General features: G+C 71.0%; 192 protein-coding genes, 6 pseudogenes and 1 riboswitch (1 of these 199 running past the window's edge). Of the genes and pseudogenes, 97 read left to right on the forward strand and 101 right to left on the reverse strand.

Annotation, left to right across the window (positions count from 1 at the left end; all coding sequences use genetic code 11):
- Positions 1–951 carry the 3' portion of a PLP-dependent transferase gene (locus AB0J02_RS16475; protein ID WP_363194350.1) on the forward strand. It extends 270 nt beyond the left edge of the window, so only the last 951 of its 1,221 coding nucleotides appear in the window; the start codon falls outside the window, past its left edge; the stop codon is at positions 949–951.
- Here AB0J02_RS16475 and AB0J02_RS16480 read toward each other — a convergent pair.
- The 3 genes from AB0J02_RS16480 to AB0J02_RS16490 form a co-directional block, all read right to left on the reverse strand.
- Positions 884–2,110, reverse strand: a complete 1,227-nt coding sequence (locus AB0J02_RS16480) for a GNAT family N-acetyltransferase (RefSeq protein WP_363194559.1) — start codon at positions 2,108–2,110, stop codon at positions 884–886. The two genes, AB0J02_RS16475 and AB0J02_RS16480, sit on opposite strands and share 68 nt — an antisense overlap.
- 187 nt (positions 2,111–2,297) lie before the next feature.
- Positions 2,298–3,881: an alkaline phosphatase D family protein gene (locus AB0J02_RS16485; protein ID WP_363194351.1), complete on the reverse strand. Its 1,584-nt coding sequence runs from the start codon at positions 3,879–3,881 to the stop codon at positions 2,298–2,300.
- A gap of 174 nt (positions 3,882–4,055) precedes the next feature.
- Positions 4,056–5,480: a PLP-dependent aminotransferase family protein gene (locus AB0J02_RS16490; protein WP_363194352.1), complete on the reverse strand. Its 1,425-nt coding sequence runs from the start codon at positions 5,478–5,480 to the stop codon at positions 4,056–4,058.
- Between the two features lie 114 nt (positions 5,481–5,594).
- Here AB0J02_RS16490 and AB0J02_RS16495 point away from each other — a divergent pair.
- Positions 5,595–6,431, forward strand: a pseudogene (locus tag AB0J02_RS16495) (EamA family transporter); the annotation flags it as partial.
- A gap of 36 nt (positions 6,432–6,467) precedes the next feature.
- Here AB0J02_RS16495 and AB0J02_RS16500 read toward each other — a convergent pair.
- On the reverse strand, positions 6,468–7,298 hold the full coding sequence (locus AB0J02_RS16500; protein WP_363194353.1) for an alpha/beta fold hydrolase: 831 nt from the start codon (positions 7,296–7,298) through the stop codon (positions 6,468–6,470).
- Between the two features lie 151 nt (positions 7,299–7,449).
- On the opposite strand from AB0J02_RS16500, the gene sigJ reads away from it, so the two are divergent.
- Positions 7,450–8,331, forward strand: a complete 882-nt coding sequence (gene sigJ, locus AB0J02_RS16505) for an RNA polymerase sigma factor SigJ (protein ID WP_363194354.1) — start codon at positions 7,450–7,452, stop codon at positions 8,329–8,331.
- A 285-nt stretch (positions 8,332–8,616) separates the two neighbouring features.
- Complete coding sequence (locus AB0J02_RS16510; RefSeq protein ID WP_363194355.1) at positions 8,617–9,378, forward strand: GntR family transcriptional regulator; 762 nt, start codon at positions 8,617–8,619, stop codon at positions 9,376–9,378.
- A gap of 322 nt (positions 9,379–9,700) precedes the next feature.
- Here AB0J02_RS16510 and AB0J02_RS16515 read toward each other — a convergent pair whose 3' ends face one another.
- Positions 9,701–10,429 (reverse strand): SDR family NAD(P)-dependent oxidoreductase, encoded by a 729-nt coding sequence (locus tag AB0J02_RS16515; RefSeq protein ID WP_363194356.1) that lies wholly within the window; start codon positions 10,427–10,429, stop codon positions 9,701–9,703.
- A 32-nt stretch (positions 10,430–10,461) separates the two neighbouring features.
- Positions 10,462–11,304, reverse strand: coding sequence for an NmrA family NAD(P)-binding protein (locus AB0J02_RS16520; protein ID WP_363194357.1), 843 nt, complete (start codon positions 11,302–11,304; stop codon positions 10,462–10,464).
- A gap of 97 nt (positions 11,305–11,401) precedes the next feature.
- Between AB0J02_RS16520 and AB0J02_RS16525 the strand changes: the two genes are divergently transcribed.
- From AB0J02_RS16525 to AB0J02_RS16535, 3 genes are all read left to right on the forward strand, one after another.
- Positions 11,402–12,064, forward strand: coding sequence for a TetR/AcrR family transcriptional regulator (locus tag AB0J02_RS16525; RefSeq protein WP_363194358.1), 663 nt, complete (start codon positions 11,402–11,404; stop codon positions 12,062–12,064).
- A 562-nt stretch (positions 12,065–12,626) separates the two neighbouring features.
- Complete coding sequence (locus AB0J02_RS16530) at positions 12,627–13,046, forward strand: hypothetical protein (RefSeq protein ID WP_363194359.1); 420 nt, start codon at positions 12,627–12,629, stop codon at positions 13,044–13,046.
- Between the two features lie 109 nt (positions 13,047–13,155).
- Positions 13,156–13,284 carry a hypothetical protein gene (locus tag AB0J02_RS16535; RefSeq protein WP_363194360.1) on the forward strand — a complete coding sequence of 43 codons (129 nt, stop codon included), beginning with the start codon at positions 13,156–13,158 and terminating at the stop codon, positions 13,282–13,284.
- Positions 13,285–13,397: 113 nt separating this feature from the next.
- Here the strand turns inward: AB0J02_RS16535 and AB0J02_RS16540 are convergent, their stop codons facing one another.
- The 3 genes from AB0J02_RS16540 to AB0J02_RS16550 all read right to left on the reverse strand — a co-directional run bounded on the left by AB0J02_RS16540 (position 13,398) and on the right by AB0J02_RS16550 (position 16,577).
- The gene (locus AB0J02_RS16540; protein ID WP_363194361.1) at positions 13,398–14,555 is read right to left on the reverse strand and encodes an ROK family transcriptional regulator; all 1,158 of its coding nucleotides are present in this window, start codon (positions 14,553–14,555) and stop codon (positions 13,398–13,400) included.
- A gap of 131 nt (positions 14,556–14,686) precedes the next feature.
- Positions 14,687–15,337 carry a response regulator transcription factor gene (locus tag AB0J02_RS16545; protein WP_363194362.1) on the reverse strand — a complete coding sequence of 217 codons (651 nt, stop codon included), beginning with the start codon at positions 15,335–15,337 and terminating at the stop codon, positions 14,687–14,689.
- 22 nt (positions 15,338–15,359) lie between these two features.
- Positions 15,360–16,577, reverse strand: coding sequence for a histidine kinase (locus AB0J02_RS16550; protein ID WP_363194363.1), 1,218 nt, complete (start codon positions 16,575–16,577; stop codon positions 15,360–15,362).
- A gap of 108 nt (positions 16,578–16,685) precedes the next feature.
- On the opposite strand from AB0J02_RS16550, the gene AB0J02_RS16555 reads away from it, so the two are divergent.
- From AB0J02_RS16555 to AB0J02_RS16570, 4 genes are all read left to right on the forward strand, one after another.
- On the forward strand, positions 16,686–17,609 hold the full coding sequence (locus AB0J02_RS16555) for an ATP-binding cassette domain-containing protein (protein ID WP_363194364.1): 924 nt from the start codon (positions 16,686–16,688) through the stop codon (positions 17,607–17,609).
- A complete protein-coding gene (locus AB0J02_RS16560; protein ID WP_363194560.1) occupies positions 17,606–18,346 on the forward strand; it encodes an ABC transporter permease in 741 nt (246 codons plus the stop codon). The genes AB0J02_RS16555 and AB0J02_RS16560 overlap by 4 nt, the downstream gene beginning before the upstream one ends.
- A 44-nt stretch (positions 18,347–18,390) precedes the next feature.
- On the forward strand, positions 18,391–18,810 hold the full coding sequence (locus AB0J02_RS16565) for a hypothetical protein (protein ID WP_363194365.1): 420 nt from the start codon (positions 18,391–18,393) through the stop codon (positions 18,808–18,810).
- Between the two features lie 136 nt (positions 18,811–18,946).
- Positions 18,947–19,753 (forward strand): SAM-dependent methyltransferase, encoded by an 807-nt coding sequence (locus AB0J02_RS16570; RefSeq protein ID WP_363194366.1) that lies wholly within the window; start codon positions 18,947–18,949, stop codon positions 19,751–19,753.
- Between the two features lie 4 nt (positions 19,754–19,757).
- Here AB0J02_RS16570 and mug read toward each other — a convergent pair whose 3' ends face one another.
- Positions 19,758–20,315: a G/U mismatch-specific DNA glycosylase gene (gene mug, locus AB0J02_RS16575; protein WP_363194561.1), complete on the reverse strand. Its 558-nt coding sequence runs from the start codon at positions 20,313–20,315 to the stop codon at positions 19,758–19,760.
- A complete protein-coding gene (gene purB, locus AB0J02_RS16580; RefSeq protein WP_363194367.1) occupies positions 20,312–21,760 on the reverse strand; it encodes an adenylosuccinate lyase in 1,449 nt (482 codons plus the stop codon). The genes mug and purB overlap by 4 nt, the downstream gene beginning before the upstream one ends.
- Before the next feature lie 651 nt (positions 21,761–22,411).
- Between purB and AB0J02_RS16585 the strand changes: the two genes are divergently transcribed.
- Together AB0J02_RS16585 and AB0J02_RS16590 are read left to right on the forward strand one after the other, a co-directional pair.
- On the forward strand, positions 22,412–24,457 hold the full coding sequence (locus AB0J02_RS16585) for a flotillin family protein (protein ID WP_363194368.1): 2,046 nt from the start codon (positions 22,412–22,414) through the stop codon (positions 24,455–24,457).
- An 85-nt stretch (positions 24,458–24,542) separates the two neighbouring features.
- On the forward strand, positions 24,543–29,369 hold the full coding sequence (locus AB0J02_RS16590; RefSeq protein WP_363194369.1) for a DNA repair ATPase: 4,827 nt from the start codon (positions 24,543–24,545) through the stop codon (positions 29,367–29,369).
- A 6-nt stretch (positions 29,370–29,375) separates the two neighbouring features.
- On the opposite strand, the gene AB0J02_RS16595 is transcribed toward AB0J02_RS16590, so the two are convergent.
- Positions 29,376–30,161: an SGNH/GDSL hydrolase family protein gene (locus tag AB0J02_RS16595; RefSeq protein WP_363194370.1), complete on the reverse strand. Its 786-nt coding sequence runs from the start codon at positions 30,159–30,161 to the stop codon at positions 29,376–29,378.
- A gap of 120 nt (positions 30,162–30,281) precedes the next feature.
- Here AB0J02_RS16595 and AB0J02_RS16600 point away from each other — a divergent pair, with 120 nt between their 5' ends.
- Complete coding sequence (locus tag AB0J02_RS16600) at positions 30,282–30,539, forward strand: holin (RefSeq protein ID WP_363194371.1); 258 nt, start codon at positions 30,282–30,284, stop codon at positions 30,537–30,539.
- A 56-nt stretch (positions 30,540–30,595) separates the two neighbouring features.
- On the opposite strand, the gene AB0J02_RS16605 is transcribed toward AB0J02_RS16600, so the two are convergent.
- From AB0J02_RS16605 to AB0J02_RS16615, 3 genes are all read right to left on the reverse strand, one after another.
- Positions 30,596–31,609 (reverse strand): hemolysin family protein, encoded by a 1,014-nt coding sequence (locus AB0J02_RS16605; protein WP_363194372.1) that lies wholly within the window; start codon positions 31,607–31,609, stop codon positions 30,596–30,598.
- A complete protein-coding gene (locus AB0J02_RS16610; protein ID WP_363194373.1) occupies positions 31,606–32,937 on the reverse strand; it encodes a hemolysin family protein in 1,332 nt (443 codons plus the stop codon). The genes AB0J02_RS16605 and AB0J02_RS16610 overlap by 4 nt, the downstream gene beginning before the upstream one ends.
- Before the next feature lie 179 nt (positions 32,938–33,116).
- Positions 33,117–33,551, reverse strand: a complete 435-nt coding sequence (locus AB0J02_RS16615; RefSeq protein WP_363194374.1) for a GNAT family N-acetyltransferase — start codon at positions 33,549–33,551, stop codon at positions 33,117–33,119.
- Between the two features lie 140 nt (positions 33,552–33,691).
- On the opposite strand from AB0J02_RS16615, the gene AB0J02_RS16620 reads away from it, so the two are divergent.
- Complete coding sequence (locus AB0J02_RS16620) at positions 33,692–33,931, forward strand: toxin-antitoxin system HicB family antitoxin (RefSeq protein ID WP_363194375.1); 240 nt, start codon at positions 33,692–33,694, stop codon at positions 33,929–33,931.
- 55 nt (positions 33,932–33,986) lie between these two features.
- Positions 33,987–34,325: a fic family toxin-antitoxin system, toxin component gene (locus tag AB0J02_RS16625; RefSeq protein ID WP_363194562.1), complete on the forward strand. Its 339-nt coding sequence runs from the start codon at positions 33,987–33,989 to the stop codon at positions 34,323–34,325.
- Between the two features lie 3 nt (positions 34,326–34,328).
- Here the strand turns inward: AB0J02_RS16625 and AB0J02_RS16630 are convergent, their stop codons facing one another.
- The 4 genes from AB0J02_RS16630 to bioB all read right to left on the reverse strand — a co-directional run bounded on the left by AB0J02_RS16630 (position 34,329) and on the right by bioB (position 38,291).
- The gene (locus AB0J02_RS16630) at positions 34,329–35,024 is read right to left on the reverse strand and encodes a class I SAM-dependent methyltransferase (RefSeq protein ID WP_363194376.1); all 696 of its coding nucleotides are present in this window, start codon (positions 35,022–35,024) and stop codon (positions 34,329–34,331) included.
- 132 nt (positions 35,025–35,156) lie between these two features.
- Positions 35,157–35,873: a dethiobiotin synthase gene (gene bioD, locus AB0J02_RS16635; RefSeq protein ID WP_363194563.1), complete on the reverse strand. Its 717-nt coding sequence runs from the start codon at positions 35,871–35,873 to the stop codon at positions 35,157–35,159.
- 5 nt (positions 35,874–35,878) lie between these two features.
- A complete protein-coding gene (locus AB0J02_RS16640; RefSeq protein WP_363194377.1) occupies positions 35,879–37,156 on the reverse strand; it encodes an adenosylmethionine--8-amino-7-oxononanoate transaminase in 1,278 nt (425 codons plus the stop codon).
- Positions 37,149–38,291: a biotin synthase BioB gene (gene bioB, locus AB0J02_RS16645; RefSeq protein ID WP_363194378.1), complete on the reverse strand. Its 1,143-nt coding sequence runs from the start codon at positions 38,289–38,291 to the stop codon at positions 37,149–37,151. Before bioB ends, AB0J02_RS16640 begins: the two co-directional genes overlap by 8 nt.
- Positions 38,292–38,434: 143 nt before the next feature.
- On the opposite strand from bioB, the gene AB0J02_RS16650 reads away from it, so the two are divergent.
- Complete coding sequence (locus AB0J02_RS16650) at positions 38,435–39,604, forward strand: 8-amino-7-oxononanoate synthase (RefSeq protein WP_363194379.1); 1,170 nt, start codon at positions 38,435–38,437, stop codon at positions 39,602–39,604.
- Here AB0J02_RS16650 and AB0J02_RS16655 read toward each other — a convergent pair.
- Positions 39,588–39,821: a DUF397 domain-containing protein gene (locus AB0J02_RS16655; protein ID WP_363194380.1), complete on the reverse strand. Its 234-nt coding sequence runs from the start codon at positions 39,819–39,821 to the stop codon at positions 39,588–39,590. The genes AB0J02_RS16650 and AB0J02_RS16655 overlap by 17 nt on opposite strands.
- A 58-nt stretch (positions 39,822–39,879) precedes the next feature.
- Positions 39,880–40,731 (reverse strand): helix-turn-helix transcriptional regulator, encoded by an 852-nt coding sequence (locus AB0J02_RS16660; protein ID WP_363194381.1) that lies wholly within the window; start codon positions 40,729–40,731, stop codon positions 39,880–39,882.
- Between the two features lie 285 nt (positions 40,732–41,016).
- On the opposite strand from AB0J02_RS16660, the gene AB0J02_RS16665 reads away from it, so the two are divergent.
- On the forward strand, positions 41,017–41,475 hold the full coding sequence (locus AB0J02_RS16665) for an ATP-binding protein (RefSeq protein WP_363194382.1): 459 nt from the start codon (positions 41,017–41,019) through the stop codon (positions 41,473–41,475).
- Between the two features lie 7 nt (positions 41,476–41,482).
- Here the strand turns inward: AB0J02_RS16665 and AB0J02_RS16670 are convergent, their stop codons facing one another.
- Entirely contained in the window at positions 41,483–42,403 is a 921-nt protein-coding gene (locus tag AB0J02_RS16670; RefSeq protein ID WP_363194383.1) for a LysR family transcriptional regulator, read from the reverse strand.
- Between the two features lie 132 nt (positions 42,404–42,535).
- Here AB0J02_RS16670 and AB0J02_RS16675 point away from each other — a divergent pair, with 132 nt between their 5' ends.
- Entirely contained in the window at positions 42,536–43,168 is a 633-nt protein-coding gene (locus AB0J02_RS16675) for a LysE family translocator (protein ID WP_363194384.1), read from the forward strand.
- A gap of 64 nt (positions 43,169–43,232) precedes the next feature.
- On the opposite strand, the gene AB0J02_RS16680 is transcribed toward AB0J02_RS16675, so the two are convergent.
- The 3 genes from AB0J02_RS16680 to AB0J02_RS16690 form a co-directional block, all read right to left on the reverse strand.
- Positions 43,233–43,706: a C40 family peptidase gene (locus AB0J02_RS16680; RefSeq protein WP_363194385.1), complete on the reverse strand. Its 474-nt coding sequence runs from the start codon at positions 43,704–43,706 to the stop codon at positions 43,233–43,235.
- A gap of 3 nt (positions 43,707–43,709) precedes the next feature.
- A riboswitch (cyclic di-AMP (ydaO/yuaA leader) is annotated at positions 43,710–43,841 on the reverse strand.
- A 396-nt stretch (positions 43,842–44,237) separates the two neighbouring features.
- Positions 44,238–44,546: a hypothetical protein gene (locus AB0J02_RS16685; protein WP_363194386.1), complete on the reverse strand. Its 309-nt coding sequence runs from the start codon at positions 44,544–44,546 to the stop codon at positions 44,238–44,240.
- A gap of 7 nt (positions 44,547–44,553) precedes the next feature.
- The gene (locus AB0J02_RS16690) at positions 44,554–45,189 is read right to left on the reverse strand and encodes an ATP-dependent Clp protease proteolytic subunit (RefSeq protein ID WP_363194387.1); all 636 of its coding nucleotides are present in this window, start codon (positions 45,187–45,189) and stop codon (positions 44,554–44,556) included.
- Between the two features lie 71 nt (positions 45,190–45,260).
- On the opposite strand from AB0J02_RS16690, the gene AB0J02_RS16695 reads away from it, so the two are divergent.
- The 10 genes from AB0J02_RS16695 to AB0J02_RS16740 all read left to right on the forward strand — a co-directional run bounded on the left by AB0J02_RS16695 (position 45,261) and on the right by AB0J02_RS16740 (position 53,180).
- Entirely contained in the window at positions 45,261–45,551 is a 291-nt protein-coding gene (locus AB0J02_RS16695; protein WP_363194388.1) for a type II toxin-antitoxin system Phd/YefM family antitoxin, read from the forward strand.
- Positions 45,552–45,604: 53 nt separating this feature from the next.
- A complete protein-coding gene (locus tag AB0J02_RS16700) occupies positions 45,605–45,739 on the forward strand; it encodes a hypothetical protein (protein WP_363194389.1) in 135 nt (44 codons plus the stop codon).
- 166 nt (positions 45,740–45,905) lie between these two features.
- Positions 45,906–46,526 carry a TetR/AcrR family transcriptional regulator gene (locus tag AB0J02_RS16705; protein ID WP_363194390.1) on the forward strand — a complete coding sequence of 207 codons (621 nt, stop codon included), beginning with the start codon at positions 45,906–45,908 and terminating at the stop codon, positions 46,524–46,526.
- 198 nt (positions 46,527–46,724) lie between these two features.
- Entirely contained in the window at positions 46,725–47,027 is a 303-nt protein-coding gene (locus AB0J02_RS16710; protein WP_363194391.1) for an urease subunit gamma, read from the forward strand.
- Between the two features lie 16 nt (positions 47,028–47,043).
- Positions 47,044–47,355, forward strand: coding sequence for an urease subunit beta (locus AB0J02_RS16715; RefSeq protein ID WP_363194392.1), 312 nt, complete (start codon positions 47,044–47,046; stop codon positions 47,353–47,355).
- Positions 47,348–49,069 carry an urease subunit alpha gene (locus tag AB0J02_RS16720; protein WP_363194393.1) on the forward strand — a complete coding sequence of 574 codons (1,722 nt, stop codon included), beginning with the start codon at positions 47,348–47,350 and terminating at the stop codon, positions 49,067–49,069. Before AB0J02_RS16715 ends, AB0J02_RS16720 begins: the two co-directional genes overlap by 8 nt.
- Positions 49,070–49,080: 11 nt before the next feature.
- Positions 49,081–49,755: an urease accessory UreF family protein gene (locus AB0J02_RS16725; RefSeq protein WP_363194394.1), complete on the forward strand. Its 675-nt coding sequence runs from the start codon at positions 49,081–49,083 to the stop codon at positions 49,753–49,755.
- Positions 49,756–49,877: 122 nt separating this feature from the next.
- Positions 49,878–50,570 (forward strand): urease accessory protein UreG, encoded by a 693-nt coding sequence (ureG, locus tag AB0J02_RS16730; protein ID WP_363194395.1) that lies wholly within the window; start codon positions 49,878–49,880, stop codon positions 50,568–50,570.
- Entirely contained in the window at positions 50,558–51,415 is an 858-nt protein-coding gene (locus tag AB0J02_RS16735) for an urease accessory protein UreD (protein ID WP_363194396.1), read from the forward strand. The genes ureG and AB0J02_RS16735 overlap by 13 nt, the downstream gene beginning before the upstream one ends.
- Before the next feature lie 130 nt (positions 51,416–51,545).
- A complete protein-coding gene (locus tag AB0J02_RS16740; protein WP_363194397.1) occupies positions 51,546–53,180 on the forward strand; it encodes an alpha/beta hydrolase in 1,635 nt (544 codons plus the stop codon).
- 70 nt (positions 53,181–53,250) lie between these two features.
- Here AB0J02_RS16740 and AB0J02_RS16745 read toward each other — a convergent pair whose 3' ends face one another.
- The 7 genes from AB0J02_RS16745 to AB0J02_RS16775 form a co-directional block, all read right to left on the reverse strand.
- Positions 53,251–54,285: an NAD(P)-dependent oxidoreductase gene (locus AB0J02_RS16745; protein WP_363194398.1), complete on the reverse strand. Its 1,035-nt coding sequence runs from the start codon at positions 54,283–54,285 to the stop codon at positions 53,251–53,253.
- 60 nt (positions 54,286–54,345) lie between these two features.
- On the reverse strand, positions 54,346–55,062 hold the full coding sequence (locus AB0J02_RS16750; RefSeq protein WP_363194399.1) for a lysophospholipid acyltransferase family protein: 717 nt from the start codon (positions 55,060–55,062) through the stop codon (positions 54,346–54,348).
- 179 nt (positions 55,063–55,241) lie between these two features.
- Positions 55,242–55,400 (reverse strand): hypothetical protein, encoded by a 159-nt coding sequence (locus AB0J02_RS16755; RefSeq protein WP_324768595.1) that lies wholly within the window; start codon positions 55,398–55,400, stop codon positions 55,242–55,244.
- Positions 55,401–55,498: 98 nt separating this feature from the next.
- Entirely contained in the window at positions 55,499–56,452 is a 954-nt protein-coding gene (locus AB0J02_RS16760) for a cytochrome c oxidase assembly protein (protein WP_363194400.1), read from the reverse strand.
- A gap of 125 nt (positions 56,453–56,577) precedes the next feature.
- Positions 56,578–57,603 (reverse strand): 6-phosphofructokinase, encoded by a 1,026-nt coding sequence (locus AB0J02_RS16765; protein WP_363194401.1) that lies wholly within the window; start codon positions 57,601–57,603, stop codon positions 56,578–56,580.
- Positions 57,604–57,772: 169 nt separating this feature from the next.
- Positions 57,773–58,504, reverse strand: coding sequence for a glutamine amidotransferase (locus AB0J02_RS16770; protein WP_363194402.1), 732 nt, complete (start codon positions 58,502–58,504; stop codon positions 57,773–57,775).
- A gap of 35 nt (positions 58,505–58,539) precedes the next feature.
- Positions 58,540–59,778 (reverse strand): MurT ligase domain-containing protein, encoded by a 1,239-nt coding sequence (locus tag AB0J02_RS16775; RefSeq protein ID WP_363194403.1) that lies wholly within the window; start codon positions 59,776–59,778, stop codon positions 58,540–58,542.
- 140 nt (positions 59,779–59,918) lie between these two features.
- Between AB0J02_RS16775 and def the strand changes: the two genes are divergently transcribed.
- A complete protein-coding gene (gene def / locus AB0J02_RS16780) occupies positions 59,919–60,470 on the forward strand; it encodes a peptide deformylase (protein WP_363194404.1) in 552 nt (183 codons plus the stop codon).
- Positions 60,471–60,492: 22 nt separating this feature from the next.
- Here the strand turns inward: def and AB0J02_RS16785 are convergent, their stop codons facing one another.
- Positions 60,493–61,146, reverse strand: a complete 654-nt coding sequence (locus AB0J02_RS16785; protein WP_363194405.1) for a TetR family transcriptional regulator — start codon at positions 61,144–61,146, stop codon at positions 60,493–60,495.
- 163 nt (positions 61,147–61,309) lie between these two features.
- On the opposite strand from AB0J02_RS16785, the gene AB0J02_RS16790 reads away from it, so the two are divergent.
- Positions 61,310–62,536 carry an acyl-CoA dehydrogenase family protein gene (locus AB0J02_RS16790; RefSeq protein WP_363194406.1) on the forward strand — a complete coding sequence of 409 codons (1,227 nt, stop codon included), beginning with the start codon at positions 61,310–61,312 and terminating at the stop codon, positions 62,534–62,536.
- Positions 62,537–62,618: 82 nt separating this feature from the next.
- Here AB0J02_RS16790 and AB0J02_RS16795 read toward each other — a convergent pair whose 3' ends face one another.
- Together AB0J02_RS16795 and AB0J02_RS16800 are read right to left on the reverse strand one after the other, a co-directional pair.
- A complete protein-coding gene (locus AB0J02_RS16795; protein ID WP_363194407.1) occupies positions 62,619–63,935 on the reverse strand; it encodes an SWF or SNF family helicase in 1,317 nt (438 codons plus the stop codon).
- Complete coding sequence (locus AB0J02_RS16800) at positions 63,932–66,733, reverse strand: DEAD/DEAH box helicase (protein WP_363194408.1); 2,802 nt, start codon at positions 66,731–66,733, stop codon at positions 63,932–63,934. Before AB0J02_RS16800 ends, AB0J02_RS16795 begins: the two co-directional genes overlap by 4 nt.
- A gap of 341 nt (positions 66,734–67,074) precedes the next feature.
- Here AB0J02_RS16800 and AB0J02_RS16805 point away from each other — a divergent pair, with 341 nt between their 5' ends.
- Positions 67,075–68,142 (forward strand): acyl-CoA desaturase, encoded by a 1,068-nt coding sequence (locus AB0J02_RS16805; protein ID WP_363194409.1) that lies wholly within the window; start codon positions 67,075–67,077, stop codon positions 68,140–68,142.
- A gap of 159 nt (positions 68,143–68,301) precedes the next feature.
- Positions 68,302–68,484, forward strand: a complete 183-nt coding sequence (locus AB0J02_RS16810; RefSeq protein WP_363194410.1) for a hypothetical protein — start codon at positions 68,302–68,304, stop codon at positions 68,482–68,484.
- On the opposite strand, the gene AB0J02_RS16815 is transcribed toward AB0J02_RS16810, so the two are convergent.
- From AB0J02_RS16815 to AB0J02_RS16835, 5 genes and pseudogenes are all read right to left on the reverse strand, one after another.
- Positions 68,481–69,869: a tannase/feruloyl esterase family alpha/beta hydrolase gene (locus AB0J02_RS16815; protein ID WP_363194411.1), complete on the reverse strand. Its 1,389-nt coding sequence runs from the start codon at positions 69,867–69,869 to the stop codon at positions 68,481–68,483. The genes AB0J02_RS16810 and AB0J02_RS16815 overlap by 4 nt on opposite strands.
- Before the next feature lie 112 nt (positions 69,870–69,981).
- Entirely contained in the window at positions 69,982–70,863 is an 882-nt protein-coding gene (locus AB0J02_RS16820) for a hypothetical protein (protein WP_363194412.1), read from the reverse strand.
- 223 nt (positions 70,864–71,086) lie between these two features.
- Positions 71,087–71,428 (reverse strand): hypothetical protein, encoded by a 342-nt coding sequence (locus tag AB0J02_RS16825; protein WP_363194413.1) that lies wholly within the window; start codon positions 71,426–71,428, stop codon positions 71,087–71,089.
- A 122-nt stretch (positions 71,429–71,550) separates the two neighbouring features.
- A pseudogene (locus tag AB0J02_RS16830) lies at positions 71,551–71,822 on the reverse strand (PadR family transcriptional regulator); the annotation flags it as partial.
- Between the two features lie 61 nt (positions 71,823–71,883).
- Positions 71,884–72,483 carry a methyltransferase domain-containing protein gene (locus tag AB0J02_RS16835; RefSeq protein WP_363194414.1) on the reverse strand — a complete coding sequence of 200 codons (600 nt, stop codon included), beginning with the start codon at positions 72,481–72,483 and terminating at the stop codon, positions 71,884–71,886.
- A gap of 215 nt (positions 72,484–72,698) precedes the next feature.
- On the opposite strand from AB0J02_RS16835, the gene AB0J02_RS16840 reads away from it, so the two are divergent.
- Genes AB0J02_RS16840 through AB0J02_RS16860 form a run of 5 tightly spaced genes read left to right on the forward strand, consistent with a single transcriptional unit; the run spans position 72,699 to position 77,612 of the window.
- Positions 72,699–73,550 (forward strand): MHYT domain-containing protein, encoded by an 852-nt coding sequence (locus AB0J02_RS16840; protein WP_363194415.1) that lies wholly within the window; start codon positions 72,699–72,701, stop codon positions 73,548–73,550.
- 43 nt (positions 73,551–73,593) lie between these two features.
- The gene (locus AB0J02_RS16845) at positions 73,594–76,092 is read left to right on the forward strand and encodes a nitrate- and nitrite sensing domain-containing protein (protein ID WP_363194416.1); all 2,499 of its coding nucleotides are present in this window, start codon (positions 73,594–73,596) and stop codon (positions 76,090–76,092) included.
- Entirely contained in the window at positions 76,089–76,529 is a 441-nt protein-coding gene (locus tag AB0J02_RS16850) for a roadblock/LC7 domain-containing protein (protein ID WP_363194417.1), read from the forward strand. Before AB0J02_RS16845 ends, AB0J02_RS16850 begins: the two co-directional genes overlap by 4 nt.
- Positions 76,530–76,546: 17 nt before the next feature.
- Positions 76,547–77,023, forward strand: coding sequence for a DUF742 domain-containing protein (locus AB0J02_RS16855; RefSeq protein WP_363194418.1), 477 nt, complete (start codon positions 76,547–76,549; stop codon positions 77,021–77,023).
- Positions 77,004–77,612 (forward strand): ATP/GTP-binding protein, encoded by a 609-nt coding sequence (locus AB0J02_RS16860; protein WP_363194419.1) that lies wholly within the window; start codon positions 77,004–77,006, stop codon positions 77,610–77,612. Before AB0J02_RS16855 ends, AB0J02_RS16860 begins: the two co-directional genes overlap by 20 nt.
- Positions 77,613–77,624: 12 nt before the next feature.
- Here AB0J02_RS16860 and AB0J02_RS16865 read toward each other — a convergent pair whose 3' ends face one another.
- Positions 77,625–78,053: a PPOX class F420-dependent oxidoreductase gene (locus tag AB0J02_RS16865; protein WP_363194420.1), complete on the reverse strand. Its 429-nt coding sequence runs from the start codon at positions 78,051–78,053 to the stop codon at positions 77,625–77,627.
- A 119-nt stretch (positions 78,054–78,172) separates the two neighbouring features.
- Here AB0J02_RS16865 and AB0J02_RS16870 point away from each other — a divergent pair, with 119 nt between their 5' ends.
- Together AB0J02_RS16870 and AB0J02_RS16875 are read left to right on the forward strand one after the other, a co-directional pair.
- The gene (locus tag AB0J02_RS16870) at positions 78,173–78,586 is read left to right on the forward strand and encodes a roadblock/LC7 domain-containing protein (protein WP_363194421.1); all 414 of its coding nucleotides are present in this window, start codon (positions 78,173–78,175) and stop codon (positions 78,584–78,586) included.
- Between the two features lie 155 nt (positions 78,587–78,741).
- The gene (locus tag AB0J02_RS16875) at positions 78,742–79,629 is read left to right on the forward strand and encodes a DUF6397 family protein (protein ID WP_363194422.1); all 888 of its coding nucleotides are present in this window, start codon (positions 78,742–78,744) and stop codon (positions 79,627–79,629) included.
- A 34-nt stretch (positions 79,630–79,663) separates the two neighbouring features.
- Here the strand turns inward: AB0J02_RS16875 and AB0J02_RS16880 are convergent, their stop codons facing one another.
- The 3 genes from AB0J02_RS16880 to AB0J02_RS16890 form a co-directional block, all read right to left on the reverse strand.
- Positions 79,664–80,191 carry a tetratricopeptide repeat protein gene (locus AB0J02_RS16880; RefSeq protein ID WP_363194423.1) on the reverse strand — a complete coding sequence of 176 codons (528 nt, stop codon included), beginning with the start codon at positions 80,189–80,191 and terminating at the stop codon, positions 79,664–79,666.
- Entirely contained in the window at positions 80,188–81,060 is an 873-nt protein-coding gene (locus AB0J02_RS16885; RefSeq protein WP_363194424.1) for an acyl-CoA thioesterase II, read from the reverse strand. The genes AB0J02_RS16880 and AB0J02_RS16885 overlap by 4 nt, the downstream gene beginning before the upstream one ends.
- An 82-nt stretch (positions 81,061–81,142) precedes the next feature.
- Complete coding sequence (locus AB0J02_RS16890) at positions 81,143–83,716, reverse strand: DUF3516 domain-containing protein (RefSeq protein WP_363194425.1); 2,574 nt, start codon at positions 83,714–83,716, stop codon at positions 81,143–81,145.
- Between the two features lie 97 nt (positions 83,717–83,813).
- Here AB0J02_RS16890 and AB0J02_RS16895 point away from each other — a divergent pair, with 97 nt between their 5' ends.
- Positions 83,814–84,608 (forward strand): metal-dependent hydrolase, encoded by a 795-nt coding sequence (locus AB0J02_RS16895; RefSeq protein WP_363194426.1) that lies wholly within the window; start codon positions 83,814–83,816, stop codon positions 84,606–84,608.
- Between the two features lie 29 nt (positions 84,609–84,637).
- On the opposite strand, the gene AB0J02_RS16900 is transcribed toward AB0J02_RS16895, so the two are convergent.
- Positions 84,638–86,437 carry an ABC transporter ATP-binding protein gene (locus AB0J02_RS16900; RefSeq protein ID WP_363194427.1) on the reverse strand — a complete coding sequence of 600 codons (1,800 nt, stop codon included), beginning with the start codon at positions 86,435–86,437 and terminating at the stop codon, positions 84,638–84,640.
- Positions 86,434–88,311: an ABC transporter ATP-binding protein gene (locus AB0J02_RS16905; RefSeq protein ID WP_363194428.1), complete on the reverse strand. Its 1,878-nt coding sequence runs from the start codon at positions 88,309–88,311 to the stop codon at positions 86,434–86,436. The genes AB0J02_RS16900 and AB0J02_RS16905 overlap by 4 nt, the downstream gene beginning before the upstream one ends.
- Positions 88,312–88,630: 319 nt before the next feature.
- Between AB0J02_RS16905 and AB0J02_RS16910 the strand changes: the two genes are divergently transcribed.
- Complete coding sequence (locus tag AB0J02_RS16910; protein WP_363194429.1) at positions 88,631–89,380, forward strand: hypothetical protein; 750 nt, start codon at positions 88,631–88,633, stop codon at positions 89,378–89,380.
- A gap of 42 nt (positions 89,381–89,422) precedes the next feature.
- On the opposite strand, the gene AB0J02_RS16915 is transcribed toward AB0J02_RS16910, so the two are convergent.
- The 4 genes and pseudogenes from AB0J02_RS16915 to AB0J02_RS16930 form a co-directional block, all read right to left on the reverse strand.
- On the reverse strand, positions 89,423–90,052 hold the full coding sequence (locus AB0J02_RS16915) for a hypothetical protein (protein ID WP_363194572.1): 630 nt from the start codon (positions 90,050–90,052) through the stop codon (positions 89,423–89,425).
- 315 nt (positions 90,053–90,367) lie between these two features.
- A pseudogene (locus AB0J02_RS16920) lies at positions 90,368–90,571 on the reverse strand (glycosyltransferase family 39 protein); the annotation flags it as partial.
- 437 nt (positions 90,572–91,008) lie between these two features.
- Positions 91,009–93,951, reverse strand: coding sequence for an FAD-binding and (Fe-S)-binding domain-containing protein (locus AB0J02_RS16925; RefSeq protein ID WP_363194430.1), 2,943 nt, complete (start codon positions 93,949–93,951; stop codon positions 91,009–91,011).
- A 92-nt stretch (positions 93,952–94,043) separates the two neighbouring features.
- Positions 94,044–94,511 carry a MarR family transcriptional regulator gene (locus AB0J02_RS16930; RefSeq protein WP_363194431.1) on the reverse strand — a complete coding sequence of 156 codons (468 nt, stop codon included), beginning with the start codon at positions 94,509–94,511 and terminating at the stop codon, positions 94,044–94,046.
- A 114-nt stretch (positions 94,512–94,625) separates the two neighbouring features.
- Here AB0J02_RS16930 and AB0J02_RS16935 point away from each other — a divergent pair, with 114 nt between their 5' ends.
- Together AB0J02_RS16935 and mltG are read left to right on the forward strand one after the other, a co-directional pair.
- Positions 94,626–96,437, forward strand: a complete 1,812-nt coding sequence (locus AB0J02_RS16935; protein WP_363194432.1) for an ABC transporter ATP-binding protein — start codon at positions 94,626–94,628, stop codon at positions 96,435–96,437.
- A 131-nt stretch (positions 96,438–96,568) separates the two neighbouring features.
- On the forward strand, positions 96,569–97,405 hold the full coding sequence (gene mltG, locus AB0J02_RS16940; protein ID WP_363194433.1) for an endolytic transglycosylase MltG: 837 nt from the start codon (positions 96,569–96,571) through the stop codon (positions 97,403–97,405).
- A gap of 92 nt (positions 97,406–97,497) precedes the next feature.
- Here the strand turns inward: mltG and AB0J02_RS16945 are convergent, their stop codons facing one another.
- The 6 genes from AB0J02_RS16945 to AB0J02_RS16970 form a co-directional block, all read right to left on the reverse strand.
- On the reverse strand, positions 97,498–98,610 hold the full coding sequence (locus AB0J02_RS16945; protein ID WP_363194434.1) for an NAD(P)-binding domain-containing protein: 1,113 nt from the start codon (positions 98,608–98,610) through the stop codon (positions 97,498–97,500).
- Between the two features lie 52 nt (positions 98,611–98,662).
- Positions 98,663–99,826: an LLM class flavin-dependent oxidoreductase gene (locus AB0J02_RS16950; RefSeq protein ID WP_363194435.1), complete on the reverse strand. Its 1,164-nt coding sequence runs from the start codon at positions 99,824–99,826 to the stop codon at positions 98,663–98,665.
- Positions 99,827–99,830: 4 nt separating this feature from the next.
- Complete coding sequence (locus AB0J02_RS16955) at positions 99,831–100,880, reverse strand: ABC transporter substrate-binding protein (RefSeq protein WP_363194436.1); 1,050 nt, start codon at positions 100,878–100,880, stop codon at positions 99,831–99,833.
- Between the two features lie 62 nt (positions 100,881–100,942).
- Positions 100,943–101,803: an ABC transporter ATP-binding protein gene (locus tag AB0J02_RS16960; protein ID WP_363194437.1), complete on the reverse strand. Its 861-nt coding sequence runs from the start codon at positions 101,801–101,803 to the stop codon at positions 100,943–100,945.
- A complete protein-coding gene (locus AB0J02_RS16965) occupies positions 101,776–102,654 on the reverse strand; it encodes an ABC transporter permease (RefSeq protein ID WP_363194438.1) in 879 nt (292 codons plus the stop codon). The genes AB0J02_RS16960 and AB0J02_RS16965 overlap by 28 nt, the downstream gene beginning before the upstream one ends.
- A 113-nt stretch (positions 102,655–102,767) precedes the next feature.
- Entirely contained in the window at positions 102,768–102,851 is an 84-nt protein-coding gene (locus AB0J02_RS16970; protein WP_363194564.1) for a putative leader peptide, read from the reverse strand.
- A 155-nt stretch (positions 102,852–103,006) separates the two neighbouring features.
- Between AB0J02_RS16970 and AB0J02_RS16975 the strand changes: the two genes are divergently transcribed.
- From AB0J02_RS16975 to AB0J02_RS16990, 4 genes are all read left to right on the forward strand, one after another.
- Positions 103,007–103,432: a secondary thiamine-phosphate synthase enzyme YjbQ gene (locus AB0J02_RS16975; RefSeq protein ID WP_363194439.1), complete on the forward strand. Its 426-nt coding sequence runs from the start codon at positions 103,007–103,009 to the stop codon at positions 103,430–103,432.
- An 827-nt stretch (positions 103,433–104,259) separates the two neighbouring features.
- Positions 104,260–110,574, forward strand: coding sequence for a protein kinase (locus AB0J02_RS16980; RefSeq protein ID WP_363194440.1), 6,315 nt, complete (start codon positions 104,260–104,262; stop codon positions 110,572–110,574).
- 67 nt (positions 110,575–110,641) lie between these two features.
- Positions 110,642–113,563, forward strand: a complete 2,922-nt coding sequence (locus AB0J02_RS16985; protein ID WP_363194441.1) for a DEAD/DEAH box helicase — start codon at positions 110,642–110,644, stop codon at positions 113,561–113,563.
- Positions 113,563–117,639: a DNA methyltransferase gene (locus AB0J02_RS16990; RefSeq protein WP_363194442.1), complete on the forward strand. Its 4,077-nt coding sequence runs from the start codon at positions 113,563–113,565 to the stop codon at positions 117,637–117,639. The genes AB0J02_RS16985 and AB0J02_RS16990 overlap by 1 nt, the downstream gene beginning before the upstream one ends.
- Before the next feature lie 226 nt (positions 117,640–117,865).
- On the opposite strand, the gene AB0J02_RS16995 is transcribed toward AB0J02_RS16990, so the two are convergent.
- Entirely contained in the window at positions 117,866–118,069 is a 204-nt protein-coding gene (locus AB0J02_RS16995) for a DUF397 domain-containing protein (RefSeq protein WP_363194443.1), read from the reverse strand.
- Positions 118,066–118,932: a helix-turn-helix transcriptional regulator gene (locus AB0J02_RS17000; RefSeq protein WP_363194444.1), complete on the reverse strand. Its 867-nt coding sequence runs from the start codon at positions 118,930–118,932 to the stop codon at positions 118,066–118,068. The genes AB0J02_RS16995 and AB0J02_RS17000 overlap by 4 nt, the downstream gene beginning before the upstream one ends.
- A gap of 345 nt (positions 118,933–119,277) precedes the next feature.
- Here AB0J02_RS17000 and AB0J02_RS17005 point away from each other — a divergent pair, with 345 nt between their 5' ends.
- The gene (locus AB0J02_RS17005; protein WP_363194445.1) at positions 119,278–119,835 is read left to right on the forward strand and encodes an ATP-binding protein; all 558 of its coding nucleotides are present in this window, start codon (positions 119,278–119,280) and stop codon (positions 119,833–119,835) included.
- Between the two features lie 56 nt (positions 119,836–119,891).
- Here AB0J02_RS17005 and AB0J02_RS17010 read toward each other — a convergent pair whose 3' ends face one another.
- Positions 119,892–120,635, reverse strand: coding sequence for a hypothetical protein (locus AB0J02_RS17010; RefSeq protein WP_363194446.1), 744 nt, complete (start codon positions 120,633–120,635; stop codon positions 119,892–119,894).
- A 222-nt stretch (positions 120,636–120,857) separates the two neighbouring features.
- Between AB0J02_RS17010 and AB0J02_RS17015 the strand changes: the two genes are divergently transcribed.
- Both AB0J02_RS17015 and AB0J02_RS17020 read left to right on the forward strand, forming a co-directional pair.
- Positions 120,858–123,293, forward strand: coding sequence for an AAA family ATPase (locus AB0J02_RS17015; RefSeq protein WP_363194447.1), 2,436 nt, complete (start codon positions 120,858–120,860; stop codon positions 123,291–123,293).
- Positions 123,290–123,838 carry a hypothetical protein gene (locus AB0J02_RS17020; RefSeq protein ID WP_363194448.1) on the forward strand — a complete coding sequence of 183 codons (549 nt, stop codon included), beginning with the start codon at positions 123,290–123,292 and terminating at the stop codon, positions 123,836–123,838. The genes AB0J02_RS17015 and AB0J02_RS17020 overlap by 4 nt, the downstream gene beginning before the upstream one ends.
- Before the next feature lie 31 nt (positions 123,839–123,869).
- Here the strand turns inward: AB0J02_RS17020 and AB0J02_RS17025 are convergent, their stop codons facing one another.
- Complete coding sequence (locus AB0J02_RS17025) at positions 123,870–124,466, reverse strand: hypothetical protein (protein ID WP_363194449.1); 597 nt, start codon at positions 124,464–124,466, stop codon at positions 123,870–123,872.
- Positions 124,467–124,612: 146 nt separating this feature from the next.
- On the opposite strand from AB0J02_RS17025, the gene AB0J02_RS17030 reads away from it, so the two are divergent.
- Positions 124,613–126,487, forward strand: coding sequence for a DUF4357 domain-containing protein (locus AB0J02_RS17030; protein ID WP_363194450.1), 1,875 nt, complete (start codon positions 124,613–124,615; stop codon positions 126,485–126,487).
- A complete protein-coding gene (locus tag AB0J02_RS17035) occupies positions 126,484–127,695 on the forward strand; it encodes a restriction endonuclease (protein WP_363194451.1) in 1,212 nt (403 codons plus the stop codon). The genes AB0J02_RS17030 and AB0J02_RS17035 overlap by 4 nt, the downstream gene beginning before the upstream one ends.
- Before the next feature lie 16 nt (positions 127,696–127,711).
- On the opposite strand, the gene AB0J02_RS17040 is transcribed toward AB0J02_RS17035, so the two are convergent.
- Positions 127,712–129,370: an N-6 DNA methylase gene (locus AB0J02_RS17040; RefSeq protein ID WP_363194452.1), complete on the reverse strand. Its 1,659-nt coding sequence runs from the start codon at positions 129,368–129,370 to the stop codon at positions 127,712–127,714.
- 712 nt (positions 129,371–130,082) lie between these two features.
- On the opposite strand from AB0J02_RS17040, the gene AB0J02_RS17045 reads away from it, so the two are divergent.
- A complete protein-coding gene (locus AB0J02_RS17045) occupies positions 130,083–131,378 on the forward strand; it encodes a hypothetical protein (RefSeq protein WP_363194453.1) in 1,296 nt (431 codons plus the stop codon).
- A 14-nt stretch (positions 131,379–131,392) separates the two neighbouring features.
- A complete protein-coding gene (locus tag AB0J02_RS17050; protein WP_363194454.1) occupies positions 131,393–132,970 on the forward strand; it encodes a tetratricopeptide repeat protein in 1,578 nt (525 codons plus the stop codon).
- 237 nt (positions 132,971–133,207) lie between these two features.
- Here AB0J02_RS17050 and AB0J02_RS17055 read toward each other — a convergent pair whose 3' ends face one another.
- The 4 genes and pseudogenes from AB0J02_RS17055 to AB0J02_RS17070 all read right to left on the reverse strand — a co-directional run.
- Positions 133,208–133,294 carry a DUF2680 domain-containing protein gene (locus tag AB0J02_RS17055; RefSeq protein ID WP_363194565.1) on the reverse strand — a complete coding sequence of 29 codons (87 nt, stop codon included), beginning with the start codon at positions 133,292–133,294 and terminating at the stop codon, positions 133,208–133,210.
- A complete protein-coding gene (locus tag AB0J02_RS17060; RefSeq protein WP_363194455.1) occupies positions 133,279–133,584 on the reverse strand; it encodes a hypothetical protein in 306 nt (101 codons plus the stop codon). The genes AB0J02_RS17055 and AB0J02_RS17060 overlap by 16 nt, the downstream gene beginning before the upstream one ends.
- Before the next feature lie 152 nt (positions 133,585–133,736).
- Positions 133,737–134,258, reverse strand: coding sequence for a DUF6650 family protein (locus AB0J02_RS17065; RefSeq protein ID WP_363194456.1), 522 nt, complete (start codon positions 134,256–134,258; stop codon positions 133,737–133,739).
- A gap of 442 nt (positions 134,259–134,700) precedes the next feature.
- Positions 134,701–134,986: pseudogene (locus AB0J02_RS17070) on the reverse strand (glycosyltransferase); the annotation flags it as partial.
- A gap of 167 nt (positions 134,987–135,153) precedes the next feature.
- Between AB0J02_RS17070 and AB0J02_RS17075 the strand changes: the two are divergent.
- Complete coding sequence (locus AB0J02_RS17075) at positions 135,154–135,990, forward strand: hypothetical protein (RefSeq protein WP_363194457.1); 837 nt, start codon at positions 135,154–135,156, stop codon at positions 135,988–135,990.
- 182 nt (positions 135,991–136,172) lie between these two features.
- Here the strand turns inward: AB0J02_RS17075 and AB0J02_RS17080 are convergent, their stop codons facing one another.
- The 6 genes and pseudogenes from AB0J02_RS17080 to AB0J02_RS17105 form a co-directional block, all read right to left on the reverse strand.
- Complete coding sequence (locus AB0J02_RS17080) at positions 136,173–136,787, reverse strand: SulP family inorganic anion transporter (RefSeq protein ID WP_363194458.1); 615 nt, start codon at positions 136,785–136,787, stop codon at positions 136,173–136,175.
- Positions 136,784–137,461 carry a GAP family protein gene (locus AB0J02_RS17085; protein ID WP_363194459.1) on the reverse strand — a complete coding sequence of 226 codons (678 nt, stop codon included), beginning with the start codon at positions 137,459–137,461 and terminating at the stop codon, positions 136,784–136,786. The genes AB0J02_RS17080 and AB0J02_RS17085 overlap by 4 nt, the downstream gene beginning before the upstream one ends.
- A 16-nt stretch (positions 137,462–137,477) precedes the next feature.
- Positions 137,478–138,794, reverse strand: a complete 1,317-nt coding sequence (locus AB0J02_RS17090; protein ID WP_363194460.1) for a DUF1254 domain-containing protein — start codon at positions 138,792–138,794, stop codon at positions 137,478–137,480.
- A 173-nt stretch (positions 138,795–138,967) separates the two neighbouring features.
- Positions 138,968–142,108 (reverse strand): right-handed parallel beta-helix repeat-containing protein, encoded by a 3,141-nt coding sequence (locus AB0J02_RS17095; protein ID WP_363194461.1) that lies wholly within the window; start codon positions 142,106–142,108, stop codon positions 138,968–138,970.
- 845 nt (positions 142,109–142,953) lie between these two features.
- Positions 142,954–144,309, reverse strand: a complete 1,356-nt coding sequence (locus AB0J02_RS17100; protein ID WP_363194566.1) for a hypothetical protein — start codon at positions 144,307–144,309, stop codon at positions 142,954–142,956.
- A 2-nt stretch (positions 144,310–144,311) separates the two neighbouring features.
- Positions 144,312–144,788 (reverse strand): annotated as a pseudogene (locus tag AB0J02_RS17105) (aldo/keto reductase); the annotation flags it as partial.
- Positions 144,789–145,474: 686 nt separating this feature from the next.
- Here AB0J02_RS17105 and AB0J02_RS17110 point away from each other — a divergent pair.
- Genes AB0J02_RS17110 through AB0J02_RS17130 form a run of 5 tightly spaced genes read left to right on the forward strand, consistent with a single transcriptional unit; the run spans position 145,475 to position 150,851 of the window.
- Positions 145,475–146,551, forward strand: a complete 1,077-nt coding sequence (locus AB0J02_RS17110; protein ID WP_363194462.1) for a phytanoyl-CoA dioxygenase family protein — start codon at positions 145,475–145,477, stop codon at positions 146,549–146,551.
- On the forward strand, positions 146,533–147,861 hold the full coding sequence (locus AB0J02_RS17115) for a DUF6271 family protein (RefSeq protein WP_363194463.1): 1,329 nt from the start codon (positions 146,533–146,535) through the stop codon (positions 147,859–147,861). Before AB0J02_RS17110 ends, AB0J02_RS17115 begins: the two co-directional genes overlap by 19 nt.
- The gene (locus AB0J02_RS17120) at positions 147,858–149,072 is read left to right on the forward strand and encodes a type III PLP-dependent enzyme (protein ID WP_363194464.1); all 1,215 of its coding nucleotides are present in this window, start codon (positions 147,858–147,860) and stop codon (positions 149,070–149,072) included. The genes AB0J02_RS17115 and AB0J02_RS17120 overlap by 4 nt, the downstream gene beginning before the upstream one ends.
- Positions 149,069–149,596 (forward strand): GNAT family N-acetyltransferase, encoded by a 528-nt coding sequence (locus tag AB0J02_RS17125; protein WP_363194465.1) that lies wholly within the window; start codon positions 149,069–149,071, stop codon positions 149,594–149,596. Before AB0J02_RS17120 ends, AB0J02_RS17125 begins: the two co-directional genes overlap by 4 nt.
- A complete protein-coding gene (locus AB0J02_RS17130) occupies positions 149,580–150,851 on the forward strand; it encodes an MFS transporter (protein WP_363194466.1) in 1,272 nt (423 codons plus the stop codon). Before AB0J02_RS17125 ends, AB0J02_RS17130 begins: the two co-directional genes overlap by 17 nt.
- 12 nt (positions 150,852–150,863) lie before the next feature.
- On the opposite strand, the gene AB0J02_RS17135 is transcribed toward AB0J02_RS17130, so the two are convergent.
- Both AB0J02_RS17135 and AB0J02_RS17140 read right to left on the reverse strand, forming a co-directional pair.
- Entirely contained in the window at positions 150,864–151,244 is a 381-nt protein-coding gene (locus AB0J02_RS17135; RefSeq protein WP_363194467.1) for an ANTAR domain-containing protein, read from the reverse strand.
- A 124-nt stretch (positions 151,245–151,368) separates the two neighbouring features.
- Entirely contained in the window at positions 151,369–152,328 is a 960-nt protein-coding gene (locus tag AB0J02_RS17140) for an AraC family transcriptional regulator (protein ID WP_363194468.1), read from the reverse strand.
- 217 nt (positions 152,329–152,545) lie between these two features.
- Between AB0J02_RS17140 and AB0J02_RS17145 the strand changes: the two genes are divergently transcribed.
- Entirely contained in the window at positions 152,546–152,836 is a 291-nt protein-coding gene (locus AB0J02_RS17145; RefSeq protein WP_363194469.1) for an ANTAR domain-containing protein, read from the forward strand.
- A gap of 191 nt (positions 152,837–153,027) precedes the next feature.
- Here AB0J02_RS17145 and AB0J02_RS17150 read toward each other — a convergent pair whose 3' ends face one another.
- Positions 153,028–153,549, reverse strand: coding sequence for an N-acetyltransferase family protein (locus AB0J02_RS17150; protein ID WP_363194470.1), 522 nt, complete (start codon positions 153,547–153,549; stop codon positions 153,028–153,030).
- Between AB0J02_RS17150 and AB0J02_RS17155 the strand changes: the two genes are divergently transcribed.
- Entirely contained in the window at positions 153,548–154,117 is a 570-nt protein-coding gene (locus AB0J02_RS17155) for an XRE family transcriptional regulator (protein WP_363194471.1), read from the forward strand. The genes AB0J02_RS17150 and AB0J02_RS17155 overlap by 2 nt on opposite strands.
- Positions 154,114–155,358 (forward strand): MFS transporter, encoded by a 1,245-nt coding sequence (locus tag AB0J02_RS17160; protein WP_363194472.1) that lies wholly within the window; start codon positions 154,114–154,116, stop codon positions 155,356–155,358. The genes AB0J02_RS17155 and AB0J02_RS17160 overlap by 4 nt, the downstream gene beginning before the upstream one ends.
- Here the strand turns inward: AB0J02_RS17160 and AB0J02_RS17165 are convergent.
- Positions 155,355–155,762 (reverse strand): DUF5997 family protein, encoded by a 408-nt coding sequence (locus tag AB0J02_RS17165; RefSeq protein WP_363194473.1) that lies wholly within the window; start codon positions 155,760–155,762, stop codon positions 155,355–155,357. The genes AB0J02_RS17160 and AB0J02_RS17165 overlap by 4 nt on opposite strands.
- Positions 155,763–155,830: 68 nt before the next feature.
- Between AB0J02_RS17165 and AB0J02_RS17170 the strand changes: the two genes are divergently transcribed.
- A complete protein-coding gene (locus tag AB0J02_RS17170; protein WP_363194474.1) occupies positions 155,831–156,616 on the forward strand; it encodes a LysR family substrate-binding domain-containing protein in 786 nt (261 codons plus the stop codon).
- Between the two features lie 12 nt (positions 156,617–156,628).
- Here AB0J02_RS17170 and AB0J02_RS17175 read toward each other — a convergent pair whose 3' ends face one another.
- A complete protein-coding gene (locus AB0J02_RS17175) occupies positions 156,629–157,222 on the reverse strand; it encodes a TetR/AcrR family transcriptional regulator (protein ID WP_363194475.1) in 594 nt (197 codons plus the stop codon).
- 206 nt (positions 157,223–157,428) lie between these two features.
- Between AB0J02_RS17175 and AB0J02_RS17180 the strand changes: the two genes are divergently transcribed.
- The 4 genes from AB0J02_RS17180 to AB0J02_RS17195 are packed head-to-tail and all read left to right on the forward strand — an operon-like array spanning position 157,429 to position 162,215.
- Positions 157,429–157,983 carry a 2Fe-2S iron-sulfur cluster-binding protein gene (locus AB0J02_RS17180; protein ID WP_363194476.1) on the forward strand — a complete coding sequence of 185 codons (555 nt, stop codon included), beginning with the start codon at positions 157,429–157,431 and terminating at the stop codon, positions 157,981–157,983.
- Positions 157,980–158,972, forward strand: coding sequence for a xanthine dehydrogenase family protein subunit M (locus tag AB0J02_RS17185; RefSeq protein ID WP_363194477.1), 993 nt, complete (start codon positions 157,980–157,982; stop codon positions 158,970–158,972). Before AB0J02_RS17180 ends, AB0J02_RS17185 begins: the two co-directional genes overlap by 4 nt.
- Positions 158,969–161,101, forward strand: a complete 2,133-nt coding sequence (locus AB0J02_RS17190) for a xanthine dehydrogenase family protein molybdopterin-binding subunit (RefSeq protein WP_363194478.1) — start codon at positions 158,969–158,971, stop codon at positions 161,099–161,101. Before AB0J02_RS17185 ends, AB0J02_RS17190 begins: the two co-directional genes overlap by 4 nt.
- On the forward strand, positions 161,094–162,215 hold the full coding sequence (locus AB0J02_RS17195; protein ID WP_363194479.1) for an XdhC/CoxI family protein: 1,122 nt from the start codon (positions 161,094–161,096) through the stop codon (positions 162,213–162,215). Before AB0J02_RS17190 ends, AB0J02_RS17195 begins: the two co-directional genes overlap by 8 nt.
- 321 nt (positions 162,216–162,536) lie before the next feature.
- On the opposite strand, the gene AB0J02_RS17200 is transcribed toward AB0J02_RS17195, so the two are convergent.
- The 4 genes from AB0J02_RS17200 to AB0J02_RS17215 form a co-directional block, all read right to left on the reverse strand.
- The gene (locus AB0J02_RS17200) at positions 162,537–163,865 is read right to left on the reverse strand and encodes a nucleobase:cation symporter-2 family protein (RefSeq protein WP_363194480.1); all 1,329 of its coding nucleotides are present in this window, start codon (positions 163,863–163,865) and stop codon (positions 162,537–162,539) included.
- 13 nt (positions 163,866–163,878) lie between these two features.
- A complete protein-coding gene (locus tag AB0J02_RS17205) occupies positions 163,879–164,874 on the reverse strand; it encodes a 2-oxoglutarate and iron-dependent oxygenase domain-containing protein (protein ID WP_363194481.1) in 996 nt (331 codons plus the stop codon).
- Positions 164,875–165,094: 220 nt separating this feature from the next.
- Entirely contained in the window at positions 165,095–166,420 is a 1,326-nt protein-coding gene (locus AB0J02_RS17210) for an amidohydrolase family protein (RefSeq protein ID WP_363194482.1), read from the reverse strand.
- Positions 166,417–167,748 carry a nucleobase:cation symporter-2 family protein gene (locus AB0J02_RS17215; RefSeq protein WP_363194483.1) on the reverse strand — a complete coding sequence of 444 codons (1,332 nt, stop codon included), beginning with the start codon at positions 167,746–167,748 and terminating at the stop codon, positions 166,417–166,419. The genes AB0J02_RS17210 and AB0J02_RS17215 overlap by 4 nt, the downstream gene beginning before the upstream one ends.
- Positions 167,749–168,025: 277 nt before the next feature.
- Between AB0J02_RS17215 and AB0J02_RS17220 the strand changes: the two genes are divergently transcribed.
- On the forward strand, positions 168,026–169,093 hold the full coding sequence (locus AB0J02_RS17220) for a chitinase (protein WP_363194484.1): 1,068 nt from the start codon (positions 168,026–168,028) through the stop codon (positions 169,091–169,093).
- 10 nt (positions 169,094–169,103) lie between these two features.
- On the opposite strand, the gene AB0J02_RS17225 is transcribed toward AB0J02_RS17220, so the two are convergent.
- The gene (locus AB0J02_RS17225; protein ID WP_363194485.1) at positions 169,104–169,610 is read right to left on the reverse strand and encodes a response regulator; all 507 of its coding nucleotides are present in this window, start codon (positions 169,608–169,610) and stop codon (positions 169,104–169,106) included.
- Between the two features lie 273 nt (positions 169,611–169,883).
- Between AB0J02_RS17225 and AB0J02_RS17230 the strand changes: the two genes are divergently transcribed.
- Positions 169,884–171,140 carry an amidohydrolase gene (locus AB0J02_RS17230; protein ID WP_363194486.1) on the forward strand — a complete coding sequence of 419 codons (1,257 nt, stop codon included), beginning with the start codon at positions 169,884–169,886 and terminating at the stop codon, positions 171,138–171,140.
- 4 nt (positions 171,141–171,144) lie between these two features.
- Here AB0J02_RS17230 and AB0J02_RS17235 read toward each other — a convergent pair whose 3' ends face one another.
- Both AB0J02_RS17235 and AB0J02_RS17240 read right to left on the reverse strand, forming a co-directional pair.
- A complete protein-coding gene (locus AB0J02_RS17235; RefSeq protein WP_363194487.1) occupies positions 171,145–172,497 on the reverse strand; it encodes a VWA domain-containing protein in 1,353 nt (450 codons plus the stop codon).
- Positions 172,494–173,351, reverse strand: a complete 858-nt coding sequence (locus AB0J02_RS17240) for a MoxR family ATPase (RefSeq protein WP_363194567.1) — start codon at positions 173,349–173,351, stop codon at positions 172,494–172,496. Before AB0J02_RS17240 ends, AB0J02_RS17235 begins: the two co-directional genes overlap by 4 nt.
- Positions 173,352–173,520: 169 nt before the next feature.
- On the opposite strand from AB0J02_RS17240, the gene AB0J02_RS17245 reads away from it, so the two are divergent.
- From AB0J02_RS17245 to AB0J02_RS17255, 3 genes are all read left to right on the forward strand, one after another.
- A complete protein-coding gene (locus AB0J02_RS17245) occupies positions 173,521–174,018 on the forward strand; it encodes a helix-turn-helix domain-containing protein (protein WP_363194488.1) in 498 nt (165 codons plus the stop codon).
- Positions 174,019–174,120: 102 nt separating this feature from the next.
- Complete coding sequence (locus AB0J02_RS17250) at positions 174,121–174,639, forward strand: SRPBCC family protein (RefSeq protein ID WP_363194489.1); 519 nt, start codon at positions 174,121–174,123, stop codon at positions 174,637–174,639.
- Positions 174,639–175,697: an LLM class flavin-dependent oxidoreductase gene (locus tag AB0J02_RS17255; protein WP_363194490.1), complete on the forward strand. Its 1,059-nt coding sequence runs from the start codon at positions 174,639–174,641 to the stop codon at positions 175,695–175,697. Before AB0J02_RS17250 ends, AB0J02_RS17255 begins: the two co-directional genes overlap by 1 nt.
- 10 nt (positions 175,698–175,707) lie before the next feature.
- On the opposite strand, the gene AB0J02_RS17260 is transcribed toward AB0J02_RS17255, so the two are convergent.
- From AB0J02_RS17260 to AB0J02_RS17275, 4 genes are all read right to left on the reverse strand, one after another.
- Positions 175,708–176,712 carry a Ppx/GppA family phosphatase gene (locus AB0J02_RS17260; protein ID WP_363194491.1) on the reverse strand — a complete coding sequence of 335 codons (1,005 nt, stop codon included), beginning with the start codon at positions 176,710–176,712 and terminating at the stop codon, positions 175,708–175,710.
- 59 nt (positions 176,713–176,771) lie between these two features.
- Entirely contained in the window at positions 176,772–179,891 is a 3,120-nt protein-coding gene (locus AB0J02_RS17265) for a carboxyl transferase domain-containing protein (RefSeq protein ID WP_363194492.1), read from the reverse strand.
- An 81-nt stretch (positions 179,892–179,972) separates the two neighbouring features.
- On the reverse strand, positions 179,973–180,692 hold the full coding sequence (locus AB0J02_RS17270; RefSeq protein ID WP_363194493.1) for an HAD family phosphatase: 720 nt from the start codon (positions 180,690–180,692) through the stop codon (positions 179,973–179,975).
- A 42-nt stretch (positions 180,693–180,734) separates the two neighbouring features.
- Complete coding sequence (locus tag AB0J02_RS17275) at positions 180,735–181,220, reverse strand: Lrp/AsnC family transcriptional regulator (RefSeq protein WP_363194494.1); 486 nt, start codon at positions 181,218–181,220, stop codon at positions 180,735–180,737.
- 237 nt (positions 181,221–181,457) lie between these two features.
- Between AB0J02_RS17275 and sph the strand changes: the two genes are divergently transcribed.
- Positions 181,458–182,441 (forward strand): sphingomyelin phosphodiesterase, encoded by a 984-nt coding sequence (gene sph, locus AB0J02_RS17280; protein WP_363194495.1) that lies wholly within the window; start codon positions 181,458–181,460, stop codon positions 182,439–182,441.
- On the opposite strand, the gene AB0J02_RS17285 is transcribed toward sph, so the two are convergent.
- The 3 genes and pseudogenes from AB0J02_RS17285 to AB0J02_RS17295 all read right to left on the reverse strand — a co-directional run bounded on the left by AB0J02_RS17285 (position 182,438) and on the right by AB0J02_RS17295 (position 184,587).
- Complete coding sequence (locus tag AB0J02_RS17285) at positions 182,438–182,869, reverse strand: nucleotide-binding domain containing protein (RefSeq protein ID WP_363194496.1); 432 nt, start codon at positions 182,867–182,869, stop codon at positions 182,438–182,440. The genes sph and AB0J02_RS17285 overlap by 4 nt on opposite strands.
- Before the next feature lie 73 nt (positions 182,870–182,942).
- A pseudogene (locus AB0J02_RS17290) lies at positions 182,943–183,503 on the reverse strand (four-carbon acid sugar kinase family protein); the annotation flags it as partial.
- A 49-nt stretch (positions 183,504–183,552) separates the two neighbouring features.
- A complete protein-coding gene (locus AB0J02_RS17295; protein ID WP_363194568.1) occupies positions 183,553–184,587 on the reverse strand; it encodes a LacI family DNA-binding transcriptional regulator in 1,035 nt (344 codons plus the stop codon).
- Between the two features lie 398 nt (positions 184,588–184,985).
- Here AB0J02_RS17295 and AB0J02_RS17300 point away from each other — a divergent pair, with 398 nt between their 5' ends.
- The 4 genes from AB0J02_RS17300 to AB0J02_RS17315 all read left to right on the forward strand — a co-directional run bounded on the left by AB0J02_RS17300 (position 184,986) and on the right by AB0J02_RS17315 (position 190,004).
- Positions 184,986–186,260, forward strand: a complete 1,275-nt coding sequence (locus AB0J02_RS17300; RefSeq protein WP_363194497.1) for an extracellular solute-binding protein — start codon at positions 184,986–184,988, stop codon at positions 186,258–186,260.
- Positions 186,261–186,354: 94 nt separating this feature from the next.
- Entirely contained in the window at positions 186,355–187,350 is a 996-nt protein-coding gene (locus AB0J02_RS17305; RefSeq protein ID WP_363194498.1) for a sugar ABC transporter permease, read from the forward strand.
- 19 nt (positions 187,351–187,369) lie between these two features.
- On the forward strand, positions 187,370–188,290 hold the full coding sequence (locus AB0J02_RS17310) for an ABC transporter permease subunit (protein WP_363194499.1): 921 nt from the start codon (positions 187,370–187,372) through the stop codon (positions 188,288–188,290).
- 52 nt (positions 188,291–188,342) lie between these two features.
- On the forward strand, positions 188,343–190,004 hold the full coding sequence (locus AB0J02_RS17315; protein WP_363194500.1) for a glycoside hydrolase family 13 protein: 1,662 nt from the start codon (positions 188,343–188,345) through the stop codon (positions 190,002–190,004).
- 62 nt (positions 190,005–190,066) lie between these two features.
- Here AB0J02_RS17315 and AB0J02_RS17320 read toward each other — a convergent pair whose 3' ends face one another.
- Positions 190,067–192,139 (reverse strand): carbohydrate-binding module family 20 domain-containing protein, encoded by a 2,073-nt coding sequence (locus tag AB0J02_RS17320; protein ID WP_363194501.1) that lies wholly within the window; start codon positions 192,137–192,139, stop codon positions 190,067–190,069.
- 304 nt (positions 192,140–192,443) lie between these two features.
- On the opposite strand from AB0J02_RS17320, the gene pulA reads away from it, so the two are divergent.
- Positions 192,444–197,714, forward strand: coding sequence for a pullulanase-type alpha-1,6-glucosidase (pulA, locus tag AB0J02_RS17325; protein ID WP_363194569.1), 5,271 nt, complete (start codon positions 192,444–192,446; stop codon positions 197,712–197,714).
- Positions 197,715–197,764: 50 nt separating this feature from the next.
- On the opposite strand, the gene AB0J02_RS17330 is transcribed toward pulA, so the two are convergent.
- The gene (locus AB0J02_RS17330; RefSeq protein WP_363194502.1) at positions 197,765–199,063 is read right to left on the reverse strand and encodes an SGNH/GDSL hydrolase family protein; all 1,299 of its coding nucleotides are present in this window, start codon (positions 199,061–199,063) and stop codon (positions 197,765–197,767) included.
- Positions 199,064–199,235: 172 nt separating this feature from the next.
- Here AB0J02_RS17330 and AB0J02_RS17335 point away from each other — a divergent pair, with 172 nt between their 5' ends.
- From AB0J02_RS17335 to AB0J02_RS17345, 3 genes are read left to right on the forward strand one after another with little or no spacing between them, the layout of a single operon-like run.
- Positions 199,236–199,712, forward strand: a complete 477-nt coding sequence (locus tag AB0J02_RS17335; RefSeq protein ID WP_363194503.1) for a MarR family transcriptional regulator — start codon at positions 199,236–199,238, stop codon at positions 199,710–199,712.
- The gene (locus tag AB0J02_RS17340; protein WP_363194504.1) at positions 199,709–201,097 is read left to right on the forward strand and encodes an MFS transporter; all 1,389 of its coding nucleotides are present in this window, start codon (positions 199,709–199,711) and stop codon (positions 201,095–201,097) included. The genes AB0J02_RS17335 and AB0J02_RS17340 overlap by 4 nt, the downstream gene beginning before the upstream one ends.
- 34 nt (positions 201,098–201,131) lie before the next feature.
- A complete protein-coding gene (locus AB0J02_RS17345) occupies positions 201,132–201,713 on the forward strand; it encodes a hydrolase (protein ID WP_363194505.1) in 582 nt (193 codons plus the stop codon).
- A 51-nt stretch (positions 201,714–201,764) separates the two neighbouring features.
- On the opposite strand, the gene AB0J02_RS17350 is transcribed toward AB0J02_RS17345, so the two are convergent.
- Positions 201,765–202,472, reverse strand: coding sequence for a TetR/AcrR family transcriptional regulator (locus AB0J02_RS17350; RefSeq protein ID WP_363194506.1), 708 nt, complete (start codon positions 202,470–202,472; stop codon positions 201,765–201,767).
- A gap of 138 nt (positions 202,473–202,610) precedes the next feature.
- Here AB0J02_RS17350 and AB0J02_RS17355 point away from each other — a divergent pair, with 138 nt between their 5' ends.
- The 6 genes from AB0J02_RS17355 to AB0J02_RS17380 all read left to right on the forward strand — a co-directional run bounded on the left by AB0J02_RS17355 (position 202,611) and on the right by AB0J02_RS17380 (position 209,364).
- The gene (locus AB0J02_RS17355; RefSeq protein ID WP_363194507.1) at positions 202,611–203,477 is read left to right on the forward strand and encodes an NAD(P)H-binding protein; all 867 of its coding nucleotides are present in this window, start codon (positions 202,611–202,613) and stop codon (positions 203,475–203,477) included.
- A 202-nt stretch (positions 203,478–203,679) separates the two neighbouring features.
- Positions 203,680–205,890: a hypothetical protein gene (locus AB0J02_RS17360; RefSeq protein WP_363194508.1), complete on the forward strand. Its 2,211-nt coding sequence runs from the start codon at positions 203,680–203,682 to the stop codon at positions 205,888–205,890.
- A gap of 37 nt (positions 205,891–205,927) precedes the next feature.
- Positions 205,928–207,526, forward strand: coding sequence for an amino acid ABC transporter substrate-binding protein (locus AB0J02_RS17365; RefSeq protein ID WP_363194509.1), 1,599 nt, complete (start codon positions 205,928–205,930; stop codon positions 207,524–207,526).
- A gap of 114 nt (positions 207,527–207,640) precedes the next feature.
- Positions 207,641–208,390 (forward strand): DUF3152 domain-containing protein, encoded by a 750-nt coding sequence (locus tag AB0J02_RS17370; RefSeq protein WP_363194510.1) that lies wholly within the window; start codon positions 207,641–207,643, stop codon positions 208,388–208,390.
- 63 nt (positions 208,391–208,453) lie between these two features.
- On the forward strand, positions 208,454–208,924 hold the full coding sequence (locus tag AB0J02_RS17375; protein WP_363194511.1) for a hypothetical protein: 471 nt from the start codon (positions 208,454–208,456) through the stop codon (positions 208,922–208,924).
- The gene (locus tag AB0J02_RS17380) at positions 208,921–209,364 is read left to right on the forward strand and encodes an RDD family protein (RefSeq protein ID WP_363194512.1); all 444 of its coding nucleotides are present in this window, start codon (positions 208,921–208,923) and stop codon (positions 209,362–209,364) included. Before AB0J02_RS17375 ends, AB0J02_RS17380 begins: the two co-directional genes overlap by 4 nt.
- 7 nt (positions 209,365–209,371) lie before the next feature.
- On the opposite strand, the gene AB0J02_RS17385 is transcribed toward AB0J02_RS17380, so the two are convergent.
- Positions 209,372–210,733 carry an MFS transporter gene (locus tag AB0J02_RS17385; protein WP_363194513.1) on the reverse strand — a complete coding sequence of 454 codons (1,362 nt, stop codon included), beginning with the start codon at positions 210,731–210,733 and terminating at the stop codon, positions 209,372–209,374.
- Positions 210,734–210,953: 220 nt separating this feature from the next.
- Here AB0J02_RS17385 and AB0J02_RS17390 point away from each other — a divergent pair, with 220 nt between their 5' ends.
- Both AB0J02_RS17390 and sulP read left to right on the forward strand, forming a co-directional pair.
- Positions 210,954–211,373 (forward strand): hypothetical protein, encoded by a 420-nt coding sequence (locus AB0J02_RS17390; RefSeq protein WP_363194514.1) that lies wholly within the window; start codon positions 210,954–210,956, stop codon positions 211,371–211,373.
- Positions 211,374–211,385: 12 nt separating this feature from the next.
- Entirely contained in the window at positions 211,386–213,080 is a 1,695-nt protein-coding gene (gene sulP, locus AB0J02_RS17395; RefSeq protein WP_363194515.1) for a sulfate permease, read from the forward strand.
- Here the strand turns inward: sulP and AB0J02_RS17400 are convergent.
- Genes AB0J02_RS17400 through AB0J02_RS17410 form a run of 3 tightly spaced genes read right to left on the reverse strand, consistent with a single transcriptional unit; the run spans position 213,077 to position 218,726 of the window.
- Positions 213,077–214,573 (reverse strand): alpha-amylase, encoded by a 1,497-nt coding sequence (locus tag AB0J02_RS17400; protein WP_363194516.1) that lies wholly within the window; start codon positions 214,571–214,573, stop codon positions 213,077–213,079. The genes sulP and AB0J02_RS17400 overlap by 4 nt on opposite strands.
- Positions 214,570–217,272 carry a glucosidase gene (locus AB0J02_RS17405; protein WP_363194517.1) on the reverse strand — a complete coding sequence of 901 codons (2,703 nt, stop codon included), beginning with the start codon at positions 217,270–217,272 and terminating at the stop codon, positions 214,570–214,572. Before AB0J02_RS17405 ends, AB0J02_RS17400 begins: the two co-directional genes overlap by 4 nt.
- Before the next feature lie 20 nt (positions 217,273–217,292).
- On the reverse strand, positions 217,293–218,726 hold the full coding sequence (locus AB0J02_RS17410; protein ID WP_363194518.1) for a hypothetical protein: 1,434 nt from the start codon (positions 218,724–218,726) through the stop codon (positions 217,293–217,295).
- Positions 218,727–218,860: 134 nt separating this feature from the next.
- On the opposite strand from AB0J02_RS17410, the gene AB0J02_RS17415 reads away from it, so the two are divergent.
- The 3 genes from AB0J02_RS17415 (at position 218,861) to AB0J02_RS17425 (ending at position 222,350) form a co-directional block, all read left to right on the forward strand.
- On the forward strand, positions 218,861–219,415 hold the full coding sequence (locus tag AB0J02_RS17415) for a DUF1269 domain-containing protein (RefSeq protein ID WP_363194519.1): 555 nt from the start codon (positions 218,861–218,863) through the stop codon (positions 219,413–219,415).
- On the forward strand, positions 219,415–219,900 hold the full coding sequence (locus AB0J02_RS17420) for a DUF1269 domain-containing protein (RefSeq protein ID WP_363194520.1): 486 nt from the start codon (positions 219,415–219,417) through the stop codon (positions 219,898–219,900). Before AB0J02_RS17415 ends, AB0J02_RS17420 begins: the two co-directional genes overlap by 1 nt.
- 164 nt (positions 219,901–220,064) lie before the next feature.
- Positions 220,065–222,350, forward strand: a complete 2,286-nt coding sequence (locus tag AB0J02_RS17425) for a LuxR C-terminal-related transcriptional regulator (protein ID WP_363194521.1) — start codon at positions 220,065–220,067, stop codon at positions 222,348–222,350.
- 52 nt (positions 222,351–222,402) lie between these two features.
- On the opposite strand, the gene AB0J02_RS17430 is transcribed toward AB0J02_RS17425, so the two are convergent.
- Together AB0J02_RS17430 and AB0J02_RS17435 are read right to left on the reverse strand one after the other, a co-directional pair.
- Positions 222,403–222,876 carry a helix-turn-helix transcriptional regulator gene (locus tag AB0J02_RS17430; RefSeq protein WP_363194522.1) on the reverse strand — a complete coding sequence of 158 codons (474 nt, stop codon included), beginning with the start codon at positions 222,874–222,876 and terminating at the stop codon, positions 222,403–222,405.
- Between the two features lie 141 nt (positions 222,877–223,017).
- Positions 223,018–223,281 carry a hypothetical protein gene (locus AB0J02_RS17435; RefSeq protein ID WP_363194523.1) on the reverse strand — a complete coding sequence of 88 codons (264 nt, stop codon included), beginning with the start codon at positions 223,279–223,281 and terminating at the stop codon, positions 223,018–223,020.
- A gap of 176 nt (positions 223,282–223,457) precedes the next feature.
- Between AB0J02_RS17435 and AB0J02_RS17440 the strand changes: the two genes are divergently transcribed.
- The gene (locus AB0J02_RS17440) at positions 223,458–223,919 is read left to right on the forward strand and encodes a hypothetical protein (protein WP_363194524.1); all 462 of its coding nucleotides are present in this window, start codon (positions 223,458–223,460) and stop codon (positions 223,917–223,919) included.
- Positions 223,920–223,967: 48 nt separating this feature from the next.
- On the opposite strand, the gene AB0J02_RS17445 is transcribed toward AB0J02_RS17440, so the two are convergent.
- On the reverse strand, positions 223,968–225,260 hold the full coding sequence (locus AB0J02_RS17445; RefSeq protein ID WP_363194525.1) for a diacylglycerol kinase family protein: 1,293 nt from the start codon (positions 225,258–225,260) through the stop codon (positions 223,968–223,970).
- Between the two features lie 136 nt (positions 225,261–225,396).
- On the opposite strand from AB0J02_RS17445, the gene AB0J02_RS17450 reads away from it, so the two are divergent.
- Positions 225,397–226,800 (forward strand): DUF2252 domain-containing protein, encoded by a 1,404-nt coding sequence (locus tag AB0J02_RS17450; RefSeq protein WP_363194526.1) that lies wholly within the window; start codon positions 225,397–225,399, stop codon positions 226,798–226,800.
- Here AB0J02_RS17450 and AB0J02_RS17455 read toward each other — a convergent pair.
- A complete protein-coding gene (locus AB0J02_RS17455) occupies positions 226,792–227,589 on the reverse strand; it encodes a YhjD/YihY/BrkB family envelope integrity protein (protein ID WP_363194527.1) in 798 nt (265 codons plus the stop codon). The genes AB0J02_RS17450 and AB0J02_RS17455 overlap by 9 nt on opposite strands.
- A 285-nt stretch (positions 227,590–227,874) precedes the next feature.
- Here AB0J02_RS17455 and AB0J02_RS17460 point away from each other — a divergent pair, with 285 nt between their 5' ends.
- A complete protein-coding gene (locus AB0J02_RS17460; protein ID WP_363194528.1) occupies positions 227,875–229,374 on the forward strand; it encodes an FUSC family protein in 1,500 nt (499 codons plus the stop codon).
- The last annotated feature ends 75 nt before the right edge of the window (positions 229,375–229,449 follow it).

A 229,449-nucleotide genomic window follows, 5' to 3' on the forward strand; every position in this document is an offset into this window, starting at 1 on the left:
GTCGCGTTCGCGAGCGGCATGGCGGCGCTGACCGCGGTTCTTCTCGTACGCCTCTCGGCGGGCCTGCGCCATGTCGTCGCGGTCCGCCCGCTCTACGGCTGCAGCGACCACCTGCTGACGGCGGGCGCGCTCGGCTCCGAGGTCACCTGGGTCGACCCGGCGGGCATCGCGGAAGCGATCCGGCCCGACACCGGCCTGGTGCTGGTGGAGTCGCCCGCCAACCCGACCCTCGCCGAGGTCGACCTGCGTGCCGTCGCCCACGCCTGCGGCTCCGTGCCGCTGCTCGTCGACAACACCTTCGCCACCCCCGTACTGCAACGGCCCCTCGAGAGCGGGGCGCGGCTCGTCCTGCACAGCGCGACCAAGTACCTCGGTGGCCACGGGGACGTGCTGGGCGGCGTGGTGGCGTGCGACGAGCTGTTCGCACGCGAGCTGCGCAAGGTGCGGTTCGCGACGGGCGGCGTGCTGCATCCGCTCGCCGGATATCTGCTGCTGCGCGGCCTGTCGACCCTGCCGGTGCGGGTGCGCGCGGCCTCGGCGACCGCCGCGGAACTGGTCCGGCGCCTCGCCGCCGACCCGCGCGTGACCCGCGTCCACTATCCGCGGATCGGCGGCGCCATGGTGGCCTTCGAGGTCGCCGGGGACCCGCACGCCGTGATCGCCGGCGTCGACCTCGTCACCCCCGCGGTCAGCCTGGGCAGCGTCGACTCGCTCATCCAGCATCCGGCCTCGATCAGCCACCGCGTGGTGGCCGCCGACGACCGCAGGGCGGCGGGCGTCGGCGACCGGCTGCTGCGCCTGTCGGTCGGCCTGGAGGACATCGAGGACCTGTGGGCCGACCTCGACCGGGCCCTCGGCGCCGAGGCTCGTGAGAGCGACGTGCTCAGTGCCGCTCGGCCTGCTCGTACGGCGGCCGCGACGCCACCGGAGTCGCGTCGAGCCGCGCGGTGATCACCAGGGTGCCCTCCTCGATCTGGTAGTCGAGCGGCAGGTCGAGGCCGCGCATCGCCGCGACCATGCCCGTGTTGGACGCCTGGGTGACCGCGTACACGCTCTCGCAGCCCGCCTCGACCGCCAGCGCGACCAGCCGGCCGAGCAGTTCGGCGCCGATGCCCCGGCGCTGCCAGTCGTCCTCCACGAGCAGAGCGATCTCGGTCTCGTCCCCGTCCCACAGCAGATGTCCGAGCGCGACGACGCGCCCCGAGGTGGTCTGCGCGGCCAGGGTGCGGCCGAAGCGGGGGCTGAGCAGGTGGTTGAGGTAGCGGTCGGCGTCGCCGACGGGGCCGTGGTAGCGCATGCTCAGCGTCCGCGGTGAGCACCGCTCGTGCATCGCCTTCGCCGCCGGCAGGTCCGCGGCGTGCGCGCGCCGCACCGTGATGTCGTTGCCCTCGGGCAGCGTGAGGACGTCCTGGCCGCGCGGCACCCGAGGGCCGAGGCGCGCGTCGAGTTCCACGAGGGCGCGGGCCCGCGCGAACTCGGTCGGGGTGAACGGCAGATACGGCCGCTCCACGGTGATGACCCCGCCGTCCGGTGTGCGCAGCCGCATCGCGGTCTCCTCGAAGCCGCCCTCGACGGGGGGCGCGTCACTCGCCGCGGCCGTCGCGGGCAGCGACCTGATGGTGCACCGGCCCAGCAACTGGCGTAGTGCCAAAGGCAGTTCGGCCGCGTCCAGGGCTGTGCGCGTGGCCAGGCCCAGGATGCGGGTGGGGGCGTCCACCAGGTCGTGGGCGTCGGCCCGCTCGATCCAGGTGCCGGAGCCGCCTGCCTCGGTGGCGGACCGGGTCAGGTCGGAGGCGGGCAGTTCCTGCGGGGCGCGCAGCAGGAACTCGTCCACGGTGCCCTCGGCCAGCGGGTGGGTCTGCAGGCTCAGGATGTCCACCCGCAGGCGGGCCAGGGACGTGCACAGCGCGGCGAGGGAACCCGGCTCGTCCCGCACCGTCGTGCGCATCCGCCAGAGCACGCTCTGCGCGGGGTCGGCCGAGGCGGCATCCCCGGTCTGTCGCCCGGTCGCCGCCCCGTCCTCGACGGGTGCGGGCGGCCGGGCGCCGGTATCCGGCGACGGCGGCGCGTGGCCCGGGCGGCGTGACCACCATTGGGTGGCCAGCTCCATCAGGGCCCCGCGCCTGCCGGTGGCCGCACGGTCGTTCCTCACGCGTGTCACATCAGACATGTCTCGACTCATGCATCCACTGTGAAGGAACGGTGTTGCGTGATCACGAACGGTTTGTGACCGATGGGTAAAGAGTGCCTATGACCGTTTGTTCATTGTTTGACATGTTCCTGGGCGGGTTCCGCCCTCACTGCCCCACGCGCCCCGGCTGCAGTGTCCGGGAGAAGAGCACGTCGCCGCCCTCCTGCCGGAGCCGCACGGTCAGCTCCCCGCTGTCGCCGTCGATGTCGACCTCCCCGAAGTAGGGCGGGGTCTCCGCCGGCGAGGTGTTCGCCCGCGTCGGGGCCTTGATGAACACCTGCCGCGGGCCGAACGTCCCGTCGAGCTTCGCCGCCTGGAACCCGCCCGCGGCCAGCGGCCCCGACACGAACTCCCAGAACGGCGCGAAATCCTGGAACGCGGCGAGCGACGGTTCGTAGTGCTGCGCGGAGGTGTAGTGCACGTCCGTCGTGAGCCACAGCGTGCCGGTGATCCCGCGGTGTTTGATGTGCCGCAGCAACTCGGCGATCTGCAGCTCCCGGCCGAGCGGCGCACCCGGGTCGCCCTGCGCCACCGCCTCGAAGTTCACCGCCCCGTCCGCCACCACCAGGCCCAGCGGCATATCGGAGGCGATCACCTTCCACACCGCCCGGGAGCGCGACAACTCCCGCTTGAGCCACGCCAGTTGCTCGGCGCCGAGAATGCCCGTGGTGTCGTCGGCCTGCCGGTTCGGCGAGTTCGCGTTGCGGTACGTGCGCATGTCGAGGACGAACACGTCGAGCAGCGGGCCCTGCTTCAGCACCCGGTACACCCGCCCGTCCGCGTCGCCCGGCGGCAGCGTCGAGACCGGGAAGTACTCGCTGAACGCGCGCAGCGACCGGGCCGCCAGCACGTCCGTGCTCTTCTCGGTGTAACGGGCGTCGTCCAGGATCTGGCCCGGGTACCAGTTGTTGTGCACCTCGTGGTCGTCCCACTGCGTGATGGTGGGGACCTGGGCGTTGAACCGGCGCGCGTTCTCGTCGAGCAGGTTGTAGCGGAACGCGCCGCGGAACTCCGCGAGCGTCTCGGCGACCTTCGACTTCTCCTCGGTCGTCACATTGCGCCAGACCCGCCCGTCGGGCAGCGTCACGCTGGGCAGGATCGGCCCGTCCGCGTAGATGTTGTCGCCGCTGCACAGGAAGAAGTCCGGGTCCAGGGCGCGCATGTCCTCGTAGACGCGGTAGCCGCCGCGGTCGGGGTTGATGCCCCAGCCCTGGCCCGCGATGTCCCCGGACCACAGGAACCGCACCCCGCCGCGGCGGCTCACGGGCGCGGTACGGAACGTGCCCGGGACCGGCGCGCTCGTGCGGCGCGGATCGTCCGGGTCGGCGAGCAGCACCCGGTAGTGGATCTGCTCGCCGGGCGGCAGGCCGCGCAGCCGGGTCGTGCCCGTGAAGTCGGTGTCCGGGCCGACCAGCGGGCCGCGCCAGCGGGTCGCCCGCTTGAACGACTCGGTGGCCGAGGTCTCGACGATCATCCGCGCGGGACGGTCCGAGCGCACCCACACCAGGCCCGAGTGCGCGCCGACGTCACCGGCCTGCACGCCCCAGCCCGCCTTCGGGCGCCCCGACAGGGCGAACGCGGGAGCCGCCGCGCCGGCGATCGAGGGCAGCGCGAGCGCCGCCGACGCGGCGAGGGAACCCCGCAGCACTCCACGGCGGCCGGGCAGGGGACTCGGCGGACGGTGTGACATGGGCGCCTCCAGTGACGGTTCCGACAACGGTGCGGTGCCTGGTCTGCGCGTGGCGCCGCGGAGCCACACCTACTGTTTCACCACGGCGCGCACACGAACCCCAAGTGAACAACCGCCTCCCGCGTCAGGGGAACCGGGCGCGCCGCTCTCGTGGTGTCGCTGCCGCCGAGCGCCTCACCCGGCCGGCTTCTGAGCCGCGCGGGCCAGGAGACGTACGCCTTCGGTGATGCGGGCCGACGTCAGATGCGCGTACCCGAGCACCAGGGAGACCCGGTCGTCCGCCGCGTCGCCTCCATAGTGGCTCAGCGGACGCACGCCCACCCCGGACGCCGCGAGGCGCGCCAGAAGGGCGTCCTGCGGGCCGCAGCGGGCGGGCAGGGTGGCGATGGCGTGCAGGCCCGCCGCGATGCCCGCCACTTCGGTGCCGGGAAGCTGCTCGTCCAAGGCGGCGACAAGAGCGTCCCGCCGCTCCTTGTAGGCGCGTTGGCAGCGCCGCAGATGCCTGTCGTGGTCGCCGCGCTCGATGAATCGGGCCAGCACCGCCTGGTCGAGCACCGGGTTGCCGAGATCCATGTACCGCTTGCGCGCCACGATCTCGTCGGCCAGCGCGTCGGGCACGACCAGCCAGCCCAGCCGGAGGCCCGGCGCCAACGCCTTGCTCACCGAGCCCGTATAGGCGACGTGTTCCGGATCGAGGCCCTGCAAGGCGCCTACCGGTGCGCGGTCGTAACGGAAGTCCCCGTCGTAGTCGTCCTCCACGACGAGCCCGCTCATCTCCCGCGCCCACGCCAGGAGTTGAGTCCTGCGCGGCGCCGAGTACGCGATGCCGGACGGGAAGTGGTGCGACGGTGTCGTGATCACCGTGCGCACCCCGGAGCCGCGCAGGGGCGCCATGGCGAGACCCTCGTCGTCCAGGGGCAGCCGCACCGCCCGCGGCCCCGCCGTCGCGAACAGCTCCTCGTACTGCGGGCTGCCGGGACTCTCCACACCGATAGCGCTCTGCCCGCGCGCGTGGAGCACCGCGGCAAGGAGCGTCACCGCCTGCGTCACCCCGGAACAGACGATGATCCGCTCCGGGTCCGTCACCACGCCGCGGCGCCGGGCGAGCAGTTCGGCGAGTGCCGTACGCAGCCGGGGCAGGCCCCGCGGATCCGGGTATCCCAAGATGTGGTGCGGCAGTTCGGAGAGCACACCGCGCTGCGCCGCCGCCCACGCGGCCCGCGGGAACAGCGACAGATCCGGGCTGCCCGCCACGAAGTCGGCCCGCACCCCGGGCGAGGGGCGCGGCGCCAGATCCCGCGCCCCCGGAGCGGCGGCCCGCACCGCCTCGCCCACCCACGTCCCGGCACCCCGCCCGCTGCGCAGATAGCCCTCGGCGGTCAACTGCTCGTACGCCTCGGTGATCAGACCGCGCGACACCCCGAGATCGCCCGCCAGGTCCCGGCTCGACGGCAGCCGCGTCCCGGGCGCGAGCCGCCCCGAACGCACCGCCGCACGCAAGGCCGACTGCAAGGAACGACCACGCGCGCGTGCGGGCGCGGCAGCGGCCGGCAGCAACAACTCCCAAGCGGCGGACGGCGGATACGGCAGCGACGTCATACGAAGGGACCTTAATGCGGGTTCCTGAGTGGCGTCCGACCAGGCAATTGGTCCCCGACACAGCCCCCTTGGTGGACCTCGAACGGGACCACTGCCCCTCCTAGCGTCGACGCCATGAACGCCGCGTCCCTACGGGGCTCCCTGCTCGCCGCCCTCGCCTGCGTCCTGGTGGGCGGTTCCTTCACCGCCAACAGCGTCCTGGGCCACTACCCGTACGCGGGCGGCCAGTTCCTGCGGTACGGACTCGCCTGCCTGCTGCTCCTGCCCCTGGCAGGCCGCGGTGGCGCGGCCCCGCTCCGCGACCTGGGGCCGCGCCTCTGGGGTCGGCTCGCCCTGCTCGCGGCCGTCGGGATGGTCGGCTTCAACCTCGCGATCCTCGCCGCGGAACGGACCGCTGAACCGGCGGTACCCGGCGTCTTCGTAGGATGCGCGCCCGTCGTCGTCGCCGTCCTGGTGCCCCTGCTGTCCGGGCGTCGGCCGCAACGGATCGTGCTCTACGGTGCGTTGCTCGTCGCCGCCGGAGCCTTCACCGTGCAGGGATGGGGGCGTACGGACACCACGGGCATCGCCTTCTCCGTATGCGCCCTCGCGGGGGAGGTCGGCTTCGCCGTGCTGGCCGTACCGGTGCTGCGGCCCCTCGGCCCGCGGCTCCTGTCGTGTGCCGTCTGCGCGATCGCCGCGCTCGAAGCGGCGGTTGTGGGTCTCCTCGTCGACGGCGCCTCCTGGCTGCGCGTGCCCGACGGACCGGAGACCGCGGCCCTGGTGTGGCAGGCCGCCATCGTCACCGTCATCGGCTTCGTGTGCTGGTACATGGGCATGCAGCGGATCGGCGCGGAGCGCGCCACGCTGTTCTCCGGACTCATCCCCGTCGCGGCGGCCGGCACCGCGCCCCTGGTCGGCTCGGGGTCGTACGGCCTCGCCCAGGGCGTCGGCAGCGCGCTCGTGGGCGCCGGGGTCGCCCTGGGGTCGGGCGCGTTCAGCCGTCGGTCACCGGCTGGTGTCCAGGATGACGCGGGCCACGAGGGCCGGGTCGTCGTTCATCGGCACATGGCCGCAGCCGGGCAGCCTGACCAGCCGCGCACCCGGGAGGACCTGCTTGGCGCGGACGCCCTGACGACGCACGAGGAGCCGGTCGCGCGAGCCCCAGGCGACGGTGACGGGGATCTCCGGGATGTCGTCGCGGAAGAGCACGCCGCGGCCCGCCTCCAGCGTCTCGCGGAACCCGGTCGCGTCGCGCAGCGCCAGCGTCTCGGCGACGACCGCCTTGGGTGAACGGCGCCCGGGCCGCGCGTAGATGGTGCCGGTGAGCGCTGCCCGCCCGACGGCCGACCGGGACAGCCGCTCGACCAGTGGCAGCGGCATCGCCCGCGCGCCCTGCCGCATCGCGAGCAGCGTCCCGAAGGCGTAGCGACGCTCGGCCTCGGTCCAGAACCCGGCCGGGGAGAGCGCCGTCACGGACCGTGCGAGCTTCTCGCGGCCCATCTCCAAGGCGAGCAGCCCGCCCAGCGAGTTGCCCGCCACGTGGGGCCGGTCGATCCCGAGCTCGCGGCAGAACGCGCCCAGCACGGGCACCACGCTCGACAGGCCGTAGGCGAAACCCTCCGGCAGCGCGGGCGACGTCCCGAATCCCGGAAGGTCCACGGCGATCACGTCGCGTTCGGCCGCCAGGATCTGCAGCACCGGCTGCCAGGCCTGCCAGTGGTGGCCTATCCCGTGCAGCAGGAGCAGGGGTTCACCGGCGCCCGCCCGCTCGTACGTGACGGTCGCCGTGCGCGCTCCGCCGGGGCTGTCGATACTGAAGGACGCCTGTGCCGCCATGTCGCTCGCTCCCTGTCCCCGCCACGCCTCGACGGTTTCTTAGACTCCTTGTCAGCAACAATTACCCATGGGTAGCGTCCAGTTCAAGAGGGGGGCGGCAAAGAGGCGGCGCCGCCTGGACAGCGGGTCCTCCGTCGGTTGGGATGGAGACGTGGCCACCGACACCGCGATCGACGTCTTCGAAGAGCACCGCCCCGTCCTGATGGGCGTGGCCTACCGCATGCTGGGGCGCGTCGCCGACGCCGAGGACGCGGTCCAGGACGCGTGGCTGCGCTGGTCCCAGGCCGACCGGGCCGAGGTGCGCGAACCGCGTGCCTACTTGGTGCGCATCACCACCCGCCTCGCCATCGACCGGCTGCGCCAGGCCCAGAGCAGACGTGAGTCCTACGTAGGCCCATGGCTTCCCGAGCCGCTCGTCACCGACTTCGGCCCCACGGTCCCCGACACCGCCGAACAGGCCGTGCTCGCCGACTCCGTGTCGCTCGCCGTCCTCGTCGTCCTGGAGTCGCTCTCACCGCTGGAACGCGCCGTGTTCGTCCTGCGCGAGGCGTTCGGGCTGCCGTTCGCGGAGATCGCGGCCACCCTGGAGCGCGGCGAGGCCGCGGTGCGCCAGCTCGCCGCCCGGGCCCGCAAGCACGTCGAGGAGCGGCGCCCCCGCTTCGACGTCGACCCGGCGCAACAGCGCGACCTCACCGAGCGGTTCCTCGCCGCCGCCACCGAGGGCGACCTCGACGGACTCATGTCGCTGCTCGCCCCCGACGTGCGCCTCGTCGGCGACAGCGGCGGCAAGTCGAAGGCGCCCCTGCGCGTCATCGAGAGCGCCGACAAGGTGGGCCGGTTCCTCGCGGGCGCCGCGGGCCAAGGAGGCGCCGAGGGGTTCGAGTTCCGCGTGGTGGAGATCAACGGCGGCCCGGGGCTGCTCGTCCTCTCCGAGGGAAAGGTCGACTCCGCCTTCCAGCTCGGCATCTCCGGCGGCAAGGTCCAGTACGTCTACATCGTGCGCAACCCGGACAAGCTTCAGTCGCTCCTGTAGGCAGAGCGCCACGCAGGCCTGTGGGCCCGCCCTTCGCGCAAGCGCGGTCGGCGGGCCCACAGGCGTGTCTCTGCGTCTCTCATGCCTGCCTTACGAACGCCGCGTGAACGGAGCGCGGCCCTCCATGAACGCTCTGCGGCAACACCCCTGTGCGGGGGGTCACCGATCGAGGATTGGTCTTGACCAAGCTCGGGGGCGGCCCTACGCTCGCAGAGATAGTGCAGGAACCTTTAATAAACAAGGGCGCTAAAAAGCCGCCGGGGCACGGCTGTTGCGGAGGACAGGGTGGGGACCACGCAGTTGGAAGCGGCACCGGAGCCGAAGTACTGGCATCTCAAGACCGTGCTCAGCGAGGCGCTCGACTCCGAGTTCGCCGTCGGGGAGATCCTGCCGAACGAGCGTGATCTCGCGGCCCGCTTCGGCGTCGCCCGGGCCACGCTCCGCCAGGCCCTCGAACAGCTCGAGCTCGAAGGACGGCTGCAGCGCCGCCGCGGCGTCGGCACCACGGTCGCGCCGCCCCGGGTGGGCGTCGCCGTCGCCTCCACCGACCAGGACTGGCCGGGCGCGGGCGGGGACGCGTGGCAGGCCGTCGACTGCACTCCGGACGTGCCGCCGGCCGCGGTCGCCGACATGCTGGGCACCGCCCCGGGCGAGACCGTGCACGTGCTGCGCCGTACGCGCGTCTCGCACGGCCAGTCGGTCGCGGCCGAGCTGCTCTACGTCCCGTCGGCCTCCGTGCCCGACCTGACCGCCATAGACGCTCCCTCCGGCGCCGCACGCGCGCGTGCCGTCCTGCGTGAACTGCAGCGCTTCGGCCTGGACGGCCAGGACCGCGCGGTCGAGCTGGGCTCGGCCCGCGCCGACGACGCGAAGGAACTGGACCGCCTTCCCGGCGCCCCGGTCCTCGTCGTCACGACCCGCTACTTCAGCGCCGGCGTCACGGCGGCCGTCTCCCTGGCGACATACCGAGCGGACACCTGCCGTCTCACCTTCGGCGATACGCCGAACGTAGAAATCCACCACGCCCCGGAAACCAAGGCGTCCTGACCCCCGCGCGGGCAACGCCGCCGCGCCCCAGCGTTCAGGGGGCGCGGTCATCGGCGCGCTCAGCCACACACAGCGGTCACCCGCAAACGGACCACGCGACGCCGCGGAGGTCTGTCAGAAGGTCCTAGTGTCCTAGTGCAGCGCCCCGTTGATCCTGCGGGGGTCGTGTGGCTTTGAGTACCGTCGTAGGTCCATCGGTACGGCTTGGCGTCGTGCTCGGCGTAGGCCGTGACGAACTCATGGATCGCGTCAGCGAGATCGCGAACGGACTCGACACCGCCATCGGGCTCTACCCGTCACCACGGTCGCGCGCAAGCGGCGGTCAGACCGCGACGCGGCCTCCATCAGTGTGCAGCACAGCCCCGTAGACGAAGCTGGCCTCGTCGGAGGCGAGGAAGCAGACGGCCGCGGCGATCTCGTCGGGATCCGCCCCTCGCCGGGCCGGCACGGTTGCGGTCAGGGCGTCGAACATCTCGCCCATCGCGGCGCTCGCCGGGGTGCGAGTCGGCCCCGGGGCCACGACGTTGACCCGTACGCCCTGCGGGCCGTACTCGGCAGTCCAGGACTTGGTCAGGGCCTCGATCGCCGCTTTGGAGGCTCCGTAGGCGGCCAGGCCGCTCATGCCGATGGTCGCCGCCATGGTCGAGATGCTGATGATCGCGCCGCCGCCCCGGGCGGCCATCCGCGGCGCGATTGCCGCGGTCAGGTAGAACGGTGCCTTGACGTTGACGTCGAAGACGAGGTCGAAGTCCTCCTGCGTGGTCTGCTCGGTCGGGCCGCCCGGGAAGACGCCGGCGTTGTTCACGAGCACGTCGACATCCGCCGCGGCCTCGGCCAGGCGCCGCACGTCGTCGAAGTTGGCGAGATCGGCGGCGATGAACCGGGCCTTGCCTCCCTGTGCGTCGATCTCGGCGATGACCTCGTCACCGCGTCGCTCGTCGCGACCGGTCACGATCACGTGCGCGCCGCGGCGTGCCAGCTTCATTGCCACGGCGCGGCCGATGCCCGAGGTGCCGCCCGTCACGAGCGCGGTCTTTCCCTGAAGCGTCATGGTCCTGTTTCCTTCTTCTCTCACTGCGCCGTCTACGCGAACGAGGCGGCGTGGTCGGCGGCGAACTGCTCGAACGAGCGAGCCGGGCGGCCCAGCAGGGTCGGCACGTCCTGGGTGACCCAGTCGGCGTCGCCCTCGGCGGTCAGACGGAACGCCTGGGCGTTCATGTGGGCGATCTGCTCGGGGGCCCCGGCGCGGATCATCGCGTCCTTGTTCTCCTCGAAGCTCAGTTCCCGGTAGGTGATGGTCCGGCCCAGCAGCCTGGAGAGCACGGCGGCTACCTCGTCGTTGGAGATCGGCTGCGGGCCGGAGAGCCAGTAGGTCTTGCCGGCGTGCGCGGCGGGCGCGGCGGCGATCTTGGCGGCCACCGCCGCCACGTCCCGGGCGTCGACCATGCCGGTGCGCCCCTTGCCGGCCGCGGACCCGAAGCCGCTGGTCTTGGCAATAGCGGGTGCCAATGCGAGGACGTTCTGCATGTAGGCGTTCGAGCGCAGCAGGGTGTGGGGAATCCCGCTGGCGGCCAGCCCGGCCTCGATCTCGCTCTGCCCGCGCCGCCGGGCGATCGGCGAGTCGGGCGAGGCCTTGCTGGTGGCCTTGATGATGTGCCCGACCCCGGCCCGCGCGGCGCCGGCGACGACGTTCAGTTCCTGTGCGGGCACGGCGGGGCTGACCAGCACCACCGCGGTCACTCCCGCCATCGCCGCATCGATGCTCGCCGGCACCTGCAGGTCGCCGACGACGACATGCGCGCCCGCATCCGCCAGCGCCTTCACCTTCGCCGGGTCCCGGACCAGCACCCGGACCGGCACCTGCTGCTGCGTGAGCAGGCGCACCGCTTCGGAGCCGACCTTCCCGGCCGTGGTGACAAGGATCATGAGGGGCCTCTTTCCACAGACCTGAACTGGGTTACAAAACCCACTCTTCGGCATTCAGGCTGGGTTGTCAAACCCAGAAAGTGTTAGGATCGCCCTCATGAGCACTGATGCGCGGGACCGGCCGAAGCTGACCGCCAAGGGGGCGCGCACGCGGGCCCGGATCGTGGAGGCCGCCGCCCGGCTGATCCACGAGCGAGGCGTGGTGAGCACCACGCTCGACGATGTGCGGGCGGCGGCGGGGGTCAGCGGATCGCAGCTCTACCACTACTTCGCCGACAAGGACGAACTCGTCCAGGCGGTCATCGACCACCAGGCCGACACCATCCTGGGCAATCAGCGGCAGGCCGACCTCGGCAGCCTCGAAGGACTCGCAGGCTGGCGGGACATGGTGATCATCCAGGCGAAGGGCACCGAAGCGAAGGGAGGCTGCCCCCTCGGATCGCTCGGCGGCCAACTCGCCGAGGCCGACCCCGAGGCCCGCGCCCTGATCGCCGCCGGATTCGACCAGTGGTCAGCCGCGATCGGCGACGGCCTGCGAACCCTTCACACCGCCGGGCACCTCGCGAGCGAGATCGACCCGGACGACCTCGCTGTCACCCTCCTCGCCGTGCTCCAGGGGGGCCTGCTCCTCGCGCAGGTCCACCGCGACCCCCGCGCCCTGGAAACCGCGCTCGACACCCTCATCGCCCTCGCCTCCGGCGGACCAGCCGCACCGCGAGGCGAGAACCCAGCACACACCGAGCCCACCACCCTGCACTGATCCGAACGCCGCCCCACCGTTGCGTGCGAGAAAGCTGTTCCCACGCCTGGGCCGAGCAGCCCGGTCCGTTGCACGACCGCGGTGAGCATCCGCAGCACCGTAGCGACCCAACGACGGCAACCGCGCAGCAGAACACCACTCACAGCACCGGCCGTGAGCAAGGACCCGCATTCCAGGGAGCCAACAGAACATCAATCTGCTGAGTCACGGTGTTGGTGGGGGCCGATGGCGGCATCGAGTCCGTTCGTGATCGAGTCGGCGTCCGCGCAGCGGGAGGAACTGGAGCAGGTGGCGAGCTCCCGCACCGCCGCTTCCGGTCGGGTCCAACGGGCCCGGGCGGGACTGGAGGACGTGAACGCCTGCCTGAACGCCGCAATCGCCAGACGCCTGGGCCTACATGTGGACACAGTGCGCCGCTGGCGCGAACGGGCGGCCCCGACCGCTCGGCCGAGCCCGGTTCACCCCGGAGGACCGGCTAAAGGCGGTCGCGGCGGCAACCGCGGTCCCGTCAGGTGCGGATACCGTCTGGTCTCACCGCCTGCTCGCCGAACACCTCTCGGAGTTGGGGATCTCCGCCTCGCAGATCGGACGGATCCTTACAGGCGCCGATCTCAAGCCCCACCTGGTGCGCGGCTGGCTGACCCGTCCGGCCGACCCGCAGTTCTTCGACAGGGCCGCCGACGTCTGCGCCGTGTACCGCACCTGCCGACCGAATGCTGTGGTGCTCTCGGTGGACGAGAAGACCGGGATCACCGCGCGGTCCCGGAAGCACCCCGACGCCCCCGCCCGTCCCGGGCAGCCGGCCCGCCGAGAGTTCGAGTACGTCCGCCACGGCACCGTATCGATCATCGCTGCACTTGAGGTGCACACCGGCCAGGTCCTCACCCAGACCAACGCCCGCAATGACTCCGGCACCTTCATCAGAGGTTCCTGCGGCTGCTCGACTCCAGCATTCCCGCAGGTCTGGACATCCGTCTGGTGATGGACAACGGATCCTCGTACACGTCGCGCAAGACCAGAGCCTGTTCTGGCCGCGCACCCGCCGGTTCCACGTCCACCACACCCCGAAACACGCCTCGTGGCCAAACCAAGTGGAGATCTTCTTCTCCACGCCCACCCGGCGGGTGTTGCGCCGAGGCCAGGTCGTCACGGCCTACGACAAGCACGACGCCAAGCCCTACCGATGGACCTACGACGGCACCCCACTCAAAGCCACATGACCCCCGCAGAATCAGCGCGGCGCTGCACTAAGGGCGCGGGGAACTGCACGCCCAGCCACATACGACGCTCACCCGCCGACGATCAAACCGAGGCACCCGCAAGGCACCCCGGTTCACCGGCGGGCCGAAACCGTTGCGTCCGCGGCGAACAACCGCTCCTCCACATGATCCAGGGCAAGCCGCAACGCCCCGGTGGCCACAGCCGCCTCGCCCAGCAACGACAGGGCCACCCGAGGCGGCCGCAGGCAATACCGCTCCAGTTCGCGCCGCAGCGGATCGAGCACCCCGTCGAGCCCGGCGGCCCACCCGCCGACGATGACCAGCTCCGGGTCCAACGCCAGCACCAGCGCGGCGACATCGTGCACGAGCCGCTGGATGAACCGCTCCATCGCGGCCCCGGCCCCCGCGTCGCCCTCCCGGGCCAGCGCGAACACCTCCGCCACGGCCTGCTCGTCCAGCGGATGCAGTGGCTCGCCGGTCGTCGAGAGCAGCGTCTCCGGCCGCACCTCACGGCCCAGCAGATGCAGCGCCCCGATCTCCCCGGCGGCGCCCCCGTACCCCCGGTGCAGCCGACCGCCGATCAACGCCCCGGCCCCGGGGCTGAGTCCCGCCATCACGAACACCATGTCGTCCGAGTCGACCCCGGCGCCCTTCCAGTGTTCGGCCAAGGCGGCGGTGTTGGCGTCGTTCTCCACGATCACCGGGCACTTGAAGGAGCGCCGCAGCCGTTCGCCGAGCGGCAGCCCGGTCCACCCGGGCAGCGCCGTACCGAGCCGCACCATGCCGTCGGCCTCGACGATCCCGGGGCTGCCCACGCCGACCGCGCGCAGCGAACCGCGCGGCACTCCGGCGCGCCGCAGCAGATCCGCGACGGTCCCGCGCAACCGCTCGATGCGCTCCTCCGCGGGCGCGGCCTCGTCGACATCCTTGGACGCCGAGCCGAGAACCCTGCCGTCGAGCGCCGACAGCACCGCCGCGACCCGGTGCGGCCCGATCTCCAGGCCCAGCAGATGCCCCGCCTCGGCCCGGAAGCGGAACTTGCGGGCGGGCCGCCCCTGGCGCCGCGCGCCCGGCTCCTCGACGGCCGTCTCGACGACGAATCCGGCCTCGATGAGCCCCTCGACGACACCTTCGACGGTCGGCCGCGACAGACCCGTCACCCGCGTGATCTCGGTGAGCGTCGCGAAATCCGTGGAGCGCAGCGCGTGCAGCACCACTGCGGAGTTGATCCGCCTGAGCAGAGAGGGATCCCCGCCGGTCAGCTGCCCCAACGTCCGTCCTCCCAGCAGTTGCGCGTGTTCGCCGGATGGTACTCGTCGCGGTCGTCACGGGCGAGAGTCGGGTGCACTCCTGTGACGGCGACTGCTCACCCGGGCGTGCCGCAAAAGGGGCAGGGCGGGTTTCAGTTCGGCGCGACGAAACCGGATTCGTAGGCGGCGATCACCGCCTGGGTCCGGTCGCGGGCCCCGAGCTTGGCGAGAACGGCGCTCACGTGCGACTTCACCGTCTCCGTGCCGACGACGAGATCCGTGGCGATCTCCACGTTCGACAGGCCCCGCGCCATCAGCCGCAGCACCGCCGCCTCGCGCTCGGTCAGCGCCGCCCGCACCATGGCGGCCCGCGCCGACGCGTTCCCGTACTCGGCGGCCAGCTTGCGCACCGCCGCAGGAAAGAGGAGCGACTCGCCCGCCGCGACGAGCCGCACCGCGTGCACGATCTCGGCGGGGCGCGCCCGCTTCAGCAGGAACCCGTCGGCGCCCGCGCGCAGCGCCCCGTACACGTACTCGTCGTTCTCGAAGGTGGTGATGACGAGGATCTTCGGCGGCCGCGGTACGGCGCTCAGCACCGCGCGCGTGGCCTCGATCCCGTCGAGCAGCGGCATCCGTACGTCCATGGCGACGACATCGGGGCGCAGCTCGCGCACCAGGGGGATCACTGCCGCGCCGTCGGCCGCCTCACCCACCACCTCGATGTCCGCCTGCGCCTCGAGCACGGCGCGCAGACCGGCGCGGACCAGGGGTTCGTCATCGACGAGGAGCACAGTGATCGGCACGCGGCAAGCTTAGGGCCCCGGGTCACACCACCGGCAGGTCGACGTGCACCTGCCATTCGGGTCCGACCGGCCCGGAGCGTGCCCGGCCGCCCAGCAGCGCGGCCCGCTCCCGCATCCCGCGCAACCCGCTCCCCGCGCCACCGGTCCCCGCCCCGGCCGCCGGGGGCAGGTCGTTGCGCACGTCCAGGCTCAGCTGCCCGTCGGCGACGGTGAGCGCGACCCGGACCGGGACGGTGCCGCAGTGCCGCAGAACGTTCGTGAGCGCTTCCTGGAGGATGCGGTAGCCCTCCCTGGAGACGGGCCCCGGCACCGTCTCCAGCGGCCCGGCCACCACCACGTCCACCTTCGTCCCCGCGGCCCGCGCCGAATCGAGCAGCCGGTCCGCGTCCCGCAGCGTGGGGCGGGAGCTCACCGGCTGCTCCGCCTCCCGCAGCACCAACAGGACCCGCTCCAGATCCTCCAGGGCGGCCCTGCCGGTCTCCTCGATGGCGCACAGCGCCCGGTCCGTGAACGCCGGATCGCCCGCCGCCCGCGCCGCACCCGCCTGCACCACCGCGACGGTCAGCACGTGACCTATGGAGTCGTGCAGTTCCCGTGCGATGCGATTGCGCTCCAGCAGCTGCTCGGTGCGCTCCTCCAGGGCGGCCAGGCGTTCGGCCGCGGAGGGACCGAGCAGCAGGAGGGCGGCCCGCGTGATCAGCCGGCCCGAGCCCTCCACCACGTACAACAAGGTGAGCAGGACGACAGGGATGAGCAGCGCGCACCACCAGCCGCGTTCGGGCAGCGGCAGCGGTGACACCGTGTCCACCGGCTGACCTGCCGCGGCGCCCACCAACTCCAGGACGACTGCCATCAGCTGACCCATGACGAGAGCCACGGAGAGGCCGAGCAGCAGGCGCAGCACCAGCCACACAGCCGTCCTGCCCCGGTCCCGCCAGGACACCGACGGGGCGACCGAGACCCCGGCCTCCGCGCCATCACCCGCCACGCGCGCGTGCCCGCCGGGAAACAGCATCAGGCGCGCCTGCAGCCCCTCCGCGCGCCGCGCACCCGGCACCAGGCCCACCAGTACGAGCAGCGGCACGGGAATGACGTAGATGAGCGCCCAGTGCTGTAGGGAGGGGGTCGAGAGACCCGGATAGATCGCGCCGCATACGAAGGCCAACACCGCGGCGCACAGCAGATGCAGCCAGCGGGTGTACGTGACCGTGCGCGTCAACGGTCTCAACAGGCGGGGCATGCGGCCATCGTGCCAGCCACGCCGGGACCGACGGCTCCCCCGTGCGGGGGAGGCGGACTCCACCGGCGGGGGAGGCCCGGCACCCCGCCCGCGGGCCAGGCTTGCGGCATGACCAGCATCGACGTCCAGGACCTCACCAAGGTGTTCGGCACGACGCGCGCCGTGGACCGGCTGACCTTCCGGGTGGAGCCCGGCCGCGTCACCGGTTTCCTCGGGCCGAACGGCGCCGGCAAGTCCACCACCATGCGCCTCGCCCTCGGTCTCGACCGCCCCACCTCCGGGAACGCGCTCATCGCGGGCCGCCCGTATGCGACGTACGACGAACCACTGCGCCTCGTAGGTGCGTTGCTCGACCCGCAAGCCGCGCACGGGTCCCGCACGGCGCGTGACCACCTCCTGGTGCTCGCCGCCGCCAACCGCATCCCCGTACGGCGCGTCGACGAGGTACTGGAGCAAGCCGGCATCGCGGCGGTGGCCGGGCGCCGCGTGAAGACGTTCTCGCTCGGGATGCGTCAGCGTCTCGGTATCGCGGCGGCCCTGCTCGGTGACCCCACGGTGGTCCTGCTCGACGAGCCGTCAAACGGACTCGACCCCGAAGGCATCATCTGGATAAGGGAGTTGATGCGCGACCTCGCGCGCGCGGGACGCACCGTCCTGGTCTCCAGCCACCTGATGAACGAGACCGCGACCTTCGCCGACCACCTCGTCGTCCTCGGCCGCGGGCGGCTGCTCGCCGACACCTCGATGCCGGACTTCATCGCCGCGCACAGCGCCCGTCGCGTCCGGGTGCGCACCACCGAACCCGAACGGCTGCGTGCCGCGCTCGCGCGCGCGGGCCACACGCTCACGTCGGCCGGCGACGAACGCCGCACCGTGGCCGGCGTCACCGCCGCCGAGGTGGGCGCCCTGGCCGCGGCCGACGCCATCCCGGTCCTCGAACTCGCCGACGAACCGGCCTCGTTGGAGGAGGCCTACCTCGCCCTGACCGCGGCCGACACCGAGTACGCCGCCACGCCCCTCCAGGAGGCCTGACCGTGTCCCCCACCGCCGTACTGCACTCCGAGTGGATCAAAATCAGGTCCCTGCGCGGCACGCTCGGCTCGCTGCTCGCCGTCTTCGTGGCCACCGTCGCCATCACGACCCTCGTGTCCGCCACCGTCGGCCGAGCCGAGGCCGACAACGGGGACGACGCCCTCTTCGGCGCCTTCTACGCCCTCAACTTCGGGCAGATCGCGGCCCTCGCCTTCGGCTCCACCGCCGTCTCCGGCGAGTACCTCAACGGCGCGCTGCGGGTCTCCCTCGCCGCCGTGCCCGACCGCACGCTCTTCTACGGAGCCAAGGCGGCGGTCATCGGTGCCGGCGCACTCGTCGTCGGCATGGCCACGACCTTCACCGCGTTCCTCGCCGGGCAGGCGTTCATGGGAGCCGACGCGCTCGGCCTCGGCGACCCGGGTGCCCTGCGGGCCTGTGTCGGCGGCGGCGTGTACCTCGCGCTGATGGCGCTGTTCGCGGCAGGCCTCACCGCCGTACTGCGCAGCGCCGTGGTCGTGTTGAGCATCCTCGTCCCCTTTCTGCTGATCGTGTCGTTCGTCGTCGGGGACGTCGCGGGCGCGGCCGCCGACTTCCTGCCCGACCGTGCGGGGCAACAGGTCCTGCGCCAGGACATGGTGGGCTCCCTCGGCCCGTGGAGCGGACTGGCCGTGACCGCGCTGTGGGCCGCGGCCGCCGTCCTCGCCGGCTGGTGGACGGTGCGCCGCAGGGACGCCTGACGGGCAGTCGGCCCGTTGTCAGTGGCGGCCGCTTTACTGGAGGCATGAACATCGCGGAGCAGCTCGCGACGATCGACCTGCTGTGGACCGGCCCCTTCCCGGCCGACCACAGCAGATCGGACGCGGGCTGGGGCGGCCCCGGGTTCGTCATGGCCGAGCTGACCGAGCGGGACGGGGTGCGCGACCTCGCGGAGGCCCAGGCGGACGCCGACCGGGACGGCCTGTCCGCGCTGCTCACCGCGCGCTGGGGAGAGCCGTACCGGCTGAGCCTGTGGAGCGTGCACACCCGGGCGATGGAGCACGGTGAGGACATACCCGAGCCCTGGGGCTGGCTCAGCGCCTGCGCCCAGGACCTCCATCTATGGAGCGTCGGCGAGCGATGGGTGGCCCTCGCCGTCTCCCGCCAGGGCGACGACCAGCCGTACCAGCTCCTCGCCGTGATCACCGATGTCGCCCCTCCGTAGCACGCCGTGGCACACCTGTGCGGAACTCCCGTGCCACCATGGGATCTTGGGCCTGAGCTGATCTCATCGGGCCTCACCACCGCCGGACGCCACACACAGCACGCCACACACAGCACGCCGCACGAAGGAGAAGCACATGAGCGACGACAGAGCGCAGCAGCCGGGAGATCGGATCGCCGCCCACATCGCGCACAACGCCCGTGTGTGGAACTACTGGCTGGGCGGCAAGGACCACTACGAGGTGGACGAGCAGGTCGGTGACATGGTGACGTCCATGTACCCGAGCATCGGCGAAGTCGCCCGTGCCGACCGCGACTTCCTCGGCAGAGCCGTCGGGTTCCTCGCGGGCGAGGCCGGCATCCGCCAGTTCCTCGACATCGGCACCGGCCTGCCGACCGCGAACAACACGCACGAGGTCGCCCAGCGCATCGCCCCCGACGCCCGCATCGTCTACGTCGACAACGACCCGATCGTGCTCACCCACGCCCGCGCGCTGCTCACCAGCTCCGGCGAGGGCGCCACCAGCTATGTGGACGCCGACGCGCGCGACCCGCGGGCGATCGTGAAGGCTGCGTCCGAGACCCTCGACTTCGAGCAGCCGGTCGCGGTCATGCTCCTCGGCATCCTGAACTTCGTCCTCGACACCGAGGAGGCCACCTCCATCGTGCGCAGCCTCGTCGAGGCGCTCCCCTCGGGCAGCTACGTCGTCCTGACCCACCCGACACTGGAACTGGGCGGGGAGGGCAACGAGGCGGCGATGAAGTTCTGGAACGAGAACGCGACGCCCCCGATCACCGCCCGCACCGGCGCCGAGATCGCGGCGTTCCTCGACGGCCTGGAGATCATCGAGCCCGGCCTCGTCTCGTGCACCCGCTGGCGCACCGCGGGCACCGAAGAGCGCCTGCTGGTCGCCCAGTACGCGGGCGTGGCCCGCAAGCCGTGAGCGACTAGGGCCCGTCGGGGGAGGACGCGGCGGCGCGCAGCCGGGCGAACTCCTCCGCCATCGTCGCCGCCGTCCAATGCGCGTTCAGGCCACTGGGGTTGGGCAGCGCCCACACCCGGGCGCCGCCGATCGTCCGCTCCTGCGGGCCGATCCGCGCCTTGGGCTCCTGGAAGGCCGAGCGGTACGCGGTCACGCCCACCACCGCGAGCCACCGGGGCCGCAGCCGCGCGACCTTCTCCGCCAGCAGGCGGCCGCCCTCCAGATACTCCTCGGTGCTCAGCTCGTCCGCCCGTGCCGTGGCCCGCGCGACCACGTTCGTGATGCCGAGCCCGTACGACAGCAGCTCCTCCTGCTCGGCGGGCTTCAGCTGCCGGGGCGTGAAGCCGGACAGCTGCAGCACCGGCCAGAAGCGATTGCCGGGCCGTGCGAAGTGGTGCCCGGTGACGGCCGTCATCAGGCCCGGGTTGATGCCGCAGAAGAGCACCGAAAGGCCGCTCGCGACGATGTCCGGAACCAGACGGTCACGAGCGGCCTCCAGCTCCGCGGGGGTCGGCCGCGTCAGAGGATCGCCCCCGGCGTGTACCCCGCGGCCTGCGGGTGTTGCTTCACGATCTCCTCGACGCGGGTCACGATCTGCGCCACCTGACCGGCGGCCGCACCCGTGAACGACAGCTTGTCCGCCATCAGCGCGTCGAGCTGTGCGCGGTCCAGCGGGATGCGGGCGTCGGCGGCCAGCTTGTCGAGCAGCTCGTTGCGCTCGGCGCCCTGCTCGCGCATGGCCAGAGCGGACGCGACCGCGTTCTCCTTGATGGCCTCGTGCGCCTCCTCGCGGCCCACGCCCGCGCGCACCGACGCCATCAGCACCTTCGTGGTGGCGAGGAACGGCAGGTAGCGGTCGAGCTCGCGGGCGACGACGGCGGGGAACGCGCCGAACTCGTCGAGCACCGTCAGGAACGTCTCCAGGAGACCGTCGAGCGCGAAGAACGCGTCGGGCAGCGCGACCCGGCGCACCACCGAGCAGGACACGTCGCCCTCGTTCCACTGGTCGCCCGCCAGCTCGCCGGTCATCGACGCGTAGCCGCGCAGGATCACCATCAGGCCGTTGACGCGCTCGCAGGAGCGGGTGTTCATCTTGTGCGGCATCGCCGACGAGCCGACCTGGCCCGGCTTGAAGCCCTCGGTGACCAGCTCGTGCCCGGCCATCAGCCGGATCGTCTTGGCGGTCGAGGAAGGCGCCGCGGCCAGCTGCACCAGGGCGGTGACGACCTCGTAGTCGAGCGAGCGCGGGTAGACCTGGCCGACCGACGTGAACGCCTGCGAGAAGCCCAGGTGGGCGGCGATCCGCTGCTCCAGGTCCGCGAGCTTGTCCGTACCTTCCGCGGAGCCGCCGAGCAGGTCGAGCATGTCCTGCGCGGTGCCGACCGGACCCTTGATGCCGCGCAGCGGGTAGCGGTTCAGCAGCTCCTCGACCCGGTTGTACGCGACGAGCAGTTCGTCGGTGGCGGTCGCGAAGCGCTTGCCGAGTGTGGTGGCCTGCGCGGCGACGTTGTGCGAGCGGCCGGCCATGACCAGCTCGCCGTACTCGCCGGCCAGCTTGGCCAGACGGGCGAGGACGGCCACGCTGCGGTCGCGCACCAGCTCCAGGGAGAGCCGGATCTGCAGCTGCTCCACGTTCTCCGTCAGGTCGCGGGACGTCATGCCCTTGTGGACCTGCTCGTGCCCGGCGAGTGCGTTGAACTCCTCGATCCTGGCCTTCACGTCATGCCGTGTGACCTTCTCGCGCTCGGCGATCGACGCGAGGTCGACCTGGTCGAGCACCCGCTCGTAGTCGGCGATCGCCGTGTCCGGCACCTCGATACCGAGGTCCTTCTGAGCCTTCAGCACGGCGAGCCAGAGCTGTCGCTCCAGCTTCACCTTCTCCTCCGGCGACCAGAGGGTGGCGAGCTCGGCGGAGGCATAGCGTCCGGCGAGAACGTTCGGGATACGGGGCTTGGCAGGCGCAGTCACGTGTAGGGAGTTTACCGGGCGTCCCTACAGGCTCCGAACCAGCCAGGTGATGTAGGAACGTACAGGTCAGAGGGGTTCCGGGTGATCAGGACGGGGGTCGCGGCCCGTCAGGGCGTCGGCGACCGGCATTAAGAGGCCGTAAAGATTGCCGGAATACGGCAATGTGCCGGGCGCGGATGAGCGGACAAGATGGGCCCGGCGGAACGGGGGCCGCGCCACGGTGCCGGACTTCGGAAGCGAAGTCCGGCACCGCGGTGGAACCGAGGCACATACGGGACAGGGGGCGGGAACATGGGGAGGTTCCTCGCTGCTGCGGCCGGGCCGCCCGGGCCGATGTTCACCGTCGTGACGGCCCGCCGCCTCGTGAGTTCGCGCGCCAAGCTGCCCCCCGACGAACCCGGCGCGCCCCGACGCGAGGCCGGGGCCGTGTCCGTCGGTCGCGGGACCCTTTCCGGGACGCGCTGAACCACTCCGCACCGGCAGGCCGTGCGGCGGCCGGGCCGCTGATGTGCCGAGGGCCGCTGCTCCACGGGCGCGGCATGCGCGGGCGCCGCGCCGCCTCCCGGCCTGATCTCTTCCCCTCTTCCCGTCTTCCCCTCTTCATCTCTTTGCTTCGGGCGTCAACAGCCCCTGGACCGCAAGGACTTCATCATGGATGCCACCACCGTGGGCATCGGCGTGGCCGTCGCCGCTGTCCTGATCGTCGTCGCAGTACTGCTGCTCGTGTTCACCAGCCTGTTCCGGAAGGTCGAGCAGGGCAAGGCGCTCATCGTCTCGAAGATGCGCAAGGTGGACGTCACCTTCACCGGGCAGATCGTCCTGCCGGTGCTGCACAAGGCCGAGGTCATGGACATCTCGGTGAAGGCCATCGAGATCACCCGCACCGGACGCGACGGGCTGATCTGCCAGGACAACATCCGCGCCGACATCCGGATCTCCTTCTTCGTCAAGGTCAACAAGACCGTCGACGACGTCATCAAGGTCGCCCAGGCCGTCGGTACGCAGCGGGCCAGTGACCAGAAGACGCTGCAGGAGCTGTTCCACGCGAAGTTCTCCGAGGCGCTCAAGACGGTCGGCAAGCAGCTCGACTTCACCGACCTGTACACCAAGCGGGAAGAGCTGCGGTATCGGATCATCGAGGTCATCGGCGTCGACCTGAACGGCTACCACCTCGAGGACGCCGCGATCGACTACCTGGAGCAGACGCCGCTCTCCCAGCTCGACCCGGACAACGTGCTCGACGCCCAGGGCATCCGCAAGATCACCGAGCTGACGTCGATCGAGCACGTGCGCACGAACGAGTTCCAGCGCACGGAGGAGAAGGAGATCACCCGGCAGAACGTCGACGCCCGCGAGACCATCCTGGAACTGGAGCGGCGCCAGGCGGACGCCGAGATCAAGCAGAAGCGGGAGATCGACACCGTACGCGCCCGCGAGGAGGCCGAGACGGCGCGGGTGATGGAGGAGGAGCGGCTGCGCGCGCAGGGCGCGTTCCTGGCCACCGAGGAGAAGCTCGGGGTGCAGCGCGAGAACCAGGCCCGCGAGGTGGCCGTCGCGCAGAAGAACCGTGAGCGGGTCATCGCGGTCGAGAACGAGCGGATCGAGAAGGACCGCCTTCTCGAAGTCATCGCGCGCGACCGGGAGACCGAGCTGACGAGGATCGCCGCCGAGAAGGAGGTCGAGGCCGAGAAGCGGGAGATCGCCGAGGTCATCCGGGAGCGCATCGCGGTGGACCGTACGGTCGCCGAGCAGGAGGAGTCCATCAAGAAGCTGCGCGCGGTCGAGGAGGCCGAGCGCGGACGGCAGGCCGTCGTCATCGCCGCGGAGGCGGAGGCGCAGGAGAGCCTCGTCAAGGACATCAAGGCCGCCGAGGCCGCCGAGCAGGCCGCCACCCACCGCGCGGCGGAGCAACTGACCTTGGCCCAGGCCGAGTTGAAGTCCGCCGAGCTGAAGGCGCAGGCCAAGCTGAAGCTCGCCGAGGGCATCCAGGCCGAGAGTGCGGCCCTGGGCCTCGCCGAGGTGCAGGTCCGCGACAAGGAGGCCGAGGTCACCGAGAAGGCCGGACGCGCCGAGGCCGAGGCCACCGAGGCACGGATGCGGGCCGAGGCGCAGGGCGCCCGCGAGCAGGCGCTCGCCGAGGCCCTGGCGATCTCCGAGAAGCTGAAGGCGGAGGCCGACGGCATCACCCAGAAGGCCGCCGCGATGGCCGCCCTCGACGAGGCGTCGCGCGGGCACGAGGAGTACCGGCTGCGGCTGCAGGCCGAGAAGGAGATCCGGCTCGCCGGGCTCGACGTGCAGCGGCAGGTCGCCGAGGCGCAGGCCACCGTGCTCGCCACCGGCCTGGAGAACGCGGACATCAACATCGTCGGCGGCGAGTCCGTGTTCCTCGACCGCCTCGTGAACTCCATCGCCCTGGGCAAGGGCGTCGACGGATTCGTCCAGCACTCCCAGACCGCCCAGCAGCTGGGCAAGGCCTGGCTGGACGGCACGGGCGACTTCACCGGCGACCTGACGAAGATCCTGGGCTCGGTCTCCACGGCCGATGTGCAGAACCTCACCGTCTCCGCGCTCCTGATGAAATTGATGAAGGACGGCGGCGAGCAGTCCGGGGCCGTGCGCGAACTCATCGAAAAGGCGGGCCAGTTGGGCCTCGCGGACCTGCCGCTGCACCAGCTCAACGGATCCCACGCGAACTGATCCGCCCCTGAACCGCGCCGGGGCCGCCGCACGGGGGGCGGCAGCCCCGGCGCACCAGACTTCCTGAGGGAAAGGACAACCGGGCATGGCCACCGGAACGGAATCGGGGACCGGTCTGGACGCCGGGACGTATGAGGTCCTGCGTGACCGGCTCGCCGCGCAGGCGCGGGAGCTGACCGACAGTGCCACGGCGCTCAACGAGCGCAGGATCGCCGCGTTCGGCTCCACCGGGCTCACCCTCGCCACGAGCGAGACCCTGCGCACCGACGAGGCGCGGGTCGCCCGCGACGTCGTCGCGGTCGGGGACGTCCTGCTGCTCGGCGTGCGCGACCCGCTCGGGATCCGCACGCCGGACATCGGCGACGTGTTCGCCCTGTACGGCCGCGACCTGGCCCGGCTGCCCGGCGACACCGTCCCCGGCCTCCTCGACGACCCCGCGTTCGTCACCGAGTTCGCCGCGCTCTTCCGCTACTACCGGCAGACCCGGCTCCTCCAACTCCGTGATGTCGACGGCAAGTTGCTCGCCGTCTTCCAGACAGGAGAGAAGGCCGACGACATCCGCGTGCTGCGCTGGAGCCACGACGGTCAGGGCGCCGTGCGGTTCCTCGACGCGCGGGGCGAGCGCGACGACGTGATCCCGCCCGCGCACGACATCACCTGGCACGCGGCGACGCGCGAGGACCATGTCCTGGGCCGCCACCCGCACGTCTCCATCGGCGGCGAGGTGTACGTGTCGACCGTCGGCGGCACCCTGACCGTCAAGGCCGAGGACGACACCGGGACGGGCGAGGGGATCCACTCCGAACCCGTGGACGAGCCGCTGCAGTCCCTCGCGGACGCCGATGTCGCGCACGCCCGCGTAGGACCGCTGATCCTGCTGCGCGTCCGCCCGTACAAGGAGAGCGTCCGGCGCCACCTGGTCTTCAACACCCTCACCGGCTCCGTCGTACGACTCGACGGCATCGGCCAGGGCTGCCGCGTGCTGCCCGGCGAGGCGGGCGTCGTCTTCCCCGGCGGCTACTGCCTGGCCACCGGCGCGTACAAGACCTTCGACGCGGTCGACAGCACGGACCTCGCCTACGACAGGACGGTGCGCTCGCCCAACGGGGAGGACGTCCTGTACGTCTTCCGCGCCCGGGCCGCGGGCCGCACCCTGCTGCTCCCGTACAACGTCATCCGCACCGAGGTCGCCACCCCGCTGACGGGCCGTGGACACGCCGTCTTCGACGACGGCACGCTCGTACTGCTCCGGTCCGCCGGGACCGACGAGCCCGCGCGGGTGCATCCGGTCCAGGTCTGGCACACCTCGTTCACGGCCGACACCTATCTCACGCAGGCGCCGGGCGGCGACGAGCCGGTGACCCGGATCGGCAACGCCGACCTCGTGCGCGGCATCTCCGACTGCCTGTCCGTCGCCCGCGCCGTCACCGAGACCGCCGGCGCCCCCACGGCCCACGCCTACGAGCTGCTCGCCGCGGCCGGCGAGCGCACCGCCGACAGCCACCCCTGGATCACCGACCCCGGCCTCGGTGGGCTGAACGTCCCGCTCGACGCCGTGCGCACCACCGCGCGACAGGTCCTGGCCGAGTACGAGACGGTCCGGACGCTCACCCGGCAGGCCGCCGACGCGCTCGCCGAGACGACAGAGCGCATCGCGGGTCTGGTGCGCCGCATCCGCGGCGAGGCCCCGCACGGCGCCCGGGAATGGGTCGAGCGCATCACCGAACTGCGCCGCGCACAAGGGAAGTTGCTCACTCTCAAAGACCTCAGATACGCGGACGTCTCCCGCATCGACGCCCTTGCCGAGGAGCTCGCGGCCGACATCGCCGCGGCCGGCACACGCGCCGTCGGCTTCTTCGCGCTCCCGGACGCCTTCGCCGCCCACCACGCCGACATCGAGCAGCTCACCTCCGAGGCCGCGGCCCTGCCCACGGCCGCCGAAGCGGCCCCACTCGCCGCGCGCGTCACCGACCTGGCCGAGCAACTGCAGACGGTGACGGACGTCGTCGGCGGTCTCGACGTCGCTGACGCCACCGTGCGCACCGGCATCCTGGAGCGCATCGCCGAAGTCCTCGCGGGCGTCAACCGGGCCCGTGCCACGGTGCAGGCGCGCCGCCAGGAGCTGACCCGGAGCGAAGGGCGGTCCGAGTTCGCCGCCGAGTTCTCGCTGCTCGGACAGGCCCTGACCGGCGCGCTGGCCGTCGCCGACACCCCGCACTCCTGCGACGAGCAGTTGGCCCGCCTCCTCGTCCAACTGGAGGGTCTGGAGGGCAGGTTCGCCGAATCCGACGACTTCCTCGCCGACCTCGACACCAGGCGCACAGAGATCTACGAGGCGTTCGGGGCCCGCAAGCAGACCCTCGCCGACGCCCGCGCCCGACACGCCGAACGCCTGGCGGCCTCCGGGTACCGGGTCCTGGAGAGCGTCGCCCGTCGCCTGGCCGGCCTCGCGTCGAGCGACGACATCACCACCTACCTGGCGTCCGACCCCATGGTCGCCAAGGTCCGCCGCACCGTCGACGAACTGCGCGCCCTGGACGACCGGGTCCGCGCCGAGGAACTCGACGGCCGTCTCGCCGTCGCCCGCCAGGACGCCCTGCGCGCGCTGCGCGACCGCACCGACCTCTACACCGACGGCGGCGCCGCCATCCGTCTCGGCCGGCACCACTTCCCGGTCAACACGCAGTCGCAGGAACTGGCGCTCGTTCCCTTCGGCGACGGCATGGCCGTCGCCCTCGGCGGCACCGACTACCGCTCTCCTGTCGCCGACCCCGACTTCGCCGAACTGCAGCCATACTGGGGCCAGTTGCTGCCCTCCGAGAATGCGACGGTCTACCGCGCCGAGTACCTGGCGGCCCGCCTCCTCGCCGACCATGGCGCCGACGCGCTGTCGGCCGTCGAGGACCTGCCCGCCCTCGTACGGGCCGAGGCCGAGCAGGCGTACGACGAAGGCTACGAACGCGGCGTCCACGACCACGACGCGACCCTCGTCCTCACCACCTTGCTGCGGCTGCACTCCGGTGCCGGCCCGCTGCGTCACACACCCGCCGCTCGCGCCGCCGCCCAGTTCTTCTGGGCCCACGGGACGGACGACGGCGAGCGCGAGCAATGGCGGCGCCGCGCCCTCTCGCTCGCCCGCGCCCGCGACACCTTCGGGCTCGCCCCCGCCATCGCCGACTGGTGCGCCGAACTCGCCGACCGCATCGGCGACGCGACGGCCGCCGACTACCTCTTCGAGGAGCTGACGAGCACACCGGAAGGCTTCGTCACCTCGGCCGCGACCCGCGCGTTCCTCGACAAGTTCCGCCGGGCCGTGGACAGTTCGGCCTACGAGGCCGACCTCGCCGCCGTCACCGACCCCGCCGCCCGCCGCTCCCTGGCCCAGGCCTGGCTGTCGTCGTACGCCGCCACGTCGGGGGAGTCGGGGGAGGGGGACGCCGACCTGCCCGAGGCCGTCGCCGTCGAGCTCTGCCCCGGCCTCGACCGCTACGACAACGACGCTCCCCTCACCGCGACCGTCGACGGGCTCCTCGGCACCCACCCGCGTCTGGACGGCCGTCGGCTCACCCTCCGCCTCGACGAACTCCTCGCCCGTACCCGGCACTTCCGTGAGCACGTCGTCCCCGGATTCCGCACCTACCAGTCGCGGCGCGCCGCGCTCGTCGCCGCGGAGCACACCACGTTGCGCCTCGACGAACACCGACCGCGGGTCATGTCGTCCTTCGTCCGCGGCCGCCTCGTCGACGAGGTGTACCTGCCACTGATCGGCGACAGCCTCGCCAAGCAACTCGGCACCGCGGGCGGCCTGTTGCTGCTCATCTCGCCGCCCGGCTACGGCAAGACGACGCTCGTCGAGTACGTCGCCCAGCGGCTCGGCATGCTCCTCGTCAAGGTCAACGGACCGGCCCTCGGCCACCAGGTCACCTCCCTCGACCCCGCACAGGCCCCGGACGCCACCGCCCGCCAGGAGGTCGAGAAGATCAACTTCGCGCTGGAGGCGGGCTCCAACGTCCTGCTGTACCTCGACGACATCCAGCACACCTCGCCCGAACTGCTCCAGAAATTCAACGCGTTGTGCGACGCGGGCCGCCGCATGGAGGGCGTGTGGAACGGCGCGTCCCGCACTTACGACCTGAGGGGCAAGCGATTCGCCGTCTGCATGGCCGGCAACCCCTACACCGAGTCCGGAGCCCGCTTCCGCATCCCCGACATGCTCGCCAACCGCGCCGACGTGTGGAACCTCGGCGACGTCCTGTCCGGCAAGCAGGAGGCCTTCGCGCTCAGCTTCGTGGAGAACGCGCTCACCGCCAACGACCACCTGGCACCACTCGCCGGCCGCGACCCCGCCGACCTCGATGTCTTCCTGCGCCGCGCCGCAGGCGACCCGACGGCTCGCACCGACCGGCTCGGCCACCCCTACGCCGAGGCCGAGGCCGAGCGGATCGTCGCCGTCCTGCGCCACCTGCTCACGGCCCGCGCCACCGTCCTGGCCGTCAACGCCGCCTACATCGCCTCGGCGGCCCAGTCGGACGGCGCCCGCGCCGAACCGCGCTTCCAACTCCAGGGCTCCTACCGGGACATGAACAAGATCGCCGCACGGATCGACCCGGCCATGAACGACGCGGAACTCTCCGCGGTGCTCGACGACCACTACGCGGCCCAGGCCCAGACGCTCACCGTCGGGGCCGAGGCCAACCTCCTCAAGTTCGCCGCACTGCGCGGCACCCTCTCGGCACAGCAGGCCGAACGCTGGGCGGAACTGAAGGACGCGCACGTAAAGGCCCGCACCCTGGGCGGCGCCGACGGCGACCCGGTCGTCCGCGCCGTCGCCGCACTCGGCCTGCTCGCCGACCGCCTCGCCGCCGTCGAATCCGCGATCACCCGGGCGGGAGAGCCCCGCCCCACCCGCTGACCGCGGCTACCGAGCGTCCTCGTCCTGGATGTAGGGGGCCAGGTCGGGGCGCTTGGGCGGCAGGCCGTCCCCGGACGACCGGCCGGTCAGCCTGCGCCCGATCCACGGCACCAGATGCTGTTTGGCGAAGCGGGCGTCGGCCACGCGGCGGGACACCCAGCCCGGCGGCACCGCGGCCGCCAGCGGCGTACGCCAGTCCGACTCGGCGTCGTGGCCGAGGGCCTGCCACACCGCCTCGGCGATCCGCCGGTGGCCCTCCGCCGTCGGGTGCAGCCGGTCCACGTCCCACATCCGCTGGTCGCCCAGGACGGGCACCCCGTACAGGTCGACGACCAGGGCGTCGTGCCGTACCGCCAGCTCGTCGATGCACGCGTACAGCTCTTCCATCCGGGGCCGGAAGCGCTGAAGCACCGGGCCGTCGCGCCCCGGGCTGCGCATCAGGACGAGCCGCTCGCAGGACGGGGCGAGCTTCTCGACGGCCTCCGTGAGGAGATCCCGCACCCGGACCATGTCGCACTTGGGCCGTAAGGTGTCGTTGAGACCGCCGACGAGCGTGACCACGTCGGCCTTCATGGCGGCGGCCACGTCGACCTGCTCATCGACGATCTGCTGGATGAGCTTGCCGCGCACGGCGAGGTTCGCGTAGCGGAAGCCGGGGCTGCGTGCCGCCATGCGGGCGGCCAGCAGGTCGGCCCAACCGCGGTAGGAGCCGTCGGGGAGCAGGTCCGACATGCCCTCGGTGAAGGAGTCGCCGACCGCGACGAGACTGGTGTATTCGGCATTCATCTGCATGGCGCCGGAAATCGTATCCCGGCCGGTGACCGGCGCGTGCGCGGCGGGTCTGGGCATCGGCTCCCGACGGCGGTATGCCGGGAGCACACACCGCAGCACCACGTCACGGGGGAGTGCACCATGTGGACCGGTTCCTTCTGGAAGGCCACCACCGAACGCGCCATCAGGACGTTCGCCCAGGCCCTGGCCGCCGTCCTCGTCGCCGGTGCGACGAACCTGCTCGACGTCGACTGGGCCGCGGCCCTCGGCACCGCCGGTCTCGCCACCGTCCTCGCGGTCCTCACCGCGGTCGGCACCGCCGGCGTCGGCGCACACGGGCCCGGCATCCTGGAGACCCCCACCCACCAGGGCGGCGGCCCGCACATCCACTCCGGCTGAGCCGGCCGTCCGGCCGGCTCAGCACCCGCTCGTCCACGCACGCACACGGCGCACCCTCACACGGGCTGCCCGAACAGCTCCCGCAGCACGTCCTCCATGGTCACCAGGCCGGCGAGCCGGCCGTCCGCGCCGAGCACCGCGGCCACATGCGTACGACTGCCGCGCATCGCGGTGAGGACGTCGTCCAGCGGCGTGCTCTCCCGCACGCGCGCGATGGAGCGCATGTCCGGCACCCGGAAGGGCAGGTCGCGCGGCGTCGCGTCCAGCGCGTCCTTCACATGCAGATACCCGACGATGCGCCGGCCCTCGTCCACGACCGGGAACCGGGAGAACCCGGACTCCGCGGACAGCTGCTCCAACTGCTCGGGGGTGACGCCCACGCGCGCGTAGACCACCTTCTCCAGCGGCAGCACGACGTCCTTGACCGGGCGCCGCCCCAGCTCCAGCGCGTCGTGCAGGCGCTCCTGCGCCCGGTCGTCGATCAGGCCCGCCTCGGAGGAGTCCTTGACCATACGGGCCAGTTCGTCGTCCGAGAACGTCGCCGTGACCTCGTCCTTGACGTCCACCCGCAACAGCTTGAGCAGGGCGTTCGCGAACGCGTTCACGGTGAAGATCACCGGGCGCAGGGCGCGCGCCAGGGCCACCAGCGGCGGGCCGAGCAGCAGCGCCGAGCGCACCGGTTCGGCGAGCGCGATGTTCTTCGGCACCATCTCGCCCAGCAGCATGTGCAGATACGTCGCCACGGTCAGCGCGATCACGAACGAGATCGGGTGGACCAGACCGTGCGGCACCCCGACCGCGTCGAACACCGGCTCCAGGAGGTGCGCGATGGCCGGCTCGGCGACGATACCGAGCACCAGTGTGCACAGGGTGATGCCGAGCTGCGCCGCGGCGAGCAGCGCCGACACGTGCTTCAGGCCCCACATGACACTGCGCGCCCGCCGGTCGCCCTCCTCCGCCTGCGGCTCGATCTGGCTGCGGCGTACGGAGATCAGCGCGAACTCGGCGCCGACGAAGAAGGCGTTGACGACGAGCGTCGCCAGACCGATCAGCAACTGGATCGCGGTCATCGGTCCTCCTCCGTGGCGGTGTCGGTGAGCGGTGTGTGCAGCAGGACGCGGGCGGCCCGGTGGCCGTGGGCGTCCACGACGACGAGCCGCCAGCCGGCGACCTCGACGCTGTCGCCGACGTCCGGGATGCGGCCCAGCTCGGACGCGACGAGTCCGGCCAGCGTCTCGTACGGTCCGTCGGGCACGCGCAGTCCCACGCGGGCGAGCCGGTCGGTGCGCGCGGCGCCGTCGGCCGAGTACAGGGTGCGGCCCTCCGCGTCGGTGCCGGCGGCCGCGATGTCGGGCGTCTCGTGCGGGTCGTGCTCGTCGCGGACCTCGCCGACGACCTCCTCGACGATGTCCTCCAGGGTGGCGACACCGGCGGTGCCGCCGTACTCGTCGATGACGACGGCCATGGTGCGCTTGCCGGACAGCCGGTCGAGCAGCCGCTCCACGGTCAGCGTCTCCGGGACGAACAGCGGCTCGCGCAGCAGGTCGGAGACCCGCTTGCGGGGCCGCTGCTCTGCGGGCACGGCCAGGACGTCCTTGATGTGCGCGACGCCGACGACGGAGTCGAGGTTGCCGCGGTAGACGGGGAAACGGGACAGGCCGGTCGCCCGGGTCGCGTTCGCCACGTCCTCGCAGGTGGCCTGCATGTCGAGGGCCATGACCTGGACACGCGGCGTCATGACGTTCTCCGCGGTCAGATCGGCCAGGTTCAGGGTCCGTACGAACAGCTCCGCGGTGTCGGCCTCCAGCGCTCCCTCCTTCGCGGAGTGCCGGGCGAGCGCCATCAGCTCCTGCGGTCCGCGGGCGGAGGCCAGTTCCTCGGTCGGCTCGATGCCGAAGAGGCGCACCATCCGGTTCGCGGTGTTGTTCAGGTGCGTGATGAACGGGCGGAACACGGCGCTGAACCAGCGCTGTGGCGTCGCCACCCGCTTGGCGACGGACAGCGGGGACGAGATCGCCCAGTTCTTCGGCACCAGCTCGCCGACGACCATCAGGAACACGGTCGACAGGGCGGTACCGAGCACGAGCGCGACCGACGTCGACGCCGACTTCGGGATGCCCACCGCTTCGAGCGGCCCCGCGATGAGTCTGGCGATGGAGGACTCGGCGAGCATGCCGACGACCAGGTTGGTCACGGTGATGCCGAGCTGTGCGCCGGACAGCTGGAAGGTCAGGTTCCGTGCGGCCTTGAGGGCGCCGGCGGCGCCGCGCTCACCCCGCTCGGCAGCGCGCTCCAGATCGCCGCGCTGAACGGTGGTGAGCGAGAACTCCGCCGCGACGAACGCGCCGCAGGCCAGCGAGAGCAGCACTGCGACGGCGAGCAGGAGCACTTCGGTCATCGGGTCACCTCCGTCCCATGATCGGCCAGGGACGGCAGGGACGCGCGCTCTCGTGGATCACGCGGGTGGACGGACCGGGTACTGGGGGGCTCGCCCATGGGCGGACGCTCACACCTTTCGCAGAAGTTCGAGTGACCCACCCATGGTAAAGGATCGGCAAAGCGGAGTCGGTGTCCGCTCTACGCCCCCTCCTCGACCAGCGGTTTCACCCAGCGGGTCCACTGCTGCTCGGGCGCGTAACCGGCGGCCTGCCAGGTGTGGTGCGCCCGCTCGTTGCGGTCCAGGACCATCGCGTCGCCGCGCCGCCCGCCGAGCGCCACGAACCGCTCCTCCGCGGCGGCCAGCAGCGCCGAACCGATGCCCTGCCGCCGCGCGTCCGGCCGGACCGCGAGCCGGTACAGATGGCACCGCCAGCCGTCGAACCCGGCGATGACCGTGCCCACCAGCTCCGTGCCGCGCTCGGCGAGCAGCAGCGCCCGCGGGTCCCGCGCGACGAGACGCTCCACACCCGCACGGTCGTCGCTGATGCTCGTCCCCTCGGCGGCCGTCTTCCAGAACGCCAGCACGGCGTCGAGATCGGCGGGGGACGCGGACCGGATACGAAGATCGCTCATGCCCCGATCCCACCACCGGCCCCTTCCCGGGCGCCGCCCGTTTCACATGGCGGACGCGCACCGGCTCCCGACAGAGCCGGGCCCCGCCCGCGCCGCCCCCGGTCTTGCGGGTGCTAGCGCACCGGCGCTAGCGTCACGGCATGGCGAAGACCCAGCTGAACGTGCGGGTGGACGAAGGCACCGCCCGCGCCGCCCGGGAGCGCGCGCTCGCGCGTGGCATGAGCGTGAACCGGTACATCGAGGAGCTGGTCAGGCGGGACGCCGGCGAGCTCGGCCGGACGTTCGTCGACGCGGCGGCCGACTTCATGCGGCGGTACGAGTCCGTGTTCGCCGAGGAGTTCGGCGCGGATCTCGAAGGCCGGCGCCGTCCCGTTGAGTGACACGCACGGCCCCTCGGACCCCGCACCCCTCGGCATCGATCTCGCCTGGCTGCTCATGATCGCCGAGCAGAAGACGCCCGGCGACCCCCAGGTCACCGACTGGGGTGCCCTCGTCGCCGCGGTCGCCCGGCACGACGCGCGGATATTCGACGTCCCCGTCTACGAGACCCCGCAGGCCCGCGCCGCTTCGCTGCTCCAACTCCTCATGCACGTACCGGCGTTGGAGCGCTCGAACGCCATGTTCGCCTCCGCGGTCGCCTACGCCTACCTCGTCGCGAGCGGCCTGGACGTGGGCACCTCGCCGGAGCAGGTCCGCGAGCTCGCCCGGCTGGTCAAGGACGGTGGCGCGAGCGTTCACGACATCGAGAAGGAGCTGCGCAAATGGAGCCAGTGACCGCTACGCGTCGCTAGGTTCGGGCCGGCGCGCCACGCCGAGCACGCAGTACGAGGTGGGCAGCCGAAGCCCCCGCTCCGGCATCGACAGCTCCCGGTATGCGCCCAGTTCGAACCCGGCGTCCCGCAGCGCGCCCAGCGTGTCCCGCCCCACATGGCACCCCCCGAACAGTCGCGGCCACACGGTCCGGTCCAGCGCCCGCTGCACGCTGCGCATGCCGCGCTTCGGCGCCCGTACATGCTCGAAGAACCGCACCTCGCCACCCGGCCGTACCACCCTGCGCACCTCGGCGAGCGTCCGGGACACGTCGCGCACGCTGCACAGCACGATGGACAGCACCACCGCGTCGTACCCCTCGCTCTTCACCGGCAAGGCCTCCGCCGCCCCCGGCACGACATCCACCGGCACCTCGGCGCGCACCGCCGCATCGACGGCCAACTGCCGCAGCGCGCGCTCCGGTTCGATGGCGACGACCTCGGAGACGGTGCCCGGGTAGTACGCGAAGTTCAGCCCGTTGCCCGCGCCGACCTCGATGACGCGGCCCGAGAGGCCGCCGAGCAACTCGCTGCGCACCGGCGCCATCGCGGGTTCGGCGCGCTCGCTGAACCGCGCGTAGTACCGCGCGAACAAGGGATGGCTCACGGCGTCGTGCGACGCCCGCCGCACTTTCCTGGCAGGGGACGGAATCCGGTCCACCATGGGACCTCCTAGGCCGGGGCGACTGTTTACGCCGAGTCTTCCCGCGACCGGGCGACGACGAACGGATTTACGGCGCGCCGCGCCGTGTCCGTGCGGCCCCCGCGCACCGGCCGCACCACCGGCCCCGCGGCGTCACCCGACTCCCCGCGCGAACTCCGCCCCGTCCCACGTCCCGCCCAGCTCGGGCCCGAGCCAGCGAGCGGCCCGCGCCCGGAACGCGGCCCCGTCCAGGCCCCCGGCCCCGGCCGGCACCGCCCCCACGAGCGCGGCCCCCGCGACTTTGGGCAGGTCCCCGACATTGCACCGCTCCGCGAGCCCCGGCTCCCGCGGCCAGCTCCCGATGACGACGCCCGCCTGCACGAGACCCCGGGCCCGCAGCGCCTCGGCCGTCAGCTGTACGGAGTTCAGCGTGCCGAGCCCCGCCTGCGCGACGACCAGAACAGGCGCCCCGAGCAGCCGCGCCGCGTCGGCGAGCGTCGAGCCCCGCGCGTCGAAGTGCACCAGCAGCCCGCCCGCGCCCTCGACGAGCACCAGATCGTGCGAGGCCGCCAACTTCTCTGCAGCCTCCGCGACTTGAGCGGGCCGTACCGGTGGGAGACCGGCCCGCGCCGCGGCCGTCCCCGGCGCCAGCGGCTCCGGATACCGCCCCAGTTCGAGGGGCGTCACCGCGGGCCCCGCGAGCCGCACCACGTCGTCGGCATCCCCGGGCTCGCCCGGCGCGAGACCGGTCTGCGCCGGTTTGAGCACAGCCACCGAGCGCCCCGCCCGCACCGCGGCGGCGGCCACCGCGGCGGTCGTCACCGTCTTGCCGATCTCGGTCCCGGTCCCCGTGACCACCAGCACGTTCACAGCGCTCATCCCTCCCGCGCGGCCGCGCACACCGCGCGCCCGATCCGTGCCAGATCCTCGGCACCGGTGATGTACGGCGGCATCGTGTAGACGAGATCCCGGAACGGACGCAGCCAGACACCCTCCGCGACCGCCGCCCGGGTCGCCACCGCCATGTCCACCTCGTGGTCCAACTGCACGACACCGATGGCGCCGAACACCCGCACCTCGCGAACTCCCGGAATGTCCACGGCATCTGACAGAGCATCACGCAGCCCGCCCTCGATGCGCTTGACCTCCGCCCGCCAGTCCTGGCCGAGCAGCAGGTCGATCGAGGCGCAGGCCACCGCCGCGGCCAGCGGATTACCCATGAACGTCGGCCCGTGCGCCAGCACCGGCACCTCGCCCCGCGAGATCCCGTCGGCGACGCGTGCCGTGCACAGCGTCGCCGCCAGCGTCAGATAGCCGCCGGTCAACGCCTTGCCGACACACATCACATCCGGTGTCACCGCCGCGTGCTCGGCCGCGAACAGTGCTCCCGTCCGCCCGAACCCGGTGGCGATCTCGTCGAACACGAGCAACACGTCGTGCGCGTCGCACGCCTCCCGCAGCACCCGCAGATACGCGGGGGAGTGGAACCGCATCCCGCCCGCCCCCTGCACCACGGGCTCCACCACGACGGCCGCCAGCTCGTGCGCGTGCCGGCCGATCAGCTCCCGCAACCGCTCCGCGTACGACTCCTCGTACGTGCTCGGCGGAGCGTCCGCGAAGACCTGCTCCGGCAGCACCCCCGCCCACAACCCGTGCATCCCGCCCTCCGGGTCGCACACGGACATCGGCTGCCAGGTGTCACCGTGGTAGCCGCCGCGCCAGGTCAGCATCCGCCGCTTCCCGGGCCTGCCGAGCGAGCGCCAGTACTGCAGGCACATCTTGAGGGCGACCTCCACCGACACCGATCCGGAGTCGGCGAGGAACACGTGCTCCAGGCCGTCCGGGGACATGTCGACAAGCCGCTTCGCGAGCCGGACGGCGGGCTCGTGCGTGAGCCCGCCGAACATCACATGGCTCATCCGCTCCAACTGGCCGCGCACCGCGTCATTGAGCACCGGATGGTTGTACCCGTGGATCGCCGACCACCACGACGACATGCCGTCCACCAGCTCGCCGTGCCCGGCGACCCGCAGCCGCACCCCGGCCGCCGACTCGACGACCAGGGGCTCCTGCCGGCCCGGCATGGGCCCGTACGGATGCCAGACGTGCTGCCGGTCCAGCGCCAGCAGCTCGTCCAGGTGCGCGTCAGGCATTGGGCGCGACATCCGTCCCCGCGCCCCGGCGGCGCACGGTCACCAGATCGGTACGCGCCTCGGGCACCTCGACCGGAGCACCCCCGGAACCGGAGCCGGAGTCGGAGGCGCACACGGAACCGCAGCCGCCGCCCCGGTGCTCGGGCAGGGTCACCTCGTCGGCGCCCTCCACCTCGAACCCGGCGTCCGCGATCATCTCCAGGTCCGCCCGGCCCGCCTGTCCCTCACTCGTCAAGTAGTCGCCCAGGAAGATGGAGTTGGCGATGTGCAGGGCCAGCGGCTGCATCGAGCGCAGATGCACCTCGCGGCCGCCCGCGATCCGCACCTCCACGTCCGGGCAGACGAAGCGGACCATGGCCAGAATCCGCAGGCAGCGCTGCGGGGTGAGGTTCCACTCCTTGGCCAGCGGCGTCCCCTCGAAGGGGATCAGGAAGTTCACCGGCACCGAGTCCGGGTCCAGCTCACGCAGACCGAACACCACGTCGACCAGATCCTCGTCGCTCTCGCCCATGCCCGCGATCAGGCCGGAACAGGCCGAGAGACCGGCCGCGTGCGCCTTCTGCACGGTGTCGACCCGGTCCGCATACGTGTGCGTCGTCGTGATGTCGCCGTACGTCGCCTCGGACGTGTTCAGGTTGTGGTTGTACGCGTCCGCGCCCGCCCCGCGCAGCCGTTCCGCCTGCCCGTCGGAGAGCAGACCGAGACAGGCACACACCTCGACGTCCTCGTTGTCGGCCTTGATCGCGTCGATCGTCTTCGCGACCCGGTCCACATCTTTGTCGGTCGGCCCGCGCCCGCTCGCCACCAGGCAGACCCGCTTGGCGCCGCCCGCGACCCCGGCGGCCGCCGCCTTGGAGGCCTCGTCGGGCTTCAGCCACGTGTACTTGAGGATCTCCGCCTTCGAGCCGAGGCGCTGCGAGCAGTACGAGCAGTCCTCCGGGCAGAGCCCCGACTTGAGGTTCACCAGATAGTTGAGCTTGACCCGGCGCCCGAACCACGTGCGGCGCACCTTCCCGGCCGCCGCCACCACGTCGAGCAGGTCGTCGTCCGACGTCGCCAGCACGGCGAGCGCCTCTTCACGGCTCGGCAGCGCGCGCCGAAGCCCCTTGTCCACCAGCGTGTTCAGCAGGTCCATGGCGTCAGATACTCGCCTATCGGGACACCCCCGCGAAAGGAGACTTCGTACAAAGGACAGCGCTCGACGTGTGGGTATTGCCACACCCTGACCCTGTGGCGGCCCGACTAGGGTCTGTGCGTTACCTACAAACAGAGGGAGTCATGGCCACTGCCCCCGCCCGTGCGTTCGGCTGGCTCGACGAGGAGCGCCGCGCCCGCGAAGCCGCCGGACTCGTCCGCACCCTGCGCCCCCGCCCGGCCGACTCCCCGCTCCTCGACCTCGCGAGCAACGACTACCTGGGCCTGGCCCGCCACCCCGAGGTCGTCGAGGGCGCGGCCGGGGCCGCCCGCCGCTGGGGAGGCGGGGCGACCGGCTCCCGGCTGGTCACCGGCACCACCGAGCTGCACGCCCGCCTCGAACGGGAGCTGGCCGAGTTCTGCGGATTCGAGGCCGCGCTCGTCCTCTCCTCCGGTTACGCGGCGAACCTCGCCGCGGTCACCGCGCTCGCCCCGCGCGGATCGCTGATCGTGTCCGACGCGGCCAACCACGCCTCCCTCATCGACGGCTGCCGTCTGGCCCGCGGCGCCACCCAGGTCGTGCCGCACGCCGACCCCGCCGCCGTCCGCAAAGCGCTCGGCACCCACGACGGGCCGGCCGTCGTCGTCTCGGACACCGTCTTCTCGGTCGACGGGGACCGCGCGCCACTCGCCGAACTGGCCCTGGTGTGCCGGGAGTTCGGGGCAGGACTGATCGTCGACGACGCGCACGGGCTCGGCGTGCTCGGGACCGGCGGCCGGGGCGCCCCGCAGGCGGCGGGCCTGGCGGGAGAGCCGGACACCGTCGTCACCGTCACCCTCTCCAAGTCCTTCGGCAGTCAGGGCGGCGCGGTCCTCGGCCCGGCCCACGTCATCGACCATCTCGTGAACGCGGCCCGCACGTTCATCTTCGACACCGGGCTCGCCCCGGCGGCAGCCGGCGCCGCACTGGCCGCGTTGCGGCTGCTGCGCCGCGAACCGGGGCGTGCGGACCGGGCCCGCGAGGTCGCGACGACCCTGTATCAACTTCTCACCAGCGAAGGCCTGTTGGCGGTGCGGCCGGACGCGGCGGTCGTGTCGGTGCGCGCACCCTCGCCCGACGAAGCGGTGCGCTGGGCCGCGGACTGCCGGGCGGCGGGTCTCTCGGTGGGCTGCTTCCGTCCGCCGTCCGTGCCCGACGGGATCTCGCGACTGCGGCTGACCGCCCGCGCCGACCTCACCGACGAACAACTCGGTGAGGCGGTAAGGGTGATCAGCCGCAGTGCTCCCCAAGGTGCCTTCACCGAAGGGAGTTGACGAATCCCTCCCAGGCGGAGGGCGCGAACAGCAGGGCGGGCCCCGCGGTGTTCTTGGAGTCGCGGACGGCGAACAGTCCGGACGCGGGCCCCGATGTCAGGGGGGCTGTCTCGACGCAGTTGTTGGCGCCGGTGCTGCGGCTGCTGCGCCGCCACCGAGCTCCGCGCAGCGACGAGCTGGAAGGAACGGAAGGAACGTACCGAGGCAGTGCATTCATGGTGCCCCCTTACGCAGTGCCGGCCCGTGGCGAGGTGTCGGCGTCCTCGTCCGCGTGGTTACCCGGCGATCTGTGCGATGAATTCCAACGAGTCCTCGGGTGAAAGTGCACGGAGGAGAAGAGCGTCGAAGGCATCGGTGTATGCCGTGAGGTCTTCTTTCCGCTCGAGGTAGAGGCTACTCGTCAAATGGTCGAGAACAACCACATCCAGATCGGATGTGTTCGGAAATGAGAACACTACGAAAGGGCCGCTGAGGCCGATGTGGCCGCCCGCCGAGAAGGGAAGCACCTGAATCCGGACATGGGGCATCTGTGCCGCCTCTGCCAGGTGTGCCAACTGTCGCCGCAGGATGCCGGTGCCGCCCACCTCGCGCCGTAACACCCCTTCGTCGAGCACCGCGGTCAGCTGCAGCGGCGGCTGCGCCCGCAGCACGTCCTGCCGCGCGAGCCGCACCTCCACCAGCGCCTCGATGTGCCGGTCCGGGGTCCCGACCAGCACCGAGCGGGTCACCGCCCGCGCGTACTCCGGCGTCTGCAGCAGCCCCGGCACCACGCTCGTCTCCAGCGTCCGGATCCGGCAGGCCTGTGACTCCAGGCTGATGAAATCGCGGTAGGACGGGGGCAGAAGCCCCCGATAGGCGTGCCACCAATGCTGCCCGCCCGTCTCCTCCGCGCCCGCCAGCGCTATCACGAGTTCCCGCTGCCGCGGGTCCTTCGTCTCGAACGCGTCCAACAGGCGCAGCACGTCCGATGCCTTCACGCCACTGCGTCCTGTCTCGATCCGGCTCACCTTCGACTGGTGCCAGCCGACCAGTCGGGCCGCCTGGCCACTGGTCAGTCCGGCCTGGACCCGCAACGCGCGCAGTTCGGCGCCGAGTTTGCGACGGCGGACCGCGGGACCGTACTTCATGCTGACTCCTCAACGTCCTCGGGCCGCTGGGCCGGGCTCCTTTCCGGCCCATGCGAAGCGGTTCCTGATCAGACGGTAGAGGAAGCGGCGTGCGCTCGCCCAAATACGGTCTCTCGTCGCAGAGTTCACCGCTTCGAGCGACAGATATATGCATATCTTGGAGGATCGGCAGTACGGAAGGGCCTTCAAGTGGCACTCTGGCGCGAAGCAGAAGTCGGAGACCGCACGCCAGCGATCCGCCAGAGTCGACAGGCGCGGCCCCGGTGGGAAAGGGACGACGTCGCCATGGCAGACCACCAGGAAGCATCCGTCACACTGCCGAGCGAACCCGCCTCGGTCTCCACGGCCCGCCGGTACGTGAGTCGCGTACTCGCGGAGTGGGGCATGCCGGGGGACACCGAAGAGGCCGACACCGTCCGCCTGATCGTCTCGGAACTCGCGACGAACGCCGTGCAGCACACCCTGGGAATGTCGCCCACCTTCACCGTCGACGTGACACTCGAGCGCGACGAGCGCCTGCGCATCGGCGTCACCGACAGCCACCCCCGCTACCCCAAGCGCCTGCCCGCCGCCGTCCAGCAGGACAACGGACGCGGCATGGTGATCATCCGCTGTCTCACCGCCGAGTGCGGCGGACGCCTCTCGGTCTCGCCGACCCCGGAGGGCGGCAAGACCGTGTGGATCGCCCTGCCGTGGCTCACCAGAGCGAAGGGCGGCAACGAGCCCCCAGCCACCGCATGTTGACGACCCGTCAGTTGGACGAGCGGCCGAACGCCCCGCGCAGGAGCGCCCGGAAACTGTCGACCGCCGGGTTCGTGTCGTCCGCCCGGTGCACCACCGACACCGTCCGCCGCAGATCTCCCGGATCGAGGAGCCGTACGCCGAGCGGCGTCGCGGACATCCGCGCCACCATCTCCGGCACCACCGCCACCCCGAGCCCGGCACTCACCAGCGCGCACACCAGGGCATAACTCGGCGTCTCCACCCGCACCGACGGTGTCGCCCCGGCCCGCGCAAGCGCCGCCTCGACACCCTGTCGCGGCGGATGGGTCGGCGCCATGCTGATCAGCGGCTGGCCCGCCAGCTCGGCCGGCGGCAGCCGCGTCGCCCCTGCGGTCCCGGCCGTCAGCGCCTGCCCGGGCGCCGTCACCAGCACCAACTCCTCCACGAGCACGGGCTCCTGGACCACGGACGACGGTACGGCCACCGGGTCGGAGGGCGCATACGTGTGGGTGAGCGCCACATCAATGGTGCCCGCGGCCACCGCGGCGACCCCCAGCGGCGGCTCGTACCCGGCGACCGTCAACTCCACATCCGGATGCGCCCTGCGGAACGCGGTCAGCGCCGGCGGCAGCAGATGCATCCCCGCCGTCGTGAACGTACCGAGCCGCAGCCGGCCGCCCGACAGGCCCGCGAGCCGTGCCAGCTCGTGCCGGGCCCGCGCCATCTCGTCGAGCACCCGCCGCGCCGTCTCCACCAGCACCTCGCCGGCCCCCGTCAGCCGGGCGCCCCGGTGATGCCGCACAAGCAGCGCCGTCCCGGTCTCCCGCTCCAACTTCGCGAGCTGCTGCGACAGCGCGGGGACCGTATATCCGAGGCGTTGGGCCGCCCGGGTGATGGAACCGGCCTCGGAGACCGCCACCAGCGCGGCGAGCCGCGTCGGGTCGTACATCGAACGCCTCCGACGCCGTACGGAGCACACAGGACCCGTGCGTCCGCGGCCTCCGGCCTTAAGCACTGCTTTAGGCAGACCCAGAATATTGCACATACCTGCTGAAGGTCCGGCTCGGGCAGGCTGGTGCGCATGGACGCTCAACTGGTCGCCTTCACCGGCGTCGCCGCGGGCATGGTGGCCCTGCCCGGCGCGGACTTCACGGTCGTCGTGCGCAACTCCATGATCTCGCGCCGCGCCGGAGTCGCCTGCGCCCTCGGAGTCGCCGGCGGTCTGCTCGTCCACACCGCGCTCGCCGTCGCGGGCCTCGCCGCGGTCCTCACCGCCGTACCCGCCCTGTTCGGCGCCCTCCGGCTCGCGGGCGGTGCGTACGTCCTCTACCTGGGCGCGAGGACGCTGCAGTCGGCGCTGCGCCCCCTGGCGGAGCGGGCCGACGACGGAGCCGGCCCGGAGCGGGGCCCGGCCGGCGGCGCGCTGCGACAGGGCTTCCTGACCAACACGCTCAATCCGAAGGCACCGATCACGTTCCTGAGCGTGCTGCCGCAGTTCGTGCCCGCGGGCAGCCCCGCCCTCCCGCGAACGGCCGTTCTTTCGGCGATCGTCGTGGCGCTCGCGCTGCTCTGGTTCCCGGCCGTGGCCCTGCTCGTGGACCGGCTCGGCCGGTGGCTGCGCAGGCCGCGCACAGCACGCGCCGTGGAGGCGGTCACCGGGAGCGCGCTGGTGCTCCTGGCCCTGGTCCTCCTCCTGGAGCCGCTGATCGCGTGAGAGGCCGCGTGGGGACGGGCCTGGCGCCCGGCCTCGTCCCCACGGGCCGCTCCGTGCGGCGGGGTCAGCGCACCCGGCCGTACCAGACGCTCCGCGTCCAGATCTTCTCGAGTCGCACCACTGCGCCGGTCTTCGGCGAGTGCCAGATCCGTCCCTTCCCGGCGTAGATGCCGACGTGGTAGACGCTCCGGCCCGAGTGGAAGAACACGAGGTCACCCGTTTTGCGGTGCGACGAGGAGACATGGCGGGTCTTGTTGTACTGCTGCGCGGCGGTGCGGGGCAGCTTCTTGCCCGCCCGCTTGAACGAGTAGAGCGTCAGGCCCGAGCAGTCGAACCGGTGCGGGCCCGTGGCGCCCCACCTGTACGGCGATCCCTTCTTGGAGGCCGCGACCTTCAGTGCCTTGGTCGAGGCCGCTGCCGCCGACGCCTCGGTCGCGGCGCCGGGGACCATGAGGCCGGCTCCTGCGACAGCGAGGGTCAGGACCGACGCGGTGCCGGCGCGGGTCAGCAGCGAGGGAACACGATTGAGCGCAGTCATGCGCAACCCTTCGTCAGCCGCCTGTGAAGGGTGACCTGTCGGGTTCGGGCAGGCGAAGATGCCCGGCCGCATGGTGCGGCTTCACCCCAAGGGCCCCTCGGGCACCACCTCCGTCGAGGTGGGCCGGCGGCCCGTCGTACCTGGGTCCTCCACTCCTGCCGATGCACTTCTGTCGACCTGGCATCCGCACGGCGGCAGGACTCGGCGTCCGCACGGACCGCCCCGCCGCGGCGGCGGGGGCTTGTCGTCGGAAGGGATCTTCACTCACATGTGGAGCCGAAACCGAGTTGAACCGGCGGTAAGTGAGGCTGCTCACGCTTGGCCCGTTCAGGTGGACAGTGCCGCGTCCGGGCCGCGCCCGCGACACCCGACCACGCTCGCACCAGGGGCGGAACGCGATATTCCGGCATCTGCGTACCGTCGGAGCGCAACTCCGACAGTCTTGATGAAGTACGACTGTCTAGGCCATCCGGTGGTACACCATCTGGGCCGTTTCGGCCCGAGTGCAGACAGTTCGCGCGAGCTGCGACTTCAAGTGACCGTTTCTGGTGGCAAAGCGACTCTCTGCGTTCGCCTTTCGCCGTCAAGGACGCGCAGAGCCCGCGTCAGGGTTGCCGCGTGCACCTCGCTCTCACCCCGTCGGTGCATCAGCTCCAGGGCGTCCCGCAACGCCGACGCCCGACTGACGAGCGCCTGGGCCGCCCGCAGCCCCCGGTAGGTGTGGTCGCCGCGCGCCGGATTGATCCGCGCGACCAGATCGACGACCGCCAGATAGCTGTCGATCAGTTCGCACTCGGCGCGGGTCAGCGCGGGCAGCGGTGGCGGTTGGGGTGGATACATCGGCACGTCACCTCGCACCCTGCGTGCCGAGCGTGGTCTTGCGGCTCCGCAGCACGTGGTCCACCAGGCCGTATTCCAGGGTCTGGTGGGCATCGAGCACGGTGTCCCGCTCGATGTCCCGGCCGACCTGGTCCTTCTCCCGCCCCGAGTGCCGCGCGAGCATCTCCTCCAACTGCTCACGCATACGCGCCAGTTCGCGCGCCTGGATCTCCATATCGGTGGGCTGGCCCTGCGCCGGCCCGGGCAGCGCGGGCTGGTCGAGCAGCACGCGCGCGCCGGGCAGCATCATCCGCTTGCCCGGCGCCCCGGCGGCGAGCAGCACCGCGGCCACGGACGCGGCCTGCCCCAGGCAGGTCGTCTCCACCTCGCAACTGACGTACCGCATCGTGTCGTAGATCGCCGTCATCGCGCTGAACGAGCCGCCGGGGGAGTTGATGTACAGCGAGATGTCCTGGTCCGGCGCCGTGTATTCGAGGTGCATGAACTGCGCCATCACGTCGTTGGCGGACGTGTCGTCGATCGGTGTCCCGAGAAAGACGATGCGCTCCTCCAAAAGCTTCGAGTACGGATCGAGCGTGCGGTGCCCCGACGTCGTGCGCTCCGTGAACTCGGGCAGGACGTAACGGCCGGACGGACGGGTCATGGTGCTCGCGCCTCCTGTGTTCATGGCTCTGTAAAAAATGTACAGGACGTACATGACGTACGATGGGGAGCATGGCCTACGAGATTCCGGTGACGCAAGCCCGCGCCGAGTTCGCCGACTTGATCAACCGCGTGGTGTACGGCGGGGAGCGGGTCGTCGTCACCCGGCACGGCAAGCCGCTCATCGGCCTTGTCTCCGCCGCTGACCTGGAACGACTCGAAGCGCTCGGCAAGCCCGCGGCCGACTCCGCGGAGGACCCGATGATCAGCTCCGTCTCCCGCGTCGGCTCCCTGGGGTCCGCTCCGGGCGAACGCCGGCGGTTCGGCATCGCCGCGGAACATCGCGGCCCGGATGTCCGCTAAGGCGGTGCCCGCGCGTACGTAGGTCGGCTCCAGCGGGGCTGCGCCTGCGCCCGGTGGGGAGCGGCCCACTCGAACTCAAGGTGAAAGCACGCGAGTTGGCGGCGACCCCGGACACCACGTCGACCGTCGTCACCCTGACGGTGTCGGGCGCCTCGCGCTGCTCCGTCACGGCCTGCTGCGGCAACTGAGCCCCGACCGCGCCCGCCGCGCCCTGCCGCGTTCTGCGCGTTCTGTGCGCTCAGCCGCTCCTTCCGGGTCATGGCGCCAGACCGCATGGCGTGGCTGAAATGCCGCTAAATGCCCTGATCTCGCGCGGTCTTGTCAAAAAGGAAGGTTCCTTCTACTTTGACGGCCATGGCTCGCGTATCCCAAGAGCACCTTGAAGCCCGCCGCCGCCAAATCCTGGACGGCGCAGCTCGCTGCTTCGCACGCAACGGCTTCCACGCCACGTCAATGCAGGACGTCCTGAAAGAGGTGAACCTCTCGGCCGGCGCGGTCTACCGCTACTTCCGCGGCAAGGACGAGCTGATCCACGCCGTCGTCACGGAGGTACTGGACGACGTGCGGACCGCGTTCGAGAGGGTCGGTCGGCAGGCGCCGCCCCCGCCGCCGTACGAGCTGATCGGCGCGGTCATAGGGGAGTTGCGGCGGGAGCGTCCGGTCCTGCGGGTCGACGGGTCATCCTGCTTTCCGCGCCTTGTGGTGCAGGTGTGGACCGAGACGCTGCGCGACGACGACCTCGCCAAGGTGATCCGGGACGGGTTCGACAAGGTCCGGGCCGTCTGGGGCGCGATCGTCAGGGGGTACCAGGAGGCCGGGATGATGCGCGCCGACGCCGACCCGGATGCCGTCGCTCGCACGATGATCGCCGCGACCCAGGGATTCCTCACCCAGCAGGCGCTCTTCGGCGAGGTACCCGTCGCCACGCTGCAGATCGGACTGCGCGGCCTCATGAGTATGGGCGAGGTCAGCTGACGGCAATGCCGCGGTCAAGCGACGGTTAACCTCGTTGAAACTCCGCCCAACTAGCCTGCGCCGCACGTCACCAGGGGTTTTGGTAACCGGGGTGCGCAAGATCGAGCGCACTTCTTGTGTGTTACATCTATACCCGTCGCGGTGGCCGCGGCAGCCGGGCCCCGCACGGCCTGGAGCGAAAACTGTGAGGTGGGACGCGTGCAACTGACCCCGCACGAGCAGGAGAGACTGCTCATCCATGTGGCCGCCGACGTGGCCGCCAAGCGCCGGGCCAGGGGGCTGAAGCTCAATCACCCCGAGGCGGTCGCCCTGATCACCTCGCACGTCCTCGAGGGCGCCCGCGACGGCCGCACCGTCGCCGAACTCATGTCGTCCGGGCGCACGTTGCTCACCCGCGAGGACGTCATGGAGGGCATCCCCGAGATGATCCACGACGTCCAGGTCGAGGCGACCTTCCCGGACGGCACCAAGCTCGTCACCGTCCACGAGCCGATCGTCTGACGGGGGAGCGGCAGCCATGATTCCCGGAGAGATCCTCTTCGCCGACGAACCGGTCGTCTACAACGAGGGCCGCGACGTCATACGTATGACGGTGCTCAACGCCGCGGACCGGCCCGTCCAGGTCGGCTCCCATTACCACTTCGCCGAGGCCAACCCCGGTCTGGACTTCGACCGCGCCGCCGCCCGCGGCCGCCGGCTCGACATCGCCGCCGGAACAGCCGTTCGTTTTGAACCCGGCATCCCCGTCGACGTCGGACTCGTCCCCCTCGGGGGCAACCGGGTCGTCCCCGGCCTGCGCGGCGAGACCGGAGGTGCCCTCGATGCCTGAACTGTCCCGCGCCGCCTACGCCGATCTCTTCGGCCCCACCACCGGTGACCGGGTCCGTCTCGCCGACACCGACCTGTTCGTCGAGATCGAGGAGGACCGCTCGGGCGGCCCCGGCCGCTCCGGCGACGAATCCGTCTTCGGCGGCGGCAAGGTCATCCGCGAGTCCATGGGCCAGTCGCGGGTCACCCGCGCCGAAGGCACTCCCGACACCGTCATCACCGGCGCCCTGATCGTCGACCACTGGGGCATCGTCAAGGCCGACATCGGCATCCGCGACGGCCGGATCACCGGCATCGGCAAGTCCGGCAACCCCGACACGATGGACGGCGTCCACCCGGACCTCGTCATCGGTCCGGAGACCGAAGTCCTCGCGGGCAACGGCAAGATCGTCACCGCTGGTGGCATCGACACCCACATCCACTTCGTCTCGCCGACCATCGTCGACGAGGCCCTCGCCTCGGGTGTGACGACCCTCGTGGGCGGTGGTACGGGGCCGGCCGAAGGCAGCAAGGCGACCACCATCACACCCGGCTCCTGGCACCTCGCCCGGATGTTCGAGGCGATGGAGGGCAGCCCGGTCAACATCGGCTTCCTCGGCAAGGGCAACACCATGTCGAAGGAGTCCATGCGGGACCAGCTGCGCGCCGGCGTCCTGGGGTTCAAGATCCACGAGGACTGGGGTGCCACCCCGGCCGTAATCTCGGCCTGCCTCGACGTGTGCGAGGAATCCGGCGCCCAACTCGCCGTCCACTCCGACACGTTGAACGAGGCCGGCTTCGTCCAGGACACCTTCGACGCCGTCGGCGGCCGTACCCTGCACGCCTTCCACGTCGAGGGCGCCGGCGGCGGTCACGCACCCGACATGATCACCGCCGTGCAGCTGCCCAACATGCTGCCGAGCTCCACCAACCCGACCCGGCCGCACACCGTCAACACCGTCGAGGAACACCTCGACATGCTGATGGTCTGCCACCACCTCAACCCCGCCGTCCCCGAGGACCTCGCCTTCGCCGAGTCCCGCATCCGGCCCACCACCATCGCGGCCGAGGACATCCTGCACGACATGGGCGCCATCTCGATCATGTCGTCGGACTCGCAGGCCATGGGCCGCATCGGCGAGGTCATCATGCGCACCTGGCAGACCGCCCACGTCATGAAGCGCCGCCGCGGCCTGCTGTCCGGCGACACTCGTGCCGACAATCAGCGCGCCCGCCGCTACGTCGCCAAATACACGATCAACGCGGCGATCGCGCAGGGCATCGAGCACGAGGTCGGCTCCGTCGAGACCGGCAAGCTCGCCGACCTGGTGCTGTGGGACCCGAAGTTCTTCGGCGTGAAGCCGCAGGTCGTCATCAAGGGCGGGCAGATCGCGTACGCGCAGATGGGCGACGCCAACGCCTCCATCCCGACGCCCCAACCGGTGCTGCCGCGCCGGATGTTCGGCGCGCACGGCAGGGCGCCCGCGGCCAACTCGTTCAACTTCACCAGCGAATGGGCCCTCGAGGACGGACTTCCGGAACGCCTCGGACTTGGGCGAACGTTCGTTCCGATCCGCTCGACCCGCGGCCGCACCAAGGCCGACATGCGGAACAACGACGCCCTGCCGCGCGTCGAGGTCGCCCCCGACTCGTTCGCCGTGACCATCGACGGCGAACTCGTCGAACCCGCCCCCGCCGCCGAACTGCCGCTCGCCCAGCGGTACTTCCTGTTCTGAGTGCCTACGCCATGACACGCGCAGCACTGCTCGTCCTGGCCGACGGCCGCTTCCCCGCAGGAGGGCACGCCCACTCCGGCGGGGCGGAGGCCGCGGTCAAGGCGGGACGCATCACCGACGCGGCGAGCCTGGAGGAGTTCTGCCGGGGCCGCCTGCACACCAGCGGTGGCGTGGCGGCCGCGCTCGCCGCCGCGGCGGCGCTCGGCATCGACCCCGCCGAACTCGACGCGGCGGCCGACGCCCGCACGCCGTCGCAAGCCCTCCGCGTGGCTGCGCGCAGGCTCGGCCGACAGCTGATGCGAGCCGCCCGCGCCACCTGGCCGCACCCCGAACTCGACGCCCTGGCAGGGCAGTTCCCCAAGGGAGCACACCAGCCTGTCGTGCTCGGCCTCACCGCCCGCGCCGCCGGGCTCGGCCCCGAGGACGCCGCGTACTGCTCCGCGTACGAAGGTGTCAGCGGGCCCGCGACCGCCGTCGTGCGCCTGCTGAGCCTCGACCCGTTCGACGCGACGCGGGCTCTTGCGCGACTCGCGCCCGAACTCGACCTCGTCGTGCGCGACGCGGTGGACGCGGCGAGACGGGCTGTCTACGAAGGCGTCGACGCGCTGCCCGCCGGGTCCGCGCCGCTGCTCGAAATCGCCGCGGAGGCACACGCGGCCTGGCCGGTGCGCCTGTTCGCGTCATAGAGCGCGGTGCAGAGCGCCTCGCAGAGCACGTCAAAAGCACGTCAAGAGCACGTCATAGGGCGAGTACCGCCCCTGAGCCCGCCCTGCTCACCCCGAACCCACTGGAACCGGAGCCGTAGACCATGCACCTCGACCACTCCCACGACGGCCCCGCCGCCGTCTCCGCCGACGCCCACCGGCCCGACGGCACCCGCCGCGCCCTGCGCATCGGACTCGGCGGCCCCGTCGGCTCCGGCAAGACGGCCACCGTCGCCGCGCTGTGCCGCGCCCTGCGCGACGAACTCTCCCTCGCCGTCGTCACAAACGACATCTACACGCGGGAGGACGCCGAGTTCCTGCTGCGCGAGGCCGTGCTGCCGCCCGAGCGGATCGTCGCCGTGGAGACCGGCGCCTGCCCGCACACCGCGATCCGCGACGACATCTCCGCCAACCTCGAAGCCGTCGAGGACCTGGAGTCCGGGTTGTCCGGTGAGGGGGTCGGGCCGCTCGATCTGATCCTCGTCGAGTCCGGCGGCGACAACCTCACCGCGACCTTCTCCAAGGGCCTCGTCGACGCGCAGATCTTCGTCATCGACGTCGCGGGCGGCGACGACATCCCGCGCAAGGGCGGGCCCGGCGTCACCACCGCCGACCTCCTCGTCATCAACAAGACCGACCTGGCCCCCTACGTCGGCTCCGACCTCGCCCGGATGTCCGCCGACGCCAAGGAGGCACGCGGCGAACTGCCCGTCGTGCTGCAGTCGTTGCGCTCCGAGGCCGGCGTCGGCGATGTCGCGGCCTGGGTGCGGGAGCAGTACGCCGCATGGACCGCGTGAGCGAACACGGCGGTTCGCGAGCGGACGTTCGTTCCACAGCCGGAACGGACGCTCGTTCCACCGCCGGAAGGGGCCGTTCCACGGCCCGAGCGGGCGTTCGTTCCACCGCCCGCGTCGCCGCACGCGACGACGGCCGCGGTGGCACCGCCCTGCCCGTACTGGAGAGCGAGGGTTCGTTCGCGGTCCGTCGTGTCCGGGCCGCCGGATCCGAGGCCCGCGTCATGCTCGTCGGCGCCATGAGCGGCCCCCTCGGCGGCGACCACTTCACCGTCGAGGCCCGCGCGGAGCAGGGAGCACACCTGCACATCGGCTCCGTCGCGGCCACGCTCGCCCTGCCGGGCCAGGTCAAGGACGAGGCCCGCTACGACGTCCGGCTCACCGTCGCCGACGGCGCCCGAATGGACTGGCTGCCGGAACAGCTGATCTCGGCGAACGGCAGCGACCTGCGCGTCACCACACGTGCCGACCTCGCCCCCGGCGCCCGCCTCGTGCTCCGCGAGGAGCAGGTCCTCGGCCGAGTGGGCGAGCAGCCGGGCCGGCTCACCAGTCGCCTGACGTTGTACCGCGCCGGCCGGCCGCTGCTGGACCAGGAACTCGCCTGCGGCCCCGGCGCCCCCGGCGGCTGGGACGGACCCGCGGTGCTGGCCGGGCACCGTGCCCTGGGTCAACTCGTCGTCGTGCGCCCGGAGTTCTCCATCGACCGGCCGTCCGCTACCGTGCTCGACGCGGACGGCACCGCCGCGCTCACCCCCCTCGCGGGCCCCGCAGTGCTGGTCACCGCGGTCGCCCTCGACGCGCTGCGACTGCGCCGAATCCTGGACGCGGCCCTGGACCGGCTGGTCTGACCGCTCACCGGGACGGGTTATACCGTTTATCGGATTGGTAAAGAACGTCCGTCATCTCTGTTGTCGGGGACCCCCACGCGACAGGATCCGCGTACCGATCGGCAACACGATCGAAGTAACGATCGCATCGATGTGCGGGAGGCCTCACTTGAGACGGACTCGACAGGCGAGTCGCGGCAGCCGGAAGGCCGTGATCGGCTCCGCCGGCGCGTTCGCCGCCGCCGCGCTGATAGCGGGAGCGGTCACCGCCCCCGCCGCCAACGCCGAGCAGCGCACGACGGCCGGCCACAGCCAGGACCGTGCGGCGAAGGGTGCCGCCATCGCCGCGGCCCGTGCCGACAAGAAGGGCGTCGACTGGAAGGACTGCCCTGCCGACTGGGGCTTCGCAGCGCCCATCCAGTGCGGCTGGGTCACCGTTCCGCTCGACTACGCGAAGCCGTACGGCAAGCAGATCAAGCTCGCCGTGAACCGCGCCGCCTCCACGGGCACGAAGAGCGAGCGCCAGGGCTCCCTCGTCTACAACCCGGGCGGCCCCGGCGGCTCCGGCATGCGCTTCCCGACCCGGGTCACCACCAAGAACCCGCTCTGGACGAAGACCTCGAAGGCGTACGACTTCGTCGGCTTCGACCCGCGCGGTGTGGGCCACTCGGCGCCGATCTCCTGCATCGACCCGCAGGAGTTCGTCAAGGCTCCCAAGGCCGACCCGGTCCCGGACAGCGAGGCGGACAAGCGCGCCCAGCGCAAGCTCGCCAAGGAGTACGCGGACGGCTGCTACGAGCGCAGCGGCGAGATGCTGCCGCAGATGACGACGCCGAACACCGCGCGCGACCTCGACGTCATCCGTGCCGCCCTCGGTGACAAGAAGCTCAACTACCTGGGCGTCTCCTACGGCACCTACCTGGGCGCCGTCTACGGCACGCTCTTCCCGGGCCACGTCCGCCGCATCGTCGTGGACAGCGTCGTCAACCCGGCCAAGGACAACATCTGGTACGAGGCCAACCTCAACCAGGACATCGCCTTCGAGGGCCGCTGGAAGGACTGGCAGGACTGGGTCGCGAAGAACGACGCCACGTACCACCTCGGCACCACGCGCGCCCAGGTGCAGCAGCAGTGGCTGACCCTGCGCGCCGCCGCCAAGAAGAGCCCCCTCGGCGGAGTCGTCGGCCCGGCCGAGCTCATCGGCTTCTTCCAGAGCGCGCCGTACTACGACTCGTCGTGGGCGCCCGTCGCCCAGACGTGGAGCAAGTACGTCGCCGGCGACACGCAGGCCCTGGTCGACGCCATCGCCCCCGACCTCTCCGACACCGCGGGCAACGCGGCCTCGGAGAACAGCAACGCGGTCTACACCGCGGTCGAGTGCGCCGACGCCAAGTGGCCCACCAGCTGGCAGAAGTGGGACAAGGACAACACGCGGCTCAACAAGGACTACCCGTTCATGACGTGGGCCAACGCGTGGATGAACCTGCCCTGCGCCACCTGGAAGACCAAGCAGCAGACGCCGATCGACGTCAAGACCGGCAAGGGTCTGCCGTCCGTCCTGATCGTGCAGTCCACGCGTGACGCCGCCACCCCCTACGAGGGCGCCGTCGAGCTGCACAAGCGCTTCAAGGGCTCCCGCCTGATCACCGAGAAGGACGCGGGCTCCCACGGTGTCACCGGTCTGACCAACCCCTGCGTCAACGACCGTGTCGACACCTACCTGCTCACCGGCAAGACCGACAGCAAGGACGTGACGTGCGCCCCGCACGCCACCCCGAAGCCGTGACGCCCGCCTGAGCACGCACGGAACAGCAGGCCCGGCCCCGCCTACGCGAGGGCCGGGCCTGTTCACGTGGTCAGTCCCGCGAGGCCAGCCAGGCGTCCTCGGCCGCGTAGTCGAAGAGGCCGGTCGTGTAGTTCGCCACCATCGTCGGGAAGCCGTCCACCCAGTCCTGCTGCCGCAGCCGCTCGGCCAGCCAGTCCACCGTCTCCGGGAGCGCCCCGGCGTACGACGTGACGGGCCGGTACCCCAACTCCCGCTCCGCGGCCGACATGTCGAAGACGAACGGATACGGCAGCGACCACGGAGTGTCCCCGACCGTCGGCACCGGCGGCGGCCCGTCCACGAGGACGGTCTCCGTCTCCACGCCCATCAGCGTGTCGATCATCGCGCCGATCTCGGCGACGGTCGGGCTGTCCGGGTCCGAGCCGTTGAGCACCCGCGAACCCGGCCGGGCCGCCGCGAGCCGCACCAGCTCCGCCAGGTTGTGCACGCTCACCGGGTGGAAGCGGCTCTCCCCGCCGTACGCGAGCACGCGCGTGCGCCGCCCGTCGAGGTTGCGCTTCACGAAGTACAGCTCGCGGGGCGTGCGGCAGTGCGGGCCGTACACCGCGCTCGCCCGCAGCAGCGTCGTCGGCAGCTTCTCCGCGAGCGCCAGCAGATCCTGCTCCAGCTGTATCTTCCGCGTCCCGTACGTCCCGTCGCCCGCCGCGACGGTCCGCCACGTCTCCGGCACCGGCACCGGGAAGCGCGGCTTCCCGTCCGGCTCCTCCTGCGTGTCGAAGCTGCGCCCCCACTCGTCCTCGTACACGGCGCCACTGGAGATCACGACCGCCGAACCGATCCGGTCCGCGAGCCCCGCGAGCTGCAGCCCGTGCGGCCGGTTGAACGCCACCAGGTCCACGACCAGGTCGACCCCGTCACCGACCAGCTCGGCGAGCGCCGCGTCGTCGTCCCTGTCGAGCCGTACCGACCGCACCTCGTCGGGCCACGCCGCGTCCCGGCCGCCGCGCCGCGAGGCCGCCGTCACCTCCCAGCCGTCCCGCGCGAGCGCCCGCACCGAAGGTCGCCCGATCTGCCCCGCTCCACCGATCACCAAAGCCGTCTTCATGAGCGGACCGTACGTCGATCCACCCGGCGGCCCCAGCGGATTCTGCTCAGCGCAAAGAAGTCAGCTCAGCGGCATCCTCGGGAACCTCCGCGCCGTCGCCTCCTCGGCCTCCGCCTTCACGAGCGCCGCGTACTTGTCGACGTACTCCTGCCCGGACAGTTCGAGGATGGCGTACATGATCTCGTCGGTGACGGCGCGCAGGATCGCCTTCTCGTCGTCCATCCCCGCGTACCGGGAGAACTCCAGCGGCGCGCCGAACCGGATCGTCACCCGCCGCATCTTCGGGATCTTCCGGCCGGGAGGCTGCGCCTCGAACGTGCCGATCATCGCGCACGGGACCACCGGGACCTGCGCCTTCAGAGCCATCGCGGCGACGCCGACCTTGCCCTTGTAGAGCCGCCCGTCGTGCGAGCGCGTGCCCTCCGGATAGATGCCGAGCAGCTCGCCGCGGCGCAGCACCCCGAGCCCCTCACGGATCGCGGCCTGCCCCGCCTCCTTGCCCGAGCGGTCGACCGGGATCTGGCCCGCGCTGCGGAAGAAGGCGGCCGTCAGGCGCCCTTTGATGCCCGGCCCGGTGAAGTACTCGGCCTTCGCCAGGAACGTGATCCGCCGCTTGATGATCGCCGGCATCAGGAAGTGGTCGGAGAACGACAGGTGATTGCCCGCGACGATCGCGGCACCGGAGTCCGGGATGTGCTCCAGACCCTCGATCCGTGGCCGGAACATCAGCCGCAGCAGCGGCCCCAGGATCACGTACTTGAGAAGTCGGTAGAACATGCCGGTCGCCTTCCCCCATGAACAGCTTCTACAGCGCGTTGAGCCCGTGAACCGCGTCAACAGCTCGGACGGGGTGCGTGCGCACTGTAGTCAATCGCAAGTGGGCGCCCGCGCGCGAGAGCCCGATCAAGCCTTGTCCGGCCATGCGGTGGCTTCGCCCAGGACCGTCCCGGCCGGGGTCAGGCGCTGCGTGAGGCCACCATCGCCACCGTGATCAGTCCGAGCACGACCCAGCCGAACCACAGCCAGCCGTTGCTGCCGAGCGCCACCGTGTAGGCGGTGACGGCCACCAGGCCGCCCACGGTGAACACGCCCATCGTCTTCGTGGATCCGGGCATCAGGCACGCTCCTCCCGGCAGCCAGGGCGCCGTACGGCGATGTGCGGCGCCCGAACCGCGGCCAGAAGGCCATAGTCACCCGTGAGGGGGCGGTGGCGCTACTGTCCGCGCGCGTTCAGCGAGGCCAGGTAGGCGTTGTACGCCGTCAGCTCCTTGTCGCCGTCCCGGTCCGCGGCCCTGTCCTTGCGGCGGGCCTGCCGGTCCTCGGACTTCTTCCACTGAAGGAGCAGCGCCAGCAGCACCAGGACCGACGGCACCTCGCTGAACGCCCACGCGATGCCGCCCGCCGCCACCTGGTCGGAGAGCGGATCGATGCCGAGCGAGGCGGGCGGGTTGTCGAACGTGCCGACCATCGGCGCGCTGGCCATCATCAGCGCGATCCCGAAGAAGGCGTGGAAGGGCATGCCCGCGAACAGTTCCAGCATCCGCATCACATAGCCGGGGCGGTTCGGGCCCGGGTCCACACCCATGATCGGCCAGAAGAACACCAGGCCCACGGCGAGGAAGTGCACCATCATCGCGAGGTGCCCGGCCTTCGACCCCATGAGGAAGTCGAACAGCGGGGTGAAGTAGAGCGCGTACAGGCTCGCGATGAAGAGCGGGATCGTGAACGCCGCATGCGTGATGATCCGCATGTAGCGACTGTGCAGCAGCATCAACAGCAACTCGCGCGGTCCCTTGCGGCCACGCCGCGCCGCCACCGGCAGTGCCCGCAGCGCGAGCGTGATCGGGGCGCCCATGAGCAGCAGGATCGGCGACAGCATGCTGATGACCATGTGCTGCACCATGTGCACGCTGAACATGACCATCCCGTAGTCGTTCAGCTTGGTGCACATCACGAGGCCGATGGTGAGGACACCCACGACGAACGCGATGGTCCGCGTCACGGGCCAGGAGTCGCCGCGGCGCCCGAGCCGGACGACGCCCCACCCGTAGAGGGCGAGCGCCAGGAGGCAGCCGACGAGGAAGAAGGGGTCGGCGGACCATTCGAGGCCGCGCCCCAGCGTGAACGGCGGCAGATCCATGTTCATGCCGTGCCCGCTGTGATCCATCCGCCGGCTCCTGTTGCTCGTTTCGTACGGATTGTGCGCCACCAGACTAGAGCTGCCCCCGGCCGCGGTTGCGGCCGGGGGCAGCTCACTTCAGAGAACAACTGAAGAAACCGGGGAAGCGGACGCTAGAGCACGCACTCCGCCTCGGCGTACCGCTCCGCCGGCACCGTCTTCAGCGTCTCGACGGCCTCGGCGAGCGACACCATCACGATGTCGGTGCCCCGCAGCGCGGTCATGTGCCCGAACTCGCCCCGGTGCACGGCCTCCACGGCGTGCCAGCCGAACCGCGTCGCCAGCACCCGGTCGTACGCGGTGGGCGTGCCGCCGCGCTGCACGTGGCCGAGGATCACCGGACGCGCCTCCTTGCCGAGGCGCTGCTCGAGCTCGATGGAGAGCTGGCGCGCGATCCCCGCGAAGCGCTCGTGACCGTAGACGTCCTTGCCGCCCTCGTCGTACTCCATCGAGCCGGCCCGGGGCTTGGCGCCCTCGGCGACGACGACGATGGCGAACTTCTTGCCTGCCTCGAACCGCTCGCCGACCTTCTTGGTCAGCTCGTCGATGTCGAACGGCCGCTCGGGCACGACGACCGCGTGGGCGCCTGCGGCCATGCCGGAGTGCAGCGCGATCCAGCCGGTGTGCCGGCCCATGACCTCCACGATCAGCACCCGCTGGTGCGACTCGGCGGTCGTCTTCAGCCGGTCGAGGGCCTCGGTGGCGACCCCGACGGCGGTGTCGAAGCCGAACGTCACGTCGGTGACGGCGATGTCGTTGTCGATGGTCTTCGGTACGCCGACGATCGGCAGGCCGCCGTCGGACAGCAGCCGGGCCGCCTTGAGCGTGCCCTCGCCGCCGATGGGAATGATCGCGTCGAGACCGAGGTCGGCGACGTGCCCCTTCGCGCGCTCGACACCGTCACGCAGATGCGCGGGCTGCACCCGGGAGGAGCCGAGGATGGTGCCGCCGCGGGCGAGGATGCCGCCCACCGCGTCCAGGTCCAGCTTGCGGTAGTCGCACTCGAGCAGACCCTTCCACCCGTCGTGGAAGCCGATGACCTCGTCGCCGTGGTCGACGACGGCACGGTGCACGACCGAACGGATCACGGCGTTCAGACCGGGACAGTCGCCGCCGGAGGTGAGGACACCAATACGCATACGCCCGGAATACCTTTGCAAACGTGGGCCGATGACCGGACCGCACCGTCCGGCTGAATTGCCCGTACCTTATCGGCGCCCGGGGGGCTGACCGTAAGGGCCGTCCGCCAGGTGGACAGCCCCGCTCACATGGGCGCGAGAGCGCCCGAAAGGGGACAGGGGTGAACGCTCAGGCGGGCTGGGCCGTAGCAGAGGCAATCCGCTCGTTGCGCAGCGCCTCGTACCAGCGGTCGTCCACCGGAGGCAACGCGTTCACGTCGAGCGCCAGCTTCAGCAGCAGATCAGCGATCAGCGGGTTGCGCGCCAGGACGGGCCCGTGCATGTACGTACCGAACACGGTGTCGTTGAAGGCGCCTTCGGTGCCGTCCCCCGTGCCATTGCCCTTGCCGATCCGGGTGCGGGCGAACGGCCGCGCCGACGGGCCGAGGTGCGTGACGCCCTGGTGGTTCTCGAAACCGGTCAGCGGCGGCAGACCCAACTGCGGGTCGATGTCGCCCAGTACGTCGCCGACGCACCGCTCACCCTCGCCGCGGGTGGAGAAGACGTCGAGCAGGCCGAGGCCGGGCTCGCGCTCGCCGAGGTCGTTGATGAACTCGTGGCCGAGGATCTGGTACCCGGCGCATACGGAGAAGACGATCGCGCCGTTGGCCACGGCGCGCTGCAGGCCGCCGTCGCGGCGCAGCCGCTCGGCCGCCAGGCGCTGCGGCCGGTCCTCGCCGCCGCCGATCAGGTAGATGTCGCCGGAGGTGGGCACCGGCTGGTCGCTGCGCACGTCGTAGCGCTCGACCTGGAGGCGGCGCTGACGGGCACGGCGCTCCACCACAAGGGCGTTGCCCTGGTCGCCGTAGGTGCTCAGCAGGTCGGGGTAGACCCACACCAGACGCAGGCTGTTGTCACTCATGCTCATGATCCTTAGCTGGTCCTCGTGCGGATCGGTCAGTTGCCCACGCGACGGCGGACATCCTGGAACGCGGTGTAGTTGGCGATCAGTTCGATACGTCCCGGCGGGGACATCTGCGCCGCCTCGTCGATCGTCTCGCAGACCCGGAAGTCCAGGCCGGCGACCTCCAGGCGGACCGCGAGGTCGAGCTTGCGGTCACCGATCACGCAGATCGGGTGCCCGGCGAGCCGCGTGTAGTCGACGTCCCACAGCCAGGAGGTGTCGGTGCCGTCCGCGCCTCGCGCGTTCACCGAAAGGATCACCGGGGTCGGCGGCGGGTCGATCAGAGTAAACGTTTCGAGCCAGCCCGCCGGGTTCTTCGCGAGCAGCAGCCGCAGGTCGCGGTTCTGGAACTGCACGACGTCGTAGCGACCCGCCACGGCCTGCACCTGGTACATGCGCTCCAGGGCGACCTGCGGCGGCACGCCGAAGCAGGCGGCGACGGCGGCCGACGACGCCGCGTTCGCCTTGTTGGCGCGGCCCGGCAGCTGGAGGTGGATCGGCCAGGCGGAGCCGTGCGGGTCCAGGACGTAGTCGCCCTGCAGCGCCCAGCTCGCGGTGGGGCGGCGGAAGCCGCACTCGCCGCAGTACCAGTCGTCACCGGGGCGCTGCATCACGCCGCCGCACGCGGGGCAGGACCAGGCGTCGTCCTTCCACTCCTGGCCCGCGGCCACCCACACCACGTTCGGCGAGGAGGAGGCGGCCCAGACCACGAGCGGGTCGTCCGCGTTGGCGATCACGATGGCCTTCGAACCGGCGAGCCCCTCGCGCCACGTCTCGGCGAGCATGCGCGTCTCGGCGGCGCGGTCGAGCTGGTCACGCGAGAGGTTGAGCAGGGCGATCGCCTTGGGAGCGGTGTCGCGGGCGACGCCGGCCAGGTACTTCTCGTCGACCTCGATGACGCCGAACTTGGCGTCGGAGCCGCCGGACAGGGCGGAGGTGATGCCGGCCGGCATGTTCGCCCCCAGCGCGTTCGAGACGACCGGGCCGCTGGCCCGCAGGGCCTCGGCGATCAGGCGCGTGGTCGTCGTCTTGCCGTTCGTGGCCGAGACGAGCACCACGTCGAGGTGCTGGGCGAGCCGTCCGAGCAGCTCGGGGTCGAACTTGAGCGCGACCTTGCCGCCGATCACCGATCCGCTGCCGCGGCCCGCCGCCCGCGACACCGCGGCCGCGGCCTTTCCGGCCGTCACGGCCAGCTTGGCCCGCGGAGTCATCGACTCCGAGTTGCCTGACATTGTTGGGTCCTCCTTGCGTACGGCGCCGCGCCTGCCCCGGGCATCGCTTTCCGGACTCAGCCTATCGAGATCCTCCGACAAGCCCGAACCGCGGCACCACCAGCGGATCGGGGTGCAGGTCGGACCGTACCCTTACGGCCATGCGACACGGCTCGATCCAGGGCGCCTCCGGGCGCGTGCGACCCCTGACCCTGCTCGGCGATCCCGTGCTCCACCAACCCTGCGCGGAGGTCACGGACTTCGGTCCGCCGCTCGCGCGCCTGGTGCAGGACATGTTCGCCACCATGTACGCGGCCCAGGGCGTCGGCCTCGCCGCCAACCAAGTAGGCGAATCCTTGCGGGTCTTCGTATACGACTGCGAGGACGACGACGATGTGCGCCACGTAGGTCATGTCGTCAACCCGCGTCTGGCCGAGGCGGACGGCGTGGTGATCCGGGGACCCGAGGGCTGTCTGTCGCTGCCGGGCCTGGAGGCGGGCACTCCACGCTTCGACCACGCGCGCGTGGAGGGCGTCGATGTGACGGGCGCCCCTGTGGTGATCCACGGCACGGGCTGGTTCGCGCGGTGCCTCCAGCACGAGTGCGATCACGTGGAAGGCCGTACGTACACCGACCGGGTCACCGGCTGGCGACGGCGCCGGGTGCTCCGCCAGGCGGCACGGGCCCCCTGGGCGCGGGACGCGGCCGGCTAGCCGCGGCTTTCCCGGGGCGGGCTCAGAACGCGGGCCCGCCCGCCCTGTCGCCCGCGGCGGCGAGCCGCCCCCACAGCAGGTCGGCGAGTCCCTGCACCAATTCGGCGCGGGTGCAGGGCCGGTCGCCGAGCCACCAGTCGCCGGCCGCGTGCATCATCCCGACGATCCCGTGGCCCCAGACGCGGGCGAGCTGCTGGCTGGTCGGGCCGAGGTCCACGCGCTCCTCGATGACCTCGGCCAACTCCTCGCCCATGCGGCGCAGCAGGGGAGCCGAGTGCCGCCCGACGTCGAACCCGGAGTCGCCGGGGGACCCCTCCGCCGGATGCATCAGGAACCGGTAGACCTGCGGCCTGGCCTCGATCGCCGCCAGGTAGGTGTCCAGCGTCGCCTCCACGCGCTCCCGTCGCTCAGCGGGCGCGTCCAGCGCTGCCCGCAGCGAGGCGAGCAGGGCGTCGGTGTGGCGCATCGCGAGGGCCGCGTAGAGCCCACCCTTGTCGCCGAAGTGCCGGTACAGGATCGGCTTGGTGATCCCGGCCTCCGCCGCGATCGCGTTCATCGAGGCGCCCGGGCCGTCCCGGAGCACCACGCGGTCCGCGGCCTCGAGCAGCTCGCGTCGCCGACGCTCGGCGGCGGACTGCTGCTCCGCGCGCTGATCGGTCCGCTGTGTGGTCTCCATGAGGATCTCCCCGCCCGTGCGATTGCTTGACGCACGCGAAAGGTAACACTCGCCGTCCGTTCGGTATCGAACGCGCACTCGGGAGTTGACACGAGCTACTGGCGAGTAACAGACTCTTGTTACCGCAAGTAACATATGCAGTGTACGCAGCCCTGGAGGGGTCATGGCCGAGTTCACAATGGATCTCAACGACGAGCAGAAGGAAGTCCGTGACTGGCTTCACGGCTTCGCCGCCGATGTGATCCGCCCCGCGGCCGCCGAGTGGGACGAGCGCGAGGAAACCCCCTGGCCGGTCATCCAGGAAGCTTCCAAGCTCGGAATCTACTCCCTCGACTTCTATGCGCAGCAGTTCTTCGACCCGACCGGTCTCGGCATCGCGATGACCATGGAGGAGCTCTTCTGGGGTGACGCGGGCATCGCCCTGTCGATCGTGGGCACGGGCCTCGCCGCGGTCGGCGTCCTCGCCAACGGTACCGAGGAGCAGATCGGCACCTGGATCCCGCAGATGTACGGCGATGTGAACGACGTGAAGGTGGCGGCTTTCTGCTCCTCCGAGCCGGACGCGGGCTCCGACGTCGCCTCCATGCGCACCCGCGCCGTCTACGACGAGGCGAAGGACGAGTGGGTCCTGAACGGCACCAAGACGTGGGCGACGAACGGCGGCATCGCCAACGTCCACGTGGTCGTCGCCTCCATCGACCCCGGGCTCGGCTCCAAGGGGCACGCCTCCTTCATCGTCCCGCCGAACACCCCGGGGCTGTCCCAGGGGCAGAAGTTCAAGAAGCACGGCATCCGCGCCTCGCACACCGCCGAGGTCGTCCTGGAGAACGTCCGGGTGCCCGGTTCCTGCCTGCTCGGCGGCAAGGAGAAGCTCGACGAGCGCCTCGCCCGCGCGCGCGAGAAGGCCAAGAAGGGCGGCGAGCGCGTGAAGAACGCCGCCATGGCGACCTTCGAGGCGTCGCGTCCGGCCGTCGGTGCCATGGCGGTGGGCACCGCCCGCGCCGCGTACGAGGTGGCGCTGGAGTACGCGAAGACGCGCGAGCAGTTCGGCCGTCCGATCATCGACAATCAAGGTGTCGCCTTCCAGCTGGCCGACATGCGTACGCAGATCGACGCCTCGCGTCTACTGGTGTGGCGCGCCTCCTGGATGGGAGCCACGGGCAAGAAGTTCGAGAACGCCGAGGGCTCCATGTCGAAGCTGTTCGCGAGCGAGACCGCCAAGAAGGTCACCGCGCAGGCGATCCAGATCCTGGGCGGCAACGGCTACACGCGCGAGTACCCCGTGGAGCGCATGCACCGCGACGCGGCGATCTACACGATCTTCGAGGGCACGAGCGAGATCCAGCGCCTGGTCATCGCCCGCACCCTCGCCGGGATGCCGATCCGCTAGGACTCAGCGGTCGACCGGGGCCCCGCACGAGACGGCCACACTCGCGGACGTCACCATGCGGGGCCGTGGTTCACCGGCGGCGCTACTCCTCGCCGCCGTCCAGTGCGGCGGCCAGGGCGGATGCCGGGTCGGACGTGGCCGGTCCCGCCGGGCACCAGCGGCCCCGCTCCTTGCGGTAGGGCCACCAGCGACCGTCGCGCCCCAGGCGCAACTGGGCGGCCGTGCCGGAAACGGTCCAGCGGCCTCGGGAAGCCTTGAGCACGGGCTGCTCGTCCGGCTCCCAGGCCGCGGCGAGCGCGGCACGCGCGCGTGCCGCGGACTCCGGGTCCGGAGCCCACTCCTCCTCCAGGACGGTCAGGGCGTCCCCGCCCCCGTGCTCCCAGGCGCGCACGGCCAGTGCCAGACCTTCGCGGCCCCGGCCCGCCTCCTGGGCCAGTCGCTCGGCGATGTGCCGCTGCGGTGCGGCGGCCGCCAGCCGTACGGCGTCCTGCGACGCCGTCGACTCCGGCCGGACGGCGCGCTGTTCGTGCCCAGCGGTGAGCGCCTCCGCGAGCAACCGGTGGGCCTCCGCGGCGGCTTGCGCGCCCAAGAACTCCAGCGCGGCGACATCGACGCCTGCGGGCGGAGGGGTCTCCGTGTCCAAGGACGGCGGCAGACCCGGCTCCGACGGCAGCACGGGCGGCTCCGGCAGCGGCGGCAGTACGACCGCGGAAGCGTACGCCTCCGCCGCGTCCACACCCGCGGCCTCCCGCGGCGGCGTGGCCTCCGACGCGGCGTCACCGGCACCGCGCACCCGGAGACTGCGTGCCTGCAACTCGTCTAGCAGCCGCCGCTCGCCGCGCCCGCGCAACAGGAACAGCACGAACGGGTCCTGGTCGAGCAGACGGGCCAGCTGATAGCTCAGCGCGGCCGTGTGCGCGCAGTGGTCCCAGGCCTCGCAGTCGCAGCGTGGCTCCAAGTCGCCGATGCCCGGCAGGAGTTCGACGCCGGCGGCGGCCGCGTCCTCCACCAGATGGGGCGGCATGTCGCGGTCCAGGAGAGCCGCGATGTGCCCGGACCGCTCGACGGCCATGCCCAGGAAACGATCCCACTCCTCCTCGCCGAGCCGCTGCAGCAGCACGTCCGAGCGGTGCAGGGCACCCTCGCGGTCCTCCACGAGCGCGGTGATGCGCCCCGGCCGGACCGACACCGCGCCGACCGCCCCGGCGCGCGCCAGCATCCGGCCCGCTTTGAGCTGTGCGAAGTCGAGCGCGGTGTCCTCCAGGGCCTTGGCCCACGCCTGCCCCCACCAGCTCTGGGCGAAGCCCCGGCCGTGTGCGGGCGGCAGCGCGGCGAACGTGCGCTCTTCCGCGTCCCCGTCCTCGGGGAACTCGTCGTGCGCGTCATACATGTCACTCATCGGACGCCCCCTCGCAGTTCGACCAGATCGGCCAGCTCGGCATCGCTCAGTTCGGTCAGGGCGGACTCGCCCCCACCGAGTACGGAATCCGCCAACTCCCGCTTGCGTAGCAGCATGTCGGCGATGCGATCCTCGATGGTGCCCTCGGCGATCAGCCGGTGCACCTGCACCGGCCGGGTCTGTCCGATGCGGTACGCGCGGTCGGTGGCCTGCGCCTCCACGGCCGGATTCCACCAGCGGTCGTAGTGCACCACGTGTTCCGCGCGCGTGAGGTTGAGTCCCGTGCCCGCGGCCTTCAAGGAGAGCAGGAAGACCGGCACCGCGCCGTCCTGGAAGCGCTGCACCATGGCTTCGCGCCCCGCGACCGGGGTACCTCCGTGCAGGAACTGCGACGGAATGCCTCGCCGTGCCAGATGACGTTCCACAAGGCGCGCCATCCGCACGTACTGGGTGAAGACAAGAACGCTCGCGCCTTCGGCCAGGATCGTGTCCAGGAGCTCGTCGAGGAGCTCCAACTTCCCGGAGCGGCCGGCGATGTGCGGCCTGTCCTCCTTCAAGTACTGCGCCGGGTGGTTGCAGATCTGCTTGAGGGACGTCAGTAGTTTGACGATCAGGCCGCGCCGTTCGAAACCGTCCGCCCCGGAGATCTCCGCCAGCGTCTCGCGCACCACCGCTTCGTAGAGGCCCGCCTGCTCCGTGGTGAGCGACACGGCCCGGTCGGTCTCGGTCTTGGGCGGCAATTCGGGGGCGATACCCGGGTCCGACTTGCGGCGCCGCAGCAGGAAGGGCCGTACGAGCTTGGCCAGGCGCTCCGCGGCCGCCGGGTCCTTGCCGCTCTCGATGGCTTGCGCGTAGCGCCTGCGGAAGGTGCCGAGCCGGCCCAGCAGACCCGGTGTGGTCCAGTCGAGGATCGCCCACAGTTCGGAGAGGTTGTTCTCCACCGGGGTACCGGTGAGCGCCACGCGCGCGCGTGCGCCGATGGTGCGCAGCTCCTTGGCCGTGGCCGAGTGCGGGTTCTTCACATGCTGCGCCTCGTCGGTGACGACCATCCCCCAAGGCACGGAGCCCAGTTGAGCGGAGTCCAGGCGCATGGTGCCGTAGGTGGTGAGGACGAACTCCCCGTCCACCAGGTTCTCCAGAGAGCGGCGCCCTCCGTGGAAGCGTCGTACGGGAGTGCCGGGCGCGAACCTCTCGATCTCGCGCTGCCAGTTGCCCATGAGGGACGTCGGGCAGACGACGAGGGTGGGCCCCGCGGTCTCCCGTGCTGTCTGCCGGTGCAGATGCAGCGCGATCAACGTGATCGTCTTGCCGAGGCCCATGTCGTCGGCGAGGCAGGCGCCCAGGCCGAGCGAGGTCATGCGGGCCAGCCAGTTCAGGCCGCGCAGCTGGTAGTCGCGCAGGTCGGCGGCGAGCGCGGCCGGCTGTCCGACCGGGTCCATGCCCTCGGGGTCCGCGAGGAGGTCCCTGAGGCCCGCCAGCCATCCGGTGGGCAGCACCTCGACCCGGCTGCCGTCGATCTCGGTGGAGCCCGTCAGAACCGCGCTCAGCGCGTCGACCGGGGTCACCTTGCGGTCCTGGTGGGCGCGGGCGCGACGGGCCTGCTCGGGATCGACGAGCACCCACTGGTCGCGCAGCCGCACGACGGGGCGGTTCGCCTCGGCGAGCCGGTCCAGTTCCTCGCGGCTCAACTCCTGGTCCCCGATGGCGAAGCACCAGTCGAACGCGAGCAGCGCGTCGGCGGACAGGAACGACGAGGCGTCCGAGTCGAGCGCGCCCGGCCCGTCGCCCTCGGGCGGGCCGATCACCGCGCGGGCCGTCAGTTTGCGCGCCATCTCCTTGGGCCAGTGCACCTCGACGCCGGCGGCGGACAGCGATCGCGCGCCCTCTCCGAGCAGTTCGGCCACTTCGTCGTCGGCCAGTTCGACCGCGTCCGGGACAGTGGCGGACAGCAGCGGGGTCAGCGGCGCCCACGCGCGCGCGGCGCGGCGCAGTGCCAAGAGTGCGTCCATCTGGGCCCGCGCCCCGAACGTCGTGCTCGACGTGCCGGCGCCCGACCACACCTCGGCCGCGTCCGCGACCACGGTGGGGTCGCTGACGCTGTGCATCTGCAGCACGGCACGGAACGGGAGGCGTGTGTCGTCGTCCGTGACCCGGGCGAGCCCTGGCACCTCCACGCGCAGCGAGATCCGGACGCCTGTGTCGTGTCCGGACGCCACGTCGGCCGCCCACGTACGCAGCTCGGGCGCGAGGCGCGGTGCTCGGTCCGCGTATGCCGGGGCGCCCGCCGCGAGTGCGGCGGCGGGGGAACGGGGCAGGGTGTCGGCCACCGCGTCGAGGAAGGCGCGCAGCAGTTTCTCGGGAGCGTGCAACCGGGGCGGTGCGTGGCCGTCCAGCGGAACCGCCTGTGCTTCCGGAGGCATCGCGGCGGCCAGCTCCCGTACCCGCTCCAGGTCCGCGGGGAGCAGTGGCCCGGCACGCCACGCGTCGTGGTCGTCGGCGCTCAGGCCGGGCAGGAGGAGTCCCCGCGCGGCCAGTTGGAGCGCGAGCAGCGCGGCCGCGCCCCAGAACGCTGTCGTCGGGTCCGCCTGGGAGACGCCGCGCGCGCGGGTGAGCACTGGCAGGGCGGACCGCACGGGCAGCGCGACCGCGGCGACCGTCACCAGCTCGATGCCGCCGCCCCCGGGAAGCGCCAGCGGCAGCTCGATGCGGTTGCCCGCGTCCGGAAGGGGGAGTTCGCCGCCGTCGGGCCGCCAGAAGGCGACGGTCGAGGTGCGTGCCGGGTCACCAGGCGCGAACACCGCACAGCAGCGGACGAGTTCGGCGGTCTCGGTGGGGGTGGGTGCGGGATGCGTGTACTCGGAGATGGCAGCTTCCTCGTATTCCTCAATTTTGACTACTCACCCTGGAGTCGGCGAGGGTACACGGCCCTCACCGCCGGACGGACACCTTCAGGTCGTGATCCAAGTCACCTGACCCCTAAGGGTGTGGCTAACCCCCCTCCGAGGGCGGGGTGGCCCCCTGCCCCAGTCGGGTGGTGGCGCCATGGCCGACCAAGGTCCCTGGTCCATAGGTTTTCGATGCCGGGCCGACGCCGTAGCCCGCCGCATCGACCTCGCCCTCCAGAGACCGGAGAACTGTCATGGCCTTGGCCGTCGAAACCCTCCCGGAACATGCCACAGGGGCCGCCGCGCGGCACTCTTCGTCCGCAGGGGGAAGCGAGTTCACACCGCTGCTGCGCGACATCAAAGGGCAGGGCCTGCTCGATCGGCGCACCGGCTGGTACGTGCGCACCATCGTGGTCAACACCCTCGGCCTGGCAGCGGTCGTCACAGGTATGGCGCTCATCGGCACCTCCTGGTGGGTACTCGCCCTGGCACCCGTCCTGGCAGTCCTGTACGCGCGCACAGCCTTCATCGGCCATGACGCGGGCCACGCGCAGATCACCGGCAACCGATCCGCGAGCCGCGCCATCGGACTGATCCACGGCAACCTGCTGCTGGGCATGAGCTACGCGTGGTGGAACGACAAGCACAACAAGCACCACGCCAACCCGAACCACATAGAGAAAGACCCCGACGTCGCCGCCGACGTCCTCGTGTTCACCAGTAGGCAGGCCGCGACCCGCGTGGGCTTCCGCGGTTGGCTCACACGTCACCAGGCCTGGCTCTTCTTCCCGCTCACCCTGCTCGAAGGCCTCGCACTGAAGCTGTCCGGTTTCAAGGACCTGCGCCGGCAGAGCGGGCGGGAGCGCTGGGTGGAAGGCACGCTCCTCGTCGCCCACGTCGTCGGCTACGTGACACTGCTGCTGACCACCATGCCGCTCGGCCACGCCCTCGCCTTCGCGGCCCTTCACCAGGCACTGTTCGGGCTGCATCTGGGAATGGCCTTCGCCCCCAACCACAAGGGCATGGAAATGCCCGACCCCGAGGGCGACAAATGGGGCCACCTGCGGCGCCAGGTCCTCACCTCGCGGAACATCAAGGGCGGCATCCTGACCGACTGGTTCCTCGGCGGTCTCAACTACCAGATCGAGCACCACCTGTTCCCGAGCATGCCCCGGCCCCATCTGCGCCTCGCACAGCCCATGGTGAAGGCCCACTGTCGCGACCTGGGCATCCCGTTCACGGAGACCGGTCTCGTCGACTCCTATCGCCAGGCGCTGAGCCACATGTATGAAGTGGGAGAGCCGCTGCGGGCCGACATCTGAACGTACCCCAACGTTCGGTACACCGCCTCGGAGGTATCTCAGGGGCGCGGATCAGGGTCGTACGGCGGAACTGTGGACGTCGTGAGCCCGTTTTTACAGAACAGAGGCGAGCCCGCCCCACTCAGCCGAGGGCGAGCCGCTCCGAAGGAGGCCACATACATGTCGAGGAACGCGAAGGTCGCCGCGGGAGGCGTGGCGATCGGGATCATCCAGCTGATCTGGCTGCCTTGGTGGGCGGCCCTGCTCATCGTGCTCGGCGCGCCCACCGCGGCGTACCTGATGCTCGACTCCTCACAGCGGCGCAGGCTCCGCCGCGTCACGCGCAAGGAGATCGGCCATTAAGAATCCCGCACCGAGCAGGAGTTGACGACGTCACCGTCCGCGGGCCGTCCGACGGCCCGGTCCGCGGGCGGCTTCGTCCCGCTCCGTACCCACCGGGTGAGAGCGTCGAAGGCGTCCCGGTAACAGGGCAGGATCGGCCGCAACCGGTCCGGACAGGTGTCGTACAGGCCGTCGGTGTGGGTGCCGCCCCGGATCGTGTACGTACGATGCAGCCGGCCGCGTCCCTGCGCGTCGACCATGCGCGCGTACACGCGGGCGTCCGTCGCGATCGGCAACAGCGTGTCCAGGTCGCCCTGAAGGGTGATCAGGGGCTTCCCGATCCGTCCGCTCAGGGCCACGCGTGCGACGGCCCGACGCACCGAAGCCGGGCGCCGCGCGTAGTCGTACGAAGCGTCGGACGCACAGGGGGCGAGGATCTCCTCCGTCGTCGAACCGGCGGTCGTACCAGGGCAGTCGGGATCGTACGCGGGGTCGAACTCCGCGCGGTACACCTTCTGTGTGAGTCCCCAGTACGCCTTCTGGTGGTAGGGCCACAGGAACTCCGAGCCACGCGCGAAGCCCGCCCCGTACATGTCGTCCGTGTCGGCCTTCCCCTGCCCGTGCGCCACCGCTGTGGGCAGGGTGGTCAACAGATGGGGCCCGTCCGCCGTCCACAGGACCCCTTCCCAGTCGACGCCTCCGTCGTAGAGCTCCGGATGGTTCTCCAGCTGCCAGCGCGTCAGATACCCCGCATTGGAGATGCCGGTCATGTACGTGCGGCGCGGCGCGTGGCCGTAGCGCAGGGCGACGGTCTTCTTGGCGGCCCGGGTGAGCTGCGTCGTGCGCGCGTTCCACTCGGCGACGGCATCCCCGGGGCGCACGCCGTCCCGGTAGAAGTCCGGGCCGGTGTTGCCCTTGTCGGTCGCCGCGTACGCGTACCCCTGCGCGAGGACGCGGTCGGATATCGCCGCATCGGTCGCGTACTGCTTGCGATTGCCCGGAGAGGCGGTCACCACCAGGCCGCCGTTCCAGCGGTCGGGCAGCCGGATCACGAACTGGGCGTCGTGGTTCCAGCCGTGCGTCCTGTTCGTCCGCGAGCCGTCCGCGAAGTAGCCGTCGATCTGGACCCCGGGGACGCCGGAGGGGTTGCGCGTCCCCGGGGCGGTCAGGCCGGCCTGGTCGGCGGTGTCGGTGTACGCAGTGCCCGCCAGAGCACTGGTCGTCAGGTCGTCCAGGCAGACCAGCTGTTGTACCTGTGCGCCCGGCACGCGCGCGTGCGTCTGGTGCGCGCAACGGACCTCACGCGGGGAGAGCGCGCTCGCGGCCTGCGGCCCAGAAGCGGCCAGGGCCACGAGCGCTGTGGTCAGTGCTACGGCCAACAAAGGAACGGTTCCGGGCGGGCGCATGAGAAGGCCTCCTCGAAGCGACGGGAAGAGGCCTCATCGTCGAGGGGGAGCCCCGGCTCATCCATGGGTCGGAACCACATGCAGCCTGAACGCCTTATGTGGCAAAGGCGGTTCAGACCGGCCGCACGGCCATCTTGTCGAGCGCTTCGAGAAGGCTGGGCAGCTCCGCGCCCCGGCCGACCGGCAGCACCTCGCCCGGTTCGTCGTCGAGCAGGATGAAGGCGATGTCGTCCGTGCGTGCCACCATCGACCAACCCGGCCCGTCGGCGCGCAGCGTACGGGCGTCGCCCGACGCGAAGGCGGACCGTACCCGCCCCAGTGGCGGGGGAGCGTCCATGTAGGCGCGCGCCTCGGCCAGGACACGCTGAATGCCCTGGTGCGCACCGCTGGACAATGCCTGCGCGCCGACCTCGTCGGCGTCGTCCTGTCCGGAGGTTCCGGCGTCGGTGTCGTCCTGTCCGGACGTCCCGGTGGGGGTGTCGGTGGCGAACCGGGAGTCGTCGATCTGCTCGCGCCACGCGGCCCACTGGAGCGCTATCTCGTCCGCTCCCAGGCGACGCTGTGCCGGCCCCCACGTCTCCGTGTCGGGCGGGCACAGCGGCGGCAGGTCGGCGGTCTCCGGATCGGGCTCGGGGTCGTGCGGTGCGGGGACGCCGGGCGCCGCCACGGCCAGCGCGAGCGGCCAGCCCGGCAACGCCGCGACCATGCTGTTCTCGTCCGGGGACAGCTCGTACTCCATGCCGCAGTCCCAGGAGGCGATGGCCACCGCGACCAGGGAGACGTCGTCGACGACCACCGTCCAGCGCGCGCCCTGCCCGTCCTGACCGAGGACCAGGCCGTAACCGTCCGGAGGCGGCTCGAGCCCCAGCGCGGCACATGCCTCGGGATAGTCGTCGCCGAGCACGCTGGGAAACTTCGCCGGGGTGAGCAACACCGCCGTGAGTACGTACAGCGCGTCGTCCTCGGCAACGACGGCGTCGTCCGTCCCGGCCATGCCAGCCTCCCCTGAGCTTCGTTCCACCGGCGTGACCTTAGTCAGTCGCGGACGATGTCGTACAGGGGCGATGACCAGGAAAATCAATGGTCACTCCGGTGTCCGCGCCTCCGGTGGACGGCATGTCGACATACCGTGTGCGCTTCGTGTGCCCTTCGTGTCGGGACTCTTCAAAGAAGGCGGGCACACACGGGGCGCCGCGCCGAACCGGCTTGCGCGGACGTCAGGCGACCGGCAGGCCGAGGAGGTTGCGCGCCACGGCCCCCGGCGACTCGTCCCGCTCCCGCGCGAGGACGATGAGGGCCCGGCACGCAAGCTCGTTGACGCCGAAACCCAGCGCGCCCGGCTCCACCCAGCCCGCGGCCTCGTCGATCCGCTCCTGATCGTCCTCGACGCAGGCCGCCACGTAGGCGGCCGCCGCTTCGAACAGGTTGTGCGGGCGCCGCTGCCGATCGGCCGACCGGGCGGCCGCGCGCGCGGAGCGCGCGTCGTAGCGCCGAAGCTCCTCGCGTCGAGCGACGTTCCTGCGCCAGGTGCTCCAGGATTTCCGGACTCTGTCGAACATGTGCTTCCCCGTCCCACTGCCGATGACTGGGCCGTTGCCGGCCCGGTCAACTGCCCTTGCCCATTGTGGAGTTGCATCAATGGTGGCAGAGGAGGGGCGGCGCGGCGCCGTCCCGACGGGAGTCAGCAGCCCGCCGATTCCAGGGCCTTGAGCGTGTCGCGCAGCCAGGCGAGCTCGGCGCGGCTCGTGGCCCGCGCGATGGTGCGAATCCCGCGTCGGAAAGGATCCTTCAACTCCTCCGCGCGCAGCGGGCGTTCACCCTCGTAGAAGTAGCTCGCGGGTTCTTCCAGGAAGTCGAGTCGGCGGTGCGGTACGTCCGCCTGTTCCTGAGGGCCGCCCAGGTGGCGCACAGGAAGGCGAGCAGGGTGAACCAGCGGTTCTCGTCGGTGATGTCGGACGGGGTCGACAACCCGGATGCCTTCGCGGCCGCCGTCCGGGGATGGCCGGCCGCCGACTCAGCCCGCGCGCACCGCCAGCGCCAGGAAGCGTGCGTCCTCGTCGACGTACGAGGTCAGGCGCCAGCCCGAACCGGCCAGCAGGGGGCGCAGGTTGGGCTCGGCTCGTAGGTCCTCGGGGGTGAGCTGCCTCCCGTGGCGCGCGGCGAGAGCTCGCCGCCCGATGGGATGGAAGAGCGCGAGCAGTCCGCCCGGGCGCACCACGCGCGCCAACTCGCCCAAGTTCTCACTCGGTTGCGGAAGATGCGAGATGAGTCCCGCGCCGAACACCGCGTCCAGGGTGCCCGAGCCCAGCGGCAGCCGCGTCACGTTCGCGCGCAGCAACTGCCCCTCCTTGTCCCGGCCGGCCTGTGCGGCAGCGGCCAGCATGGCCGGTGTCAGGTCGGCGCCGAGTACCACGCCGGAGGGCCCCACGGCTTCGCGCAGCGCAGGCAGCGCGCGGCCGGTGCCGCAGCCCGCGTCGAGCACCCGGCCGCCGGGGCGGAGATCCAGCGCGGCCACGGCGGCGGCATAGGCCGGGCCGTCGTCGGGGAAGCGGGCGTCCCAGTCGGCGGCCCGGGCCGTGAAGAACTCCTGCACACGTGTGGGGTCATCGCTCATGCGCTCCATGATTGCGCAGCTCACCGAGCGGCGGGGCGCCACGAACGAGGGACCCCGGCTCGAAAGGTCCGTATCGGAACCGAAACCATCGCATGCACGTGCGGTGCACATGTTCGACCCTGATGCGGTCGTTCAGGGAGCATCTCTGTCATCTTCCAACAGCTTTCGGAATGCGCCCCTGTTGTGCGCCCCCACCGCGACTAGCTTCCCGGGCCATGGGACATCTGGACCACGCCGCATTCGGCTGGCTTACCCCGGTGCTGTCGTACGTGATGGCGTGCATCGGCGCCGCACTGGGACTGCGCTGCACTGTGCGGGCCTTGAGCACCACAGGGCGGGCCCGCCGCAACTGGCTCGTCACCGCGGCCTCCGCCATCGGCACCGGCATCTGGACGATGCACTTCGTCGCCATGCTCGGGTTCGGCGTCAGCGGCACCCAGATCCGCTACAACGTGCCGCTGACCGTCCTCGGCCTCGTCGTCGCCGTCGCAGTGGTCGGCGTCGGGATCTTCGCTGTCGGCTACGGACGCGACCGGCGGCGCGCCCTCGCGCTCGGCGGCCTCACCACCGGGCTGGGCGTCGCCAGCATGCACTACCTCGGCATGGCGGCCCTGCGCCTGCACGGCCGCGTCAGCTACGACCCGCTGCTGGTCGCGCTCTCCGTCGTGATCGCCGTCGCCGTGGCGACCGCGGCCCTGTGGGCCGGCCTCAACATCAGGTCACCGGCGGCCGTCGCGGGCGCGTCCCTGGTGCTGGGCGGGGCCGTGAGCAGCATGCACTACACCGGGATGATCGCGGTGAGCGTGCGCGTGACGCCCTCCCCGGCCGCGCTGCCCGGCGCGACGGCGATGCAGTTCATCTTCCCGCTCGCCGTGGGCCTCGGCTCCTACCTGTTCCTGACGTCGGCGTTCGTCGCGCTGTCCCCGACCGCGGACGAGCGCGAGGCCTCCAAAGCGGCCGCATCGCCCGTGGGCGAGCGGGAGACCTCCGAGGCGGCCGTACCGCCTGTGGGTGAGCAGGAGGCCTCCGAAGCGGCCGCACCGCCCGTGGAAAGCCGGACCCTTTGACGGACCGCGCCGACTCCGCCCCAGACCTCGGATCGAGGAGGCCATGCGCCCGCCCCGCTCAACGACCAGCTCCGGCCCGCCGCAGATACCCGCGCCCTTCGCGCGTGGACGACGCGCGCACGCCGGGCCGCCCGCCGAAGAGGACTCCGGGGCAGCGACGACGTCGCCCCGGACCGGGCCACCCACGCGCGCGGGCGGCAGGTATCTGCGCCCTCGCACCATCCGGGCGAAGATCGTCTGCCTCCTCATGGTGCCCGTGGTCTCGTTGCTCGCCCTGTGGGCCTACGCCACCGTGAGCACCGCTCAGGACGTCGCGCGGCTCACCCGGCTCCAGCGTGTCGACGCCTCGGTGCGCGAACCCATGGCCGCCGCGGTGGCTGCCCTCCAGGCGGAGCGCACCGCCGCCGTCGGATATGCGACCGATCCCGCTCCCGACCGCGGCGACGATCTGAAGAGAAGCGCGAGCACCACCGATCGCGCCGTCGCGGCCCTCCGCCTCGGCAGGAACAACACCGTCGCGGACGGCGCGGATCTGCCCCGCGCGGTGACCGGACGTCTCCGCACCTTCGTCGGCGACGCCGAGCGGCTGCGGGACCTGCGTACTGCCGTACTGGAGCGGCGTACCGGCTGGGACACCGCATACGGGCAGTACACGAAGACCATCGGCGCCGCTCACATGGTGAGCGGCGGACTGACCGGCATACAGGACGGCAATGCCGGCTCCGACGCGCGCGTGCTGCTCGAATTCGGTCGCTCCGCCGAGATGCTCTCCCGTGAGGACGCCGTCGTGACGAGTGCCCGCCTCGCCGGGACGCTGGACGGAGAGCGGCTGCGCCTGTTCACCGGCGCGGCAGACACCCGCAGGGACCTCGTCGACACGGCCGCCGCTGATCTGCGAGGGCCCGAACGAGCAGCATGGGACCAGCTCGTGGAGGGGAGTGCGTACGGCGCCGTACGAGCTGTCGAGGACCGGACGCTCATCGCCCAGCCGGGGGACAAGGCACTCGGCACGGAGCCCGCCGGGACGTGGGACGGCGCGCACGCGGCCGTGCAGGACGGCATGCGCGCCATCGCGTCGGACGCCGCGCGCGGCGCCGCCGGCCGGGCCGACCCGTTCGCCCGGGGGCTGCTGACACCCGCGGGGGCCGCGGTCCTGTTCGGCCTCGTCGCCGTCGCCGCCTCGCTGATCATCTCCGTACGCATCGGCCGCGGCCTCGTCGTCGAACTGGTCAGCCTGCGCGACACCGCCCTGGAAATCGCCGGTCGCCAACTCCCCGACGCCATGAACAGGTTGCGCGCAGGCCAGGACATCGACATCCAGGCGGAGGCGCCGCAAGGGCCCCCGGCAGAGGACGAGATCGGCCAGGTCTCCGAAGCGCTCACCACCGTGCACCGCGCGGCCCTGCTCGCCGCCGTCGAGCGCGCCGAACTCGCCGGCGGCATCTCCGGTGTCTTCGTCAACCTCGCCCGCCGCAGCCAGACCCTGGTCCACCGCCAGCTCGGCCTCCTGGACACCATGGAACGCCGTGCCGAGGACCCGAACGAGCTCGGCGACCTCTTCCGCCTCGACCACCTCACGACCCGTATGCGACGCCACGCGGAGAGCCTGATCATCCTTTCCGGAGCCGCCCCCGGCCGGGCCTGGCGCAAGCCGGTCCCGCTGACCAACGTCGTACGGGCAGCGGTCTCCGAGATCGAGGACTACGCGCGCGTGGAGGTACGTCGCCTCGCAGCCACCGAGGTGACGGGCGCCGCGGTCGCCGACCTCACGCACCTGGTGGCCGAACTCGTCGAGAACGCCGCTCAGTTCTCACCCCCGCACACCAAGGTGCGCATCAGCGGCGAACCCGTCGGCAACGGCTACGCGATCGAGATCGAGGACCGCGGTCTCGGCATGAGCAAGAAGATCCTCGCCGAGGCGAACAACCGTATCGAGCAGGCCGAAACCCTCGGCCTGTTCGACAGCGACCGGCTCGGCCTCTTCGTGGTCAGCAGGCTCGCCGATCGTCACGACATCAAGGTGCATCTGCGTGCCTCGCCCTACGGAGGCACCAACGCGGTCGTCCTGTTGCCCACCTCCTTGTTGCACAAGGACAGTGCGCCGCGGACCGGCCGCGACCCCTCACCGTCCGAAGAGGAGCGCCGCTACGCGCGCGTGCCCGATCCCGAAGCAGCGCCCATGAATGGCAATTCCGTCCCCGCACCCACCCCACGTCCCGCACTCGCCCCCTCGCCGGACACCGACCCCGACGAGAGGCAGCACCCGCCCGGCGTCACCGCTCTGCGGCTGCGGAAGCCACCGCTCGCGGAGCGGGCCGAAGCCCCGCCCGAGGACGGACTCCCGCGCCGCGTACGGCAGGCGAGCCTCGCCCCCCAACTGCGCGAGCGCCCCGAGGCGGAGGCCGCGTCCGCACCCGCACCGGAGCAGGACGAACGCACCCCCGAACAGGTCCGGGCCCGTATGGCGTCCTTCCGGGACGGCTGGGTCAGAGGCGGCGGACGCCCGCCGGGCAGTGACAGCACTGAAGGAGACCGCACATGATCAAGGAACCGACCACCACCGGCACGGCGCGCGGCGCCGGCGAACTCGACTGGCTCCTTGACGACCTGGTGCTCCGCGTCGCCGAACTGCGGCATGCCGTCGTCCTGTCCAACGACGGCCTGGCAGTAGGCGCGTCCACCGGGCTCGGCCGCGAGGATGCCGAGCATCTGGCCGCCGTCGCCTCCGGCTTCAACAGCCTGGCCAAGGGAACGGGACGGCACTTCGGTACGGGAGGGGTGCGGCAGACGATGGTCGAGATGGACGACGGCTTTCTCTTCGTGGCCGCTGCGGGCGACGGTTCCTGCCTGGCCGTCCTGAGCACCGTCACCGCCGACATCGGACTCGTCGCCTACGAGATGGCGCGCCTGGTCAAGAGGGTCGGCGAACACCTCTGCACGGCGCCCAGGTTCGCCGGGAACCCGCCCACCGCGGGCTGACGGACCCGGCGAACGTCATGAACGAGGACACGTTCGAAGAAACGTACCGGGGCGCGGGGACGTACGGCATCGGTCCCGCTCAAGGCCACGAGAAACGCGGCAGTTCTCACGAGCAGGGCAGCCAGTGGTTCGACAACGAGGCCGGCCCGATGGTCCGCCCCTATGCGATGACCGGCGGACGGACCACGGCCGGCCCCCGGGCGGCGCACTTCGATCTGATTGCCCTCGTCTCGCTCGACTCCGCCGCGCCCGCCACTCACGACGACACCGCCCTCGGGCCCGAGCACCGCTCGATCATCGAGCTGTGCCGAGCCGAGACACAGTCGGTCGCCGAACTCGCCGCCGACACCGAACTGCCCGTCGGGGTGGTCCGGGTGCTCCTCGGCGACCTGCTGGAACTGGCTTGTGTCAGGGTCAGCAGGCCGGTGCCGCCCGCCCAGCTACCGGACGAGAAGATTCTGAGAGAAGTCATCGATGGGCTCCGAGCACTCTGACGACACGACCACCGACGCCTCCGCCGACCTGGCCCTGAAGATTCTGGTCGCGGGCGGATTCGGGGTGGGCAAGACCACCCTGGTCGGCGCGGTCAGCGAGATCCGCCCGCTGCGCACCGAGGAACAACTCAGTGAGGCGGGCCGGTTCGTGGACGACACGCTGGCCGTGGAGCGCAAGACCACCACGACCGTCGCCATGGACTTCGGACGCATCACGATCAGATCCGGCCTGTCGCTCTACCTGTTCGGCACACCGGGGCAGGACCGGTTCTGGTTCCTGTGGGACGAACTGTCACAAGGCGCGCTCGGCGCCGTCGTCCTCGCGGACACCCGACGGCTCGAGGACTGCTTCCCCGCCGTGGACTACTTCGAGCACCGACGCATCCCGTTCGTCGTGGCCGTCAACTGCTTCGCGGCGGCAAGGGGGTTCGGGGCGCACGAAGTGGCACGCGCCCTCGACCTCGACCGCGGGACACCGGTGGTGCTGTGCGACGCGCGTGACCGCGACTCCGGGAAGGAGGTGCTGATCAGGTTGGTCGAGTACGCCGGGCGGATGTACACCGCCCGGCTGCTCGACTCCGTCCGCTGAGCCGCGGCCGGTTCAGTCGGCGACGTCGCCCATGGCCACGACCTTCTCGACCCGTACGCGTACGAGGAGTTCGCCCGGCACGGCGTTGCGCCGGCCGAACTCCTCGGCGCGGTCCTCACCCATGTACCGGCCGCCGATCCGGGTGGCCGCATCCAGCAACTCGGCCGGATCCTCGCTGAGTTCGGCGCGCCCCTGGATCGTCACGAACGAGAACGGCGGCCGCTCGTCGTCGACGCACAGGGCCACTCGCCCGTCGCGCGCCAGGTTGCGGCCCTTGACCGTTTCCTTGCCGGTGTTGAACAGGATGTCGCCACCGTCCAGGACGAACCAGACGGGTGCGATGTGCGGGCTGCCGTCGGCCCGCACGGTGGACAGCTTGGCGGTGCGGGTGCCCTCGGAGACGAAGGTCCGCCATTCCTCATCGGTCATCTTGTGTGCCATGAGGTCATCCTCCTTGCCCGGACGCCGACCGTGGGGAAGGCTTGCGCGAGAGATCCTCCGGGCAGGGGAGCGGTCCCCACCGGGGCATGGGGAGCCAGAGGAAGCGGGGAGACAGGATCATGGGGCAGAACGTAGGACTCGGTTGGCTACTGGACGACCTGACGCAGCGCGTCGAACATGTGCGGCACGCCTTGGTCCTGTCCAACGACGGCCTCGTGACCGGCGCCAGTTCGGGCCTGCGCCGCGAGGACGCCGAGCATCTCGCCGCCGTCTCCTCCGGACTGCACAGTCTCGCCAAGGGATCAGGTCGGCACTTCGGCGCCGGAGGCGTCCGCCAGACGATGATCGAGTTCGATGACGCGGTGCTCTTCGTCACCGCCGCGGGCGACGGCAGCTGCCTGTGCGTGCTCAGCTCGTCGGAGGCCGATATCGGTCAGGTCGCGTACGAGATGACGTTGCTCGTCAACCGGGTCGGTGAGCATCTGGCCGTCGACGCCAGGCAACCCGATCGAATGGATGCCAAGGAGCTCTGAGCTGCGGCAAGTCGGAGCGGTGGAGCGAGCGGGGCAGAGTTATCCACAGGCCCGGACGGAGTTCTCCGATCCGGGCTACGGTTTTCCCGAGCGGTCACGGAGCGTGACCGCGGGTCATCGACCGACGGGGGAGAACCATCGTGCAAGGCGACATCATGACCAGGCCCCAGGGCAGCGCAGCCCGCGAACTGGGTTTGAAACGAGGTGAGTTCGACCTCGCCGTGCGACTCGGCCGGATCCGGACGGTCGCCGCGCGGGACGGCGGTCGGCGCCGCGTCCCCCGCGAGGAGATCGAGCGGATCCGCGATACCGAGGGCTTCCCGGAGGCGCTGCGCGAGCAGGTCAGGGTGGTGGGGACCGCGGAGGGCGCGCGCCTCCTGGAGATCCCGCCGACCCGATTCACCCGGCTCGCCCGCGCGGGCCTGCTCATCCCGGCCAAGTTCTATCTCAATCGCTACCGAACCGTGGTGTGGCTCTATCTCGCCGAGGAATTGCGGGAATTCGCGGACTCCGAGCTCCACGCACCGCTTCTGACCGGCAGGGCACCGGACAAGATGCGCGCCCGGCTGTCGGCCGGCGAGGACCTGAGGCCGCGCAGGTGGCGGGCCCGGCACGCCGGCTATCTGCTGGGGCAGTGCAGTGACCCGTGGGACCGGGCCGCCGCGATGGCGACGCTCCTGGCCCCGGCTCAGCTCGCCGACCTCGTCGAGAACCCTTACGAGCGCGCCTACTTGCACCGACTCCGACCCGAGGAGTCCTGGTACGGGGCGCCGGAGTCGCCGACGGCGCGGGTCGTCGAGCGGATCCTGATCGCCGACGATCCGAACGAGATCAGCTGGCTGCGGGCGAACCTGTTGCTGAGTCTGGCGGAGGCGCGGGTTCTGCGTCCCGCGCCGCGGCCCACGACGCGGGAGGCCACAGCCGCACCTGTGCCGGAGTTCGAGCCCGTGGCCGCGAGCATGCCCGGCCCCGACCTCCAACCGGCGGCCGTGGAACCGGTGTCGCGGGGCCTGTGGGGTCGGCTGCTCGGCAGACGAGGCTGATGCGGCCCGGCGGGCGGACGGCCGGGATGGCCCGCTAGGTGGTGCCCTCGATGGCGTCCAGGTCCTCGGCGTAGTGCTCGATCGCTGCCCGGTACCCCACGATGTCCGGGTCGGCGCTGGTCTCGGCCAGCACCGTGAGCAGCAGCCGCACCGCGTCGTGCGCGCGGCCCACGTTGTACAGCGCCATCGCCAAAAACGTCTTGAGGGCGTTGTCGGCCGGGAACTCGACGGCCGCGTCGCTCAGCGTGGCAACGGCCTCCGCGTGGCGACCCAGCGTGCGATAGGTACTGCCCAGTCCGAGCAGCGCGCCCCGGCGGTCTTCCTCGGACAGGCCTTCGGGCGGGCCGGTGCCGGCGAGCGCGCCGACATAGTGCGGGACGGCGTCGGCCTCCAGACCGAGCGAGTCGTGGACCCATGCGGTCTGGTAGGCGACCTGGGCATCGTCGGGGAACCGGTCGCGGAGCACGAGGAGCCGCGCACGCGCCTCCTCGCGGTGTCCCGTATCCCGCAACCGCACGGCCTGCGCGAGCAGCACGTCACGGTCGTCCGCCGGGTCCGTCATACCTCGAGCTTCCGGAACAGCCCCTCCTGGACCACGGACACCAGCAGACGCCCCTCGACGTCGTAGATGCGACCGCGGGCCAGGCCCCGGCCGCCCGTCGCGATCGGCGACTCCTGGTCGTAGAGGAACCACTCATCGGCACGGAAAGGACGGTGGAACCACATGGCGTGGTCGAGCGAGGCCATATCGAAGCCACGCGGTCCCCACAGCGGTTCGATCGGCAGCCGCACCGCGTCGAGCAGCGTCATGTCGCTGGCGTACGTGAGCGCGCAGGTGTGCACGAGCGGGTCATCGCCCAGAGGACCCACGGCGCGCATCCACACGGCGCTGCGTGGCTCGGCGGACTTGATCTCCTCGGGCGTCCAGCGCAGCCGGTCGACATACCGGATGTCGAAGGGCTGGCGGCGCGCCATACGTTCCAACGCCTCGGGCAGGGCGCCGAGATGGCCCCTGATCTCGTCGGCGATCGTCGGCAGCGACTCCGGGTCCGGCACCTCACGGGCCGGCGGCAACTGGTGCTCGAAGGCCCCTTCCTCGGGCTTGTGAAAGGAGGCGGTGAGATTGAAGATCGTGCGACCCTGCTGCACACCGGTGACCCGGCGGGTGGTGAACGAGCGGCCGTCGCGGACCCGTTCGACCTGGTACACGATGGGCACGCCGGGGCGGCCAGGGCGCAGGAAGTACGCGTGCAGCGAGTGCACGGGACGGTCGCCGTCCGTGGTGCGGCCCGCCGCGACCAGGGCCTGTCCCGCGACCTGTCCGCCGAAGACCCGCTGCAGGGACTCCTGCGGGCTGCGTCCGCGGAAGATGTTGACCTCGATCTGCTCCAGGTCGAGCAGGTCGACAAGCCGTTCCGCAGGATTCGTCATGCGTGGTTCTCTCTCGTGTGCGCGGCCGGACCGCTCCGGCGCGTGGACGCGGGCGGACACTACCGTCCGCCCGGTCCGGGATCTACAACTGGCCGACGTCCGTGACCCGGACGACGGCACGGCCTTCGGTATCGGAGGCGGCGAGGTCGACTTCGGCACTGATGCCCCAGTCGTGGTCGCCGTTGGGGTCGGCGAAGGTCTGCCGGACCTTCCACAGACCGTGCTCCGGGTCCTCCTCGATCATGAGGAGCTTGGGGCCGCGGGCATCGGGCCCCGTCCCGAGGTCCTCGTACTCGTCCCAGTACTTGTCCATGGCGTCGCCCCAGGCATCCGCGTCCCAGCCCGACTCGGCGTCCATCTCGCCCAGCTCCTCGACGTGGTCGAGCGCGGCGAGCTCGACGCGGCGGAACATGGCGTTGCGGACCAGGACACGGAACGCGCGGGAGTTCGCCGTGACCGGCTTGACCTGGTCGGCCCTCTCCTGGGCCTCCTCAGCCGTCATGACCTCGGGGTTGGCGAGCTGCTCCCACTCGTCCAGCAGGCTGGAGTCGACCTGGCGCACCATCTCGCCGAGCCAGGCGATCAGATCCTCCAGGTCCTCCGACTTGAGGTCGTCGGGCACGGTGTGATCGAGCGTCTTGTACGCGCTCGCCAGGTACCGCAGGACGATGCCCTCGGTACGCGCGAGCTCGTAGTGGGACACGAACTCCGTGAAGGTCATCGCCCGTTCGTACATGTCACGGATGACGGACTTCGGCGACAGCGGGTGGTCGCCGACCCACGGGTGGCTCGTGCGGTACGTGTTGTAGGCGTGGAAGAGCAGCTCCTCCAGGGGCTTCGGGTACGAGATGTCCTGGAGACGCTCCATACGCTCCTCGTACTCGACACCGTCCGCCTTCATCAGGGCGACGGCCTCGCCGCGCGCCTTGTTCTGCTGGGCGTGCAGGATCTGTCGCGGGTCGTCGAGCGTGGACTCCACGACCGACACCATGTCGAGCGCGTACGACGGCGACTCCTGGTCGAGCAGGTCGAAGGAGGCGAGAGCGAACGTCGACAGCGGCTGGTTCAGCGCGAAGTCCTGTTGCAGGTCGACGGTGAGGCGCACGATGCGGCCCGTCGGGTCCGGCTGGTCCAGCTTCTCGACGATGCCGCCGTCGAGGAGCGAGCGGTAGATCGCGATGGCGCGGCGGATGTGCCTGAGCTGGGCCCTGCGCGGCTCGTGGTTGTCCTCCAGCAGTGTGCGCATCGCCTCGAAGGCATTGCCGGGGCGGGCGATGACCGACAGGAGCATCGTGTGTGTGACACGGAAGCGGGAGGTCAGCGGTTCCGGATCGGAGGTGATCAGCTTGTCGAAGGTGCCCTCCGTCCAGCCGACGAAGCCCTCCGGGGCCTTCTTGCGGACGACCTTGCGGCGCTTCTTCGGGTCGTCGCCGGCCTTCGTCAGCGCCTTCTCGTTCTCGATGACGTGTTCGGGCGCCTGGGCCACGACGAAGCCGGCCGTGTCGAAGCCGGCGCGTCCGGCGCGGCCCGCGATCTGGTGGAACTCACGGGCGCGCAGCGTGCGGACGCGGGTGCCGTCGTACTTGGTGAGGGCCGTGAACAGCACGGTGCGAATGGGGACGTTGACGCCCACGCCGAGGGTGTCGGTACCGCAGATGACCTTCAACAGGCCTGCCTGGGCGAGCTTTTCGACGAGGCGACGGTACTTGGGCAGCATGCCGGCGTGGTGCACGCCGATGCCGTGCCGTACGTACCGGGACAGGTTGCGGCCGAACTTGGTGGTGAAGCGGAAGTTGCCGATCAGCTCGGCGATCTTGTCCTTCTCCTCGCGCGTGCACATGTTGATGCTCATCAGCGCCTGCGCCCGCTCGACGGCCTGCGCCTGCGTGAAGTGCACGATGTAGACCGGCGCCTGCTTCGTGTCGAGCAGTTCGGTCAGGGTCTCCGTGAGCGGGGTGAGCCGGTACTCGTAGGAGAGGGGGACCGGGCGGGTCGCCGAACGCACCACCGAGGTCGGACGGCCGGTGCGCCGCGTCAGGTCCTTCTCGAACATCGCGACGTCGCCGAGCGTCGCCGACATCAGGATGAACTGCGCCTGCGGCAGCTCGAGCAGCGGGATCTGCCAGGCCCAGCCGCGGTCGGCCTCCGCGTAGAAGTGGAACTCGTCCATGACGACCTGGCCGATGTCGGCCCGCGCGCCGTCCCGCAGCGCGATCGACGCGAGGACCTCCGCGGTGCAGCAGATGACGGGCGCGTCCGCGTTCACGGACGCGTCGCCGGTCAGCATGCCGACGTTCTCCGTACCGAACATCTTGCACAGCTCGAAGAACTTCTCGGAGACCAGTGCCTTGATGGGAGCCGTGTAGAAGGTGACCTCGTCGCGGGCGAGTGCGGCGAAGTGCGCGCCCGCCGCGATCATGCTCTTGCCGGACCCGGTGGGGGTCGAGACGATCACGTTCGCCCCCGACACCGCCTCGATCAGCGCCTCCTCCTGGTGCGGATAGAGGGCGAGACCACGCTCCTGGGCCCACGACTCGAAGGCGTCGTAGAGGGCGTCCGGGTCGGCGGTCTTCGGGAGCTGATCGATAAGGGTCACGTCACCATCTTGCCTGGCTTCCGTCCCGATCCGGGAATCGGATGCCCGTACGAAGATCACGAACGCTACGCTGAGTCGCCGACGCGGCGTCAGGACGCGCACGGCCCGACGGGGGCAACTGGGCGTCGACACAAGAAGAATGGGGCGGAATACCACCATGATGGGACCGGCACACTCGCTGTCAGGAGCGGCGGCCTGGCTGGGGGTGGGCGCGGCCGCGGCTGCCGCCGGACACCCGATGCCATGGCCGGTAGTCCTCGTGGGGGCGCTGATCTGCGCGGGTGCCGCACTCGCCCCCGACCTCGACCACAAGTCGGCGACCATCTCGCGCGCCTTCGGGCCGATCTCCCGGGCGGTCTGCGGGATAGTCGACAAACTGTCGTACGCCGTCTACAAGGCCACCCGCAAGCAGGGCGACCCGCGCCGTTCCGGCGGGCACCGCACGCTCACCCATACGTGGCTGTGGGCCGTCCTGATCGGGGCGGGCACGTCCTTCGCGGCGATCACCGGGGGCCGCTGGACCGTCCTCGCGATCCTGTTCGTGCACATGGTGCTCGCCATCGAAGGGCTGCTGTGGCGGGCCGCGCGGGGCTCCAGCAGCGACATCCTGGTGTGGCTGCTCGCGGCCTCCAGCGCCTGGATCCTCGCGGGAGTCCTGGACAAACCGGGCAACGGATCGGACTGGCTGTTCACCGACCCCGGCCAGGAGTACCTGTGGCTGGGTCTGCCGATCGTGCTCGGCGCGCTGGTGCACGACATCGGGGACGCGCTCACGGTCTCGGGCTGCCCGATCCTGTGGCCCATCCCGATCGGCCGCAAGCGCTGGTACCCCATCGGCCCGCCCAAGGCGATGCGCTTCCGGGCCGGCAGCTGGATCGAGCTGAAGGTGCTCATGCCGGTGTTCATGCTGCTCGGCGGGGTGGGCTGCGCGGCCGCGCTCAACTTCATCTGAGTCCGGCCGCGCCCCGCTCCCTGGGCCGACTACCCGTGCCAGGACCGCCACAGGGCCGCGTACGCGCCGTCGGCCGCGACCAGTTCGTCGTGGCTGCCGAGCTCCCGGATCCGGCCGTCCTCGACCACGGCGATGACATCCGCGTCGTGGGCGGTGTGCAGCCGGTGCGCGATGGCCACGACGGTGCGCCCGTCGAGGACGCGGGCCAGCGAGCGCTCCAGGTTCCTGGCCGCGCGCGGGTCGAGCAGCGACGTCGCCTCGTCCAGGACCAGGGTGTGCGGGTCGGCCAGGACGAGCCGGGCCAGCGCGATCTGCTGGGCCTGCGCCGGGGTGAGCGCCACCCCGCCCGAGCCGACCTCCGTACCGAGACCGTCGGCCAGTCCGCTCGCCCACCCGTCGGCGTCGACGGCCCCGAGAGCCGCCCACAGCTCGGTATCCTCGGCGCCGGTCCGGGCCAACCGGAGGTTGTCGCGCAGCGAACCCACGAAGACGTGGTGTTCCTGGTTGACGAGGGCGACGTGGGCCCGCACCCGTTCCGCCTGCATCCGGGAGAGTTCCGCGCCGCCGAGCGTGACCTGTCCGAGCCGGGGCGCGTAGATCCCGGCGAGCAGCCGGCCGAGTGTCGACTTGCCCGCGCCGGACGGCCCGACCAGGGCGAGCCGGGTGCCGGGAGCGACATCAAGGGTCACCCGACGCAGCACGTCGACACCCTCGCGGTAGCCGAAGTGCACCTGGTCGGCCTGGACGTCCCGGCCGTCGGGGCGCACGGAGGCGTCCCCCGCGTCCGGTTCGATGTCGCGCACGCCGACGAGGCGGGCCAGGGACACCTGGGCGACCTGGAGCTCGTCGTACCAGCGCAGGATCAGGCCCAGCGGGTCCACCAGCATCTGCGCGATGAGCGCACTCGTCGTCAGCTGGCCCACTCCGATCCAGCCCTGCAGGACGAAGACACCGCCGATCAGCAGGACGGACAGCAGGACCAGGACGTGCACGGCGTTGATCACCGGGAAGAAGACGGACCGCAGATAGAGCGTGTAGCGCTCCCAGGCCGTCCACTCCTTGACCCGACGCTCGGACAACTCCACGCGCCGGTCGCCGAGCCGGTGCGCCTCGACGGTGCGCCCGGCGTCCACGGTCTCCGCGAGTGCCGCGGCGACGGCCGCGTACCCCGCGGCCTCCGAGCGGTAAGCCGAGGGCGCCCGCTTGAAGTACCAACGGCAGCCGAGCACCAGGACCGGCACCGCGATGAGGATCACCGGGGCCAGGGGTGGCGCCGTCACCGCGAGGCCGCCGATGAGCAGAGCTACCCACACGACGCCGATGGACAGCTGGGGCACGGCCTCCCGCATCGCGTTCGCGAGCCGGTCGATGTCGGTGGTGATCCGGGACAGCAGGTCACCCGTGCCGGCCCGCTCCAGGACACCGGGCGGCAGGCCGACCGACCGCACCAGGAAGTCCTCGCGCAGATCCGCCAGCATCCGCTCGCCGAGCATCGCCCCGCGCAGTCGCACCTGCCGGACGAAGACGGCCTGGATCACGAGAGCGAGCGCGAACAGACCGATGGTGCGCTCCAGATGGAGGCCGCGCAGGGCATCGGTACCACCGGTCCCGTCCGCCACGTCCTGGATCACGCCGCCCAACAGGTACGGGCCCGCCATAGAGGCGACCACCGCGGCCGTGTTCACACCGATCAGCAGGAGGAAGGCGCGCCGGTGGCGCTGGTACAGCTCGCGTACATAGGCGCGGACCGTGGCCGGGGCGCCGACCGGAAGAGTGCTCGCCGTGGTGGGGGCCGCCGGGTCGTAGGCCGGGGGCGCTACGCCGATCATGCCGTCTCCTCGATGTCGATCTCGATCTCGGTGTCCATGTCGATGTCGGACGGGACGCCCGCGTCCGCGCCGGGCGGGGTGTTCCGCCCGGTCCCTGAGCGGGTGGCGCCGGTCGCCTCCTCGTCGGTCTCGCGCGTGACCACGGCGCGGTACCGGGGTTCGGCGCGCACCAGTTCTCGGTGCTTGCCGACCGCGGTCACCTCGCCGTCGTGCACGAACACGACGCGGTCGGCCTGGTCGAGCAGCAGCGGTGACGAGCTGAGGACCACCGTCGTGCGGCCTCGCCGCAGAGCCCGGACACCCTGGGCGATGCGGGCCTCCGTGTGCGAGTCGACGGCGGATGTCGGCTCGTCGAGGACCAGCGCCTCGGAGTCGGTGACCAGGGAGCGCGCCAGGGCGAGCCGCTGGCGCTGGCCGCCGGACAGGGACCGGCCGCGTTCGGTGATGCGGGCGTTCAGAGGGTCATCGTCCAGGGACGCCTGGGTGAGGGCGGCGAGGACGTCGGAGCACTGCGCCGCGGCCAGCGCCTCTGTCGGGCGGACAGAGCCGCCGGACGGTACGTCGAGCAGTTCGGCGAGCGTGCCCGACATCAGCACCGGGTCCTTGTCCTGGACGAGTACCGCCGTACGCGCCACGTCCAGCGGCAGTTCGTCGAGCGGCACCCCGCCCAGCAGCACGGACGGCGTCTTCGTGTCCTCGCTGTCCGCGTCGCCGAAGGTCGCGTGGCCGCCTAGCCGGTCGGCGAGACGTCCCGCCAGATCCGGGTCGCCGCACACCACGGCGGTGAGCCGTCCGGCCGGGGCGAGCAGACCGGTCGCGGGGTCGTACAGGTCCCCGGACGGAGCGGTCGCGTCGCGCAGTCCGCCCGACGGCTCGACGATGCGCTCCAGGGCGAGGACCCTGGCCGCGCGCTGCGCCGAAGGACGGGAGAAGGAGTACGCCATGGCGATCTCCTCGAAGTGCCGCAGAGGGTAGTTGAGCATCATCACCGCGCTGTACACGGTCACCAGCTCCCCGACGGTGATCCGGCCCTCGCGCGCCAGATGGACGCCGTACCAGACGATCACGATCAGCAGCAGACCCGGAAGGAGGACCTGGACCGAGGAGATCAGCGACCACATGCGGGCGCTGCGCACGGCGGCCCGGCGAACCTCCTGCGAGGCGTGGCGGTAGCGGTCGAGGAAGAGTTCCTCGCCGCCGATGCCGCGCAGCACGCGCAGTCCGGCAACGGTGTCCGAGGCGAGTTCGGTGGCCCGGCCCGCCTTCTCGCGCTGGTGGTCCGCGCGCCGGGTGGCGCGGGGCAGCAGCGGCAGCACCGCGAGGGCGAGCACCGGCATGCCGAGCGCGACCACGACACCGAGGGCGGGCTGGTAGAAGACCAGGCCGACGCAGACGAGGACGACGGTGAGAGCGGCGGCCGCGAAGCGGGAGAGTGCCTCGACGAACCAGCCGATCTTCTCCACGTCGCCGGTGGAGACCGCGACGACCTCGCCCGCGGCGACCCGCCGGGTGAGCGCGGCGCCCAGTGCGGCGGTCTTGCGGGCGAGCAACTGCTGCACGCGGGCTGCGGCGGTGATCCAGTTCGTGACCGCCGTGCGGTGCAGCATCGTGTCGCCGCACGCGATGGCGATACCGAGCAGCAGGATCAGCCCGCCCGCCGCGGCGAGGTGAGCACCGGAGCCGTCGACGACGGCCTGTACGGCGTAGCCGACGCCGTACGGCAGTCCGGCGACCGAGGTGAAGTGGAGCAGACCCCAGGCGAGGGACCTGAGCTGGCCGTCGAGCTGGTTCCGGCCGAGCCAGAGCAGGAACCGGGGTCCGGAGCGCGCGTCGGGCACGCCCGGGTCGGGATACGGAAGGTCGGAGATCTGCATGACGTCCCAGAGCTCGAAAGGAGATCCGGAGAACGGGTGCTCCGGAGGAGAAGGAAGCGGAGAAGGGAGCTGAGGCTGAGAAGGAAGCGGAGATCGAAGGGGAGGGAGGTGGCAATTGGGCCGGAGGGAAGGGGACGCGGGACCGACGGGCGTGCCGGATCGGGGATGTGGGACGGCGGAACAAACCGTGAAAGGTTCGCGCCCCGCGGTGACCGGAGGCAAACGGTTTTTCGGTTGCGGGCAAAGATTCGGCCCGGATCGACGGTGCTCTACGGGCCCGGGACGGGGGTTCGCGACACGTGGTGCGACCATGGAGCGCATGCGTAGTGCTGGTGCGGTTCGAGCGGGTGTCGCCATGGCGGCGTGTGGAGTTCTTCTGACGTCGCTGGCGGCGTGCGGAGCCGATGACGCCGGGGGCCGGAGCGCGTCGAGCGGATCACGCTCCGGGGATGACGCCCGTGGCGACGAGGCCCGCGCCGCCGTCGATCTCAAGCGCATCCCGGACGTCGGCGACCGTTACCAGAAGCAGATCCCGGCGAACTCGCGGCAGGTCGTCGCGGTCTACGGAGACGGCAAGGACTCCGCGGACTCGACCATCGCCCTGTACACCAAGACCGGCGACACCTGGAAAAAGGAACGCAGCTGGTCCGGGCACAACGGCAAGAAGGGCTGGACGACGGATCACCAGGAGGGCGACAAGCGCAGCCCCGTGGGCGTGTACACGCTGAGCGACGCCGGTGGTGTCCTCGCCGATCCGGGCGCGAAGCTGCCCTACACGCAGACCGCGTCGATCCAGGCCCCGCACTACTGGGCCAAGTCGCACTGGCACGACTTCGACTACGTCATCGCCATCGACTACAACCGCGCCAAGGGCACCCCGCCCAACGACCCGACCCGCCCGCAGGGCCAGTCCAAGGGCGGCAGCATCTGGCTGCACATGGATCACGGCAGCGGGACGTCGGCCTGTGTGAGCCAGTCGAAGGCGAACATGGAGTACCTCCTCAAGACGCTCGACCCCAAGCAGCACCCGGTCGTCGTCATGGGCGACAAGGCCGACCTCAAGGCCTGACGGCAGCGCTTGCCGTCAGCGCCCTTAGCGCCGTCAGTGCCATCAGTAGGCATGGTGCGACGAGGGCCACAGGAGTGACCACTTGAGCGCCGGTCCCGCGCACAGGACGATCTCGGCGCCTTGTTCCTCGGTGCCCACGTCGTACCCGTTGTCGACGTGGCCGGCGCCGCGACAGTCGGTGAAGTACCGCTCGATGTCGGAGACGTCGGCCTGCCCGACGAGGAGTACGGGCCCGTCCGCGGAGTCGGGCGGCGGTCCCCAGCCGGCGTAGCTCATATGGCCTGAATACGGAGCGGGGAGCCCCCGAGCGGGGCCGTACCGCTCCAGGGCGCCCGCTTCGCCGTAGTTGCCGGTGATGAGCACCGATCGCGCACGGTCGCGCGCCGGGATCCGCGCCCACTCTCGGCGTGCGGCGTCAGCCAGTTCGGGCCGGCCGAGCTGTTCGTCCTGCTCCTTGTTCATGGCCATCGGCACGGACAGCGCGGAGGGCGGCAGTACGGGCAGCGTGATCACGGCGTTGAGTGCGGCCGGCACGAGGACGGCGCCCACGAGCGGCGCCCGCCGCCCGGACCCGGACCCCGCCCACCTCAGCGCGGGCTCGCATCCCGCGGCGAGCAGCACCACGAGCAGCGGCACCGTGTAGTACCCCTTGCCACCCAGCGCCAGCACCACGACACAGCAGGGGATATGCGACCGCGAACGCGCGGGCCCAGCGCAGCCGTGGAGCGCGCCACAGCCGCAGCAAGCCGGCGACCCACCACGGCACGAACAGCGTGGACAGGTACACGAGTTGCTGCGGCACGAGCAGGACGCGGTTCTCGGCTCCGTCGTCCGCGCTGATGCCACGGGCCACGGTGAGCTGCGGCCTGTCGTGCGCCGTCGGCCACCAGAGAATCGGCGCTGCCAACGCGAGCCCCACCGCGCAACCGGCCACGAACCATGGATTGCGCAGCGTCGACCGCGGCCCCAGCCGATCGCCAGCTGCAGTACGCCGACGAGCAGCGCCACCAGGTACTTGTTCTGCACGCCGATCCCTGCGACGGCGCCCGCCGCGAGCCACCAGCGCCCGTCCCCGGTCCGCAGCATCCGCAGCACGAACCAGCTCACGGTCACCCACCCCAGCGGGTCGCACGTCGCCGTGGACACCATGTGTCCGACCGCGAGGACCTGCGCACCGAGCGCCGCGAGCACGGCCGCCAGGAGCTGGGCGCCGCCGCCCAGACTCCCTTGCCACCAGCGCCACTACGACCACACTCGAGGCCGCGGCGAGCGACGCGACCACCCGCTGCCCGACCAAGCTGTTCCCGAAAACGGCGGTCGAGGCGCGGGCCGGCACAGGAGTGGGCGGCGGCTGATCCACGTAGCCCCAGTCGAGGCGGCGCCCTGCGGCGACGAAGTACAACTCGTCGCGGTGGTAGCCGTATCGGGCCGAGAGCAGGGTCGGTGTCGCGGCGTACGCGGCCGCGACGCACAGCAGCGGCCGCCATGCCGTCGGCGCGAGTGGCGCCCTGTCCCGCTCCGCTCGCGCCGCGCCCTCGCTCATGCCCCCGCCTTCCCCCGGTACGCCGGGAGCGTACCGGCGGCACGGGAAACGGCCGAGGCCCCGCGTGCTCCGCGCCCCTTGCGGATCAGCCGCGGCGGCCGTCCTGCGCGGCCGGCCGGGTCGCGCGCTCCAGCTCCATCAGCACGGAGTGGTAGGAGCGGCCCGTCGCGTGGTCCATGCCCACCTCGCACATCCGGTTCGCCGACAGATGCGCGTCGTAGGCGCGGGAGGTCACCTCCGCGGCCTCCTTGCGGGTCGCGGACTCGGTCAGCTCCTTGTGAAGCATGCCGCGGTCGCCGGCGAAGGCACAGCACCCCGCGTCGTCCGGGATCACCACCTCGTCGGCGCAGGCCTCGGCGACCGCCTTCAACTGGTCCACGTCACCGAGGTGTTCCATGGAACACGTGGGGTGCAGCACGGCCGAGCCGATCGTGCGTTCGATCGTGAGACGCGGCAGCAGCTCCTCGGCCGCCCAGACGAGGGAGTCGACGACGGTCAGCTCCGCGTGCAACTCCCGGTTGGCGTCGGTGAGATACGGCACCACCTCGTGCGCGATGCCGAGGGTGCAGGACGACGCGTCGACGACGAGCGGGAGGCGGCCGCCCGCGGTCCAGCCCCAGGCCGCCTCGACGATCCGGTTCGCCATGATCGTGTTGGCCTCGTTGTAGCCCTTGGAGTGCCAGATCGTGGCGCAGCACGTGCCCGCGACGTCACCCGGGATCCATACCGGTCTGCCCGCGCGCGCGGAGACCGCGACGACGGCCTCGGGGAGTGACACATCGCCAGGGGTGCCGAAGATGCGGTTCACGCACGCCGGGTAGTACACGGCCGTGGCGCCCCCGCGCGCGGTGCGGGGCAGTTTCCGTGCGGCCGCGCCCGGGATCTCCGGCAGCCACTCCGGCACCAGATCGGGCCGGACCGCCTTACGGGCCGTCTTCGTCACGGAGGTGAGCAACCGGTCGCCGATCTTGTCCGCGGCGGCCACGGCGAGACGCGCGGACGCCTCGACGGTCTTGAAGCGGGACGCGGTGAGCGCGGCCACCTTCTCCTCGCGCGGCGAGTGGCGCGCGTGCCGGAAGCCCTTCATGAAGGCCCCCGTGTCGATGCCCACCGGACAGGCCAGCTTGCACGTGGAGTCCCCGGCGCAGGTGTCCACCGCGTCGTATCCGTACGCGTCGATCAGCGCTTCCTCGACCGGCGAACCGGACGGCTGGCGCATCATCTCGCGCCGCAGCACGATGCGTTGGCGTGGCGTCGTGGTCACGTCCTCGCTGGGGCAGGTGTCCTCACAGAAGCCGCACTCGATGCACGGGTCGGCGATCAGCTCCACCTTGGGAATGGTCTTCAGGCCACGCAGATGAGCCTTCGGATCACGGTCGAGGACGATACGGGGTGCGAGGACACCGTCCGGGTCCATGATGCGCTTCGTGCGCCACATCAACTCCGTGGCCTTGGGCCCCCATTCCAGTTCGAGGAAGGGCGCGATGTTCCGGCCGGTGGCGTGCTCCGCCTTCAGGGAACCGTCGAACCGCTCCACTGTCAGGCGGCAGAAATCGTCCATGAAGGCCGCGTACCGGTCCACATCCGCCGGCAGGGCCGCGTCGAAGGCAAGGAGGAAGTGCAGATTGCCGTGGGCGGCATGACCGGCCACGGCGGCGTCGAAACCGTGCCGCGTCTGCAGGTCGAGGAGCGCTTCGCAGGCCTCCGCGAGCCGTGACGGCGGCACCGCGAAGTCCTCGGTGATGAGCGTCGTGCCCGAAGGGCGCGAGCCGCCGACCGCCGTCACGAACGCCTTGCGGGCCTTCCAGTAGCCCCCGATCGTCTTCGCGTCGCGCGTGAAGGCATTGGTCACCGAGGCCACGGGCGCGACGAGTTCGAGCCCTTCGAGTGCCTTCGCGGCCGCCTCCTCGTAGGCGGCCCGCCGCTCCTCGTCGGGCGCCCGGAACTCCACGAGGAGCGCTGTGGTCGCCTTCGGCAGCTCGGCCCAGTCCTGCGGCACCCCCTGCACGCTGACCGACGCCCGCAACGTGTTGCCGTCCATCAGCTCCACGGCCCGCGCGCCCGCCGCGTTGAAGAGGGGCACCGCCGCGGCCGCCGCGGGCAGCGAGGGGAAGAAGAGCAGCGCCGTCGACACGAACCGGTCCAACGGCAGTGTCTCGAAGACGACTTCGGAGATGAACCCGAAGGTGCCCTCCGAGCCGACCATCAGGCCGCGCAGGATCTCGACCGGTGTGCCGCCGTCGAGGAAAGCGTCCAGCCGGTATCCGTTCGTGTTCTTGATCTCGTACTTGGCGCGGATCCGCCGGGTCAGCTCCGCGTCCGCCTCGATCTCCCGCTTGATCGCCAACAGGCCCTCGCACAGTGCCGGTTCGGCGTGTGCGAGCTCCTCGTCGGCTGCCGGATCCGCGGTGTCCACGACCGTGCCGGACGGCAGGACGACGGTGAGCGAGGCCACCGTCCGGTACGAGTTCCGGGTGGTGCCGGCCGTCATCCCCGACGCGTTGTTCGCCACCACGCCGCCGATCGTGCAGGCGATGGCGCTCGCCGGGTCCGGGCCGAGCACACGGCCGTGCCGGGCCAGCGTCGCGTTGGCCCGCACGATGGTCGTGCCGGGGCCGATCCGGGCGCGGGAGCCGTCACCGATCACCTCGACGCCCGACCAGAACTTGCGGACGTCCACCAGGATGTCCTCGCCCTGCGCCTGCCCGTTCAACGACGTGCCCGCCGCGCGGAAGACGACCTCGCGGCCCTTGCCGTGCGCGTACGACAGCACGGCCGACACGTCGTCGATGTCCTCGGCGACCAGCACGACCTGCGGCACGAATCGATAGGGGCTCGCGTCCGAGGCGTACCGCACCAGGTCCGAGATCTTCGTGAGGACCTTGTCCGCGCCGAGCAACCGCGCCAGCTCCGAGCGCAGCGGCTCCGGCGTGCCGCCCGCCTGCCCGTCCGCGACCCGGTCGGGCGCCGGTCCCGACGGACGGGACCCAGGACGCAGGGCTTCCGGCTTCGGCTCCAGCAGCGGCATGGCCTCTCGCTCTCCTCGTTCTGCCAGGGTGGCTCGAACCGATCGTGCCGTTGTGTTCCGTCGGAGTCGGCTCGATCCGACGGGTGGTCCGATCAGTTCTCGTGGTCGCGCGCGGACTCGGCTCTTATGTCGCGCGGAGCCTCGAACAGCGCGTTCAGCAACACCGTCAGCTGGGCGCGCTGCTGCACGTCCAGTGGGGCCAGGATCTCCTCTGCCGCCGCGCGGCGCGCGCTGCGCAGCTCCCGCAGTGCGGCCCGGCCCTTCTCGGTCAGCTCGATCCGGATGACCCGGCGATTGGTGGGGTCGGGCACCCGGCGCACCAGATCGCCGGTCTCCAGCCCGTCCACGACGCTGGTCACGGCGCGCGGTACGACCTCCAGGCGCTGGGCCAGATCGGCCATCCGGGGCGGCGTCTCGTAATGCACCAGCGTGCGCAGCAGACGGGACTGCGCGGGTGTGATCCCGACCGGCTCCAGCTGGCGCTTCTGGATACGGTGCAGGCGGCGGGTGAGTCGCAGCAGCTGCTCGGCGAGGAAGCCGTCGGCGTCCGGGGTACTCATGCCGGGAACATTAGCAGGACTTTGTGCATTGTGAGTATAGGTAACAATGAGCTATGCTCCTCAAAGTCGAGTCCGGCCCCTGTCTGCCGGGCTCTCCCTGTGCCTAGGAGGCCCATGCCCCGCGACGAAATCACCTGGACGCCGCCGCCCGATGCCCAGGCATCGGACCAGCCGCGACAGATCCGCCGCATCCTGTCCCTCTTCCGCCCCTACCGTGCCCGGCTCGCGCTCGTCGGCCTGCTCGTCGGCGCCGCCTCGCTGGTCACCGTGGCCACCCCGTTCCTGCTCAAGGAAATTCTCGACGTCGCCATCCCGCAGGGCCGCACCGGACTGCTCAGTCTGCTCGCCCTCGGCATGATCGTCAGCGCCGTCGTCACCAGTGTCTTCGGCGTGCTGCAGACCCTGATCTCGACGACCGTCGGGCAGCGCGTCATGCACGACCTGCGCACGGCCGTCTACGGGCGGCTGCAGAGCATGTCGCTCGCCTTCTTCACCAGGACCCGCACCGGCGAGGTCCAGTCCCGCATCGCCAATGACATCGGCGGCATGCAGGCGACCGTGACCTCCACCGCGACGAGCCTCGTCTCGAACCTGACGAGTGTCATCGCCACGGTCGTCGCCATGATCGCCCTCGACTGGCGCCTCACGATCGTCTCCCTGCTTCTGCTGCCGGTCTTCGTGTGGATAGCCCGCCGGGTCGGCCGCGAGCGCAAGAAGATCGCCACCCAGCGCCAGAAGCAGATGGCCGCGATGGCCGCGACCGTCACCGAATCGCTCTCCGTGAGCGGCATCCTGCTGGGCCGCACCATGGGCCGCGCCGACTCGCTCACGAAGTCCTTCTCCGACGAGTCGGACCAGCTGGTCGACCTCGAGGTCCGGTCGAACATGGCGGGGCGCTGGCGCATGGCCGTGATCAGCATCGTCATGGCCGCCATGCCCGCGGTCATCTACTGGGCGGCCGGCATCGCGTTCCAGCTCGGCGGTCAGAGCGTCTCCATCGGCACGCTCGTCGCATTCGTCTCGCTCCAGCAAGGGCTGTTCCGGCCGACGGTGAGCCTGCTGCAGACCGGCGTCCAGATCCAGACCTCGCTCGCCCTGTTCCAGCGCATCTTCGAGTATCTCGACCTCCCCGTCGACATCACCGAGCGCAAGGACGCGATCCACCTGGACACCGTCAAGGGTGAGATCCGCTTCGAGGACGTGGAGTTCCGTTACGACGCCGACGACCGGCGGGGCCCGATCCTCGACGGCATCGACGTCACCGTCCCGGCCGGCGGCAGCCTCGCCGTCGTCGGACCCACCGGCTCCGGCAAGTCCACGCTCAGCTATCTCGTCCCACGCCTGTACGACGTCACGGGCGGCCGGGTCACGGTCGACGGGGTCGACGTGCGCGACCTGGACTTCGACACCCTCGCGCGGGCCGTCGGGGTCGTCTCGCAGGAGACGTACCTCTTCCACGCCTCGGTCGCCGACAACCTCCGGTTCGCCAAGCCCGGCGCCACCGACGAGGAGCTGCACGCGGCAGCCAGAGCCGCCCAGATCCATGACCACATAGCCGGCCTGCCCGACGGTTACGACACCGTGGTCGGCGAGCGCGGCCACCGCTTCTCCGGAGGCGAGAAACAGCGCCTGGCCATCGCCCGCACCATCCTGCGGGACCCGCCGATCCTCATCCTCGACGAGGCGACGAGCGCCCTGGACACCCGTACCGAGCACGCGGTGCAGGAAGCCATCGACGCCCTGTCCGCCGACCGCACCACGCTCACGATCGCGCACCGGCTCTCCACGATCCGAGGCGCCGATCAGATCGTGGTCCTCGACGGGGGCCGGATCGCCGAGCGCGGTACGCACGAGGAGCTGCTCGACAGCGAAGGGCGGTACGCGGCTCTGGTCCGGCGTGACGCCCAGTTGGAGACGGCGGCGTGAGAAGCGGTGTGCGGGTGCTCTGAGCCGGGTGGTCACGCCGCCGCTTCGTGCGCTGGACCAGCCGGGTCCGGAGCCCACTCCGACATGAAAATATGCCAGGAATGTCCCGGTGTGCGGGTTACCGTTCCGGCATGGTGAACGAGACTCCGCCACGGAGCACGATGCGACTCACGCGCAGAGGGCGCGTCGCCCTGATCGCGACCGGGGCCGTCGCGGCGGCCACTGCCGTCGCGGTACCGCTGGCACTGTCCGGGGACGACGAGGCGCGGCCGACCGCCCTGACCATTCCGGAGGGCTGGCGTTCCGGTCAGGTCTACGACGCCGTCGACAAGGCCCTCGAACTTCCGGCCGGCACCACCAAGAAGGCCGTGCCCAAGGCGGGCCTCAAGCTTCCGGGGGACGCGGGCGGCAACCCGGAGGGGTACCTCTTCCCGGCGACCTACCCCCTCGACGCGAAGTCGACCCCGCAGTCCGTGCTGTCGTACATGGTCAATACGGCCACCAAGAAGTTCAACGGCAGCCAGTCCACGGCGGGCGCCGACCGGAACGCGATGAACCTCTACCAGACGATCACCATCGCCAGCATCATCGAGGCGGAGGCCGACAACAAGCAGGACATGGGCAGGGTCGCCCGCGTCATCTACAACCGGCTCGACCACGGCATGCCGCTGCAGATGGACTCGACCATCAACTACGCGCTCGGCCGCTCCACGCTGGACACCACCACCAGGGAGACCAAGACCGACAACCCGTACAACACCTACGCGCGCATGGGTCTGCCGCCCTCACCGATCGGGAACCCGGGCGACAACGCCCTGAAGGCCGCGATCAGCCCGGCCCAGGGGGACTGGCTGTACTTCGTGACGGTCAAGCCGGGCGACACCCGCTTCACCGCCGACTACGCCGAGCAGCAGAGGAACGTCGCGGAGTTCAACAAGAACCGGGGCGAGGCCAAGAAGGACGGCTGAGCGCCCGGACACCGGACCGGGGCAGCCTGTCGTCGCCCCCGGGCCGACGTACATCGGCCGACGTACAGCGGCAGACGTTCAAGGGCAGGCTTTCAGGCCGCGACCGGCGTGCCCCGGGCGAGGAGCCGCTGGATGTCCCGCACCGCCGCCCGGCCCGCACGGTTCGCGCCGATGGTGCTCGCCGACGGCCCATACCCCACCAGATGCACCCGCGGATCCAGCGCCGCGCGGGTGCCCTCCATCCGGATCCCGCCGCCGGGCTCCCGCAGTTTCAGCGGTGCCAGATGGTCGATCGCCGCGCGGAACCCGGTGGCCCAAAGGATCACGTCGGCCTCGACCTCGCGCCCGTCGTTCCAGGCCACTCCCGTCGGGGTGATCCGGTCGAACATGGGCAGGCGATCGAGGACGCCGTTCGCCCGGGCCTCGCGGATCGCGTCGTTCACCGGCAGCCCCGTCACCGAGACGACGCTCAAAGGCGCCAGCCCCTGCCGCACCCGCTCCTCGACCATCGCCACCGCGGCCCGCCCGAGGTTCTCGTCGAAGGGGCCCTCCCGGAAGACCGGCGGGCGACGCGTCACCCAGGTCGTCGCGGCGGCGTACGGAGCGATCTCCATGAGGTGCTGCGTCCCGGACGCCCCGCCGCCCACCACGACGACCCGCTGCCCCGCGAACTCCTCGGGACCCGCGTACCGCGCGGTGTGCAACTGCCGCCCCCGGAACGTCTCCTGGCCGGGATAGCGCGGCCAGAACGGCCGGTCCCACGTCCCCGTCGCGTTGATCAGCGCCCGCGTCGCCCAGGCCCCGTCCGAGGTCTCGACGAGCAGCCGCCCCCCGTCGCCCTCGCGGACCCGCTGCACCTCGACCGGGCGCCGAACGCGCAGGTCGAACGTCTTCTCGTACGACTCGAAGTATTCGCCGATGACCTCCGACGAGGGCCGCGCGGGGTCGGCGCCCGTCAGTTCCATGCCCGGCAGCGCGTGCATGCCGTGCACCTTGCCGTACGTGAGCGAGGGCCAGCGGAACTGCCAGGCGCCACCGGGCCGCGGCGCGTGGTCGAGGACGACGAAGTCCCGCTCCGGCTCGAACCCCACCCGCCGCAGATGATGGGCGGCGGACAGCCCGGCCTGCCCGGCGCCGATGACCACCACGTCGACCTGCCGCGCGTCCGCCGCGGCGGCGCCCTCTCCTGCCCCGATCCCGTTCACCTTTCTGCCAACTCGACCGGGGCCCGAGATCTTCCCGTCCGGCGGCCGGCGCTCAGCGCCCGCCCGCGACCAGCAGTGGTGCGCCACCCCCGACCGGCGCACCCGCGGGCAGCAGCCCGCGCGCCGCGAGATCGGGGATCACGCCCTCGCCGAACCAGTACGCCTCCTCCAGGTGCGGATAGCCGGAGAGCACGAAGTGCTCGATGCCGAGCGCGTGGTACTCCTCGATCCGGTCGGCGACCTCCGCATGGCTGCCCACCAGGGCGGTTCCGGCGCCGCCGCGCACCAGGCCGACACCGGCCCACAGGTTCGGCGAGATCTCCAGCCCCTCGCGCGTGCCGCCGTGCAGCGCCAGCATCCGCTGCTGCCCCACCGACTCGCTGCGGCCGAGCGCGGCCTGCGCAGCGGCGACCGTCTCGGGGGAGAGGTCGTCGATCAGCCGGTTCGCCGTGGCCCACGCGTCCTGCGCGGAGTCGCGCGAGATCGTGTGCAGCCGGATCCCGAACCGCACCGTGCGCCCCTCCTTCTCGGCGAGCCCGCGAATCCAGTCGATCTTCTCCTTGACCTGCTGCGGCGGCTCTCCCCAGGTCAGATACACATCGGTGTGGCGCGCCGCGACCGGCCCGGCGGCCGCGGACGAACCACCGAAGAAGATCTGCGGCTGCGGGTCCGGCGGCAGCGCCGTGAACCCGCCGTCGACCTGGTAGTGCTCGCCGTCGAAGTCGTACGGCTTCCCGCCCCACACCCCGCGGACCACGGAGAGGAACTCGTCGGTACGGGCGTAGCGGCGATCGTGGTCGAGGTGATCGCCGTAGCGCCGCTGCTCGGCCGAGTCCCCGCCGGTGACGACGTTGAGCAACAGCCGCCCCTGCGTGAGGCGTTGATACGTCGACGCCATCTGGGCGGCGAGCACGGGGGAGATCACGCCGGGCCGGAACGCCACGAGGAACTTGAGCCGTTGGGTGTGCTGGGCGAGCGCGACGGTCGTCAACCACGCGTCCTCGCACCACGTCCCGGTCGGCGTCAGAACGGCCTCGAAGCCCAACTGCTCGGCCGCCTTGGCTATTTGGACGAGGTAATCGAGGCTGGGCGCACGCACCCCGGCGATCGACTGTCCGGGCTTGCGTTCCAGTGCGCCCTGGCTGAAGGCGTGCCGGTCCACGAGAGTGCGGCCGTCGCCGCCGGTCGGCAGGAACCAGTGCAGGTGAACGGTCATGGGGTCAGGACTCCTTGCCGTAGGTGCGGGGTGCGGTGGTGGAGGCGGGCAGTTCGCCGTTGAAGCGGGGGTCGACGAAGGAGGAGAAGTCGATCTTGCCCGGGATCAGCTTCAACTGCGTGAAGACGTCGGCGATCTGCTGCTCCGAGGCGATCGCGCCCTTGTCGACGGCGACGGTCACGCGGGTGCCGTTCGTGCGCTTCACCGCGTCGAGTGCGACCTCGTAGGGGAGCCCCGTGTCCTTCGCCCAGACCTTTGCCCACTCCTCGGGGTGCTTGTAGACCCAGTCCTGGGCGCGTCGCAGCCGGTCGAGGTAGTCCTTGATCGCGGCGGTCTTCTTCCGGTCGGCGAGGGCGGTGGGGGAGGCGACCTGGAACGCGAGGCCGTTGGTGAGCCCGTCGCCGTCGGTCAGCACCCGTCCCTGCTTGCCGCGCAGCACCTGCGAGGTGTACGGGTCCCAGACGGCCCACGCGTCGACCTTGCCGCTGGTGAACGCGGCCAGGGCGTCGGCCGGTTGGAGGTACTTGACCTTGACGTCCTTCAGACCGAGCCCCACCTTCCTGAGCGAGGCGACGAGTTGGTAGTGCGCCGACGAGCCCTGGGCGACGGCGACCGACTTGTCCTTCAGCTGCGCCGGGCTCTTCAGCGAGGAGTCGTCGGGGACGAGGATCGTGTCGCCCTTCGCGGTGCCGTGGCTGGCCGCTACGACCTTGATCTTCGAGTGGGCGCCGGCCGCGAAGACGGGCGGTGTGTTGCCGACCCCACCGATGTCCACGGCCTTGGCGTTGACGGCTTCCAGCAGTGGTGGGCCCGAGGTGAAGGTGGACCAGCGGATCTTGTAGTGGAGGTTGTCGAGTTCCCCGGCGGCCCGCAGCACCGCTTCCGAACCGCCCTTCTGGTCACCGACGTTGAGGGTCAGCGACCCTTTCCCGTCCGTGCCGCCGCCGGAGCCGGCCGTCGATGTGCTGGCGGAGGTGGTGCCGGAGCAGGCGGTCAGGAGCAGGCCGAGGGGTACCAGGAGAGCGGGGAGTACGGGGATGAGCGGGCGTCGCATGGCAATTCCGTTCAGGGGAGGGGCGGTTGAGAACTGCGAGTCGGGGCGAGGGGTGGACACGCTCAGACAGATGGCTGCTTCTCGACGGGGGAACGCCGGTCCGTCGGGTCGGACGCGTCATCCGCATCCGCTCCGGACCTGTCGGTCTGGTCGGTCTGGTCGTCCTGGTCGACGCCGAGGCGTCGTAGCAGCTCGGCACGGAGTGCGGCGAAGCGCGGGTCGGTGAGGTCGCGCGGACGCTCCAGGTCGACACGGGTCTCGTACGCGATGACGCCGCCGTCCATCACCAGCACCCGGTCGGCCAGCAGTACGGCCTCCTCGACGTCGTGCGTGACCAGGAGGACGGCGCAGCCGCGCCGCTGCCACAACTCGCCCACCAGACGCTGGGCCTTGATCCGGGTCAGTGCGTCGAGCGCGCCGAACGGCTCGTCGAGCAGCAGCAGATCGGGCTCGCGCACCAGGGCGCGGGCCAGCGAGGCGCGCTGGGCCTCACCTCCGGACAGCGTCTTGGGCCAGGCGTTGGTCCGGTGCTCCAGACCGACCTCGTCCAACGCCCTTTCAGCCAGGGCTCGTTCAGGCCTGCCGGGCAGTCCGAGCAGCACATTGCGCCAGACCCGTTTCCACGGCATGAGCCGCGGCGCCTGGAACGCGACCGCTTTGCGGCGCGGCACGAGAACGGTGCCCGCGATGTCGCGGTCGAGTCCGGCGAGGATGCGCAGGAGGGTGGACTTGCCGCAGCCGCTGCGGCCGAGCAGTGCGACGAAATCGCCCGGCTGCACGTCGAGTTGGAGGTCCTCGATGACCGTACGCCCGTCGAAGGAGCGGGTCAGACCCGCCACGTGCACGGCGAGTCCTTCCGTCGGGGAGGCCGGGGAGGTCGGGGAAGACGGGGAGGTCACCGGCCGGTGAACGTCGGTCGCCATTGCAGCAGCAGCCTTTCGAGGGAACGGACGACGAAGTCGGCGAGCAGGCCGAGGAACGCGTAGACGATCAGGCACACGACGATGACGTCGGTGCGCAGGAAGTCCCGCGCCTGCACCATCAGGAAACCGATCCCCGCGTCCGCGTTGATCTGCTCGGCGAAGACCAGCGCGAGCCAGGCGATCCCGAGCGAGTACCGCAGGCCGGTCATCGCGCTGGGCAGCGCCCCCGGCAGCACGACGTGGCGTACGAGACCCCACCGGCTGAGTCCCAACGACTCCCCGGCCTCGACCAGTTGGGAGTCGACGCCGCGGATCCCCGCGTACACGTTCAGATACAGCGGGAAGGAGACTCCGAGGGTGATGATGGCGACCTTCGGTGCCTCGCCGATCCCGAACCAGATGATGAACAGCGGAATGAGCCCGACGAACGGCACGGTCCGCAGCATCTGCACGCTGGCGTCGACCAGGTCCTCACCGATCCGGAACAGCCCGGACACGAGCGCCAGGCCGACCCCGACGACGACGCCGAACAGGAGCCCTACGGCGACGCGTTGCAGGGAGACGCCCATCGCGCCGGTCAGTGAGCCGTCGGCGACGAGATCGCGGCCGACCCGGGCGATCGTGCCCGGCGAAGCCAGCACATCGGGCGTCAACACGCCTGCGGAGCTGAGGAGTTGCCAGGCGAGCAGCAACAGAAGCGGGCCGGAGGTGCGGCGCAGCCAGCGCGGGACGCGGGTGCGACGGGTCGAGGAGGGGACGAGAGGTACGAGCTCCGGCGCACGAGTCACGGTGTCCGACGTAACGGATATGTCAGGCGAAGGGGCCTCGGGCGGGGCATGGCTGATGCTCATGGCACTCCACGGCAGGGGAGGGCGTGCCCCGGCGTCAGCGGGCGCGCGTCAACGGCGCGCCGGCGCAGAGGGAAGCCGGTGCGGCAAGGGGAGGAGGGTGAAGCGAGAGGGCGTCAGTGACCGCGGCGACACGCGGCGGAGGTCACCCGCAGCAGGTCGATGTGACCGCGCGTGGTGAGCAGGACTGAACGCAACATGCGCCAGAACGTAGCCAGCTTGTCGACACACGGTCAATACCGTCTCACCGTGTGGACCGGCGGTTCCACCCTTCGGGCGTTCGGCGGGCGTCCGGCGCGGCGGCCCTGGTCGTGCCGCGAGCGGGCGAGAGGCGGCTCAGGGGGACAATGGCCCCATGCCAGACGCCTTCACGACCCGAATCCTGAACATCACCACCGGCTCCGACGAGCGAGTCGTCGACCTCACCCGCGACTGCGAGTCCTTCCTGCGCGAAGCCGCCCGGGGCCGCGACGGCCTGCTCAACATCTTCGTGCCGCACGCCACGGCAGGCATCGCCGTCCTGGAGACGGGCGCAGGCAGCGACGACGACCTCCTCTCGACCCTGCACACCCTGCTGCCCGCGGACGACCGCTGGCAGCACCGCCACGGCAGCCCCGGCCACGGCCGCGACCACGTACTCCCGGCGCTCGTGCCGCCTCATGCGACGTTGCCGGTGGTCGGGGGAGCGCTGGAGCTGGGGACGTGGCAGTCGGTGTGTCTGGTCGATACCAACGTTGATAACAACAACCGTCACGTTCGGTTGAGCTTCTTTGGTGGGTGAGCCGAGCTGGCTGCAGGATAGTCGGGAAGTCCGGCCGCACCGACTGGACGATCGAGCCGCGTACCGGATGCTGCCGCCCAAGCCTGCACCAGCCCTGCTGGGCGTTTCTCTGTCGGGGGCGGGAATTGAACCCACGACCACTTCGTCCCGAATGAGGATCGGGCAAGATCGACACCGGGTGGTTTGGTGTTTTGCCTGGTCAGGTTGTTGGTGTGAGGTGGTCTCGGGCGGTGCCGGAAGGGCTCGGGGAGCGGGTCGGCTCCCAGATGGCTCCCAGAGCCCAGCATGGCGCCGACGCCCCACGTCTGACGCGACAGGTCGTCCACCGGAAGGTCGAGAGCGGCCTCCTCATGGAGCGTGACGCCAAGGGTGGTCATGGCAGGGGGAGATCCGGGTCGGACCTTGACCTCTTCCTCAAGTTTCGCCACTGCTTTGGCCTGATCGCCCCTTTCGTCTCTCCGTTCCGGCTGCCATGATCCGTCTTCGGCCAACGGCGAAGATCGTGTGGTCCAACGTCATTCGGTCGCGGAGAGTGTTGCCACCATGTCGCACCGTCGGCCCCCTCGCGGCGCGAAATGCAGGTGAGGCGGGGATCTTTGGCCTGAACTCGTCTCGTCGATCACCCGTGGCCGCATGAGGTGGATCGTGAGGACGAGGCACTGTTCCTGAAGGCTGGCGCGTTGACGATGTCAACGCATTGGCAGTTGTTTGAATTCCGAATCCCGTGTACGTTCTTCTGTGGGTGTTCTCGTCTGTCACGATGAGCGCGCCCGCCATATGGGGAAAACGCGTGCCCTCTCGGCGGGGCCGCACGGGGAGGCAGAAGCATGAGCGAAGGTTCCGAGACGGTCGCAGGGCGGTTCCGCCTGCTGAGCTATGTCGACTCGGGAAACATGGGTGAGGTTCACCGCGCCGAGGACCTGGATGAGGCCGAGGACTCTCCCGACCGCGTCGTCGCCCTCAAGCTCATCCGCCGCCGCCGCTCGGGCACGCTGGTGGAGACCCGCACCGACCCCAAGGCGGTGGAGCGTTTCGCGCGCGAGGTGCGCATCATGCATCTGCTGAGCCACCCCAACCTGCCCCGCACGATTGACGGTGGGGTGGACGAGACCAACGGCGACCTTCCCTTTCTGGTCATGGAATTCTTGGACGGGCATCCGCTCGCCGACCTCGTGGCGGAGGAAGGGCAGCTTCCGGTGCCCTGGGCCGCCGCCCTCGGGGCACAGATGGCGGACGCCCTGGCCGCCGCTCACGTTGCCGGCGTGGTCCACCGGGACCTCAAGCCCCGCAACGTGATGCTCACCCGTGGCGGCGCCGTAAAAGTCCTCGACTTCGGTATCGGCCGGATTGTCGACGATCCCGACGGCACCAAGCTGACCAGCACAGGAGTGACGGTCGGCACGGCCCGCTACATGGCGCCGGAACAGTTCGAGGGCAGCCTCGTCACCCAAGCCGCCGATCTGTACGCCCTTGGGTGCATGCTGCACGAGATGCTCCTGGGGAACCCGCCCTTCATGGGCAACACAGCCTTCGATTTCCGTGACAAGCACGTCAATCAGGAGCCGACGCCGGTGCGTTTGCTCCGTTCGGATGTGCCGGAGGCGCTGGCCCGCCTTGTGGACCGCCTCCTTGCGAAAAACCCTGCCGACCGTCCGGCCGACGCGGTCGCCGTCCGCGACGCGCTGCTTCCCTTTGTGGCGGAGGGCAGCACTCTTCCTGCCTGGCAAGTTTTCGACCCGGTGAAGTGGCTGCAGCGGTCGGCCGACGAGGGTGCTTCGGTCACCGAGCACCGACCTTCCGACCCTGCGGCACCGGAGCCCGCGAAGCGTTCTCTGTCCGGCTCCGGCATGGACGTCTTCGGTGTGCACGAGCAGCTCATCAAGGACTACCGCTCGTTCACCGAGGGCGGCACCGTGATCCGCGACGAGCGCATCAAGGACTTCGTGAAGAAGGACCTCGACGACAAGTCGCAGTGGCCCAACCCCTGGCTGTCGCTCAACCCCTTCTTCGCTTCCGCCGGAACGGTCGCGGAACTCGCCGCGCAGAAGGTCCTGCACGATGAGTGCGCGAAGATCTTCCAGGCGAGGAAGTCCGAGAACGCCACCGTGTGCGACGGCCGCTCGCTCACTCTGCACCGTCACCAGCGTGCGGCGATCGACGCGGCGGCAGCCGGCGTCTCCTACGTCCTGACCACCGGCACCGGTTCCGGTAAGTCCCTTGCCTACATGGTCCCGATCGTCGACCGGGTCCTAAAAGAGCGGCAGCAGGCCGGTCCCGACGCGCCCAAGCGAGTGCGGGCCATCATCGTCTACCCGATGAACGCCCTCGCCAACAGCCAGCTCAAGGAGCTGGAGAAGTACCTGCGCAATGGTTACGGCGCTGGCAACGAGCCGGTTACCTTCGCCCGCTACACGGGCCAGGAGGACGACGAGACCCGCAGGAAGATCCGCAAGAACCCGCCGGACATCCTGCTCACCAACTACGTGATGCTGGAGCTGATGCTCACCCGGCCCGACGACCGCGACAGTCTCGTGGCCATGGCCGAGGGACTGCAGTTCCTCGTCTTCGACGAACTGCACACCTACCGGGGCCGGCAGGGCGCGGACGTTGCCTTCCTGATCCGCCGGGTGCGCGACGCCTGCCGCGCAGACGGCGTGCAGTGCATCGGCACCTCCGCGACGATGTCGACCGAAGGCAGCCTGGAGGAACAGAAGAACGAGGTGGCCGACATGGCGACCAAGCTCTTCGGCACGAAGGTCGGCCTCGAGCACATCATCGGCGAGACCCTGGTCCGCGCCACCGGCGAGACCCCGACCGTCGTCCCCGCCGAGCGTCTTACGGACATCGCCGCCCCGCGTGCCTATGCCGACCTCAAAATCGATCCTCTCGCGCGCTGGATCGAGACGTACTTCGGCCTCGGCACCGACGAGGCCACGGGGCAGCTCGTGCGCCAGAAACCCCGGAAGATCGAGGAGGCTGCCGCCGAACTTGCGGGGCAGAGCGGGGTGCCGGAGAAGCAGTGCGCGGATGCCCTTCGGGCCACGCTGGAGGCGGGCTCGCAGGCGTACCATCCAGTCACCGAACGCCCCTTGTTCGCTTTCAGGCTGCACCAGTTCCTGTCCAAGGGCGACACCGTCTACGTCACCCTGGAGAACAAGGCCGACCGCTACCCCACCCGTGACTACCAGCGGGTCCGGCCGGGCACCGACGGACATGTCCTGATGCCACTCGCTTTCTGCCGTGAGTGCGGTCAGGAGTACCTCACCGTGTGGCGCACGGAGAAGGACGGGGAGGTCCGCTACGAGCCGCGCCGCGACACCGCTGCCACGGGAGGCAGAGCCGGCGACGGCTACCTCTACCTCGACACGGACCGTTACCCGCACACCCCTCCCTGGCCCCACACCCCGGAAGAGGCCATCGCCGACCGGCGGCTGCCCGAGTCCTGGCTGGAGATCGACGACAGGGGCCAGGAGGTCGTCAAGAAGTCCTACCGGGACCGGCTCCCGCGGGCGGTCACCGTCGATCCGCACGGAAGCGAGTCCAAGGGCGAACTGCATGCGGCGTTCATCCCCGCCCCGTTCCTGTTCTGCCTGCACTGCTCGGTCTCCTACGAGCAGACCCGCGGGAAGGACTTCGCCAAGCTCGCCACCTTGGACCAGGAAGGCCGCTCCTCGGCGACCTCGCTGATCTCCGCATCCATCGTGCGCTCGCTGGACAGCGTGCCGGAGGCGGCGCTCCCCAAGGCGGCACGCAAGCTCCTCACGTTCGTCGACAACCGGCAGGACGCCTCCCTCCAGGCCGGCCACTTCAACGACTTCGTCCAGATCACCGAATTGCGAGGGGCGCTGTACCGCGCTGCCGTCGACGCGGGCCCGGACGGTATCCCGCATGAAGAGCTGACCTCGCGGGTCTCCAACGCCCTCGCCCTGGAGCCCGTCGTGTACACGGGCGAGTCCGACCTGCCACCACGGCTGGCCGCCGCCGCGGCCAGAACCCTGCGGGATGTGATCGCCTTCCGGCTCTACCTCGACCTGGAGCGCGGCTGGCGCGTCACCATGCCGAACCTGGAGCAGACAGGGCTCTTGGAGATCGACTACGCCGACCTCCAGTGGGTCGCCGAACGCCAGGAGCGCTGGGAGCAGGCGCACCCCTCCTTGCGTGAGGCCGACGCCTCCTTGCGTGCCGAGATCATGAAGGCGCTGCTCGACGAGATGCGCCGGTCGCTCGCCATCGACGTGCAGTACTTCCGTGACGACTTCGACTCGCTCCAGAGCGCCAGCGAGGAGAGGCTGGTCGACCCGTGGGTGCTCTCCAAGAGCGACACCCCCAAGGTCGCCACTGCCTACCCCCAGTCCTCGAAGCCCGGGATGGACCGCGCGGGACTGTTCCTGTCCGCGCGCGGCAAGTACGGGAAGTACCTGCGCCGCACACATCGCGGCTTCCGCGAGGGCCTGGACAACACCGATCTCCAGACAGTCATAGAGGATCTGCTGAAGGTCCTCAGGAAGGCCGGCCTCGTGACCGAGGTGTCCGTGGCCCCACAGAAGGCCGGGCGCTTCCGCAGGCCGTCGACGACCGCCACCGGCTACCGGGTGTCGGCCGCCTCCATCATCTGGCGGGCCGGCAAGGGCGAGACCGGCGCTCACGATCCCCTCACCCGTACGTACGCCAGTGGTGACGGCCCGCGCGTCAACGCCTTCTTCCGGCAGCTCTACCGCGAAACGGCCGACGGCCTGTCCGGCCTGTTCGCGCGCGAGCACACCGCGCAGGTCGACCCCGAGGACCGGCGGAAGCGGGAGGATGCCTTCAGCAAGGCCGAGCTCAAGCTGCTCTACTGTTCCCCGACGATGGAGCTGGGCGTCGACATCTCCTCGCTCAACGCCGTCATGATGCGCAACGTCCCTCCCACTCCGGCCAACTACGCCCAGCGCAGCGGCCGTGCCGGGCGCAGCGGCCAGCCCGCCCTGGTCACCACCTACTGCGCCACCGGCAACAGCCACGACCAGTACTACTTCCGCCGCTCCGCCCGCATGGTGGCCGGTGCCGTGGCCCCGCCGCGCCTGGACCTGGCCAACGAGGACCTGGTCCGCTCGCACCTCCAGGGCATCTGGCTCGCCGAGGCCGGACTCACGCTGGGGCGGGCCGTCCCGCAGATCCTCGACATCGCCCACGGCGAGACCTCCGGCAGCCCGGCTCCTGGCCTCGCCCTCCGCGACGACATCCGGGCCGCCTCCCACGACCCCGGTGCGCAGGACCGCACCGTGGCCGCCGCCCGGCGCATCCTCGGCCCGCTGCTCCCCCAGTTCGGTGAGACCACCTGGTGGGACGAGCGGTGGATCGAGGACGCCGTGCACAAGACGCCGCGTAACTTCGACCGGGCCTTCGACCGCTGGCGCGACCTGTACAAGGCGGCCCTCGTCGACCAGTACATCCAGAACAAGCGGGTCCTCGACCACACTCTGACCGAGGGCGACCGGCGGCAGGCTTTCCGGCGCCGCACGCAGGCCGAGACCCAGCTCAACCTGCTCAAGAACGAGAGCCCGGACAACCGATCCATCCTGTCCGACTTCAACCCCTACCGCTACCTGGCGTCCGAGGGCTTCCTGCCCGGCTACTCCTTTCCCAGGCTGCCACTGGCCGCTTTCATTCCCATTCGGGGCGGTCGTCAGGGCGACGGGGACTACCTCCAGAGGCCCCGCTTCCTCGCGATCCGCGAGTTCGGTCCCGGCGCCCTCATCTACCACGAGGGCGCCCGCTACCAGGTCACCCGTATCCAGTTGCCGCCCGATTCCTCCGGCGACATCTCCACCAGCGAGGCCCGCCGCTGCGCCCACTGCGGCTACCTCGACGAACCCGAGCAGCGCCGGGACAAGTGCGAGATGTGCAACGAGCAGTTGGGTGCGCCCACCTACGGTCTGCTGCACCTGCACACCGTCTACACCCAGCGCCGGGAGCGCATCTCCTCCGACGAGGAGGAGCGCCGCCGGGCCGGTTTCCGGCTGGAGACGTCGTACCGCTTCAGGCGGCACGGCACGCGCAGGGGGCGGCAGGACGCCCGGGTCGCGGACGCCGCCAGCCCGCTCGCCACGCTCACCTACGGCGACTCCGCCACCGTCCGCATCACCAACGTCGGGAGGCTGCGCGCCAAGGACAACGAGCCGCCCGGCTACTGGCTCGACCCCGCCGACGGGCGGTGGATGAACGAGCGGGACGCGTCCGACGCCTCCGGCGACTCCGGAGAGTTGCCTGTCATCGACGAGGACGGCAAGGAGAAGCGCCGCAAGAAGCGGGTGATCCCGTTCGTGGAGGACCGCCGCAACATCCTCGTCGTCACCCTTGACGAGCCGCTGCCCGAACCGGTCGCCCTGACGTTGATGTACGCCCTGGAGCGCGGCATCGAGACGGCCTTCGAGCTGGAGGACTCCGAGCTGACCAGCGAGCTGCTGCCGCCGGCCGACGGACCGCGCGACCGGCTGCTGTTCACCGAGGCCGCCGAGGGAGGCGCGGGCGTCCTGCGGCGACTCCAGGCCGAACCGCGGGCTCTGGCCAAGGCGGCCGGGCAGGCTCTCGCCGTCTGCCACTTCGACGAGGACGGCGAGGACGAGAAGGGCCCGCACCCCGACCGGCCCTGTGCGCGAGGCTGCTACGAGTGCCTGCTGACCTACGGCAATCAGCTCCACCATGGAGTGATCAACCGCCATTCGGTCACCGCCCTCCTGCTGCGGCTTGCCTCTGCCGAGGTGACGAGCGAGAAGCGCGGCGAGACGACCACGGATCAGCACCGCAGGCTGGTGGCGGCGTCCGCTCCCGGCTCAGCCGCAGACCAGACCTCCCAGCGCACTTCGGTGGAGGCGGAGTTCCTGACCTGGCTCAGGGAGCATGGCCTCCGGCTGCCCGACGAGGTGGGGACCATGGTCCCCGAGGCTGACGCCCGCCCCGACTTCGTCTACCGGATGCCCGGGGTCAACCTCGCCGTCTTCCTCGGCGGCGCGGACGCCGAGGAAGACGCGGCGCGAGACGAGGACGCCGAGGAGCGGCTGTACCTCGCCCGGTGGGACGTCATCCGCTTCCCGCAAGGCAGCGACTGGGATGCCATCGCCGCCGAGCACACTCGTTACTTCGGCCTCGGCCCGTCCTCATGACGGCCCGCCCGCACCGTCCGCCCCGCCCGGCCGTGGAACCGGCTGACACCTCCGCGAGGAAGCCCCGATGACGCACACCTACACCCCCGGCTCCCTGGTCACCGCCCGTGGCCGCGAATGGGTCGTCCTTCCCGACAGCGAGCCCGACCTGCTGGTGCTGCGTCCCCTGGGCGGCTCCGACGACGACATCTCGGCCGTCTTCCCCGCGTTCGAGCAGGTGGAGGACGCTCAGTTCGCGCCCCCGTCCCCGGCCGACCTCGGTGATCAGCGGGCGGCCGGCCTGCTGCGTTCCTCCCTGCGGATCGGCTTCCGCTCCGGCGCCGGACCGTTCCGCTCCCTCGCCGGCATCGCCGTGGAGCCCCGCGCCTACCAGCTCGTGCCTCTCCTGATGGCTCTGCGGCAGCAGACCGTACGGATGCTGATCTCCGACGACGTCGGTATCGGCAAGACCATCGAGGCGGGCCTGATCGCGAAGGAGCTCCTGGCCCAGGGCGAGGCGAAGGGCCTGGCCGTGCTCTGTTCGCCCGCCCTGGCCGAGCAGTGGCAGGAGGAGCTGCGGACCAAGTTCGGCATCGACGCCGAACTCGTCCTCGCCTCCACGGTCTCCCGCCTCGAACGCGGCTTGGACCTCGGACAGTCGCTGTTCGACCGGTACCCGCACGTCATCGTCTCCACGGACTACATCAAGTCCACCCGGCACCGGGACGACTTCGTACGGCACTGTCCCGACCTCGTCATCGTCGACGAGGCCCACACCTGCGTCGCCGCCGACGACACCGTCTCGACCCAGAACCAGCTCCGCTACGAGCTGCTGCGGCGCGTCGCGGAGGACACCGAACGACACCTGCTGCTGGTCACCGCGACCCCGCACAGCGGCAAGGAGTCCGGCTTCCGCAATCTTCTCGGCTTGGTGCGTCCGGAGCTGGTCGACGTGGACCTGGAGACGGACCGCGGACGACGGCTCCTCGCCCAGCACTTCGTGCAGCGCAAGCGTGCCGACGTACGCCAGTACCTCACCAAGGAGAGCGGGCTCGCCGACAACAGTCTGGCCGAGGAGACCGCGTTCCCCTCCGACCGTGAGTCCAAGGACGAGAAGTACAAGCTGTCCCCGGCCTACCGGGCGCTGCTCGACGACGCCATCGCCTACGCGAGCGAGCGCGTCCAGGCGGCGGGTGAACAGGGGCGGCGCGAGGCGCGTATCGCCTGGTGGTCCGCGATCGCCCTGCTGCGCTCCCTGGTCTCCTCGCCCCGGGCCGCCTCCCAGACCCTCTCGACCCGCTCGGCCGCGGCCGTCGCCGCCAGCGCCGAGGAGGCCGACCGGCTTGCCGCCCCGCTGACCCGTGACTCCGCCGACAGCGACGCCCTGGAGGGCCTGGACGCGGCTCCCGGCGCGGAGACCGACGGCGCCGGAGCCCGGCTGGCCGAGCTCGCCGAACGGGCCGCCGCCCTGGAGGGCCCGGAAGGCGACCTCAAACTCGCCGCCCTCGTCCGGCATCTCAAGGCGCTCCTGAAGGACGGCTACCACCCGATCGTCTTCTGCCGGTACATCCCGACCGCCGAGTACGTCGCCGAGCACCTGGAGAAGAAGCTCGGCTCCAAGACGGTCGTCAAGGCCGTCACCGGCACCCTCTCCCCGCAGCAGCGCCTCACCCGCATCGAGGAGCTGGCGACACTCGCGGGAGACGACCCCGCCGCCCGCCGCGTCCTCGTCGCCACCGACTGCCTCTCCGAAGGCGTCAACCTCCAGCACCACTTCGATGCCGTCGTCCACTACGACCTCGCATGGAACCCCACCCGCCACGACCAGCGCGAAGGCCGCGTGGACCGGTACGGGCAGAAGCGCGACAAGGTCCGCGTCATCACCCTGTACGGCATCGACAACGGCATCGACGGCAAGGTCCTCGAAGTCCTCATCGCCAAGCACCGCCAGATCCGCAAGGACCTCGGTATCTCGGTCTCCGTCCCCGACGAGGCGTCCTCCGGCGTGACCGACGCCATCGTCGAATGGCTCCTCATGCGCAGCCAGCAGCCGCAGCAGGAAGGGCTGTTCGGCGTCGAAGCGCTGAAAACCGTGGACACCAGGGCCGCCGCGCTGGAGAGCGAGTGGAACTCCGCCGCGGAACGCGAGACGACCTCCCGCTCCCGTTTCGCCCAGCGCGCCATCCACCCGGAGGAAGTCGCCCGCGAGGTCGCCGCCATCCGCGACACCCTGGGTCGTGCGGACGAGGTGAGCGGCTTCGTCCACCACGCACTGACCGCCCTCGAAGCACACGTGGTCGAAGCCGTCGATGGATCGGGCGACTTCACCGCCGAGGTCAGCGGCGTCCCGGCCGGACTGCGCGACGCCCTCGCTCCCGTCGCGGGCGCCGAGGCGGTCGAGTCCGGGCGGCCCATCCCGTTCCGCACCACGGCGGCCGTGGCCCGGGGCGAAGCCGCCCTCGTCCGTACCGACCCCGTCGTCGGAGCGGTCGCGGCCCACGTCCTCAACGCGGCCCTCGACACCGAGGCGGTGGGCCGTCGCCCCGCCCGGCGCTGCGGGGTGGTCTCCACGGAGGCCGTGACCGTCCCCACGACTCTGCTCCTGGTCCGCTACCGCTTCCACCTCACCCTGCCCTCCCGGCAGGGCACACGCCGGATCGTCGCCGAGGACGCCCGCCTCCTTGCCTACCAGGGCTCGGCGAAGAACCCGGTCTGGCTCCCCGAGGAACAGGCCCTGGACCTGCTCACCGCTGAGGCCGCCGAGAACACGGACGACTACTTCCAGGAACGGACGATGCGCCGCACCCTCGGACAACTGGACGCGGTACAGCCCCACATGACGGCTTACGGCGAAGAACTCGCCGCAGAGCTGCACGAGTCCCACCGGCGGGTCAGGCGCGCGTCCGACGAAATCGTCCAGGGCCTGAAGGTGACCGCCCAGCAGCCCGCCGACATCCTCGGCGTCTACGTCTACCTGCCCCCGATCACCGCAGACGGAGAGGCCGCCTGATGTCCGCCACCACCCGCAACCAGGTCTTCTCCGCCGTCCACACCGTCGGCGGGCTACTCCCCGCCGACATGCTCGTCCGCATCTCGGAGAGCAAGGAGGGCAAGGACGTCCCGGGTTCCGGCCCCGCCGACTACCACGTGATCGGCCCCCGGCGGTCCGTCCGCGACGAGGCCGAGCGCCACTGGGACTACCTCAAGGCCGTCTGGCGCGAACTCCGAGAGAAGCTGCCGGTCAGCGCCGAGGCCGACCTGCCCGCCGACCCGACCGGCCTCGCCGCCGACCAGTGGCTGGAACCGCTCTTCAACGAGCTGGGCTTCGGCCGGCTCACCACGGTCGCGGCCGGCGAGTACCGCGCCGACAGCGACCCGGACCGCGTCTTCCCCATCAGCCACCGCTGGCACCACGTGCCCGTCCACATGGCCGCCTGGAACGCCCTCCTCGACAAACGGCCCGGCGGCGTGGGCACCGTACCCCCGCACTCCCTCCTCCAGGAGTGCCTGAACCGGCGAGAAGCCCACCTGTGGGGCGTCCTCACCAACGGCCGACAGCTGCGCCTGCTGCGCGACTCGAATGCCCTGGCCACCGCCTCGTACGTCGAGTTCGACCTCGAAGCCATCTTCGACGGCGAGCTGTTCAGCGAGTTCGTCCTGCTCTACCGGCTGCTGCACGTCTCCCGCTTCGAGATCGGGGAAGCGGGGGCCCCGTCCGCGTGCTGGCTGGAGCAGTGGCGTACGGAGGCGATCGCCTCGGGCACCCGGGCGCTCGACCACCACCGCGACGGGGTCCAGCGGGCCATCACCACCCTCGGTACGGGCTTCCTGCGCCACCCGGCCAACACGGACCTGCGCGACAACCTGGACGCCGACCACTTCCACAAGGCGCTGCTGCGCCTCGCCTACCGGATGATCTTCCTCTTCGTCGCCGAGGACCGCGAAGCCCTACACGACCCCAAGGCGAGCGACGACGCCCGCAAGCGGTACGCCAAGTACTTCAGCTCCGCCCGCCTGCGTCGTCACGCCCTGCGTCGCCAGGGCACCGCGCACGCCGACCAGTACGCGTCCCTGCGCATCGTCCTGGACGCCCTGGGCCGTGAGGACGGCCGGCCCGAGCTGGGCCTGCCCGGCCTCGGCGGCCTCTTCGACGACGGCCCGGCCGACGCCCCCCTGCGTAACTGCACCCTGTCCAACGCCTCACTCCTGGAAGCGGTGCGGCACCTCGCCCGCGTGCGCGACGAGAAGACCGCGCGCTGGCGTCCGGTGGACTACCGCAACATGGGTTCGGAGGAACTCGGCTCCATCTACGAGTCCCTGCTGGAGCTGGTTCCCAAGCACAGTGCCACCGAGCGCTCCTTCGAACTGGTCAACCGGCTCGGCAACGACCGCAAGAAGACCGGCTCCTACTACACCCCCAGCTCGCTCATCGAGACCCTGCTCGACTCCACGCTCGACCCGGTGATAGACGATGCCCAGAAGCGCGGCGAGCAGGCCGCCACGGCGGCGGGCGGGCCGGACTCGTCGGAGGCGATCGTCCGGGAGCTGCTGTCGCTGACGGTCTGCGACCCGGCCTGCGGTTCGGGCCACTTCCTCGTCGCGGCGGCCCGCCGCATCGCCAAGCGGGTGGCGGCGGTACGCGAGAGCAACCCGGAGCCGCCCCCCGTCGCCGTACGCGCCGCCCTGCACGAGGTCGTCGCCCGCTGTGTCTACGGCGTGGACCTCAACCCGATGGCGGTAGAACTGGCCAAGGTGTCCCTGTGGTTGGAGGCCCTGGAGCCGGGAAAGGCGCTGGGCTTCCTGGACGCGCACATCAAGCACGGGAACGGCCTGGTGGGCACGACGCCCACACTGATGCTCGACGGCATCCCGAACAAGGCGTTCAAGGCGGTCGAGGGCGACGACGAGAAGTACGCCAAGTTCCTGGAGAAGCAGAACGACCAGGAGCGCAAGGGCCAGAGCGGCCTCTTCGAGGTGGTCGTCGAGACGAAGGTCTCCAACACCGCCTTCGCCTCGGGCCTCCGCCGGATCATCGCGGCCCCGTCGGGCAACCTGCGGCAGGTGCACGCCCAGCAGGAGGCGTACGAGAAGTTGCGGGACGAGAAGGAGTACGTCCACGCCCGCCACATCGCCGACGCCTGGTGCGCCGCGTTCATGTGGCGCAAGACCAAGGACGCCCCGGCCCCCGTCACCCACGAGGTGTTCCAGGCCCTGCGGGACCCCAAGGCTCGGTCGGCCTCGAAGGCGACCCACGACGAGATCGACGAGCTGTGCGACCTGTACCGCTTCTTCCACTGGCATCTGGAGTTCCCGGAGGTCTTTACGGTCCCGGAGAGGGCTGACGGGGCGACGGGCGACGCCGTTGACCCGGCTACGGGGTGGGCGGGCGGCTTCTCTTGTGTGGTGGGCAACCCGCCGTGGGACAAGGTCGACTTCAAAGACCAGGAGTACTTCAGTGTGGTCGAGCCCGCGATTGCGAAGATCTCGGGTGTCGCTCGGCGGGAGCGGATTGAGCAGTGGGCTAACGAGAACTCTGAGCAAGGCGAGCGGTATCGGGCGGCGCGTCGACGGGTGAAGTCATCGTTCCTGTTTCTAGGGCAGTCGGGGGCCTTCCCGTTGTGCGGGAAGGGGCTCACAGTCAAGGGCGTCAACTCGCTCCAGACTGATCAGCTCTTCGCCGAGCGTTTCGCGACGATCGCCGCGCCCAGGAGCCGCTTCGGGTGCATCCTCCCTACGGCTATCGCGACGGGCGCGGGCGCGCAGCACTTGTTCAGCGACTTCACTCGGCGGGGGGTTGTCGCGGCGCTGTACGACTTCGAAAACCGTAAGCCGCTCTTTGTGGGGGTACACGCCAGTTACAGGTTCTGCCTGCTCACACTGTCTGGCCGCGACCTGCGCGAACGCGCAGCTCGATTCGCATTTTTCCTTTCCGATCCTACTGAACTTGATGATGCGGATAGAGTGTTTTCTCTCAGCCCTGAGGAGATTGCTCTCATCAACCCGAACACAGGAACGCTGCCGATCTTTTCAAGTCGTCGTGACGCCGACTTGACTACGTCTATTTACCGTCGCGTGCCGGTTCTGCGGAATGACTCAAAGATTGATGGGAATCTCTGGAATATTAATTTCCGGCGTCTCTTCGATATGACTGATGACTCCGGTCTATTTAATGACCGCAAGGAGGCAGAGGCTGACGGGTGGGAGCTTTGTGGAAACGTATTTGTCCGAGGGGTGGAGCGAATGTTGCCGCTACATGAGGGGCGCATGGGGCATCAATTCACGCACCGGTATGCAGATTCTGTTGGCTCTCGGGAGGTGTCCCTGCAAGATCTACGGGATGCGGATTTCACTGTACTTCCGGAATACTGGGTCTCCGAATCAATTGTAAATCAACGTCTGGAAAAGCGTGGAGTCGGCGATTCTGTAGCGCTGCTTGGTCACCGGAGGGTGGCGCGAAATACTGATGAAAGAACATCGATCTCAGCCATCATCCCATGGGGTCCAGCTTCTTATGGGTGGATTATTTCTGTTGGACCGACAGTGGATCAAATTCCTCTCCTGGGAGCGGCCTTCAACTCATTCATCTATGACTACACCCTGCGTAATAGCCTCACTCAGCCGAGTGTTCCTCAGAGCACATCCGAGCAACTGCCAGTCCCGCTGCCCGATGTCCTGTCCCGACACTCAGATTTCATCACGTGCCGCGTGCTCGAATTGTCCTACACGGCCAACGACATGCTCGCCTTTGCCCGTAGCCTTGGCGATACAGGTAATGCTTTCCGTTGGGACGAGGGGAGGCGAACTCTCATGCGCGCGGAGTTGGATGCTCTTTTCTTCCATCTTTACGAGATCTCCCGCGAGGACGCGTCCTACATCCTCGAATCCTTCCCGCTTGTCAAGCGGAAGGATGAGGCCAAGTACGGCCACTACCGCACTAAGGATCTCGTCCTCGCCGAGTACGACCGCATGGCGGCAGCCGGCGTAAGCCTTACCGCGCCCCTCGTGGACGGCGGGAACTACACCTCCACGCTCACTCCGCCGCCCGGTCACGGCCCGCGTCACCCCGCCGAGCCTGAGCCTGCCTGACGAGGGCGGTCCGGGTTGCAAGAGGTGGTCGCCTTGACGGCCTTGAGGTCTCGGATCAGGGTCCGCAGGGCGTCATGTGTGTCCGTGAGGTAGGTCTGCTCCTGCCCCGCGACCGTGATGTAGGCGTTTCCCATTGGGCGCGGTTCTCGGTTACGGGGCGCGCTGGACATGCGAGCGCCCCGGCTCCGGCGGGAGGAAGCAGGGGCGCGGTTGGTGGGAGTCGGTGTCAGTCGCGGAACTCGCGGCGGTTGACCGCTCCTATGAACTCCCGCCAGCCGTCGCGGCTGAACAGGAGTACGGGGCTGTTGAGGTCCTTGCTGTCGCGTGAGGCGATCGTGTTGGGCAGGGCGGCGACCTCTATGCACGCGCCCTGGCCGCTGCTGTGGGTGCTCTTGAACCAGTCCGCGTTGGTGAGGTCGGGGCTGTTCATGCTGTCTCCAGTTCGTGGCTGAACTCGCGCTCCGCCTCTGCGATGAGAGCGAGCGAGTCACGGGTATTGAGTGCTGCTGCCTGTAGGGCGGCGAAGATTTCGGAGTAATGCTCGGCGTCTTGTTCGGAGTCGAGCAGTGCGTCACCGGCCATGCCGTCGATGTACACGACCGCCGGTTCGCTGGCTTTGGTGAAGGTGGCCAGTGCGAAGGAGCCGGGCATCCCTGGATGCGCGCCGACGTCCCAGGGGATGACGTGCAGGGTGACGTGCGGCTGTTCGGCGATCGCTTGCAGGTGGCGCATCTGCTCGGCCATGACACGCGGTCCGCCGACGGCCCTTCGTAGGGCGGCCTGGTCGATGACGGCGTTGAGCGTCAACGGCTTGGGCCTTGCAAGAACTGCCTGTCGCTCAATGCGCGCCTGTACGTGGTGTTCGAGGTCGGTGCTGGTCGCGGACGGCCACACACCTTGGATGACGGCGGCAGCGTAGTCGCGGGTCTGTACGAGGCCGGGGATGAACGAGGACTCGTAGCTTCGGACTTGCGCCGCGACATCCTCGCAGGCGATCCACGCCTTGTAGTCACGGCGCAGGTCGGAGTGGAAGGGCCGCAGGAAGTCCTGCCTGCCGGCCTCCTCCCACAGGGCATCGATCTCTGCGCGCGTGGCGGGGTCGGCCCCGTAGCGCGTGAGGAGGTGATACAAGGTGCTGCGGTTGGGCCGGGCCTCGGCGCTCTCAGCGCGCCGTAGCGTGCTCTTGCTGACTGGGCCCTCTGCGATCACGTCCTCGCGTGACATCCCGGCGGTTTCGCGGAGCCGACGTAGCGCGAGCGCAAGGCTCCGTAGGCCCGGCGTCTTCTCGGTCACGGCATCCCCTCCCTGGGTCATGGGCGTATCCCCGCCGAGTTTGGCGCACGTGGGGCCGTCTGGCCAAGCTCGATTTCAAATGAACCAGTTCATTTGAACTGATTGCATATGACCCAGTTCATTGCCATGCTGGGCCCCGGAACGGCCACCCACTGTGACAAGTCGGTAGCCGTGAGTTGACTGCGCCCTGTGGGGCCGGGGCTCGCGCCTTCGGGGCGTCGTGGCCGTGATCGATTGGGAGGACCGACCCATGACCCTCGTGATCTATGTCCTTGCGCTGCTGCTGCCCGCCACCGGCCGCCGCAGACTCCCCGCTGGTCCGCGACACCGGAAGGGAGGCCCGGCATGGACGGTGTGACGTACTGGTTCCGGCACTCGGCAGAGCCTAGGGCGGTGCCGTTGGGGCGGCGGTTCGCGGTGAACGGTCTCAGGGACTGGGGACTTGAGCACATGAGTGAGTCCGTGACGCTGATCGCTTCCGAGCTGTTGACCAACGCCGTGGAGGCCACCGGGACCACGAAGGCCGGGCTGAGCCGTGGCGAGCGCGAGACGTTACCGCTGGTCGCGGTGCGGCTGCGCGTGTGCAGCCGGACGCTGACGGTCGAGGTCTGGGACACCAGTCGGACGCTGCCCCGGATGCGAACGCCCGATGCGGACGCCGAGAACGGCCGGGGCCTGCCGATAGTGACGCTGTTGTGCGAGCGCTGGGACTCCTACCGCCATCCCTCGGGCGGCAAGGTCGTCTACGCGATGCTACCTCTCGTGCGACCGACGGTGGTGATCGCGCGAGAGATGGCCGACGGAGCCGGAGGCGCCGTCGAGCCGGACCCGCGAGCCGCGCGGGCGCTCTCGCCCACGAACTCGCGGCGCGTATCTACTGATTCACCGGGGTGGAACGGATGATCCATCGCCCGCCGCGAACTCCGTCGGCGCCGAAGGCGGTGGGGTGGCCGAGGGGGTCAGCCGTCGTCCCGCCGCCGCTCGTCCGCACACGCGAGCCACAGCGCATAGGAGTGCCGCAGTTCGGCGAGGGCCTCCTCGTTCAGCGCCGGGTCGGAGAGCGAGACGTTGGCCAGGCGCACGACGATCTCCGCCATGTGTCCGGCGACGACGGCTGAGCGGCGGGCGTGCGCGGTGGCGCGCTGGGCAGCGATCTTTTCCCGGGCGGCCATCATGTCGGTCAACGTGCCGTAACCGGGCTGTTCGGCGTCGTACAGGGAGGGCACCCGAGGCAGCCCGGCCGCGGTGAGCGTGGGTACGGGATCGCGGTCGTCCGCCGGCGTCCGCGCGCTCCCTGTCTCGGCGTCCGCCATACCCAGGATGCGCAGAACGACCTGCCGTTCAGCCTCGGAAACGGCCACCCTGGCCGCCAGGGCGTCGAGTTCGTCGAGGAGGCCGGGCACGGCACCGGAGTTCCCCTCGGTGAGACGGCCTTCGAGTTCTTGCGCGAGGGCGTGCGCACGCTCGGAGGTCGTGTCGAGCAGAGTGTTGCATGCGGCGATCTCGGCGAAGGCGCGCTGGGCCGTCTGTAAAGCCATGTCGAGGACATCGCCGGGCTCACCCCTCAGCATCCGGGCGTGGTGGAGCAGGGCACCTACGTGCGTACGCGCCGTCTCCAGCGGATCGTGCTCCAGATCCGCCTCCACCTCCTGCCATTCATCGTCCGTGAGTACGTCCGTCCCGTTCGGTCGGGTGGGCTGCACTGGTGGATCCCTTCTTGTACTTCGGTTCAGACGGGCTGTGTTCACGGGTTCCGGGCGAGTGGTCCGTCGGCGGTACCCCGTGGGGATTTACCGTACACGTTTTCGACCAGGCGTACACGCGATTATCTGTTGACATCGCCAACGTGCATCCTGGAAGATCAGAGGGTCAACAGCGCGGCGGTCCCGTCGTGCTCTCCGCCTGATCGTGCAAGGAGCACCGCCATGACCGACGACACCCCTCTGCGCCAGCTGCTCGACGACCGCCTCACCGCGGGCCTCGCCGCGTCCGAACTGGCCCCGGAGGCGGCCGACCTGCTGCGGGGGATGCTTCCCGAGCCGACGCCGGAGAGGACCGGACGCGCCGGGCCCGTGTACCTGCGCTCCATCACGGCGGCGGGCTGGCGGGGCGTCGGCCCCGAGACCACGCTCGACCTTCCGCCCGGCCCCGGGCTGACCGTCGTCGCGGGTCGCAACGGCACCGGCAAGTCGAGCTTCGCCGAAGCCGCCGAGATGGCGCTGACGGGCCTCAACACCCGCTGGGACGGGAGCAACGGCAAGGCTCGTACGGCGGTGTGGAAGGAAGGGTGGCGCAACCTGCACGACTCCACGGTCCCGGCCGTCTCCGTGCGGCTCACCCTGGACGACACCGCCGAGCCGGTCACCGTGCGCCGCACGTGGTACGGGGCGAAGGTGGACGAGGCGCGCACGACGGTGGAGCGGGCGGACGGCACGCAGCAGAAGCTGGAGGAGAGCATCGACGCCTCGACGCTCTCCCTCTACCGCCCGTTCCTGCCGTACAGCGAGCTGGGCTCGATGGTCGACGGGACGCTCAGCGCCCTGCACAACACCCTGGCCCGGTTCGTCGGACTCGGCCAGCTCGGCGACATCGACGACCTGCTCGCGGCCCGCGTCAAGGCGTGCAAGGACGTCGAGAAGCGGCCCGGTGTCCTGAAGACCGCCGCCACCGACGCCCTTGCCGGACTCGACGACCAGCGTGCCGTCGAAGCGGCTCGGGCGCTCGGCGGACGTACGCCCGATGTGGACGCCGTTCGTGCCCTGCTCGACCGTGACGTGGTCACCGCCGCCGGTGCGGACGTCCGCCTCCGGGCGCTCGCCACCCTGTCCGGCCCGGACGAGCAGGAGGTCGCCGGCGCGCTGGCGCGGCTGCGGGAGGCGGTTGCCGCGGCCGAGGACGTACGGCACTCCGACGCCGAGGACGCGCGGCGGCTCGCCGGGCTGCTGGAAAGCGCCCTCGAACACCGGCGCCGTTCCCAGAACGCCGACTGCCCCGTCTGCGGCACCGCGGACCGTCTGGACCCGGCCTGGGCGGAAGGCGCGCGGGCGGAGATCGAGCGGCTCCAGTCGCAGGCGGCCGGGGCCGAAGCGGCTCGCCAGGCGCTTGGCGCCGCGCGGCGGGCTGTCCATGACCTGGTGCAGCCGGTGCCCGAACTGCTGCGGGCGGAGGAGTCGGAACTGGCGGGCCTCTGGCGCGAATGGGCCCTGTGCCGCAGCCTGACCGACCCCGCCGAGCTGGCGAACCGCGTCGAACGCGTCGCACCGACGCTGGGCGCGGCATGCCGGCAGGTGAGCGAGGAGGCCGCCCGCAAGCTCACCGACCGCAACACCGCCTGGCGGCCCGCGGCCGTTCGGCTCGCCGAGTGGCTCGACGCGACGGAGAAGGCCGCGGAGGCGAAGGACCGGCGCAAGAAGGCCGAAGCGGCCCGCTCCTGGCTCAGGACGCAGACGGACGAGCTGAGGGCAGAACGGATGGCGAAGTTCGAGAAGCAGTCGCAGGACGTGTGGAACAAGCTCTGCGAGAGCAGCAGTGTGTCGCTCGGGTCCATCACGCTGAAGGGCGTGGCCGCGCGGGGGAGCGTACATCTCGGCGTCTCCGTGGACGACCAGGAGGCACCCGCGTACAGCGTGATGAGCCAGGGTGAACTGCACTCGCTCGCCCTGTCGCTGTTCATTCCGCGTGCGACGCACGACGACAGCCCGTTCGGCTTCCTCGTCATCGACGACCCGGTGCAGTCGATGGACACGCAGAAGGTGGAAGGGCTGGCCGCGGTCCTGAACGAGTGCGCCCGTCACCGGCAGGTGGTCGTCTTCACCCACGACACCCGCCTGGAGCAGGCCATCTCCCACCTCGGCATCGAGGCGACGATCCTCCACATCTCCCGCGAGAGCGACTCCGTCGTCTCCGTCGAGAGGCGGAGTGATCCCGTCAAGCAGGCGTTCGCGGAGGCCCGTGCCCTCTCCTACGATCAGCGTCTGCCCCAGACCGTCGCCGACCGGGTGATCCCGGCCATGTGCCGGCTCGCCCTCGAAATCGCCTGCACGGAGGCCGCACGCCGTACGCTGCGGGACGATCACGGCCTTGGCCTCGCGGAGATCGAGGAGCGTGTCGCCCCGCTGGAACGGACCAAGGAGTACGTGGCCCTGGCCCTGCTCGGAGATTCCTCCGGAGAGCCGCAGGCGGACGTCGAGAGCCTGTACGCCGGGGGATGGGCGCTGATCAACGAGCTCAACGCGAGCTCCCACCACCCGGGACTGCCGACCGTGGACGACCGCAAGCAGCTCGTGGCACGTACGGAGAGGCTGGCCACGGCGATCCGACGGGGCCGCGGAACGGGCCTGTCGCAGGGCGGTGCCCGATGACGGACAACACCCGCGAACTCGTCTCCGCTGCCGAGGCCCTGCTGCGGCCTCCGGGGGGCACGGCGGGAGCGCTCAGCCCCGGGACACGGGCCCGAGCCGCCGCCATGCTGCTGCGTCTCGCTCTCGACCAGCGGCTGGACGACTTCTGGCTCGGTGTGACTCCTGCGATGACGCGCACCGCCAAGCACCGCATGCTGTGCCTGGAGGCGTACACGGACCGGGGGACCGCCCGGCGCTGGCGCCTCACGTGGTCCGCGCTCAGCGGCGTCTGCCACCACCGCGTGCCCGAGCTGCCTCCCATGCCCGCCGAGATCCAGGCGCGTCTGCTGGAGGTGAACGCCCTGCTGGAGGAACTCGACGGGGCGGCCGTCGCGACGGCCGCCGTGGTCATCCCGGCTCCGGCTCCCCCGGCCGGCCGGACCACGGTGCTGACCGCGACTCCCGCCGTACCCCTGGCGGCGGGCCTGCGGGCGGGCCGTCCCGTACCGAAACCGGGACCGCCGCCGGGACAGCGCGCCGAACCTCCGGTCGTCGGCGGTCCGTGAACGTAGAGGGAGCCTTCCGGGTCGTCGACGGCTACGACCGGACGAGATCCGGCAGCCAGCCGATGTGGCGCAGTGTCGGCGCGATTCGGCTGAGCAGGAAGAACACGACCGGTGCCTCGTCATCGTCCGGCGGGAAGAAGAGAGCGTGCTGAACGGAATCCGTGTCCTGCGGCTCGTCCAGGTCGACGAGCAGCGGGTCCGGCCGTTCGAAGGCCAGGTCGAGCACCACCCCGGGGCGAGCGGTCAGCTCAAGCAGATCGTCGAGACCGCACAAGTCGACGAAGTCGGCAGTGGTGAACGTCTTCTTGAAGCTTGGGCGGTCACCGGGAACGGCGACCCAACCCATGATCCGCAGTTCGCCAACGCGTAACCCGGACTCCTGGATACCGGCACGCCGCCGGTTGTGCAGGTTGGACAGCGGAGCAGGCATCTCCGGCACGACGGCGGGTTGGTACAGGACGAGATCACGCTCCCCGTTCTCCCACCGCGTGTCGTGGACCGTCAGACCGGGCCGGCCGTCCAACTGCACCCGCCACACCCCCGCCACGCCCCTGGACTGCGCGCCGGAGCATGTGGCCGCGTAGCCCTTCGGCGTCGTGCCGTCCCGTCGCAATGTGAGCTGATCCATGATGGCCATGGCGACTGTGTCCCTCCACCCGTGGGGTGACACACGCCGTGCTCCCCTGGCGGGAGATTATGCGCTTAACTACGCCGAAAAATAGGGTTATTGGGAAAGGCGGCACTGCCTGTGCCGCCCGGAACGGGGGAGCGGACATGACCGAGGCCGAAGACGGGACTCCCGGCTCGGGGGAGCCGCCGCAGTTCGTGCTGCGACTACCGGGGGCGAACGGCGTCGATCGGGCACGAGGGGTGCTGCTGGACGAGGTGGGGACCAACGGAAGCCGGAAGTTCCGCATCCTGGCGGGATCGCCCGCCCGGGACCACGAGATGCCGTCTTTCTCCAAGCACTTCTCCGCCACGGCCAGAGTGCGGGAGATGATGAAGAAGACGGGCGTGCTGCGTCCGTCCACCCGCTGGCCCGGGTGGCTGGAACTGACGGAGGACGCCGACTGCGGGTCCCCGTCCTTCGCCGCGGGCATTCTGGTCGGGGCGCCGCGAAACGGCTGGGTCGACTGGAAGACGGAAAAGGGGGCGCCGCTCTCGGACTTCATGGAGGGGGTCTGGTCAGGTCCTGCCAGGGCTTGGCTCGTCCGGGGCTCCAACGTGTCCGGGGCCGATCTCGTCCAGAAGCTGTGGCTTCCCGAAAAGCGGGTCTCTCTCGCCGCCCCTCGCCTGCGCCAGGGGATCGGCCAGGGAACCAGCAAGGAGACCCTGCGCACGGTTGTCGAAGAGGACTGGGGCACCACGGCCACGTACAACCAGAAGCTGGAACTCGTCGAGGAACTCCACGCGTTCCTGTCCAGGATGAAGCCCGGCGACACCGTGTGCACACTCTCCGGCGGACGGTTCTACGTCGGAGAGATCACCGGCCCCGCCGAGCAGACCGTCTCCGACAACGGCAGGTCCAATCTGCGGCGGCCCGTCGAGTGGCAGAGCACCGGCCACCCGTACGACGTGCTGCCCGAGGAGATCCAGCAGCGGCTGTCCGTCCAGCACGACGTCGTGGACCTCACCGCGGTCCAGCCGCTCATCGAGGGGCTCGGCCTCTCCGACGAGGAGCTGGCCGACGAGGCCGAGGTGATAGAGCACGACCCCAGCGGCACGACACCCGCCCTCGCCGCTCGCCGCGAGCTGGAACTCCCCGTGCCGGAACAGCCCCTCGCCGACAAACTGCTGGTGCACGACGTGGCATGGCTGCGGGACATCCGCGAACTGCTGTGGGATGAACGGCAGCTGATCCTCTATGGCCCGCCCGGAACCGGCAAGACGTACATGGCCCTCGAACTGGCCGAGTACCTCGGCGGCGGGCCCGAGCAGGTGAAACTCGTACAGTTCCACCCCTCTTACGCCTACGAGGACTTTTTCGAGGGGTTCCGCCCTCGCGAGGACCCGGATACGAGGGAGGTCGCCTTCCGCCTCACCGCCGGCCCACTGCGTGAACTTGCCGACCTGGCGTCCCGCGAGGGCAACTGGCACATCCCGTACTTCCTGATCATCGACGAGATCAACCGGGCCAACCTGGCCAAGGTCTTCGGAGAGCTGTACTTCCTCCTGGAGTACCGCAAGAAGTCGGTACGTCTCACCTACTCCGGTGACGACTTCCGACTGCCGCCGAACCTCTTCGTCATCGGCACGATGAACACCGCCGACCGGTCGATCGCCCTGGTGGACGCGGCGATGCGCAGGCGCTTCGCCTTCGTCGAGCTGTCACCCCGCACCGAACCCACCAGCGGCCTGCTACGGCGCTGGCTCGACCGGGAAGGGTTCGGCAGCCGGGCCGCGGACCTTCTGGACGCGCTCAACTCCCGTATCGAGGAAGCGGACTTCCGTATCGGCCCCTCCTACCTGATGAAGAAGGAGGTCCACCGGCAGGGCGGTCTGGAGCGCACCTGGCGGACCAAGATCCTGCCGCTGCTGGAGGAGCACCATTACGGTGAGTCCTTCGACATCGAGAAACGCTACGGTCTCGACGCCCTGGCCCGGTCCATCGGCGACGGCGACGGCGAATCGTACGAGCCCTCGCCGTGACGACTGTCGAGTTGACCGAGTACGGCCCGCCCGTCACCGTGCCTCTCCCGGACGAAGTCGGGCGCTCGCTCGCCGGCTCCAGGATCGTCGAGGCCGCCCCCGATCCCTACCGTTCGGGCTGCTGGCGACTGCGCGCCGGCGGCAAGGTCGGCGCGGTGGCCTTCAGGCCACCGGGGCACAGTCCCATCACCCTCCGCATCGTTCCCAAGGTGCCGGTGGCGCGGCTGTTCTTCCTCATCGGTTACGCATCGAACCCTCACGTCCACCGGGACGGGGAGGTGAGCGTTGCCGAGCAGGAAGAACTGATTCCCGCGCTGGCGCAGGGATTCGAGCGATCTCTCGAACGTGCCCTGCGTCAGGGAGTGCTCCAGGGATACCGGCACACGGAAGAGACCGCACCGGTCGTCCAAGGACGTATCAAGGAAGCGGATCAGGTCAGGCGGCACCATGGGCGGGCGTTCCCGGTCGAGGTCGCCTACGACGACTACGTGACCGACATCGCGGAGAACCGGCTGCTGCGCGCTGCCACGGAGCGGCTGCTGACCCTGCCCAGGGTCCCCGACAGCGTACGTCGCCGGCTGCGCCACCACCGTGGCCGGTTGCTGGACGCACAGCCGCTGATTCCCGGCAGCCGTGATCTGCCGCAGTGGAGGGGGAGTCGGCTCAACCTCCGCTACCAGCCCGCGCTACGGCTGGCCGAGACGGTGCTGCGCGGCTTGTCCGTCGAGCACATGAGCGGCCGGATCACCATCGACGGATACCTCTTCGACACGCACAAAATCTTCGAGGACTTCGTCTGCACCGCACTGCGCGAGGCGCTGGCGGGATACGGAGGGCGTAGCGCACTTCAGGCGCAGGGCGTGCACCTCGATGAGGCGGAGGCTGTTCGGATGCGTCCGGACCTGGTCTGGTACGGCAACCATGGCATCCCACGAGCTGTCGCGGACGCCAAGTACAAGGCGGAGAAGCCCGAAGGATTTCCGGACGCCGACCTCTACCAGATGCTCGCCTACTGCACGGCGCTCGGACTCAGCGACGGTCATCTCGTCTATGCGCGAGGCTACGAGCCGAGCGCGACGCATCGGGTGCGGCACGCAGGAATCCGCCTCCACCAACACGCCTTGGATCTGGAACAGGCGCCCGCCGAACTGTTGGCCGCGATCACGTCCATCGCCCACTTGATGGCGGAAGGCGCGGTCGCGATGTGACTTCCCCGGTAATCCGTCAGTCACCGTCCTCAAGAGGCAGAAGTGCCCCGTTGGTGAGGCCGTCTCGGGCAAGTGCGCTGACTTGTTCTGCCAGCCGGGTCACTTCGCCGATGCGCTCCTCGAATTCCTTGAGCGAACGGAAGGCGGCACCGTAACGGCGTTGCTCCTCCACCGCCATCTGCGGGATCCGTGCCCCCTTGACGTCGAGACGATAGGAGCCGCTGCCGCTCGTCGAACGACGATTGTTGGACGCACTGCGCAGGAACCCCCGTAGATACTCGGTGTCCAACTGCTCACTGGTAGAGGTTGGTCCAGCGTCGGCGAGGTCGACGAGCCCAGCACGGGAGAGGTCGGCCAGACTGATCGTCGCGCTGTCCAGCGTCCCCGGCCCTTCGCCTGCTGTGAGGGCGGGCAGCAATGCGGCCAATCGGTTGAGCCGCTCCTCGATGCCCCGTTGCAAGGCGTGGTACTCGGCGGGGAAGTCCTGCCGGGAAGCGTCCACGTGCGCGCTCGGCGTGAGATCGACAGAGTCGTTCAGGAGATCGATCAGCGGTACGTCGACGACTTGCTCGGCTGTCGGCTCCATGGGGCCATCGGGCGCGTTGGCGGTGAGGTCCACCATCCGCACTGAGGCCGCGCTGTCAGAGGGGCCGCTCGGGCGGTGCAGCATCCACAGATGTACCGGTTGAGCGTGTGATGCCACCATGCCGGTCGGCAGTGCGACGATCTCGGTAAGGAGGCCGCGCCGGACGATCTCGGCCCGGATGCGCCTGCCTGCCTTGCGATAGGCGACGGAAGCGGGCATGACGACGATGGCCCGACCGCCTGGAGCGGTATGGGCGTAGCAGTGCTGGAGCCAGGCCAGATCGCCCTCCGCCTTGGAAGGCGTGCCCAGTTCCCAACGGGCATCGAGGAGCAACTCCTCCCGGCCCCAGTCCGGGCCGGCTGCTGGGGGGTCGCACAGGACAAGGTCGGCGCGCAGATCGGGCCAGCGGTCCTTGCGGAGAGAGTCCCCTGCCTTGATGACGGTGTCCTGGGGCCCTGTGAGCTCCGCTCGTGCCTGTGCCAACTCCCCGGCCGCTGGATCGATCTCCTGCCCCCGGCGTACAGGCCCTTCGGTGCGGCCGACGGAGAGAAGGAGCGTGCCGATGCCGCAGGCCGGATCGAGGATGACGGAGTCCTCGGGTACTGGTCCCACGAAGTGACTCACGGCTCTGACAAGCCGCAATGACGTGACCTGGTCGGAGCCGGCACGTCGAGAGGAGTCCAGGAAACGTTCGATCAGTTCGTCGAGTACTTGGGCTGCTGATTCCTTCGCCGCCGACCTCGCAGCCAGATTGGCCAGGTTGTCGTCCAGCCTGGAAACGTCATCATGTGCGAGGAACCGGGCAACGCCCGCGATGCCTGAGACCATGTCGTCGCCGAAGGCGCCCCGCAGTGCTTGCCACAGGCGAACGTCATCCGAAAAATCGGTGCCCTTCTGCTGCTTGGCCAGCCAGGAACGGACTTCGCTCAGCGAAAAGAGAGGCGTGCTCGCGCCACCGTCGGCAGGTGCCGGGAAGTCGCTGTACCGCCGCCTCCAGTTGGAGACAGCGGCACGTGTCACCCCCGCCAGCCTGGCAATCTCTGCACCGGTGATCAGTGAGTCGGAAGCCGGGGGAGTCGATTCCTTCATGGCTCTACCGTACACGCAATCGGGATAGAATCCGATAGTGTATGTGTTGGCGATGTCAACAAATCGGCGGGGTGGCTGGATAGGTGGCGCTCGCCGCAGCCGTTACGGCTGTCGGGTGGCGTCGTGTGCGCGACTTCCTGGGTCTTTTTCCCGGCCTGTAGGCACCTTCGCTACAACGGTCCGCTGCTGGCTACGGCGAGATGATTCGCTGTTGCGCAGGACTGAGGTCCGGTCGGTGTCGGTCTCAGCGCCCCGCGTCAGCACCGAAGTGAGAGATGCTCCGCCAAGATCTTCTCCCAGAATTCTCCCAAACGATCACCTGAGATGCAGGAAGGGCCTGATCCTCAATGAGGATCAGGCCCTTGACCTGGTGTTTCAGCTGTCGGGGTGGCGGGATTTGAACCCACGACCACTTCGTCCCGAACAAGGTCCGGGGAAGATCGAGACCAGACCACGACGATGTTCATGCTGGTCAGGCCGTTGGTATCAGTCGGTATGCCTGAGTGTTTGCAAGTCTTCGGGAGAAGGTCTTCTCCCAGGTTTTCCCAGCCCAGTAGATGGAGCAGCACCTGCCAAGCGCCTGCGCCCGGGGGGGCGGGCCCTTTATAGTCAGCATCGCGGCGGAGCACCACGTGGGGGTAGGCATGGGGATACCTGGGCGGACACGACGGCTGGCCCTTGGGTATGTGTCAGCTCGCCGTTCAGCGATGCGATGAGCCCGCGGATCCGCAGCGCCCGGAGCGCGGGCCTCACCGCGTCCGCGATCGGCACCGGAGCGGTCTCAGGAGCGCTGGCGGCGGGTGCCAACTTCGTCACTGTGCCGTGGGCGGCCGGGCTCGGTGCCTCGGCCGGCGCCGTAGCCCTCTACAGCGGACTGGCGTGGCAGCGGCGCGTCGATCTGCGCGAGGCTGGCCGGGCCTGGCACGAAGCGGTCGCGCCGGGGCCCGACGGTAGCGGTCCGGATGATTCGGCGGCGCGAGGAAGTAGCGTTTTGGCCGCGCTGAACCCCGACCGCGAGGTGGTGCCGTACTCCCCGCTGCACGGGTCGCACCTGCGGGAGGTGGTCCGCTGGTGCGGCGAGACCGGCCGGGGCCCGGTGTGGCGCGTGGCGGGACCGGCTGGCGCGGGCAAAACCCGGCTGCTGATCGAAGCCGCGCGCCAGCTGAAGCAGGAGGGCTGGGCCTGTGGATGGGTACGTCGTGGCCGGGCGGCCGACGCCGTCGCGGCGGCCGGACTTCGGCCCGGCGGAGTCCTGCTGATCGTCGACGACGCCGACACCCTGCCCGACCACGGTGACCTCGCGGCCATGCTCACCGACGCGGTCCGCGGTGACTACCCGCTTCTACGTATCGTGCTGGGCGGCCGGGACTTCGGCGGTTGGTGGCGCGATCTGCGTGCCGGCCTCGACCCCGCCGTCCACGCGGCCGTCACACCCTCCGGCCCCACTTGGCTGACCGGTCTGACCGGCGCGTCCGCAGACCGGCAGCAACTGTTCGCTAACGCGGCCCGCCGCTACGCCGCCTTCTTGGACCGGCCGGTGCCGTCCACCACCCTCACCGGCCCGCACGCCGGAGCGACATTCGCCGAGCTCCACGCCGCTGCGGCGGCCGCCGCTGAACGGGGCCTGACCGGTGCCTTCGACCTCAGTACCGCCCTGGACCATCTCTTCTCCGTCGAGGAGTCCTGGTGGGCTGCCAACGCCGCCGACGCGGGAATCACCCACCCGCCGGCCGTATTGCACGCCGCGGTTACTGTGGCCACCCTCCTTGGGGCCAGAGACTGCGAGCAGACGGCGCGCCGCCTGGCTTGCCTGCCCGGACTCACCACGACCCCCTTCGAACGGCTGACGGAACTCGCTTTGTGGCTGCGCCAGTTGTACGCCCAGCGCAGCGGAACGTGGCTCGACCCGCATCTCCCCGCCCGCATCGCGGAGCGCTACGCCGCCCGCTGCGCCGCACGGCAGCCGGGACTGCCCTCCGCCCTCGCCACCGCCGCACTGACCGCCTGACCCCGGGAGCACCCTTGCCCAGTACGACGGCGGCCACCCGCCTCCTCGTCAGCCTCGCCCGGGCGGCCCGGCACGTCCCGGACACGACGACCACGATCACCGAGGTCGTGGGGGTCAGTCCTCGCACGCTGCTGCCCGCAGTTATGGACGTGGCACGGGGTGGACACGGGCCCATCGACGACGCGGTCGCCGCCGCCGTCCCCGAGGCCACACTCGACCACGACGACCTCCGCGTATTGGTGGCGCGCATTCCGTTCTCCACCACCGCCTTGCCCCGTACCGCGCTGGCCGTTGCACGGCGGCTGCTGGACTCCGCGCCCGACGCCGCCGCCCGTGCGTCCGCCGCGCTGGAGCTGGCAAACCGGCTGGACGGTGTGGGGGCGTGGACAGATGCGGTCGTCGCAGCCGAGGAATCCGTACGGCTGCACCGCGAGCTGGACTCGCGCGGCCCCGGCCTGGCCCGCGCGCTGGACGTCCTCGGCGGCCAGCTGGCAGAGGCCGGACGGAGCGACGACGCGGTGAGCGCCGCCGAGGAGGCAGTAGCGCTGTACCGCGAACTGGGCCCGAACTCAGGCGGGCCCGGCCTCGCGCGGGCCCTGAAGAACCTCGGGGTCAATTTGGCCCAGGTAAAGCGGTCCGGGGAGGCGGCAGACGCCGCCGAGGAGTCCGTACGGCTCTACCGCGAGCTGGCCCGCACCGACCCGGACGCCCACGCCTCGGGCCTGGCCCTTGCTCTGACGCAGCTATCGAACCAGCTGGATAGGGTGGGCCGCTGGACGGAGTCCCTGGACGCGGCCAAGGCGGCGGTACGGATCCACTGCGACCTGATGCGTACCGATCCGGACGCCCACACCCGCGACCTGGCCGACGCCCTGGACGTCCTGGGCAACCGCACGGGCGAGCTGGGCCGACGGGCGGACGCGGTGCCCTTGGTGGCGGAGGCCGTGGCCCTCTACCGCGACCTGGCCGAAGGGGAGCCGGAGGCATACCGGTTTGACCTCGCCCATGCCTTGAGTCTGCTGGGCAACCACCTCTCGGCCACCGGCCGCGCGATCGACGCCCTCGATACCACGCGGGAGGCCGAACGCGCATTCCGCGACTTGACGGCGGTGCGGCCGGAGAAATCGTCCTGCCTGGCACACACCTTGGTCACGCTGGCGATTGTGCTGAAACCCGGGCGATCTAAGGAGGCGCTCGCAGCCTTGGAAGAGGCGGTGGGGCTTTACGAAAGGTGGCCCGACCTCCAGCATGACAACCATGCCTCCAACCACGCGATCGCGGTCGGCCACCTCGCCGACGCCCTGGGCCTCACCGGCCGGCGCACCGAGGCACTGGCGGTGGCCGAGGAGGCTGTACAGATGTGGCGGGAACTGGTCGAGGCGGAACCGGCCCGGCACTTGCTCGGCCTCGCCCATGCCCTGCATGCACTCGGCCATAAACTGGCAGTCGTGGGCCGAAGGGATGATGAGCTTGCGGCGCTGCGCGAGTCCGTACGGCTCTACGAAGAGGCCGATCGGCGGCTGCCTGGCATGTTCACCGACGAGTTGTCCAATACTCAGCTGCATCTGCGCCGTATCGAGCCTGCCCCCTGATGCCGGAGGCTGTCCGGAGTGAGGCCGTGCACTCCTGAAAGCCGAGCAGTCCGGCGGCGATGCGCCCGCGGCTGTCTTGACCTCTTCGTCCCGAAGCAATAGGGGACGTTCGCTGCCCTTGGCTGCTGTGCCTGTCACCTGCGCTGATGGTCCGCTGACGTCCACGTTTGTTCGCGGGTGTGCGTCGCGGTTGTCACGCAGTTAGCCACTCCGCCCGGACGCGCCTGGTTGTGTTCGTCAGCTCTGCAAGTGTCGCTCCCACGCAGCCTTCATCTGCTCTCCCTGCTCGGCCGTGATGACCCCAGCGTCTACCGCCACGGCCACGAGGTCGGTGCCGGCGCCAGCTTCATGGCGGTGAAGGCTTCGTTCATGCGATCCGAGTTTCGTGGCGTCCCGACATGCCCAGGCTCCAAGTCACCGGGGAGGAAGTTCGCCACCTCGCCGTCGTTGTGCTCGAACGCTGCTTTGTCCATCTTTACATGGACCCGCTTGGTGTCGATCGTGACGACGGTCCCGTGTGACCCGTCGTGAGAAAAGGACCTATCGCTTGGCGCTCTGACCGTGACCTTGTCTCCGACCTTGAAGCTACTCAAGGTCTTTCCGCTGCCGAACATGTGAGTCCCCCCTCTGGGACATCGATCAAAAGGCCCTTCCTGCTGGACCTGTCTTCTTGTACACATATGGCCTACGAAACTTGGCGGGTTCAGTCCTCAAGAGCGCAGCGGCTGATCCGGAGCGCCCTAACGGCCCCTCGGTGCGGCCGACTTCAAGACTGCCGTTCCCCGTGGTTCCCCGGCCGACCTGGCTCGTCGGTGTCAGAGGCGGGGAGGATGGCCGCCAGATCTTCCGATAGGTCAAGCTTGTAGCGGGCCGCGATGACGCCAAGCTGGATCCCGAAAATGGCACGCAGCTCACCCAGGGCTGCACCAAAGGTTGCGGTCTCGAAGTGCCCGCGAACCTGCCTCGAGTGATTAGAGCCCACGGAGTCCAGGAACCGCCGGCATGCGGCTCGCATCGCCTTGAGGTTCTCCGTGAGGCCGTCTCCGGTGTCAGGGTCCATCAAGAGTTGCGTCAGCGTTTCCCGGATCTGAAGTACCGAAGCGATGCAGTGATCTGCTTCCTGCACCGCGTGCGCAACGCCCCGGGGCATCGTGAGGACCCTCCGATCCTCCAGGTATACGACGACCTTCTCGGCGATAGCCCGTTGCGGAAGTGGCAAGTCCCAGTCCACTCCACCCAGAGGAGTACTGAAGCCCTTGATCCGCCGCATGATCTCCAGAACCTTCATGCCCGGATCCTAGGACTTCTCACGTTGGGGTACTGGGCGCACGTGACTAGACCAGAGGGATGCACTCAGGTGCTGGCCCAGGTCTGCAGAGTGCCGAGCTTGGGAACTCGGCTGATCTAGGGGGCAGTTGGGGCACTTAACTGCGGGTCAAGCGTGAGACGCAGTGTTGTCAGTGGTGGCGGCTGCCGTAGTCAGGCCAACTTCATCGGAGTGGAGGGTCTCTTGTCGCAGGCTGTATCTGGCAGCGAATTCGTACGACGGCACGCCGTAACCCCCGCCGAGCCCGGTCTCCGAAGTGTTGTCAGGCGCGAACTGAACGGCGACTTGATCGAACGGAATGCCATCGACTTTCCAGTCGCGGTGCAGTGCGCGGTGCGGGTAAGCGCCTCGGCCATCGTCGTCGAAGGTCAGCTCGAACCGAGGGCTCCACGGCGTCTCAGCCGAGTTCGCGTCCCAGTGAGGCGGGATGCGTAAAGTCGGTGGGTCACTCCAGACGCGGCGAGGACTTCGTTAAGGCGGGGTACCGGTTCGTGTAAGCCGGGCAGGCCGCAGGATTGGGGCCTCCAGCGCGACCCAGCCCATGGCCTCCAGCGTCGTGGAGGGCATGACCAGCAGGTCGTGCTCGGCGAAGGCTTTCCACAGCCGTGGACGTCGGAGCCAGCCGAGATATCGCGGTCGTACCCAACCCGTTTCAGGAGCGGAGCCATGGTGCGGAATTGGGCTCTGGGAGGGCGATGCTCAGTGGTTGATCCGGCATTACCCTCCTCCGCTCCGTCCAGCTCAGAGTCAAATCTGGCGATCTGGTGGACGATCGGAGACTGACCGTGCAGAGTCGTGGTTGTGGCTGCCGGGGCGGGCGGCAGGCGCAGAGCCTCCGGAAAGTCGAAGGCGGGGCATGGACAGCAGCGAGTACGACGAGTACGAGGCCGTGGTCAGGGTTCCGAAGGGCGCACGTTTCGCGCGGTCGAGGAAAACTGAAGGCGCTTACCGCGGCATCACTGACCCCGGCACCGCCCAGATGGATCACGCCGAGCTCTTCCTGAAGGAGAAGAACGGGCCGGATCCAGTGGCAGCGCACCCACAGGATTGGCCTGACTCTGACCGCCACGAACGGGAGGCGCTAGAGCAGGAGCGCCGAGAGACCGCGGAGTTCGTCGCCGAGGTGCTCGTGCAGGTCGGCCTCAGAGTGGCGGAGAAGGCTGCTCCGGCCGTGAGGAAGTGGTGGTTTGAACATGTGCTCCCTGCAGTGAAGACGAAGTGGAACGACCGGTCGCCCCTGTCCCTTGAGTCGAAGTGGGGCAGAGTCACACGACGTCGCCTGAACGAGCGTCGGTCCGAGGCCGAGGAGGACCTGCAGGATGCTGGCGTTGTTCCAGACGATCAGCGGCCGACCCTGAACAGCACGGAAGCGCAGAAGCGACTTAAGGCGGCTCTGATAGCCAGGCTGTTCAGCGATGAGCAGCTACGGTTCGTGCGCAACGCCCGGGTTGTTCACGAGGACGGTCCGGTGGAGCTGCGGGCGACGAATGAGCTCACTCCACAGCGCATCGGGGAATACATCGCGTTGGTGCTCGAGGCGAACCCTTCGCTGTTGGGCCAGGACAGCCTTGCCGAACTTGGGATGCTCATCGCCGAAGTTCGTGTCGCTGGCGATGACATTGTCCGTCTTGGAGTGGAGGCCGCGGTACCGCACGACTACGGGGATGGGCGAGGGCCATCCCGGGCTACCTGAGCGGTGGCCGGCGAGTCGGATCCTTGTCTCGTCCTGAGCCCGGCAGGTCTGTAACGCCTGGAGGAGATGTCCTGTGTGGGGGCGGGCGCGCTTCGAATCTGGCTCTGACGGGAGTTCCCTCCATAATGGCCGGTCGCAGAAGAAGCGCCGCACACGCAGTCTGATCTGCAATTTCTTGCGGGTCAGAGGACGCTCTTCCCAATCGCGTTCGTAAGTGGAGTGCACCTACCAGGCTCTGGCCCGGGGACCCGGACATCCAGCCCCGGGAACAGAACATCATCCAACGAGCAGCCTTCCATGCCGAAGAGATCCCCCGCCGGATCGGTTCGTTCCCGCAATCCTCCGCCGACCTGCGCATGCACGGGACTTCGGTCCGAGCCTTGGATCTCCTCACCGGGTGGGGCAGCGCACCATGTTCGTCGGTTCGATGAGCGGGATCGTGCACCTGTTGCGGATAGTGGCTGGAAACCGTCGCTTACGTCTGGCCATCCACGGTTCAAGCTGGCGATGTTGCCCGTGTCCTTGGCATCGAGGCCCGCCTCCTTGAGGACGCTCTGCGAGGTCAGCGCGAGCGCCGAGGTGAGGGTGGTGACCATCAGGACGGAGCGCGAGAAGAGCGAGCCGACGACGGTCGGGACGACACCCGCGTAGATACCGGCGACCGGATTGAAGCCGCCGATCGCCGCGTACGCCATGCCTTCGGGGATGGAGAAGAGCCCGGTGACGAGCCCGGCGGACACGTCGGACGGCCGCGGCTTGCCCAGCCGCGGCAGCCGCAGCGAACGCCGACGTGTCACGAAGCGAGACCGCTGATCGCGTCACCGACATACTTTGCGCCGAGCACGACCAGGACCACCGTCATGATCGCCGAGTTGTGCTCACCCATCCACGTCTTCCAACTGCCCAGCACGTGTGCGGATTTGGCGCCGCCGAAGACGTACACGAGGAGCGGCAGCAGCACGCACAGCGAGCCGATCACCACGAACAGGACTCCGGCGACCGCCTTGCCGCCGCTGCTCGCCGAACTGCTCGCGATGGAGGCGGCGCCGCCGATGGCGAGGACCAGGTTCTTCGGGTTGGCGCCGGACAGCAGCGCGGCGAGCCCGGCCGCCTTGCCGGGCGTGAAGGTGTCGATCGCCTTCATCCAGCCTGGCAGCCGATGCTCCTGCCCTTCTCTCGGTCGGTCCTTCCACTGCTTGGCGCCCAGGAGCAGGAACAGCACACCGAGGGCCAGCTTCAGCCAGTACGTCCAGGTGGCGGGGGAGTCGCCGTCGTCCGCGCCCGCCCCCGACCCGGCCGCCACGACGACGGTCGTGATCACACCGAGCGTGACCATCCACCCGAGCGTGAAAGCGGTGCCGTTCGCCCTGCCGCGCGGCGTGGCCAGCATCAGCACGACCGCGATCAGCGGTAGGGGGCTGATGGCGATGCCGACCGCGGAGGCCAGCATCTGTCCGATGGCGTCGCCCATGGCTGCCGACCCGCCTTCAGCTCTGGACCGTCAACGGAGGCAGGGCCCAACTGCCGTCCAGGACAGCCGGGTCGGGCCCGTACATGCGGATGATGACGGAGAAGGGGCCGTCCGGCGCGGGCAGCCAGTTGGCGGCCTGCGCGGGGCCGGCGGGCCGGTCCTTCTGTACGTGGAGGGTGAGGCCGCCGTCGGCGTCGTAGTGGAGGCCGGGGGTGCGGTCGCCGATGGAGTAGCGGTCGATGGGGTTGGCGACGAGCAGGCGCTCCGGGAGCCGGTACATGGTGGCCGACCAGAAGAAGCGGGCGGGCGGCAGGGCGTCGGCGGGGAAGTGGATCGTGTAGTCGCGCCCGGAGGCGTCCGGCGGCCGGTTTCCTTCGCTGTCGACGGCCCAGCCGCCGTACCACGCCTCCTCGGCGGGCAGCCCGTAGATGCCCTTGTCGACGCCGACCGCGCGCGTGAGGAAGTCGGTGCCGAGCTGCTCGCGGGTACCGAAGAGGCCGACGGACTTCACCGCGTGCCGGTTGGCCTCGTCCAGGCGCCCGCGCCCCTCGGCGATGCCCTGCTCGATGGCGGCGCGCACCTCGTCGGGGAGCGCGCCCGGCTCGAAGGTGCCGGTGCCGTCGACACCGAGCGCGGCGAGCCGCTCGCGCAGCTCCCGCACGTCGTCGCGTACGGGGAAGAAGGGCAGCAGGAAGTCGAGTACGGCGAAGAACTCAGGCGAGTCCATGCAGTCCTCGCGCCAGATCGGCCAGGCCGGTTCGGCGGCGGGCTCGGGTGCGGCGGTACCGGCGTACTCGGACAGCGGCCGCAGCACGTACTGCTCCTGGATCCCCTTCAGCGTGCTCACGTCGTCGGGCCCGGCGAGATAGGTGCGCCCGAGGATCCCGACGAACTGGGTCGCGGCCCGCACCACACCGCTGATCCCGTCCGGCACGGCCCCGGTCCACTCCGGGCCGGCGATCAGGTAGTCACCGGCGTCCTGCCCCGTGGTGCGGGCGCCGACGAATCCCGCGTAGACCGTGTCGAGGTCGTGGAAGGGCAGCACGTAGTAGCGGTCGCCCATGGCGGGCACGGACACCACCCACGGTTCGGCGCGCAGATCGAGCCAGCCCCAGGAGTACGGGGTGTCGTTGTTCGGCGTGACGATGTCCGTGTTGTCGGGAGTGAAGGGCTGCGGGTAGTGCCGGAAGCGCCCGAATCCGCCGGTGTACCGGGGGTCGTCGGAGTCGACGGCCTGCGGGTACAGGGTGCGGTAGTTCTGCAGGGGCGCGAAGCCCCAGATCCAGCCGTCGGCGGCGGTGGCGCGCACGGTGTCGGGTGAGGGGTACTCCACGTGGGGCTCCTGAGGTACGGGAACGGACGAGGTCACGCGGGGCTGATGCCGTCGAGCCGCCAACTGCGGTCGACGGCGGAGTCCTCCGGGGTGCCGTGACTGCCACCAAACTCCCCAAACCGCCCCATATCACCCATGGGTAGAAGCTAAGCCCCTACCCGGACGGGCGCATGTCAGGCGCGGCGGCGTCTCACGATGCCCCACACCGTGGCCCCGGCCGCGACAAGCAGGAGCGCGGCGACGGTCAGCGCCTGTGCGTACCGGTCGAACCCCGTGTCCGCCAGGGACCCGGAGCCGGAGCCATGACCCGTAGGAGAAGGAACGGGGACCGGAGTGCCTGAAGCCGTGGGAGTGGGACTGGGGGGCGGGCTCGGCGGTGTGCTGTCGGGGGTGACGGTCCACCGCCCCTGGGTGTCGTTGTCGGTCGCGGACTCGCCGGTGTCGGTGGCGAGGGTCGGGACGACCAGGGGGCTGCGGTACTCCTTGATGACGTCCGCGTAACCGTCACCGTCGAGGTCGGTGGAGTCCCCGGGGGCCAGCGGGGCCACATAGGCGACGTTCTTCATCGTCACGTCCCTGGCCGCCTCGGCTGTGATGCGCACGGTGACCTTGAGCGCCGGTCCTTCGGCGTCTGCCGCAAGGGCGTCGGTGGCGGTGGCTGTGAGGCCGTCGACCGTGTAGCCCTTGCCGGCGAGGGAGACGAGTTCGACGCCGTCCGGCAGGAGCTGGGTGACGCTCCAGCCCGCGGGGGCCGGGCGCAGACCGCTGTTGCGCGGCGTCAGGGTCCAGGTGACGAGGTCACCGGTGCGGAAGGTGGCGTCGGGCCCGGAATCGAGGTCTTCCGTGAGGGAGAGTTCGATGCAGTCGGTCGGGTAGAGGGCCCGCGCCGAGGTCAGCTCACGGACCGCCGCGCCCCCGCCGTCGTAGACCAGGCCGTCGTCGAGGTAGCCGGTCGCCCGGCAGGCCGATCCCCAGTCGTTGGGGTTGTCGTAGTCGCGGGCGTCCACCGCGACGGGATCGGCCGCGGCGCGGCCACGGGAGCGGGGGGCCGGGGCGTCGTCGCCGGTGAGTGCGTTGGGGAAGTTCCGGACGGCGGTGGAGGCGGCGGGGAAGGTGTTGCCGGTGACCAGGACGGCGTCGCGCAGGGCGCGGCGCTGCGCGTCGGGCGCCGACTGATCGGCGGAGCCGGCCTGAACGAAGGTGCCCTCGCCGCGGAAGGTGTTGTCGCGCACCGTGATGCCGGACGATGAGTACGAGCCCGTGCGGGCCGCGTCCTCGTAGAGCGGGGTGACCATGACGGCGGCCTGTCCCTCGGCTCCGGCCTGGGTGACGGTGTTGTCCGCGACGGTGACGTCGTGAGCGGGTGCGGCGACGACCGTGGACGGCTGCCCGGAGACCGTGTTCTTCGTGAACCGGACGTCGCGCGTACCGGAGTTCAGGCGCAGGCCGCCGCCGTTCCCGCTCATGACGGTGTCGTGGATGTCGATGTCCTCGCTCACGCCGGTGGCCGCGTCCAGGGCGCTCAGCATGCCGACGGCCCCCATGTCGGCGAACCGTGACGCGCCCACGTCGAGGTTCGTGACGCTGCGGCCGTGGATGCCGTACTCCGAGATGTTCGCGACCTGCGTGTTGGTGATCGTCATGCCGTCGGTGTCGCGGAGGTAGAAGCCGTACGACCCTGCCTGGATCGAGGACGTGTCGACGGAGACGTTCCGTGTCTCGTACGCCTTGAGGATCGCGGCGCCCGAGGTGGGCGTGGGTCCGTCGTGGCCGGTGACGGTCAGTCTGCGCACATCGACGCCCGCGGAGTCGTGCAGCACGACACCGCCGCCGGTCACGTCGGCGCGGACGTCGGAGATGGTGGCGTTCACCGCGCCGAGCAGGGAGATACCGGTGGAAGCGTTCGGGACACCGGTGATCCGCAGGTCGGTGAGCGAGTAGTCGTCACGCCGGGAGGTGCCGTCCATGGAACTCTGTGTGGAGATACCGGTCCCGAAGCCGGTGATGGTGCCGCCCGAGACGCTCGCCTTCCCGGAGTTCACGAGGCCGATGCCGCTGCTGGACGCGGTGCCGTCGCCGCTGATCGTGGGATCAGTGATGCGTGCGCCCTGCGTCGATCCCAGGGTGATGCCGCCGGTCGACACCTCGGAGATCTGCGGACTGACGATCTTCGGTCCGGCTCCGGCGTCGGCGAAGTTGGTGACGACCCCGGAGCTGAAGTGCGAGACGCGGACCCGGTCGAGGACGGCCGCGGTGGCCTTGTAGAGCTGGATCCCGGCCGAGGTGGCGGCGTCGGTACCGGTGATCTGCGGGGTCGTGACGCGTGCCCCGTCGGTCGAGCCCAGGGAGATTCCCTCGCGGCCGACGCGGGTGACGACCGCGTCGGTGATGTCGGGTCCCGCCGCCGTGCTCGTGTTGGTGGTCCCGATGCCGCGGGAGAAGTCGCTCACGGACGGCGAAGTGACTTTGGCGCCACTGGAGTTCGCCAGGTCGATGCCCGTGCCCGCGTTGCCGGGGCCGCTCACGGTGACGCCGGCGACGGCGGGAGCGGTGGTCGCGCCGAGCCCGATACCGGTCAGGGATGCCTGGATCGAACCGCCCACCACGGCGACTCCGCCGGCAGTCGACGTGCCGGTGACGCCGACGCCGGTCGCCACACCGCTGATCGCGGTGTCCGCGACCCGGGCGGACCCGGTCGTCAGATTGATGCCGAAGGACGAAGCCTGGTCCCCGCCGTCCATCGTGAAGCGGTCGATGACCACGCCCGTCGCCGCAGCGGCGAGCTGGATGCCGGTCGGCCGCGCGACAGCGTTGGGGTTGACGACCTTGAGGCGCCGCAGCGTGGCCCCGGCGGTGTTCACAGTCACCGTCGCGCCCGTCGCCGACACCCCGAAGGCGACGTTGCCGTCCGCGGCGCTCAGCCCGCCACCGGTCACGGTGAACCGGGCGAAGACGACCGAAGGACCCGACGTCGCCAGGGTCACCTCGCGGGGAACGGTGAGCCGGTTGGCGAAGACGTAGTCCTCCGGATCGAAGGAGACCGTCTGCCCCGCGGCGGCGGCGTTGAGCGCGGCCTGGAGCGTGAGCAGCCCGGAGTCGGCCGGCCGCGCGTCGGGCGTCCCCACCCACGCCATGCGCACGGTGTCGGCGTTGTCCACGACGGCCTCGGCGGAAGCCCGCCCGGCGGTGAGCGGCGACGCGGGCCACGCCGTCCCCGCCGAGCACACCACGCCTGCGACGACCAGAGCGGCCGCCCCTCTCGCCCGTAGGCCCCGGCTTCCCGCTCGCCTGTCACCGCCCACGATGGTCCCCATGCTGTCCTCGCACGTCCATGGGCACGAAGCCCTCATCACGAAGGGGCGGCGCACGTCCCCGCCCTTCCCATGGGCGTAGCTTTGTCATAAATTCCGATGAAATACGGCTGCCACGCCGCGCGGGGCGGGTATCGACGGGAGGGCTCACGCCGGTGAGCCGAGGGGCCTGGATGCCGCATCCGAGGAACAGATCGATGACGCGACACCAGTCGTGCACCGGGAGTACCTGTGACAGGCGGGAGTGGGCGCCACCGTGGCCCTCGTCATGGTGGGGGCCTCGTTCGCGGGAGTGCCGGAGGGCGCGCTCACTGCGCTCTGGCGGCCGTTGCGCAGGAGGAACGGGGTTTCGGAAGTACGGACGATTGAGCCCGCGACCTCTTCGTCCCGAAGGGAGTCCCGTGAGGTCGTCCCCAGTTCATGGCTACGCTGACGGTTGTCTTAACGGAGTTTCGCGGATACGAACAAGGACAATCCTCGTCGGCAGGTTCGGTTGTCGTTTCTTGCGTGACGAGGGTGCCGACAGTAGGTCTGAATATCGGCCGTGCCAAACATCGAGCCCCAGATGAGGCCGGCCGGATTCGTCCGATCTCCGTTGGCTGGCTTGCTCTCACACGCGGCCACCTCTGCCGCGTGCACGGGCTTGGATCACTACGGCAAATCTCGCCGGCGTCCAGGACTGCTCCTCAACCCAGCCAGGAGCGGTCGGTCCCGCATGCAACTCGGCTTCCAGCTGCAGAAGTTACTCCAGGGGCAGCCTGTAATGGGCGCCACCGGCCCCTTCGAGACCAACGCCTGGCGACCGCCTCCGCGCAGAACCTGACACCAGCGATACACCGACATCCGCGTCACCCGATCCAGCACCCCCACTTTGGGCGGATGCCCAGCGCCACCGCTGTCGCGGATTCGTCAGTCGCTCTCGTCGCTGGGCGGCGGGTACGCCTCGTCGATGACCCAGTGTTCGCCGCCCTCGGTAGAAATTGCGCAAAGCCGTGAGCCGTCCAGTGAGCGAGTGAGGAACTCGATACCGCCGTAGGGGTCCGCGAGCTGGGTGAGATCGGTGCCGGCTGTGGATGCTTCTGCGGCCAGGAGGCAGCAGTCAGATTGCCCGCGAGGTCATAGGCATGCGACTCCGTCCAGTTGCAGGCTTCCACGCTGGTCACGCGGCCGATCGCGTCGAGATCGAAACGTTGCGTGCCGGACGTGAGGTCCTCGACGCCAAGAAGATGGCCGTCTGCGCGATAGGTGTACGCACGCTGCTGGACGCATCGGCCACCGTCAGACGCGATGATGGACTGTGTGGTGAGGCGTCCCAGGTCGTCGAAGACGTTGGCCAGGGAGAGAGACGCGCCGATGCGGCGATTGGTCTCGTGCCCGGCGGAGTCGTACGCGAAGCCCACGTCTCGTCCCGCGGTTTGCAGCTGCACGCTGCGCCCGGTCACGTCGTAGCTCCATCTGGCCTCGACTCCGCTGGGTGTTGTCCGCCCGGTTCGCCTGCCCAACTCGTCGTAACGGAATGTCATTATCCGTCCGTCGACGTTCTCCGAACGTACGCGTCCAAAGCGGTCCCTGAGGATGGTGCTGGAGCCGTCCGGACCATCGGTCTGTGCGAGCCTCCCGGTGAGGTCGTAGGCGAATGTGGTGGTTCCCGCAGGTGTCTCCTTCTCCACCACCCTGCCAAGTTGGTCGTAGGCGTCATGCACGGTCTGACCGAGGGCGTTGGTCCGGGCTACCACTCGCCCGGCTGCGTCACGCTCATAGTGGACGCGGCGTCCGTCGAAGTCGGTCTCCCGGACCAGCCACCCCGCGGTGTCGTACTCGTATTGCCAGGTGAACCCCTGGGGGTTCGTCACTTGGGTGAGGCGCAGTTCCGAGTCATGCGTGAACGCGTGCTGTGCTCCGTCCGGAGTGGTGCGCGTGGTCATGAGGTCGAAGTGCGTGTAGGTGCTGCGCGTCACGTTGCCGATGGCGTCGGTGTGGGCGGTGCAGTTTCCTTCCCCGTCGTACGACCACGTCTCGCTGCTGTTGTCGGGGGCGATGCGGCGGACGAGCTGTCCCTCGACGCTCCATTCCAGGAGCGTCGTCGAACCGAGCGGGTCCCTGACGACAACAGGCCGACCGAAGGCATCACGTTCGTACGTAGTGGTTGCACCGAGCGGATCCGTGACCTGAATTGGCAGACCCGCGCGATCGCAGCGAACGATCGTGCGTCCGGGCGCGGATCCGCGAGGAGCCCGGAGTTGAAGACACCACCTGCCACGACGGACACACCCCGGCGCAGGGCCTGCGGGAGCAGGTCGGTGCGCGCGCTCTGGTCGAGCACGGTGTAACGGCCGGCGAGGAGGACCACGTCGATGTCGGTGTCCCGAACGAAGCGGGTGGGCAGGGCGGACTGGTTCACGCCGACGCCGATGGCCTTGACGACGCCTTCGGTGCGAAGCCGCTCCAGCGCCGGGTAGGCCTCGTCGAGGGTCTGTCGCTCGTGGTGGTCCGGGTCGTGCAGGTAGACGATGTCGACGCGATCCAGGCCGAGTCGGCCCAGGCTGTCCTCCAAACTGCGGCGTAAGCGGTCTGCACTGAAGTCCCATCGGCGCCACTGGGTGGCCTGCACGGCGAAGCCGTTGGCGAGGTCGTCGCCGTGCGGACCGGGGATCGGCTCAAGGATCCGGCCGACCTTCGGGGCTGCGCACGGCGTCGCGGCCGGTCCACATCGCGGGACCGCAACGTCGGCTCCGGCAGGGGCAGGGGCAGGGGCAGGGGCGCGAGGCGCGCCGGTGCGGCGGTGAGTCATCCGTCGGCCCATCCGTCCGCGCGGGCGCGACGAAGCCCCGTGCCCGGGTGTTGGGTCGCGCACGAAGCACCGCCCTCCTGGCCGAGGTCGTCGGGTGAGACCTCCGGGCGAGAGATCCTGGTATAGACCACTAACATCCATACCTTAACTCGCGCTGTCAAGACCCGAGTTGGCTCGCCCGGAAAGGCTGCGTGACGTGCGGGTGTCGAGAGTGGTGTGTCGGTGTCGCGGCGGCGTCCAGTGTTGACAGCTTCAGTTGGTCTAGTCCAAATTGAGAGGGCGCCGGTCGCCGACAGGCGGGATCGATGCTCTGTCGCGACCGCCTTGTGCCGTCGCCCCCGCGAGCTTTCCGAGGCGAAGGTCACCGGTCGCCTTGCCCGCGATCGCACCCCGCTGTCGCCCTCTCGCTCGACGCCACCACTCCACCGGACAACACCAGTTCGCCAGTTGGCCCACCCAGGCACCCGCTCAGATCACTTAAATCACTCAGACCTCATTAGTCCCACCAGCCTCAGAACCATGTACCTCCAATACCTGTCGGTCTCGCGGCCGACGCGGTTGCACCGAAGGATCGAGCCTTGGAACACCCCGTTTCACCCACCGCCCCCTATCTCCACCGCGCCCCCGGCGACGTCCCGTACCTCAGTGCGGACGGCGAGACCTATCTGGCCCAGACCCAGCTGCGCCATCTGGACAAGAGCCGGCCGCTCAGAGTGCTGTCGCCGGAGGACTTCGCCTTCTGGCAGACGTATGGATACGTCGTGGTGAAGCAGGCGATACCGAGGGCTGCCGCACGCCAACTTCTCGACTTCACCTGGGAGTTCCAGGGGCTTGATCCCGACCGGCCCGAAACCTGGTACCAGGAAAGGAAGTTCCGTACGGACCTGGACCGGGACCTGCACGTCTATGGCTTTGTCGAGGCGTACCACCACCAGCTCCTGTGGGACAGCCGACAGGCCCAGCGCGTGTACGACGCGTTCGTCGACGTATGGGACAGCGAGGAGTTGTGGGTCACCCTCGACCGGCTCAACCTCAACCCGCCGAACGTCAGGAACCGTTCCCGTGAGCTGATCGCGCCCACGGAAGAGGGGTTCGACATCGAGCTCCACTGGGATGTCGACACCACGTCCAGCGTGCTGCCGCAGCGCGTCCAGGGGATCATCGCGCTGAACGACACCAGCGCCGAGACCGGCGGTTTCCAGTGCTGTCCCGAGCTGTTCCGCCGCTTCGACCGGTGGGCCGCGCTGCAGCCGGAGGGCCGGGACCCGATCCGGCCGCGCATCGACCGGGATGAAATGCCGGTCGTTCGGCCCGAGTTGGAAGCCGGGGACCTGCTGATCTTCAACGGGATGCTGGCGCACGGCGTGGCGCCGAACTCCTCCGAGTCCGCCGTCCGGGCCGTCCAGTACCTGTCGATGATGCCGGCCCTGGAAACCCACGAGACGCTGCGCCGCTCCCGCGTCGACTCCTGGCGCACCCTCAGCACCCCCGACTGGAACCCGACCCTCCTCGGCGACGCGGACCGGCCCGAAGCGCTCCGGTACGGCACGGCCGACCTCACCGATCTGGGCGCCAGGCTGCTCGGCCTGGAGTCCTGGAAGGGGCGGCAGCGGGGCGCGGGCCAGGAGGAGGCGGCATGCGCCGTATCTGTCTGACGCTGCCGACCAACAGACCCTGCGCCGACACCCTTTCGGCCCTCGGCGAGGAGGCTGCCTACGCCGCCGAGACCTTCGATGTCGAAGTGCGGCTGCTGGTCCTGGACTCCGCCGACGCGCCCGCGCGCGAGCAGCACCGTGCCGTCCTGCGGAGCCTGCCCGCCGATCCGCGGATCGCCGTCCATCACCTCGACGAGGCGGAGCAGCGCGACTTCCTGCGCCGGGCGATCGCCCGGGCCGACACCCCCAAGCCCGACCTCCTGCTCGACCTCATGCTCCCGGACCGCGTCTCCTACGGAGCCTGCACCAACCGGGCGTTCCTCATCGCGGCCGCCCTCGGCTGCGACTCCGTGCACCGCAGGGACTCGGACAGCCGCTACCAGAGCGTCGACGGGCGTCCCGTCTTCCCCGTCCATCACGAACTGCGCACCCTCGGCCGACGGGCCGTGGACGCCGCGGCCATGGTCGACGAGACGGTCCTGGCCACCGCGCACCAGGGCAGGAGCGTCGCGATGGTCGGCGGCTCCTTCGTAGGCGAACTCTCCGTCGACATCGCCGAGATCAAGGCCCTCGACCCGGACGTCTACGCCGACATCGTCGGCCTGTGGGCTCCCGGGCACTGGTCGGACGAGCAGCGAAAGGACCTCGCCGCCGAGTCGTTCCTCGGCGCCGGCGTCGAGCCGTTCGCGCACGATCGCTCGCTGCTCACCCTCGTCGACCCGATGCGCGTCGACATGTGCAACATCGCCTTCCACGGCGTGCACGAACGCGTCCCGCTGCCGCCCGCCACCGACACCATCGGCAGCGACTACTTCCTCATCCACCTCGTCCACGACGCCGCGCTGCCGGGTGTGCTGCACAACCGCGACATCGTCAACTTCTATACAGGTGAACGCCGGACGCACGCCGGTTTCCTCGCGTACCAGCTGCGCTTCGCCAAGTTCCTGCTGTCGATGCTGTATCTGCACCACGTCTACGAGCGGATGGCCGAAGCGGGCGAGACGCTCCTGGACGGCCGAGGGCAGGTGCGCGCCGATCTTGTCGCCCGCCTCATTCGCGAGAGCGCCGGCCTCGACCGGGCGGAGAACGTACGGCGGCTCGACGTCCTGGACGCCGCCTACCGACAACTGGGCGATAAATACGAGGAGTTGGTCGACGATCTCGCTGTCCGGCGCGAGCGGCTGCTCGACGAGGCGCGCCGCGACATGGAGGACTTCGCCCTGCTGACGGAGGGCTGGGAGACGTTGGTCCACGCGGCCCGCGTCACGCCCGTGCTCAGTCACGCGCCCAGCGCGGAGGCGGTCCGATGACCGACGTCACCGCACTCCACGGCGCGCTGGCCGCCACCGCGGAGGACCGGCTCGTGTACGACCTCGACGGGATCGGCGACCGCTGCGACGAGCTGCTGCGCGAACTCCCCGGTATACGCGTCCGGTTCGCCCTGAAGGCCTGCCCCGTGGACGAAGTCCTCGGGTATCTCGCGGAGCGCGGGGTCGGGGTCGACGCGGCCGGTCCCCAAGAGGTCGCGCAGGCGCTCCGGGCAGGCGTCCCGGTCGAGCGGATCCACTACGGCAGCACCGTGAAGTCCGACCAGAACATCGTGCACGCCCACCGCCTCGGCATCCGCGACTACGCCACCGACAGTCTCGAGGACGTCCGGGCCGTCGCCGCGCACGCGCCCGGCGCCCGCGTCTTCTGCCGGCTCGCCACCACCGGCGACGGAGCGCTGTGGGGCCTGAGTGAGAAGTTCGGGTGCACTCCCGACGACGCGGTTCAACTCATGCTGGAGGCTGCGGAGTCGGGCCTTGTCCCCGCTGGCCTGTCCGTGCATGTGGGGTCGCAGCAGATGACGGCGGACGCCTGGCAGGACGCGTTCGCCGACCTCGCCGAAACGATGACGGCCCTGGGCCGGCGCGGCCTGGTCCTCGACCACATCAACCTCGGCGGCGGGCTGCCCGCACGCGGCTACGCCGACCGGCACGGCACGCCCCTCGACCCGCCGCTCGACAAGATCTTCGCCGTACTCCGCGACGGCATGCAGCATCTCAGGGACCTCCACGAAGACCTGGACGGACACCTCCACGGCGGGCGTCTCGCCTTCGTCGTGGAGCCGGGCCGTCACCTAGTCGCCGACCACGGTGCCGTCCGCGCCCGCGTGGTGCGCCTGACCCGGCGCCGCGGCCCCGACGGCGAGCAGCGGAACTGGCTGTATCTGAGCGTCGGACGGTTCAACGGCCTGTACGAGACGGACGCCCTGCAGTACCCCCTCCACTTCCCGGAGCACCCGGAGCACCCGGAGCACTCAGGGCGGTCCGACACCGAGCACGTCCTCGCGCGTGTCGCGGGCCCCACCTGCGACAGCGACGACGCCTTTCCCGGCCTGGTACGGGTACCGAAGGACCTCAGGTCCGGCGATCCCGTCTGGGTGCTGTCCAGCGGCGCCTACGCGGCCAGCTACATGACCCGCGGATTCAACGGCTTCGCCCCGCTCCCGCACACCTGCGTCGGCGGCCGCCCATGAACGACGCCGTCCGCGTCCGCGCCATCGCCGAACGCGACTGGAGCGCCATCACGGCGCTGGAGTCCCGGGCGTACTCCAAGCTCGGCCTGTCGGAGGGGCAGGCCGCCTTGCGTGCCCGGCGTGACACCTCGCCCGACACCTGCTTCGCCCTGCATGTCGAAGGCCGACTCGCGGGCTACGTACTGGCGTTGCCCTATCCGCACGGCGCCTACCCCGACCTGCGCCGCGTGCGGCGGGCGGCCGCGCCGACGCGCAATCTGCACCTCCACGACCTCGTGATCGCGCCGGAACTGCGCCGCCGAGGTCTCGCCCGCCACCTCTTGAACCACCTCTGCGCGGCCGCGCGCTCCAGCGCGTACGAACGGCTCTCCCTGGTCTCCGTCGGTGGCACGGAGGCGTTCTGGTCGGCGCGCGGCTTCACCCCGCATCCCGGGGTCCTGGCCCCGGGCGAGTACGGGGAGAACGCCGTCTACATGTCCCTGCCCCTTGAAGTGAGTGGTGTTGTGCGTGTCCCCTGTCTCTGACGGTGTCTCCGGTACCTCCGGCGCCTTCCGCCGCCACCAGTGGGCGATCGCCGCACTGTTCTGCTCCCTCGGCTTCCAGTACGCCACCTGGGCCTCGCGCATCCCCGCCCTCAAGGACGACCTCGGCCTCACCGCGGCCGAGGTGGGCTTCCTGCTGATGGCCGCGGGGATCGGCGCGGTCATCTCCTTCCCGCTGGTCAATCCGCTCATGACGCGGTTCGGCTCGCGGCGGCTCGCCCTGCTGTCGGCGCTCGGGCTCACGCTGCTGCTCTTCGCGCTGGCCGCCGCGCCGAACTACCCGGTCGCACTCCTCGTCCTGGGCGTCGACGGCGTCCTGGTCGGCTGCCTGAACGTCGCCATGAACGCCCAGGGAGCCGCGCTGGAGGCCCGGTTCGAGCGCACCACCATGGCCCGCCTGCATGCCACGTTCAGCGGCGGCTCCCTGCTCGCCGCCCTGCTCGCCTCCCGTATGAACGCGATGACGTCGTCGGTGTCCGCCCACTTCGCCGTCGCCGCCGTACTCCTCCTGCTGTTCTGCGTGTACGCCCGGACCGGGCTTCTCACCGACGACGCGTCCGAGCAGCAGACCTCGGAGCAGACCTCGCAGAAGAAGGAGGAGGAGAACGAGAAGGCGAAGGAGAAGAAGAAGCAGTGGTCCATGCCCTCCGGCGTGGTGCTGTGGATGTGCGTCGCCATGGCGTTCGGCACGGTCACCGAAGGTGCCATGAACGACTGGTCGACGCTCTATATGCAGGAAGTCGCCGACGCCTCGCACCAGTTGGCGCCGCTCGGCATCGCCGTGATCTCCGCGATGATGGTGCTCGCCCGGATCTTCGCCGACGGCTGGCGCGGCCGCTTCGGCGACGGCCGGGTCGTCGTGGCCGGCAGCGCGCTGGCCACCGCGGGCCTGGCGTTCGCCCTGCTCGGTGGTGGCGTCGTGACGGCCCTGACGGGCTTCGCCTGCGTCGGCCTCGGCATCGCGGCCGTCACCCCGTGCGTCTACGTCGCCGCGGCCCGGCAGGGTTCCGACGCGCTGGCCCTTGTGGCCGCCATGGGGACGACGGGCCTGCTCGCGGGACCGCCCCTCATCGGGTTCGTCGCGAACGCGACCAGCCTGGTGTGGGGGCTCGGTGTCGTCGCGGGCGCGGCGGCCGTCGTCTGCCTGTGCGGTACGCGGATCCGGTGGCGGGACGTCCCGGAGGAGAGTTCTGTGACGTCGCCGGTGGAGGCCGTGCCGGGCAGCGGCACCGGGTGATGCGCGCGGCCGCTACTGCGTGGGCGGTCGGCAGCAGGTGCTAGCCGGCCCGCTCTGCGTGGCCTTCCAGGCGGCCGGGGCGCCCGCGCCGCTCCGGTCCGGCTGTCGCGGTACGGCGGGATACCGGACCAGTTCCGCGCGTACCGCGTCCGGGAGTTCGCCGGAACGTCCGTACTCGACGAGGTGCCGCGCGACCTGCGGCAGCGTGCTGCCGACGCGCATGGACATCTCGCGCAGCACGTCCCAGGCCTCGGCCGGTGTGCTCCGTCCCAGCGCGAGGAGCACGCCGACGGCCTGGTCCACGACGGCGCGGTGGCGCACCATCTGGCGGAGCCGGGCGACCTCGGCCTGCAGGGCCGCCCTCTCCTGAGTCGCAGCAGTCGCAGCAGTCACAGGTTCCTGGACCACAGGCGCGTTCTCGGGCGCACCGTGGTCCGGGCGCGGGTCGTGCGACGTCAACGAGCATTCCTCCGGGGGCTGAGAACTGGGGAGTGGGTTCGGGTGGCCGGGGCCGGGTTCAGTGTCCGGTCAGGGCGCGGCGGGGCGGCTGCCCGTAGGACGCACGGTAGAGGGACGCGAACCTGCCGGGGTGGTAGAACCCCCAGCCGGCCGCGATCGCCGTGACGGTGGCGCCGCTGGACGGATCGGCGGCCAGCAGCTCGTGGTGCGCGAGCGAGAGCCGGATCCGGCGCAGATGTGCGAGCGGCGTCGTGTCCAGGTGGCGGCGGAACGCGTACTGCAGGGCGCGGACCGTGATGTGCGCCGCGGCCGCGATCTCGGCCACGGTGAGAGGCTCGCGCGCGTGCTCCTCCATGAACGTGAGCGCGCGCCGCAGGGACCTGGGGTGCGCGTCGTTGCGGTCGCTCGCGGTCGGCTCGGTGAGCGCGGTGTGCGGGAACGCGGCCAGGACGGCGGCGGCCAGATGCTGCGCCGCGGTGGCGGCGACGAGCGGCTGGACCGCCACGTCGGGATCGGCCAGCACGTGATCGCGTACGTGGATGATCGTGCGCTTGAGGTGGCGGGCCGCCGGTTCCGAGACCGGCCGGTGCCCGGTGAGGCGGACCGGGCCGGGCTTCGCCGTCGGATCGGTGGCGGCGACCTGGTTCAGCAGTGCCGGGTCGAGCATCGTGATGTTGTAGCGGGCGCTGCAGATGCGGCCCTGGTAGGGCAGTTCGGGCGGGGCGAAGGACACCACGTCGCCGGGGCCGAAGGCGTCCTCGACCCGGGCGAAGCCGTGGTCCTGGATCGTGCCCTCGTGCACGACGCACAGGCAGATCTTGCCGAGGGGCGTGACCGAGTAGCTCATGTCGAAGTCGACGTCGAGCTCGTCGACGCTCACCCCGGTCATGGTGTCGCGGCGGACCTGCGCCCGGCTGGAGCCGGCCGTGCCGTTGCCGATGCGCATCCGCGCGTAGGCATGGCTGAGGAAGTCCTCGGTCACCGCGATGTCGCTGCTGTCGAAGTGCAAGGTCTGCAAGACGCCTCCCACCCGTGTTTTTTTGTCCGCGCTGCCCAACAAGGAGAGTACGGCTCCGGGACGGCGTGCTGTCACGCCGAGCAGGGAGTTCGGCCGGGACGGCTTCGTTTTGTGGATAGGTCGTGATGATGTGTTCGCTCGTGGTGCAGCGGCGGCGACGTGCGGACCGGCACTCTCACTGGGCGGGGCATGAACAGCGAGAGGTGGTGGACCGGCGATGGAGGAAGACCGGTCGGCCGAGAGCATCCCCTTGCTGCAGGCGGAGGTGCGCCAGCTGCACCAGGCCATCGCCTCGCACATGGTCGTCGACCAGGCGATCGGGGTCGTCATCGTGCTGGGCCGCCTCGCGCCGGAGCAGGGCTGGGACGTCCTGAAGGAAGTCTCGCAGCACACCAACACCAAGCTCCGGGCAGTCGCGGAGCAGGTCGTGGAGTCGATGCACGGCAAGGAGCTGCCCGCGAGCACCCGGGGCGCGCTGGACACGGCGCTCGCGCGGACGCGGCCTTAGGGTCTGGCTTCGAGCTCCCCTCTGCCCGGTGACGCCCGGCACGCGCTCTCGCCGCACCGGGCGCAAAGCCGAGTACGCCCGGTACGAGGCCCCGCACCCGGCCCGCCGAGAGCACGCACCGAACGCCGCCGGGCCGCCCTCCGGGCGACGAGGGAGTTTGAAGACACGCCCCAGGCGGTCCGGCCCCCGGCTCAGCTCAGCTGCAGTCGCATCAACGTCAGATCGAGCCAGCGCCCGAACTTCGTGCCCACCTCGCGGACCGTGCCCGCGTGCTCGAACCCGTGGCGCTCGTGGAGCCGGACCGACGCCGCGTTGCCCGCCTCGATCCCGGCGATCATGACGTGCAGGCCCGCCGTGGACGCGGACGTGACGAGCGTGCCGAGCAGGGCGGAGCCGATGCCCTTGCCGTGGTGGCCGTCCGTCACGTACACCGAGTTCTCGACCGTGTGCCGGAACCCGGAGTAGTCCTTCCAGGGGCCGTAGACCCCGAACCCGACGACCGTGCCGCCGACCTCGGCCACGTAGGCGGAGCCGCGCCCCAGGTGCGCGCCGAGCCAGGCCGCGCCCTCGGCACGCGACTGCGGTGTGTCCGTCCACAGCGCCGTCCCGTGCGCGATGGCGTGGTTGCGGATGGCGAGGACCGCGTCGAGGTCCTCGGAAAGTGCCGGGCGGACGGTCACCGCCCGCATCCCCGTCTCGTATGGTGGATTCATGTCCAACATCGTAGACCCCCTGGTCGAGCGGATCGGTGCCCGCATCAGGGCCGAGCGTGACCGGCGCCGCTGGACGCTGTCCGAGCTGGCCGAGGCGTCGGGGGTCTCGCGGGCGATGATCAACCGGATCGAGCGGGGCGAGAGCAATCCGACCGCCGTGGTCCTGGGCAAACTGTCGGCGGCGTTCCAGTTGGGTGTCGCCGTGCTGCTCGACCCGGACGCGGGCGCGGACCGGGTGCGGCGCGGCGACGCGGCACCGCGCTGGCTCGACCCGGAGACCGGGTACGCGCGCCGCCAGCTGTCGGGCCCCGGCTTCCCGGCCGACCTCGCCGAGATTCGGCTGCCCGCCGGGGCCCACGTCCCGTACCCGGCCGCCGCGTTCGCCTTCCACCGGCAGATCATCTGGGTCATCGACGGCCGGCTCACCTTCCACGAGGGCGACACGGTGCACGAACTGGACGCCGGTGACACCGTCGAACTGGGCCGGCCCGCGCCGTGCGTCTTCGTCAACTCCACGGACAGGGAGTGTCGTTACGCCGTCGTCCTGGTCCGCGGCGAGGCACCGTGAGCGGCCTGCACGAGGGAGCGGGGCCGCTGCGCCGCGGCGGCGTCGGGCTGCTCGCCTGCACCGCCGGGATCGCCCTCGCCAACAATTACGCCGTCCAGCCCGCGCTCGGCGACGTCGCCCACGACACCGGCACCTCCGCGGCCGCCGTCGGCCTCGTCACGACCGCCGCGCTCGCCGGCTGCATCGCGGGCTTCGCCTTCCTGCTGCCCCTCGCCGACCGCGTCGCGCCCCGCCGTCTCGTCACGGGACAGCTCGTCCTGCTCGCCACCGGCCTGGTGCTCGCGGCGCTCGCCCCCGGACTCGGCCTGCTGCTCGTCGCGTACGTGATCATCGGCGCGGGCGCGAGCGTCAGCGCGGGAGCCTCGACGATCGCCGGGCGCGGTGTGCCCAGCGAGCGGCGCGGGGCGGCTGTCGCGCTCGTCGCCGCCGGGATGTCCGCCGGGATCCTGCTCAGCCGCCTCGTCGGCGGAGCCCTCGCCGACGCGATCGGCTGGCGCGGCATGCTGCTCTCTTTCGCCGGGCTCGTCCTGCTGTGCGCCGCCGGGGCCCGACTGCGGCTGCCGGCCGAGCGGCCCGAGCCCACGGGAAGCTACCTCGCGACGCTGACGGCACTGCCCGGGCTCCTGCGGCGCCACCGGACGCTGCGCCGCGCCGTGCTCACCGGCAGCCTCTGGTACTTCGCGTTCAGTCTCATCTGGGTCGCGCTCACCGTGCGCCTCGCCCAGCCCCCGTACGCGCTCGACGCCGCCGCCATCGGCCTCTACAGCCTGGCCGGTGCGCTCGGCTTCGCCGCACTGCCCGTCGCCGGACGCCTCGGCGACCGGTTCGGGACGCGCGCGGTGATCTGCGCGAGCATGAGCGCGGCCGCGGCGGGGGCCGCGCTGCTCTGCACCGGCCTGGACACACCGGCCGTCACCGCGGCGGGCCTCGCCCTCGTCGACGCGGGCTGCTTCACCGCCCAGGCCGCCAACCAGGCCCGCATCCTCGGCATCGACCCCCGCCGCTCCGGCAGCCTCAGCGGCGTCTACCTGCTGCTCTACTTCCTCGCGGGCGTCGTCGGCTCCGCGCTCGCCGCACCCCTCATCGAGGCCGGCGGCTGGCCCGCCGCGTCCGGCGCGGTGCTCGGCGCCCTCGTACTCGCCGGGCTGCTGGCGCTGCGCTGCGACAGCGCTGACCCGGGGTACGCGGCAGAACGGCCGGGACGCGAACGTCCCGGCCGCCCCTCTCGTACAGGTTTCTAGTCCTCGGACCGCTGCGCGTGCTTCTCCGCCTGCTCGGCGTGCAGCTTCTTCACGCGGACGTTCTCCTTGCGGACCTCCGACTGCGTGGCCCGCTCCTTCCGCAGCCACGAGGGGTTCTCGTCCTTGAGGGCGTCGATCTGCTCGGTGGTGAGCGGCTCGGTGACACCGCCGCGGGCCAGGCCCGCGATGGAGACGCCCAGCTTCTCCGCGACGACCGGACGCGGGTGCGGGCCGCTCGCGCGCAGGTCGAGCAGCCACTGCGGCGGTTCGGCCTGCAGCGCGCTCAGCTCACCGCGCGAGACGACGCCCTCACGGAACTCGGCGGGCGTGGCATCGAGATACACGCCCAGCTTCTTCGCCGCCGTGGCGGGCTTCATGGTCTGGGCGTTCTGGTGCGAACTCATGAGGTCAAGGGTATCGAGCGCGGGGGACACGCCCGACCATGCCCGACCACGACGGGTAGCCTTACGGCGTGACAGGCACGGAAAAGACCCCCGCGGCGACCCCTTCGTTCCGGCTCGCGTACGTTCCCGGAGCGACCCCCGCCAAATGGGTCCGGATCTGGAACGAGCGACTGCCCGACTCCCCGCTCGCCCTCGTCCCGGTGGCCGCCGCCGAGGCGTCGGACGTCCTGCGGCGCGGTGACGCCGACGCGGGCCTGGTGCGCCTGCCCGTGGACCGTACGTTCTTCAGCGCGATCCCCCTCTACACCGAGACCACCGTCGTGCTGGTCCCCAAGGACCACGTCGTGGCCGCGGTGGAGGAGATCACCCTGCACGATCTCGCCGACGAGATCGTGCAGCACCCCCTGGACGACGTCATGGACTGGGAGCGCCCGCCCGGGCAGCCCGCCGTCGAGCGCCCCGCCACCACCGCCGACGCCGTCGAACTGGTCGCCGCGGGCGTGGGCCTGCTCGTCGTGCCGCAGTCGCTGGCCCGGCTGCACCACCGCCGTGACCTCACCTACCGGACGATCACGGACGCGCCGGGATCGGACATCGCGCTCGCCTGGCCCGAGGAGCGCACCACCGACCAGGTGGAGGACCTCATCGGGATCGTGCGCGGCCGGACGGTGAACAGCTCCCGGGGCCGTACCCAGACGCCGGCCCCGCAGGAGAAGAAGAAGCCCGCGCCCTCGGGCGCGCGGAAGGCGCCCGCACGGGGCGCGGCCCGCCCCAAGCCCGGCACCAAGCAGGTCGGCAAGGGCAAGCCCAAGCCGCAGAGCGGCAAGCGCGGGAAGCCCCGCAAGCGGTCGTAGGGTCCGGCCCCGCTAGTCGTCCGTCGCGGGTCCGGGTGCCCCGGCCCGCAATCCGTCCGTCACCAGGTCCAGCAGGCGTCCCGCGCGCGACTGCCAGTCGCTGTGCGGGTCGACCAGCCACAGGCCCGCGATCGCCAGCATGAAGTCGTCCGGGGTGACACCGGGCCGGATCGTGCCCGCTCGCGCGTTCGCATCGAGCAGCAGTGCGATCGCTCCGGTCAGCGGGCCGTGCGCCAGAGTCTTCATGGTGCCGCGGGCCGTCGTCGCCTCGCGCAGCGCGTCCGCGAGCCCCGCCTTGGCCATGGCGTACTGGGCGAGCCGGTCCATCCACTCGCGCAGCGCCACCTCCGGCGACCGGGTGCACAGCAACTGGGCCGCCGTGTCGGCGACCTGCTGCACCTCGTACCGGTACACCTCCAGGACCAGCGCCTCCCGGCTGGGGAAGTTGCGGTAGAAGGTGCCCTGTCCGACGCCGGCCTTCCGCGCGATCGCGCTCAGCGGCGCGTCGGCCGAGCGCGTCAGTTCGGCCAGGGCCACTTCGAGGATGCGCTCGCGGTTGCGCTGCGCGTCCGAGCGCAGTGCCGCCTGCTTCTTCGGATGCTGCACGCCTCCTCCTTCGGTCCGTGGCGCGGAAAGGTCCTTGCTGAACGGACAGCTGTCCACTACGTTCGTGACCACAGAGTGGACAGATGTCCGCTTCGTTGTCGATCCCACCATAGCGGCGACCGCGGTCACCTTCGGCGCCGCTGCCGCCCTCCCTCTCCGTACAGCGCTGATTCTCCTCGCACCGGATACGCGAAAGAAGGCTGCTCATGCCACCAGCGGGCATCTCCACGTCCAGCTCGATCACCTTGCACGTCAACGGAGAGAAGTACTCGCTGCCCGTCGACCACCGCACCACCCTGCTCGACGCCCTGCGCGAGCGGCTCGACCTGACCGGCACGAAGAAGGGCTGCGACCAGGGGCAGTGCGGCGCCTGCACCGTACTCGTCGACGGGCGCCGGACCGTGTCGTGCCTGCAGCTCGCGGTCGCCGCCGAGGGGCGCGAGATCACCACCATCGAAGGCGTCGCCGACGGCGACGAACTGCACCCGGTGCAGCAGGCGTTCGTCGAACTCGACGGATTCCAGTGCGGCTACTGCACCCCCGGCCAGATCTGTTCGGCCCTCGGCGTCCTCCAGGAGCACGCGGCCGGCTGGCCGAGCGCCGCGACCGAGGACGTGCGGCCCGAGGCCGGACCGCCACCCCTGACGCCCGAGGAGATCAGGGAGCGGATGAGCGGGAACCTGTGTCGCTGCGGCGCGTACGTGTCGATCGTACGGGCCGTCGCCCAGGCCGCCGAGAGCGCGAAGGAGCCGGTGGCGTGAAGGAGTTCGGATACGAGCGGGCCCTGGACGTACCGGGCGCCGTGGCGGTGCTCGGCGCCGACCCCGAGGCGCGCTTCCTCGGCGGCGGCACCAACCTCGTCGACCTGATGAAGGCCGGGGTGGAACGCCCCGCGCGCCTGGTCGACGTACGCGAACTGCCCCTGGACCGCGTCGAGTCCACCGAGGACGGCGGGCTGCGCATCGGAGCCACCGTCACCAACAGCGACCTCGCCGCGCACCCCGACGTACGGCGCCGCTACCCGGCGCTGACGCAGGCCGTGCTCGCCGGGGCGTCCGGACAACTGCGCAACATGGCCACTGTCGGCGGCAATCTGCTGCAGCGCACCCGCTGCGGCTACTTCACCGACGTCAGCAAGCCGTGCAACAAGCGGGTGCCCGGCAGCGGCTGCCCCGCGATCACGGGCGAGCACCGCAACCACGCGATCCTCGGCGCGAGCGAGGCGTGCGTGGCCGTGCACCCGTCCGACATGGGCGTGGCGCTCGCCGCCTTCGACGCGGTCGTGCACTACGAAACCGCCGCGGGTCGGGGCGAGTTGGCGCTCACCGACTTCTACCGGCCGGTCGGTGACACCCCGCACCTGGAGACCGCGCTGCCGCCCGGCGCGCTCATCACCGGGGTCACCCTGCCGCCCGCGCCCGTCGCCGCCCGCTCCCGCTACCGCAAGGTCCGCGAGCGCGCCTCGTACGCCTTCGCCATCGGGTCCGTGGCCGCCGCCCTCGACGTCCGCGACGGTGTCGTGCAGGACGTGCGCCTGGCCTTCGGCGCGGTCGCGTCCCGGCCGTGGCGGGCCCGCGCCGCGGAGCGCGCGCTGATCGGATCGCCCGCGGACGGGTCGGCGTTCGCCGCCGCGGCCGACGCCGAACTCGCCGCCGCCGAGCCGCTGCCGCACAACGCGTACAAGGTGCCGCTGCTGCGCAACCTCGTCGTGGCGATGCTCACCGAACTCACGCAGGAGGCGACCCGATGACGGTACAGACGACGCAGGCACAGTCCACTACCGCGTCCGGCGTCGCGCGTACCCGCGTGGAGGGCCGCGACAAGGTCACCGGTGCCGCCCGTTACGCCGGTGAGATCCCCTTCGCCGAACTCGCTTACGGCTGGCTGGTGTTGTCGACCGTGGCGCGCGGCCGCGTGCGGGCGATCGACGACGAGGCGGTCCGCGCCCTGCCCGGCGTCCTGGCCGTCCTGCACCACAAGAACGCGCCGCGGGTGAACGACGACGTCATCGGCGCGCTCGGCCGGCCGGACCCGATCGTCGAGGTCTTCCAGCACGACCGGGTGCCGCACGCGGGCTGGCCGGTCGCCCTGGTCGTCGCCGAGACGTCCGAGCAGGCCCGGGAGGCCGCGGAGGCGCTCGTCGTCGAGTACGACGAGGAGCCGCACGACGTCGCCTTCTACGCCGACCGGCCCGGCGTCTACACCCCGGCGGACATGGAGGTAGCCAAGGGTGACCTGGATGCCGAACTCGCCGCGTCCGCTGCCGTGTTGGATGCCTCCTACACGACGCCCGAGCAGCACCACGGCGCCATGGAACCGCATGCGGTGACGGTGCGCTGGGACGGCGGGCGCCTTGAGGTCTTCGACTCCAATCAGGGCAGCAAGTGGGTCGCCGACGACCTCGCGAACCTCTTCTCCCTCGACAAGGACGCCGTCCACGTGCGCTCCGAGCACGTCGGCGGCGCCTTCGGCTCCAAGGGGCTGAGGGCGCACCATGTCGCCGCGGTGATGGCCGCGACGGAGCTGCAGCGTCCGGTGCGCGTGGTATTGACGAGGCGTCAGGTGTTCGCGACGACCGGCTACCGCAGCCCCACCGCACAACGGGTGCGGCTCGGCGCCGACCCGGACGGGAGGCTGCGCGCCTTCGCGCACGACCACCAGAACCTCACCTCGAACCTGCGGGAGTTCGTCGAGGGCGGCGCCGGGTTCGGACGCAGCATGTACGACGCGGACGCGCACCACACCGTCAACCGGGTGGTGCCCGTGGACGTCGCGACACCCACATGGATGCGGGCGCCCGGCGAGGCACCGGGCTCGTTCGCCGTCGAGTCGGCGCTCGACGAGCTGGCCGAGCAGCTCGGCATGGACCCGATCGCGCTGCGCGCCCGCAACGAACCCACGGTCGGCCCCGTCTCCGGGCTGCCGTTCAGCAGCCGCAATCTGCTCGGCTGCTTCGAGGAGGGCGCGCGCCGGTTCGGCTGGGCGGACCGCGACCCGCGCCCGCGCGTGCGCCGGGAAGGCCGCTGGCTGCTCGGCACGGGCACCGCCGCGTCCACGTTCCAGGCGGCCGCCGCCCCCTCCACGGCGTCCGTGACCGCCGAGCCGGACGGCACCTTCACCGTCCGGATCACCGCGGCCGACGTCGGCACCGGGGCCCGTACGGCCCTCACCATCATCGCCGCCGACGCCCTCGAGGTGGCGCCCGAGCGGGTGCGGGTGCGGATCGCCGACAGCGACTTCGGCGCCGCCTGGGTCGCGGGCGGCTCGATGGGCACCAGGTCCTGGGGCTGGGCCGTCATCGCGGCCGCGCGCGACCTGCGGGAACGCCTGCCCCTGGCGCCCGGCGAGATCCCGGAGGGCGGGATCACCGCCACGACGGACACCGCCGAACTGATCGCCGCGCTCGCGAAGAAGGAGCGGTACGCGTTCGGGGCGCAGTTCGCCGAGGTCGCCGTGGACGTGACCACCGGCGAGGTGCGGGTACGGCGGATGCTGGGTGTCTTCGCGGCCGGCCGGATCATCAACCCGCTCACCGCCCGCAGCCAGTTCACCGGCGGCATGACGTGGGGCATCTCCATGGCGCTGCACGAGGAAGCGGTACGGGACGAGGCGTCCGGCGGGCACGTCGGCGCCGACTTCGCGGGCTACCACGTCGCCGCGCACGCCGACGTGCCGGAGCTGCAGGCGGAGTGGATCGACGACCCGGACCCCGACGACCCCGTCGGGATCAAGGGCATCGGCGAGATCGGCATCGTCGGCACGGCCGCCGCGATCGCCAACGCGGTGTGGCACGCGACCGGCGTCCGCCACCGCGATCTGCCGATCCGGCCCGACCGCGTGCTGCTCGCCGAGGCGCGCCGGGACGGACCGGATGCTTGATCTCGCCGCCGAGCTGAGCGAATGGGCCGCGCAGGGACGGGAGTTCGCCGTCGCCACCGTCGTATCGGTGAGCGGCAGCGCGCCCCGGCCGCCCGGCGCGGCCCTCGCCGTCGACGCCGCCGGGGAGGTCATCGGCTCCGTCTCCGGCGGCTGCGTGGAAGGCGCGGTCTACGAGCTGTGCGTGGATGCCCTGCGGGACGGGGAGGTGCGCCGTGAGCAGTTCGGCTACAGCGACGACGACGCGTTCGCGGTGGGGCTGACCTGCGGCGGTGCCGTGGAGGTGCATGTCGTCCCGGTACGCTCCGGGTCCGCGTCCCGTACGACGGTCGAGGCGGCGCTCACCGCCGCGGCGCGCGGCGAGGCGGTGGCGCTCGCCCGGGTCCTCGACGGGCCCGGTGAACTGGCGGGCGGGGGCGGCCTGTTGCTGGTCAGGCCCGACGGCTCGTACGAGAGCGGTCTGGGCTCGGGCGACGACCCCGGGCTCGCCGCGCAGACCCGCGCCCTGCTCGACCTCGGCACAACCGGCATCTGTGAAGTGCCGGAGAGCTCGGCGCGGTGCGGCGCCGACGTCACCCTGTTCGTCGAGTCGAGCGTGCCGCCCGCCCGGATGATCGTGTTCGGCGCGGTCGACTTCGCGGGCGCGCTGGTCCGGGTGGGCAAGCTCCTCGGCTTCCACGTCACGCTGTGCGACGCGCGGGGCGTGTTCGCGACGCGGACCCGTTTCCCCGAGGCGGACGAGGTGGTCGTGGAGTGGCCCGACCGTTACCTCCGCGCCACGGCCACGGACGAACGGACGGTGCTGTGCGTCCTCACGCACGACGCCAAGTTCGACGTGCCCCTGCTCGAAGTGGCGCTAAGGCTGCCCGCGGCGTACGTCGGCGCGATGGGCTCGCGCCGCACGCACGAGGACCGGCTGGACCGGCTCCGGGAGGCCGGGGTGACGGACGACGAACTGGCCCGGCTGCGCTCGCCGATCGGCCTCGACCTGGGCGGCCGCACACCGGAGGAGACGGCGATCTCGATCGGCGCGGAGATCGTCGCCGTGCGCCGGGGCGGCAGCGGGGCTCCGCTGGCCGGGGCGCGGGGGCCGATCCACGGCGGCGCCGGGGACTAGGGCCTGGCTTCAAACTCCCCTCGTCGCCCGGAGAGCGGCCCGGCGGTGTTCGGCGCGTGCTGTCGGCGGGCCGGGTGCAGGGTCTCGTACGGGGCGTACTCGGCTTTGCGCTCGGTGCGGCGGGAGCGCGTGCCGGGCGGCGCCGGGTAGAGGGGAGTTTGAAGACAGGCCCGAGGGGCGGATCCTGTCGCGGGCGCGGGGACCGGTCCGTACGACATGGATGTCGAGTACCGGCACAGGGGCCGAGGCACACCCCGGCCCGGTTCGCGGGCCGGGGGTGTGTCCGCGCACGACCCGGGCGAGCCGTCGGCGAGTGACGTACTAGGCAGACACCTCGGCAACCGGTTCAGGGCCGCGTACGCGCCGCGTGCCCTTCCCGTTGAACGCCAGGTTCAGCCCGAACGCCACCAACGTCGCACTGGTCACCGGCGATCCCAGCACGATCCCCACCCCTTCCGGGAACCGCGTGTACAGGTCGGGGGCCACCTCCGGGGCCATTCCGGCGCCGATCGACACCGCCACGATCAGCAGGTTGTGCGTGCCGTCGAAGTCCACCTTGCGCAGGGTGCCGATGCCGACGGCGGCGACCGTCGCGAACATCACCAGACCCGCGGCCCCGACCACGGGCTGGGGCAGCCCGGCGACCAGCGCGCCCAGTTTGGGGATCAGACCGAGGACCAGGAGCATGCAGCCCGCGACCGTCGCGACGTGCCGGCTGCGCACTTTCGTCATCGTCACCAGGCCGACGTTCTGCGCGAACACCGTGTCCAGGAAGGCGTTCATGACGCCGCCGAGGACGCCCGACAGGCCGTCCGCCGCCAGGCCCCGCGCCATGTCCGCGGTCGTCAGCTTCTTTCCGGTCAGTTCCGCGACCGCGAGGAGGTCCGCCGTCGACTCGGCGAAGAGCACGAGCATCACCACGCACATCGAGAGCACCGCGACCGCGGGGAACTGCGGCGCCCCGAAGTGAAACGGCGCGCTGACCCCGATCCAGTCCGCCGCCCGCGCGGCCGAGAGGTCGACCAGGCCGAGCGGCACCGCGATCGCCGTCCCCGCCAACAGCCCCAGGAGCACGCCGGTCTGGGCGAGGAAGCCCCGCCCGAAGCGGGCCACCAGGAGAATGACGATCACGACGAAGGCGGCGAGCGCGAGCCGCGACGGCGCGGCGTAGTCGTCGGCCTTCGGATCGTTGCCCACGACCAGGTTCACCCCGACCCCGATCAGGGCGAGCCCCACCACCGTGATCACCACGCCGCTCACCAGCGGCGGGAAGAAGCGCACCGCCTTCGCGAACGGATAGGCCACCAGCAGGCCGAAGACGCCGGCCGCCAGCATCGACCCGTACACGGCCTGCAGCCCGTACTCCCCGGCGATCAGGATCATCGGCGTCACCGCGGTGAACGCGGCGCCCGCCATCACCGGCATCCGGACTCCCAGGACGCGACCGACCCCGGCGCCCTGGATCACCGTGACGACGCCCGCGACGAGCAGATCGGCGTTGATGAGCACCGCGACCGTCGCGGCGTCGAGCCCCGCCGCCGCGCCGAACACCAACGGCACCGTCACACATCCCGTGTACATCACGAGCACATGCTGCAGACCGAGCACCGCGAGCCGTCCGAACCCCGCGCCCTTCGTGGACGTCGTCACGTCAACCACCCCTCTAGCGTGCGAAGTTGGCGGCGATCCGCTGCTGGATGTAATCGGCCGCCGTGATCGGCGGATAGCGGCCCGCGGGCCCCTCGATCACCACGTCACGATCGGCCTGCGCGAAGAACGCGATGCTGTGGCGGGCGGACCGGTCGTCGTCCGGACCCGGCGACCTGACCCGGTGGAAGTTCGACGGCAGCCGGTCGTCGCTCCACCGCATCAGCATGTCCCCGATGTTGCAGGTGATCACCGAGTCCGCCGGTTCGACCGGCGTCCACTCCTGCGCCTCGGCCTCCTTGCCCGGGCACACCTGCAGCCCGCCCTGCCCGTCCCGCTGGAACAGCAGCGTCAGGCAGTCGAAGTCCGTGTGCGCGCCCGCCCGCCAGACTTCCGCGGGGATCGCTGTGTTCTCGGAGGGCTCCGGCACGGCGAAGTAGTGCAGCATGCGCAGCGTCGACTGGTACTGCGCGCTCGCCGGATCGTGGGCGCGCGCGAAGAACCCGTCGGGCAGGCCCAGCTTGTCCGCGAAGCACGACAGGACCCGCATCGCCAGCTCCCGGCACCGCGCCTCGAACGCGAGCGCCCGCTCCCGGAACCCGGGCAGCGCGTCGTCCGGCCACAGCCCGTCCATGTGCGGCCGGGTCAGCTGGTACGACTCCTTCTGGTCCGGTGTTCCGATCGAAGGACGGACCTGGGTCATCGACTCCCAGCCCGAGTTGAGCCCCTTCTTCAGGCCGTGCCGCGCCTTCGTCTCCTCCGGCAGCGCGAAGAACCGCTCGGCATCGGCGAACGCCCCGTCGACCAGGTCCTGTTCGATGCCGTGGTGCACGAGCTGGAAGAAGCCGATGTCGGTGGCCGCCGCCCACAGTTCCTCGGTGATCTCGGCCCTGCGGGCGCCGAAGTCGCTGAGGTCGATCCGGCGGATCTCCCGGGTGGAGGTCTCCGTCCCGGCCCCGCCCATCCTGGTCTCCTTGGCCAACTCGGCCATGCTGTAAGTGGTTTCGGTCATCGCGGTGACGCTCCTCGAAGCGATCGTGGGTTGCCGGGATGCAGTCACCGCCCCTGCGATCCCCACCGCGGACACGCGCAGACCCGCGGGCACGGTCGCGACGGGCCCTTCGCGGGTCCGGCGCCGTGGTCTGGCACGGACCCCGGCGTGCTGTGTGCGCGGGGTCCGTACGCGATGCGTTCAGCCTGCCCGGAAGGTGTTTCGGCCGGGGATCACGGTGTTACGCGGCCGTAAAGCCGAGCCCCGCCACCAACTCCGCCGAGGAGAGCCGGACATGCTCCCCGTCGCGCACCAGGACCTCGCCGCCGACGAGGACCGCCGCCACGGTCCGGCCGCTCGCACACGTCAGCAGTGTGGCTCCGGGGTCGTGGACGGGGAGGCAGGCGTAGTCCCTCTCGAAGCGGTGCAGGACAAGGTCGGCCTGCATGCCGGCCCGCACTCCGTCCGGGCGTTCCTCCAGGCCGAGGACCCGGTTCGCGCCGTTCGCCGCGAGGTCGAACATCTCCGGGAACCCGAGCAGCTCCGCCGTGCGGTGCGCCGCCCGTTGCAGATACGCGCCGATGCGCAGCGCCTCCAGCATGTCCTGGGTGTCGTTGCTGGCCGCGCCGTCGACACCGAGCCCGACCCGCAGCCCGTCGGCCAGCATGTCCGGAACGGGCGCGATCCCGCTGCCGAGCCGCATGTTGCTGAGCGGGTTGTAGGACACACCGACGCCGTGCCGGGCGAGGGTGGCGCGGCCTGCCGCGTCCAGTTCCACGCAGTGCACCGCGAGCAGTCGCTCCCAGAGGAACCCGGCCCGTTCCAGGTAGGTGACGGCGCCGGCTCCCGTGTGTTCCCGGCACATCGTGTCGTCGGTCGTCGTCTCCAGCAGGTGCAGCGAGACCGGCAGCCCGCGCTCCTCGGCGTAGGCGCGTACGGCCGTCATCCCGTCGGGCGTCAGACACCGCGGGTTGGGCACGGCGACGCCGACCTCGACGCGGCTGCCGTGCGCCGCGGCGATCAGCTCGTCCGTGTGCGCGAGCGCCTCCTTCAGCGGCTGCATGAGGCGCGGGTCGAACCCCCACCTGCGGCTGCGGTCGGCGCGGTCGGCGACGCCCCGGCACAGCACGGCCCGTACGCCGCTGTCGCGCAGCGCCCGCAGTACCGCGTCGTGCACCGCGGGGGAGGGGTGCGGCCACATGTGCTCGACGAGCGTGGTGGTTCCGCTGCGCAGGGCCTCGGCCGCGGCGGCGGACGCGGTCGCGTAGGCCCGCTCGGGGGTGAGCAGTGCCGCCTCCTCGCCGACGGCGGTGAGCCACGCGAGCAGCGGCAGACCCTCGCCGATGCCGCGCAGGCCCGCCTGGAAGAGGTGCGTGTGCGTGTTCACCAGGCCGGGCGTGAGGTGACCGCGCGATCCGTCCAGGACCCTTTGCCCGTGCGGGAGTTCACCCGCCGGGACGACAGCGCTGATCCGGCCGCCGGCCAGGTGGACGTCCCTGCCCGCGTGCCAGCGACCCTCGCTGTAGACGGTGACGTCGGTGATCGTGTCGATGTCGGGCGTCGTCATCGGGCGGAGTCCTTCCGGGGGCGGGGCGCGTGGTGGAACAGCAGGTTCAGGGCGAAGGCGACGATCCCCGTGACGGCGATCCCGCTGTCCAGGACCGTGCGGACGTACGAGGGGAGCGGCGCGTAGAAGTCCGGGGCGCCGACCGGGATCATCCCGAGCCCGAAGGCGAGGGCCGCGGTCAGCAGGTTGCGGGAGTCGGTGAGGTCGGCGCGGGCCAGGATGCGCAGGCCGACCGCGCCGACCATGCCGAACATGACGAGCGAGACCCCGCCGAGGACCGGGCCCGGCACGGCGGCGACGGCCGCGCCGAGCACCGGAACGAAGGCGAGCACCACCATCAGCAGGCCGGACAGCGCCACGACATGACGGCTGCGCACCCGGGTCACGCTCACCAGGCCCACCGACTGCCCGAACGTCACGACGGGGAAGGAGGCGAGCAGCCCCGACACGACGGTCGCCGCCCCGTCGGCGCGCAGCGCCCGGACCACCGTGGGCGCGTCGTCGCCGCGCCCGACGATCTGTCCGACGGCGAGGGTGTCGCCGACCGACTCGACCATGTTCACGAGTTGCACGACGAGCATCGCCGCGATCGCCGGGACGACGAACGTGGGCGCTCCGAAGGCGGTGGGGTCCGGGGCGGTCACGGTGCGCGCGTCCGTGACGCCCGAACCGTCGAACAGCCCGAGGGGCACGGCGAGTACGGTTCCCGCGACCATCGCGACGAGCACCGAGAACCGGGCGAGCGCGGGCGGCGCGAGGCGCTCCACCAGCACGACGAGCAGTACGGTCACCGCGGCCAGGGCGAGGCCGCGGCCGCCGCCGGCCCCGGGCCCGCCGGTGACGAGGCCGGCCGCGGACGGCACCAGCGAGAACCCGATGACGGCGATGACGGTTCCGGTGACCAGCGGGGGGAACAGGTGCAGCCACCGTCCGAACCACGGCGCGACGGCCACGGTCACCAGGCCGGAGACGATCGTCGCCCCGAACACGGCGGCGAGCCCGTGTTCCGCGCCGATCAGGACGGCGGGCGTGATGGCGGTGAACGTCGACCCCATCACGATCGGCAGTCGGGCGCCCAGCCACTTCACGCCGAGCGACTGCAGGAGCGTGGCGAGCCCGCTCACCAGCAGATTGGCGCTGATGAGCAGCCGCACGCGCTCCTCGGGCAGATGCAGCGCGGTGCCCACGAGGAGCGGCATCGTCGCCAGGCCCGCGTACGCGACGAGCAGATGCTGCAGGCTCAGCGGCACCAGGCGGCGCAGCGGCGGCCGGGCGTCCACGGGGTGCGGGGCCGGCGCGGGCGCGACGGCAGGTGTGACCACAGCCATCGTTCCTCCCTGAAAGCTAGGTGGAAGACGGCTGGTTAGCGCCGGCACGGTGAACGCCGCCGCGCACACCGGCCGTTGCAGCCATGACCGGTGTACGGGCGACCGTAGGGACGTGCTGTTTCGCGGGCGTTGCCACCACGATTCCGGAGCGGAACCCGGCCGGGACGCCACCCTTCCCCAATTGGTTCAGACCTATTGACGACAGGTCTGGACCTCTCTACCGTGCGACGTGCTCACGCCGACCCCACCCCACTTGGCGATCCTGCGGAGGCCCCCCATGTCCGGTCGCAGTCGTACCTCTCGTCTCCTCGGCGCCGCCCTCGCGGCCGCCGCCGCTCTGTCCACCGTTCTGGTCGCGGCCCCGGCCGCGCCCGCCGCCCCCGCCGCCGACACCTGCGCGACGAAGCAGAAACCGGCCGGAAAGGTCCTCCAGGGGTACTGGGAGAACTGGGACGGGGCGACCAACGGCGTGCATCCGCCGTTCGGTTGGACCCCGATCACCAACTCCGCGTTGTCCCAGCACGGGTACAACGTGATCGACGCGGCCTTCCCCGTGATCCGCTCCGACGGCACCGCGCTGTGGGAGGACGGCATGGACACGAACGTGAAGGTCGCGACCCCGGCCGAGATGTGCCAGGCCAAGAGCGCGGGCCAGACGATCCTCATGTCCATCGGCGGCGCGGCGGCGGGCATCGACCTCAACTCCACCGCCGTCGCGGACCGCTTCGTCGCGACGATCGTCCCGATCCTGAAGAAGTACAACTTCGACGGCATCGACATCGACATCGAGACGGGCCTCACCGGCAGCGGCAACATCAGCCAACTGTCCGCGTCCCAGGCCAATGTGATCCGCATCATCGACGGCATCCTCGCGCAGATGCCCGCCGGGTTCGGCCTGACGATGGCCCCCGAGACGGCGTACGTCACCGGGGGCAGCGTCACGTACGGGTCGATCTGGGGCGCGTACCTGCCCGTCATCAAGAAGTACGCGGACAACGGCCGTCTGTGGTGGCTCAACATGCAGTACTACAACGGCAGCATGTACGGCTGCTCCGGCGACTCCTACGAGGCCGGTACGGTCCAGGGCTTCACCGCCCAGACCGACTGCCTGAACAAGGGCCTCGTCGTCCAGGGCACCACCATCAAGGTCCCCTACGACAAGCAGGTCCCCGGGCTGCCCGCCCAAGCCGGCGCGGGCGGCGGCTACATGACGCCCGGTCAGGTGTTCCAGGCGTGGAACACGTACGGCGGCGCCCTCAAGGGGCTGATGACCTGGTCGATCAACTGGGACGGGTCGAAGGGCTGGACCTTCGGCGACAACGTGAAGAGCCTGCAGAAGCGCTGATCGCGCGACCCTAAGGGCGCGGTGGGGGCCCCGCCTGCCGGGCGAGGGAGCCGACCCCACCGCCCTCGGCCTTCGACGCGCCGTTCTGCGCCGCCGTCGACTGCCGTGCCAGTTCGGCCTCCAAGGACTGGATGCGCCGCAGATGGCGGAGATGAGAGGCGACCTTGACGCGCAGCAGCCAGGGGTCGAGAGGCTTGGTGATGATATCCGTCACGTGCAACGCATAGGCTTCCTCGGCGAGTTGGGCGTGCCGGAACAGGCCCGTCAGCAGCAGTACGGGGATGTCGGCCGTCTGGTCGAGACGCTGCAGGTGCCGGGCCACGTCGAGCCCTGTCATGCCCGGCATGACGACGTCCAGGATGATCAGGTCGATGCCGCCGCGCAGCACCGCCTTGAGCGCTTCGTCGCCGCTCTGCGCCCGTTCGGTGGGGCAGCCGAGCGGGGCCAGAGCGCCTTCCAGGGCGAAGAGGGATTCCTCGTGGTTGTCCACGAGAAGAACCGTGGGGTCCGTCGGCATGTCACCGTCCTTGGTGGGCTGCTTCACAGGATCTGCCCAGCGTGCGGGGGCAGGCCGTCGGATGCGGCCACGGCCGACTCGTTGCTGGTGCTGCGCATGGTTGACAGAGGGTGGGTGCGGCAAGAACCTCCACCCAAAGATGAAGTGTCCCGGCCGCGGTCCGACAGGGGCCGGATGGCCCCCGCCCGGTGAGCAGTGGCCCTTCGCGGAGCTGGCGACATGATCATCAGAGGGATAGCGTGCCCCCATGGGCGCGCGCGAGGAGGCTGGAGCATGACACAGACGGTGACCGCGGGTCTTGCCGCGATCAAGGACGACCTGGCCGCCCTCTACCGGGACCTGCACCAGCACCCGGAGCTGTCGCTCCAGGAGACCCGGACGGCCGGTTCTCTCGCCCGGCGGCTGCGCGCCGCGGGCTTCGACGAGGTGGCCGAGAAGATCGGCGGGACCGGCGTGGTCGGAGTGCTGCGCAACGGTGACGGGCCGGTCGTCATGGTCCGGGCCGACATCGACGCGCTGCCCGTCGAGGAGCGGACGGACCTGCCCTACGCGAGCCGGGCCCGGGGCGTCGACGACGAGGGCCGCGACGTCCCCGTCATGCACGCCTGCGGACACGACATGCACGCGGCCTGCCTGGTCGGCGCGGCCACCCTGCTCGCCCGGGCGCGCGAGCAGTGGTCGGGGACACTGCTCGTCGTGTTCCAGCCCGCGGAAGAACTCGCGTGCGGCGCCCGCGACATGATCGAGGCGGGTCTCTTCGAACGCTTTCCCAGGCCCGGGATCGTGCTGGGCCAGCACGTCGGCCCGCTCCCGGCCGGCGTCGTCGGCTTCGGCAGCGGCCCGGTCATGGCGGCCGCGGACCGCCTCAGCGTCACGCTGCACGGCCGCGGCGCGCACGGCTCGCGCCCGGAGGCGTCCGTGGACCCCGTGCTGATGGCCGCGAACGTCGTCACGCGGTTGCAGGGCATCGTCAGCCGTGAGGTGCCTCCCGCCGAGACGGCCGTGGTCACCGTCGGCCGTCTGCAGGCCGGTACGAAGGACAACATCATCCCGAGCACGGCCGAACTCGGCATCAACATCCGCACCTACACGCCGCAGGTCCGCACGCTGGTGCGCGAGGCCGTCGAGCGCGTCGTACGCGCGGAGTCGCAGGCGAGCGCCGCCGTCGCCGAGCCCACCCTGGAGTGGCTCCCCAGCGCGCCCGCCCTCGTGAGCGACCCCGAGAGCACCCGGACCACGGTGGCCGCGTTCGCCGCGCACTTCGGGCAGGAACGCCTGATGCCGATGCCGCAGGTCAACGCGAGCGAGGACGTCGGCGTGTTCGGCGAGGCCCTCGGAGTGCCGACGGTCTTCTGGTTCTGGGGCGGGCTCGACACACAAACGGTCGTCACCGCTCTGCGGGAGGGCCGCCTCGACGACCTGCCGAGCAACCACTCGCCCCACTTCGCGCCGCTCGTCGAGCCGACGCTGAGCACGGGCGTCGAAGCGCTCGTGGTCGCGGCCCTCACCTGGCTCGGCGCCGCCGAGTGAGGCGCTAGACCGGCAGCAACCGCCCGACCAGCGCGCTGAGTTGGCGCGCGGTGCGGCATTCGTGCATCGCCACGACGTCCGCGTACGCCCCGGCCGCCGAGTCGCCCGTGTCCCACAGGGAGCGCGGCTCGGGGTTGAGCCAGTGCACGCGGCGGGCCGAGCGGGCGATGCGGCGCAGGGCCGCGACGTTCGGGTCCAGCTGGTTGGTGCGGGCGTCCCCCAGGACGAACACCGAGGTGCGGGGGCCGACGGCGGATTCGTACCGCTCGACGAACTCGCCGAGGGCGCTGCCGTAGTCGCTGCTGCCGTGCCAGCCGGTGACCGTCGCCCCGGTGGTGATGCGGTCGCCGAGGCCCTCCGGGTCGGCGGTGCCGCGGGCGATGAGGTCGGTGACCTCGTCGGTCCTGTTGACGAAGGCGAAGACGCGGACCTTGCTGAACTCGTCGTGCAGCGCCTGCACCAACAGCATCGTGAAGTTCGCGAACCCCGCGACGGAACCCGACACGTCGCAGAGCAGGACGAGTTCGGGCCGGGCCGGGCGGCGCTTGCGCAGCACCGGGCGCATCGGGACGCCGCCCGTGGAGAGCGAGCCGCGCAGCGTACGGCGCAGGTCGATATGGCCGCGCGCGGCCCGGCGCCGACGGGCCGCGAGCCGCGTCGCCAGCTTGCGGGCCAGCGGGTGCACGGTCCTGCGCAACGCGGCGAGCTGGTCCTTGCCGGCGTACAGGAAGACCGTGCGGTCCGGGGTCTGTACCGGGATGCGGCGGGCCATCTCGTCGGTGCCGCGCCGCTCGGCGACCCGGCGGCGGGCCTCGGAGCGCACCTGCTCACGGAACTCCTCGATCCGGCGCCGGATCTCGTCGGCCTCGATGCGGTCGGTGAACGCGCCGGACCCGCCGCCCGCGCCCTGGCCGCCGGCCATGATCCCGGCGAGCAGGGTCTGCGGGCGCAGCCGGTCGAGGGTCTGCATCGACGAGAAGCCGTCCGCGTCGTACCGGCCGAGCGCGTCGACGGCCTCGGCGGCCAGCCGCGCCATCGCCGCACGGTCGCCCGCGGCCAGCGCCTCGGCGAGCCGTTCGCGCAGCTCGTCCCGGTCGAACGCGCCGTCCGTCCGCTCCGGGGCCCCGACCCCGCGCGGGAAGTACAGGTCGAAGACCGGGTCGAAGACGGCGCGCTGACCCTGGTCGTGCAGGAGCGCCGCGGCCAGCCCCTCGCGCAGGTGCTCGCGGCTGTCGAGGCCGAGTGCCGCCACGGCCTGCGCCGCGTCCACGCTCTCGCCCGTGCCGATCCGGATGCCGTGCGTGCGCAGCGCCCGGACCAGGGACGTCACCCGGTCCGCGACCGACGGCGTGCTCACACCGCGTCCAGGTCGAGCTTGGCGGTGGCGGTCGTCACGTCCTCCTGATGCTTGAGGACGACCCCGAGGGACTGTCGTACGACCTCTTCGTCCAGCCGGTCCGCACCGAGCGCGAGCAGGGTGTGCGCCCAGTCGACCGTCTCCGCCACCGACGGCACCTTGCGCAGGTCCATCGCGCGCAGCGCGCCCACCACCCGGACCAGGGACTCGGCGAGGACCGAGTCCAGCTCCGGAACCTTCAGCGCGACGATCCGGCGCTCCAACTCCTCCTCGGGGAAGCCGATGTGCAGGAACAGGCAGCGGCGGCGCAGCGCCTCCGACAGCTCACGGCTCGCGTTCGAGGTGAGGACGACGAAGGGGCGGCGTGTGGCGGTGATGGTCCCCAGCTCCGGGACCGTCACCTGGAAGTCGGAGAGCACCTCGAGGAGCAGCCCCTCCACCTCCACGTCGGCCTTGTCCATCTCGTCGATGAGCAGGACCTTCGCTTCGTCGCCGCGGATGGCGGCGAGGAGCGGGCGCGACAGCAGGAACTCCTCGCTGAAGATGTCCGTGCGCGTCTGGTCCCACGACTCGTCGCGGCCCGCCGTGATGCGCAGCAGTTGCTTGGCGTGGTTCCACTCGTACAGCGCGCGCGACTCGTCGACGCCCTCGTAGCACTGGAGACGGATGAGGCGCGCGTCGCTGATCGCGGCGACGGCCTTCGCGAGTTCCGTCTTGCCGACACCCGCCGGGCCCTCCACGAGCAGCGGCTTGCCGAGCCGGGCCGCCAGGAACACGGTGGTCGCGACCGCGGGCGAGGCCAGATAGCCGGTTTCGGCCAGGCGTGCGGTGACATCGTCCACGGAACGGAACAACGGGGCCTCCGGCTCGATGCGGTACGGACTTGCCAGCTGATCAGCTCCGCGCGGCCGCCACAACCGGCCGGCGCGGTTCATGGCGAACGTCACGTCCCGCCCGACCCCTGCCGCCGTCTGCTGGGTCTCGTACAGGGACCCTCTGGCGCGTCCTCCGTATCCTGACGGCATGAGGCGCACTTCCTTTGCCGGCTGGCCCTGCTCCATCGCCCGCACCATGGATCTCCTCGGTGACTGGTGGACGCCGCTCGTGCTGCGCGAGGCGTTCTACGGGATCACCCGCTTCGACGGCTTCCAGCAGGAGCTCGGCATCGCCCGCACCACCCTCGCCGAGCGGCTGCGCCGGCTCGTCGACGAAGGGCTTATGGAGAAGCGGGCCTACCAGAGCGAGCCGGTGCGCCACGACTACGTCCTGACCGAGATGGGCCGGGACTTCTTCGGGGTGCTCGCCGCGATGAACGCCTGGGGCAACCGCTGGCTGTCCGGCGAGGCGGGCGCACCCGTCGTCTTCGAGCACGATCGTTGCGGTCACCAGGCCGAGGCCGCGGTCGTGTGCGCGGAGTGCGGCGAGCCGATGACGGCCGCCGACACGCGCCCGCGGATGGGCCCCGGCTATCCGGAGCGGCTCGCCGAGCGGCCCGACATCCGCGAGCGCTTCACCCGCTGAACCCTGGCCGCGCACCAGGGCAGCCCTCTTGACGTAGTGAGTCCATCTACGAAACTCTCGTGGTCAGAGCTGGAAAACAGGTCAGCAGAGAGGTGGGCCACGATGGAGTGGACGGGCGCGAGGTACGCGGACACCCCGACCGTCGAGGTACGGCGCAGGATCGAGGCGGCGCCGCGGCGGGTGTGGGAGCTGGTGACGGACATCGGCCTGATGCCGCGCCTCAGCGACGAGCTGCAGTCGGTCCGGTGGCTGGGGGAGGCGACGGGCCCGGCGGTCGGCGCGCGGTTCGCCGGCCACAGCCGGCACGAGGCGTTCGGTTCGTGGGAGACCACGTCGTACGTCGTCGAGTGCGCGGCCCCGCGGGTGTTCGCCTGGGCGGTCTCGGACCCGCGACACCCCAGCGCCGTCTGGCGGTTCACCCTCGACGCGCGGGACGACGGGACCACCGACCTCACCCAGTGGATGCGGCTCGGGCCCGGCCGCTCCGGGCTCTCCGCCGCCATCGAGCGGATGCCGGAGAAGGAGCAGAAGATCGTCTTCGTACGGCTGCGGGAGTTCGAGCGGAACATGGGCGCGACGCTCGACGCCCTCAAGACACTGGCCGAAGAGGCGGCGCTCTGATGCGCACCTCGACGACGATCGAGGCATCCGGCGGGAACTGGCGCGAGACGGTCGACTTCGTGACCGAGGCCGAGAAGCTCGGCATGGACATCTGCTGGGTCGCCGAGGCCTGGGGATCCGAAGCGCCGTCCGCCCTGGGCTACTTGGCGGCGCGCACCGAACGGATACTGCTCGGCTCCGGCATCATCCAGCTCGCCACCCGCACCCCGGCCGCGATCGCCCGCGCCGCGATCACCCTCTCCAACCTCTCCGAGGGCCGCTTCCTGCTGGGTCTCGGACCGTCCGGGCCGCAGGTGATCGAAGGGCTGCACGGGGTGCCGTTCGCCCGGCCGCTGGCGCGGATGCGGGAAACGGTGGAGATCGTACGGATGGCGGTGGCGGGTGAGAAACTCGCCTATGCGGGGCGGGAGTTCACACTTCCGCTGCCCGGTGGTGACGCGAAGCCGATGCGGCTGTCGATGCGCGCGGAACACGAACTGCCCGTCCACCTGGCCACGTTGTCACCGAAGATGCTCCGGCTGACCGGTGAGGTGGCCGACGGCTGGCTCGGCACCAGTTTCGTGCCCGAGGGCGCCAAGGAGGCCTACTTCGACCACCTCGACGCCGGGCTCGCCGCGGCCGGCCGCACCCGAGCCGACCTCGACATCTGCCAGGGCGCCGAGGTGGACTTCGCGCGGGACGAGGAGTCCCTGCGCACCATCGTCGCGAGCCGCAAGAAGGAACTCGCCTTCAGCCTCGGCGGCATGGGATCCGCCTCGACGAACTTCTACAACCAGGCCTACAGCAGACAGGGCTGGGCCGAGGTCGCCGCCGCCGTGCGCGAGCGCTGGCAGTCCGGCGACCGGGACGGGGCCACCGAACTGGTCACCGACGACATGGTCCTGGCGACGACTCTCATCGGCACCGAGGACATGGTGCGGGCCCGCCTGAAGGTGTGGCGGGACGCGGGCGTCGACACGGTCCGGCTCTACCCGGCGGGCGACACGCCGGCCGCCCGCCTGACGACGCTCGGGCGGGCCATCGATCTCGTACGGGACGTGGACCGGGCCGCCGGGTGAGCGGGGACGCTCAGCGCGGCGCCGCGAGCCGCAACTTCGCCCCCGTGGCCGGCTGCGGTGGGGCGACGGTGGTGGGCTCCCCGGACCACCAGGCGATGTCGCCCTCTATGCGGCGCAGCAGGATGCCCTCCCGGATCGCCCAGGGGCAGATGGTGAGTTCGCGGATGTTCATCAGCTTCATCGCCGTGTGACCGACGAGCGCGCCGGCCAGGGACTGGGTCGCGCGCGGGGCCGAGATGCCGGGCAGTTCGGCGCGGCGCGCGGCGGGCAGGGCCGCCAGTTCACCGACGGCCGAGCGCAGCGCCTTGCGGGTGAGCGCCCGGCTGACGAAGGGGCCGTGCCGGCCGGCGGGCGCCCCGCACAACCGGGCGAGCTGCGTGAACGTACGGGAGGTGGCGGTCATCGTGACCGGCCCCTCCCAGCGGACCCGTGCCGCGACGTCCCTCAGCTGGTGCCGCACATGACGGCGCAGCTCCTTGAGGTCCGCTTCCGTGGGCGCGTCCTCGCCGGGCAGGTGGTCGCGGGTCAGCCGCCGGGCGCCGAGCGGCAGCGAGACCGCGAAGTCCGGCAACCGGCCCCGCCCGAAAGCGACTTCGAGCGTGCCGCCGCCGATGTCGAGGACACCGAGGGGCCCGGCGCGCCAGCCCATCCAGCGGCGCGCCGCGAGAAACGTCAGCTCGGCCTCCACCTCACCGGGCAGCACCCGCAGCCGTGCCCCCGTGCCTTCCTCCACGGCGCGCAGCACCTCGTCGCGGTTGGGCGCGTCGCGCACGATGGCCGTGGCGAAGGCGAACGGCTCGTCGCAGCCCCACCGTTCGGCCTCCCCGTACGCGTCCGCGACGGCCTCGACGATCCGCTCCACGGCCCGCGGTCCGAGTCTTCGGTCGCCGTCGACCTCCTCGGACAGCCGCAATCGGCGCTTGGCCGTGTGCACCGGCAGCGGCGCGCCGTTGCGCGCGTCCGCGATCGCCAGACGCACCGTGTTCGATCCGACATCCACCACACTGATCCGCATGATCGTTCGACTACCCGAAAGGCGCACCGTTCAAAGCCGTTTTGTCGCATTCATCGCGTTCATCGAGCCATCGCGGACAGCACCCAACTCCGCGACCCGGCCGGGTCGATGACCGCGTCGATCTCCAGGGCGGCCGCCGCGTTCAGTGCCTTCCCGTGCTCGTACAGCTCGGCGACCCGTGCGTCGAAGGCCCGCTCCCGCTCGGCCGGGTCGGCGATCGCGTCCAGTTCGCGCCGGTAGCCGAGCCGGACCGCGCCCTCCAGGCCCATGCCGCCGAACTCGCCGCTCGGCCAGGCCGCCGTCGCCAGCGGCGCCCGCGTCGAACCGCCCATCATGGCCATCGCGCCCAGCCCGTACGCCTTGCGCAGCACCAGGCAGACCAGCGGCACCGTGAGCCGCGCACCCGCGACGAAGAGGTCCGCGAACTGCCGCACCGTGGCGGTCCGTTCGGTTTCCGGGCCGACCATGAACCCGGGGGTGTCGCACAGCGAGAGCACCGGGAGGCCGAACGCCTCGCACAGGCGCAGGAACCGCGCGGCCTTGTCGGCGGCGTCCCGGTCGACCGCGCCGCCCAGATGCGCGGGGTTGTTCGCGATCAGGCCCATCGGGCGGCCCTCGATCCGGATCAGGGACGTGATGATGCCGACGCCGAAGCCGCGCCGCAGTTCGAGCACCGAGCCGGTGTCCGCGAGCCCCGAAATCGCGGTCCGTACGTCGTAGGCGCGCCGCCGGTTCTCCGGCACCGCATGCCGCAACAGCCGCTGGTCGGGCGCCTCCCAACTCCCGTGCTCAGCACGGAAGTAGGAGAGGTACTTGCGGGCCGTCCGCACCGCCTCCGCCTCGTCGGCGACGGGCAGGTCGACGACGCCGTTCGGCACCTGCACCGACAGCGGGCCGACGTCCTCGGGCCGGTGCACGCCGAGCCCGCCGCCCTCGATCATCGCGGGGCCGCCCATGCCGATGGTCGCCTCGGGTGTCGCGACGACCACGTCGCAGCAGCCGAGCAGCGCCGCGTTCCCCGCGAAGCAGCGGCCCGACGCGATCCCGACCAGCGGGACCCTGCCGCTGAGCCGTGCCATCCGGTGGAACGTCGTCACATTCAGCCCGGCGACCGACGTGGTGTCCGTGTCGCCGGGCCGCCCACCGCCGCCCTCCGCGAACAGCACGACGGGCAGGCCGCGTTCCTCGGCCACCTGCAGCATCCGGTCGGTCTTGCGGTGGTTGTTGAGGCCCTGGGTCCCGGCGAGCACCGTGTAGTCGTACGACATCGCGACCGCGGGCGCGCCGCCGATCCGCCCGGTGCCGGTGACCATGCCGTCCGCGGGCGTCGAGCGGATCAGGTCGTCGAGCGTCCTGCGCCGGCGTTGCGCGGCCACCGCGAGCGCCCCGAACTCGGTGAACGTGCCCGGGTCGCACAGCTCCTCGATGTTCTCGCGGGCCGTGCGGCGCCCGGCCGCGTGCCGTTTGGCGACGGCCTCCGGCCGGTGTTCGTCCAGGCCGAACGCGTGCCGCGCGAGAGACTCCAGGAGATCGGCGCGGATCAGGTCGGGGTGGGCGCCGGCAGCCGCGTCCTCCTGGGCGGGCCCGTCGTCGGTCACGTCGAGAAGGACCAGCTCGGCTCCCTCGGCGACGGTGTCCCCGACGGCCGCGCCTACGGCGCGTACGACACCGGAGCGCTCGGCGCGCACGACGTGCTCCATCTTCATTGCTTCGAGGACCAGCAACGTGCCGCCCGCGGCGACCGTCCTGCCGGGCGCCGTCTCGATCGCGATCACGGTGCCGCTCATGGGGGCCGTCACCGTGCCCGCCCCGACGGTGCGCTCCGGCGGTTCGGCCGGGACCAGCTCGGCGAGGTGCCGCTCCACGAACCCGGTGTCGATGCCGCCCGCCGTGAACCCCGGATGGGCAAGTGCCGTGCGCAGAAGGGGGATCGAGGTCCGTACGCCGTCGACCGTGAACTCGTCGAGAGCGCGCCGCGCCCGCGCGCACGCCGCCTCGAAGGTGCCGCCCGGCGTACGGGTCACCACCTTGGCGAGCAGGGAGTCGTAGCGCGTCCCGACCTCCGTACCGGTCCGCGCGGCCGTGTCCACGCGGACTCCGGGACCCGTCGGCACGTCGTACCGCGTGATCCGCCCGGCCGACGGGCGCACCGCCCCGTCCGCCGCCGTGACCTCGGCGTTCACCCGTACCTGCACGGCGAAACCGCGGGGCGCGGGTGGCTCCCCGGCCAGCCCCAGACCGGCGAGGCGCTCACCCGCCGCGATCCGCAGCTGGGCCGCCACCAGATCGACCCCCGTCACCTCTTCCGTCACCGTGTGCTCCACCTGGAGCCGCGGATTCGCCTCGATGAACACGAACTCCTCGCCCCGCACGAGGAATTCGACCGTGCCGAGCCCCTGGTAGCGGGCGGCCCGGGCCAGCCCCAGCGCGCTGCCGATCAGCCGGTCCCGCACGGCCGGGTCCAGGGCGGGCGCCGGAGCGATCTCGATCAGCTTCTGATGACGGCGCTGCGCGCTGCAGTCCCGCTCCCACAGATGCCCGACGCCGCCGCTGCCGTCGGCGACGATCTGCACCTCGATGTGCCGGGCGCCCTCCCACAGCCGCTCCACGTACAACTCGCCCCGCCCGAAGCTCTGTTGAGCCTCCGAACGGCACCGCTCCCACGCCTCGTCCAGCTCCTCGGCCGTGCGCACGACCCGCATCCCGCGGCCGCCGCCCCCGCCCAGCGCCTTCACCATCACCGGGCCCTCCGTGAGGAACGCCCGCGCCTGCTCCCGGCTCGTCCCGCCGTCGGTGCCCGGCAGCACGGGCACGCCCACCTCGACCGCGAGTGCGCGGGCCCGTGCCTTGTCACCGAAGAGGTCCAGCACCTCGGGCGACGGCCCGACGAAGACGACGCCCGCCTCGGCGCACCGCCGGGCGAGCGCCGCCGACTCGCTGAGAAAGCCGTAGCCGGGGTGCAGATACGCGCAGCCGGTGCGGCGGGCGACGGACACGAGCGCCGCCGCGTCGAGATAGCCCCCGGACGCCAACGGCACGACGTCGTCGGCACGGTGGACGTGCCCTTCGTCGCCCGGTTCGTGCACCGCCACCGTGCGCAGCCCCAGCTCGGCGGCGGCGCGCAGTACTCGTACGGCGATCTCCCCGCGGTTGGCGACGAGTACGGCGGCAGACCCCATGTGCCCCTCCGGAACGGTCGTGATCGGGTTCCGTCACTCTCATTGAAGCTGACGTCAACGTCAATGAGGGGCTCCCCGGGATCAGGAGGACGAGGCCGACCGTTCGAGCCATTCGCACGCGGCCCGCGCCGTGAACTCCTCCTGGCCGCCCTTGAACAACAGGTCCGCCGTGGTGAACGCGGGGTCGTCCGACCGCGCCGCGACATACGGCAGCGCGATGCAGCGCATGCCCGCCGCGTGCGCCGCAGCGGCACCCGGCGCCGCGTCCTCCAGGACCACACAGCGCGCGGGGCTCACGCCGAGCCGGCGTGCCGCCTCCAGGAACACGTCAGGGGCGGGCTTGCCGTGCTCGACCTCGTCCGCCGACACGTACCGCGTGAGCCGCGATCCGAGACCGGTGCCGCCGAGGATCGCCTCGATGGCCCGCGGCGACGAACCCGACGCCACGGTCATCGGCACGCCCGCCGCGTGCAGCCGCTCCACGAACAGCCGCATCTGCGGGAAGACGTGGGTGTCGGTGCGGGCCAGGTCCAGGTAGCGGACGTTCAGGTCGTCGAGAAGCTCGGAGGCCGGGGCGTCGATGCCGTATCTCCGTCGCCAGATCGCGACGGTCTCCAGGGTCGAGATGCCGACGTACGTCTCGTGGTCGGCCCAGGTGAAGTCCGTGACGCCGTAGCGGGCCAGGGTGCCCAGGGACGCCTTGAAGTAGTTCGGCTCGCTGTCGACGAGGGTGCCGTCGAGGTCGAAGACGACCGCTGTGTCGCCGAAGCGGTGGGGGGAGTCGTTGTGCGGGGCGTTCATGGCTTCAGCATGCAGGACCGGCGGTCCCCGGCACGGCCGCGCTCACCCGCGGTCCGCGGCCGCCGACCTGCCGATCGCCTCGACCAGCGGCAGCAGCCGGTGCGGCACCCGTTCGCGCAGGGCCACCTCGGTACGGGTGCGGACCACGCCGGGCAGCCGGTTGAGCTGCTGGACCACGTCCTCCAGATGACCGGCGTCGCGCGCGGCCGCGCGGGCCAGCAGATCGCCGCCGCCGGTGATGGAGTGCGCCTCGATGATCTCCGGTACCTGAGCGAGGGCGTCCCCGACCTCGCTCAGGTGGCCCTGCGTCACCTCGATGTGCACGAAGGCGAGCACCGGGTGGCCGAGAGCCGCGGGGGAGAGGGACGGCGCCACGCCCGTGATCACACCGTCCCGTTCGAGCCGGTCGAGCCGCGCCTGCAGGGTGCCGCGGGCGACGCCGAGGATGCGGGCGTACTCACGGACGCTGGTCCGCGGCTGTTCGAGGAGCAGGCGCAGGATGCGGGTGTCGAGCTGGTCCACGGCCATGGGGGTCTCGTGCTCCTTCGATGGCGCGGGTGATCATGCGCGACTGTACCAATGGCCCAGTACCGGCGCGCTGTGCTGAACCGGCGGCCCGGGGTGGCCCCGTCCGGCGACCGGGCGGGGACGGGGCCACCCCCGATGTTCCGCTGTACGCCGACTCACGTACGCCTGCCGGGGTAGGGCAACCGGGTAGATCACCCCGTGTATGTCAGCCCGCCCCGGCCACCCCCTGGAGTCTCCGTGCCGCACGCCTCGTTGTCCCGCCTGCCCCGCGCCGCTCTCACCGCGGCCCTCGCCCTCGTCGGTGTCGCCGCCGGGGCGCCGGCCGCGAGCGCCGCCGAGCCGGTGCCGGCGCTGCGGGTCCTCTCGTACAACACCTTCCTGATGAGCCGGAACCTCTACCCCAACTGGGGGCAGGAGCACCGGGCCGCGGAGATTCCCCGGGCCTCCTTCTTCCAGGGCAATGACGTCGTCGTCCTCCAGGAGGCCTTCGACAACTCCTCCTCTGACGCCCTGAAGAACGCGGCGGCGGCCGCCTACCCGTACCAGACTCCCGTGGTCGGCCGCGGCACCGGCGGCTGGGACGCCACCCACGGCGCGTACTCCGCCACCACCCCGGAGGACGGCGGCGTCACCGTCCTCAGCAAGTGGCCGATCCTGCGCAAGGAGCAGTACGTCTACGCGGACGCCTGCGGCTCGGACGCGTGGTCCAACAAGGGGTTCGTGTACGCCGTCCTCGATGTCGGCGGCACGAAGGTGCACGTGGTCGGCACGCACACGCAGTCCACGGACTCCGGCTGTGCCGAAGGCGAGGCACGGGCCGACCGCGCCCAGCAGTTCCGCGCGATCGACGGCTTCCTCGCCGGCCAGGACATTCCCGCCGCCGAACCGGTGCTCGTGGCAGGGGACATGAACGTCGACTCGCACGGCTCCGAGTACGGCTCGATGCTCACCGACGCGGGACTCACCGCCGCCGACGCCCGCACGGGGCACCCCTACTCCTTCGACACGAAGGAGAACTCCGTCGCGCGCTACCGGTACCCCGACGACCCGCGCGAGGACCTCGACCACGTCCTGTACAAGGAGGGCCACGCACGGCCCGCCCGGTGGACCAATGAGGTCGTGCCGGAGCACTCCGCGCCGTGGACCGTGCGGAGTTGGGGCACGGGCTACACCTACACCGACCTCTCCGACCACTACCCCTTGGTGGCGTCGGCCCGCTAGCGTCCGGCCCGCCCCGGGCCCAGCCCCTGGTACAGGCGCAGCAGCGTCGCGTCGTCGCCGAAGCCGCCCGCCTTGATGGCGAGCGGGATGCGGTGCCGTCCGGTCAACAGGCCTTGTGCCACGCCGGGTTCGGGCTCGTCGAGCAGGTCGAAGCCGTCCGCGCCGAGGTCGGTCAGGACGGCTGCGGCGGTCTCCCCGCCGGTGAGGACGAGGGCGTCGACCGTGCCACCGGCGACGAGGTCCCGCACCTGCCCGGCGAGGACCCGCAGCAGCGCGCGCGGGTGCCCGTGCCGGGTGCAGCACCCGGGCGTGCGGGGCGTGGCCGCGCAGCATGGCGAGCTGACGACGGGAGGCCGGGTTCGCGCTGCCGACGACGACCAGGGGTGCGTGAACCTGTCGCACGGGTACGGGAGTTGGCGCGCCGTCACCGAATCTGCGGGCCAGCGCCGCCGCGAGACCGGGCGAGCCCACCCATAGGACGTCCGCGCTGCGTGGCACGGCTGCCACCAGCCGGTCCAGGTCGGTGTCGGTCTCCGCGTCGCACACGAACACGCCGCCCGCGCCGGCCTCCGGTGCTGTCCCGCGCGCCACCCGTGTCGCCTCGGGCAGCAGCACCCGCAGCTCCGAGCAGCGCACCGGATGGACCGGATCGAGGCCGAACTCGCTCTCGCGCACCGGAACTTCGTCGACGTACTGGATGCCGTGCCGGGTGGTCCGTCGCTGCCCGGGGAACGCGGGTGCGACGATCACGGCGCGCCGGCCCGAACCCCGCCACGCGGCCCGCACCTCCTCGGCCAGGTGCCCGCGCAGCGTGGAGTCGACCGTCTTCAGGAGCACGTCGGCGCCGGCGAGGAGCCGGGCGGCGTCCTCGGTGCGGGACGCCGCGCGCTCCTCGTCGAGGACGCGAGTACCGAGGTCGACGGCGAGCACGCCGTCCCCGGGCGGGGGTGGCGCGGACAGTGGCGCGAAGAGGACGCGCGCCGCCCGGAACGGGGCGGCGCCGTCCCCCGCGCTGGTGAGGTCGTCGGCCAGGATCGCGATGCGCAAGGCGGTCCCCTTCACGGGTTACGGGTACGGGTCGCTGGTCGGCACCATGAACCCATACGCCCGTTCAGCGGCGGCCGGTGACCCCGGGGCCCGATGCCGTGGAGCCGCGGACCACGAGTTCGGGCATGAACACGAACTCGGTGTGCGGCGCGGGCGTGCCGCCGATCTCCTCCAGGACCGCGCGGACCGCCGCCTGGCCCATGGCCTGCACGGGCTTGCGCACCGTGGTCAGCGGCGGATCGGTGAACGCGATCAGCGGGGAGTCGTCGAAGCCGACCACCGAGACGTCGTCCGGGACCTCCAGACCGCGCTGCCGGGCCGCCCGGATCGCGCCGAGCGCCATCATGTCGCTGGCGCAGACGATCGCCGTGCACCCGCGGTCCATCAGATCGGACGCCGCGGCCTGGCCGCCCTCCAAGGTGTAGAGGGAGTGCTGCACCAGGTCGCGTTCGGTCTCGTCCGGGGCGAGGCCGAAGCGCTCCTGCATCGAGCGCACGAAGCCCTCGATCTTCCGCTGCACCGGCACGAACCGCTTCGGGCCGAGCGCGAGCCCGATCCGGTCGTGGCCCAGCGACGCGAGGTGCGTGACGGCCAGTTGCATCGCGGCCCGGTCGTCCGGCGAGATGAACGGCGCCTGCACCTTCGGCGAGAACCCGTCGACGAGCACGAACGGCACGCCCTGCGCGCGCAGTTGCTCGTAGCGCTGGGTGTCCGCGGTGGTGTCGGCGTGCAGCCCGGACACGTAGATGATGGCGCTGACGCCCCGGTCGACGAGCATCTCGGTGAGCTCGTCCTCGGTGGAGCCGCCGGGGGTCTGGGTGGCCAGGACCGGTGTGTAGCCCTGGCGGGTCAGCGCCTGTCCGATGGTCTGGGCGAGGGCCGGGAAGATCGGGTTCTCCAGCTCCGGGGTGATCAGCCCGACGAGCCCTTCGCTGCGCTGCCGCAACCGCACGGGCCGCTCGTAGCCGAGCACGTCCAGGGCGGCGAGCACCGACTGGCGGGTGGCCGACGCGACGCCCGGCTTGCCGTTGAGGACCCGGCTGACCGTCGCCTCGCTGACGCCCGCCTGTGCCGCGATGTCGGCGAGGCGCGCGGTCACGGGTGGGGACTGGGCCGGTCGCCGGGCAGCCTGTGCGGGCAGCTGCGTCATCGCACTCCTTGGGGGGACATCCTGACGGCGCCGGTGGCACCTGATGGCAAGAGTCCCGATGATCCCCGTGTCCCCTCGTCGTGGCAAGAGCTTGCAGTCCCTTGCAAGGTGCGATAGCGGTTGATAGTTGGACAGAACTCCCCACAATCGCGCCCCGTTTATGGGTCACGAAGCGATAACTCGCCACTATGGCTGCAATTTTTTGCTGCAAGGTCTTTCGCCGGGCTTGCTGCGCTGTTACGTTCACGTCGCCCGGCGGCGGCGACGGCGCGGTCGGCAAGTAGGCCAGAGGAGCGGACGGGACCGCTCCTCGCCCACTCACGGGCATTCACCCTCTAGGAGATCTCATGCGGCGTGGCATAGCGGCCACCGCGGTGGTGGCGTCCCTCGCACTCTCGGCGACGGCCTGCGGCGGTAGCGACGACGACGGCGGCAAGGCCTCGGGCCCGACCACCATCACGTGGTGGGACACGTCGAACGCCACCAACGAGGCGCCCACGTACAAGGCGTTGGTCAAGGACTTCGAGAAGGCCAACCCCGACGTCAAGGTCGAGTACGTCAACGTGCCCTTCGACCAGGCGCAGAACAAGTTCGACACCGCGGCCGGCGCCAGCGGCGCCCCGGACGTGCTGCGCGCCGAGGTCGGCTGGACCCCCGCGTTCGCGAAGAAGAGCTACCTGCTCCCGCTGGACGGCACCGAGGCCCTCGCGGACCAGGACAAGTTCCAGGCGAGCCTGATCAAGCAGGCCCAGTTCCAGGGCAAGACCTACGGCGTCCCGCTGGTCACCGACACCCTCGCGTTCGTCTACAACAAGGCGATGTTCAAGAAGGCGGGCATCACCGAGGCGCCCACCACCTGGGCCGAGCTGAAGGCGGACGCGGCCAAGGTCAAGGACAAGACCGGCGCCGACGGCTACTGGGGCTCCTCGGCCGGCTACTACGCCGAGCCGTTCCTGATGGGCGAGGGCACCGACACCGTCGACGCCACCGGCAAGAAGATCACCATCGGCTCCGCCGAGGCCAAGAAGGGCCTCACCACCTGGCAGGGCCTGTTCGACGGCAAGGGCCTGCACAAGGCCGACGTCACCGCCGACGCGTACGCCCACATCCAGGACGCGTTCGTCAACGGCAAGGTCGCCTCGACCATCCAGGGTCCGTGGGAGATCACGAACTTCTACAAGGGCTCGGCGTTCAAGGACAAGACGAACCTCGGCATCGCCACGGTCCCGGCCGGCTCCGCCGGCAAGGCGGGCGCCCCGACCGGCGGCCACAACCTGTCCGTGTACGCGGGCTCCGACAAGGCGCACCAGGCCGCGTCGCTGAGGTTCGTGAAGTGGATGACGTCGGCGAAGACGCAGGAGCAGATCGCCCTGAAGAACTCGACGCTGCCCACGCGCGCGGACGCGTACACCGCGAAGGTCACCGCCGACCCGGGCATCGCCGGCTACCAGAAGGTGCTGGCCGCCGCCCAGCCGCGGCCCGAGCTGCCGGAGTACAGCTCGCTGTGGACACCGATGGATCAGGAACTGCCGAAGATCGCCACGGGCAAGGAGTCCCTCGACAAGGGCCTGGACAGCCTGGAGACCTCGTTCGCCAAGCTCGTGCCCGACTTCACCAAGTGACACGAGGGACGCAGCCGTCCCAGTAGTTCGGCCGGTCCGCACCCCGGAGGGGAGGGCGCGGACCGGCGTCGACCTGATCAGAAGGTGCCCCGCCATGACCATCGCCGTCGACCGACCGACGCACCGAGTACCCACAACGCCGCGCCCGGGACCGATCCGGCGCCTGAAGGACTCGTACCGCAAGTACTGGTACGCGTACGTGATGATCGCCCCGGTCGTCGTCGTCCTCGGCGTTCTCGTCGGCTACCCGTTGCTGCGGGGCTTCTATCTGACGCTCACCGACGCCAACAGCCTCAACTCCGCCCGCACCATCGGCGTCAACCACATCGACGCCACCTACAAGTTCGTCGGCCTCGACAACTACGCCGACATCCTGTGGGGCCCGGCCTCCTACGACCGCTTCTGGTCGCACTTCATCTGGACCATCGTCTGGACGGCGCTCTGCGTCGCGCTGCACTACGGCATCGGGCTCGGCCTCGCCCTGCTGCTCAACCAGAAGATGCGCGGACGCACCTTCTACCGGCTGATGCTGATCCTGCCGTGGGCGGTGCCCACGTTCGTCACCGTCTTCGCGTGGCGGATCATGCTCGCAGACTCCGGGATCATCAACTCCTTCCTCGGCTCGCTGCACCTGCCGCAGCCCTCGTGGCTGGAGGATCCGTTCTTCCAGAAGGCCGCCGCGGTCCTCGTCAACACGTGGTGCGGCGTGCCGTTCATGATGATCTCGCTGCTCGGCGGCCTGCAGTCCATCGACGCCTCCCTGTACGAGGCCGCGGAGATGGACGGCGCGAGCGCCTGGCAGCAGTTCCGCCACATCACCCTGCCCGGGCTGCGCTCGGTCAGCTCGACGGTCGTCCTGCTCGGCGTGATCTGGACGTTCAACCAGTTCGCGATCATCTTCCTGCTGTTCGGCAACACCGCGCCGGACGCGCAGATCCTCGTGACCTGGGCCTACCGCCTGGGCTTCGGGCAGCAGCCGCGGGACTTCGCGCAGTCCGCCGCGTACGGCGTACTGCTCCTGTCGATCCTGACCGTCTTCACGTCCTTCTACTACCGCTGGTTGAGGCGCAATGAGCAGCTCGCCGTCTGACGCCGCAGGAGCCACCACCATGAGCACCACGACTGCCTCCGCATCGAAGGTCCCCGCGCAGCGCTCCACGCCGGTGACCGCTCCGGCCAAAGCACGCCGGGTGCGCCGGCGCGGCGAGCGCGGCCCGCTGGCGAGCGCCCTGTCGCACGGTGTCCTCGCCGTCGCGAGCCTGATCGCCCTGTTCCCCATCGTGTGGCTGGTCTACCTGTCGGCGGGGCCGGACAAGGACGACTACCTGCACCCGAGCGGCATCGCGGGCAAGGCGACGCTCGACAACTACGCGTACGTGCTGCAGCACACCGGATTCTTCGACTGGATGAAGTCGACGCTGGTCGTCGCGCTCGGCACCACCCTGGTCGGCGTGCTGTTCGCCGCCACCACCGGGTACGCCGTCTCGCGGATGCGCTTTCCCGGCTACCGGCCGCTGATGTGGGTGCTGCTGCTCACGCAGGCGTTCCCCATCGCCGTCCTGATCGTGCCGATGTACGAGATCTTCTCCGAACTCGGCCTCATCGACAGCTACGCAGGCCTCATCCTGGTCAACTGCACGACAATCGTGCCGTATTGCACCTGGCTGATGAAGGGCTACTTCGACACCGTGCCGATGGACATCGACGAGGCGGGCCGCATCGACGGGCTCTCGCCGTTCGGTACCTTCTGGCGGCTGATCCTGCCGCTGGCGAAGCCGGGTATCGCGGTCGCCGCGTTCTACGCCTTCATCACCGCGTTCGCCGAGGTCGCGTTCGCCTCCACGTTCCTGCTCGACGACTCGAAGTACACCTTCGCGGTGGGCCTGCAGAGCTTCATCAGCGAGCACGACGCGCAGTGGAACCTCATGGCCGCCACCGCGGTGTTGATCGCCATCCCCGTCACCGCCTTCTTCTACCTTGTCCAGAAGCACCTGGTCACCGGCCTCACCGCAGGCGGAACCAAGGGCTGAGACCCATACGAACACCGACCAGTAGCCGGCTCCTTTACGCAGCAAGGACACCATGACTCAGCACTCCACCGACGAGTCCCCGGCGTTCGCCACCACGACCCGTGAGACCACCGACTGGTGGCGCGACGCGGTCATCTACCAGGTCTACCCGCGCAGCTTCGCCGACAGCGACGGCGACGGCACCGGCGACCTCGAAGGCGTCCGCCGCCGACTGCCCTACCTGCGCGACCTCGGTGTCGACGCGGTGTGGCTCTCGCCGTTCTACGCCTCCCCGCAGGCCGACGGCGGCTACGACGTCGCCGACTACCGGGCCGTCGACCCCATGTACGGCACGCTCCTCGACGCCGACGGCGTGATCCGCGACGCGCACGGGCTCGGCCTGCGCGTCATCGTCGACCTCGTGCCCAACCACTCCTCCGACCAGCACGAGTGGTTCAAGCGGGCCGTCGCCGAGGGCCCCGGCTCGCCGCTGCGCGACCGCTACCACTTCCGCCCGGGCAAGGGCGCGAGCGGTGAACTCCCGCCCAACGACTGGGAGTCCATCTTCGGCGGCCCCGCCTGGACGCGGCTGCCGGACGGCGAGTGGTACCTCCACCTCTTCGCGCCCGAGCAGCCCGACTTCAACTGGGAGCACCCGGCCGTCGCCGACGAGTTCCGCTCGATCCTGCGCTTCTGGCTCGACATGGGCGTCGACGGTTTCCGTATCGACGTCGCCCACGGCCTCGTCAAGGCCGAGGGCCTGCCGGACCTCGGCTCGCACGAGCAGCTGAAGCTGCTCGGCAACGACGTCATGCCCTTCTTCGACCAGGACGGCGTCCACGAGATCTACCGCTCGTGGCGCACCATCCTCGACGAGTACGACGGCGACAAGGTCTTCGTCGCCGAGGCGTGGACCCCCACCGTCGAGCGGACCGCCAACTACGTGCGCCCCGACGAGCTGCACCAGGCCTTCAACTTCCAGTACCTGTCCGCTCCTTGGGACGCGGCCGAACTCCGCGCCATCATCGACAACACCCTCGACGCGATGCGGCCCGTCGGCGCCCCGGCCACCTGGGTGCTCTCCAACCACGACGTGACCCGGCACGCCACCCGCTACGCCAACCCGCCCGGCGGCACCCAGATCCGCACCCCAGGCGACCGCGCGCTCGGCCTGCGCCGCGCCCGCGCGGCGACCCTGCTGATGCTGGCGCTGCCCGGTTCCGCGTACGTCTACCAGGGCGAGGAACTCGGCCTGCCCGACGTCACGGACCTGCCCGACGAGGTGCGTCAGGACCCGTCGTTCTTCCGGGCCCAGGGCCAGGACGGGTTCCGCGACGGCTGCCGGGTGCCGATCCCGTGGACGGTGGGGGGCCCGTCGTACGGCTTCGGCGACGGCGGCAGCTGGCTCCCGCAGCCGAAGAGCTGGGGCGCCCTCAGCGTCGAGGCGCAGACCGGCGACGCGGACTCCACCCTGGAGCTGTACCGCTCCGCCTTCGCGCTGCGGCGTGCGCGGCCGGGCCTCGGCGCCGGTTCCAGCGTGACGTGGCGCGACGACGTCCCCGACGGCGTGCTCTTCTTCGAGCGGCCCGGGTTCGCGTGCACGGTCAACACGACCGGCGCGGCCGTCCGCCTCGCGGCGCCGGGCCGGGCGCTGCTCTCCTCCGGTCCGGTGACGGCCGAGAACGGTGCCGTCGAGCTGCCCGCCGACACGACCGTGTGGTGGGAGACGGTCTGAGGCGCTGACGCATGAAGAAGGGGGCCGGTGCCGTACCGGCCCCCTTCTTCATGCCCTCACCGTCACTTCCAGGTGTCGCTCGCCGTGTATCCGGTGCCCGAGCCCGTCGTGTACGACCGGTTGGCGCCGGACTCCCAGGTCACGTTCCCCGACGCGTCCTTCTTCAGGTACTTGTACGTGAAGGCCGTGCCCTTGGGGACGATGACCGACCGGCCCCAGGAGGGGTACGAGGCGGACGACAGCGGTATCGCGTCGTCCGGGTCCCAGGAGCCGAGCGAGGGGATCGAGCCGGCGACGTACACGTTCGTGCCGAGGCCGGTCGTGGCGTTCGCCGTGAAGCTGACGTCGGTGGCGTTCGCGTCCGCCACGTTCCAGGTGTTGTTCACCGTGGCCGGCGACGTGCCCGTCGTCAGCGTCCGGTTGGCGTTCGACTCCCAGGTGACGTTCCCGGAGGAGTCCTTCTTCAGGTACTTGTACTCGATCGAGGACGCGGCGGGTACGGCGATGTCCTTCTTCCAGACGGGGTAGCCGGTGGCGGAGAGCTTCACCGCGTTCGCCGTGTTCCACGAGCCGAGCGCCGCGGCCGAGCCGACGACGTAGACATCGCTGCCGGGGTTCGTCGACGCGTACGCGTCGAAGGAGGCGGTGACGGTCGAGCCGCCGCCCGAACCGCCTTCGCCGCCACCGCAGTTGACGGTGCAGACGTACGAGCCGTCGTAGAACGCGACCGCGCCCTTCGCCGGGACGGCCAGAGTGGCCCGGCCGCCGGAGACGGTGACCGAGGTGGTGCCGCCGTCGATCACGTTCTTGTACGTGCCGTCCGCGAGGCCCGTCGTGTAGGTGTGGGTGTTCGCGGACGACGAGTTGTTCAGGGCGACGAAGCCGCCGCTGCCCCGGCCGAAGCCGATCACGTTCGAGGCCGGCGACTGCCAGTTCGCGACACCGCCGCCCGCGACCGCGTTGTGCCAGGCGATCATCCCGGAGACGGCGGTGTCCCGGTCCAGGCAGGACCAGCCGGAGGAGCAGTTCGTGTCGGAGACGAAGCCGCCGCTGTTCGGAGGCGCCTCGTCGCTCTGGCTGAAGTTCCAGGCCGCGTACACCGACGGGCGGCCGTACCCGCGCGCCAGCTGGAACACGTTGGCCAGCACCGCCGTCGCGCCGTCCTTGTAGCTGAGCGTGTAGCCGTTGCGCTCGGTGTCGTGGTTGGTGACGAACGTGTTGGAGTTCGCCTCGTTCGCCAGGCCCCAACTACTGCCGAACGACGACAGATTGGCGATGTCGCCGCCACCGAACTGGGACTTCATGGCGGCCGCGTACGTGAAGTCGAGGACGTCGCCGTTGTTGTAGTAGTCGCCCAGGGCGGGCGGGTTGCCCGGGTAGATCTCCTGGGTGATGTACGGGGCGTCGCCCGCCGTCGTGGCGTGCAGCGCGCCCACGATGGCGTTCATGTCGGCCGTCTCGATGTGCTTGGCGGCGTCGACGCGGAAGCCGTCGACACCCAGGTCGATCTGCTTGTTGAGGAAGCCCGCGATCTTCTGCCGGACCCCCGGCTCGGAGGTGTCGAGGTCGGGCAGGCCGAGCAGTTCGCAGTGCTGCACCTCGTGCTGGTCGGACCAGTTGGAGATGGTCTTCGTGCAGTCGTCGCTGTCGGCCGGGTCGTAGTCCGGGGTGTCGTACTTGTTGCTGATCGTGGTGCCCGCGTAGCCGGTGCCGGTCTGCGCGGCCGTGTGGTTGATGACGGCGTCCGTGTAGACCTCGACGCCCGCCGCGTGACAGGTGTCGACCATGCTCTTGAAGTCGCCCGCACTGCCGAACCGGCTGTCCAGGCTGTACGAGTACGGCTGGTAGACGTCCCACCAGAAGTAGTTCGCCTGCTTGAGGGACTCCTCGGGCGGGGCGACCTGGACGGCGCCGTAGCCGGCCGGGTCGAGGACGTCGGTGCACTCCCGGGCGACCGACTTCCAGTTCCACGACCAGAGGTTGGCGATCACGTCGCCGTTCTTGACGCCTGTGTCGGCGGCGGACGCGCTCTGTGCGGGCAGGGCGACGATGCCGCCGAGCGTCAGGGCTCCGACGGCGAGAGCGGTGGCGGTGCGGCGCTTTCTCCTGGGGGACCGGGTGGCGGATGGATGCATGTGCGGCTCCTGAAAGTGGGGATTTCATCCCGTCCGCGGCAGCTGTGGGACGGGCAGCGCACCGTGAGCGTGGGGGAGTCGAGAAGGCCGCGTCAATAACCTCGTTGAAAGTTCTTGCTGTTGGTTGCAGAACTCTTGCAGCAAAGTTCCTGCAAGCGATACGGTCACGCGGCGGACCGGTGCCGCCCGCCCGCGCCCCGGATTCACGCACGTCAAGAGCCCTGTTTCCGCGAGGAGTTCCGCCTTGAGCCGCACGCATTCCACCCCGCGCAGACGGGCCGCCGCGTACTCCGCGGCCGCCGCGCTGCTCCTCACCCTGGCCCAGCCGCTCGCGGCCCGCGCCGCGGCGCCGCCCGCGCCGCCGTCCGACGCGAAGCTGGCCGCCGAGCCCGCCCGCCATGACCTGACCCGCGAGCAGTACTACTTCGTCCTCCCGGACCGCTTCGCGAACGGCGACGCGTCCAACGACAAGGGGAGTCTGACCGGTTCGCGCCTCGCCACCGGCTACGACCCCACCGACAAGGGCTTCTACCAAGGCGGCGACCTCAAGGGCCTGACCAACCGGCTGGACTACATCAAGGATCTCGGCACCAGCGCGATATGGCTGGCGCCGATCTTCAAGAACAAGCCCGTACAGGGTGAGGGCAAGGACGCCTCGGCCGGCTACCACGGCTACTGGATCACCGACTTCACCCAGGTCGACCCGCACTTCGGCACCAACGCCGACCTGAAGACCCTCATCTCCAAAGCCCACGGCAAGGGCATGAAGGTCTTCTTCGACGTCATCACGAACCACACCGCCGACACCGTCGACTACACCGAGAAGACGTACAACTACCGCCCCAAGGGCGCCTACCCGTACCTCGACACCGAGGGCCGCCCCTTCGATGACGCGGCCGACGCGGCCGACAGCAAGAGCACGGCGAAGGTCGACACGGACTCCTTTCCGTACACGCCGAGGAACACGGGCGAGATGGTCCCGTCCTGGCTCAACGACCCGACCATGTACCACAACCGCGGCGACTCGACCTGGGAGGGCGAGTCGACCACGTACGGCGACTTCTCCGGACTCGACGACCTGTGGACCGAGCGGCCCGAGGTCGTCAAGGGCATGGAGGACATCTACAAGAAGTGGGTGCGGGACTTCGCCGTCGACGGCTTCCGCATCGACACCACCAAACACGTCGACCTGGCCTTCTGGACCCAGTGGGCGACCGCCCTCGACACGTACGCCGCCCAGCGCGGCCGCGACGACTTCTTCATGTTCGGCGAGGTGTACTCCGCCGACACCGACGTCACCTCCCCGTACGTCACGCGGGGCCGCCTCGACGCGACGCTCGACTTCCCGTTCCAGGACGCGGCCCGCGCCTACGCCTCGCAGGGCGCGTCGGCCGACGAACTCGCCAGGGTCTTCGCGGACGACTACAAGTACGCCACCGGCAAGGCGAACGCCTACGAGCAGGTCACGTTCCTCGGCAACCACGACATGGGCCGCATCGGCTCCTTTCTGAAAGCCGACAATCCGAAGGCCTCCGACGCCGAGCTGCTGCGCCGCGACCAGCTCGCCAACGAGGTGATGTTCCTGTCGCGCGGCAACCCCGTCGTCTACTACGGCGACGAGCAGGGCTTCACCGGCCCCGGCGGCGACAAGGACGCCCGGCAGACGATGTTCGCCTCGAAGGTCGCCGACTACCTCGACGACGACGAACTCGGCACCGGCCGCACCCACGCCGACGACGCGTACGACACCACGCATCCGCTGTTCAAGGCGATCGCCGCGCTCTCGAAGCTCCGCAAGGACAACCCGGCGCTCGCCGACGGAGCACAGAAGGAGCTGTACGCCGAGGACTCGGTGTACGCCTTCTCGCGCACCGGCGAGGACCGCGAGTACGCCGTGGCGGTCAACAACGCCACCGAGGCGAAGACGGTCGAGCTGCCGGTCGAGTCGGCGAAGTTCCGTGCCCTGTACGGGGGTTCGGGCACGGTCAAGGCGTCCGGCGGGCACATCGAGGTCACCGTCCCGGCCCTGTCGTCACTCGTCCTGCGCGCCGAGAGCAAGCTCCCCGCGCCGGCCGGCAGGCCCACGCTGTCGCTGAAGGCCCCGGCCGCGGGCGCCACCGGCACGGTCACACTCTCCGCCGACCCCGGGAGCAGCGCGTCCGCCCGCGTGGTCTTCGCCGCCCAGGCAGGGAACGGCGCGTGGCGCACCCTCGGCTCCGTCGACCACGCCCCGTACCGGATCACCCAGTACCTGCCGGACACCGTGTCGGCCGGAACACCACTGCGCTACAAGGCAGTTGTGGTCGACCGTGCCGGACGTACCGCGAGCGCCCTCGCCGCATCGACGGCGGGGCAGCCGCCCGCGCCCGAGAAGCCGACCGCCGTCGACCGCGACTACGCCGTGGTCCACTACAAGCGCACGGACGGCGACTACGACGGCTCCACCCTCAAGTCCGGTGACCAGACTGGAAGGTTCATCGGGCGTGACGCCTACGGAGCCTTCGCCTGGGTGAAGGTCCCGGACGGCGCGGGCGCACTGACATACACCATCGAGAACGGCGACGGCGCCGACGGACCGCAGCGCACCGTCGACCTGGCGAAGACCGGCGAGGTCTGGGTCGCACAGGGCAAGGACGACCAGACGACGACGCGCCCCGACGGCGTCTATCCGCCGCAGGACGAGAAGAAGGCCGTCGTCCACGTCCACCGCGCCGACGGCGACTACGACGGCTGGGGTCTGCACACCTGGACCGGCGCAGCGAACCCCACCGACTGGTCGAAGCCGCTCCAGCCCACCGGCGAGGACGCCTACGGCCTGATCTTCGAGGTGCCGCTCGCCGACGGCGCGACCTCACTGAACTACATCCTCCACAAGGGCGACGAGAAAGACATCTCCACCGACCGCGCCCTCGACTTCGCCACCTACGGCAAGGAGGTGTGGCTCACCTCGGGCGACACCAACTACCTTCTGCCGTCCGTCGGTTCGGGAGGCGACCTGGACCTGTCCGCGGCGAAGGCGCAGTGGATCGACGCCGACACCGTCGTCTGGAAGGTGACGGCCACCGCCGCCACCAGCCAGCAGCTCGTCTACGCCCCCGAAGGCGGCATCACCGTCCAGGACGGGGCCCTGAGCAGCGAGGGACACTGGCTTCGGCTGAACCCCGGCGCGCTGACCGACGCGCAGAAGGCCGAGTACCCGCACCTGAAGGACTATCCGGCGTTCACCGTCGACCCCCGCGACCGCGACCGGGTACGTGACGCGCTGCGCGGGCAGCTGATCGCGACGCAGCGCGCGGCGAACGGAGCCCTGCTCACGGCCACCGGGGTCCAGGTCCCGGGCGCCCTGGACGACGTGTACGCGGGCGCCGCGGAGAAGGCCTCCCTGGGGCCGGTGTTCAAGGGCGGCGAGGTCACCCTGTCCGTGTGGGCGCCGACCGCGCGGGACGTGCGCCTCGAACTGGGCGGCAAGGAGCGGGCGATGCGCCGCGACGCCGCGAGCGGCGTGTGGTCCGTCACCGGTTCCGCGGCGGCCTGGCGCGGCAAGCAGTACCGGTACGCCGTGACCGTCTGGGCGCCGAGCGTGCAGAAACTCGTCACGAACAAGGTCACCGACCCCTACTCGGTGGCCCTCACCGCGAACTCGGAGCGCAGCCTCGCCGTCGATCTGGACGACAAGTCCCTGGCCCCGAAGGGCTGGACGGGCCTGGCCAAGCCGAAGGCCGTCGCCATGAAGGACGCGCAGATCCAGGAGCTGCACATCCGCGACTTCTCGGTGGCCGACGACACGACACCCGAGAAGGACCGCGGTACCTACCTCGCCTTCACCGACAAGAAGAGCGACGGCACGAAGCACCTGCGCGACCTGGCCGCATCCGGCACGTCGTACGTGCACCTGCTGCCGGCCTTCGACATCGCCACCATCCCCGAGAAGAAGTCCGAACAGGCGACGCCCGACTGCGACCTGGCGTCCTACGCCGCCGACAGCGACCAGCAGCAGGAGTGTGTGACGAAGGCGGCCGCCAAGGACGCGTTCAACTGGGGGTACGACCCGTACCACTACACCGTGCCGGAGGGCTCGTACGCCTCCGACCCGGACGGGACCCGGCGCACCGTCGAGTTCCGGAAGATGGTCAAGTCCCTCAACGAGGACGGGCTGCGCGTCGTCATGGACGTCGTGTACAACCACACGGCGGCCGCCGGACAGGACAAGACGTCCGTGCTCGACCGGATCGTGCCGGGCTACTACCAGCGGCTCATGGAGGACGGCTCCGTCGCGAACTCCACATGCTGCGCGAATACCGCGCCCGAGAACACCATGATGGGCAAGCTCGTCGTCGACTCGATCGTCACCTGGGCCAAGGAGTACAAGGTCGACGGCTTCCGCTTCGACCTGATGGGCCATCACCCCAAGGCCAACATCCTCGCCGTCAGGAAGGCCCTCGACGCGCTCACCGTGAAGAAGGACGGCGTCGACGGAAGGAAGATCATCCTCTACGGCGAGGGGTGGAACTTCGGCGAGATCGCCGACGACGCCCGCTTCGTGCAGGCCACGCAGAAGAACATGGCGGGCACCGGCATCGCCACCTTCTCCGACCGGGCGCGCGACGCCGTGCGCGGCGGCAGCCCCTTCGACGAGGACCCGGGCGTGCAGGGCTTCGCCTCGGGCCTCTACACCGACCCCAACTCCTCGACGGCGAACGGCACATCGGCCGAGCAGAAGGCCCGCCTGCTGCACTACCAGGACCTCATCAAGGTGGGCCTGTCGGGCAACCTCGCGGCCTACGAGTTCACCGACAGCGACGGGAAGAAGGTGAAGGGCTCCGGCGTCGACTACAACGGCGCGCCCGCCGGGTACGCGGACGCCCCAGGCGACGCTCTCGCCTACGCGGACGCGCACGACAACGAGTCCCTGTACGACACGTTGGCGTACAAGCTGCCCGCGACCACGAGCACGGCGGACCGCTCGCGCATGCAGGTCCTCGCGATGGCCACGGCCGCGCTCTCGCAGGGCCCCGCCCTGTCGCAGGCGGGCACCGATCTGCTGCGGTCCAAGTCCCTGGACCGCAACTCGTTCGACAGCGGCGACTGGTTCAACGCCGTCCACTGGGACTGCCGGGCGGGCAACGGCTTCGGCCGGGGTCTGCCACCGGCCGCCGACAACCAGCCCAAGTGGCCGTATGCGAAACCTCTGTTGACGTCGCTTCAGGTTCCCGGCTGCGCCGCCGTCAACGGCACGTCCGCCGCGTACCAGGACCTCCTGAAGATCCGCACGGCCGAGCCGGCCTTCCACCTGGCCACGTCCGGCCAGGTCCAGAAGGAGCTCTCCTTCCCGCTCTCCGGCAAGGGCCAGACGCCGGGCGTCATCACCATGCGCCTGGGTGACCTCGTGGTCGTGCTCAACGCGACCCCGCAGCGGCAGGGTCAGACGGTCGCGGCGCTCGCCGGGTCCGGCTACCGGCTGCACCCGACGCAGTCCGGCGGCTCGGATGACGTCGTCAAGTCGGCGTCGTACAAAGCGGGTTCGGGGACATTCGAGGTGCCCGCCCGTACGGTGGCGGTGTTCCTGCACAAGTGAGCCGGCGCGACGGTGCCCCCGTCCCTGTGTGGGCGGGGGCACCGCTGTGCTCAGTTCTTCAGGAGCCGCAGCGGGAACGCCCCCGCCATCGCGGCCATGCCCGCGTCGTTCGGGTGCAGACCGTCGCCGCTGTCGTACGCGGCGAGGAGCCTGCCGGGGTGGGCCGGGTCGCGCAGCGCGGCGTCGAAGTCCACGACCCCGTCGTAGGCACCGCTCGTGCGGGTCCACCGGTTCACGGCCTGCCGGACCGCCTCCCGGGCGGGGGTGTGGAAGCCGAGCGTGTCGCCCTCGAAGGGCAGGATCGTCGCACCGAGGATCTGCAGTCCACGGTCGTGGGCGCGGCGGATCAACTCTCTGTACCCCGCGATGAGTTCGGGAGCCGACACCTCTTCGGACGCGGGCGCGGTGGTGCCCGGGTGCCCCAGATCGTTGACGCCGAGCAGTACCACGACGGCGCGGGCCCCCGGCTGGCGCAGCACGTCCCGGTCGAACCGCTTCAGACCGCTCTCGCCGAAGTACGCGGCGTAGGACTCGGCGGGGGAGCCCGCGGGCGGGTTCGGATCGCGCAGCAGGCGGTTGCCGCCGATGCCCGCGTTCAGCACTCCGGTACCGGCGAGGCGCCGGTCCCCGCGCAGCCGCGCGGCGAGCAGATCGGGCCAGCGGTGATCGGCGTCGACCTCGGTGTTCGAGCCGTCGGTGATGGAGTCGCCGAACGCCACCAGGGCCGAATCGGCCGTGTGCCGCTGCCGGTCGACGGCCACGCCGGACAGGAAGTAGCGGCTCGTCATGGTCCGGGCCGGCGTCACGTCGGGCTTGCCCGCGACATCGCCCGCCGCGACATAACCGTGCTGGAACGCCGAGGAGTGGACCGTGGCCGCGGGCGTGCGGCGCGGCAGGTACAGGCTGATCACCAGGGAGCCGCCCGGGTCCGTGGGCAGGGCCACCGGGTCGCTCCAGCGCTGTGCGCCGGCCTTGAGCGTCGTCGAGGGCCGGCCGCCGAACCGCAGCACCCGGTCGGTGGCCGGATCGACGGCAGTGGCGGGGCCGCCCGCCGCCTGGTGCGCGACGTGGGCCGCGCCGATCGCCAGCGGGGCGGCGCCGAACTCGTTCGTGAACCGGACACGGACCGTGCGCCCCGCGACGCTGGTGTGCACGATCTGGCGCAGCGTCTGATCCTCGTAGACCGTGCTGTCGGTGGCGGGCACGCCGGTCGGCGCGGCGGCCCAGGTGCCGGTGAAGCCGGAGCCCGCGCCGTGTGCGGGGGACGGCAGGGCGAGGGCGGCGAGCAGCCCCGCGAGGGGGAGGGCAAGGAGAGCGAGGGGGCGTCCGGGCCAAGGGCGTCTTCGCATGGGTGTCGTTCCTTCCTCGGTGGTGATGCGGGTGATGAAGGGATGACGGCGCGTCGGAACGTACGGGCGGGGCGGGGGCCCGTCAATAAGGCAACAGGCCGTGCTCCGGTGCGGCGCGACAAGAAAGACAGCCCAGGTTGCACAGTCCTGGCTGTCGATCTACTGTGGAGGCATGTCCGAAAACGTAGAACCGCTCTCTCCGGCAGCCGTCCAGGCGGCCGGGGAGATCTGGGTGATGTTCCCCCGCCTGCGCCGCAAGCTGCGGTCCCTGGAGAACATCGACGGGCTCGCGGGCCACGAAGGGGAGTCGGACCTCTCCCCGGCCCAGGCCTCCGTCCTCGCCCGGCTCGACAAGATCGGCGCCGCGACCGCCAGCGAGCTGGCCGTCGTCGAGAACGTACGGCCGCAGTCCATGGCCAAGGTCGTCATCTCGCTGGAGCAGGCCGGCTTCGTCGAGCGCCGGCAGGACCCCGACGACGGGCGCCGCCAGCTCGTCTCCCTCACCCGGCCGGGGCGCGAGCGCGGCCGGGGCGTGCGGCGGGCCCGCCAGGAGTGGCTCGCGCGGGCCCTGCAGGAGCACGGCACCGAGGAGCAGCTGCAAGCCGTCATCACGGCCATGGAGCTGATCGACGAAGTGACCCAGGCGTGAGCCGGCTCGCCGAGCGGATACGCGGGGCGCGCACGGCCGGCCCGACCGGCTTCGACCGCCGCCTCGTCGTCCCCATGGTCCTGGGTTCGGTCCTGAACCCCATCAACTCCTCGATGCTCGCGGTCGCCCTGATCCCCATCGGCCGTGCTTTCGGCGCCCCGCCCGCGCAGACCGCCTGGCTGGTCACGGGCCTCTACCTCGCCACCGCCGTCGGCCAGCCCGTCATCGGCCGGCTCGTCGACGCGTTCGGGCCGCGCCGCCTCTACCTCGCGGGCACCGCCCTGGTCGGGATCGGCGGCCTGCTGGGCATGCTGGCACCGAACCTGTGGGTCCTCGTGGCCTCCCGGGTGCTGCTCGGCTTCGGCACGTCCGCCGCCTACCCGGCCTCCATGTCACTGCTGCGCGCCGAGTCCGACCGCACCGGACTGAAGAGCCCCAGCGGCATCCTGGCCGCGCTGTCGATCTCCGCCCAGGTCATCGCCGTCATCGGCCCCACTCTCGGCGGCCTGCTGATCGGCGCGGGCGGCTGGCACCTGATCTTCGGGGTCAACGTGCCGCTGTCGGCGGCCTGTCTGGTCCTCGGCGCGCTGTGGCTGCCGAAAACGACGGCCGCCCGCTCCGACGTCCGCACGGACGTGCCGGGCATGCTCCTCTTCGCGGTGTCCCTCACCGCGTTCATGCTCTTCCTGACCGACCCGGGCACCGGCCGCTGGTACCTGCCCGTGCTCGGAGCGGTCAGCGGAGTGTGGTTCGCACGCCGGGAGCTGGCCCTCGACGGACCCTTCATCGACCTGCGGGTCCTCGGCGGCAACGTCCCGTTGCTCGCCACCTACGGCCGTCAACTCCTCGCCTACATCACCTCGTACGCCTTCCTGTACGGCTACACCCAGTGGCTCCAGGAGGGGCGCGGACTGAGTGCCCCGCACGCCGGGCTGCTCCTGCTGCCGATGTCCCTGGCGGCGATCGTCGTCACCGCACTGACCGGGCGCCGCCCGCAGGTGCGCGGCAAGCTCGTCGTCGGCGCCGTCGTCCAGCTCATCGGCTGCGCCGCCCTGTTGTTCCTCGGAGCGGGCAGCCCGATCTGGCTCCTCGTCGTCCTCGGCGTGCTCTTCGGCATCCCCCAGGGCCTGAACGGGCTCGCCAACCAGAACGCCCTGTACGCCCAGGCCGACCCGGCCCGTATGGGCTCCTCCTCCGGGCTGCTGCGCACCTTCACCTACCTGGGTGCGCTGCTCGCCTCCGCGGCGAACGCCGTCTTCTTCCGGTCCGGCGCCACCAGCGCCGGCCTGCACGGCATGGCCTGGTTGCTGGTCGCCGTGGCCGCACTGTTCCTGATCGCGTGCCTGGCCGACCGCTCGCTGAGCCGCGTCGGCCGGGACGCGTAGATACCCGACTCCCCTTGCCGGAAGGTAATTCACCATGCCCGTCACCACGCTCGACCCCACGTCCGCGCTCGTCGTCGTCGACCTGCAGAACGGCATCATGGGCATCCCCGGAGCGCCCCACTCCACGGCCGACGTCCTGGAGCGCACGGTGCGGCTCGCCGACGCCTTCCGTGCCCAGGGTCTGCCCGTCGTCCTCGTCCGCGTCACCTTCGCCGCCGACGGTGCCGACGCGACGCCCGGCCGTACGGACGCGCCGACCGGCGCGAGGACCAGGCCCGCGGGCTGGGACGAGATCGTCGACGCGCTCGCCGGGCACCCCGAGGACACCGTCGTCACCAAGCGGAACTGGTCCGCGTTCTACGGCACGGACCTCGACCTCCAGCTGCGCCGCCGGGGCGTCACGCAGGTCGTCCTGACCGGTGTCGCGACGAGTATCGGCGTCGAGTCCACGGCCCGCGCCGCCCACGAGCACGGGTATCACGTCACCCTCGCCACGGACGCCATGACCGACATGGACGCCGAGGCCCACCGCGGCAGCGTCGAGCGGATCTTCCCGCGCCTGGGCGAGACCGGAGCGACGGACGACATCCTGAAGGTGCTGGCCGAGCGGCACTGACACACCGACTCCCACGGCGACAGCGCGGGCCCGACCGGGCCCGCGCTGTCGTCATTGCCGGGCGATCCGGTCCAGCCACTCGCGCAGCAGCGCCTGCTCCGCCCCGGTCAGCACGGCGGTCCCCGGCAGGGCCGCACGCAGCGCGACCGCCGCCCCGACCGGTCCCGGCGCCTCGGCCGCGGGGGTGTCGGTGGTGATCGCCGCGATGACCGCCTCGCGTGCGAGGACCGACAGCTCTGTGTCCCGCCGCTCCGCGGGCTGCCCGATCAGGGTGACGGTCGTCCCGCTGCCCGCGGCGTGCACGAGCTGCGCGGCGCGTTCCTCGGTGACCCGCAGCCGACCCGCCTCGGCGATCCGGCGGATGTGCGTGGCGAGCACCTCGAAGCCCGCCACGGCGGCCGGCGGCTGGGCCGCGCCGGGCCGCCTGCGGCCGAACATGAGCAGGTACAGCGCCGGGTTGGCGAGCCCGAAGCCGAGGTGCAGATCCCAGCCCGCGCGCAGGTCCGCGACCGGGTCGTCGGTCGGTTCGAGCTCCGTCTTGTCGCTGAGGTACGCCGCGAACCCCTCGGCGGCCGCCGCGTCGAGCAGCCCCTGCTTGTCGCCGAAGAGCCGGTAGATCGTCGGGGCCTGTACCCCGGCCGCCGCGCCGACCGCGCGGGTCGACACGGCCTCCTCGCCGCCCTCGGACAGCAGCGTGGCCGTGGCCGCGAGGATCCGCTCCCGGGGGCCGCCCTCGGCGGTGACATCGTCGACGCTCATACGGCAACGGTAACAGGATGCTGTTAGCGCCGATAATTTATCGATGTTAGCGTTGAGGTGTTAGCGGCGCTTACGCCTGTCGTCACCCGCTTCCCGTCATCGCCATCACCCCTCTACCCGCACTCGCCCGGAGGCGTCATGATCATCGTTACCGGAGCCAACGGTCAGCTCGGCCGAGGGATCGTCGAGCAGCTGCTCGAGCGGGTCCCCGCCGGCCGGATCGGCGTCAGCGTCCGTACCCCCGACGCGGCGCGCGACCTGAGCGAGCGCGGCATCCGCGTCCGCCGCGGCGACTTCACCGAGCCCGCGACTCTGGCCCACGCCTTCGAAGGGGCCGAGCAGGTCCTGCTCGTCTCCGCCGACTCCACCGGCGAGAGCGCGGTCGCCGGACACCGCGCCGCGATCTCGGCCGCCGTGACGGCGGGCGCCCGCCGCGTCCTCTACACGAGCCACATGGGCGCGAGCCCGACGTCGCCCTTCGCCCCGATGCCCGACCACGCCGCCACCGAACAGGCGCTGCGGGACGCGGGCATCGCCCACACGGTTCTGCGCAACGGCTTCTACGCGACGTCGGCCGTCATGATGCTCGGCGACGCCGTGCGCACCGGACGGCTGATCGCCCCGCAGGACGGCCCGGTCTCCTGGACGGCCCACGCCGACCTGGCGGAGGCGGCCGCGCTCGTACTGGCCGACGAGGGCCGATTCGACGGTCCGACCCCGGCGCTCACCGGCGCCGACTCCCTCGACCTCGCCGACATCGCGGCACTCGCCTCGGACATCGCCGGGCGTCACATAGAGCGGGTCGTCGTCCCCGACGAGGAGTACCGTGCGGGGCTCCTCGCGCACGGAGTGCCCGCGGCGCAGGCCGATCTGCTCGTCGGCCTCTTCGAAGCCGCTCGCCAGGGCGAGTTCGCGGCGGTCGGCCCCGCGCTCGCCTCCCTGACCGGGCACGCGCCGACGCCCCTGAGCGACGTACTGAAGGCGGCGATCGCGGCGGCGCGGTGACCGGGTCGGCCCGCGAACCCCGTGCGGAGAGCTGGCGGCAACTGGCCATGGTCCGAACGGTAGGTGTCAACACGGCTGTGAGGGGCCATAGTTGACGCAGTGGTGGCCGTGCAGGACTTTGCGGAAAGCTGTGCGATCGGGACCCGCGAGCGGTGTCGCTTCGCTAACCTGACGGCCCACCGGACGAAGATCCGACCAGGGGATGGCTGAGGGGTCTGTGGGGGACGATCTCGGATTCGACGCGTTGCTCGATCACGACGGCCTGATCGCCCGGCTGGTCGGCAAGACACGCACCGGACGCAACAAGGACCCGCTGTTCGGTCCCGACCTGCCCGTCGTGCTGTTCATGGGTGGCCCGGGCATGGGCAAGGGGCGGCTGCTCCGCTCCGTCCAGCGGCACTTCAAGCCCTGGGTCCCCGTCGCCCACGTCGACTGCGCCGCGGCCGAGTTGCGGGTTCCGCCGGACGAGCGGCCGCGCGCCCGCTCGGAGATGACCGAAGTGCTGCGCAAGGTCGCCCTGGAGTACCGCGACTGGGACGGCGACGGCGGACCGGTCGCGATGCCGCGGCTGTACGCCGGTCTCGCGGCCGTGGCCGCGAGCGACGGCCGCGCCTCCGTCAACGTCCTCGTGGACGCGGTGCGCCGGCTCGACGAACTGCTGCCCCCGGCATCGTTCTGGCGCGGAGTGCTGCGCGGCACGGTGAGGAACTACATCGGCTTCCTCGCCGGCCTGGTCACCACCCCCGTCATCGGACCGTTCGTCAACGCCCTCATCGACGGACTGCTGGCCCGCGTCTCCTCCGACGGTGAGAAGGCCCTCACCGACTTCTACGGGCAGTACCCCGGCGCCGGCGGTCAACCCCGCTCCGGACTGCGCGGGCTGGCCGCCGACTTCCAGCGGGGCGGCGAGTCCCGCCGGATCGCGGAGGGCTTCCTCTTCCTGGCCCTGCGCCAGGACGTCGAGGCCGCGTACAGCTCGAAGCGCGGGCGGCTGTCCAGGGCGGGCCGGCCCACGCTGCTGCTCGACCACGCCGACACGGCGCTGGGCCGCCGGATACTCAAGCCGGTCCTGGAGGACCGGGAACAGCAGCGCTTCGACCGCCTCGTGATCCTGGCCACGGCCCGGCGGGAGGACGGCGGACGCTTCCTCTATTACGCGGGCGGCGATCCGGCGGCACCGGCCGAGTGGGACCCGCGCTCCGGAGGCCTCCCGCGGTGGACCCGGCCCGCGGGCGCGACCCCCGACGGCGCGCCCCTGTGGCGCGGCGTGCTGCTGGTGCGGATGCCCCGGTTGACGCGGGAGCAGCAGCGCACCGCGAACGAACGCTGGCACGTCGGCCGCGACGACCTCGGCAACGCCGCCCGGCTGCGGATCAACACCGGCATCCACCGGCTCAGCGCCGGCCGGCCGCTGGTCGTGACCCGGCTCGGCAAGGCGACCGCGACGCTGCCCCTCGAACAGTGGGAGGAGTCCACCGACTGGGAACTCCTGGACGCCCGGCTGCCCGGCACCGAGAGCACGCGGGACCGCCCCGTGGACGAGGCACTGCTGGCGGAACTCGTCGTCCAGCAGCACCCCGAGGAGCTGCCGCCCGCCCACCGGGAGCGCTGGCTCGACCTGCTCAGCCACCTCTCGGTCGCCCATGACGCCGAGTGCGCCCAGGCCGTGCTGCGGGCCGCGCAGGAGGGCCGCGAGAACCCGCTGACCGCGTACCGCGCCGCGGAGCTCCTGGAGGACAGCGGCTGGCCGCCCTGCCCCCGGCACTTCATCGGCGACCTCGGCCTGCGCCGTCTGCTCATGCTCCGCCTGCACCGCATGCGGCCGGACGGCGGCGCCTGGCACACCGCCCACGCCGTGCTGCAGGGCCACTACCGGGATCTCGGCGACGGCCACGCCGACGGACGGTTCGGCACCGCCGCGGCCCACCGTATGCACCACCTGCTGGCTTCCGACGGCGCGGACCACGTCACGCGCTACCTCTCGGAGGTCTTCCTGACCCGGTCCGCGCGCGACTGGTGCGAGGAGCTGCTAGCCATCGCCGACGCGCCGTTGCTCGGCAGGGCCGACGACCGCCTCGCCCGCGCACACGGCGAGATCCATGTGCGCGGCGACGCCCGGCGCCGCAGGATCGACCGGCTGCTGCACGCGGCATGGCTGAGCGGCGAACGGACCTGGCCCCTCGCCGACACGGTCCCCGGTGTACTCCGAGGCGAACTGAGCGCTCTCAGTGAGGAGCTGGCGCACATCGCCGACGAGGTCGTCGCCGGGCGCGGTCTCGCCGGGGCCGACGCGGACAAGGCGGCCGAGGGCGCCGAGCAGCTCGCCCGCATCGCCCGCGAATGGGGGGACAGGGCGGACGCCAAACAGCCCCTCAAGCGGTGCACGTGCACCCGGCACATCGGATTCGGCTGATCGACCGGCAAAGCGCGACGAGGCGGGGTGGGCGAAGGTGCGGGACAGGCTGTACGTCATTTTCTGGGCGACGCTGCTGAGACGGCTCCTGACGGTGGTCGGGGCCCTCGCGGTGATCGCCGCCGGCGTCGTGTTCTGGCCGGGTCCGAAGGGCCCGGAGAGCTGCGCCCGGGGAGTCGAGAAGAGCGCCGGTGAATGCGTCGGCGTCAACGGCTCCGGCTACGACTTCGACACCCCCGAGATCACCGAAGTGGCCCGGGCGATCGCCGAGGAGAACGAGAAGTTCGTCGGCGACAAGCCGCACGTGACCGTCGCCATGGTGCTGCCGCTGCATCCCGGCCTCGCCGCCGAGCGCAAGCAGCTGCGCAGCGAGATCCAGGGTGCCTATCTGGCCCAGTACCGCGCCAACCGCTCCGAACAGACGCCCCTGCTCCGGCTGGTCCTCGCCAACCCCGGCACCGACTACGGCCAACAGGCCAAGGTCGTCGACCAGTTGGAGACCATGGCACACGACAGGCGCGACAACCTGCGCGCCGTCACGGGCTTCAACCTGAGCCTCAAAGAGACCAAGGCCGCCATCGCCCACCTGACGAAGGATCTGGGCATCCCGGTCCTCGCCAGCCGCATCAGCGGCGACGACCCGGCCAACCCCGAGCCCGGCCAGGACGATCCGCCCTATCCCGGCCTGGCCCGCATCATCCCCACCAACAGCGACCAGGCCGCGGCGCTGGCCAACTACCACCGCGGGTTCAAGGACGCGGAGACCGTCCTGGTCAAGGACACCCGGCCAGGCGACATCTACAACGCCTCCCTCGCCCGGGCGTTCAGCCACAAGGAGGCCGGCCCGCCCGGCCCCCAGGATCAGCCGTTCCGCTCGCCCGGGATCGCCGAACTCGGCGACAGCGGAAACGACTTCGCCGCGATCAGCCTCAACATCTGCGACTCGGACGCACGCTATGTGTACTTCGCCGGGCGCCCCGTCCACCTGCGCCTGTTCGCCCTGAAACTGGCCGGGACGCCCTGCCACGGCAAGAAGTACACGATCATCAGCGGCTCCGGTTCCGCGACCCTCAACCGCTATATGAAGGACGACGACTGGGAGATCCTGCGCGGCGGCAGCGGCGCGACCGAACCGACGGTGACGGTCCAGTACACCGCTCCCGGCCACCCCGAGGCCTGGGACCTGGCGCTGCGCGACTGGGACAAGAAGCACCCCGGCGCGGCCACCCGCCCCGGATACTTCACGGAGCCGCAGAAAGAGCTGGCGGCCCTGCGCCGCCTGATCGGCCGCATGGGCGACAGGATCGGCCCCGTGCAACTCGACGACTCCCGCACCATGCTGGTCCACGACGGCGTGCAGACCATCGCCGCGGCCGTCTTCCTCGCCAACTCCCAGACCGACAGTGTCGTGCCGCCCCTGCGCCGGATCGCGGCGGAATGGCCCCGGCTGGAGTCCCGCCACCGCGTCGCCGGCACCAGCGGCTGGATCTGCCTCACCAACGCGGGCAACGCCTACGACAAACCCGTCGCCGTCGTCGAACTCGACCCGAAGACCCGCAAGGTCGACGTCGCCGGCATCGGCTGGCCCAGGGGAGGCCCACAGCCGGACAACTGCGTGGTGCCCAGCAGCGGTTGATCTTCACGGGGGCGGCAGGGGACTGGTCCGAACCAAGTGGCAGGATCTAGGGGTTCACGATCCAGGGGGGCCAGGGTGAACCCACAACGTCATGCCGCACGCTGTGCCGGGAGAGTGCGAAGACACCTCACGCGGCTGCTGGCGGCGAGCGCGGTGATCGCCGCCGTACTCGTCGCGGGCAGCGCCGCGTACGCGTACTGGCGGCACACCAAGGAAGTCGCCATCACGCGCTGCGTGCGGGCCGGGACCGGAGCCGCGCCGAGCCCGCCCGCGATGGGCGCCGTGCCGGGCGTGCTGCCCGTGGTGGGCCCCGGCACCTTCACCACCGCACACGGCGAGGGCTCCGCGGTCGGCACGGGACAGCGGCTGCGGCGCTACAAGGTGCAGGTGGAGGACGGCATCGGCCTGAAGGCCGACAACGCCGCGCGCGAGATAGCGGGCATCCTGGGCGACCCGCGCGGCTGGAGCCGCGACGGCGTCGACTCCTTCCAGCTCGTCGGCTCGGGACCGCGGGACTTCATCGTCAAGATCGCCACTCCGCACACGGTGGACTGCCTCTGCGGCTCCGCGGGCCTCGACACCGGCGGCGAGGTGAACTGCAGCATCGGTCGCACCGTGGTCGTCAACCTGCGGCGCTGGGTGGGCGGTTCACCCGAGTTCGACGGGCCGATAGGGCAGTACCGGGCCCTGATCATCAACCATGAAGTGGGACACCGGATCGGCCACGGACACGAGACCTGTCCGGGGCCCGGCCGGCCCGCCCCCGCGATGATGCAGCAGATCAAGGGCCTGCACGGCTGCACCGCGAACGCCTGGCCCTACGACCGCGACGGCACCTATCTGGGCGGACCGCACGTCGCCTGACGGCGCGCGGCTCACCCGCCGCGGAGGATGCCCCCGGCCCGGGGCATCTGCTTGGGTCGGGGCATGGTCGACACACCTGCGGGTCTCGTCGCGCGGTGCGCGCGGTATGCGCTGGACACCCTCGCGGACGTGACGGGCGCGCTGATCCGCCCGGTGGTCACGGCCGTGCTCGACCGCATCGACCTGGACGCCGTCGTGGCCCGCGTCGACGTGAACCGCGTCGCCGACCGGGTCGATGTCGAACGGATCGCGGCCCGTGTGCACGTGAACCGGATCGCCGACCGCGTCGACGTGGACAGGGTCATCGCCCGGATCGACCTCGTCGGGCTCACCCGCGAGGTGCTCCGCGAGATCGACCTCGGGCGGATCGTCCGCGACACCGGCGGCGGCATGACCGCGGAGACCGTCGACGCGATACGGCTCCTCGGACAGCGCGGGGACCGGAGCGTCAACCGGCTCGCCGACCGGCTGCTCGGCCGGGCCGGGGCGCCCCCGGACACCACCGCGGAACCGCCTCCCCGGCAGGCCCGGTGACGACGTCCGACGGCAGAGAGGGGTCCGAGCCGGCCGGCCTCGTCTCGCGCGGTGTCGCGGCCGTCCTCGACGCTTTCACCCTGGCCCTGGCCGGTCTCGTGATCCACCTGGCCGTCGGCTGCGCCGTGCTGCTGGTCACCGGGCCGCCGTTCCGGATGCCCGACCTCCCGGGCCCGCTCGCGGGCGCCGTCAGCTGGATCGCCGCTGTCGTCTACCTCGCGGGTTGCTGGACCGCGCTCGGCTGCACGCCCGGCGGCCGCCTCATGGGGCTGCACGTCACCGACCGCGCGGGCCACGCGCTGACACTGCCCCGCTCCCTGCTGCGCGCCGCCCTGTGCGTGACCTTCCCGCTGGGCCTGTGCTGGGTCCCGCTCAGCCGGCGCCGCGCCTCGCTCCAGGACCTGGTCGTCGCCGGAGCGGTGGTGTACGAGCGGCGCTGACCGCTCCTCACTCGTGCCGGCCGGGCGGCGGGGTCCGGGGCAGCAGCGCGGCGGCGCCCAGCCCCCCGAGCCCGATGACGCCCATGACCACCAGCGCGGCGGCGTACGGTCCCACGGCGGGGTCGGCGACGAGGATCGTGCCCGCGACCGCGGTGCCCACCGAGGAACCGAGGTTCGACACGCTGCGCGACAGGCCCGAGATCTCGCCCTGCATGGACTCGGGGAAGCTCGACTGCACCACGTTGACCGACGGCGTCAGCATCACCCCGCAGCCCACACCGATGAGGAACAGACCGGGGGTGGAGAGCCAGGTGCTCGGGGAACCTTGGGCGGACAGGGCGAGCAGCACGGCGATGCCGCAGACGGTCAGGGCGAAACCGGCGATGATCAGGGCGCGTTGGGAGCGCCGCCTGGCGAGCCGCGCGGCGGCGAGCGAGCTGATGAGCAGGCCCGCCGTGGACGCGGTGAAGATCAGGCCGGTCTCGATCGCGCTGTACCCGCGGACGACCTGGAGATAGGCGGCGACGACGAACGACACGCCCATGAGCATCAGCCACTGCGTGTGCTGGGTGATCAGACCGAGGTTGGCGGTGCGGTTGTGGAACAGCGCGGTCGACAGCAGGGGCCGGGCCCCGCGGCGTTCCCTGGACCGTACCCAGCGGAAGAAGAGGACCTGCAGCAGAGCGCCGAGCAGCAGCAGGCCGCCTGCCAGCCAGCCGTTGTCGTCGATCGCGAGGATGCCCATGACGAGGAGCACCAGACCGGTGGCCGACAGGACCGCGCCCACGGTGTCGAACTCGTGGCCGGGGTCCGGCGGGAGCGGATCGTCGAGGTGCCGGCTCAGCAGGATGATCACGACGATGACCAGGGCCTGGAACACGAAGGCCGCCCGCCAGCTGATCGCCGAGGTGATGAGCCCGCCGACCAGCGGCCCGGCCGCGGCACCGACGCCGGCCATCGCCATGATCGTCCCGAAGGCCCGGGCCCGGCCGGTCACTTCGGTGAACAGGAGCGTGGTCAGGATGTACACGGGCGGGATGAGCAGTGCGGTGCCGATTCCCTCGAGGATCGAGTTGCCCAGGATGAGGATGCCGAGGCCCGGCGCTGCGGCGCTGAGCAGCGCGCCCACTCCGTACACCGCGAGACCGATCACGAGACAGCGCTTGCGCCCGTAGCGGTCGGCGAGGATGCCGCCCGGGATCATCAGCGCCGCCATCACCAGCAGGAAGACGGTGATCGCCGTCTGCACTCCCTGCACGGTGGTGTCGAGGTCCTCACTGATGTCGTGGATCATCACGTTCATGTTCGACCCGGCAAAGCTGCAGATGAACTGGGCCAGGGCGAGCGGCGCGAGAACTCTGCGCGCCATGGTGCCGCGGCGCCGCCGGACGTCTGTTCCCTCTGGGGTGGGCGGCACGGTCATCGCCTCGCTTTCCGGTCCGGGGCCCGCCGGAGGCGGGACCGCCAGCCTTGCGGCGGGTTCCCGCCCGGGCGTCACCCCCGGTGGGTGACGACCGGCCGTCCCCCGGCCCCGACACTCGGCGGCAGAGCGGTGCACTCGGCACCCTCATCGAACAAGGGGTCCTGTCATGGCCACCTCGACCACTTCGCACCAGCGCTCGGACGCCGCGCTCGCGGCGGCCGGCGGGCTGACGATCTTCGCCGCGGTGATGCTGTTCATCACCGGGTCCATGGCCTTCTGCCGCGGCCTGATGGCCGTACTGGACGACCAGGTCTTCCTGACGACACCCAACTACGTCTTCAAGTTCGACCTGACGTCCTGGGGCTGGATCCACCTGGTCATCGGTCTGATCGCGGTGGCCGTCAGCTTCGGCCTGTTCACTGCCCAGAAGTGGGCCCGAATCCTGGGCGTGGGCATCGCCGGCCTGATGATCATCGCCAACTTCCTGTCGATCCCGTACTACCCGCTGTGGTCCCTGACCCTGATCGCCCTGAACGGAGTCGTCATCTGGGGCCTGTGCGTGGTGCGGCGGGACACCCTCTACTGACCGAGGCGGCCCATGAAACAACCGCCCGGTCTGACGACCCTGCGGTCCTATCGCCGGGAGTGGCTGGTCAAGGACGTCGTCGCGGGCGTCGTCCTGACCACGCTCCTGGTGCCCCAGGGCATGGCCTACGCCGAACTCGCCGGGCTGCCGGCGATCACCGGGCTCTACACCTCCGTGCTCTGCCTGCTCGGCTACGCCGTCGCGGGCCCCTCCCGCATCCTGGTGCTCGGCCCCGACTCCTCGCTCGGCCCGATGATCGCCGCGACGATCCTGCCGCTGCTCGCCGCCGGCGGGGACAGCGCCCGCGCCGTCGCCCTGGCGTCGGCGCTGGCCCTGATGGTCGGGGCGATCACGCTCCTGGCGGGGGTGGCGCGGCTTGGCTTCGTCGCCGATCTGATCTCCAAGCCGACCATGATCGGTTACATGAACGGCCTGGCCCTGACCATCCTGGTCAGCCAGCTGCCGAAGCTCTTCGGCTTCTCCACCGACGCCAACGGGCTGATCCGTGAACTGGACGCCTTCACAAGGGGGTTGGCCGACGGGAAGACAGTTCCGGCCGCCGTCGCCGTGGGGTGCTGCTGCATCGCGCTGGTCCTGCTCCTGCAACGGCTGCTGCCGAAGGTGCCGGCCGTACTCGTCATGGTGGTCCTGGCCATCGGCGCGACCGTCGCCCTCGACCTCGGCGGGTACGGCGTACGACTGGTCGGCCAACTGCCCAAAGGGCTGCCCCCCTTCACGGTCCCCGACATCGGCTGGCGCGATCTCGGCCCGCTGAGTGTCGGGGCCCTCGGCATCGCCCTGGTCTCGCTCGCCGACACCATCTCCAACGCGTCGGCCTTCGCGGAACGCACCGGCCAGGAGGTCCGCGGCAACGAAGAGATGATCGCGATCGGCACCGCGAACCTGGCCGCCGGCCTCTTCCAGGGATTCCCGGTGAGCACCAGCGGATCGCGCACCGCGGTGGCCGAACGGGCCGGTGCCAGAACCCAGTTGACCGGACTGGTCGGCGCGGCGCTGATCCTCCTCATGCTCGTCCTGCTGCCCGGCCTCTTCCGTAACCTGCCGCAGCCCGCTCTGGCCGCCGTGGTCATCACCGCGTCGCTGTCGCTGGCCGACGGGCGCGGCACGGCCAGGCTGTGGCGGCAGCGCAAGGCCGAGTTCTGGCTCTGCATCGCCGCGTTCCTCGGCGTGGCGCTGCTCGGTGTGCTGCCCGGCATCGCGGTCGCGGTCGGGCTGTCCATCCTGAACGTCTTCCGGCGCGCCTGGTGGCCGTACAGCACGGTGCTCGGCCGCGTACCCGGCATCGAGGGCTATCACGACGTGCGCTCGCACCCGGCCGCCGCGCGGCTGCCCGGCCTGGTGATCCTGCGCTTCGACGCGCCCCTCTTCTTCGCCAACGCCAAGACGTTCCGCGACGAGGTCCTGCGGACCACACGCACCACCCCGCCGTCACAGTGGGTGCTGCTCGCGGCCGAACCGGTGACGGACGTCGACACCACCGCGGCCGACATCCTGGAGGAACTGGACGAGACCCTGCAGGGCCGGGGCGTCCGCCTCGTCTTCGCCGAACTCAAGGACCCGGTGCGGCGCAAGATCGAGCGCTACGGCCTGAACCGCACCTTCGCCCCGGAGCGGTTCTTCCCGACAGTGGAGAGCGCCGTCGCGGCCTTCCAGTCACGCAACGGCGCTCAGTGGAGCGGGAATTAGGCGGCAGCCGCAGACGCGTTGCCCACGACGGACAGCAGATGCGTACCCCACGGCGGCAGGTCGACGTACAGACCGCTCTCCAGGAGCTCCGCACCGGAGCGGCCGTAGCGGTCGTTGTCGAGGATCTCGGTCAACTCCCATGATTCCGCGCCCAGTTCACCCCACGGGAGCGGAATCCTGGCCTGGGCCGGATGGCCGGAGAGGTTCACCACGGTGAGGAACCGGCCCGCGGGCCCCGTCCAGCAGGAGGCGATCAGGTCCCGGCCCGAGTCGTTGTCGGGCCAGCCGACGCAGTCGAGCAGCTGCCAGCGGCCGGTGCGCATGCCGCTGCGGTGCACACCCGAAAGCAGCCGTTCGTAGAACGCGCGCAGCGCCGCGTCCGCGGGCTCGTCGGGACGCCGGTCGAGGAAGACCGGCAGATGGACCCGGCGCCCGGTGAACTGCCCCTCGTGCCACAGCGTGGCGCCGGGCAGCGTCGCGATCAGCACGGCCGCGGCCCGCTCCTTGTCCGGGGCGAGCATGCGCGCCGCCCGGGGCTCGTCGTGGTTCTCCAGGAACCGGACGAGACGCCGCTGGTACTCCTCGCCGGCCCGCAGGTGACTCCGGACGGAGTCGGGGCTCTCGTGCAGCAGCCGGTCGTAGAGGCGCTTGTCGTAGCAGAAGTCGAACCCCTGCTCCTGCAGGGCCCATTCGAGGTCCCAGTACGCCTCCGCCGCGAAGATCATCCCGGGGTGGCGGCGCCGGACGGCGGCCAGCACCTCGGGCCAGAAGTCCTGCTGGGGCGGGCTCCCCACCCGTTCGCCCCAGGTACGCGCGAACACGGCGTTCATGAGCAGCATCGCCATGTCGCAGCGGACGCCGTCGCAGATCACGCCGATGTGGCCGAGCACCTCGCCCGTCGCCTGCCGCAGCGCGGGGCTGAAGGCGTTCAGCTGCACCACGTCCGGCCAGGGCGCGAAGAACGGGTCGCGGCCCCGCGCGAGGACGGCCCGCCCCGTGTCGAGGAACGCCGCGGGATCGCGCAGCACGTCCTCGGGGGCGCCCTGCACGAAGTACTCGGGGTGCTCGCCCACCCAGGGGCTGTCCGGGGCCACGTGGTTGGGCACGTAGTCGAGCAGCAGCCCGACACCCCGCCGGTCGAGTTCGGCCCGTGCGGCGGCCAGGCCCGCGGCGCCGCCGAGCGCCGCGTCCACCTCGTAACGGCGGATGCAGTACGGCGACCCGGCGATGTCCTCCTCGCCGACGTCCTCGACGGCCTCGGCGAAGGCCGTGCGCAGGGCCGGGTTGTCCAGGGCGATGGACCGCCCCCGCGGGCTGCGCTCCCAGACGCCCATGAGCCAGACGGCGTCGATCCCGGCCGGGGTGATCTCGTCCCAGACATCCTTCGGCACGTCCCCGAGTCCGGTCGTCCGGCCGGTGCGCTGCTCGGTCTCCCGCAGCCAGACACGGGTGTTGACCTCGTGGACGACGGGCTGTGCGGGCAACTCGGTCATCGGCTCTTCCTCCTCCTCGTGTGCCCGGGGCGGAAGTCCTCCGGTCCGAGCGTGCCGAAGATCTTCATCAGGGCGGCGACGAGCCCCGTCCACCCGGTCTGGTGGGAGGCGCCGATGCCGGCGCCGTTGTCGCCGTGGAAGTACTCGTAGAAGGAGACGAGGTCGCGCCAGTGCGGATCGTCGCGGAACGGGGCCTGCCCTCCGTACACGGGCCGCCCGCCGTCCTCGCCGCGCAGGAAGATGCGGGTGAGCCGGGAGCTGATGTCCTCGGCGACCTCGTACAGGTTCTTCTGCACCCCCGAGCCGGTCGGGCACTCGACAGTGAGGTCGTCGCCGTAGAAGCCGTACAGATTGAGCAGCGCCCGTACGACGAGGGTGTTCATCGGCAGCCACACCGGTCCGCGCCAGTTGGAGTTGCCGCCGAACATGCCGGTGTCCGACTCGGCGGGCAGATAGGAGACCTTGTACTCCTCACCGTGCACCCAGAACGTGTACGGGTGCTCGGCATGCCGGCGGGACAGGGCCCTGACCCCGTACGGGCTCAGGAACTCCTCCTCCGACAGGAGGCGGGCGAGCACGCGCACCAGCTTCTTCTCGTCCATGACGGACAGCAGCCGCGGCCCGCCCGACGTGCCGGCCGTCACCGAGGACAGCGTCACGGACAGGGAGGGGTGGCGCTCGGCGAACCGCTGCAACCGCTCGCCCAGACCGGACAGCCGGGCCAGCTGCTCCGGCTGGAACACGGTCGACGCGCACAGCGGCAGCAGCCCCACCATGGAACGGACCTTCAGCCGGTCCGCCCGCCCGTCGGGCAGCCGCAGCACGTCGTAGAAGAACCCGTCCTCCTCGTCCCAGAGTTCGTCCCCGAGGTTCCCGATCCGGTCCATCGAGGCAGCGATCCACAGATAGTGCTCGACGAACTTCACGACCAGGTCCTCGTACGCGGGATTCCGCTCGACGAGTTCCAGCGCGATCTGCAGCATCGACTGGCAGTACAGGGCCATCCAGGCGGTGCCGTCCGCCTGCTCCAGGGAGCCGCCGGTGGGCAGGGGAGCACTGCGGTCGAAGACGCCGATGTTGTCGAGGCCGAGGAAGCCGCCCTCGAAGACGTTGCGGCCGTCGGGATCCTTGCGGTTGACCCACCACGTGAAGTTCGTGAGCAGCTTCTGGAAGGTGCGCTCCAGGAAGGCGTGGTCGGCCCGGCCGGTCGTGGCCCGCTCCACCGTGTACACGAAGTACGCGGCCCAGGCGTGCACCGGCGGATTCACGTCGCCGAAGTTCCACTCGTAGGCGGGGATCTGGCCGTTGGGGTGCAGGAAGCGGTCGCGCAGCAGGAGTTCGAGCTGTGCCTTGGCGAAGTCGACGTCGACGACGGAGAGGGCCACGGCGTGGAACGCCAGGTCCCAGGCGGCGAACCAGGGGTACTCCCACTTGTCGGGCATCGACACGATGTCGCCGCTGACCATGTGGAACCACTCGTGGTTGCGCACCCCGTCGCGCGGCGGGCTCCACGGCGTCACATCGTGCTCAGCCAGCCACGTCTCCAGGTCGAACGCGTAGTACTGCTTGGACCACAGCATTCCGGCGAGTGCCTGCCGGAACACCCGCGCCTCGTCCTCGCTCGACCCCTTGGGCGTCAACTCACGGTAGAAGTTGTCCGCTTCGGCGATCCGGTCCTTGAACACGGAGTCGAATCCGCGGGACAGGGGCAGCTGGGCACCGGCGGGTCCCAGGCGCAGCCGCAGCGTCTCCGCCCCGCCGGCGGGCACGGTGAGCGTGTGGTGCGCGGCCGCCTTGGTGCCTTCCTGCGCCGGATTGACCGCGGCCTCCTCGCCGTCGACGACGCAACGGCCGATGCCGTCCTTGACGTAGGGGGACGCGCTGGGCGTGCCGAACAGCCGCTCGTGATGGGTCTCGTTCTCGGTGAACAGCAGCGGTACCCCGCCCGCGCAGCGCAGGTCGTAGCTGCCGAGCTCCGGATGGTCGGCCCGGACGGTGACGGTCGAGCGCGGGCCTTCGACGGCCCGAAGCCGCGGCCGGGCGTCCCGGTCCGGATGGTCGCCCCAGGACCAGGTGTTGCGGAACCACAGCGTCGGCAGCACGTGCAGCGTCGCCTCTTCCGGGCCGTGGTTCTCCACGGTGATCCGCATCAGGATCTCGTCGTGCGCGGCCTTGGCGTACTCCACCGTCACGTCGAAGTACCGGTTGTCGTCGAACACCCCGGTGTCGAGCAGCTCGTACTCGAACTCCTGCCGCGTGCGGTTCCGGTTGACCTCCACCAGATCGTTGTACGGGTACGGCGCCTGGGGGTACTTGTACAGGTACCGCAGGTAGGAGTGGCTCGGGGTGCTGTCGAGGTAGAAGTAGTACTCCTTGACGTCCTCGCCGTGGTTGCCCTCACCGTTGGTCAGGCCGAAGGCGCGTTCCTTGAGGATCGGGTCGGCCCCGTTCCACAGGGCGACGGCCAGACACAGGCGCTGCTGGTCGTCGCAGAGACCGGCGAGACCGTCCTCGCCCCAGCGGTAGGCACGCGAACGGGCGTGGTCGTGCGGGAAGTAGGACCACGCGTCGCCCCCGGCGCTGTAGTCCTCGCGGACCGTGCCCCATTGCCGTTCGCTCAGGTACGGGCCCCACAGGCGCGATCGCCCGCTGCCGTCGCCGACCGGGCCGACCCGGCCGGCGTGCGTCTGCGTCTTCATGCGCTCTCTCCTGCCCTCGGTCAGCTGGGTGCGCCAGTCTCGGCCGGTGTCCCCGGAACGTCCTCACCTGCCGGGGGTGAGCCTTCGGGCCGTGCGAGCAGCGTGACCGCGAGCTCGTACGCGGCCAGCACCACAGCCACCACCAGCAGGCCGGTCCACGACGACAGCGCCAGGGCGACCAGCGCCGCGACGACGACCCCGGCCACCCGCAGGACATCGGCGTGCCGCGCGATCCACGGCCGTACCGACGTGTGGCCCGCGGCCCGGTCGCCGGCCCGTGACAGGAAGCTGCCCGCGGCCCGCGCTCCCTGCGCCGTGCGCTGACGCAGCCACACCGGCAGTCGTCCTGGCCCGGCCAGATACGCCACCACCGCGATGGCGACGCCGAGCCACAGCAACTGGCCGCCCCGGTCGCGCAGGGTCGTGAAGACCGTGTACAGCGCGGCCGACAGGCCGTCGCGGTAGACGCCGGACGGCACCTGTCCGAGCAACTGGCCGCGCACCGCCCGCAGCACGCCCGACAGCACGGTGACCGTCACGACCAGCCACAGTCCGAGCTGCAGCAGGGTACGCCGGCGGTTCGGCGACGCCCACAGCGCGAGACCGAGCAGCACCGGAACGGCGATCACCAGGCCTACTACGGCGCGCTTGAACACCACCATGGCTTCCTGGAGTTGACCCAGGTCGTGCCGGTTGTACAGCCGGATCTGCGCGAAGTCCGCCGGCAGCGTCACCCCGAGCGCCTTCTCGATCCGCTGCCGCAGATCGGGCGGCACCTCGCCGGACTTGAGCGTCGGCAGATCGAGCTTCTTGCCGAACAGCGTGGGCAGTTGCTGCTCGACGGAGTTGAGCAGGTTGTTGACCATCGGCAGCAGGTTCAGGGTGACCGTGTCGCCGCGCACCCGCACGTTCGCGTTGCTCCTGTCGAGCACCGCGACGATCCGCTTGTGCGCGAACCGGTTCGTCGCACGCCACAGATCCTCGAACTGATCCGTCGCGAGGAGCTTCGAGATCGACTTCTGCAGATAGTCGTGGACGGCCCCGGTGACCGGCGCCGCCAGGAAGGTCGCTTTCGGCGGCAGGGCCTCGGACAGCCGCTGCCCGACGTTCAGTTGGTCGAAGATCTGGGTCGTCAGATACGTGGACACGGCGGCGTTCACGTCGGGGTCCTCGGGCAGCGGACCCACCGTGGCGACCCAGCGGTCGGTGTTGAGTGTGGTCCGCGAACCCCACACCCCCACGACCGACGCGACCGAGACGGCGGCGACGAGCGCGATCAGCACCGCCGCGACGGCGCGCCGCAGCGCCAGCAGCCGGACCCGGCGGCGCCGCTCGGTGCCGGCCCGGTCGCGCAGCTCCTCGACCTCGGCGCGCAGGCGGACCAGTTCGGACTCGGCGGCCTGGCCGGTGGCCGGTGCGGCGTCGTCCCGTTTCGGTATCGGTTCCTCGCTCATGGGCGTCGTACCTCCGACGGCCAGCGTCCCCGCGCCGCCCGGCGCCTTGCTCACCTCCGGCGGGTGACGCGCTACCGCCGGTGTCACCGCTTCTCTGGGGCCCGTGAGGGAGAAGGCCCGTCGAAGGAGGAACCATGGCAGGGATCGGACCGGTACAACTCCTCGTGGTCGAGTTCGGCCCCGACGCCAAGCTGGAGGGACGGATCGTCGAGGAGCTCGGGATCCTCGAGGCCAACGGGCAGATCCGCGTCCTCGACATGCTCTTCGTCCGCAAGGAGTTCAGCGGGGAGCTGTTCACCCTCGACTTCCAGGCGGAAGGGATGGGCGAGACGGTCGGCGCCCTGCTCGGCGTCTCCGGTGACCGCCTCCGGGCGGCCGAGGAGAAGTATCCGAGCCTGGCCGAGGGAAATGCCTTCGGCCTGTCCCTGGTCGAGATCCGCGACATGGCCGACTCCATGGACCCGGGGAGCGCGGCCGCCTTCGTCCTGCTGGAGCACGTGTGGGCGAAGTACCTGCGCGCGGCCATCCGGGACGTCGGCGGCGTACCCGTCGCGGAGGGGTTCCTGACCCTGGAGGCGCTCGAACCCGTCGCCGCCGAACTCCTCGCCGCGGCAGAGCGCCTGGGCGAACCGGTCGCGCCCGAGAAACGGCCGGACCCGAAGACCCGCAACCACCGCAGGAGGTCCTGATGGCCGATCTCGTCGTGCTCGGATTCGAGGACAAGGACAAGGCGGAGGCGGTCATGCGCCTCGCCAAGGACCTGTCCCGGCAGGAACTGCTCGACCTGGAGGACGCCGCTCTCACCTGGCGCGCCATGGACGGCAAGATCCATGTGCGGCAGTCCTACAACACCACGGCGGCAGGCGCGGCCGGCGGCGCCCTGTGGGGCTCGCTGTTCGGGCTGCTCTTCCTGATGCCGGTCTTCGGTGCGGCGGTGGGGGCCGCCACCGGCGCCCTGGCCGGGAAGCTGTCGGACATCGGTATCCACGACAACTTCGTGAAGGAGATCGCGGCCACCCTCGAACCGGGCCACGCCGCCGTCTTCGCCCTCGTACGGCGCTCCACCCCGGACCGCGTCCGCGAGGCCGTGCGCCCCTTCCACCCCACCGTGCTGCGCACCTCCCTCACCAAGGACCGGGAGGAGGAGCTGATCGCCGCCCTGCAGCGTCCGTGACCTGAAGGCAGCGGGGCGTCCCGGCACCGGGCGCCCCGCAATGCGCCGTCGTGCGCCGGAACTTCACCCGGATGAGATGGCGGACGCCGCACGCTCTCTCCCGCCCGCCGGGGCCCACACTGGCCTGTGCCGCGTCACTGCGCCCCGAGAGCGAGGTGCCACCCATGGACGCGTGGTCACAGCCCCGGCGGGACGTCGGCCCGGACACCGCGGCCGCCTGTACCGTCGCGGCGCTGCCTGCCTGGCTCGTCCCCCGGCCCCGCCTCACGGACCGGCTGGCCCGGGGCGTCCTGGGCCCGCTGACCGTGGTCGTCGGGCCCGTCGGCGCCGGCAAGACGACGCTCGCCCTGGAGTGGGCCCACACCGCCCGCCCGCCCGGACCGCTCGCCTGGGTCTCCTGCGACGGCCCGGCCGAACAGCCCGGCGTGTTCTGGCCCCGGGTGACCGGCGCGCTGCGCCTGGCCGGGGTCGATCTGCCCGAGTCCGCCACCGCGGGGGAGGGGCCCCTTCTGGTGGCGGCGCTCGCCACCCAGCTGAACGCCCGCGACGAACCGGTGGTGCTGGTCCTGGACGGCTTCCAGCCGGCCCCCAACTCGCCGATCGCGGAAGGCGTCACCAGCCTGCTGCGCCACACCTCGGGCCTCCTGCGCCTGGTGGTGCTCGCACGCCGCGACCCGCCGCTGCACCTGCACCGCGGCCGGCTCACCAGCGACGTCACCGAACTGCGCACCGCCGACCTGGCGTTCGACGACCGGGAGACCGCGGAGCTGCTCGCCCAGCACGGCATCGACGTATCGAAGCAGACCGTGAGCGCGCTGCGGCGCCGCACGGACGGCTGGGCCGCGGGGCTGCGACTCGCCGCGATGTCCATGGAGAAACACACCGACCCCGACCGGTTCGTGGCGCACTTCGCGGGCGACGACGAGGCCATCGCCAGCTACCTCGTCGAGGAGGTGCTCGATCTGCAGCCGGCCGGCATGCGCCGCCTGCTGCTCGCGACGAGCGTGCTGGAGCGGGTCAACGCCGAACTGGCCGCGGAGCTCTCCGGCGACGACGCGGGCCAACACTTCGCGGCCCTCGTCCGGGAGAACTCGTTCCTGCAACCCGTCGGCCAGGGCTGGTACCGCTGCCACCAGATGTTCGCCGACGTGCTGCGGATGTGCCTGCGCCACGAGACGCCCGGACTCGTCGCACCACTGCACCGGCGCGCGGCCGGCTGGCTCGGCGACCACGGGCTGCTCGCCGACGCCGTACGCCACCTGCTGGCCGCGGGCGACTGGGACCGGGCCGCCCGGCTGATCGTGCACCACCTGGCGATCGGCCAGGTGCTCGGCCTGGCCACGGCCCGGCTGCCCGTCGAACTGACCCGGCAGCTCCCCGACGGCCTCTCGGCGGACGTGCCCGAGTCCGCCCTGCTCGCGGCGGCCGTCGCGCAGGCCCGCCACGACGACCGGGCCTGCGCCCGGGACCTGGAACGGGCCGCCCTGCTGCTCGACGCGCTGCCCCCAGGGGACGACGGCCGGGGCGCGCGCGGCCGCTTCGCCCACGCCGTGATCCGCATGGAGCGGCTGCGTTCGTGCAGCCCGCGCGCGGCCGGGGCCGCCGCGGCCGACGCCGAGTCCGTCCGGCCGCTCCTGCCGCACGCCGCTCTGCAGAGGTGCCCGGAGATCTCCGCCCTCACCCTGACCATCCGCGGCAGCGGCGAACTCCGGGCCGGCAGTCTCAAGGCGGCCGAAACCTCCCTCACCGGCGGGCTCAAGGCGGCCGGCGCCGCCGGGAACGGCACGCTGCGCCGCGACTGCCTCGTCGAACTCGCGCTCCTGGAGGCGCTGCGCGGCCGGTTCCGGGCCGCCGACGAACTCACCACCCTGGCCGCCCAGCCGCCGCTGCCCGCCTGGACCACGACCGAGCCCACACGCGCCACCCTGCACCTCGTGCGCGCCTGGGTCGAGCTGGCCCGTGGCGCCCCCGGCCGGGCCCGGCACGAACTCGCCCGCGCCGACGCCGCGTTGAGCGTCCTGCCCGACGCGTTCCTCGGCGAGATCGGCGCACTGGTGGCGCGGATGACGACCGTGGTGGAGCGCGGCGGCCCGGTGACCGAACAGGTCGGCGCCGTCGTGGCCGAGGCCCGGCTCCCCGGTCCGGTGCTGCGCGTCGTGGGGCCCGCCTGCACCGTGCTGCTCGCGTCCGTGCGGCCGGGCCGGACCGACGGCACCGCCGCCGAACCGGAGCGCGGCGAGGTGCCGCAGAACCCCGCCGAGCGGCTCAGCGCCCGGGAACAGGACGTACTGGACCGGCTCGCGCAGATGATGACCACCGAAGAGATCGCCGAGGAGCTGTACCTCTCGGTCAACACCGTGAAGACGCACCTCAAGAGCGTCTACCGCAAACTCGCCGTCTCCCGGCGCTCGGCCGCGGTCCGGCGGGCCCGCGAACTGCAACTCCTCTGACCACCCTCTTCACCGGTCTCCGGACGTGGCTGTGCCTGTGCGGGACGATCCGCTACACGAGACCCAGTTCCCGGGCCCGTCCCACGGCCTCGGCCCGTGACCGCGCGCCCAGTTTCCGGTAGACGGCGCGCGTATGGCTCTTGACCGTGTTGTACGACACGTACATCCCGTCCGCGATCTGCCGCAGCGACACCTCGTGCTGCAACTCCCGCAGCACCGCGAGCTGACGGCCCGTCAACGGCTCGGCCGGCGGTGGCGGCGCGACCGGTGTGTCCGGCAACGGCCCGGGGACCGAGGCCAGCACGGCCGAGGCCCTGTGCATCAGGGCCCCCGCGCTGTGCGGATCCGCCACGTCCTCCGCGATCTCCACCAGGACGTCGGCGACCCACACCAGGCAGGTCGTCACCGCCTCGTCGGCCCCCATGGGCTCACGGCTCAGCGAGCGCAGCCGTCCGTGCAGGACGGACACCCGCCCGGGCTCCCGCGCGAAGCTGTCGGACTCCGCGCGCAGCACCCCTGTGTGCATGCCCCTCACCTCCCCATGTGCAGGGCATTTCCCCTCCACGGTGGTGGGGGAGGCGCGGACACCGAAAGGGGCTTGTCGGCCCTGTTTCGAGGGGACTCCGGCCCGTGTCCGGATGGTGCTTCGTCCCGGACGCGCCCGGCCTCAGGCGTCGCGCGGGCCGGGCAGCCTGCGCACCTCCAGGAGTTCGAGGCCGATCGCCTGGATGCGGTCGAGGATCCCGTACAGGGCCGCCTGATCGAGCCCCGCTCCCAGCAGCACCGTCTCCGCGGGGTGCAGCACGATCGTCAGTTCGCTGAACCCCGACCTGAAGGCCTCGCCGATCCTGCCCCGGACCCGGATCTCGAAGTCGGCGCCGGCCGCCGACCCGGCCGGTCCGGAACTCGCGCCCGCCTGTGCCCCGCCCATGGCGCCACCTCCTGTGCGACAGCCCGGTCCACCCGCGACCTTCTCGCGGCGGCCCGGGCGGCCACATCACCTTGTGCGGGTGACGGTGAGGACGGCGCCCGCGCTCATCCGCTGCGGGTGAACCGGAAGGGCGCGCCGGGGGAGACGCTTCGGGTCCCCCGAGGAGGAGGTTCGACATGAGTGAGCAGACCTCGGCGGGCCGGACGGGCTCCGGCGCGCCCGAACCGCAGCCGCATGTGAGCGCGCTCGTCGTGGGCGGAGTCGTCTTCGCCGTGTGCGTGATGGCGATCAGCGGCGCGTTCCACGCGATCGCGGGCCTTTCCGGCATCCTCAGCGACAACTTCTACCAAGCGCAGAACGACTACCCGTTCGACTTCGACGCCAATGTCCGCGGCTGGGTCCAGATGATCACCGGCATCGTGATCCTCGCGGCGGCCTTCAACCTCTTCAGCGGCCGCACCTGGGCCCGTGCCGTCGCGATCGTCGTCATGGGGCTCAGCGCGCTGGAGAACTTCTTCTTCACGCCGTACTTCCCGTTCTGGTCGGCCATCATCATCGGCCTGGACATCCTGGTGATCTGGTCGCTGGTCATGTACGGGCGCCGCGAGGCGCACAAGATCTACGGGTCGCCGATGTAGCCGTCCACGGGGCGCCTCGGTGGTTCGGGCCGGCCCGACGGCAGGCCCTCAGTGCCGGAACGTCAGGCCGAGCCGTCCGAGGTGGCGCCAGTCGAGCCGCGCGCGTTCGCGATAGGCGCCCGGGCGCCGCCGGGGCACGATCACCCGCAACGCACCGGGCCGCACCTCGCAGCGCACGGGGACGCTCAGCCGCAACGCCTCGCCGTCGACGCCCACCGGGATCCGCTCCTGGTCGGCGTCGACGACCACGGAGGTCGCCGTCACCCTGGTCAGTCCGGCCGACCGGACACCCCGCAGCAGGCCCGCCGCGCGGGCCGCACTTGTGACCCGGATCCCGACGCAGCCGAGGACCCCGCCGTCGAGGCGCGTACGGCGGCCGAGCCCGGCGACGTCGTTCGCGCCGTAGGGGTTGTTGCTCACCAACAGCGCCTGCGGATCCGTGAATTCGTGCTCCCCGGCCCGCGCGGTCAGCCGCGCGCCCTCGTGCTGCATCAACAGATCGGGCAGCAGGTTGAGGGTGGTGCGCGTCTTGCCGTCGCGGTAGGCGGGGCTCTGCACCACCTCGGCGTACGCGCCGAACGAGACGTTGTTGACGAAGGGCCGCCCGCCGGCCCGGCCCAGATCCACCCGCAGTTCCACGCCGTCGCGCAGCGCGTCCAGCGCCCTGGCCGGGTCGTCGCGGTCCAGGCCCAGATCGAGCGCGAAGTGGTTGCGGGTGCCCGCCGGGATCACCAGGAAGGGCAGATCGAGGGCGGCGGCGACCTCGGCGACCAGGGCCTGCGTGCCGTCCCCGCCCGCGACCCCGAGCAGATCGGCCCCCTCGGCCGCGCACTTGCGGGCCAGGGCCGCCACATCGGTCTCCTCCCGCCACTCCAGGAGCACCACCTCGGCACCCAACTCGCCTGCCCGTTCGCGCAGTTCGAAGCGGCGGACCTTGCCGCCGCCCGACCGCGGATTCATGATCAGGACGGGGTGCCGGAAGCGCGGCGCCGCTCGCTCCGGCATCGCGGCCGCGGCCGGGCCCGGCGCGAGAGCGGCCCGCCCGGCGCCGGCCGCGACGAGCCACAGCGCGGCCGACACGAGAACCACCCACAGCAGATCGGCGCGGCTGTACGCCACCAGGACCCACACCGGAGCGGCCAGCGCCAGGGCCAGCGCGAGGAACCGCAGCACCCCCCGCCTGCTCAGAACCCACCAGAGCGCGGCCGCCGTGACCACCAGACCGCAGAGCCCCACCGCCAGCAGAGCGAACGTACGCAACCCCGCGAACACTCCCAGCACCACGACCGCGGCCGCCGCGGCGACCAGGGACGCACGAGCCAGCCATCGCTGTCCACGCATCGTCGGTTCCATGAGCGGCAGTCTGCGGCGCCGCCGGGCGCCCGGCCTCACCCCTGGCAGGCGAGCTCACACCGACAGGGTGACGCGGGCGCGGCGGGCGCGGCCCACAGTGCTCACTCCGTGAAGGGAGCGCGCCATGACCGAGACCACGAGCCGACATCTCACCGCGCGGGAACGGGCGGACCGGGGGAGGGAGGCCCGCTCCCGTGTCCCGCGGTCCGACCACGCCGAGTTCACCCCGGCGCCGGACCGCCCCGACCCGGTCGACGTGATCGAGCAGCAGTCGTCGAGCCGGCTGCCCGACCTGGTCCCGATCCGCTACGGGCGCATGACCGAGTCGCCGTTCCGGTTCTACCGGGGCGCGGCCGGGCTGATGGCGGCCGACCTGGCCGGTACCCCGGCCTGCGGACTGCGGACCCAACTGTGCGGCGACGCCCACATGTTGAACTTCCGGCTGCTCGCCTCCCCGGAGCGGCACCTGATGTTCGACATCAACGACTTCGACGAGACGCTCCCCGGGCCGTGGGAGTGGGACGTCAAACGCCTCGCGGCCAGCCTCGCCATCGCGGGCCGCGGCAACGGCTTCCGCCGGCCGGAACGCGCCCTCGTGGTGCACTCGGCTGTCCGCGCGTACCGCAAAGCGATGCGCCGGTTCGCCAGGATGCGGACCCTCGACGTGTGGTACTCGCGGATCGACGCCCAGGAGCTGTACGACGCGGTGTCGACGCGGCTCGACAAGCGCACCCGGCGCCGCGTGTCCCGGACGCTCGACAAGGCCCGTACCCGTGACCACATGCAGGCGCTCGACAAACTGGCGCACGTGGTCGACGGCGAGCTGCGGATCTCCGCGGACCCGCCGCTGATCATGCCGCTCGACAGCTTCCTGCCGGACGTGGAGCGCAAGGATCTCGAACAGCAGCTGCGGGACCTCATCGAGCGGTACGCCCGCACGCTCCCCGCCGACCGCCGGGCGCTCCTCGCCGAGTACGAGGTCGTCGACATGGCCCGGAAGGTGGTCGGGGTGGGCAGCGTGGGGACCCGCTGCTGGGTCGTCCTGCTGCTCGGCCGCGACGACCGCGACCCCCTGATGCTGCAGGCGAAGGAGGCGCAGACCTCGGCCCTCGCCGAGTTCGCGGGCCGCAGCAGCCACACCAATCAGGGCGAACGCGTCGTCGCGGGACAGCGGTTGATGCAGGCGACCAGCGACATGTTCCTCGGCTGGGAGCGGGTCCAGGGACTCGACGGACGCGAACGCGACTTCTACATACGGCAGTTGCGGGACTGGAAGGCGATACCTCAGCCCGAGCTGATGGCCCCGGACGTCATGGGCCTGTTCGCCCGGCTGTGCGGCAGGACGCTGGCCCGCGCCCACGCCCGATCCGGCGACCGGATCGCCATCTCCGCCTACCTGGGCCGGTCCGATGCCTTCGACCGGGCCATCGGGTACTTCGCGGAGGCGTACGCCGACCAGAACGAGCGCGACCACAAGGCGCTGACCACCGCGGTGCGCACGGGCCGGGTGACCGCGACGTCAGCGTGACAGCTCGTCGAGCCGGCGCCGCAGGACCTCCTCCTGGGCGAGGGTGCGGCCGACGGCGATGCCGGACACGACGATGGTGAAGAGCAGGATCAGCCAGGACAACAGGGTGAACACCGAGCCGAGGGCCCCGTAGCGCTCGGTGCTCATCCGCAGCGTGCGCGGCAGCCACAGCCCCGACGCGCCGCAGAACGCGACCACTCCCGCGCCGGTCAGCACGGCCCCCGGCAGCAGCGGCAGCCACGGCACCCGCCCGGCGAGCAGGAGGTGCTGGGTCCACCACCACATCAGCACCGCGACCGTCAGCTGCAGCAGGTACCCGACGGCGGGCCCCGCCCCGAACGCGCGGTGCAGCATGCCCTGCGCGACCAGGATCACGACCCACACGAGCAGCCACACGGGCCACCGCCACGCCACGTACCGGACACCGGAGCGCGGCAGCTCCCAGGACCGCTCGCACAGCCGCTGCAGGGCGCGGGTGAACGCGGTGGCGGACAGCAGGGCCACCAGCAGACCCGACACACCCCAGCTGTGCCCGGCGGTGTCGCCGCCCGCGGCCAGCTCCTCGATGCCCGAGATCATCGAACCGCCGGTCCCGAGCAGCAGGCGTACCGAGTGCAGGAGGTCCTCGCGGACGGGGCGCGGGCAGAACGAGGCGAAGGCGATGAGCATCGGCAGCACGGCCAGGAACGCCAGCGCCGCGAGGCGCGTCGCCATGTCCAGGATGGTGACGCGGACGAGTTGCTGGACGACGCGGCCCGCCAGCGGGCGGGCGGCACCCCCGATCGGCATGACGCGGTCCTCTCGTGGCAGGGGCTCGCTCCTGCCCGGCACCCTCGGCTTCGGCGGCCCGGCGCGCGTCGCCCGCCCGGGGTGAACCGCGAGTGGTCCGTTGGCCCGCTACTGGCTGCCGTATCCCCCCATGAACTGGTCCATTGGCCCAGGGCTTTCGGCCCCTGTTGAACCATCAGCCGTGCAGGTGTTCAGATACGTACGTCGATGGCGCTGCGGACCCCCGGGGATCTCCGCGGCGCCTTACTTGTGTCAGGACTCATGTACGGACAGGAGCGGTGCACCTTGCTGAAGAGGGCCTTCGTGGCGCCGGACCCGGGAAGGACACGGCTGCGGTTCGCGAGCCGCGCGGTGCTCGGCATCGGCCTGGCCGTGACGGTGTGCGGGACGGCCGGTCACTCGCTGGCCGCCGCCATCACGGGCGGCCTCGCCGCGCTGCTCGCCCTGTTCACGGTCGCCGACCCGACGGTGCGCGGGCAGGCGGTGACGACGGCGCTGCTGCCCGTCGTCGGCCTCCCGGTGCTGGCGCTCGCGGCCGCGCTGCACGAGCTGCCCCTCGCCCGGGACCTGGCGTTCCTGGCCGTCGTCGGGGCGGGGGTGTACGCGCGGCGGTGGGGACCGCGCGGGCACTCGCTCGGTGTGTTCGCCTTCATGACGTATTTCGCGGCGCAGTTCCTGCACGTCACTCCCGGCGGACTGCCCGAGCTCTACGCGGCCGTGCTGATGTCGCTCGCCGTGGCGTCCGCGGTGCGGTTCGGGGCCTGGTGCTACGAACGCCGGATCGCGGCGCCCGCGGTCGTGCCCCCGCCGGCCGTGGCCAGGGGACTGGCGCGGATCACGACGCGACAGGCCGTCCAGGCGACCGCGGGCGCCGGCTTCGCGCTCGCCGTCGGGCAACTGCTCTCCGATCAGCGCTGGTACTGGGCCGTCGGCGCCACCTGGTGGGTCTTCGTGAACACCACCTCGCGCGGCGAGACCCTCGTGAGGGGCTTCCGGCGGTTCCTGGGCACGGTGCTCGGGATCGTGCTGGGATTCCTGATCGCCGTGCCGCTGCACGACGAGCCGGTCGCGGCCGCCGTGGTCGTCGCGGTCAGCGTCTTCGGGATCTTCTACACCGCCGCCGTCTCCTACACCTGGATGGTGCTCGCCGTCACCGTCATGGCGAGCATGCTCTACGGGCTTCTCGGCGTCCTGGACCCCGCGCTGCTGGCCCTGCGGGTGGCGGAGACCGCCGTCGGCGCGCTGGGCGCCGTGCTCGCCGTGCTCCTCGTCCTCCCGGTGACGACGCACTCCGTCACCGACGCCTGGATCGAGCGCGCCCTGCGCTGCGTCCACGCGTGCACCGCCGAGGCCGCCGCCCGGCTCGCCGGGGACACCGCCGCCGATCCCGCGCCGCGCGTCGCCGAACTGGAGTCGCTGCTGGCCCGCGTACGGTTCTCGCTCGCGCCGCTCGTGCACCCGTTCAGCCCGCTGCGAGCCCGCATGGGCCGGGCCCGGCAGGTGCTCGCCCTGCTCGACGACTGCGCGCGCGAGGTGCGCGGGCTCGCCTCCGTCGCCGCCGACCCGGAGGCCTCGCACGACGCCCGGCTCGCCGCCGCCTGCTGGCGCGTGGAGGCCGCCGTCGAAGCCCTCACCACCCCCGCCCCCTATACCCGCTCCACCGGCGCCGCGCCGGGGACCGCGGAGGCCGAACCCGTCCTGGCCCACCTGCACGCCCTGGAACACGCCCTCGTCGAACTCGCCGTACCGCTGCGCGGAGCCCGGCGCGCGAGCCCGGTCGCGTAGGAACGCACGCGCGCTGTCACGCAGTTCCCCAAGCTCCCCGCACGTCCGTGACCGGCCGCCCACCGCGGCCCGCAT

Origin of the sequence: Streptomyces sp. NPDC050264 (assembly GCF_040655895.1) — a bacterium.
Classification (GTDB): Bacteria; Actinomycetota; Actinomycetes; order Streptomycetales; family Streptomycetaceae; genus Streptomyces.

Coding starts and splice junctions, on each gene's coding strand:
- AB0J02_RS16985 (WP_363194441.1), top strand. CDS start 110,642: ATGACGCACACCTACACCCCCGGCTCCCTGGTCACCGCCCGTGGCCGC.
- AB0J02_RS16790 (WP_363194406.1), top strand. CDS start 61,310: ATGGCCGAGTTCACAATGGATCTCAACGACGAGCAGAAGGAAGTCCGT.
- AB0J02_RS16650 (WP_363194379.1), top strand. CDS start 38,435: ATGGCCACTGCCCCCGCCCGTGCGTTCGGCTGGCTCGACGAGGAGCGC.
- AB0J02_RS16615 (WP_363194374.1), bottom strand. CDS start 33,551: ATGAGCGATCTTCGTATCCGGTCCGCGTCCCCCGCCGATCTCGACGCC.
- AB0J02_RS17065 (WP_363194456.1), bottom strand. CDS start 134,258: ATGAAGGTTCTGGAGATCATGCGGCGGATCAAGGGCTTCAGTACTCCT.
- AB0J02_RS16705 (WP_363194390.1), top strand. CDS start 45,906: ATGGCTCGCGTATCCCAAGAGCACCTTGAAGCCCGCCGCCGCCAAATC.
- AB0J02_RS16880 (WP_363194423.1), bottom strand. CDS start 80,191: ATGACGGACCCGGCGGACGACCGTGACGTGCTGCTCGCGCAGGCCGTG.
- AB0J02_RS17385 (WP_363194513.1), bottom strand. CDS start 210,733: ATGGCGCGCAGAGTTCTCGCGCCGCTCGCCCTGGCCCAGTTCATCTGC.
- AB0J02_RS16965 (WP_363194438.1), bottom strand. CDS start 102,654: ATGAGCATCAGCCATGCCCCGCCCGAGGCCCCTTCGCCTGACATATCC.
- bioB (WP_363194378.1), bottom strand. CDS start 38,291: ATGGACCTGCTGAACACGCTGGTGGACAAGGGGCTTCGGCGCGCGCTG.
- AB0J02_RS16685 (WP_363194386.1), bottom strand. CDS start 44,546: ATGTATCCACCCCAACCGCCACCGCTGCCCGCGCTGACCCGCGCCGAG.
- AB0J02_RS16570 (WP_363194366.1), top strand. CDS start 18,947: ATGAGCGACGACAGAGCGCAGCAGCCGGGAGATCGGATCGCCGCCCAC.
- sulP (WP_363194515.1), top strand. CDS start 211,386: ATGAAACAACCGCCCGGTCTGACGACCCTGCGGTCCTATCGCCGGGAG.
- AB0J02_RS17330 (WP_363194502.1), bottom strand. CDS start 199,063: ATGCGAAGACGCCCTTGGCCCGGACGCCCCCTCGCTCTCCTTGCCCTC.
- mltG (WP_363194433.1), top strand. CDS start 96,569: ATGGTGAACGAGACTCCGCCACGGAGCACGATGCGACTCACGCGCAGA.
- AB0J02_RS17095 (WP_363194461.1), bottom strand. CDS start 142,108: ATGGGGACCATCGTGGGCGGTGACAGGCGAGCGGGAAGCCGGGGCCTA.
- AB0J02_RS16955 (WP_363194436.1), bottom strand. CDS start 100,880: ATGCGACGCCCGCTCATCCCCGTACTCCCCGCTCTCCTGGTACCCCTC.
- AB0J02_RS17300 (WP_363194497.1), top strand. CDS start 184,986: ATGCGGCGTGGCATAGCGGCCACCGCGGTGGTGGCGTCCCTCGCACTC.
- AB0J02_RS16555 (WP_363194364.1), top strand. CDS start 16,686: ATGACCAGCATCGACGTCCAGGACCTCACCAAGGTGTTCGGCACGACG.
- AB0J02_RS16670 (WP_363194383.1), bottom strand. CDS start 42,403: ATGTACGACCCGACGCGGCTCGCCGCGCTGGTGGCGGTCTCCGAGGCC.
- def (WP_363194404.1), top strand. CDS start 59,919: ATGCGACACGGCTCGATCCAGGGCGCCTCCGGGCGCGTGCGACCCCTG.
- AB0J02_RS17410 (WP_363194518.1), bottom strand. CDS start 218,726: ATGAGCGAGGAACCGATACCGAAACGGGACGACGCCGCACCGGCCACC.
- ureG (WP_363194395.1), top strand. CDS start 49,878: ATGCACCTCGACCACTCCCACGACGGCCCCGCCGCCGTCTCCGCCGAC.
- AB0J02_RS16850 (WP_363194417.1), top strand. CDS start 76,089: ATGATCAAGGAACCGACCACCACCGGCACGGCGCGCGGCGCCGGCGAA.
- AB0J02_RS16745 (WP_363194398.1), bottom strand. CDS start 54,285: ATGAAGACGGCTTTGGTGATCGGTGGAGCGGGGCAGATCGGGCGACCT.
- AB0J02_RS16485 (WP_363194351.1), bottom strand. CDS start 3,881: ATGTCACACCGTCCGCCGAGTCCCCTGCCCGGCCGCCGTGGAGTGCTG.
- AB0J02_RS16865 (WP_363194420.1), bottom strand. CDS start 78,053: ATGGCACACAAGATGACCGATGAGGAATGGCGGACCTTCGTCTCCGAG.
- AB0J02_RS16660 (WP_363194381.1), bottom strand. CDS start 40,731: ATGAAGTACGGTCCCGCGGTCCGCCGTCGCAAACTCGGCGCCGAACTG.
- AB0J02_RS17450 (WP_363194526.1), top strand. CDS start 225,397: ATGACCGAGACCACGAGCCGACATCTCACCGCGCGGGAACGGGCGGAC.
- AB0J02_RS17315 (WP_363194500.1), top strand. CDS start 188,343: ATGACTCAGCACTCCACCGACGAGTCCCCGGCGTTCGCCACCACGACC.
- AB0J02_RS17195 (WP_363194479.1), top strand. CDS start 161,094: ATGCTTGATCTCGCCGCCGAGCTGAGCGAATGGGCCGCGCAGGGACGG.
- AB0J02_RS16625 (WP_363194562.1), top strand. CDS start 33,987: ATGATCGCCGAGCAGAAGACGCCCGGCGACCCCCAGGTCACCGACTGG.
- AB0J02_RS16935 (WP_363194432.1), top strand. CDS start 94,626: ATGCCCCGCGACGAAATCACCTGGACGCCGCCGCCCGATGCCCAGGCA.
- AB0J02_RS16590 (WP_363194369.1), top strand. CDS start 24,543: ATGGCCACCGGAACGGAATCGGGGACCGGTCTGGACGCCGGGACGTAT.
- AB0J02_RS16840 (WP_363194415.1), top strand. CDS start 72,699: ATGGGACATCTGGACCACGCCGCATTCGGCTGGCTTACCCCGGTGCTG.
- AB0J02_RS16825 (WP_363194413.1), bottom strand. CDS start 71,428: ATGTTCGACAGAGTCCGGAAATCCTGGAGCACCTGGCGCAGGAACGTC.
- AB0J02_RS17305 (WP_363194498.1), top strand. CDS start 186,355: ATGACCATCGCCGTCGACCGACCGACGCACCGAGTACCCACAACGCCG.
- AB0J02_RS17020 (WP_363194448.1), top strand. CDS start 123,290: ATGACGGACAACACCCGCGAACTCGTCTCCGCTGCCGAGGCCCTGCTG.
- AB0J02_RS16665 (WP_363194382.1), top strand. CDS start 41,017: ATGGCAGACCACCAGGAAGCATCCGTCACACTGCCGAGCGAACCCGCC.
- AB0J02_RS16720 (WP_363194393.1), top strand. CDS start 47,348: ATGCCTGAACTGTCCCGCGCCGCCTACGCCGATCTCTTCGGCCCCACC.
- AB0J02_RS17030 (WP_363194450.1), top strand. CDS start 124,613: ATGACCGAGGCCGAAGACGGGACTCCCGGCTCGGGGGAGCCGCCGCAG.
- AB0J02_RS17455 (WP_363194527.1), bottom strand. CDS start 227,589: ATGCCGATCGGGGGTGCCGCCCGCCCGCTGGCGGGCCGCGTCGTCCAG.
- AB0J02_RS17445 (WP_363194525.1), bottom strand. CDS start 225,260: ATGCGTGGACAGCGATGGCTGGCTCGTGCGTCCCTGGTCGCCGCGGCG.
- AB0J02_RS17355 (WP_363194507.1), top strand. CDS start 202,611: ATGATCATCGTTACCGGAGCCAACGGTCAGCTCGGCCGAGGGATCGTC.
- AB0J02_RS17260 (WP_363194491.1), bottom strand. CDS start 176,712: ATGCGGATCAGTGTGGTGGATGTCGGATCGAACACGGTGCGTCTGGCG.
- AB0J02_RS16690 (WP_363194387.1), bottom strand. CDS start 45,189: ATGACCCGTCCGTCCGGCCGTTACGTCCTGCCCGAGTTCACGGAGCGC.
- AB0J02_RS16995 (WP_363194443.1), bottom strand. CDS start 118,069: ATGAACAGCCCCGACCTCACCAACGCGGACTGGTTCAAGAGCACCCAC.
- AB0J02_RS17255 (WP_363194490.1), top strand. CDS start 174,639: ATGCGCACCTCGACGACGATCGAGGCATCCGGCGGGAACTGGCGCGAG.
- AB0J02_RS16525 (WP_363194358.1), top strand. CDS start 11,402: ATGAGCACTGATGCGCGGGACCGGCCGAAGCTGACCGCCAAGGGGGCG.
- AB0J02_RS16930 (WP_363194431.1), bottom strand. CDS start 94,511: ATGAGTACCCCGGACGCCGACGGCTTCCTCGCCGAGCAGCTGCTGCGA.
- AB0J02_RS17180 (WP_363194476.1), top strand. CDS start 157,429: ATGCCACCAGCGGGCATCTCCACGTCCAGCTCGATCACCTTGCACGTC.
- AB0J02_RS17125 (WP_363194465.1), top strand. CDS start 149,069: ATGAACGACGCCGTCCGCGTCCGCGCCATCGCCGAACGCGACTGGAGC.
- AB0J02_RS16810 (WP_363194410.1), top strand. CDS start 68,302: ATGTCGAGGAACGCGAAGGTCGCCGCGGGAGGCGTGGCGATCGGGATC.
- AB0J02_RS16805 (WP_363194409.1), top strand. CDS start 67,075: ATGGCCTTGGCCGTCGAAACCCTCCCGGAACATGCCACAGGGGCCGCC.
- AB0J02_RS17400 (WP_363194516.1), bottom strand. CDS start 214,573: ATGACCGAGTTGCCCGCACAGCCCGTCGTCCACGAGGTCAACACCCGT.
- AB0J02_RS16655 (WP_363194380.1), bottom strand. CDS start 39,821: ATGAATGCACTGCCTCGGTACGTTCCTTCCGTTCCTTCCAGCTCGTCG.
- AB0J02_RS17250 (WP_363194489.1), top strand. CDS start 174,121: ATGGAGTGGACGGGCGCGAGGTACGCGGACACCCCGACCGTCGAGGTA.
- AB0J02_RS16815 (WP_363194411.1), bottom strand. CDS start 69,869: ATGCGCCCGCCCGGAACCGTTCCTTTGTTGGCCGTAGCACTGACCACA.
- AB0J02_RS17040 (WP_363194452.1), bottom strand. CDS start 129,370: ATGAAGGAATCGACTCCCCCGGCTTCCGACTCACTGATCACCGGTGCA.
- AB0J02_RS16905 (WP_363194428.1), bottom strand. CDS start 88,311: ATGCAGATCTCCGACCTTCCGTATCCCGACCCGGGCGTGCCCGACGCG.
- AB0J02_RS16845 (WP_363194416.1), top strand. CDS start 73,594: ATGCGCCCGCCCCGCTCAACGACCAGCTCCGGCCCGCCGCAGATACCC.
- AB0J02_RS16610 (WP_363194373.1), bottom strand. CDS start 32,937: ATGACCGAAGTGCTCCTGCTCGCCGTCGCAGTGCTGCTCTCGCTGGCC.
- AB0J02_RS17115 (WP_363194463.1), top strand. CDS start 146,533: ATGCGCCGTATCTGTCTGACGCTGCCGACCAACAGACCCTGCGCCGAC.
- AB0J02_RS16490 (WP_363194352.1), bottom strand. CDS start 5,480: ATGACGTCGCTGCCGTATCCGCCGTCCGCCGCTTGGGAGTTGTTGCTG.
- AB0J02_RS17275 (WP_363194494.1), bottom strand. CDS start 181,220: ATGGCCGTGGACCAGCTCGACACCCGCATCCTGCGCCTGCTCCTCGAA.
- AB0J02_RS16980 (WP_363194440.1), top strand. CDS start 104,260: ATGAGCGAAGGTTCCGAGACGGTCGCAGGGCGGTTCCGCCTGCTGAGC.
- AB0J02_RS17005 (WP_363194445.1), top strand. CDS start 119,278: ATGGACGGTGTGACGTACTGGTTCCGGCACTCGGCAGAGCCTAGGGCG.
- AB0J02_RS16500 (WP_363194353.1), bottom strand. CDS start 7,298: ATGGCGGCACAGGCGTCCTTCAGTATCGACAGCCCCGGCGGAGCGCGC.
- AB0J02_RS17270 (WP_363194493.1), bottom strand. CDS start 180,692: ATGAACGCCCCGCACAACGACTCCCCCCACCGCTTCGGCGACACAGCG.
- AB0J02_RS17210 (WP_363194482.1), bottom strand. CDS start 166,420: ATGACGACGCCCGACATCGACACGATCACCGACGTCACCGTCTACAGC.
- AB0J02_RS17360 (WP_363194508.1), top strand. CDS start 203,680: ATGGCTGAGGGGTCTGTGGGGGACGATCTCGGATTCGACGCGTTGCTC.
- AB0J02_RS16775 (WP_363194403.1), bottom strand. CDS start 59,778: ATGTCAGGCAACTCGGAGTCGATGACTCCGCGGGCCAAGCTGGCCGTG.
- AB0J02_RS17265 (WP_363194492.1), bottom strand. CDS start 179,891: ATGGGGTCTGCCGCCGTACTCGTCGCCAACCGCGGGGAGATCGCCGTA.
- AB0J02_RS16820 (WP_363194412.1), bottom strand. CDS start 70,863: ATGGCCGGGACGGACGACGCCGTCGTTGCCGAGGACGACGCGCTGTAC.
- AB0J02_RS17425 (WP_363194521.1), top strand. CDS start 220,065: ATGGACGCGTGGTCACAGCCCCGGCGGGACGTCGGCCCGGACACCGCG.
- AB0J02_RS17350 (WP_363194506.1), bottom strand. CDS start 202,472: ATGAGCGTCGACGATGTCACCGCCGAGGGCGGCCCCCGGGAGCGGATC.
- AB0J02_RS16795 (WP_363194407.1), bottom strand. CDS start 63,935: ATGAGTGACATGTATGACGCGCACGACGAGTTCCCCGAGGACGGGGAC.
- AB0J02_RS16600 (WP_363194371.1), top strand. CDS start 30,282: ATGTGGACCGGTTCCTTCTGGAAGGCCACCACCGAACGCGCCATCAGG.
- AB0J02_RS17375 (WP_363194511.1), top strand. CDS start 208,454: ATGGTCGACACACCTGCGGGTCTCGTCGCGCGGTGCGCGCGGTATGCG.
- AB0J02_RS17150 (WP_363194470.1), bottom strand. CDS start 153,549: ATGAATCCACCATACGAGACGGGGATGCGGGCGGTGACCGTCCGCCCG.
- AB0J02_RS16675 (WP_363194384.1), top strand. CDS start 42,536: ATGGACGCTCAACTGGTCGCCTTCACCGGCGTCGCCGCGGGCATGGTG.
- AB0J02_RS16630 (WP_363194376.1), bottom strand. CDS start 35,024: ATGGTGGACCGGATTCCGTCCCCTGCCAGGAAAGTGCGGCGGGCGTCG.
- AB0J02_RS17155 (WP_363194471.1), top strand. CDS start 153,548: ATGTCCAACATCGTAGACCCCCTGGTCGAGCGGATCGGTGCCCGCATC.
- AB0J02_RS17245 (WP_363194488.1), top strand. CDS start 173,521: ATGAGGCGCACTTCCTTTGCCGGCTGGCCCTGCTCCATCGCCCGCACC.
- AB0J02_RS16565 (WP_363194365.1), top strand. CDS start 18,391: ATGAACATCGCGGAGCAGCTCGCGACGATCGACCTGCTGTGGACCGGC.
- AB0J02_RS16770 (WP_363194402.1), bottom strand. CDS start 58,504: ATGAGTGACAACAGCCTGCGTCTGGTGTGGGTCTACCCCGACCTGCTG.
- AB0J02_RS17420 (WP_363194520.1), top strand. CDS start 219,415: ATGGCCGATCTCGTCGTGCTCGGATTCGAGGACAAGGACAAGGCGGAG.
- AB0J02_RS16885 (WP_363194424.1), bottom strand. CDS start 81,060: ATGACGAATCCTGCGGAACGGCTTGTCGACCTGCTCGACCTGGAGCAG.
- AB0J02_RS17435 (WP_363194523.1), bottom strand. CDS start 223,281: ATGGGCGGGGCACAGGCGGGCGCGAGTTCCGGACCGGCCGGGTCGGCG.
- AB0J02_RS16695 (WP_363194388.1), top strand. CDS start 45,261: ATGGCCTACGAGATTCCGGTGACGCAAGCCCGCGCCGAGTTCGCCGAC.
- AB0J02_RS17230 (WP_363194486.1), top strand. CDS start 169,884: ATGACACAGACGGTGACCGCGGGTCTTGCCGCGATCAAGGACGACCTG.
- AB0J02_RS17120 (WP_363194464.1), top strand. CDS start 147,858: ATGACCGACGTCACCGCACTCCACGGCGCGCTGGCCGCCACCGCGGAG.
- AB0J02_RS17085 (WP_363194459.1), bottom strand. CDS start 137,461: ATGGGCGACGCCATCGGACAGATGCTGGCCTCCGCGGTCGGCATCGCC.
- AB0J02_RS16605 (WP_363194372.1), bottom strand. CDS start 31,609: ATGACCGCGATCCAGTTGCTGATCGGTCTGGCGACGCTCGTCGTCAAC.
- AB0J02_RS17320 (WP_363194501.1), bottom strand. CDS start 192,139: ATGCATCCATCCGCCACCCGGTCCCCCAGGAGAAAGCGCCGCACCGCC.
- AB0J02_RS17060 (WP_363194455.1), bottom strand. CDS start 133,584: ATGTTCGGCAGCGGAAAGACCTTGAGTAGCTTCAAGGTCGGAGACAAG.
- AB0J02_RS16975 (WP_363194439.1), top strand. CDS start 103,007: ATGCCAGACGCCTTCACGACCCGAATCCTGAACATCACCACCGGCTCC.
- AB0J02_RS16860 (WP_363194419.1), top strand. CDS start 77,004: ATGGGCTCCGAGCACTCTGACGACACGACCACCGACGCCTCCGCCGAC.
- AB0J02_RS16970 (WP_363194564.1), bottom strand. CDS start 102,851: ATGTTGCGTTCAGTCCTGCTCACCACGCGCGGTCACATCGACCTGCTG.
- AB0J02_RS16950 (WP_363194435.1), bottom strand. CDS start 99,826: ATGACCGTTCACCTGCACTGGTTCCTGCCGACCGGCGGCGACGGCCGC.
- AB0J02_RS17075 (WP_363194457.1), top strand. CDS start 135,154: ATGGACAGCAGCGAGTACGACGAGTACGAGGCCGTGGTCAGGGTTCCG.
- AB0J02_RS16585 (WP_363194368.1), top strand. CDS start 22,412: ATGGATGCCACCACCGTGGGCATCGGCGTGGCCGTCGCCGCTGTCCTG.
- AB0J02_RS16760 (WP_363194400.1), bottom strand. CDS start 56,452: ATGGATCACAGCGGGCACGGCATGAACATGGATCTGCCGCCGTTCACG.
- AB0J02_RS16785 (WP_363194405.1), bottom strand. CDS start 61,146: ATGGAGACCACACAGCGGACCGATCAGCGCGCGGAGCAGCAGTCCGCC.
- AB0J02_RS17165 (WP_363194473.1), bottom strand. CDS start 155,762: ATGAGTTCGCACCAGAACGCCCAGACCATGAAGCCCGCCACGGCGGCG.
- AB0J02_RS17190 (WP_363194478.1), top strand. CDS start 158,969: ATGACGGTACAGACGACGCAGGCACAGTCCACTACCGCGTCCGGCGTC.
- AB0J02_RS16910 (WP_363194429.1), top strand. CDS start 88,631: ATGCGTAGTGCTGGTGCGGTTCGAGCGGGTGTCGCCATGGCGGCGTGT.
- AB0J02_RS17310 (WP_363194499.1), top strand. CDS start 187,370: ATGAGCACCACGACTGCCTCCGCATCGAAGGTCCCCGCGCAGCGCTCC.
- AB0J02_RS16550 (WP_363194363.1), bottom strand. CDS start 16,577: ATGCCCCGCCTGTTGAGACCGTTGACGCGCACGGTCACGTACACCCGC.
- AB0J02_RS16755 (WP_324768595.1), bottom strand. CDS start 55,400: ATGCCCGGATCCACGAAGACGATGGGCGTGTTCACCGTGGGCGGCCTG.
- AB0J02_RS16735 (WP_363194396.1), top strand. CDS start 50,558: ATGGACCGCGTGAGCGAACACGGCGGTTCGCGAGCGGACGTTCGTTCC.
- AB0J02_RS17415 (WP_363194519.1), top strand. CDS start 218,861: ATGGCAGGGATCGGACCGGTACAACTCCTCGTGGTCGAGTTCGGCCCC.
- AB0J02_RS17045 (WP_363194453.1), top strand. CDS start 130,083: ATGAGCCCGCGGATCCGCAGCGCCCGGAGCGCGGGCCTCACCGCGTCC.
- AB0J02_RS17225 (WP_363194485.1), bottom strand. CDS start 169,610: ATGCCGACGGACCCCACGGTTCTTCTCGTGGACAACCACGAGGAATCC.
- AB0J02_RS16835 (WP_363194414.1), bottom strand. CDS start 72,483: ATGAGCGATGACCCCACACGTGTGCAGGAGTTCTTCACGGCCCGGGCC.
- AB0J02_RS16740 (WP_363194397.1), top strand. CDS start 51,546: ATGTGCGGGAGGCCTCACTTGAGACGGACTCGACAGGCGAGTCGCGGC.
- AB0J02_RS16875 (WP_363194422.1), top strand. CDS start 78,742: ATGACCAGGCCCCAGGGCAGCGCAGCCCGCGAACTGGGTTTGAAACGA.
- AB0J02_RS16855 (WP_363194418.1), top strand. CDS start 76,547: ATGAACGAGGACACGTTCGAAGAAACGTACCGGGGCGCGGGGACGTAC.
- AB0J02_RS16870 (WP_363194421.1), top strand. CDS start 78,173: ATGGGGCAGAACGTAGGACTCGGTTGGCTACTGGACGACCTGACGCAG.
- AB0J02_RS17440 (WP_363194524.1), top strand. CDS start 223,458: ATGAGTGAGCAGACCTCGGCGGGCCGGACGGGCTCCGGCGCGCCCGAA.
- AB0J02_RS17335 (WP_363194503.1), top strand. CDS start 199,236: ATGTCCGAAAACGTAGAACCGCTCTCTCCGGCAGCCGTCCAGGCGGCC.
- AB0J02_RS16680 (WP_363194385.1), bottom strand. CDS start 43,706: ATGACTGCGCTCAATCGTGTTCCCTCGCTGCTGACCCGCGCCGGCACC.
- AB0J02_RS16925 (WP_363194430.1), bottom strand. CDS start 93,951: ATGCCGCTGCTGGAGCCGAAGCCGGAAGCCCTGCGTCCTGGGTCCCGT.
- AB0J02_RS16990 (WP_363194442.1), top strand. CDS start 113,563: ATGTCCGCCACCACCCGCAACCAGGTCTTCTCCGCCGTCCACACCGTC.
- AB0J02_RS16765 (WP_363194401.1), bottom strand. CDS start 57,603: ATGCGTATTGGTGTCCTCACCTCCGGCGGCGACTGTCCCGGTCTGAAC.
- AB0J02_RS16480 (WP_363194559.1), bottom strand. CDS start 2,110: ATGGAGCTGGCCACCCAATGGTGGTCACGCCGCCCGGGCCACGCGCCG.
- AB0J02_RS16725 (WP_363194394.1), top strand. CDS start 49,081: ATGACACGCGCAGCACTGCTCGTCCTGGCCGACGGCCGCTTCCCCGCA.
- AB0J02_RS16715 (WP_363194392.1), top strand. CDS start 47,044: ATGATTCCCGGAGAGATCCTCTTCGCCGACGAACCGGTCGTCTACAAC.
- AB0J02_RS16520 (WP_363194357.1), bottom strand. CDS start 11,304: ATGATCCTTGTCACCACGGCCGGGAAGGTCGGCTCCGAAGCGGTGCGC.
- AB0J02_RS17145 (WP_363194469.1), top strand. CDS start 152,546: ATGGAGGAAGACCGGTCGGCCGAGAGCATCCCCTTGCTGCAGGCGGAG.
- AB0J02_RS17405 (WP_363194517.1), bottom strand. CDS start 217,272: ATGAAGACGCAGACGCACGCCGGCCGGGTCGGCCCGGTCGGCGACGGC.
- AB0J02_RS17390 (WP_363194514.1), top strand. CDS start 210,954: ATGGCCACCTCGACCACTTCGCACCAGCGCTCGGACGCCGCGCTCGCG.
- AB0J02_RS16620 (WP_363194375.1), top strand. CDS start 33,692: ATGGCGAAGACCCAGCTGAACGTGCGGGTGGACGAAGGCACCGCCCGC.
- AB0J02_RS17205 (WP_363194481.1), bottom strand. CDS start 164,874: ATGACCGAAACCACTTACAGCATGGCCGAGTTGGCCAAGGAGACCAGG.
- AB0J02_RS17430 (WP_363194522.1), bottom strand. CDS start 222,876: ATGCACACAGGGGTGCTGCGCGCGGAGTCCGACAGCTTCGCGCGGGAG.
- AB0J02_RS16750 (WP_363194399.1), bottom strand. CDS start 55,062: ATGTTCTACCGACTTCTCAAGTACGTGATCCTGGGGCCGCTGCTGCGG.
- AB0J02_RS16595 (WP_363194370.1), bottom strand. CDS start 30,161: ATGCAGATGAATGCCGAATACACCAGTCTCGTCGCGGTCGGCGACTCC.
- AB0J02_RS17220 (WP_363194484.1), top strand. CDS start 168,026: ATGTCCGGTCGCAGTCGTACCTCTCGTCTCCTCGGCGCCGCCCTCGCG.
- AB0J02_RS17025 (WP_363194449.1), bottom strand. CDS start 124,466: ATGGATCAGCTCACATTGCGACGGGACGGCACGACGCCGAAGGGCTAC.
- AB0J02_RS17345 (WP_363194505.1), top strand. CDS start 201,132: ATGCCCGTCACCACGCTCGACCCCACGTCCGCGCTCGTCGTCGTCGAC.
- AB0J02_RS17015 (WP_363194447.1), top strand. CDS start 120,858: ATGACCGACGACACCCCTCTGCGCCAGCTGCTCGACGACCGCCTCACC.
- AB0J02_RS16960 (WP_363194437.1), bottom strand. CDS start 101,803: ATGGCGACCGACGTTCACCGGCCGGTGACCTCCCCGTCTTCCCCGACC.
- AB0J02_RS16640 (WP_363194377.1), bottom strand. CDS start 37,156: ATGCCTGACGCGCACCTGGACGAGCTGCTGGCGCTGGACCGGCAGCAC.
- AB0J02_RS16515 (WP_363194356.1), bottom strand. CDS start 10,429: ATGACGCTTCAGGGAAAGACCGCGCTCGTGACGGGCGGCACCTCGGGC.
- AB0J02_RS16895 (WP_363194426.1), top strand. CDS start 83,814: ATGATGGGACCGGCACACTCGCTGTCAGGAGCGGCGGCCTGGCTGGGG.
- AB0J02_RS17215 (WP_363194483.1), bottom strand. CDS start 167,748: ATGGCTGTGGTCACACCTGCCGTCGCGCCCGCGCCGGCCCCGCACCCC.
- AB0J02_RS16900 (WP_363194427.1), bottom strand. CDS start 86,437: ATGATCGGCGTAGCGCCCCCGGCCTACGACCCGGCGGCCCCCACCACG.